The sequence below is a fragment of the Pseudomonas sp. 22515 genome, from assembly GCF_052044625.1.
GTDB classification, from domain to species: domain Bacteria; phylum Pseudomonadota; class Gammaproteobacteria; order Pseudomonadales; family Pseudomonadaceae; genus Aquipseudomonas; species Aquipseudomonas alloputida.
Window position 1 is genome coordinate 1 of the sequence record NZ_JBQENN010000002.1, and the last position, 163,822, is coordinate 163,822.

135 protein-coding genes, 1 tRNA gene and 4 pseudogenes are annotated in these 163,822 nt (G+C 63.0%); 64 read left to right on the forward strand and 76 right to left on the reverse strand.

Annotated elements, in window-relative coordinates; genetic code table 11:
• The 7 genes from ACTJJN_RS02610 to ACTJJN_RS02640 all read right to left on the reverse strand — a co-directional run.
• On the reverse strand, positions 1-3,099 hold a 3,099-nt coding region (locus ACTJJN_RS02610), incomplete at its 3' end, for an amino acid adenylation domain-containing protein (RefSeq protein WP_440780899.1).
• Positions 3,100-3,266: 167 nt separating this feature from the next.
• Positions 3,267-4,916, reverse strand: a complete 1,650-nt coding sequence (locus ACTJJN_RS02615; protein ID WP_041168379.1) for a cyclic peptide export ABC transporter — start codon at positions 4,914-4,916, stop codon at positions 3,267-3,269.
• Positions 4,917-4,938: 22 nt separating this feature from the next.
• A complete protein-coding gene (locus ACTJJN_RS02620) occupies positions 4,939-5,958 on the reverse strand; it encodes a GNAT family N-acetyltransferase (protein WP_440780901.1) in 1,020 nt (339 codons plus the stop codon).
• 76 nt (positions 5,959-6,034) lie between these two features.
• Positions 6,035-7,474, reverse strand: coding sequence for an efflux transporter outer membrane subunit (locus ACTJJN_RS02625; RefSeq protein ID WP_012051734.1), 1,440 nt, complete (start codon positions 7,472-7,474; stop codon positions 6,035-6,037).
• The gene (locus ACTJJN_RS02630) at positions 7,471-9,441 is read right to left on the reverse strand and encodes a MacB family efflux pump subunit (protein ID WP_088512530.1); all 1,971 of its coding nucleotides are present in this window, start codon (positions 9,439-9,441) and stop codon (positions 7,471-7,473) included. The genes ACTJJN_RS02625 and ACTJJN_RS02630 overlap by 4 nt, the downstream gene beginning before the upstream one ends.
• Positions 9,442-10,605 carry an efflux RND transporter periplasmic adaptor subunit gene (locus ACTJJN_RS02635; protein WP_012051736.1) on the reverse strand — a complete coding sequence of 388 codons (1,164 nt, stop codon included), beginning with the start codon at positions 10,603-10,605 and terminating at the stop codon, positions 9,442-9,444.
• A 205-nt stretch (positions 10,606-10,810) separates the two neighbouring features.
• Positions 10,811-11,083, reverse strand: a complete 273-nt coding sequence (locus tag ACTJJN_RS02640; protein ID WP_003251523.1) for a hypothetical protein — start codon at positions 11,081-11,083, stop codon at positions 10,811-10,813.
• 154 nt (positions 11,084-11,237) lie between these two features.
• On the opposite strand from ACTJJN_RS02640, the gene ACTJJN_RS02645 reads away from it, so the two are divergent.
• The 4 genes from ACTJJN_RS02645 to ACTJJN_RS02660 all read left to right on the forward strand — a co-directional run bounded on the left by ACTJJN_RS02645 (position 11,238) and on the right by ACTJJN_RS02660 (position 14,956).
• Positions 11,238-11,714, forward strand: coding sequence for a PaaI family thioesterase (locus tag ACTJJN_RS02645; RefSeq protein ID WP_012051737.1), 477 nt, complete (start codon positions 11,238-11,240; stop codon positions 11,712-11,714).
• Positions 11,711-12,193 carry a PaaI family thioesterase gene (locus ACTJJN_RS02650; protein ID WP_440780903.1) on the forward strand — a complete coding sequence of 161 codons (483 nt, stop codon included), beginning with the start codon at positions 11,711-11,713 and terminating at the stop codon, positions 12,191-12,193. Before ACTJJN_RS02645 ends, ACTJJN_RS02650 begins: the two co-directional genes overlap by 4 nt.
• Positions 12,194-12,262: 69 nt before the next feature.
• Positions 12,263-14,167 carry a molecular chaperone HtpG gene (gene htpG, locus ACTJJN_RS02655; RefSeq protein WP_088512528.1) on the forward strand — a complete coding sequence of 635 codons (1,905 nt, stop codon included), beginning with the start codon at positions 12,263-12,265 and terminating at the stop codon, positions 14,165-14,167.
• Between the two features lie 63 nt (positions 14,168-14,230).
• On the forward strand, positions 14,231-14,956 hold the full coding sequence (locus ACTJJN_RS02660; RefSeq protein ID WP_346641207.1) for a dienelactone hydrolase family protein: 726 nt from the start codon (positions 14,231-14,233) through the stop codon (positions 14,954-14,956).
• Positions 14,957-15,096: 140 nt separating this feature from the next.
• On the opposite strand, the gene ACTJJN_RS02665 is transcribed toward ACTJJN_RS02660, so the two are convergent.
• The gene (locus ACTJJN_RS02665) at positions 15,097-15,960 is read right to left on the reverse strand and encodes a pirin family protein (protein ID WP_003251514.1); all 864 of its coding nucleotides are present in this window, start codon (positions 15,958-15,960) and stop codon (positions 15,097-15,099) included.
• Positions 15,961-16,077: 117 nt separating this feature from the next.
• Between ACTJJN_RS02665 and ACTJJN_RS02670 the strand changes: the two genes are divergently transcribed.
• Positions 16,078-17,085 carry an amidohydrolase family protein gene (locus tag ACTJJN_RS02670; RefSeq protein ID WP_017148203.1) on the forward strand — a complete coding sequence of 336 codons (1,008 nt, stop codon included), beginning with the start codon at positions 16,078-16,080 and terminating at the stop codon, positions 17,083-17,085.
• Between the two features lie 144 nt (positions 17,086-17,229).
• Here ACTJJN_RS02670 and fabB read toward each other — a convergent pair whose 3' ends face one another.
• The 5 genes from fabB to ACTJJN_RS02695 all read right to left on the reverse strand — a co-directional run bounded on the left by fabB (position 17,230) and on the right by ACTJJN_RS02695 (position 24,117).
• Positions 17,230-18,450 (reverse strand): beta-ketoacyl-ACP synthase I, encoded by a 1,221-nt coding sequence (gene fabB, locus ACTJJN_RS02675; protein WP_012051741.1) that lies wholly within the window; start codon positions 18,448-18,450, stop codon positions 17,230-17,232.
• A gap of 11 nt (positions 18,451-18,461) precedes the next feature.
• Positions 18,462-18,977, reverse strand: coding sequence for a 3-hydroxyacyl-[acyl-carrier-protein] dehydratase FabA (fabA, locus tag ACTJJN_RS02680; RefSeq protein ID WP_003251509.1), 516 nt, complete (start codon positions 18,975-18,977; stop codon positions 18,462-18,464).
• Between the two features lie 207 nt (positions 18,978-19,184).
• Positions 19,185-21,116 (reverse strand): ATP-binding protein, encoded by a 1,932-nt coding sequence (locus ACTJJN_RS02685; RefSeq protein ID WP_324736934.1) that lies wholly within the window; start codon positions 21,114-21,116, stop codon positions 19,185-19,187.
• Positions 21,113-22,003 (reverse strand): ABC transporter substrate-binding protein, encoded by an 891-nt coding sequence (locus ACTJJN_RS02690; protein WP_440780905.1) that lies wholly within the window; start codon positions 22,001-22,003, stop codon positions 21,113-21,115. Before ACTJJN_RS02690 ends, ACTJJN_RS02685 begins: the two co-directional genes overlap by 4 nt.
• Positions 22,003-24,117: a TonB-dependent receptor plug domain-containing protein gene (locus ACTJJN_RS02695; protein ID WP_440780906.1), complete on the reverse strand. Its 2,115-nt coding sequence runs from the start codon at positions 24,115-24,117 to the stop codon at positions 22,003-22,005. Before ACTJJN_RS02695 ends, ACTJJN_RS02690 begins: the two co-directional genes overlap by 1 nt.
• Before the next feature lie 275 nt (positions 24,118-24,392).
• On the opposite strand from ACTJJN_RS02695, the gene ACTJJN_RS02700 reads away from it, so the two are divergent.
• From ACTJJN_RS02700 to ACTJJN_RS02765, 14 genes are all read left to right on the forward strand, one after another.
• Entirely contained in the window at positions 24,393-25,418 is a 1,026-nt protein-coding gene (locus tag ACTJJN_RS02700) for an NAD(P)H-dependent glycerol-3-phosphate dehydrogenase (RefSeq protein ID WP_014755898.1), read from the forward strand.
• A gap of 36 nt (positions 25,419-25,454) precedes the next feature.
• Positions 25,455-25,802: a DUF4389 domain-containing protein gene (locus tag ACTJJN_RS02705; protein ID WP_003251499.1), complete on the forward strand. Its 348-nt coding sequence runs from the start codon at positions 25,455-25,457 to the stop codon at positions 25,800-25,802.
• On the forward strand, positions 25,799-26,257 hold the full coding sequence (gene sixA / locus ACTJJN_RS02710; protein ID WP_012051746.1) for a phosphohistidine phosphatase SixA: 459 nt from the start codon (positions 25,799-25,801) through the stop codon (positions 26,255-26,257). The genes ACTJJN_RS02705 and sixA overlap by 4 nt, the downstream gene beginning before the upstream one ends.
• A gap of 162 nt (positions 26,258-26,419) precedes the next feature.
• Complete coding sequence (locus ACTJJN_RS02715) at positions 26,420-26,794, forward strand: hypothetical protein (protein ID WP_017148204.1); 375 nt, start codon at positions 26,420-26,422, stop codon at positions 26,792-26,794.
• Positions 26,795-26,886: 92 nt separating this feature from the next.
• Complete coding sequence (locus ACTJJN_RS02720; protein ID WP_014755900.1) at positions 26,887-27,675, forward strand: alpha/beta fold hydrolase; 789 nt, start codon at positions 26,887-26,889, stop codon at positions 27,673-27,675.
• On the forward strand, positions 27,672-28,526 hold the full coding sequence (locus tag ACTJJN_RS02725; protein WP_003251491.1) for an alpha/beta hydrolase: 855 nt from the start codon (positions 27,672-27,674) through the stop codon (positions 28,524-28,526). Before ACTJJN_RS02720 ends, ACTJJN_RS02725 begins: the two co-directional genes overlap by 4 nt.
• Before the next feature lie 109 nt (positions 28,527-28,635).
• Entirely contained in the window at positions 28,636-29,430 is a 795-nt protein-coding gene (locus ACTJJN_RS02730) for a DUF4892 domain-containing protein (protein WP_440780907.1), read from the forward strand.
• 12 nt (positions 29,431-29,442) lie between these two features.
• Positions 29,443-30,492: an AI-2E family transporter gene (locus ACTJJN_RS02735; RefSeq protein ID WP_003251487.1), complete on the forward strand. Its 1,050-nt coding sequence runs from the start codon at positions 29,443-29,445 to the stop codon at positions 30,490-30,492.
• A gap of 238 nt (positions 30,493-30,730) precedes the next feature.
• Positions 30,731-30,820, forward strand: coding sequence for a K(+)-transporting ATPase subunit F (gene kdpF, locus ACTJJN_RS02740; protein ID WP_003251485.1), 90 nt, complete (start codon positions 30,731-30,733; stop codon positions 30,818-30,820).
• A 9-nt stretch (positions 30,821-30,829) separates the two neighbouring features.
• Positions 30,830-32,524 (forward strand): potassium-transporting ATPase subunit KdpA, encoded by a 1,695-nt coding sequence (kdpA, locus tag ACTJJN_RS02745; protein WP_324736932.1) that lies wholly within the window; start codon positions 30,830-30,832, stop codon positions 32,522-32,524.
• Positions 32,525-32,533: 9 nt separating this feature from the next.
• Positions 32,534-34,588 carry a potassium-transporting ATPase subunit KdpB gene (gene kdpB, locus ACTJJN_RS02750; protein WP_012051751.1) on the forward strand — a complete coding sequence of 685 codons (2,055 nt, stop codon included), beginning with the start codon at positions 32,534-32,536 and terminating at the stop codon, positions 34,586-34,588.
• Positions 34,589-34,598: 10 nt separating this feature from the next.
• The gene (gene kdpC, locus ACTJJN_RS02755) at positions 34,599-35,156 is read left to right on the forward strand and encodes a potassium-transporting ATPase subunit KdpC (protein ID WP_003251480.1); all 558 of its coding nucleotides are present in this window, start codon (positions 34,599-34,601) and stop codon (positions 35,154-35,156) included.
• Between the two features lie 138 nt (positions 35,157-35,294).
• On the forward strand, positions 35,295-37,949 hold the full coding sequence (locus ACTJJN_RS02760) for an ATP-binding protein (protein ID WP_440780908.1): 2,655 nt from the start codon (positions 35,295-35,297) through the stop codon (positions 37,947-37,949).
• Positions 37,946-38,641, forward strand: a complete 696-nt coding sequence (locus tag ACTJJN_RS02765) for a response regulator (RefSeq protein WP_392493379.1) — start codon at positions 37,946-37,948, stop codon at positions 38,639-38,641. Before ACTJJN_RS02760 ends, ACTJJN_RS02765 begins: the two co-directional genes overlap by 4 nt.
• A 47-nt stretch (positions 38,642-38,688) precedes the next feature.
• On the opposite strand, the gene ACTJJN_RS02770 is transcribed toward ACTJJN_RS02765, so the two are convergent.
• Entirely contained in the window at positions 38,689-39,594 is a 906-nt protein-coding gene (locus ACTJJN_RS02770; protein WP_012051754.1) for a LysR family transcriptional regulator, read from the reverse strand.
• 70 nt (positions 39,595-39,664) lie between these two features.
• Complete coding sequence (locus ACTJJN_RS02775) at positions 39,665-42,595, reverse strand: aminotransferase (protein ID WP_012051755.1); 2,931 nt, start codon at positions 42,593-42,595, stop codon at positions 39,665-39,667.
• Positions 42,596-42,786: 191 nt separating this feature from the next.
• Between ACTJJN_RS02775 and ACTJJN_RS02780 the strand changes: the two genes are divergently transcribed.
• Positions 42,787-44,976 carry a TonB-dependent receptor gene (locus ACTJJN_RS02780; protein WP_440780909.1) on the forward strand — a complete coding sequence of 730 codons (2,190 nt, stop codon included), beginning with the start codon at positions 42,787-42,789 and terminating at the stop codon, positions 44,974-44,976.
• A 169-nt stretch (positions 44,977-45,145) separates the two neighbouring features.
• Here ACTJJN_RS02780 and ACTJJN_RS02785 read toward each other — a convergent pair whose 3' ends face one another.
• The 7 genes from ACTJJN_RS02785 to gloB form a co-directional block, all read right to left on the reverse strand.
• Positions 45,146-46,753, reverse strand: a complete 1,608-nt coding sequence (locus ACTJJN_RS02785) for an ABC transporter ATP-binding protein (protein WP_012051757.1) — start codon at positions 46,751-46,753, stop codon at positions 45,146-45,148.
• 1 nt (position 46,754) lies between these two features.
• On the reverse strand, positions 46,755-47,774 hold the full coding sequence (locus ACTJJN_RS02790; protein WP_010954919.1) for an ABC transporter permease: 1,020 nt from the start codon (positions 47,772-47,774) through the stop codon (positions 46,755-46,757).
• Position 47,775: 1 nt separating this feature from the next.
• Positions 47,776-48,849, reverse strand: coding sequence for a microcin C ABC transporter permease YejB (locus ACTJJN_RS02795; protein WP_003251466.1), 1,074 nt, complete (start codon positions 48,847-48,849; stop codon positions 47,776-47,778).
• A gap of 1 nt (position 48,850) precedes the next feature.
• Entirely contained in the window at positions 48,851-50,686 is a 1,836-nt protein-coding gene (locus ACTJJN_RS02800) for an extracellular solute-binding protein (protein WP_221101172.1), read from the reverse strand.
• Positions 50,683-52,512, reverse strand: coding sequence for an extracellular solute-binding protein (locus tag ACTJJN_RS02805; protein WP_440780912.1), 1,830 nt, complete (start codon positions 52,510-52,512; stop codon positions 50,683-50,685). Before ACTJJN_RS02805 ends, ACTJJN_RS02800 begins: the two co-directional genes overlap by 4 nt.
• Positions 52,513-52,779: 267 nt before the next feature.
• Positions 52,780-54,210, reverse strand: a complete 1,431-nt coding sequence (locus ACTJJN_RS02810; RefSeq protein WP_003251463.1) for a lytic transglycosylase domain-containing protein — start codon at positions 54,208-54,210, stop codon at positions 52,780-52,782.
• Between the two features lie 100 nt (positions 54,211-54,310).
• Entirely contained in the window at positions 54,311-55,090 is a 780-nt protein-coding gene (gene gloB / locus ACTJJN_RS02815) for a hydroxyacylglutathione hydrolase (protein WP_004576947.1), read from the reverse strand.
• An 85-nt stretch (positions 55,091-55,175) separates the two neighbouring features.
• Here gloB and ACTJJN_RS02820 point away from each other — a divergent pair, with 85 nt between their 5' ends.
• The 4 genes from ACTJJN_RS02820 to ACTJJN_RS02835 all read left to right on the forward strand — a co-directional run bounded on the left by ACTJJN_RS02820 (position 55,176) and on the right by ACTJJN_RS02835 (position 59,734).
• A complete protein-coding gene (locus ACTJJN_RS02820; RefSeq protein ID WP_003251461.1) occupies positions 55,176-55,949 on the forward strand; it encodes a class I SAM-dependent methyltransferase in 774 nt (257 codons plus the stop codon).
• 15 nt (positions 55,950-55,964) lie between these two features.
• The gene (rnhA, locus tag ACTJJN_RS02825) at positions 55,965-56,411 is read left to right on the forward strand and encodes a ribonuclease HI (RefSeq protein ID WP_003251460.1); all 447 of its coding nucleotides are present in this window, start codon (positions 55,965-55,967) and stop codon (positions 56,409-56,411) included.
• 50 nt (positions 56,412-56,461) lie between these two features.
• Positions 56,462-57,220: a DNA polymerase III subunit epsilon gene (gene dnaQ, locus ACTJJN_RS02830; protein WP_003251459.1), complete on the forward strand. Its 759-nt coding sequence runs from the start codon at positions 56,462-56,464 to the stop codon at positions 57,218-57,220.
• 264 nt (positions 57,221-57,484) lie between these two features.
• Positions 57,485-59,734 (forward strand): Orn/Lys/Arg decarboxylase N-terminal domain-containing protein, encoded by a 2,250-nt coding sequence (locus ACTJJN_RS02835; RefSeq protein ID WP_440781002.1) that lies wholly within the window; start codon positions 57,485-57,487, stop codon positions 59,732-59,734.
• Here ACTJJN_RS02835 and ACTJJN_RS02840 read toward each other — a convergent pair.
• Positions 59,718-59,936 (reverse strand): hypothetical protein, encoded by a 219-nt coding sequence (locus tag ACTJJN_RS02840; RefSeq protein WP_003251457.1) that lies wholly within the window; start codon positions 59,934-59,936, stop codon positions 59,718-59,720. The genes ACTJJN_RS02835 and ACTJJN_RS02840 overlap by 17 nt on opposite strands.
• Before the next feature lie 156 nt (positions 59,937-60,092).
• Here ACTJJN_RS02840 and chrR point away from each other — a divergent pair, with 156 nt between their 5' ends.
• Complete coding sequence (chrR, locus tag ACTJJN_RS02845; RefSeq protein WP_012051762.1) at positions 60,093-60,653, forward strand: class I chromate reductase ChrR; 561 nt, start codon at positions 60,093-60,095, stop codon at positions 60,651-60,653.
• A 103-nt stretch (positions 60,654-60,756) separates the two neighbouring features.
• Here the strand turns inward: chrR and ACTJJN_RS02850 are convergent, their stop codons facing one another.
• Entirely contained in the window at positions 60,757-62,829 is a 2,073-nt protein-coding gene (locus tag ACTJJN_RS02850) for a TonB-dependent receptor family protein (protein ID WP_012051763.1), read from the reverse strand.
• Between the two features lie 220 nt (positions 62,830-63,049).
• Between ACTJJN_RS02850 and ACTJJN_RS02855 the strand changes: the two genes are divergently transcribed.
• From ACTJJN_RS02855 to ACTJJN_RS02865, 3 genes are read left to right on the forward strand one after another with little or no spacing between them, the layout of a single operon-like run.
• Complete coding sequence (locus ACTJJN_RS02855; RefSeq protein ID WP_003251454.1) at positions 63,050-63,298, forward strand: helix-turn-helix domain-containing protein; 249 nt, start codon at positions 63,050-63,052, stop codon at positions 63,296-63,298.
• A 13-nt stretch (positions 63,299-63,311) separates the two neighbouring features.
• Positions 63,312-63,659 (forward strand): head completion/stabilization protein, encoded by a 348-nt coding sequence (locus ACTJJN_RS02860; RefSeq protein WP_440780915.1) that lies wholly within the window; start codon positions 63,312-63,314, stop codon positions 63,657-63,659.
• Positions 63,652-64,014: a hypothetical protein gene (locus ACTJJN_RS02865; protein WP_012051765.1), complete on the forward strand. Its 363-nt coding sequence runs from the start codon at positions 63,652-63,654 to the stop codon at positions 64,012-64,014. Before ACTJJN_RS02860 ends, ACTJJN_RS02865 begins: the two co-directional genes overlap by 8 nt.
• Here the strand turns inward: ACTJJN_RS02865 and ACTJJN_RS02870 are convergent.
• Positions 64,011-64,388 carry a helix-turn-helix domain-containing protein gene (locus ACTJJN_RS02870; protein ID WP_012051766.1) on the reverse strand — a complete coding sequence of 126 codons (378 nt, stop codon included), beginning with the start codon at positions 64,386-64,388 and terminating at the stop codon, positions 64,011-64,013. The two genes, ACTJJN_RS02865 and ACTJJN_RS02870, sit on opposite strands and share 4 nt — an antisense overlap.
• A 179-nt stretch (positions 64,389-64,567) precedes the next feature.
• Here ACTJJN_RS02870 and ACTJJN_RS02875 point away from each other — a divergent pair, with 179 nt between their 5' ends.
• The gene (locus tag ACTJJN_RS02875; RefSeq protein ID WP_004576942.1) at positions 64,568-64,831 is read left to right on the forward strand and encodes an ogr/Delta-like zinc finger family protein; all 264 of its coding nucleotides are present in this window, start codon (positions 64,568-64,570) and stop codon (positions 64,829-64,831) included.
• Between the two features lie 90 nt (positions 64,832-64,921).
• On the opposite strand, the gene nuoN is transcribed toward ACTJJN_RS02875, so the two are convergent.
• The 16 genes from nuoN to ACTJJN_RS02955 form a co-directional block, all read right to left on the reverse strand.
• Positions 64,922-66,391: an NADH-quinone oxidoreductase subunit NuoN gene (gene nuoN, locus ACTJJN_RS02880; protein WP_012051767.1), complete on the reverse strand. Its 1,470-nt coding sequence runs from the start codon at positions 66,389-66,391 to the stop codon at positions 64,922-64,924.
• 7 nt (positions 66,392-66,398) lie between these two features.
• A complete protein-coding gene (gene nuoM / locus ACTJJN_RS02885; protein WP_003251448.1) occupies positions 66,399-67,931 on the reverse strand; it encodes an NADH-quinone oxidoreductase subunit M in 1,533 nt (510 codons plus the stop codon).
• A gap of 40 nt (positions 67,932-67,971) precedes the next feature.
• Entirely contained in the window at positions 67,972-69,825 is a 1,854-nt protein-coding gene (gene nuoL, locus ACTJJN_RS02890) for an NADH-quinone oxidoreductase subunit L (RefSeq protein WP_003251447.1), read from the reverse strand.
• Entirely contained in the window at positions 69,822-70,130 is a 309-nt protein-coding gene (gene nuoK / locus ACTJJN_RS02895; RefSeq protein WP_003251446.1) for an NADH-quinone oxidoreductase subunit NuoK, read from the reverse strand. The genes nuoL and nuoK overlap by 4 nt, the downstream gene beginning before the upstream one ends.
• Before the next feature lie 3 nt (positions 70,131-70,133).
• A complete protein-coding gene (nuoJ, locus tag ACTJJN_RS02900) occupies positions 70,134-70,634 on the reverse strand; it encodes an NADH-quinone oxidoreductase subunit J (protein WP_003251444.1) in 501 nt (166 codons plus the stop codon).
• A 10-nt stretch (positions 70,635-70,644) separates the two neighbouring features.
• Entirely contained in the window at positions 70,645-71,193 is a 549-nt protein-coding gene (gene nuoI / locus ACTJJN_RS02905) for an NADH-quinone oxidoreductase subunit NuoI (RefSeq protein WP_003251442.1), read from the reverse strand.
• Between the two features lie 11 nt (positions 71,194-71,204).
• Positions 71,205-72,212, reverse strand: a complete 1,008-nt coding sequence (gene nuoH / locus ACTJJN_RS02910) for an NADH-quinone oxidoreductase subunit NuoH (protein ID WP_003251440.1) — start codon at positions 72,210-72,212, stop codon at positions 71,205-71,207.
• Complete coding sequence (nuoG, locus tag ACTJJN_RS02915) at positions 72,209-74,923, reverse strand: NADH-quinone oxidoreductase subunit NuoG (protein WP_012051769.1); 2,715 nt, start codon at positions 74,921-74,923, stop codon at positions 72,209-72,211. The genes nuoH and nuoG overlap by 4 nt, the downstream gene beginning before the upstream one ends.
• Before the next feature lie 132 nt (positions 74,924-75,055).
• Positions 75,056-76,417 (reverse strand): NADH-quinone oxidoreductase subunit NuoF, encoded by a 1,362-nt coding sequence (gene nuoF, locus ACTJJN_RS02920; RefSeq protein ID WP_010954901.1) that lies wholly within the window; start codon positions 76,415-76,417, stop codon positions 75,056-75,058.
• Positions 76,414-76,911, reverse strand: coding sequence for an NADH-quinone oxidoreductase subunit NuoE (gene nuoE, locus ACTJJN_RS02925; protein WP_003251433.1), 498 nt, complete (start codon positions 76,909-76,911; stop codon positions 76,414-76,416). Before nuoE ends, nuoF begins: the two co-directional genes overlap by 4 nt.
• A 2-nt stretch (positions 76,912-76,913) precedes the next feature.
• Positions 76,914-78,695, reverse strand: coding sequence for an NADH-quinone oxidoreductase subunit C/D (gene nuoC, locus ACTJJN_RS02930; RefSeq protein ID WP_003251431.1), 1,782 nt, complete (start codon positions 78,693-78,695; stop codon positions 76,914-76,916).
• 79 nt (positions 78,696-78,774) lie between these two features.
• Positions 78,775-79,452 (reverse strand): NuoB/complex I 20 kDa subunit family protein, encoded by a 678-nt coding sequence (locus ACTJJN_RS02935; RefSeq protein WP_003251429.1) that lies wholly within the window; start codon positions 79,450-79,452, stop codon positions 78,775-78,777.
• 9 nt (positions 79,453-79,461) lie between these two features.
• The gene (locus ACTJJN_RS02940; RefSeq protein ID WP_003251427.1) at positions 79,462-79,875 is read right to left on the reverse strand and encodes an NADH-quinone oxidoreductase subunit A; all 414 of its coding nucleotides are present in this window, start codon (positions 79,873-79,875) and stop codon (positions 79,462-79,464) included.
• Positions 79,876-80,258: 383 nt separating this feature from the next.
• Positions 80,259-80,921 (reverse strand): lysoplasmalogenase, encoded by a 663-nt coding sequence (locus ACTJJN_RS02945; protein ID WP_440780917.1) that lies wholly within the window; start codon positions 80,919-80,921, stop codon positions 80,259-80,261.
• Positions 80,922-81,211: 290 nt separating this feature from the next.
• Positions 81,212-82,537, reverse strand: a complete 1,326-nt coding sequence (gene aceA, locus ACTJJN_RS02950) for an isocitrate lyase (RefSeq protein WP_012051772.1) — start codon at positions 82,535-82,537, stop codon at positions 81,212-81,214.
• Positions 82,538-83,027: 490 nt separating this feature from the next.
• Positions 83,028-83,792 (reverse strand): secretin N-terminal domain-containing protein, encoded by a 765-nt coding sequence (locus ACTJJN_RS02955; protein ID WP_173879731.1) that lies wholly within the window; start codon positions 83,790-83,792, stop codon positions 83,028-83,030.
• A gap of 125 nt (positions 83,793-83,917) precedes the next feature.
• Between ACTJJN_RS02955 and ACTJJN_RS02960 the strand changes: the two genes are divergently transcribed.
• From ACTJJN_RS02960 to ACTJJN_RS02970, 3 genes are all read left to right on the forward strand, one after another.
• Positions 83,918-85,093, forward strand: a complete 1,176-nt coding sequence (locus ACTJJN_RS02960) for a hypothetical protein (protein ID WP_012051774.1) — start codon at positions 83,918-83,920, stop codon at positions 85,091-85,093.
• A 53-nt stretch (positions 85,094-85,146) separates the two neighbouring features.
• A complete protein-coding gene (locus ACTJJN_RS02965; RefSeq protein WP_012051775.1) occupies positions 85,147-86,856 on the forward strand; it encodes a S8/S53 family peptidase in 1,710 nt (569 codons plus the stop codon).
• Positions 86,857-86,939: 83 nt separating this feature from the next.
• The gene (locus tag ACTJJN_RS02970; RefSeq protein WP_440780918.1) at positions 86,940-88,382 is read left to right on the forward strand and encodes a SulP family inorganic anion transporter; all 1,443 of its coding nucleotides are present in this window, start codon (positions 86,940-86,942) and stop codon (positions 88,380-88,382) included.
• A gap of 112 nt (positions 88,383-88,494) precedes the next feature.
• On the opposite strand, the gene fusA is transcribed toward ACTJJN_RS02970, so the two are convergent.
• Entirely contained in the window at positions 88,495-90,606 is a 2,112-nt protein-coding gene (gene fusA / locus ACTJJN_RS02975; RefSeq protein ID WP_014755922.1) for an elongation factor G, read from the reverse strand.
• Between the two features lie 73 nt (positions 90,607-90,679).
• Positions 90,680-91,105: a hypothetical protein gene (locus ACTJJN_RS02980; protein WP_014755923.1), complete on the reverse strand. Its 426-nt coding sequence runs from the start codon at positions 91,103-91,105 to the stop codon at positions 90,680-90,682.
• Positions 91,106-91,351: 246 nt separating this feature from the next.
• On the opposite strand from ACTJJN_RS02980, the gene ACTJJN_RS02985 reads away from it, so the two are divergent.
• Positions 91,352-91,654 (forward strand): hypothetical protein, encoded by a 303-nt coding sequence (locus ACTJJN_RS02985; protein ID WP_014590324.1) that lies wholly within the window; start codon positions 91,352-91,354, stop codon positions 91,652-91,654.
• Positions 91,655-91,657: 3 nt separating this feature from the next.
• On the opposite strand, the gene ACTJJN_RS02990 is transcribed toward ACTJJN_RS02985, so the two are convergent.
• Complete coding sequence (locus ACTJJN_RS02990; RefSeq protein ID WP_088512513.1) at positions 91,658-92,908, reverse strand: 2-aminoadipate transaminase; 1,251 nt, start codon at positions 92,906-92,908, stop codon at positions 91,658-91,660.
• Positions 92,909-93,088: 180 nt separating this feature from the next.
• Complete coding sequence (gene gcvA / locus ACTJJN_RS02995; RefSeq protein WP_003251398.1) at positions 93,089-93,985, reverse strand: transcriptional regulator GcvA; 897 nt, start codon at positions 93,983-93,985, stop codon at positions 93,089-93,091.
• A gap of 257 nt (positions 93,986-94,242) precedes the next feature.
• Between gcvA and ACTJJN_RS03000 the strand changes: the two genes are divergently transcribed.
• The 3 genes from ACTJJN_RS03000 to ACTJJN_RS03010 all read left to right on the forward strand — a co-directional run bounded on the left by ACTJJN_RS03000 (position 94,243) and on the right by ACTJJN_RS03010 (position 96,963).
• A complete protein-coding gene (locus tag ACTJJN_RS03000) occupies positions 94,243-95,625 on the forward strand; it encodes an amino acid permease (RefSeq protein ID WP_324736927.1) in 1,383 nt (460 codons plus the stop codon).
• A 57-nt stretch (positions 95,626-95,682) separates the two neighbouring features.
• Entirely contained in the window at positions 95,683-96,180 is a 498-nt protein-coding gene (locus ACTJJN_RS03005; RefSeq protein WP_003251394.1) for a PaaI family thioesterase, read from the forward strand.
• Between the two features lie 87 nt (positions 96,181-96,267).
• A complete protein-coding gene (locus ACTJJN_RS03010) occupies positions 96,268-96,963 on the forward strand; it encodes a glutathione S-transferase N-terminal domain-containing protein (protein WP_440780920.1) in 696 nt (231 codons plus the stop codon).
• Between the two features lie 180 nt (positions 96,964-97,143).
• Here ACTJJN_RS03010 and ACTJJN_RS03015 read toward each other — a convergent pair whose 3' ends face one another.
• Positions 97,144-98,760 carry an inorganic phosphate transporter gene (locus ACTJJN_RS03015; protein ID WP_017148209.1) on the reverse strand — a complete coding sequence of 539 codons (1,617 nt, stop codon included), beginning with the start codon at positions 98,758-98,760 and terminating at the stop codon, positions 97,144-97,146.
• Between the two features lie 128 nt (positions 98,761-98,888).
• On the opposite strand from ACTJJN_RS03015, the gene ACTJJN_RS03020 reads away from it, so the two are divergent.
• The 9 genes and pseudogenes from ACTJJN_RS03020 (at position 98,889) to ACTJJN_RS03060 (ending at position 105,696) form a co-directional block, all read left to right on the forward strand.
• Entirely contained in the window at positions 98,889-99,275 is a 387-nt protein-coding gene (locus tag ACTJJN_RS03020) for a DUF488 domain-containing protein (RefSeq protein WP_108078326.1), read from the forward strand.
• Positions 99,276-99,285: 10 nt separating this feature from the next.
• Positions 99,286-99,729: a GNAT family N-acetyltransferase gene (locus tag ACTJJN_RS03025; protein ID WP_012051782.1), complete on the forward strand. Its 444-nt coding sequence runs from the start codon at positions 99,286-99,288 to the stop codon at positions 99,727-99,729.
• A gap of 107 nt (positions 99,730-99,836) precedes the next feature.
• Positions 99,837-100,226, forward strand: a complete 390-nt coding sequence (locus tag ACTJJN_RS03030; protein WP_047604832.1) for a helix-turn-helix domain-containing protein — start codon at positions 99,837-99,839, stop codon at positions 100,224-100,226.
• Between the two features lie 63 nt (positions 100,227-100,289).
• Positions 100,290-100,928: a response regulator transcription factor GacA gene (gacA, locus tag ACTJJN_RS03035; protein WP_003251380.1), complete on the forward strand. Its 639-nt coding sequence runs from the start codon at positions 100,290-100,292 to the stop codon at positions 100,926-100,928.
• 6 nt (positions 100,929-100,934) lie between these two features.
• Positions 100,935-102,758 carry an excinuclease ABC subunit UvrC gene (gene uvrC, locus ACTJJN_RS03040; RefSeq protein WP_003251376.1) on the forward strand — a complete coding sequence of 608 codons (1,824 nt, stop codon included), beginning with the start codon at positions 100,935-100,937 and terminating at the stop codon, positions 102,756-102,758.
• 33 nt (positions 102,759-102,791) lie between these two features.
• Complete coding sequence (pgsA, locus tag ACTJJN_RS03045) at positions 102,792-103,352, forward strand: CDP-diacylglycerol--glycerol-3-phosphate 3-phosphatidyltransferase (protein ID WP_003251374.1); 561 nt, start codon at positions 102,792-102,794, stop codon at positions 103,350-103,352.
• 63 nt (positions 103,353-103,415) lie between these two features.
• Positions 103,416-103,491 (forward strand) — tRNA-Gly (locus ACTJJN_RS03050).
• Between the two features lie 221 nt (positions 103,492-103,712).
• A pseudogene (locus ACTJJN_RS03055) lies at positions 103,713-105,221 on the forward strand (tyrosine-type recombinase/integrase); the annotation flags it as partial.
• 226 nt (positions 105,222-105,447) lie between these two features.
• Positions 105,448-105,696, forward strand: a complete 249-nt coding sequence (locus ACTJJN_RS03060; protein WP_227743107.1) for a winged helix-turn-helix domain-containing protein — start codon at positions 105,448-105,450, stop codon at positions 105,694-105,696.
• 155 nt (positions 105,697-105,851) lie between these two features.
• Here the strand turns inward: ACTJJN_RS03060 and nac are convergent, their stop codons facing one another.
• Positions 105,852-106,766: a nitrogen assimilation transcriptional regulator NAC gene (gene nac / locus ACTJJN_RS03065; RefSeq protein WP_054888920.1), complete on the reverse strand. Its 915-nt coding sequence runs from the start codon at positions 106,764-106,766 to the stop codon at positions 105,852-105,854.
• A gap of 260 nt (positions 106,767-107,026) precedes the next feature.
• On the opposite strand from nac, the gene ACTJJN_RS03070 reads away from it, so the two are divergent.
• Genes ACTJJN_RS03070 through ACTJJN_RS03080 form a run of 3 tightly spaced genes read left to right on the forward strand, consistent with a single transcriptional unit; the run spans position 107,027 to position 110,236 of the window.
• A complete protein-coding gene (locus ACTJJN_RS03070; RefSeq protein WP_440780924.1) occupies positions 107,027-108,538 on the forward strand; it encodes an MFS transporter in 1,512 nt (503 codons plus the stop codon).
• A 28-nt stretch (positions 108,539-108,566) separates the two neighbouring features.
• Positions 108,567-109,268 carry a 5-oxoprolinase subunit PxpB gene (pxpB, locus tag ACTJJN_RS03075; RefSeq protein ID WP_054888922.1) on the forward strand — a complete coding sequence of 234 codons (702 nt, stop codon included), beginning with the start codon at positions 108,567-108,569 and terminating at the stop codon, positions 109,266-109,268.
• Entirely contained in the window at positions 109,265-110,236 is a 972-nt protein-coding gene (locus tag ACTJJN_RS03080) for a biotin-dependent carboxyltransferase family protein (RefSeq protein WP_440780926.1), read from the forward strand. The genes pxpB and ACTJJN_RS03080 overlap by 4 nt, the downstream gene beginning before the upstream one ends.
• 63 nt (positions 110,237-110,299) lie before the next feature.
• On the opposite strand, the gene ACTJJN_RS03085 is transcribed toward ACTJJN_RS03080, so the two are convergent.
• From ACTJJN_RS03085 to ACTJJN_RS03130, 10 genes are all read right to left on the reverse strand, one after another.
• Complete coding sequence (locus ACTJJN_RS03085; RefSeq protein ID WP_054888924.1) at positions 110,300-111,502, reverse strand: pyridoxal phosphate-dependent aminotransferase; 1,203 nt, start codon at positions 111,500-111,502, stop codon at positions 110,300-110,302.
• Between the two features lie 159 nt (positions 111,503-111,661).
• On the reverse strand, positions 111,662-112,495 hold the full coding sequence (locus ACTJJN_RS03090; RefSeq protein WP_054888925.1) for an ABC transporter substrate-binding protein: 834 nt from the start codon (positions 112,493-112,495) through the stop codon (positions 111,662-111,664).
• Between the two features lie 53 nt (positions 112,496-112,548).
• Positions 112,549-113,277, reverse strand: coding sequence for an amino acid ABC transporter ATP-binding protein (locus ACTJJN_RS03095; protein WP_177331655.1), 729 nt, complete (start codon positions 113,275-113,277; stop codon positions 112,549-112,551).
• A 14-nt stretch (positions 113,278-113,291) separates the two neighbouring features.
• Positions 113,292-114,050, reverse strand: coding sequence for an amino acid ABC transporter permease (locus tag ACTJJN_RS03100; protein WP_054888926.1), 759 nt, complete (start codon positions 114,048-114,050; stop codon positions 113,292-113,294).
• A 6-nt stretch (positions 114,051-114,056) separates the two neighbouring features.
• Positions 114,057-114,758: an amino acid ABC transporter permease gene (locus ACTJJN_RS03105; RefSeq protein WP_088512510.1), complete on the reverse strand. Its 702-nt coding sequence runs from the start codon at positions 114,756-114,758 to the stop codon at positions 114,057-114,059.
• A 95-nt stretch (positions 114,759-114,853) separates the two neighbouring features.
• The gene (locus tag ACTJJN_RS03110) at positions 114,854-115,600 is read right to left on the reverse strand and encodes an SDR family oxidoreductase (RefSeq protein ID WP_054888928.1); all 747 of its coding nucleotides are present in this window, start codon (positions 115,598-115,600) and stop codon (positions 114,854-114,856) included.
• A gap of 142 nt (positions 115,601-115,742) precedes the next feature.
• Positions 115,743-116,510 carry a LamB/YcsF family protein gene (locus ACTJJN_RS03115; RefSeq protein ID WP_054888929.1) on the reverse strand — a complete coding sequence of 256 codons (768 nt, stop codon included), beginning with the start codon at positions 116,508-116,510 and terminating at the stop codon, positions 115,743-115,745.
• 4 nt (positions 116,511-116,514) lie between these two features.
• On the reverse strand, positions 116,515-116,928 hold the full coding sequence (locus ACTJJN_RS03120) for a hypothetical protein (protein ID WP_054888930.1): 414 nt from the start codon (positions 116,926-116,928) through the stop codon (positions 116,515-116,517).
• Between the two features lie 2 nt (positions 116,929-116,930).
• Positions 116,931-118,286, reverse strand: coding sequence for an acetyl-CoA carboxylase biotin carboxylase subunit (gene accC, locus ACTJJN_RS03125; protein WP_054888931.1), 1,356 nt, complete (start codon positions 118,284-118,286; stop codon positions 116,931-116,933).
• Positions 118,287-118,290: 4 nt separating this feature from the next.
• A complete protein-coding gene (locus ACTJJN_RS03130) occupies positions 118,291-118,731 on the reverse strand; it encodes an acetyl-CoA carboxylase biotin carboxyl carrier protein (RefSeq protein WP_054888932.1) in 441 nt (146 codons plus the stop codon).
• Between the two features lie 296 nt (positions 118,732-119,027).
• Here ACTJJN_RS03130 and ACTJJN_RS03135 point away from each other — a divergent pair, with 296 nt between their 5' ends.
• Entirely contained in the window at positions 119,028-120,365 is a 1,338-nt protein-coding gene (locus ACTJJN_RS03135) for an OprD family porin (RefSeq protein WP_054888933.1), read from the forward strand.
• A 360-nt stretch (positions 120,366-120,725) separates the two neighbouring features.
• On the opposite strand, the gene ACTJJN_RS03140 is transcribed toward ACTJJN_RS03135, so the two are convergent.
• From ACTJJN_RS03140 to ACTJJN_RS03150, 3 genes are all read right to left on the reverse strand, one after another.
• Positions 120,726-121,403, reverse strand: a complete 678-nt coding sequence (locus ACTJJN_RS03140; RefSeq protein WP_004576451.1) for a DsbA family protein — start codon at positions 121,401-121,403, stop codon at positions 120,726-120,728.
• A gap of 673 nt (positions 121,404-122,076) precedes the next feature.
• Positions 122,077-122,592: a DUF4880 domain-containing protein gene (locus tag ACTJJN_RS03145; RefSeq protein WP_440780929.1), complete on the reverse strand. Its 516-nt coding sequence runs from the start codon at positions 122,590-122,592 to the stop codon at positions 122,077-122,079.
• A gap of 448 nt (positions 122,593-123,040) precedes the next feature.
• Complete coding sequence (locus ACTJJN_RS03150) at positions 123,041-123,340, reverse strand: DUF6124 family protein (protein WP_003251328.1); 300 nt, start codon at positions 123,338-123,340, stop codon at positions 123,041-123,043.
• Between the two features lie 130 nt (positions 123,341-123,470).
• On the opposite strand from ACTJJN_RS03150, the gene ACTJJN_RS03155 reads away from it, so the two are divergent.
• Positions 123,471-124,124 carry a LexA family protein gene (locus ACTJJN_RS03155; protein ID WP_003251326.1) on the forward strand — a complete coding sequence of 218 codons (654 nt, stop codon included), beginning with the start codon at positions 123,471-123,473 and terminating at the stop codon, positions 124,122-124,124.
• A gap of 65 nt (positions 124,125-124,189) precedes the next feature.
• The gene (locus ACTJJN_RS03160) at positions 124,190-124,855 is read left to right on the forward strand and encodes a LexA family transcriptional regulator (protein ID WP_014755936.1); all 666 of its coding nucleotides are present in this window, start codon (positions 124,190-124,192) and stop codon (positions 124,853-124,855) included.
• 147 nt (positions 124,856-125,002) lie between these two features.
• On the opposite strand, the gene ACTJJN_RS03165 is transcribed toward ACTJJN_RS03160, so the two are convergent.
• From ACTJJN_RS03165 to ACTJJN_RS03180, 4 genes are read right to left on the reverse strand one after another with little or no spacing between them, the layout of a single operon-like run.
• Positions 125,003-126,955: an acetyl/propionyl/methylcrotonyl-CoA carboxylase subunit alpha gene (locus ACTJJN_RS03165; RefSeq protein ID WP_440780931.1), complete on the reverse strand. Its 1,953-nt coding sequence runs from the start codon at positions 126,953-126,955 to the stop codon at positions 125,003-125,005.
• Positions 126,952-127,767, reverse strand: coding sequence for a gamma-carboxygeranoyl-CoA hydratase (locus tag ACTJJN_RS03170; protein ID WP_440780933.1), 816 nt, complete (start codon positions 127,765-127,767; stop codon positions 126,952-126,954). The genes ACTJJN_RS03165 and ACTJJN_RS03170 overlap by 4 nt, the downstream gene beginning before the upstream one ends.
• Positions 127,768-127,770: 3 nt before the next feature.
• On the reverse strand, positions 127,771-129,378 hold the full coding sequence (locus ACTJJN_RS03175) for a carboxyl transferase domain-containing protein (RefSeq protein WP_088512502.1): 1,608 nt from the start codon (positions 129,376-129,378) through the stop codon (positions 127,771-127,773).
• 19 nt (positions 129,379-129,397) lie between these two features.
• Positions 129,398-130,561: an isovaleryl-CoA dehydrogenase gene (locus ACTJJN_RS03180; protein WP_440780935.1), complete on the reverse strand. Its 1,164-nt coding sequence runs from the start codon at positions 130,559-130,561 to the stop codon at positions 129,398-129,400.
• A 320-nt stretch (positions 130,562-130,881) separates the two neighbouring features.
• On the opposite strand from ACTJJN_RS03180, the gene ACTJJN_RS03185 reads away from it, so the two are divergent.
• The 3 genes and pseudogenes from ACTJJN_RS03185 to ACTJJN_RS03195 form a co-directional block, all read left to right on the forward strand.
• Positions 130,882-132,564 carry an AMP-binding protein gene (locus ACTJJN_RS03185; protein ID WP_440780936.1) on the forward strand — a complete coding sequence of 561 codons (1,683 nt, stop codon included), beginning with the start codon at positions 130,882-130,884 and terminating at the stop codon, positions 132,562-132,564.
• A gap of 117 nt (positions 132,565-132,681) precedes the next feature.
• A pseudogene (locus tag ACTJJN_RS03190) lies at positions 132,682-132,852 on the forward strand (IS5/IS1182 family transposase); the annotation flags it as partial.
• Positions 132,852-132,956 (forward strand): annotated as a pseudogene (locus ACTJJN_RS03195) (IS5/IS1182 family transposase); the annotation flags it as partial. The pseudogenes ACTJJN_RS03190 and ACTJJN_RS03195, both read left to right, overlap by 1 nt.
• Before the next feature lie 46 nt (positions 132,957-133,002).
• Here ACTJJN_RS03195 and ACTJJN_RS03200 read toward each other — a convergent pair.
• Positions 133,003-133,860, reverse strand: a complete 858-nt coding sequence (locus ACTJJN_RS03200; protein WP_440780937.1) for an RHS repeat-associated core domain-containing protein — start codon at positions 133,858-133,860, stop codon at positions 133,003-133,005.
• A 337-nt stretch (positions 133,861-134,197) separates the two neighbouring features.
• Here ACTJJN_RS03200 and ACTJJN_RS03205 point away from each other — a divergent pair.
• Positions 134,198-134,629: pseudogene (locus ACTJJN_RS03205) on the forward strand (AMP-binding enzyme); the annotation flags it as partial.
• Between the two features lie 79 nt (positions 134,630-134,708).
• Here ACTJJN_RS03205 and ACTJJN_RS03210 read toward each other — a convergent pair.
• Positions 134,709-135,554 (reverse strand): RHS repeat-associated core domain-containing protein, encoded by an 846-nt coding sequence (locus tag ACTJJN_RS03210; protein ID WP_155295216.1) that lies wholly within the window; start codon positions 135,552-135,554, stop codon positions 134,709-134,711.
• A gap of 518 nt (positions 135,555-136,072) precedes the next feature.
• Positions 136,073-136,234 (reverse strand): hypothetical protein, encoded by a 162-nt coding sequence (locus ACTJJN_RS03215; protein WP_440780938.1) that lies wholly within the window; start codon positions 136,232-136,234, stop codon positions 136,073-136,075.
• A gap of 139 nt (positions 136,235-136,373) precedes the next feature.
• On the opposite strand from ACTJJN_RS03215, the gene ACTJJN_RS03220 reads away from it, so the two are divergent.
• From ACTJJN_RS03220 to glgB, 3 genes are all read left to right on the forward strand, one after another.
• Positions 136,374-138,392, forward strand: a complete 2,019-nt coding sequence (locus ACTJJN_RS03220; protein WP_440780940.1) for an alpha-1,4-glucan--maltose-1-phosphate maltosyltransferase — start codon at positions 136,374-136,376, stop codon at positions 138,390-138,392.
• A 154-nt stretch (positions 138,393-138,546) separates the two neighbouring features.
• Positions 138,547-141,867 (forward strand): maltose alpha-D-glucosyltransferase, encoded by a 3,321-nt coding sequence (treS, locus tag ACTJJN_RS03225; RefSeq protein ID WP_440780941.1) that lies wholly within the window; start codon positions 138,547-138,549, stop codon positions 141,865-141,867.
• Entirely contained in the window at positions 141,864-144,074 is a 2,211-nt protein-coding gene (gene glgB / locus ACTJJN_RS03230) for a 1,4-alpha-glucan branching protein GlgB (RefSeq protein ID WP_180688525.1), read from the forward strand. Before treS ends, glgB begins: the two co-directional genes overlap by 4 nt.
• A 214-nt stretch (positions 144,075-144,288) precedes the next feature.
• On the opposite strand, the gene ACTJJN_RS03235 is transcribed toward glgB, so the two are convergent.
• Positions 144,289-145,365, reverse strand: coding sequence for an autotransporter domain-containing protein (locus tag ACTJJN_RS03235; protein WP_161773878.1), 1,077 nt, complete (start codon positions 145,363-145,365; stop codon positions 144,289-144,291).
• Positions 145,366-145,553: 188 nt separating this feature from the next.
• Here ACTJJN_RS03235 and ACTJJN_RS03240 point away from each other — a divergent pair, with 188 nt between their 5' ends.
• A complete protein-coding gene (locus ACTJJN_RS03240) occupies positions 145,554-145,679 on the forward strand; it encodes a hypothetical protein (protein WP_014860822.1) in 126 nt (41 codons plus the stop codon).
• A gap of 3 nt (positions 145,680-145,682) precedes the next feature.
• Here ACTJJN_RS03240 and ACTJJN_RS03245 read toward each other — a convergent pair whose 3' ends face one another.
• From ACTJJN_RS03245 to ACTJJN_RS03280, 8 genes are all read right to left on the reverse strand, one after another.
• A complete protein-coding gene (locus ACTJJN_RS03245) occupies positions 145,683-146,477 on the reverse strand; it encodes an endonuclease/exonuclease/phosphatase family protein (protein WP_003251297.1) in 795 nt (264 codons plus the stop codon).
• A gap of 121 nt (positions 146,478-146,598) precedes the next feature.
• Positions 146,599-148,752: a glycogen debranching protein GlgX gene (gene glgX / locus ACTJJN_RS03250; protein ID WP_088512498.1), complete on the reverse strand. Its 2,154-nt coding sequence runs from the start codon at positions 148,750-148,752 to the stop codon at positions 146,599-146,601.
• Positions 148,753-148,869: 117 nt separating this feature from the next.
• Positions 148,870-149,136, reverse strand: coding sequence for a DUF2934 domain-containing protein (locus ACTJJN_RS03255; protein WP_064614872.1), 267 nt, complete (start codon positions 149,134-149,136; stop codon positions 148,870-148,872).
• Positions 149,137-149,150: 14 nt separating this feature from the next.
• Positions 149,151-151,925 carry a malto-oligosyltrehalose synthase gene (locus tag ACTJJN_RS03260; RefSeq protein WP_440780945.1) on the reverse strand — a complete coding sequence of 925 codons (2,775 nt, stop codon included), beginning with the start codon at positions 151,923-151,925 and terminating at the stop codon, positions 149,151-149,153.
• The gene (gene malQ / locus ACTJJN_RS03265; protein WP_440780947.1) at positions 151,922-153,991 is read right to left on the reverse strand and encodes a 4-alpha-glucanotransferase; all 2,070 of its coding nucleotides are present in this window, start codon (positions 153,989-153,991) and stop codon (positions 151,922-151,924) included. The genes ACTJJN_RS03260 and malQ overlap by 4 nt, the downstream gene beginning before the upstream one ends.
• Positions 153,988-155,730, reverse strand: coding sequence for a malto-oligosyltrehalose trehalohydrolase (treZ, locus tag ACTJJN_RS03270; RefSeq protein ID WP_440780948.1), 1,743 nt, complete (start codon positions 155,728-155,730; stop codon positions 153,988-153,990). Before treZ ends, malQ begins: the two co-directional genes overlap by 4 nt.
• Positions 155,731-155,744: 14 nt before the next feature.
• Entirely contained in the window at positions 155,745-157,304 is a 1,560-nt protein-coding gene (glgA, locus tag ACTJJN_RS03275; protein WP_012051800.1) for a glycogen synthase GlgA, read from the reverse strand.
• A gap of 648 nt (positions 157,305-157,952) precedes the next feature.
• Entirely contained in the window at positions 157,953-158,120 is a 168-nt protein-coding gene (locus ACTJJN_RS03280; protein WP_014755950.1) for a DUF6026 family protein, read from the reverse strand.
• 202 nt (positions 158,121-158,322) lie between these two features.
• Here ACTJJN_RS03280 and gnd point away from each other — a divergent pair, with 202 nt between their 5' ends.
• The 5 genes from gnd (at position 158,323) to ACTJJN_RS03305 (ending at position 163,763) form a co-directional block, all read left to right on the forward strand.
• Positions 158,323-159,306 (forward strand): phosphogluconate dehydrogenase (NAD(+)-dependent, decarboxylating), encoded by a 984-nt coding sequence (gene gnd / locus ACTJJN_RS03285; protein ID WP_003251278.1) that lies wholly within the window; start codon positions 158,323-158,325, stop codon positions 159,304-159,306.
• Positions 159,303-160,808, forward strand: coding sequence for a glucose-6-phosphate dehydrogenase (zwf, locus tag ACTJJN_RS03290; RefSeq protein WP_012051802.1), 1,506 nt, complete (start codon positions 159,303-159,305; stop codon positions 160,806-160,808). Before gnd ends, zwf begins: the two co-directional genes overlap by 4 nt.
• Positions 160,809-160,881: 73 nt before the next feature.
• A complete protein-coding gene (locus tag ACTJJN_RS03295) occupies positions 160,882-162,720 on the forward strand; it encodes a glycoside hydrolase family 15 protein (protein WP_440781003.1) in 1,839 nt (612 codons plus the stop codon).
• A gap of 66 nt (positions 162,721-162,786) precedes the next feature.
• A complete protein-coding gene (locus ACTJJN_RS03300) occupies positions 162,787-163,143 on the forward strand; it encodes a VOC family protein (protein ID WP_440780950.1) in 357 nt (118 codons plus the stop codon).
• Complete coding sequence (locus tag ACTJJN_RS03305; protein WP_026031824.1) at positions 163,143-163,763, forward strand: TetR/AcrR family transcriptional regulator; 621 nt, start codon at positions 163,143-163,145, stop codon at positions 163,761-163,763. Before ACTJJN_RS03300 ends, ACTJJN_RS03305 begins: the two co-directional genes overlap by 1 nt.
• Positions 163,764-163,822: the final 59 nt, after the last annotated feature.

Here is a 163,822-nt window from a genome sequence, read left to right on the forward strand (position 1 = left end):
CAGGCTGGCATCGGCCTTGGGCAAGGCCTTGCGGTCGAGCTTGCCGTTGGCTGTCAGCGGCCACCGGTCGAGCAGCAGCAGGTGCGCCGGGACCATGTAGTCCGGCAGCGCTTCCTTCAGCTGTTCGCGCAGCTGCGCGCGCAGCCCGGCCTGCTGCTCCAGCGCTACCTCGGCAGCGGGGATCAGGTAGGCCACCAGCTGCTGGCCGGTCGCGCCTTCCTGGGCCAGCACCAGGGCATCGCGCACCTGCGGCTGGGCCTGCAGGCGGGCTTCGATTTCCCCCAGCTCGATGCGGAAGCCGCGGATCTTCACCTGGTGGTCGATGCGCCCGGCGTATTCGATCACCCCGTCGGCGTGGTAGCGCGCCAGGTCACCGGTGCGGTACAGGCGCCCGCCAGGGGCACCGAACGGGTCCGGCACGAAGCGCGTGGCGCTCAGGTCGCTGCGCTTGAGGTAGCCGCGCGCCAGGCCGGCGCGGCCCACGTACAGCTCGCCGATGCAGCCTTTGGCTACCGGGTTCAGGTCGCCGTCGAGCACATACCAGGACAGGTCGGGGATCGGCACGCCCATCGGGCTGCTGGCCGCCTTGCCCAGGTCGGCCCGCGACAGCGGCCGGTAGCTGACATGCACGGTGGTTTCGGTGATGCCGTACATGTTCACCAGCTGCGGCTGGCGGTCGCCGAAGCGTTCGAACCACGGTGCCAGGCTGTTGACGTCCAGCGCCTCGCCCCCGAACACCACGCTGCGCAATGCCAGTGGCCGCTGCGGCTCAGCCGTGGTGGCCACCGCCATCAGTTGCTTGAACGCCGACGGGGTCTGGTTCAGCACCGTGACCTGCTCATCGGCCAGCAACTGGTAGAAGGCCTCGGGTGAGCGGCTGGTGTGCTGCGGCACGATCACCAGGCGCCCGCCGTACAGCAGGGCGCCGAAGATTTCCCACACCGAGAAGTCGAAGGCATAGGAGTGGAACAGGCTCCACACGTCGTCGCTGCCGAAGCGGAAGTCGGCGTCGGTGGCCGTGAACAGGCGCAGCACGTTGCGCTGCGGCAGCAGCACGCCCTTGGGCTTGCCGGTGGAACCGGAGGTGTAGATCACGTAGGCGAGGTTGTCCGGGCTGACCGTGACCGGCGAGCAGGCCAGCGGGTCGGCCTGGGTACTGTCATCGCTGCTTTCCAGGCTGAGCACGCGCACGCCTGCCGGCACCGGCAGGCTGGCCAGCACCTGGGGCTGGGCCAGCACGCGCTGCAGGCCGCTGTCTTCGATCATGTAGGCCAAACGGTCGGCCGGGTAGGCCGGGTCCAGCGGCACGTAGGCACCGCCAGCCTTGAGGATGGCGAAGATGCCAACGACCATGTCCAGCGAGCGCTCGGCAGCCAGGCCGACCAGTACGTCAGGCCCGACCCCGTCGTCGACCAGGCGCCGAGCCAGGGCGTTGGCACGCTGGTTGAGCTGGGCATAGCTCAGGGCCTGGCCCTCGCAGGTGACGGCGATGGCATCGGGGGTGCGCTGCACCTGGGCTTCGATGCGGCTGTGCAGGGCCTGATCGGCCGGGTGCTCGGCGGGGGCCGGGTTCCACTGGGCGAAGGTGGCCTGCTGCTCCGGCGTGCCCAGCATGTCGAGCTCGCCCAGCCGTTGCTCGGGCCCCCGGGCCATGGCCAGCAGCAGGTTCTGCCAGTGCCGGGCCATGCGTTGCACGGTGCCGTGGCTGAACTGGCTGCAGTCGTATTCCAGGCTGAAGCCAAGGCCGTCGGCTGCGTATTCAAGGTCGATGCCGATCAGGCATTTGGCCTGGGCGCTGGCGGTATCGAGGAAGTCCAGCTGCAGTGGGCCCAGGGCCAGCGGGCCGCTGGCAGTCCCGGCCACGCGCCAGTTGAACAGGGCCTGGAACAACTGGGTGGGTAGCACCTGGCCGTTGTGCTGCAGCGTCTCCAGGTACAGCTCCATCGGGTAGTCGCTGTGGCTCAGGGCCGCAATAGACTGCTCCCGCAGGTTTTGCAGCAGGGTCTGCACGGATTGCTGCGGGTCGAGTTCGGCGCGGTAGATCTGGGTGCTGACGAAGAACCCTACCAGCTGCTGGGTTTCGCTGCGGTTGCGCCCGGCGCTGGGCACGCCGAGGGTGAATTTCCGCTGGCCACTGTAGCGGCCCAGCAGCACCTGCCAGGCGGCCAGGGCGATGACGAAGGGTTGCACGCCCTGCTGCCGGCTGAGCTGCAGCAGGGCCTGGAACACCTCGGCGTCCAGTTGCAGGCCATGGTAGCGGGCACTGGTGCCCTCAGGCGGCACGCCAGCGCAGCGCGGGTCGAGGTCACCCGGCAACATCAACGGCTGCAGTTCGTCACCCAGCCGGGTATGCCAGTAGCGGGCAGACGCTTGGCACGCATCGCTTTGCAGGTAAGCCTGGCGTTGCCAGATGGCGTAATCGGCATACTGGATGGCGGGCCGTTGCAGCTTGCAGGCTCCCTGGGCGGCTGCCTGCGAATAGGCGCCCAGCAGGTCCTGCAGCAGGATTGGATTGGACCAGGCGTCTGAAACGATGTGGTGCATGTTCAGCAGCAACACATGCTCGTCACCTTGTACTTTCACCAGCCGGGCCCGGATCAGGGGCGCCTTGCCGAGGTCGAACGGTGCCAGCGCATCCGCTTCGATGAGCCGCTGCAATGCATGAGGGCGTTGCGTGGCGGGCATGGCGGTCAGGTCTTCGCAGGGCATTTCGAGGCGTGCGTCGGCTTCGACGAACTGCTGCGGTATGCCCTCGACCTCGGCGAACCTGCTGCGCAGGATGTCATGGCGGTCGACCACCGCCTGCAAGGCCATGGTCAGGTGCTGGCCATGCAGTTCACCCTTCAGTGACAGTGCCCGTGGCAGGTTGTACGCCGCGCTCTGCGGGTTGAACTGCTGCAGGTACCACAGGCGCTGCTGGGCGAAGGAGAGGGGGGCCGGCCCGGCGCTCTCGCGTGGTGCTATCCGGTCGGGTTCAGGCCGCTCATCCTGGAGGAGGGCGAGCAAGGCGTCGTCCAGCAAGTCTTCAGCGAGCGAGTCGGCATCCAGTGATTCGTGCATGGCGGTCCCTGTGGCAGTCGAGGCGAAGGACAGCAGCATGGGGGCCGGCCTTGCCGGCGAATGGCCGCTGTCCTCTGGAGAGGTGTATGGCCAGTAAACGAGCCGCCGCCCGGCAAATTTACCGGCGGGCGCGTGGGTGACGGGGCGGGTGGGCAGGCCCCGGCCAGGGTTGTAGCCGACCTGGTCGGGGCGAGGGATGCAGTCGGTCAGGCCGGCTGGGCTGCGGTGCGAACCTTGCCGCTGTCCATGTGTACCAGCTGGTCGGCAATATCGAAGTAGCGGTCATCGTGGGAGATGACAATGATGGTCTTGCCCAGGCGCTTGAGGTCCGGCAGCAGCTCTGTGTAGAAGATGCGGCGGAAGGTGGGGTCCTGATCAGCTGCCCACTCGTCGAACACCAGTACCGGGCGCTGCTCCAGCCAGGCGCTGATCAGGGCCAGGCGCTTGCGTTGACCAGTGGACAGGTCGGTGGTGGTGAAGGCGCCGTCACGTACGCTGACCTTGTGCGCGATCTCCAGGCGTTGCAGGTATTGGGTAGCATCGTCGGGAATCTGCTGGTCACCCTGGACCACGTCGTCGAACAGGTAGTAGTCGGCGAAAATGGTGGTGAACAGTTGTCGGTAGTCATCCCGGTCAAGCACCGAGACCGGCTGACCATCCAGCAGGATGTCACCACTGTGCGGCGCATACAGGCCAAGCAGCAGCTTGATCAGCGTGGTCTTGCCACAACCGTTCTCGCCGACGATGAACACGATGTCGCCCTGGTTGATCGTGAGGTTCACCGGGCCCAGGCGAAACGGCGTGCTGCCCTCGACGGCCGGAAATGCGTACTGCACATTGTGCAGTTCCAGGCTGTCGATGGTCTGGCGCGGTGCGCCTTGGCCGTCGAGCAGCAGGTTCGGTTCGGGCGAGGAAAACTGCTCTGACAGCTCGGCAATGCGCTGGAATGCCACCTGTGCCTTGCTGACCAGCGGCAGTACGCTGACCAGATGGTCCAGTGGGCCTTTCATGTACAGCAGCACCAGCACGAAGCCGGTCATTGCCGCCTGATCGACGCTTGTCCAGGTGCTCTGCAGGGCCAGGGCCAGGCCGATGACGATGAAGAACAGCGTCGAGCCGAACGTCTTGGCCAGGATGTAGGTGTTGACTGCCTTGATCTGGATGGCGCTGATCCGCTCGCTGATCCCCTGGATGTGCCGGGTGAACATGCGATACCGGCGCGGCCGGTGTATGCGCAGCTCCTTGGCGCCCTGGGCAATGGCGTTGTAATGCTTCTGCAGGTCGTCCTCGGCCTCGCGGGCGGTATTGAACCCCTTGATGCCGCGCGTGCGGGCGATGACCTGGGCGGTGATGCCGGCGCCCAATGCCAGCAGCATCAGCAGGAACAGCGGGCCGGACAATGTTGCCAGGTAGCCCATGCAGCCCAGCGTCACCGTCAGCGAAATGGTCAGGGGGGCGAAGGCGAACGAGAAATCGCTGATGGTATCGATATCGTGGGTCAGCACCGGTATCAGGCGGTGGCTGCGATAGCGCTCGATCTGCTCAATGGGCGCCGAAAGCACTTTTTCGCCCAGCTCCTTGCGCAGTTTGGCAATGATCTTCTGGCCAACGAAATTGGTGCCCATGTCGGAGAAGATGCTGCTGAGCAAGGTCAGCACGCAGAGGCCGGCAAACAACCACAGCACGGCGTGGGTCAGCCCTGCTTCGCTGTTGAGGGCGCGGTTGATGGTGGCCAGCAGCGTGGTGACGCTGAAGCCGCCGAGGATGCCCAACAGTATGGAAACCAGCACGATGGGCCAGAACGGCTTGAGCAACTGGGCAAGCTCGCGGGTCGCGCTGAGCGGTTTGCGAATCATGGGGAAGTCTTCTCCAGGCGGATCAAAGGACGTGGTCATCAAAGAAGGCTTCACGCTCCAGACGCAGCAGAGCGGCTTTCTTGTGGGCCAGTTGAATGTCCTTCAGGTGGCCGAACCCCTGGGACTTGAGGAAGTCGATCTGGCGCGTATGGTCGATGCGCGGCTCGCCGAGAATCCGCTGGGTGCGTGGGTCATCGAGGAACATGTAATGCATCAGCGAGCGGAACCAGCCGCGCAGTTTGCCGATGCCCTGGTGCTTGGGTTCGCCGATCACCACATGCCAGCCACGGTCGTAATCGGCGACGTCGTAGTAGGGGGCGATGCGGTCTTCCTTGCACCAGTACACCTCAAAGTAGGCGAAGGGTTCGTCATCGAAGCAGCCGATCAGCGGGTGTACGCGCGGGTCGTCGAGCATTTCGCGAATGTATTGCGCATGTTCTTCCGGGGTGCCGGTCTGCTCCCAGAAGAACGCGACTTGCTCCAGGTTCATCCAGCGGTTGAAGGCTGCAAGGTCCTTCACCGGGTCGATGGTGCGCAGTGAAAAGGTGGCGTTCAGCTTCGGCAGATGGCGTCGATAGACTTCGCCCGCCGGTTTGGGCGGGCGTTGCGGGTGGCGTTTCTCGCCGCTGAAGCAATAACGCGGGGCCGTGTGCACGCTGGCCGGCTCGCGAAGCCATGGCAGGGGTTGCTGCCAGAAGGTCTGGCGGGTACAGCGCAGGGCAAGCCTGCCTTGGTCGTCGACCTGCCAGTGATCGAAAATGCCTTCGCGTACCGCACGCACGGCAAATTCCCGGTCGCCAGGGACCTGCACATTCACCTCGTTGCATTGTTTGCGGTGGCAGAAACGGGTCGCCAGCACTGCCAGCATCGCGCTGGCCGGAAATGCTGGCGGAAGTTGCTCGAAGACGATGCGGTTGTCGACCTCCTGGTAGGGGATGGCGGCGCTGCTGTCGAGGCGCAGGCTACCGCTCTCTGGCGTTTCATCCTGGGCACTGGCTTTGCGGCCATCGGCCAGGATCAGACTGAAAGAGGGTGCGTTCATAGGGCTTCCTGTGAGGGGGCGAGTGCGACTTGTCGGGTGCTGTCCATGGATAAAGACGAACCGCACCTGCCGATGTTTAAGCGCCAGGTGCGGCACCCGGTTCAGCGCCAGCGACCTGCCAGCCGCCGCCCAGGGCCTTGTACAGGGCGATGCTGCCCATGACCCGCTTGAGGCGCAGTTGCACATCCTCGTCCTGAGCCTGGTACAGGGTGCGTTGGGTCTGCAGGACGGTCAGCAGGTCCTCGGCGCCCGCCTGGTAGCGGCTTTCGGCAATGTCGAAGGCTTTGCGCGCCTGTTGCAGTTCGATCGCCTGCCAATGCAGTTGCCGGTCGATGCCGTCCAGGGTATTGAGGGCCTTTTCCACATCGCTGAAACCGGCCAGGATGGCGCCGCGGTAGTCCTGCAAGAGTTCGTCCTGGGCTGCCACCGCTTTGTCGCGCTCGGCGCCCAGTCGGCCGTTGTCGAACACCGGGGTAACCAAGCCTGCGGCGAGGCTGGTGAAGGGGTTGCGCAAGACGTCCGGGAAATGATCGGCGCCGCTGCCGACGATCAGCGTCAGGTTGAGTTTGGGCAGCATCGCCGCGCGGGCTACACGCACATTGGCCTGAGCCGCCGCCAGCTTGGCCTCGGCATTGGCGATATCCGGCCGTCGGCTGATCAGTTCGCTGGGCAGGCCCGCATCGATCGAGGGCCAGTTGAGCTGTTCAAAGCGCGTGTTGCCCAGTTGCAGGTCCTGCACCGGCTGCCCGACCAGGGTCGCCAGGGTGATCAGGGCTTCCCGGGCCTGTTGTTGGTACAGCGGGCGTTGCCGTTGCTGGGCGGCGACCAGGCTTTGTTGCTGGGCCAATTCCAGTGCCGTGGCCGAGCCTGCATCGAAGCGGGTTTGCACCAGTTGCAGGACACGCTCGGCATTGGCCAGGTTAAGGTCGGCAATCCGCCCCTGCTGCTGGAAGGCCAGCGCCTGCATGTAGCTGTCGGCAACCTTGCCGAGCAAGGTCAGTTCAACGGTCGCGCGGTCGAACTCACTGGCTTGCAGGTTGTGCAGGGCACTTTCGCGCGCTGCCGCGTTGCCGCCCCAGAAGTCCACCTCGTAGCTGGCCTTCAGGGCCACATCCAGGTAATGAGTGGTGCGCTGGGTCGGGCTGGAATTCAGCTGGCTGTAGCCGTCGCCGTGCTGCAGGCGCTCGCGGTTGGCGTTGGCTGCCCCGGTCACTTCAGGCAGCAAGGGGCCGCCGGCAATGACCGCATCGGCCTGCGCCTGGCGAACCCGGGCCATGGCCGCACCGACTTCGAAGCTGTCGGTGCGGGCTTGCTCCACCAGCTGGTTCAGTGTCGGGCTGCCGAACGACTGCCACCAGCCGGTCAAGTTGCGGGGTGGCGCCTCGGGCGTGGCTGCCTGCCAGCGGGCCGGGGCAGGCACGCCGTGTTGCGGCGGCAGTGCAGGGGTGGCGCAGGCGCTCAGCAGCAGGCAGGCGCCGAGCAGGGGCAAGGGTTTGATCAACGTTGGGGTACTCATACGCTGGTAAGGGCGGCCACCGGGTCGAGCCGTGCAGCCTTGCGGGCGGGCATGAAGCCGAACGCGATACCGGTGACCACGGCGCAGGCGAAGGCACCGATGGCGGCGGGCAGCGAGAAGGCGACGGCGACCTGGCCCAGGCTCAGGGCGCCGCCGATCAGTAATGCCAGGGCGATGCCGCTGACGCCGCCGACCATCGTCAGCATCACGGCTTCAGTAAGGAACTGGCGCAGGATGTCGCGCTGGCGCGCGCCGGTGGCCATGCGGATACCAATTTCCCGTGTGCGCTCGCGCACGGTCATCAGCATGATGTTCATTACCCCGATGCCGCCCACCAGCAGCGAAATGGCGGCAATGGCGCCCAGCATCAGCGACAGCGCGTTCTGCGTCCTGGCTTCGGCCTGGATCATGGCCGCATTGTTGGTCAGTTCGAAGTCGGTTACGCCGTTGTGCAGTTTCAGCAGCAACTGGTCGATGACCTGCTCGGTCTGCTTCACCTGGCGCGCATCTGCGGCGGCGATCACCACGTATTCCGGGGCCTGGTTGCCGAACAGGCGCACGCTGGCGGTGGTGTAGGGCACCATCACTCGGGCGTCGGCATCCTGGTCGCCAGAGCTGGCGCCCTTGCCGGCCAGCACCCCGATGACCTGGAACGGTGCGTTCTCGATGAGAATGTACTGGCCCACCGGGTTGCGGTCGGCAAACAGTTTTTCCCGGGTCTTTTCGCCGATCACTGCCACTGCGGCGCCGGCGGCTTCGTCGGCCTCGGTGAAGAAACTCCCCTGCGCCACTGGCCAGTTGAATATCTGCGGGAAGTAGGTGTTGGAGCCGCCGACATAGAGCTTCAGGTCCTGGTTGCCATAGCGTACACCGGCCTTGCCGCCATTGACGGGCATGATCATGCGCACCTGGGGCAGGGTGGCGATGGCGCGGGTGTCGTCCAGGGTGATGATGCCTTCCGGCGCCCTGGGGGCGGGTGGCTTGCCGTTGAGGTAGATGATGTTGGAGCCGAAGGCGCCCATCTGCGCCATGACCTGGCGCTTGCTGCCTTCACCCACTGCCAGCATGACCACCACCGACGCCACGCCGATGATGATGCCCAGTAACGTCAGTGCGGTGCGGAAGCGGTTGATCCACATCACCCTCCACGCCGCCTTGACGGCGTCCAGCAGTTCGCCTTTCCAGGCACCGTTGTGCTCGCTGCCGTCGTTCAGGCGCTGGCGCAGGTCGACGGCCTGCAGCACGTCGGCCTCAGGGTGCGAAGCGGGCAGTGGCTCAGGCTGGGCCTGGTCGCTGATGATCTGGCCATCGCGGATTTCGATGATGCGCTTGGCCCGTGCGGCGACTTCCCGGTCGTGGGTGATGAGGATCACCACATGGCCCTGACTGGCCAGTTCGTCGAGCAGGGCCATGACTTCGGTACCGCTGCGGCTGTCGAGGGCGCCGGTGGGTTCGTCTGCCAGAATGATGTGGCCACCGTTCATCAGCGCGCGGGCTATCGATACGCGTTGTTGCTGGCCGCCGGACAACTGGTGCGGGCGATTACCGGTACGTTCGGCCAGGCCCAGGCGGGTCAGCAGGGCATGGGCGCGTGCGTGGCGCTCGGCGGCAGGCGTGCCGGCATAGATCGCCGGCATTTCGACATTTTCCTGGGCGGTGCCGGAGGCAATCAGGTGATAGCCCTGGAACACGAAACCGAAGGCTTCACGCCGCAGCCAGGCGAGTGCGTCACTGTCCAGGCTGGCCACCTGTTCACCTGCGAACAGGTAGTCGCCACTGGAGGGGCGGTCCAGGCAGCCGAGGATGTTCATCAGCGTAGACTTGCCTGAGCCGGAGGTACCGACAATGGCGACGAATTCACCGGCGTGAATGCTCAGGTTGATACCGCGCAAGACCTCGATTTGCGGTGTATCGACGCCGCCATAGCATTTGCGGATATCGCGCAGCTCAATCAGTGGGACTGGCATTTACCCTCCTGCACTGAGCAAGGGGCTGATCAGCAGGCGATCACCTTCTTCCAGCCCTTCGAGAATCTGCACGCGCAGGCGGTCGCTGATGCCGGTGCGCACTTCGCGATTTTCAATGGCGCCGTGTTTCGTCAGTACTTGTGCCAGCCTGCGATCGGGCTGCTTGCCCGGGTTGAGCGCGGAAATCGGGGCGGTCAGCACATCGTGCGCACGGTCAGCGACGAAGAACACCTGGGTGGTCATTTCTGCCATCAGGGCGCCGTCGGCGTTATCGACGTCCAGCAACACCGTATACAGCACCACCCGGCCATTGCTTTTGCTGGCCGGGCTGCCGCTGCCCTGGTTGGCGTGCTCCAGCGGCTTGGGCGGCACCGGCAGGATCTGCCGTACAGTGCTGTTCCAGCGCCGGGTGCCACCGCTGAGGGTGGTGAAATAGGCGTGCATGCCGGGTTTGACGTGGCCAATGTCCGCTTCCGACACTTCCGCCCAGACTGTCATCGGTGACAATTTGGCGATGCGCAGGATCAGCGGGGTCTGCTGCTGGGCGTTAAGCGTCTGCCCCTCGCGGGCATCCAGTGCGACCACGGTGCCACTCATGGGGGCATAGATGCGGGTGTAACCCAGTTCGGCCTGGTCGCTGCGCAGGCTGGCCTGGGCCTGGCGAATCTGCGCCTGGATCATGTCGATGCGCGCCTGGGTGGCCTTGAGCTCGGCGCGCGCCGTTTGCACATCCTCTTCGCGCGTGGCGCCGCCTGCCGCCAGGCTCTGCTGGCGCTCGGCCTTCTGCCGGGCCAGCTCATGCTGGGCACGTTGCTCTTGCAACTGTGCCTGCAGGTTCTCGACCGAGTAGCGTCCCGCGTCCAGCTTGGCCTGTTGCGTGGAAGGGTCGATCTCGACCAGCAACTGGCCTTCTTGCACCGCGTCGCCGACCTCGACCCTGATGGCACGGATCTGCCCGGATGCCTGGGCGCCGACGTCAACATAACGGCGTGGCTGCAAGGTGCCGATGGCGGTAACGCTGCTCTCGATATCACCCCGGCTGACAGTGACGGTATTCAGGCCATCATGGCGGGGTGGCATGATCTGCCAGGCACTTACGGCCAGCAATGTCGCCAGGCTAACTAAGGTGATCAGGGCCCGGCGGGCCAAGGGGGGACGTTTCATGCAGGGTTCCGGCCAAAGTAAGTTCCTCCGAGACACGTCGCGGGGTTGTACTTTGAACGAGAACCCGCCCGCAAAATTTACTGCGCGGCACGCGGCGGGTGCTGATAAATGCCGGCGGCGAGTGAACTATTGGGTTAAACGTTTAAGCTGCAACTTGCAAACACAAAAAAACCCGACAGTTGTCGGGTTTTTTTGTTGACGCGAGTTACTGCTTGGCAGGTTCTGCCGGCGTAGCTGGAGCCGGAGTAGCCGGAGCGGCTTCTTCGGCAGCCTTCTGCTCGGCTTCGGCCTGATCTTTGGCAGCTTCGGCGTTTTCCTTGGCGGCTTCGTTCATCTTATCCTGAGCTTCACCCATTTTTTCCTGGGCTTGCTCGGCGTGTTGCTGTGCGTCCTGGGCTTTGTCTTCGCTCGCTTTATCGCAAGCAGCCAGGCCCATGGCAGCGGCCAGCATCAGAGCAAAAGCAAAAGGTTTACGCATGGGGGTGTTTCTCCTTGGTGGAATAAGTGACTTGTTCCTTCGAGTGCAACTACGCGGAATAAGTTCCACGAAGATTACAGATATATAACGCCCCGTTCTACATAGACTTTTTAACGAATTTATGCCGCTGCCCTGCGGCCGGTGGGAACAGCCGATGAACGATTCAACCTTGATGGCAATGGCCGAACGCTTTCTCTCGGCGTTAAAACATTGTCAGCTGTTGCAGATGCGCGTGGCGCAGGCTGATGGTGATGGCATGACCCTGGTCCTGCCATGGTCGCCAGCGATTGTCGGCAACCCGCAAACCGGTGCCGTGCACGGCGGTGCGCTGACCACGCTGATGGACACCACCTGTGGCATGGCCACGTTGTGTGTGCTGCCGCGCTTCGAAGTGTGCCCGACGTTGGACCTGCGCATCGACTACATGCACCCGGCTGAGGCCGGTAAGGACATCTACGGCCACGCCCAGTGCTACCGTGTTACCCGCGACGTGATCTTTACCCGTGGCACCGCCTACCAGGACGACCCCGACCAGCCCATCTGCCAGGTGGTGGGCACGTTCATGCGCCTGGGCCATGACATCAAGGGCGGCATCCGTTTCGGCGACAGTCTGAAGGAGGGCAAGGCATGATTCCGCACGCGGTGCGCCAGCAGCTCAACGCCGCCCATGCGGTGGGCGACTATCGACCATTGCTGGCGCTGATTCCCTATGCCGGGCTGATCGGTATCGAATGCGAGCGTCAGGGCGATGATGTGTTGTTCCGCCTGCCGGCAGGCCCGGACAATATCGGCAACCCACTGCTACCGGCCATTCATGGCGGCGTGATCGCCGGCTTCATGGAGCTGTCGGCAGCGCTGTACCTGCTGATCTACAGCGAGAGCGCAAGCATTCCGAAGATCATCGACTTTTCTATCGACTACCTGCGCGCCGGGCATTTTCGCGATACCTACGCCCAGTGCCAGCTGTGGCGTCAGGGCCGGCGGGTGACCAACGTGGCCATCACCGCCTGGCAGGGCGACAGGCAGTCGCCGATTGCCACGGCCCGTGCGCATTTCAAGATCGAACCGGAAAAGCCCTTGAAATCATCCGGGCAGCCCCCATCTGCATGACATCCGCCGTTAACGCTGGCCGAACCGGCCGCCAGGCGCCACCGCCATCAGATCGGAGTTTCGAAGACCATGACTGTGGAAACACAAAAGGAAACGTTGGGCTTCCAGACCGAGGTGAAGCAACTGCTGCACCTCATGATTCACTCGCTGTACTCGAACAAGGAAATCTTCCTGCGGGAGCTGATTTCCAATGCTTCCGACGCCGCCGACAAGCTGCGTTTCGAAGCCCTGGCCAAGCCAGAGCTGCTCGAGGGCGATGCTGACCTGAAGATTCGCCTGAGCTTCGACAAGGACGCCGGTACCGTGACCCTCGAGGACAACGGCATCGGCATGAGCCGCGAAGACGTCATTGCCCACCTGGGCACCATCGCCAAGTCCGGCACTGCCGACTTCATGAAGAACCTCACCGGTGACCAGAAGAAGGACTCGCACCTGATCGGTCAGTTCGGCGTGGGCTTCTACTCCGCGTTCATCGTTGCCGACAAGGTCGACGTGTACAGCCGCCGTGCGGGCCAGCCAGCGGCCGAAGGTGTGCACTGGTCGTCGAAAGGCGAGGGCGAATTCGAAGTCGCCACCATCGACAAACCACAGCGCGGTACCCGTATCGTCCTGCACCTGAAGAAGGACGAGCAGGAGTTCGCTGATGGCTGGCGCCTGCGCAACGTGGTCAAGAAATACTCCGACCACATCGCTCTGCCGATTCAACTGCCGAAAGAGCAGGCCGCCGCCGAAGGTGAAGAGCAGCCGGCCGAAGAGTGGGAAACCGTCAACCGTGCCAGCGCCCTGTGGACCCGTTCGCGCACCGAGGTGAAGGACGAGGAATACCAGGAGTTCTACAAGCACATTGGCCATGACTTCGAAAACCCGCTGGCCTGGAGCCACAACAAGGTCGAAGGCAAGCTCGAATACAACTCGCTGCTGTACGTGCCGGCCCGTGCGCCGTTCGACCTGTACCAGCGCGAAGCGCCGCGCGGCCTGAAGCTGTACGTGCAGCGTGTGTTCATCATGGACCAGGCCGAGTCGTTCCTGCCGCTGTACCTGCGCTTCATCAAGGGTGTGGTCGATTCCAACGACCTGTCGCTGAACGTGTCGCGTGAAATCCTGCAGAAAGACCCGATCATCGATTCGATGAAGACCGCGCTGACCAAGCGTGTGCTGGACATGCTGGAGAAGCTGGCGAAGAACGAACCCGAGCAATACAAGGGCTTCTGGAAAAACTTCGGTCAGGTGCTGAAAGAGGGCCCGGCCGAAGATTTTGCCAACAAGGAGAAAATCGCCGGCCTGCTGCGCTTTGCTTCCACCCAGGACGACAGCGGCGAGCAGAGCGCCGCCCTGGCCGACTACCTGGCCCGCGCCAAGGAAGGTCAGGACAAGATCTATTACCTCACCGGCGAGTCGTACGCGCAGGTCAAGAACAGCCCGCACCTGGAAGTCTTCCGCAAGAAAGGCATCGAAGTGCTGCTGCTCACTGACCGCATCGACGAGTGGCTGATGAGCTACCTCAACGAGTTCGACGGCAAGGCCTTTGTCGATATTGCCCGTGGTGACCTGGACCTGGGCAAGCTGGATTCGGAAGAAGACAAGAAAGCCCAGGAAGAAGTCGCCAAGGACAAGGAAGGTTTGGTCGAGCGACTGAAAGGTGCGCTGGGTGACAGCGTGGCCGAAGTGCGCGTCTCGCACCGCCTGACCGACTCGCCGGCGATCCTGGCCATCGGCGAGCAGGACTTGGGCCTGCAGATGCGCCAGATCCTGGAAGCCAGCGGGCAGAAAGTGCCGGAGTCCAAGCCGATCTTCGAGTTCAACCCGAGCCACCCGCTGATCGAGAAGCTGGACCACGAGCAGAGCGAAGACCGTTTCGCCGAGCTGTCGCACATCCTGTTCGATCAGGCGGCCCTGGCGGCTGGTGACAGCCTGAAGGACCCGGCGGCTTACGTTCGTCGCCTGAACAAGCTACTGGTCGAGCTGTCTGCTTGAGTTGATGCACAGCAAAGCCCGCTTCGGCGGGCTTTTTTATGACGAGTGCCAAAGGAGTGCCTGATGAGCAAAGTAATCGTCGAATCGCTGGTTTATCACCTGTCTGGCAAGACCTACGAAAGCCGTTTGGTCTATGAGCCGGGTGCGCTGGGCCGTCCAGGGCTGGTGATGGCGCCGAACTGGATGGGCATTGGTGAAGGTGCCGAGCGCATTGCCAAGGAAGTGGCCGAGAAGGGCTATGTGGTGCTGATCGCCGACCTGTACGGGCAATCGGTGCGCCCGTCCAATGCCGATGAGGCAGGCGTGGCGATGATGCCGCTGAAGAATGACCGTGGCGAACTGCGCAAGCGCATGCAGGAGGCCTTGGCGCAATTGCTGGGGCAGTCGAAGGCGTTGCTGGAGCCTGGCAAGGTGGCCACCTTCGGCTTCTGCTTCGGTGGCTGCTGTGCGTTGGAACTGGCCCGTAGCGGCGCCGACCTGCGTGCGGCCGTGTCGTTCCACGGCACCCTGGACACGCCGGACCCTGAAGATGCCAAGCACATCAAGGGCTCGGTGCTGGTGTTGCACGGTGCCTCCGACCCATTGGTGCCTAAGGAGCAGTTGCCGGCATTCGAGGACGAGATGAACGCGGCCAAGGTGGACTGGCAGTTGCTCAGTTATGGCGGCGCGGTGCACTCGTTTACCGACCCGAATGCCAATGTGCCGGGCAAGATGCAGTATAACCGGCGCACTTCCGAGCGAGCGTTTCGTTCGATGCATAATCTGCTGAGTGAAGTATTCCAGCGCTGAGATTGCAGGGGGCTGCTTTGCAGCCCTTTGCGGGTGAACCCGCGCCTACACGACGGCCTGCGCCCAATCACCGACCTGTGTCCACCCCCGATCAGGTGTAGGAGCGGGTTTACCCGCGAAGGGCCGCAAAGCGGCCCCGATCACCGAGGCAACTCGATCCTCGAATGTTCCCCCGGCACCTCCGGCCAATCCCCCGCAGCCCACCTGGCCCGGGCCCGCTCGATCAGCTCCGGGTCGCTGGCGACGAAGTTCCAGTTCATCCGACGCGGCCCATCCAGCGGTGCGCCGCCAATCAGTACCAGTTGGCATTCACCCTCGGCATACAATGTCACCTCTTCGCCCTGCGGCAACACCACCAGGGTGCACGGCTCCACGTCTTCATCGTTCATCATCAACTCACCATCGAGCACGTACAGCGCCCGCTGCACATGCTCGGTCGGTACCAGCAAGGTGGTCGCCGGTTGCATCCGGACATGCGCATAAAGGGTAGGGGACAGCACCGGCACCGGTGACGCCAGGCAGAACCCGCTGCCCGCAATCATGCAGATACGTACACCCAGGCTGTCACTGACGGGCAGGCTCTCGGCGGGGTGATGGCTGTAACTTGCCGGGCCTTGCTCAAACGCGCGTGGCGACGCCAGCCATACCTGCAGCCCATGCAGGCGCGAACCATGGGCCAGGGCATCTTCCGGGGTGCGCTCGACATGGGCGACGCCGCTGCCTGCGGTCATCCAGCTGACATCACCAGGCAGCACCCGCTGCGCCGAGCCGAGGCTGTCCTTGTGCAGGATTGCGCCTTCGAACAGGTAGGTCAGGGTGGACAGGCCGATATGCGGGTGCTGGCGGATGTCCATGCCATGCCCCGGGGCATAGTCTGTTTCGAGCATGTGGTCGAAGAACACGAACGGGCCGACGCTGCGGCACTGGGCTGATGGCAGCGGGCGCAGGATCGGCTGGCCCTCGACCGTCTCGGCTCGGGGGTGGATGACCAGTGGGCTGCTCATGGGGAAGGCTCCAGGCACGGTGGAAGTGCCTCAAGCATAGCGGTTTGCCCGCCGTGGCTGAACCGTCTTGGCGGCCGCCTGGTCTACTGGGTTCGTACTTGCATGAGGAAGATGACCATGACCGCCAGAGCGCTGGCTTGTGTGCTGTTGTTCGGCTGGCTGTGCCAGGCGGCCCAGGCGCGCGAGTACCGCTACAGTGATGCCCACTTGCACTACGTGGACTTCTTCCAGGAAAGTGAAGGCATGCCGGCGCTGATCAAGGCCATGGATGCCGCAGGGGTTGAGCAGTCGATGATTTCAGGCATACCCGTGGCCAAGAAATGGCACGAAGACGAGCCCAAGCGCCCGCGCTACTACGCCGGTGATGACGCCGACGCCTATTGGTACAGCGCCACCGACACTTACGTGGCGGCGGCGCTGCAGCAATTGCCAAGTGAGCAGCGCAAGCGGTTCCACCCGTTCCTAAGTGGTTTCAACCCGGTGGACAAGAATGCGGTCAGCCATATCGAGCGCATGCTCGATTTGTACCCGGGGTTGTGGCAGGGCATCGGCGAGGTGTTCACCCGACATGATGACCTGACAGCGCTGACCAGTGGCGACACGCCACGTGCCAATAATGAAGCCATGACGCGTATCTACCACCTGGCGGCCGAGCGCGACCTGCCCGTGCTGCTGCATTCCAACATCACCTCCAAGCGCGAGCGCAACCCGCTCTACCTGGCGGAGATCGAAGAGCCGCTGCGCAACCATCCGCATACGCGATTCATCTGGGCGCATGCGGGCAGCAGCATGGAGATACATCGCCATCAGACGCAGATGGACTTTCTACTGCCGGTACTGACGCGATTGCTGGAGGACTACCCGAACCTGTATGTCGATTTGTCGTGGAGTGTGCTGCAGCCGTATTTGCTGGATGAGCAGGGCGTGCCGCGCAAGGCATGGCTGACGCTGGTCGAGAAGTACCCGGAGCGATTCATGCTGGGGTCGGATGTGGTGGGGCGGTTCGGCAGCCTGGGGGAACAGATGCACGGGTTCAAGCCGTTTCTGGATGCCTTGCCGGAGGCAGTGGCGCACAAGGTGGCCCGGGAGAATTTTCTGGCGGTGTTGCCCAAGGTACAGCAGTGACCTGTGCGGGCCTCTTCGCGGGTAAACCCGCTCNCAGCGCTGAAGGCTTGTGTGGTGGGTTTACCCGCGAAGAGGCCAGCACAGGCAACACAAACAAAAACGCCCCGAACCAGTCGGGGCGTTTTCATTGACAGCAGCAGCGTCTTACTTGCCTTCCCAGCGCTTGAGCACCAGGGTGGCGTTGGTGCCGCCGAAGCCGAAGCTGTTGCTCATGACCGTGTCGATCTTGGCGTTTTCTTCGGTTTTACGCAGGATTGGCAAGTCGGCGACTTCCGGATCCAGCTCGTCGATGTTGGCAGAGCCGGCGATGAAGTTGTTTTCCATCATCAGCAGGCAGTAGATCGCCTCGTGCACGCCGGCAGCGCCCAGCGAGTGACCCGACAGGCTCTTGGTAGAGCTGATCTTCGGCGCCTTGTCGCCGAACACGGCACGCACGCCCTTGATCTCGGCCACGTCACCGACCGGGGTCGAGGTACCGTGGGTGTTCAGGTAGTCGATCGGGGTGTCGACAGTGGACAGCGCCTGCTGCATGCAGCGGATGGCGCCTTCGCCGCTCGGTGCAACCATGTCGTAGCCGTCGGAAGTCGCACCGTAGCCAACGATTTCGGCGTAGATCTTGGCGCCGCGGGCCAGGGCGTGTTCCAGTTCCTCGACCACGACCATGCCGCCACCGCCAGCGATGACGAAACCATCACGGTCAGCGTCGTAGGCGCGCGAGGCCAGTTCCGGGGTTTCGTTGCGCTTGGTCGACAGGGCGCCCATGGCATCGAACAGGAACGACTGGCTCCAGTGCTCTTCTTCACCACCACCGGCGAAGACGATGTCCTGCTTGCCCCACTGGATCTGCTCCAGTGCGGTACCGATGCAGTGAGCCGAGGTGGCACAGGCCGACGAGATCGAGTAGTTGATGCCCTTGATCTTGAACGGGGTGGCCAGGCATGCCGACACGGTGCTGCCCATGGTGCGGGTAACGCGGTATGGGCCGACGCGCTTGACGCCTTTCTCACGCAGGGTGTCCAGCGCTTCCATCTGGTTCAGGGTCGAGGCGCCACCGGAACCGGCCACCAGGCCGGTACGCGGGCTGGAAACCTGCTCTTCGGTCAGGCCGGCGTCCTTGATCGCGTCCTGCATGGCCAGGTAGGCGTAGGCAGCCGCATGGCCGACGAAGCGGTAAACCTTGCGGTCGATCAGTTCTTCGAGGTTGAGGTCGATGGACCCGGAAACCTGGCTACGCAGCCCCATTTCCTTGTATTCCGGGTTGAAACGGATACCCGGACGGCTGTTGCGCAGGTTTTCGGTGACGGTAGCTTTGTCATTGCCCAGGCACGATACGATGCCCAGACCAGTGATAACGACGCGGCGCATGCGAATAACCCTTAGAAATTGTCAGTGGAGGTGAACACGCCGACCCGCAGGCCTTCGGCAGTGTAGATCTCGCGGCCGTCGACGCTGACCGAACCATCGGCGATGGCCATGTTCAGCTTGCCCTTCAGGACGCGCTTGATGTGAATGTTGTACGTGACTTTCTTGGCTTCAGGCAGTACCTGGCCAAAGAATTTCACCTCGCCCGAACCCAGGGCGCGGCCACGGCCCGGCAGGCCCTGCCAGCCGAGGAAGAAGCCAACCAGCTGCCACATGGCGTCGAGGCCCAGGCAGCCCGGCATGACCGGATCGCCTTCGAAATGGCAGGCGAAGAACCACAGGTCCGGGTTGATATCCAGCTCGGCGACCAATTCACCTTTGCCGTACTTGCCGCCTTCTTCGCTGATATGGGTGATGCGATCGACCATCAGCATGTTCGGCGCGGGCAGTTGCGCATTACCTGGGCCGAACAGCTCACCGCGACTGCAGCGCAGCAGGTCTTCCCGAGTAAAGGCGTGTTGTTTGGTCATGCGAGCTCCTCAATAACCCCCTGCGGCAGGGGATGAATCTTCCCGGCCGGCCCGAAAACCAAGCGCTTCGAGACGGCAGCCTACAGGTAGACTATTGCGTTGTGGTGAAAGTCACAGCGCACCTGGTGAAAGAAGTACAGGTGTGCACTGAAACGTCTATTTTCAGGTCCGATGAAGGTCCTGTCCAGTGTTTAAGACTGCCGCACTTTAGCATTTATCGCCAGTCGCGGTTGTCTGACCGGGTAACCAGCGCTGCAGCACCCGCTGCAATTCGGTACGGCGCAAGGGTTTGCTCAGGTAATCGTCCATACCGGCGGCCATGCAACGTTCGCGGTCGCCCTGCAACGCGTTGGCGGTCAGGGCGATGATCGGTAGCCCGGCGCCGTTGGGCAACTGGCGGATGCGTCGGGTGGCTTCATAGCCGTCCAGGTGAGGCAGGCGGCAATCCATCAGCACGGCAGCAAAGCGCTGCCGGCCGACCCGCTCGACGGCTTCAAGGCCATCTTCTGCCGTGCATACTGCCAGCCCCAGGCTGCGCAGCATGGCTTCCACGACGCTCCGGTTGACCGGATTGTCCTCCACCAGCAGTACCTGATCATTGTCCGGCACCGTCGTTTGTGCGGCCGTTGGCGGCGTCAACGGGACGGGGGCAGGGGTGGCGAGGGTCAGCGGCATCTCCAGGGTAAAGGTCGAACCCAGGCCCTCACGGCTTTCACCGCGGAGCTTGCCGCCCATGCGTTCGGCCAAGGTACGAGCAATCGACAGCCCCAGCCCGGTACCGCCATAACGACGGGAAATCGAGCTGTCGGCCTGCTGGAAGGCGACGAACATCATTTCCAGGCGGTCGCTGTCGATGCCGATGCCGGTGTCGCGCACGCTGCAGGTCAGCCAGATCAGCTGCCGGTCGAGCACCTGCCAGCGTGCGTCGACCTGCACCTGGCCACGTTCGGTGAACTTCAGGGCGTTGCCCACCAGGTTCAGCAGGATCTGGCGGATGCGCGTGGGGTCGCCGTTCACCTGCAACTGCTCGATGCCGGCCGGCAGTTGCAGGTGCAGGCCCAGGCCGCGTTGCTGGGCGCTGTGCTGGAACGACTGGACACTGCTGGTGATCAGCTCGCCCAGGTTGAAGTCGATGTGCTCCAGCTGCAGCGCGGCGCGTTCGATGCGCGAAAAATCGAGGATGTCGTTGATGACCTTCAGCAAGTGCCCGGTGGACTCGCTGGCCACTGCCGTGTAATCGGCCTGTTCATTGCTCAGCGGCGTGGTTTCCAGCAGTTGCAGCATGCCCAGCACGCCATTCATCGGGGTGCGCAACTCATGGCTCATCATCGCCAGGAAATCCGATTTGGCGCGGTTGGCCTGTTCGGCCTCCTCGCGGGCCTGGATCAGTTCGGCAATGGCCTGCTTCTGTTCGGCACTGGCCTGTTCCAGGGCGCTGGCCAGGTTGTTGATGTGGCGGGCCAAGTGGCCCAGCTCGCTGTCGTCGACGACCGGCAAGGGGGTGTTGTACTTGCCTTGCTGAATTGCCTTGACCGCATGGCCCATGTCGCTGATCGGCTTGGCCAGGCTCAGGGCCAGGCGGCGTGCCAGCAAGAAGGTGAACAGCAGGGCGAACAACGCCAGGATCCCCGCCTTGATCACGATTTCCTGCTGGCGCTGACTGAAGGCGTCATCGGACATGCCGACGATCACGCGGCCCAGGTAGTCGTCACCGATGGCCGGGGTGGTGGCTTTGCCCTGTTGCAGGAAGTCGTTGTCCAGGCGGATTTGCTGCAGGCGAATGGGCGCCTGGAACACTTCGACCCGTTGCGCGCGGTTGGCACTTTCGTCGGACTGCTCGACGTACACCAGGATGTGGTTGCGGCTGTCCTGCACTTCCAGAAAGCGTACGTGCGGGATGCTGAGGGTGGCACGCATCAGCCCTTCAAGCACTTCGTTGTTGCCCGAAATCACCCCATACTCCGACGCCGGTGCCAACTGGTTGGCGATCAGTTGCCCGGTGTGGTTGAGTTCCTGGCGCAGGTCCTGGATGCGTACGAAGGTAAAGAAACTGATCAGGAGCAAGGTCAGCAGCAGGGCGGGGCCGAGACTGATGATCTGCGTGCGGGTATGAATGTCCCAGCTCAAGCGTTTGCTCATGGGGTGGGTTCTCCCTCGGCCAGGGCCTTGACGGCGGCGTTCTGATCGATCGGTTCAAGACCCAGGGCCCGGGCCACCTGCTGGTTGCCACTGACCCCGTAGCGCACTGGGTACAGGCTGCGCGGCCAGCGTGTCGGCGGCTGGTCGAGCAACTGGTCGAGCACCCACAGCCAGTCGTCCTGGTCGCTGTAGGTACTGGCCAGGGCGCCGGCGCGAACGAAGCCGGCGTTCGGGCCGATCAGTGCCATCTGCCGGCCATAACTGCTCAACAGCAGGTTCTTTGCGGTCTTGGAGTTGTACAAGTCAGGGTCGTCCAGGCCCAGTAGCACATCGCTGTTGCCCAGCAGGTGCTGCAGCGGCCGGTTGTCACGCGGGTCGGACCAGTCCTGGGCCACGATCTCCAGGCCTAGCGGCCGTGCAGCATGGCGCAGTTCCTCCAGCAGAAAGCTGCTGTGCTCGCCGTACAGCACGCCAACGCGCCTGGCCTGCGGCAACAAGTAGCGTGCCAGGCGCAGTTGCCGTCCCAACGGTGCGTCGCTCCACAACAGTGTGAGGAACGCGGGGCGCGACTTTCCCAGGCGCTGTTCAGCCTGTACCCGGCTGACCCGCATGACCAGCGCCGGTGGGCCGACGGTTTCTCCCAGGCGCCATTCCAGTGCTGCGTTGTCGAGCAGGATCAGGCGTTGGTCGGCTTTGAGCTTGCCCGGGCGCGGCAGTTCGGTGGTGGTGCGAAACTGCACATGATCGTGTGGCCGGCGGCTTTCCAGAGCGGCGATGAAGCTGCGTACACCGGGCTGGTCCTCAGCCCCAACCAGCAGGACTTCGCTGGCGGACAAAGGCCCCAACGGCCACAGGCAGAGCAGCAGCAGGCGCAGCAGCAGGGCCATCAGAACTCCAGCTCCGCGCTCACGCTCAGGCGGTGACGGCTGTCGTAGCGGTTCTGCAGGGCCGAGGTCGGTTCATCGTCCAGGCGCTGCTGCCACAGCGCCGCCAGCTCCAGGTTGCTGCCATACACCCGAAAACGCTTGGCCAGGCGCAGGTCCAGACGCTCGTAGCGGTACTGGTTGAGGGCATCGTCACCGTAATAGAACAGCGCGCTCGACCAGCCGGCACCCCATTCGCGCATCCACCCGGCCGAGCCGCTGTTGCGGGCGCTAAGGCGACGGTCGTCGGGGTTACTGGCCCAGGCATCGACGTAAGCATAGGTCAGGCGCAGGCGGTCGCGCAGGGTGGGGCGCCAGTCCATTTGCGCCTCGCTGCCGCTGAAACGGGCCTTGTTGGCGTTGCTGGCGATGTACTGGTTGTTCCTCAGCGGCTCGCTGATCATGCCGGTGATCTCGTCGTAGAACAGCTTCACATCCAGGCTCAGGTCGATGTCGCTGAAGTAGCCGTTGTAGCCCAGCTCGCGCGAGCGCATGCGCTCCTGTTCAAGGTCGCCAGGGCCACGGGTCTTGACGAAGTACTCACCGTTTTGCAGGCCGAATGAATTGGGGGTGAGGTTCTTGACCGTGTAACTCCAGTTGACGTTGTTCTCGAACATGTCGGGCGAGCGCACCGCTTCGGAGTACACCGCACGCAGGCCGTGGCGTGGGGTGATCAGGTAGTTGACCGCGACGCGTGGGGTCAGCGAACTGCCTGACAGGCGCGAGTCTTCGAACATGGCGCCACCCTGCAATATCCAGTGCTCGTCGGCCCGCCATTCCAGCTGGCCGAACAGGCGCCAGGTCTGGTCGTCGATGCTGCCGTTGAAGTAGGTCTGCGAGTCGGCGCGATCATAGCGGTAGTTCATGCCACTGAGCAGACGCAGGCTATCAGTCAGGCTCAGGGTGTCCTGGATTTCCAGGTCATAGCGGGTTTCACGGGTGCTCTGGTCCACATCGCCGCAGACCTGCTCCCGCCCTCCCTGCTCCCATTGCTGCTGCACTTTCTGCAGAAGGCCTATCAGGGCTGGGTCGTCAGTGGAAAGGGGGGCGCCGGTCGCAATACCGCGCGCTACTTTTTCGGCGAAGTCGGGGTTCATCTGCCAGAGCTGGGTCAGTTCGGGGCTGAACGACTGCAAGGCATCACAGGCGCGCCACACTTGCTGGCGATCAAAATGCTGGGCTGAGCCCTGGATATAAAGGCTGTGTTCAGCGCTGAAGTCTTTGGTCCAGCGCAACGAGCCCGCATAGTCCTTGGCGTTGACGTCGGCATTGTTCCCGGACTCGTACTGCTGGAACACCGGCTGGTAGGTGTAGGGCCGCTGATTGCTGCCTTCCTTGGCCGCCAGTTGCCACTCCAGGGTCTGGTCGACCGCCAGGTTGTGGTTGGCGCTGAGGTTGAAGCGGGTCAGGCGGCGGCTGTCGCGGTAGTCCTGGCCAAACTGGTTCTCATCGAAGCCGTCGTCCTGTTGGCCCGACAGCGACAGGCGCATGTCGCCACCGTCCCAGCCGAAGCCGTGGCTGGCATAGAAGTCGTTGATGCCGTCCTGGCCGCGCGTCACTTTCAGCCGTGTACCATGGCTGTCGGCGGGGTTGCGGGTGAGGATGTTGACCACTGCCATCAGCGCGTTGGCGCCATAGCTGACGGTGTTCGGGCCGCGGAACACCTCGATGCGCTCGATGTCCTCCATGGCCAAGGGGATGTCGCTCCAGTCCACCGTGGCCAGGCCTGCGCGGTACACCGAACGGCCATCGATCAGTACCTGCATGCGCCGTGCGTCGTTGACGTTGCTGCCGTGGTAGTTGACCGTGGGTTGATTGCCGGCACCGTAGCCGATCATCATGCCCGGTACCAGGCGCAGCAGTTCGGGGATGTCACGGGCACCGCTGGCGCGAATCAGTTCGCTGTCGAGTACGGTCATGCTGCCCGGGACAGCGGCGGGGGATTGTTTCAGGCGTGTGGCGGTCAGAACCTGTGGCAGGTCGGGGGTGTCGATGAACAGGTCGTCGGCCGCAGCCTGGCCGCCGAGCAGGGCGGTCAATAACAGCAGGCGCGGGTACGGTGGCGTGCCAGGGAACACGGAGCGGCCTTTGTTTCAGGATTGAAACAGGCATGGTAACTGACCTTGGCGTATTTTCCAGTGATCTGCAGCGGTTTTGCAGCGTGCCTGTCTTGACGCTTTCGTGGGGGCGGAAATCGAGCGCCGCCGGCGCGGTGCATCGCGAGCACGCTCGCGCCTGCATTTGTTGCAACGTGGCCATGACAGTGTGATCTGCGTTGCTGACCTTGGCGCATGGCAGGCGAGCCGTATAATGGCGGGGTCGCCACTTAACTTTTGGCTTTAATGGATTGGATATGACTGAACAGCAACCTGTTGCGGTTCTGGGCGGCGGTAGCTTCGGCACCGCCGTGGCGAACCTGCTGGCGGAAAACGGTGTGCCGGTGCGTCAATGGATGCGCGACCCGGCGCAGGCCGAGGCCATGCGTGTGAATCGCGAGAATCCGCGCTACCTCAAGGGTATCCGCCTGCACGATGGGGTTGAGCCGGTCAACGACTTGCTGGCCACCCTGCAGGCCAGCGAGCTGATCTTCGTTGCCCTGCCATCGAGTGCCTTGCGCAGCGTGCTGGCACCGCATGCCGAGCTGCTGCGCGGCAAAGGCCTGGTCAGCCTGACCAAGGGCATCGAAGCGCAAAGCTTCAAGCTGATGAGCCAGATCCTCGAAGAAATCGCCCCCGAGGCGCGCATCGGCGTTTTGTCAGGGCCCAACCTGGCGCGCGAAATCGCCGAACATGCACTGACTGCCACAGTGGTGGCCAGTGAGCACGAAGATCTGTGCCAGCAGGTACAGGCCGTGCTGCACGGGCGTACCTTCCGCGTCTACGCCAGTGCCGACCGTTTCGGCGTCGAACTGGGCGGTGCATTGAAGAACGTCTACGCGATCATCGCCGGCATGGCTGTGGCCTTGGGGATGGGCGAGAACACCAAGAGCATGCTGATTACCCGGGCCTTGGCCGAGATGACCCGTTTCGCCGTCAGCCAGGGCGCCAACCCCATGACCTTCCTCGGCCTGGCCGGTGTCGGTGACCTGATCGTCACCTGCTCCTCGCCCAAGAGCCGCAACTATCAGGTTGGCTACGCACTGGGGCAGGGTCAAAGCCTGGAAGAGGCAGTCAGCCGCCTGGGCGAAGTGGCCGAAGGTGTCAACACGCTCAAGGTGCTCAAGACCAAAGCCCAGCAAGTGCAGGTGTACATGCCGCTGGTGGCCGGCCTGCATGCCATCCTGTTCGAAGGCCGCACGCTGAACCAGGTGATCGAGCACCTGATGCGCGCCGAGCCCAAGACCGATGTCGATTTCATTTCCATCAGCGGTTTCAACTGAGCCCTTGGCGGCTCTGACACGAGCAAGGAGCAACACATGAACGATACGCCCGAACGCGCCCAGCGCGAGTCGATCATCCTGCGGGTGCTGTGGATGCTGGTGTTCCTGGTGGTCTGGCAACTGGCCGAGTTGCTGTTGGGTGGCCTGGTGCTGGTACAGCTGATCTACCGACTGGTGTATGGCGCGCCCAGCGCCAGCCTGATGAACTTCGGCGACAGCCTGAGCCAGTACCTGGCACAGATCGGTCGCTTCGGCAGTTTCCACAGCGACCAGAAGCCATGGCCGTTCGCAGACTGGCCGGCCCCGCGTGCGCCGGAAGGTGAAGCTGCGCACGCCGTGGCACCGGCCGCGCATCCGGTGCGTGACGAGGAACCCAAGCTGTGAAGCTGTGGGTGCTGCGCCACGGTGAAGCTGAGCCGCGGGCCAAGACAGATGCCGAGCGCCGGTTGACGGCCCATGGTCGCGAGCAGGTGCTGCACAGTGCGGCTTACCTGATCGGGCAGCCATTGCAGGCGATTGTCGCCAGCCCTTACGTACGCGCCCAGCAGACCGCCGCGCTGGTGCATGACACCCTGGGCTTCGCCGAACCGGTGCGCACCGTGCCCTGGCTGACGCCCGAGGGTGATGTACAGCAGGTCATCGGCGAAATCGAGCGCCTGGGGCTTGAGCATGTGCTGCTGGTCAGCCACCAGCCGCTGGTAGGCACCTTGGTCGGTGCGCTGGAGCACGGCCACAGGCAACAGCCGGCAGCCATGAGCACTGCCAGCCTGGCAGAACTGGAAGGGGAGTGGCCGCTGGCCGGGTTGATGACGCTTCGGGCCATCCACTCACCCGCGTGAACTTCCCATGGCTTGTGCAGGCCACTGTTTCGCTCGCGTCTGCATGCTGGCATGGGTAAAGAGCGATAAGGCAACTGGCATTTTTGTCAGTTGTCGCACTTCACCACCGCTTGTTAGCGTTGCCACATGGCAAACATCAGGGAACGGCGAATGAGGGGTGAAATGCTGGAGCTGTTGCGCTCCCTGGACCTGCAACCCACCCTGGAACAGGTTGACCAAGGTACTTCGCTGGATTTCGCCCAATACAGCCTGCTGCGTGAATCGGCCGATGCCAAGCTTTACCACCTGATGCGCAAGGTGAACGACAACCCTGGGCTGGACCCTGTTGCGAGGCAACAATGCGAGCAGGACCTGCGGACGCTGCAGGACGCCTGCCTGCGGGTCTCGCACCTGCTGCAAACCAGTTGTCTGGCCTTGCGCCGCCTGCAACTGGACTACCAGGACCAGCGTCTGGCCCGCGAGGCGCTGGAGAGCCAAGTGGCCTATATGCAGGCCTGCCTGCGTCGGTCGCTGAGCAGTTTCGACCGCTCGGCATGACCTGATCCCCCTCGCCGATGACCTTTATGGACATTGCCGAACCGCCCCGCGATGCCGACAATGGGCCATCATTCCGGTCCGGACCAGGCGCCATGTCGCAGCAGATCTTCTTCGCCCATGCCAACGGTTTCCCATCGGCCACCTACGGCAAGCTGTTTGCAGCGCTGGCGCCGGACTATCAGGTGCAGCACCTGGCCCAGCACGGGCATGACCCGCGCTTTCCCGTGGACGAAAACTGGCAAAGCCTGGTCGATGAATTGTTGCATCACCTGGCGCAGCAGGACCAGCCGGTCTGGGGCGTCGGCCATTCGCTGGGTGGCGTGTTGCACCTGCACGCGGCATTGCGCTGCCCCGAGTACTACCGGGGGCTGGTGATGCTCGACTCCCCGGTGCTCACCCGCGCTGATCAATGGCTGCTGCGTACAGCCAAGCGCTTTGGTTTCATTGACCGCATCACACCGGCCGGGCGTACCCTGGGGCGTCGCGAAACGTTCAATGACCGCGACAGCGCCCGGGACTATTTCGCTGGCAAATCACTGTTCCGCCATTTCGATCCCGATTGCCTCGACGCTTATGTAGAACATGGCCTGCAGGTGGTGGAACAAGGGCTGCAGTTGCGCTTCGACCCTGCTACTGAAATCAGCATCTACCGCAGCATCCCGCATACCAGCCCCGCCCCCGCGCGCCAGTTGCAGGTGCCGCTGGCCATGGTGCGCGGCAACCGGAGCAACGTCATTCGTCGCCACCACACCTTGGCTGTGCGCAGTATGCCCAAAGGTGAATACCACAGTGTACCGGGTGGGCACATGTTCCCGCTGGAGCGCCCGGCCGACACTGCCAGCCTGATCAAGGGCCTGTTCGACCGCTGGAGCCAGGCATGAGCGCACACGTTGAGGAAATTCGTCTGAGCCTGGGCCATATCGAACTGGCTGCACACCTGTTCGGCCCCGAAGACGGGCTGCCGGTGATTGCCCTGCATGGCTGGCTGGACAATGCCAACAGCTTTGCCCGCCTGGCACCGCAACTGAAAGGTCTACGCCTCGTCGCCCTGGACCTGGCCGGCCATGGTTATTCGGAGCACCGCCCGCTTGGCGCCGGTTATGCCCTGGCCGACTATGCCCATGACGTGCTGCGCGTGGCCGAGCAACTGGGTTGGCCGCGTTTCGCCCTGCTGGGGCATTCGCTGGGCGCGATCATTTCGGTGCAACTGGCCGGTGCATTGCCCGATCGGGTCAGTCACCTGGCGCTAATCGACGGCGTGATCCCGCCGACTGGCGCCGAGCAGGACGCAGGTGAGCGCTTAGGGATGGCACTGCAAGCCCAGTTGCGGCTGGATGGCAAGCGCAAGTCGGTGTATGCGACATTGGAAGCAGGGGTGCAAGCCCGGATGAAAGGCATGGTCGCGGTCAGCCGTGAAGCGGCCGAGCTGCTGGCTCAACGTGGCCTGATGCCGGTGCCCGGTGGCTACAGCTGGCGCAGCGACAGCCGGCTGACCCTGCCCTCGCCGGTGCGCCTGAGCGAGGCCCAGGCCATGGCCTATGTGCGGCGGGTGAGTTGCCCGGCGCTCTTGGTGGTGGCCGCCGACGGTATGCTGGCGCGCCACACCGGGTTGCTGGAGCAGCTACCCTTTGAACAGGTGACACTACCCGGCGGCCATCACCTGCACCTGAACGATGCGCAGGGCGCGGCCCTTGTTGCAGACTGTATCAATCGCTTCTTTGGCTTTGCTTGACTTGCACCGGACAAGTGTCGAGGCTTGGCGGGTTGAACAGGGAGACAACCATGCAACTGCCAGACATCCTGGAGCTTCAATTCGGCGCTGAGCGCCGCCTGGTTCGCCAATGAGCGTACCCGTTTCCATTCGCACTGCCTTGGCTGCCTGTCTGGTGCTCGCCACCCCCGTGTCGTGGTCCGGCGTCCTGCCGGTCCCGCAGGACGCCAAGGTGGTCGATCAACGCCCGGCGACGGAACAGGAGCGGGTCTACCCGATGGGCCCGCTACGCAAGATCAGTGGCCGCCTGCGGGTCGATGACAAAGTCGAAAGCCGCGGTCAGGTCAGCTCGGTAACCTACGAATTGCCCGTCGAGCGGACTGCACGCGAGGCCTTCACCAGTGCCCGCGAAGCACTTGTGCGCGAGGGTGGCTACCCGTTGTTCTGGTGTCAGGGACGTGATTGCGGTGAGGCCAGCCTGTGGGCCAATGATGTGTTCGCCAATGCCCGCCTCAACGGAGGCGACGAGCAGCAGGCGTTCATCCTGCTACGCCGCTCGGCAGACGAGGCCGACACCCTGGTCGCGCTGTACAGCGTTACCCGTGGCAACCGCCGTGCCTATCTGCATGTGGAAGAGTTCATCGCAGGCAGCCCGCTGGGCGTGCTGCTGCCAACCGCCGCCACGGTGCTGCGCGAAATGCGTGACACCGGCAAGCTCGACTACCCTGACCTTGCTGCGCCGCAAGACGCCTGGGTAAACCTGCTGGCCCGCAGCCTGAACCTTGATAGCACCTTGCGCGTCAGCCTCAGTGGCGCCCAGGCTGAGGCCTGGCGCGAGGCGCTGGTCAAGGCCGGGGTGCGCGATCGCCGTCTTGAAGTCGGCAGCGCGCCTACAGACGGCCTGCACCTTGAACTGATCCCTTGAACGAGCACCCTCATGGTTAACAATGATCGCCTGCTGGTCCAGATTCTGCTGGTGGCGTTGCTAGGTGCCGGCCTGTGGGTGATGGCACCGTTCATATCGGCATTGCTGTGGGGGGCCATCCTGGCCTTTGCCAGCTGGCCGTTGATGCGCTTCCTTACGCGTCTGCTGGGCGGTCGTGAGACGCTGGCAGCCGGCCTGCTGACCATGGCCTGGATCCTGATCGTGGCACTGCCGCTGGTGTGGCTGGGGTTCAACCTGGCCGATCACATTCGCGACGCTACGGCGTTCGTGCGTGACGTGCAGGTCGACGGCCTGCCCGATGCACCGGCCTGGCTGGGTGGCATTCCATTCGTTGGCGAGCGTCTGGTCAACGGTTGGCAATCGCTGGACCAGCAAGGCGCAGCCTTGCTTACCTCGATCAAGCCTTACTTTGGGCAGGTGGGCAACTGGTTGCTGGCGCGCAGCGCGCAGATCGGCAGCGGCGTGCTGGAACTGACCCTGAGCCTGGTGTTCGTGTTCTTCTTCTACCGCGACGGGCCACGCTTGGCGGCATTCGTGCTGCGCTTGCTGCACCGGCTGGTGGGCGAACGCGCCGAGTATTACCTGGACCTGGTAGCCGCTACCGTGCAGCGGGTGGTCAACGGGGTGATCGGCACGGCGGCCGCGCAGGCCCTGCTGGCATTGATCGGCTTCCTGATCGCCGGGGTGCCCGGGGCGATCGTGCTGGGGTTGGTGACCTTCATGCTCAGCCTGATCCCCATGGGGCCGCCACTGGCCTGGATCCCGGCCACCGCTTGGCTGGTGTGGAAGGGCGAATACGGCATGGCGGTGTTCCTGGGCGTCTGGGGCACCTTCGTCATCAGTGGCGTGGACAACGTGCTCAAACCGTACCTGATCAGCCGTGGGGGCAACCTGCCGCTGGTGATCGTGCTGCTGGGCGTGTTCGGCGGCTTGCTTGCCTTCGGCTTCATTGGCCTGTTCATCGGGCCGACCTTGCTGGCGGTGGGCTACAGCCTCCTGCTGGACTGGAGCCGTAACGCGGCGCAGCCGCCACAACAGTAAGCCTGCGTCGGCCCTTTTGCGGGCTTGCCCGCTCCCACAGGTACCACACAGGCCGTTAAGGCTGTGCAGTGCCCGTGGGAACGGGCGAGCCCGCGAAGAGGCCGTTACAGGCAAACCACAACGCTGATCTTTACGCATTCTTTATCCCCACCCCCATCCCCCGATCTCGCCCCTTTACGCCCCTCCCTCGGACAATTTCCCCAAAGCGGCCCAAGCCGTAACACGGGGAGAACCACACATGAACATGCTCGACGGGCTGTCACTGCTGCTGGCAGTGGCATTGGCGTTTTATCTGCTGGTGGCGCTGCTGCGCGCCGATCGCAGCTAGGGAGCGGCCATGCACAGTTACGATTTCGCCTTGCTCCTGGCATTCTTTGCCATTGTGCTGCTACCAGCACCCTGGCTCGGGCGGTTCTACTTCAAGGTCATGGAAGGCCAGCGTACCTGGCTGACGCCTGTGATGGGGCCGGTCGAGCAGGGCTGTTACCGGCTGGCGGGTGTGAACGCCAGCCAGGAGCAGAACTGGCGGCAATACACCCTGGCCCTGCTGGCGTTCAACCTGGTCGGCTTCCTGCTGCTGTTCAGCGTGCTGCTGTTGCAGGGCCACCTGCCACTCAACCCACAGCACCTGCCTGGCCAGGAATGGTCGCTGGCGTTCAACACCGCCGTCAGTTTCGTTACCAACACCAACTGGCAGGCCTACAGCGGTGAGGCGTCGGTCAGCTACCTGAGCCAGATGCTTGGCCTGACCGTGCAGAACTTTGTCAGCCCTGCCACCGGCCTGGCCGTGCTGGTTGCCCTGTGCCGCGGTATCGCCCGGCGCAGCGCGACGACGCTGGGCAACTTCTGGGTCGACATGACCCGTGCCACCCTCTACGGCCTGTTGCCGCTGTGCTTGCTGCTGGCGCTGTTGCTGGTATGGCAGGGCGTACCGCAGACCTTTGCCGACTACGCCCACGCGCTGACCTTGCAAGGTGCCGACCAGACCATTCCGCTGGGGCCGGCCGCCAGCCAGATCGCCATCAAGCAATTGGGTACCAATGGCGGTGGCTTCTTCGGCGTCAACTCGGCGCACCCGTTCGAGAACCCAACGGCCTGGAGCAACCTGTTCGAGGTGGCATCGATCATCCTCATTCCGGTGGCGTTGGTGTTCACCTTCGGTCACTACGTGAAGGACCTGCGTCAGAGCCGCGCCATCCTCGCCTGCATGCTTGCCCTGTTCCTGATCGGCGGTAGCACGGCGCTGTGGTCCGAGCACCAGCCAAACCCGGCCCTGGACAGCACGCAGGTGCAGCAGACCGCCCCCCTGGAGGGCAAGGAAAGCCGCTTCGGCACCACCGGTTCGGTGCTGTGGGCGGTCACCACCACCGCCGCCTCCAACGGTTCGGTCAACGCCATGCACGACAGTCTGAACCCGCTGACCGGTATGGTGGCGATGGTCAACATGATGGTCGGCGAGGTGATATTCGGCGGCGTCGGCGCGGGCCTCTACGGCATGCTGCTGTTCGTCCTTATCGCGGTGTTCCTGGCCGGGCTGATGATTGGCCGTACCCCGGAATACCTGGGCAAGAAGCTGCAGGCCCGTGAAGTGCAGCTTCTGGTGGCAACCCTGCTGGTGATGCCGGTCGGCGTGCTGGTACTTGGCGCCATCGCCGCCAGCCTGCCCGGCCCGGCCGGGGCGGTCACCAACCCGGGGGCGCATGGTTTCAGCCAGTTGCTGTACGCCTATACCTCGGGCTCGGCCAACAACGGCTCGGCCTTTGCCGGGTTTGGCGCCAACACCGTGTACCACAACCTGATGATCGGCCTGGCCATGCTCATCGGCCGCTTCGGCTACATCCTGCCGATACTGGCGTTGGCCGGCAGCCTGGCGGCGAAAAAAAGCGCGCCGCTGGGGCAGAACAGCTTCCCGACTCACGGCCCGCTGTTCACCGGCTTGCTGCTGGTGACCATCCTGCTGGTCGGTGGCCTGACCTTCCTGCCGACCCTGGCCCTTGGGCCAATCGCCGAACACCTTAGCCTGGGTTTTTGAGGACCGATCATGAACATGCCCATTCCTGAAGTGAATAGCCGGCACAATGCCAAGGACCAGACCCGCTTCGCCGCGCTGTGGCGCCCGGCGCTGGTGCAGGCGTTCGTCAAGCTCGACCCGCGTCAGCTCAAACGCTCCCCGGTAATGCTGGTGGTGGCCCTGACCGCGGTGCTGACCACCGTGCTGTGTTTCGCCCCCGGCGGCGGCGTGAGCACCGGCGTTGCGGTGCAGATTGCCCTGTGGCTGTGGTTCACCGTGTTGTTCGCCAACTTCGCCGAGGCGTTGGCCGAAGGCCGTGGCAAGGCCCGCGCCGACAGCCTCAAGGCCGGCAGCCAGGGCCTGACCGCCCAGCGTCGTCTGCGTGATGGCCGCTACGAGACGGTAGCTGCCAGCGCGCTGCGCAAGGACGACGTGGTACGCGTGGTCGCCGGCGAAATGATCCCCGGCGACGGCGAGGTGATTGAAGGCATTGCGGCCGTCAACGAGGCGGCCATTACCGGCGAGTCCGCGCCGGTCATACGCGAATCAGGTGGCGACCGCTCGGCGGTGACCGGCAATACGCGGCTGGTCTCCGACTGGCTGCTTGTCCGCATCACCAGCAACCCGGGCGAGTCGACCCTGGACCGCATGATCGCCCTGGTTGAAGGGGCCAAGCGGCAGAAGACCCCGAACGAAATCGCCCTCGACATCCTGCTGATCGGCCTGACCCTGATTTTCCTGATCGTGGTGGTGACCTTGCAGCCGTTCGCCCACTTCGTGGGTGGCAGCCTGCCGCTGATCTTCCTGGCCGCGCTGCTGGTGACGCTGATCCCGACTACCATCGGCGGCCTGCTGTCGGCCATCGGTATCGCCGGCATGGACAGGCTGGTACGGCTGAATGTCATTGCCCGCTCGGGCCGCGCCGTCGAGGCGGCCGGGGACGTGCATACGCTGATGCTCGACAAGACCGGCACCATCACCTTCGGTAACCGCCGCTGCAGCGCACTGCATGCTGCACCGGGCATTACCGCCAAGGAACTGGGGGAGGGCGCCTTGCTGGCGTCGCTGGCCGACGACACCGCTGAAGGCAAATCGATTGTCGAATACCTGCGCCAGTTGCACGACTTTGTCGACCCGCCTGCCGGGCAGTTCGAGGCGGTGGCGTTCAGTGCCGAGACACGCCTGTCGGGCATCGACTTCCAGCAGCACCGGTACCGCAAGGGCGCCGTCGATGCGGTGCTGGCCTTCGTCGGTATGCAACGCCTGGAAATGCCGGCGGCGCTGGCCCGTGAAGTCGAACGCATCGCGCAGAGTGGTGGCACCCCGTTGCTGGTGTGCGTCGACAAGCGCTTGCTGGGTGTGATCCACCTCAAGGACGTGGTCAAGCCTGGCATCCGCGAGCGCTTCGCCGAGCTGCGCAAGCTGGGCATCCGCACGGTGATGGTAACCGGCGACAACCCGTTGACTGCGGCCGCCATCGCCGCCGAAGCGGGGGTAGATGACGTGCTGGCCGAGGCCACGCCCGAGAAGAAGCTGGCGCGTATTCGCCAGGAGCAGAATGACGGCCGCCTGGTTGCCATGTGTGGCGACGGTGCCAACGACGCCCCGGCACTGGCCCAGGCTGACGTAGGCATGGCCATGAACGACGGCACTCAGGCTGCGCGGGAGGCCGCCAACATGGTCGACCTGGACAGCGACCCGACCAAGCTGCTGGACGTAGTCCAGGTCGGCAAGGAGCTGCTGGTCACCCGCGGTGCGTTGACAACGTTCTCCATTGCCAACGACGTGGCCAAATACTTCGCCATCCTGCCGGCGCTGTTCGCTGCCATCTACCCGCAACTGGGTGTGCTCAACCTGATGCAACTGGCCAGCCCGCAGAGCGCCATCCTGTCGGCGATCGTGTTCAACGCGCTGATCATCATCGTGCTGATCCCGCTGGCGCTGCGTGGGGTGCGCGTACAGGCGGCCAGTGCGGCGCACCTGTTGCGGCGCAACCTGCTGATCTACGGGCTGGGTGGCATTGTGGTGCCGTTTGCCGGGATCAAGCTGATCGACCTGCTGCTCAACGCCCTGAACCTGGTCTGAGGAGGCCGCCATGACTGCTTATCTACGCCCGGCATTGAGCCTGGCTTTGTTGATGACCCTGGTGACGGGCGCCCTGTATCCGCTGGCGGTGACCGGTATTGCCCAAGTCGCTTTCCCGAACCAGGCCAACGGTAGCCTGGTACGCGATGCGCAAGGCCAGGTGCGGGGTTCGGCATTGATCGCCCAGGACTTCCAGGGCGATGGCTGGTTCCACTCGCGGCCCTCGGCAGGTGCCTACGCGACCGTGGCCAGCGGCGCCAGCAACCTGTCGCCGAGCAACCCGGCGCTGGCTGAGCGGGTAAAGGGCGATGCGGCCACGTTGTATCAGGCGCAGCAGGGGCCAGTGCCGCAGGCGCTGCTGACCACCTCGGGCAGCGGCCTGGACCCGCACTTGCCACCGGAGGCCTTGGCTTATCAGATCCCGCGGGTGGCGGCGGCACGGCAGCTGCCGGTCGAGCGCTTGCAAGCCTTGCTGGAACAGGCCACCCTCCACCCATTGATCGGCCCGCCGGTGGTCAACGTGCTGGCGTTGAACCAGGCCTTGGAAAAGCTCGCCATTGTCAGGTAATCGAAGCGCTGGCAGGAAGCCTGTAGAAGCGGGTTTACCCGCGAATGCGGTGGTGGTGCCACTGACGTANCCCGCTCCTACACGTTAAGGGGGCTTTCCCTGAAGTGGCCGACTGCTGGAAAAAGCAAAGGATGAAACATGAGTGACTCCGCCCGCGCCGATGCGCTGTTGGCCAACCTCCCACGCACCGGCCGGGGCCGGCTGAAGGTGTTCCTTGGCGCTGCCCCCGGCGTCGGCAAGACCTTCGCCATGCTCCAGGCTGCACACGCCCAGCAACGCCAGGGCGTGCAGGTGTTGGCCGGGGTGGTCGAAACCCATGGCCGCGCCGAAACCGAAGCGTTGCTCGGAGGGCTGCATCAGCAGCCCTTGCTGCGTAGCCAGTACCGTGGCGTCACCCTCGAGGAAATGGACCTTGACGGCCTGTTGCGTGCCGCACCGGCCTTGGCCCTGGTGGACGAACTGGCCCACACGAACGCCCCCGGCAGCCGCCACGCCAAACGCTGGCAGGACGTGCAAGAACTCTTGGCCGCAGGCATCGACGTGTACACCACGGTCAACGTCCAGCACCTGGAAAGCCTCAACGACAAGGTCCGTGACATTACCGGCGTGCAAGTGCGCGAGACCCTGCCGGACTGGGTGCTGCAGGAAGCGTTCGAGCTGGTGCTGATCGACCTGCCTCCGCGAGAGCTGCTCGAACGCCTGCGTGAAGGCAAGGTGTACGTGCCCGAGCAGGCTAGGGCGGCCATCGATGCGTACTTTTCGCAAACCAACCTCACCGCCCTGCGCGAGCTGGCCATGCAGACCGCCGCTGCTCAGGTCGATGCCGACCTGGCCCACGGCTATCGTCAGCGCGGCCAGGAGGCGCCGGCCTTGCGCGGCCGGTTGCTGGTGGGCATAGACGGTGATGACCAGGCCGAACGCCTGGTGCGCCATGCCAGCCGCGTGGCCCAGCGCCGCCACCTGCCGTGGAGCCTGGTGCATGTGGACAACGGCCGCCTGCGTGACGAAACCGCACGGCATCGTTTGCAAGCCGCGCAGCAACTGGCCGAGCGACTGGGCGGGGAGGTGGTGCTGCTGCGTGCTGGCGAAGTGGCCCGTACGCTGATCCAGCATGCTGTCGAACGGCGGGCCAGCCTGGTGCTGGTCGGGCAGTCCCGCAACCGCCTGCGTCGGCGTTTGTTCGGCGCGGGTGTGGCGGCGCGGCTGCTGCGCGAAAGCCGTGGCCTGGAAATCAACGTGCTGGACCGCGACGTGCAGCCGCCAGCGCCGCGTTCAGCCGTGCGGCGGGTGTGGGTGTGGCGTCATTACCTGCTGGCGCTGCTGGCCACCGTGATGGCTGCGGGTCTGGCCTGGGCGGTGGCCAGTGTGCTGGCGCTGCCCAATATCTCGCTGGTGTTCCTGGCGGCGGTGTTGCTGGTCGCAGTGCGCAGTAGCCTGGGACCTGCGCTGGCTTGCGCCGCGCTGTCGTTCCTGGCCTATGACTTCCTGTTCATACCGCCCAACTTCTCGTTCACCATCCAGCGCGAAGAAGACGTGCTGACACTGGTGTTCTTTCTGTTGATGGCTGCGCTCACCGGCAACCTGGCCGCGCGCCAGCGTCGCCAGTTGCAGGCGCTGCGCGAGACCCAGGCGCAGACCAGCCAGTTGCTCGACCTGTCTCGCCGGTTGACGGTAGCCACCGACCGCCAAGCCATATTCAAGGCTGCCGGCCAGCACCTGGACGGCTGGCAGGACGCCCAGGTGTGCTTGCTGGAGCGCAACGCCGAAGGCCAGTTGCAAGTGGCCAGCGGGGAAGCCTGCACCTTCAGCGACACCGAACGGGCGGCTGCCGATTGGGCCTGGCAGCACGGGCAGGCCGCCGGCCACGGCAGCGATACCCTGCCTAATGGCCGCTGGTGGTGGTGGCCATTGGCGGTGGACGATCAGCCGCTGGCGCTGCTGGGTGTGCGCCCGCGCAACGGGCAGCCGCTTAGCGACCCACGGCGGCGCCTGCTCACCGCCCTAGGCCAGCCCCTGGCCCAGGCCCTGGCCCGCGCACGCCTGGCCGAACAGCTGGAAGCCGCACGCCTGCACGGCGAAACCGAGCAACTGCGCAGCGCCCTGCTGGCTTCGGTATCCCATGACTTGCGCACGCCGTTGACCGCCATGCGTGGCAGCATCGACAGCCTGTTGGCGTTGGGCGATGCGATCCCGGCTGAAGACCGCCGCGAGCTGCTGGAGGGCACCCGTAACGAAGCCGAACGCCTCGATCGCTACATCCAGAACCTGCTGGACATGACCCGCCTGGGCCATGGCGGCCTCAAGCTGGCCCGCGACTGGGTGGCCCCGGCGGATATCGTCGGCAGTGCGCTCAACCGCCTGCGGGTGGTGCTGGCGCCGCTGCGTGTGCACACGGACGTGCCGGCCGAGCTGCCATTGCTGTTCGTGCATGCGGCGTTGATCGAGCAGGCACTGGTCAACGTGCTGGAAAACGCCGCACGCTTTTCGCCGGCCAATGGTCGGCTTGAGCTGCAGGTGGCGGTGCATGACGACCAGCTGCGCTTGACCGTCAGCGACCAGGGCCCCGGCATTCCCGAAGATGACCGCGAAAAAATCTTCGACATGTTCTACACCGCCGCCCGTGGCGACCGCGGCGGGCAGGGTACCGGGCTGGGCCTGGCGATCTGCCAGGGCATGATCGGTGCCCATGGCGGGCAGATTCTGGTGGGCGAAGGCATTGATGGCCAAGGCACCAGCATCACTCTATGCTTGCCGCTGCCTCCTCAACCTGAAGCCGAAAGCGAAACCCCATGAGCCAGTCCGCCACCCTGTTGGTCATCGACGATGAACCGCAGATCCGCAAGTTCCTGCGTATCAGCCTGGCCTCGCAAGGCTACAAGGTGCTGGAGGCCGCCACCGGTACCGAAGGGTTGGCCCAGGCGGCATTGGGCAAGCCGGACCTGGTGGTGCTCGACCTGGGGCTGCCGGACATGGACGGCCAGCAGGTACTGCGTGAGTTGCGCGAATGGAGTGCAGTGCCGGTGATGGTGTTGTCGGTGCGTGCCAGTGAAGTGCAGAAGGTCGATGCGCTGGATGGTGGTGCCAATGACTATGTGACCAAGCCGTTCGGTATCCAGGAGTTTCTCGCGCGCGTGCGGGCGTTGCTGCGCCAGGTGCCCCAAGCCGGCGGCTCGGAAGTGGCGGCCAGCTTTGGGCCGCTGACGGTGGATTTTGCCTTCCGCCGGGTGACGCTCGAGGGTGTTGAGGTGGCATTGACACGCAAGGAGTATGCTTTGCTGGCGCTGTTGGCCGGGCACCCCGGGCGGGTGATTACCCAGCAGCAGCTGCTCAAGGATATCTGGGGGCCGACCCATGCGGAGGATACCCACTACCTGCGCATCGTGGTCGGGCATCTGCGACAGAAGCTGGGCGATGACCCCACGGCGCCGCGGTTCATCATTACCGAGGCGGGGGTTGGCTACAGGCTGGTAGCGCCGACAGCATAACCCTCCCAAAGGCGATCGCCTGCAGGGCCTGGACGTGCGCAAGGGTGTCAGGCCCTGGGGGGCTCCTTCTCGAACAGCTGGCGCATGACTTCCAGGTAGCGTCGCGCGCCCAGGCCCAACGGGCGCGACTTGATCCAGATGATGTCTACCCACAAGCGCAGGCGGCTGGCCATGTTGTCGAAGCGCACCTCGGCCAGCGCGCCCGAGGCAATCAGCGGTTCGACCAATGGCTGCGGCAGGTAGGCCCAGCCCAGCCCGGACTGCACCAGGTCCAGCGTGGCCAGGTAGCTGTCGGTCAGCCAGATGCGCCGGGACAGCACCATGCGTGGGTCCGATCCGGTGGCCTTGCCCGAAGCCACGATGATCTGCCGTTGTTCGGCAAAGGCCTCTTCAGGCAATGGCGTACCGCTGTTCTGCCCGGCCGGATGGCGCGGTGAGGCAACGGCCACCAGCAGTTGGCTGCCGGCTTCGAGGAAGGATTCGCGCTCATCGATGCCGGGCCGTTCGAACACCAATGCCAATTGCACACTGCCGTCATGCAGCAGGCGAATGGCCTCGGTCTGGGTGGCCGAACGTACCTCGACTTCCAGGCTGGGAAATGCCTGGGCGAGGATTTCCAGCGGCTGGCTCCAGCGGCCGGTCTGCAACTCGGGCGCCATGGCGATGGTCAGGCGCTTTTCCAGGCCTTTGTGCAATTGCAGGGCCTGGGCATCCAGCAGGTTGAGTTGGCAGATGACCTGCCTGGCCTGAGGTTCCAGCGCCAGGGCGGCGTTGGTGGGCAAGGCTTTGCGCGTGGCCCGGTCGAACAGGGGCAGGTCCAGTTCCGCTTCCAGTTGGGCGATTGCCATGCTCACGGCTGAAGGCACACGGCCCAGCTTGCGGGCGGCGGCGGAGAACGAGCCGGCATCGAGCACCGCGAGGAAAATCGCCAGGGAGTCGCTGGTAAAGGCCATTGTCGAAAACCTGCTGACGGGAGCGTTGTGGCCGAAAAGTATGAACACTCATCGGCCAGCTTCACAATCCCTACAGCCCTTCACCCAGTACCTGATCAATACAATCGACAAAGTAGTCCACGCTCGCCCGGCTGGTGCACATCGGTGGCTTGATCTTGAGGATGTTCAGGTAGTCGCCGGTCGGCTGCATGAAGATGCCCAGGTCACGCAGGCGATCGCACAGCATCATGGTTTCTTCGGTGGCCGGCTCCAGGGTGGTGCGGTCGCGCACCAGTTCCAGCCCCAGGTAGAAGCCCGAACCATGTGCCGCTCCGGCCAGCGGGTGCTTGTCGACCAGCGCCTGCAGGCGTGCCTTGAAGTAGCGCCCGGTGTCACGGGCGTTGTCCCACAGGCCTTCCTCCTGCATGACATCCAGCACCGCCATGCCGATGCGGCAACTGACCGGGCTGCCACCGGCCGAGGAGAAGAAGTAGCCCTCGGCCTCCAGCGCCTCGGCGATTTCGCGACGGGTGATGACCACGCCCAGTGGCTGGCCGTTACCCATGCCCTTGGCCATGGTAATGATGTCCGGCACCACGCCCTGTTCCTCGAAGCCCCAGAAGTACTCGCCCAGGCGGCCATAGCCCACCTGCACTTCGTCGGCGATGCACACCCCGCCGCGGGCGCGGACTTTGGCATAGGCTGCGCGCAGGTAGCCTGCGGGCAGCGAGATACCGCCGGCATTGCCGTACACCGGTTCGCAGATGATGCCCGCCAGCTGACGGCCACGGGCGTCGAGGTCAGCCAGCTTGGCGTCGACGTCTTGCAGGTAGTCGGCGGCGCTGTCGGCCCCGCGGAAGCGGCCGCGGAAGGTGTTCGGTGCTTCGACCGGGTGTACCCAGTCTGGGCGGGTTTCCAGGGCTTGCGGGTTGTCGGCGATCGACGTGGAGATGGCATCGGTGGCCACCGACCAGCCGTGGTAGGCCTCCAGCACACTGAGCAGATCGCGCCCGCCACTGTAGGCCCAGGCCAGACGAATCGCCAGGTCGTTGGCCTCGGTGCCGCTGTTGACCATGAACACCCGGTCGAAACCTTCGGGGGCCAGGTCCAGCAGGCGCTCGGAGAATTCGGTGATTGCTGCGTAATGGAAGCGCGAGTTGGTGTTCAGCAGCGACCATTGCCGCGCCGACTCGGCAACCATGCGTGGATGGCCATGGCCCAGCACCGCGACGTTGTTGAGCATGTCCAGATAGGAACGGCCCTGCATGTCGATCAGGTAGTTGCGCCAGCCACGTTCAATGTGCGGCGGTTGCGCGTAGTAGTGCTTCTGCGAGCGGGCGAAGCTGGCATCGCGGCGGGCCAGCAGCGCTTGCGGATCGGGTAGCGGCTCGGCATCGCAATCGAAGCCCAGCAGGGCGGCCGGTGACGGGCACAGGGCCAGCCAGGCGGCGGCTTGTGAAGGCGTGGCGAAGCGCGGCGGATGGATGCCATTGTCCAGGCACAACTGCACGCTGAGGAAGCCGCAGCTGCTGCCCAGGAACTGGCCCTTTTCCACGGCCTGGCCGTCTGCCGGTGCGTCTTCCAGGCCTTGCAGCCACAAAGCCCAATGCGGGGTGCGCAGGCAGCCCCGGCCGTCGCCGCGGTGCTGCCAGGTGCCGGCTGCCGGCGCTTGCACCGGGCTGCCGTTGGACACATGCAGCTCGACGCCAAGGGCGCAGGTGGCGGGTTCGTCGGGGCGGTCGATATGGGTTTGCGACAGGCGATACTGCCCGTGCAGGCTGCAGGCCGGGGCAGGGTGCAGGGTTAATAGACGTTGGTCGAAGCCGGGTTGCTCCCAGTTGCCCGCTTCACAATGCTCGCTGAGCACGCCGAGGTCCACGCGCGTCACCGGTTGCCCCGCAAGTTCGGGCAGCAGCGGCGCGCAGCCGGTCAGGTCTGGCGTGGCGGGCTGCAGGCCGGCAGCTTGCAGGATGGCCGCTTGCATTAGCGCGAAAGGCACGGCGGTGGCGGTATCGAAGATTTCCCACTCATGGGCGACGTTGTCGCGGGTGTACTGGTTGCCCGGGTCCACGGCCAGTTGCTGCGCACTGCTCAGCACCAGCACTGCCGCGCGGTTCAGTACCAGAGGCCACAACGCACGCAGCTCGGCGTCGGTCAGCGGGTTGAGCGCCTGGTAGGCGCTGATCGCCGGCAGGATCCGCAGCGGGTCGCCTTCGGCGTGATGCAGCAGCGCCGCGCAGGTCACCGACAGGTCGGCGATGCGCCACGTGCGCAGCAGGTCGCCGAAGTCGATCACCCCTTGCAACTGCCACTGGCGCTCGCCATCACGGGCCCAGACGGTGTTGTCGTCGGTAATGTCCAGGTGCACGGCCTGGCTTGGCAGCCGATCAACCAGCGGTGCGAGGTGTTCGTCGGCGACGCGGGTGGCGTGTTCGATGCGGACGCGTTGCTCGGTGTTGTGCAGGACGGGCAGCAGATGCTGGATCAACGCCTGGGCGTGTTGCGGGTCCCACTGCAGGGTGCGCGCAAGGCCGGGGTGGTCGAAATCGGCCAGGGCGCTGTCGAGCCGCGCGCACAGCCTGCCCATTTCGGCCATCACCTGCGCTGGCATGTGCTTCAGACGCGTCAACGGTTGACCGTCAATGTAGTCGAGCAGGCGTACCCGCAGCGGTTGGCCATCAACCTCCACGGCCAGCAAGTTTTCGCCGCTGTGCGCCGCACGTACTGCGGGCACCGACAGGCCGTGCTCACGCAGGTAGGCGAGGGCGGCATGCTGCGCCTCCAGCTCCACCTTGGCGTAGCTGTCATGACAGGCCTTGAGCACGAACTGCCCTCCAGCCGTGTCGACCCGGAAGTTCAGGTCCTGCTGACTGCCCAATGCCGACAACCCACCGGCAACGCCGTAGTGCATCTGCAGCAAGGCATGCGCCTGGGCTTCGCTGAGCGTGGGGCCTGGCAGGCCGGCGCGCTGGATGAGCTGCTCGAGGGCAGGGGAGACGTTTTTTTGTTGTTGACTGGGCATGGGCTCTACCGTTGGAGCAGGGGTGACAGCAGCGACTGTATGCCCGATCTGGCTGATGATGAAAGACGATCGTGATCAGAAATCCTGATAAATGGCAGCCCTTTGCCACGTACCTGGGTTGATGTTTGTTTTTAGTAAGCATTACCATTTACATTTAGTTTCACTTCCTCAGCGCTGTCAGGAATTTACCAATGCCTTCCCGTATTCCCTCACGCCCCGCATTACTGGCGATCTGCTGTTCCGTAACCCTGATGGCGCAGGCTGCCGAGCCGATCCAGCTGGAGGCGACCGATGTCAGCGCCGATGCCTTGAAAGCGCGGCCCGACGCGTTACCGGACGAGTTTGCCGGAGGCCAGGTTGCCCGTGGCGGGCGAATGGGCGTGCTGGGTAACCAGGACTACATGGATGTGCCGTTTACCATGACCAGTTATACCGCCAAGGTGATCGAGGACCAGCAGGCGGAGGATATCGGTGACGTCTTGGCCAACGATCCTTCGGTGCGTGAATCATTCGGCTTCGGCAACCAGTCCAAGGTGTTCGTGATCCGTGGTTTGCCGTTGGCGGGCGACGATATTTCATTCAATGGCCTGTACGGCATCTTGCCGCGACAGATCATGTCCACCGACGGCGTCGAGCGGGTCGAAGTGTTCAAGGGGCCCAATGCCTTCCTCAATGGCGTAAGCCCGACTGGCACCGGCCTGGGCGGCAACGTCAACCTGCAGCCCAAGCGCGCCGGCGATGAGCCGACCCGCCGCTATACCCAGGACATCAGCTCTGATGGCCGCATTGGCGAGCACCTGGATATCGGCCAGCGCTTCGGTGAGGACAACCGCTTCGGCGCTCGCCTGAACCTCAGCCAGCGTGAAGGTGAAACCGCCGTCGACGACCAGGACCAGCGCACCAAGCTGTTCACCGCTGGCCTGGACTACCGCGGCGACAACTTCCGCGTGTCGGCTGATATCGGCTACCAGAAACAGCGCATCAACCACCTGCGCAATTCGGTGCGCCTGGGCAGCACCGCGACCAAGGCGCCGACCGCACCGGATGCCAGTCACAACTATGGCCAGAACTGGAGTTACAGTGAGTCGGAAGATACCTTCGGCATGGTTCGTGGCGACTGGGACCTGAGCGACAACTGGACCGCCTACCTCGCCGGCGGCGCCCGTCACACGCGCGAGCAGGGTACCTACGGCACGCCGGTACTGGTCGGCAACAGCGGCGCAGCGACGATGACCGCTTCGGACATCGTGCACGGCGAAGACAACACCAGCTTCAGTACCGGCCTGAATGGGCGGCTGCAGACCGGGCCGATCAGCCACCAGATCGCCGTGGGGGCCAATACCATGTGGACCCAGGCGGAAAACGCCTACATCTTCTATTCGCCAATCAACACCAACATTTACGACACCGTGCAGCAGGCCAAGCCGGGCACGGTCACCAGCACGGGTGGCGACATGGGTGACCCTGGTGTCACCGGCAAGACTCGCGCGCGGAGCATCGCGATTTCCGACACCATTGGCGTCTTCGATGACCGCCTGTTGCTGACTTACGGCTTGCGACGGCAGCAACTGCGGGTGGAAAGCTACACCTACGATGGCACTGTTTCCCAAGGGCAGCCCAACCTGGCGAATGACGGCAGCCGCAAAGGCGACCCGTACGAGGAGTCGATCACCACACCGGTCTATGGCATCGTTTTCAAGGCCACCGACAGCATTTCCTTGTATGCCAACCGCATCGAAGGCCTGGCGCAGGGGCCGACGGCGCCAGCCAATGTGTCGAACGCCAGCGAGATGTTCCCGCCAGGCCGCACCAAGCAGCTTGAGGCTGGTATCAAGTTCGACCGACAGACCTTTGGTGCGAACCTGGCCGTGTTCCGTATCGAGAAGCCTTCGGACGGCTACACCTTGAACAACGTCTTCGTTCGCGACGGCGAGCAGGTCAACAAAGGCCTGGAGTTGAGTGTGTTCGGCGAGCCGGTCCAGGGCTTACGCCTGATGGCCGGCGGCACGCGCATGACCTCGGAGCAGAAAAACACCGCCAACGGCAGCAACGATGGCAACCATGCCATCGGCGTGCCGACATTCCAGCTCAATGCCAGCGTCGACTGGGACGTGCCCGGCGTGCCGGGGCTGGCGCTGAATGCGAGGATGCTGCGCACCGGTGGCCAGTTCGTCGATGCGGCGAACAATGTCAGTCTGCCGACCTGGAACCGTTTCGATGCTGGTGCCCGCTACAAGTTGAAGGTAGCGGAGAAAGACCTGACCTTGCGGGTGAATGTGGAGAACTTGACCGACAAGAACTACTGGGCCTCGGCTAACGGCGGTTACCTGACCCAGGGTGACCCGCGGCTGGTGAAGTTCTCCGGGACCATCGATTTCTGATAACCCCGGACGTACGCAATCTCATCATTCCAGGTGTCCTACGCCCGATTGCGTCAGGGCGGCAGGGCGCCTGCCTTGGGTTTTGCGGTGTTGCGTAGATCGAGCGCCGCCCGCGCGGCGCTCGATCTCAAACACGCCGCAAGAATCAAGGCGAACACACACCCTTTCCCTAAGAAGCCTCAACCTCCAAAAACGCCGCCTCCAGCAACTGCCGCGTATAGGGATGCTGCGGCGCATGGAAGATTGCCTGCGCGTCCCCTTGCTCTACCACATGCCCATGCTTGATCACCATCAATTGATGGCTCAACGCCTTGACCACTGCCAGGTCATGGCTGATGAACAAGTAGGTCAGGTTGTACTTTTGCTGCAGATTACGCAGCAGCTCGACCACTTGCCGCTGCACGGTACGGTCCAGCGCCGAGGTGGGCTCATCCAGCAGAATCAGCGCCGGCTTCAGCACCAGCGCCCGGGCAATCGCTATGCGCTGGCGCTGGCCACCCGAAAACTCATGGGGGTAGCGATGGCGCGTGCGGGGGTCCAGGCCTACTTCCTCCAGGGCCGCGATGATCGCCGCTTCCTGTTCCTGCGCGGTGCCAATGCCGTGGATGCGCAGCCCTTCGCCGACGATATCCGCTACGCACATGCGCGGGCTAAGGCTGCCAAACGGGTCCTGGAACACCACCTGCATTTCCCGCCGCAGGGGGCGCACGGCTTTCTGGTTCAGCCCTTCGAGGTTCTGCCCATGAAAGCGAATGCCGCCTTGGCTGGAAATCAGCCGCAAGATCGCCAGGCCCAATGTGGACTTGCCCGACCCGGATTCGCCAACAATGCCCAGCGTCTGGCCCTGGGGCAAGCTGAAGTTGACCCCGTCCACCGCCTTCACATGGTCGACCGTGCGCTGCAGAAAGCCCTTCTTGATCGGGAACCACACCTTGAGGTCATCCACTTCCAGCAACGGCGCGCCCACCGGATTGTGCGCCGGCAGCCCGCTGGGTTCGGCATTGATCAGCATCTGGGTGTAGTGGTGCTGTGGCGAACTGAACAGCGTGGCGCATTCGGCTTGCTCGACAATTTGCCCGCGCTGCATCACGCACACGCGGTGGGCGATGCGGCGCACCAGGTTCAGGTCATGGCTGATCAGCAACAGGGCCATGCCCATACGCGCCTGCAATTCCTTGAGCAGCTCGAGGATCTTCAGCTGCACGGTCACATCCAGCGCCGTGGTCGGCTCGTCGGCAATCAGCAGCTCGGGCTCGTTGGCCAGCGCCATGGCGATCATTACCCGCTGGCGCTGGCCGCCCGACAATTCGTGGGGCAGGGCCTTGAGGCGCTTGCGCGGCTCTGGAATGCCGACCATATCCAGCAACTCCAGGGTGCGCGCAGTCGCTTCCTTGCCCGTCAGGCCCTTGTGCAGCAGGAGGATTTCGTTGATCTGCTTTTCGATGCAATGCAGCGGGTTGAGCGAGGTCATCGGCTCCTGGAAGATCATCGCAATGCGGTTGCCGCGAATGCGCTGCAGGGTCTTCTCGCTCTGCTGCAGCAGGTCCTTGCCTTCGTAGCGAATGCTGCCGCTGGGGTGCCGGGCCAGGGGATAGGGCAGCAGGCGCAGGATCGAGTGCGCGGTGACCGATTTGCCCGAGCCACTTTCGCCCACCAGGGCCAGTGTCTCGCCTTTGCGAATATCGAAGCTGACGCCGTCCACCACCCGGTTGACCTGGTCCCCGGTCACGAACTCCACGGCCAGGTCCCGCACTTCGATCAGGTTCTGTTCACTCATGTCACTTCCTCGGGTCGAAGGCGTCGCGGGCGGATTCGCCGATGAACACCAGCAGGCTCAGCATCAGCGCCAGCACGGCAAAGGCGCTGATGCCCAGCCATGGCGCTTGCAGGTTGGACTTGCCTTGCGCCACCAGTTCGCCCAGCGAGGGCGAACCGGCGGGCAGGCCGAAGCCGAGGAAGTCCAGGGCGGTGAGGGTGCCGATGGCGCCGGTGAGAATGAATGGCATGAAGGTCATGGTCGAGATCATGGCGTTGGGCAGGATGTGCCGGTACATGATCGCGCCGTTGCGCATGCCCAGGGCGCGCGCGGCGCGCACGTATTCCAGGTTGCGCCCGCGCAGGAACTCGGCGCGTACCACGTCCACCAGGCTCATCCACGAGAACAGCAGCATGATGCCCAGCAGCCACCAGAAGTTGGGCTGCACGAAGCTGGCCAGGATGATCAGCAGGTACAACACAGGCAGGCCGGACCAGATTTCCAGAAAGCGTTGCCCGGCGAGGTCGACCCAACCCCCGTAGAACCCCTGCAGGGCGCCTGCGATGACGCCAACAATGGAGCTGGCCACGGTCAAGGTGAGGGCAAACAGAACCGAGATGCGGAAGCCGTAGATCACCCGCGCCAGCACGTCGCGGCCCTGGTCGTCGGTGCCCAGCCAGTTGTCCGCCGAAGGTGGGGCGGGGGCGGGGACGCGCAGGTCATAGTTGATGCTCTGGTAGCTGAACGGAATGGGCGCCCACAGCACGAAGCTGTCTTTCTTCGCCAGCAGTTCGCGGATGTAGGGGCTCTTGTAGTTGGCTTCCAGCGGGAATTCTCCGCCGAAGGTGGTTTCCGGGTAGCGCTTGAACGCCGGGAAGTACCATTGGCCGTCGTAACGTACGGCGATCGGTTTGTCGTTGGCGATCAGTTCGGCGCCCAGGCTCAGCCCGAACAGAATCAGGAACAGCCACAGCGACCACCAGCCACGGCGGTTGGCCTTGAAACGCTCGAAGCGCCGGCGGTTGAGGGGGGACAAGGCCATGTCAGTGCTCCCGGCTGGCAAAGTCGATGCGCGGATCGACCAAGGTGTAGGTCAGGTCGCCGATCAGTTTCACCACCAGCCCTAGCAGGGTGAAGATGAACAGGGTGCCGAAGACCACCGGGTAGTCGCGGTTGATGGCCGCTTCGAAACTCATCAGGCCCAGGCCGTCGAGGCTGAAGATCACCTCGATCAGCAAGGAGCCTGTGAAGAAGATGCCGATGAACGCCGAAGGGAAACCGGCGATCACCAGCAGCATGGCGTTGCGGAACACATGACCGTACAGCACCCGTGATCGGCTCAGGCCCTTGGCTTTGGCGGTGACCACGTATTGTTTGTTGATCTCGTCGAGGAAGCTGTTCTTGGTCAGCAGGGTCATGGTGGCGAAGTTGCCGATGACCAGCGCGGTGATTGGCAGCACCAGGTGCCAGAAGTAGTCCAGCACCTTGCCGGTGGTGCTCAGTTCGTCGAAGTTGTTGGAGGTGAGGCCACGCAGGGGGAACCAGTCGAAGTAGCTGCCACCGGCGAACAGCACGATCAGCAGGATGGCGAACAGGAACGCCGGGATGGCGTAGCCGACGATGATCGCCGAACTGGTCCACACGTCGAAGTGGCTGCCGTGGCGCACGGCCTTGGCGATCCCCAGCGGGATCGACACCAGGTACATGATCAGCGTGCTCCACAGCCCCAGCGAGATCGAAACCGGCATCTTCTCGGCGATCAGGTCGATCACCTTGGCGTCGCGGAAGAAACTGTCGCCGAAGTCCAGCCGGGCGTAGTTCTTGACCATGATCCACAGGCGCTCGGGCGGCGACTTGTCGAAGCCGTACATGCGCTCGATTTCAGCGATCAGGGCCGGGTCCAGGCCCTGGGCGCCGCGGTAGTTGGAGCCGGCCACGGAAACCTCGGCGCCGCCACCTGCAATGCGGCTGGTGGCGCCTTCGAAGCCTTCGAGTTTGGCGATCATTTGCTCGACCGGGCCACCGGGGGCGGCCTGGACGATGATGAAGTTGATGATGAGGATGCCGAACAGGGTCGGAATGATCAGCAGCAGGCGGCGCAGGATGTAGGCCAGCATCTTAATTGGCCTCGTCCGCAGGCGCTTCGCTGACCGCCGGGGTTACATCGGGCTTGATCCACCAGGTGTCGATGCCGATGTCGTACTTGGGCGACACGTTCGGGTGGCCGATGTGGTTCCAGTAGGCCACACGCCAGGTCTTGATGTGCCAGTTGGGGATCACGTAGTAGCCCCACAGCAACACGCGGTCGAGGGCGCGGCAGTGGTCGACCAGGCTCTGGCGCGAGTCGGCGTTGATCAGCTGGTCCACCAGTTGGTCGATGGCCGGGTCGCGCAGGCCGATGAAGTTGCGGCTGCCGGGGTTGTCGGCGGCGGCGCTGGACCAGAACTCGCGCTGCTCGTTGCCTGGCGAGTTGGATTGCGGGTAGCCGCCAACGATCATGTCGTAGTCACGCGAGCGCAGGCGGGTGATGTATTGCGAAACGTCGACGCGGCGAATGTTCAGCTCGATACCGAGGTCGGCAAGGTTGCGCTTGAACGGCAGCAGAATGCGTTCGAACTCGGTCTGCGCCAGCAGGAACTCGATGCTTGCCGGCTTGCCTTGGGCGTCGACCATCTTGTCGTCGACGATTTTCCAGCCGGCTTCCTGCAACAGCTTGTAGGCCTGGCGCTGTTGCTCGCGGATCATGCCGCTGCCGTCACTGACCGGGTTGTGGAAGACCTCGGTAAATACTTGCTCGGGCACTTTGCCGCGCAGTGGTTCGAGGATTTTCAGCTCGTTGGGGCTGGGTAGGCCGTGGGCGGCCATTTCTGAGTTGTCGAAGTAGCTGCCGGTACGGGTGTAGGCGCCGTTGAACAGCTGCTTGTTGGTCCACTCGTAGTCCAGCAGCAGGCTCAGGGCCTGGCGCACACGCACATCCTGGAACACCGGGCGGCGGATGTTGAAAATGAAGCCCTGCATACCGGTGGGGTTGCCGTTGGGCAGCTCTTCCTTGATCAGGCGACCTTCGCGCACGGCGGGCACGTTGTAGGCGGTGGCCCAGTTCTTTGCACTGACTTCCAGGCCATAGTCGAATGCCCCGGCCTTGAGGGCCTCCAGGGCGACGGTGGTGTCGCGGTAGGCGTCGAAGGTCATGACATCGAAGTTGTAGAAGCCACGGTTGATGGGCAGGTCCTTGGCCCAGTAATCCTTGACCCGTTCGTAGCGCACCGAGCGCCCGGCCTTGACCTCGGCGACCTTGTACGGGCCGCTGCCCAACGGGATTTCCAGGTTGCCGCGGTTGAACTCGCGGTTTTCGTACCAGTGCTTGGGCAGTACCGGCAGCTGGCCGAGAATCAATGGCAGCTCGCGGTTGTTCTTGTGCTTGAACTTGAACAGCACCTTGAGTGGATCTTCGGCGACCACTTCGGCGACGTCGGCGTAGTACTGGCGGTACAGCGGGGCGCCGTCCTTGATCAGGGCGTTGAACGTGAACACCACGTCGTCGGCGCGCATCGGATGGCCGTCATGGAAGCGCGCTTCGGGGCGCAGGTAGAAGCGTACCCAGCTGTTGTCCGGGGCCTTTTCGATCTTGCCGGCCACCAGGCCGTATTCGGTGAACGGTTCATCCTGGCTCTGGCGCATCAGGGTGTCATAGATAATGCCGATGTTCTCGGCCGCCACGCCTTTGTTGATGAACGGGTTGAGGCTGTCGAAGCCGCCGAAGCTGGACTGGCGGAAGGTGCCGCCCTTGGGCGCATCCGGGTTGACGTAGTCGAAGTGCTTGAAGTCGGCGGGGTACTTGGGTGGCTCGTCGTAAAGGGTGAGCGCGTGCTGCGGTGCGGCCAGCGCGGGAAGGCTCAGGCAGGCGAGCAACAGGCTGCCTGCCAGCCGGCGCAGACGGTGCGTTGGCGTCATTGGGCTTTCTCCGAAGTCTTGATCCACCAGCTGTTCAGCCCAAGGGTGTAGGGCGGCGTGGTGACGAAGGCGAACCGGTTGCGGTAGGCCAGGCGATGGTTGTCGAGGTACCAGTTGGGGATCATGTAGTAGTGCCATGAAAGCACGCGGTCCAGGGCGCGGGCAGCGGCGACCTGGTCATCGCGGGTGCGGGCGGCGAGCAGGGTGTCGAGCAGGTGGTCGACCACCGGGTCCTTGACCCCAGCATAGTTCTTGCTGCCCTTTGTCGCGGCCTGGCTGGAATGGAAATACAGCCACTGTTCGAGGCCGGGGCTGAGGGTCTGGTTCAGGGTCATCAGAATCATGTCGAAATCGAACTGGTCCAGGCGTTGTTTGTACTGGGCACGGTCCACGGTGCGCAAGCGCGCATCGATGCCGATGCTGGACAGGTTTTCGACATAAGGTTGCAGGATGCGTTCAAGGTTGGGGTTTACCAACAGCAGCTCCATGCGCAGCTGCTGGCCCTTGCTGTCGACCAGGCGCTGGCCGTTCAGCTTCCACCCGGCTTCAGCGAGCAGGCCCAAGGCCTGGCGCAGGGTCTGACGGCTAATGCCACGGCCATCGGTGTGGCTGACCTTGTACGGTTCGCTGAACAGCTTGGCGGGCAACTGGTCTCGGAACGGCGCCAGCAGCAGCCACTCCTTGCCGGTGGGCAGGCCGCTGGCGGCGAACTCGCTGTTGGGGTAGTAGCTGGTCGAGCGGCGGTAGGCGCTGCTGAACAGCGCGCGGTTGGTCCACTCGAAATCCAGCATCAGCCCCAGCGCCTGGCGTACCCGCGGGTCACTGAACGCGGCCCGGCGGCTGTTCATGAACAGGCCCTGTGTTTGCGTGGGAATGCTGTGCGGGATTTGTGCCTTGATCACTTCACCGCGGCGCACTGCAGGGAAGTTGTAACCGTTGGCCCAGTTTTTTGCCTGGTGCTCGATATAGATGTCGAACTCGCCGGCCTTGAAGGCTTCGAAGGCCACCGTCGCGTCGCGATAGAACTCGTATTCGACCCGATTGAAATTGTACTTGCCACGGTTGACCGCCAGGTCTTTGCCCCAGTAGTTCTTCACCCGTTCAAACACCAGGCGTCGTCCGGGTTTTACCTGGGTGATGCGGTAGGGGCCGCTGCCCAAGGGGGGCTCGAAGGTGGTGGCCTTGAAGTCGCGCTTCTGCCAGTAGTGTTTGGGCAGCACCGGCATTTCGCCCAGACGCAGGATCAGCAGCGGGTTGCCGGCGCGTTTGAACACGAAGCGGATGCGCAGCGGGCCGAGGATGTCTACCCGCTGCACTTCCTGCAGGTTGGTGCGGTAGATCGGGTGGCCATCCTTGAGCAGCGTGCGGTACGAGAAGGCCACGTCAGCCGAGGTGATGGGTTGGCCGTCATGCCAGCGGGCTTCGGGGCGCAGGTTGAACACCACCCAGCTGCGGTCCTCGCTGTACTCCACCGAGCGGGCGATCAGGCCGTAGCTGGAGGTTGGCTCGTCACCGGACGGGTCGTACTGGCCCGTGCCGACCATCAGTGGCTCGTTCAGCTCGCTGATGCCGTACTGCTGGAAATTGGGCGTGGTAATCGGGCTCGACCCTTTGAAGGTGTAGGGGTTGAGCGTGTCGAAGGTACCAAAAGCCATGGCCCGCAACGTGCCGCCCTTGGGCGCTTGCGGGTTGACCCAGTCGAAGTGGGTGAAGGTGGCCGGGTACTTGAGCGTGCCGAACTGCGCGTATCCGTGGCTTTCGCTCACCATCGCGGCTGCGGGAAAGCTCAAGGCCAGGCTGAGTGACAGCAGGAGGGGACGTATCAAGTCGGCATCCGATCCAGAGGCGTTGGGCTTTGATCGAGTACAGTAACAGCTTGGTGGGGTTGGAAAAAGAGAGGTTTTGAAGGTGCGGGCCCCAAGCCGGGGGCAACAGGTGTCACGGTACCTGTGGGAGCGGCCTTGTGTCGCGAAAGGGCTGCGCAGCAGCCCCGGCAGTTTATGCTGAAAAGTTGAAATACTGGGGCCGCTCCGCGCCCCTGTCGCGACACCAGGCCGCTCCCACAAGGCCGCGTGAGGGCCCTGGTTGCGGGATCAATGCCCGAGGTAGACGGTCAGGGTCTGGCCTGGCTTGAGGGCATGGCCGCTGCGTGGGTTCCAGCGCTTGAGGTGCTTCATTTCCACATTGAAGCGCTTGGCCACCAGGTACAGGGAATCGCCCTTGCGGACCTTGTATTGCGTGGAGCGCTTCCCGGAGGCGGCAACCCGGTTGCCGGCGGCGCTCGGTGCACTGCCACCGCGCAGGGCCAGAACCTGGCCAGCACGCAGACTGTTGCCGGACAAACGGTTCCAGCGCTTGATGTCCTTGACCGACACACGGTTGACCTTGGCGATGGCGCTTAGGTTATCGCCACGCTTGACCCGGTAGCTACGCGCCCCCACCGGTGCCTTGGCTTCGGCCACAGCCCGGGCAAACGCTGCTTTCGGCGGTTGCAGGCTGACCAGTTGCTCCGGGTTGAGGTTGGACAGGCTGGCACTGAGCAACTGCGCCTTGGCGGTGGGCACCAGCAGCTGTTTCGGGCCATCGACGGTCATGCGCTTCTTGAATGCCGGGTTGAGCTGGATCAGCTCGTCCTCGTCGATGTTGGCAAAGGCCGCGACCCGGGTAAGGTCCAGGCGATCATTGATCGCCACCGCTTCGAAGTACGGTTCGTTGGCGATCGGGGTGAGATTGACACCATAGGCTTCTGGCGTGGACACCACCTGCGACAGTGCCAGCAACTTGGGTACGTAGTCGCGGGTTTCCTGTGGTAGCGGCAGGTTCCAGTAGTCGGTCGGCAGGCCGAGCCTTTCGTTGCGCTCGATGGCTCGGCTGACGGTGCCTTCGCCGGCATTGTAGGCCGCCAGGGCCAACAGCCAGTCGCCGTTGAACATGTCGTGCAGGCGGGTCAGGTAGTCCAGCGCGGCGTTGGTCGACGCGGTGACATCGCGGCGGCCGTCATAGAAGTTGGTCTGGCGCAGGTTGAAGTGGCGACCGGTAGCCGGCATGAACTGCCACATGCCGGCAGCGCTGGCGCGTGAGTAGGCCATGGGGTTGTAGGCACTTTCGATGGCTGGCAGCAGGGCCAGTTCCAGCGGCATGTCGCGTTCTTCAAGGCGCTCGACGATGTAGTGCAGGTAGAGGCTGCCACGTTCCCCGGCGCTTTCGATGAAGGTCGGGTTGCTGGCGAACCACAAGCGCTGCTGTTCGATGCGCGGGTTGACGTCGATGCTGTCCTGCAGGGCGAAGCCCTGGCGCATGCGCTCCCAGACATCCTGCGGCGCCTGCTCGGCCGGCTTGACCAGCAGCGGAGAAGGCTTGTGCTTGATCCGCGCCTGGTAGTTGTGCGCGCGAACGCTATCGGATTCGTCGAGCTGACGGGTGCTCTGGCAGCCCACCAAGGTGGCGGCCAGGGCCAGCGCACTGATTTGGGCCAGGCGCGTCAGGGCGACGGAATGAGAGGTTCTGCGGCTACGGGAAGACATCGGCTGATACAGGTATCCGGGCGAAAAAGTTCGGCGATTCTAGAAACCGCTCCGGGCCTGGTCAACCTTTGACCATCACTTGCGATATATCTTGCGGTTATCAGAAGGTGTCCTTCCAAGACCTCAAGGCAGCAAAAACAGCGACATGCGTGGTGTTTGAATGTCCCTTCCATTCGTCTGCTTTTTGTTTAACTAATGTTTCAGAGGTACGCAGAAAGGGGTTGGTCAGGCGCTCCAGTCCGATCGTTGATGGCAAACTGATGCGATTTTCGGCGCGCAAACGGCTAACGTCCTCGAACCGTTGTTGAACGTGCGGGTTGGTCGGTTCCACCGCCTTGGCGAAACGCAGGTTGCTGAGGGTGTACTCATGGGCGCAGTACACTGCTGTCTGCTCTGGCAGGGCCGCCAGGCGGGCGAGGGCCGGCTGCATCTGTTCGGGTGTACCTTCGAACATGCGCCCGCAACCGGCGGCGAACAGGGTATCGCCACTGAACAGGATGGGTGTTGCTGGCTGGTCGCTGAAGAAGGCGATATGCCCCAGGGTGTGGCCGGGTACCGCCAGCACCTGGAAAGTTACACCCAGCACGTCCACCCTGTCGCCTTCGTCCAGTGCCAGGTCGCGGCCGGGAATGCGTTCGTTGGCGGGGCCACAGACCCGTGCGCCGGTCAATTGCCTGAGCCGCTCCACACCGCCGACATGGTCATTGTGGTGGTGGGTGACGAGGATGTCGCTCAGCACCCATTCGGGGTTGGCAGCCAGCCAGCGCTCCACCGGGCCGGCATCGCCTGGGTCGACCACCGCACAACGGCGTTTGGCAGTATCCTGTAACAACCAGATGTAGTTGTCGGAGAAAGCGGGGAGAGCATCGATCTGTATCATGGTGCGGATCCGATTCGCCTAGCGTGGCACATGAGGGCATCTTAGCCGCGATGGCGCGGTGGGAGAACCTTCGAGGGAGAGCGCAATGACCGACCAAGCTTTTGCACAGGCCGACCCGGACTGGGTCGAGCTGATCAGCCTGGCCCGTGAGTGGTTCAACGGCCCACTTGGGCAACTGATGCTCAAGGAGGAGGACAAACTGCTGGAAGAAGAGCTCGGGCGCTTCTTTGGCGGCTATCTCGTGCATTACGGGCCCTGCGCCGAGCCACCGCCCAGAGCCCCCCAGGTGCAGCGTAACGTGCGCCTTGGTGCGCCCTTGCCGGGTGTGGAGATTGTCTGCGAAGAACAGGCCTGGCCGTTGAGCGAGCACGCTGCCGACGTGGTGGTGCTGCAGCATGGCCTGGACTTCTGCCTGTCGCCCCATGGCCTGCTGCGCGAGGCCGCCAGTGCCGTCCGCCCGGGCGGGCACCTGCTGATCGTGGGGATCAACCCCTGGAGCAGCTGGGGCATGCGCCATTTCTTCAGTCACGGTGCTCTGCGCAAGGCGCGCTGCATCTCGCCCTCCCGGGTGGGCGACTGGCTCAACCTGCTGGGCTTCGCGCTGGAGAAACGCCGCTTCGGGTGCTATCGTCCGCCGCTTGCCTCACCTGCCTGGCAGCAACGCCTGGAGGGCTGGGAGCGACTGGCCGGCGGCTGGCAGGGCTCCGGTGGCGGGGTGTACCTGCTGGTGGCGCGCAAGATGGTGGTAGGCCTGCGGCCTTTGCGGCCGGAACGCCGCGAGCCAATGGGCAAGCTGCTGCCGCTGCCACTGGCGAAAGTCAACCGCACCGCAGCCAACCCCGAAACTGACAAGCACTGAATTCAAGAGTGGTACATGAGCGATAGCGTCGAGATGTTTACGGATGGTGCCTGCAAGGGCAACCCTGGCCCGGGTGGCTGGGGCGTGCTGATGATCTACAAGGGCGTCGAGAAGGAACTGTGGGGCGGCGAACGTGAGACCACCAACAACCGCATGGAGCTGATGGCCGCGATCCAGGGCCTGATGTCGCTCAAGCGTGAATGCGAGGTGGTACTGACCACCGACTCGCAGTACGTGATGAAGGGCATCAACGAATGGATGGTCAACTGGAAGAAGCGCGGCTGGAAGACCGCCGCCAAGGAGCCGGTGAAGAACGCTGACTTGTGGCAGCAGCTCGATGAACAGGTCAACCGCCACAAGGTGACCTGGAAGTGGGTACGCGGCCATATCGGCCACCCCGGCAACGAACGCGCCGACCAGCTGGCCAACCGTGGGGTCGATGAGGTGCGCGCCCAGCGTTGAGCTGGGGTACAATCGCGGCCTTTGTAACGGATGCAAGTTGGAGCGCCCGCGTGGAGCAGCAGCAAGATAAACGGTTCGTCATTCTCGATACCGAAACCACGGGTATGCCGGTTGGCGAAGGCCACCGGATCATCGAGATCGGCTGTGTCGAGGTCATCGGCCGGCGCCTGACCGGGCGGCACTTCCACGTCTACCTGCAGCCCGATCGCGAGAGTGACGAGGGCGCGATCAACGTTCACGGCATCACGGATGCCTTCCTGGTCGGCAAGCCCCGCTTTGGTGATGTCGCCGAGGAGTTCTTCCAGTTCATCCAGGGCGCCACGCTGGTCATCCACAACGCGGCGTTCGACGTTGGCTTCATCAACAACGAATTCGCCTTGCTGGGCCAGCAGGACCGCGCTGACATTTCGCAGCACTGCACCATTCTGGACACCCTGCTGCTGGCACGTTCGCGCCACCCGGGGCAGCGCAACAGCCTGGATGCGCTGTGCAAACGCTACGACATCGACAACTCGGGCCGTGAGTTGCACGGCGCACTGCTCGACTCGGAACTGCTGGCCGACGTTTACCTGGCAATGACCGGTGGCCAGACCAGCCTGTCGTTGGCTGGGAATGGCGCAGATGCCGAAGAGGACGGGCAGGGCGCTGGCGGCAGCGAGATCCGCCGGATTGTCGGGCGTGCGCCAGGGCGGGTGATCATGGCCAGCGCTGAAGAGCTGGAGGCGCATGCCGAGCGGCTGGCGGCCATTGCCAAGTCGGCGGGTGGGCCTTCGCTGTGGCAGGCCCTGACTGAGACGCCAGCCGGCTGATCTTTCGCCCCGCAACAGAAGTGGAGATCGTTGTAGGCGCGGGTTTACCCGCGAATACGGTGGTGGCTGCGGCGGTGAATGGCGGGGGGCAGATTGGCCAGCAGGCCCGGCCCTTTCGCGGGTAAACCTGCTCCTACGACGCCTGTGTCCAATCACCGGCCGGTGCCCAGCAGGAGCGGGTTTACCCGCGAAAGGTCCAGTACAGGCAATACAAGGCTCAACTACCCTGAAATGGACGCCATGTCCTTCGGAGGTAGCCACCTGATGTACAAGGACCTCAAGTTCCCGATCCTCATCGTCCACCGCGCCATCAAGGCCGACAGTGTTGCTGGCGAACGTGTGCGCGGCATCGCCGAGGAATTGCGCCAGGATGGCTTTGCCATTCTCGCCGCCGCTGACCACGCCGAAGCGCGCCTGGTCGCTGCCACCCACCACGGTCTGGCCTGCATGCTCATCGCGGCTGAAGGCGCTGGCGAGAACACCCATCTGCTGCAGAACATGGCTGAGCTGATTGGCCTGGCCCGCCTGCGTGCACCCAACCTGCCGATCTTCGCCCTGGGCGAGCAGGTGACCCTGGAAAATGCTCCCGCCGAAGCCATGAGCGAGCTCAACCAGCTGCGTGGCATCCTTTACCTGTTCGAAGACACCGTGCCGTTTCTCGCCCGCCAGGTGGCGCGTGCTGCACACACCTACCTCGACGGCCTGCTGCCGCCGTTCTTCAAGGCGCTGGTGCAGCACACCGCGCAGTCCAACTATTCCTGGCACACCCCAGGCCATGGTGGCGGTGTGGCCTATCATAAAAGCCCGGTAGGCCAAGCCTTTCACCAGTTCTTTGGGGAAAATACCCTGCGCTCGGACCTGTCCGTTTCCGTGCCGGAGCTGGGTTCGCTGCTCGACCACACAGGCCCGCTGGCTGAAGCCGAGGTCAGGGCGGCGCGCAACTTCGGCGCCGACCACACCTTCTTCGTCATCAATGGTACCTCCACGGCCAACAAGATCGTCTGGCACGCCATGGTCGGCCGTGACGACCTGGTGCTGGTGGACCGCAACTGCCACAAGTCGGTGGTGCACGCGATCATCATGACGGGTGCCATCCCGCTGTACCTGTGCCCGGAGCGCAACGAACTGGGCATCATCGGCCCGATCCCGCTCAGCGAGTTCAGCCCCGAGGCGATCGCCGCGAAGATTCAGGCCAACCCCCTTGCCCGTGATCGTGGCCAGCGTATCAAGCTGGCGGTAGTGACCAACTCCACCTACGACGGGCTGTGTTACCACGCCGGGCTGATCAAGCAGGCCCTGGGTGCCAGTGTCGAGGTGCTGCACTTCGACGAGGCCTGGTTTGCCTATGCTGCGTTCCACGACTTTTTCACCGGGCGCTACGCCATGGGCACCGCCTGCGCGGCAGACAGCCCGCTGGTGTTCAGTACCCATTCCACCCACAAGCTGCTCGCGGCGTTCAGCCAGGCTTCGATGATTCATGTGCAGGACGGGGCCAGGCGGCAGCTGGACCGGGACCGTTTCAACGAAGCGTTCATGATGCACATCTCTACCTCGCCGCAGTACAGCATTCTCGCCTCGCTGGATGTGGCTTCGGCCATGATGGAAGGGCCGGCCGGGCGCTCGCTGCTGCAGGAGATGTTCGACGAGGCGTTGAGTTTTCGTCGTGCCCTGGCCAACCTGCGTGAGCACATTGCCGCAGAGGACTGGTGGTTCAGCATCTGGCAGCCGCCAAGTGCCGAGGGCATCGCCCGTCTGGCCGCGCAGGACTGGTTGTTGCAGCCGGGGGCGCAATGGCATGGTTTTGGTGAAGTGGCGGCCGACTATGTGCTGCTCGATCCGCTGAAAGTGACTTTGGTGATGCCGGGCCTGAGCGCTGATGGTGTGCTGGGCGTGCACGGCATCCCGGCGGCAGTCGTCAGCAAGTTTCTCTGGGAGCGCGGGCTGGTGGTGGAAAAAACCGGCCTGTACAGCTTTCTGGTGCTGTTTTCCATGGGCATCACCAAGGGCAAGTGGAGCACCTTGCTCACCGAACTACTTGAGTTCAAGCGCCACTATGACGGCAACACCCCGCTCAGCAATTGCCTGCCGAGTGTGGGGGCTGCCGACGCCCTCCGCTACCAGGGCATAGGCCTGCGCGACCTGTGCGACCAGTTACATGACTGCTACCGCGCCAATGCCACGGCCAAGCAGCTGAAGCGGCTGTTCACCCGTTTGCCGGAGGTGGCCGTAAGCCCGGCCCAGGCCTATGACAAGATGGTGCGTGGCGAAGTGGAGGCGGTGCCGATCGAGGCACTACTGGGGCGTGTGGCGGCGGTGATGCTGGTGCCGTACCCGCCTGGCATCCCGTTGATCATGCCAGGTGAGCGGTTCACCGAGGCGACCCGCTCGATCCTGGACTACCTGGCATTCGCCCGAGAATTCAACCAGGGCTTTCCCGGGTTTGTCGCCGATGTGCACGGCCTGCAGCACGAAGGGGGCCGCTACACGGTGGATTGCATCACGGAATGCGCGTGATCTCGACGCCGGAGCGTGCCAGTTCGAAACGGTTATCACCCAGGTGGTTGACCTTGTCGCCGATGGCCAGGCGGTAGGTGGTGATGGGGGCGCCCAGCGTGCTGCCGTCGAGTTGCAGGGTGGATTCCTGAAACTCGTGCACGGGGTAGATGCGGCCTTCGGCGTCACGGGCGTGGAATTGGCCGACCATTACTGCTGCCATTTGGGTGGAAACCTCTGAATTACGTAGGAAATGTATGAAGTCATAGACCGTGAAACAGATGCGGAAGTTTTCGCCCTGCGGAAAAAAAACTTAGGCACTGGAGAACGGTCATCTATAACTACAACGTCTATTTAACCCGCAAAGGTTGGAATTGCCATGAGCCAGGTGTATTCGGTAGCAGTCGTCGTGGGCAGCTTGCGCAAGGCGTCCTACAACCGCAAGGTCGCCCGCGCACTTTCGGAGCTGGCGCCGTCCAGCCTTGCGCTGAAGATCGTCGAGATTGGCGACCTGCCGCTGTACAACGAAGATGTCGAAGCCGAGGCACCGCCGGAAACCTGGAAGCGTTTTCGCGATGAAATCCGCCGCAGTGATGCGGTGTTGTTCGTCACCCCGGAATACAACCGCTCGGTGCCAGGCTGCCTGAAAAATGCCATCGATGTGGGTTCGCGTCCTTACGGGCAAAGTGCCTGGAGCGGCAAGCCGACGGCGGTGGTGAGTGTGTCGCCGGGGGCGATTGGTGGCTTTGGCGCCAACCATGCGGTGCGCCAGTCGCTGGTGTTTCTCGACATGCCCTGCATGCAGATGCCCGAGGCTTACCTTGGCGGTGCGGCGAGCTTGTTCGAGGATTCGGGCAAGCTCAACGACAAGACGCGACCGTTCTTGCAGGCGTTTGTCGACAGGTTTGCTTCATGGGTGAAGTTGAACAGGGCGGTCTGAGCCCCTAATCCTGCTGTGCAACGCCCCTGTGTAGGCGCGGGTTTACCCGCGAATGCGTCATTGAATTTGCCGACGCATTCGCAGGTAAATCCGCGCCTACCCGTCAGCGGAAGCTGTAGGAAACCCCGGCATATACGCCAAATCCTTCGCCCGGTGTCGAACGGGCATTGTCCTGGCCGGCGTCGTTGTAGGCCGGCGTCACGGTCGCTGCATAGCGCTGGTTGGTCAGGTTGCGCAGGTCCAGCCAGGTCTGCCAGTCCTGTTTCGGTGAGTCCCAGCCAACGCGTGCGCCGAGCAAGGCATATTCATCGGCGTGGTAGCTATTGGCGTAGTCCACCTGCACCTTCGAAGCCATTTGTGTGTTGACCCCGGCATAGAAGCCGCTCGGCCAGTCATAGCGCAGCTCGGCCTGGTAGTAGTGCATGGGGATGCCGGGCAGACGGTTGTCGCCAAACGTGTCGTCATCACGGTAGTGGAAGTCGCTGAAGGTGTAGGCCTGGCGCAAGCTCAGCTTGCCAGTGCCCGCGCGTTCCCACAGGGTGCTGTCGAGGCCGGCTTCAACGCCTTGGTGCACGGTAGCGCTGGCGTTGAATTCCGAGGTGAAGTTCGGCACTACCTCAACGGCCAGCAGTTCGTGGCGCACTTGCGAGTAGTACCAGGCCAGGTCCCAGCGGCCGAGCGCCGAGTCGCCACGGGCGCCCAGTTCCAGGGTGGTGGCTGTCTGGTTCTGCATCTCGATCGGCTGGATCTGCTTGCCGCCTGTGCTGGGCGCGCTCCAGATCAGCGACCACGGGTGTGGCGGCTCTACCGAGCGGCTCAGGTTGCCGTACACCTGCAAGTCCGGGCGGATGTCGTAGCGCAGCCCCAGGCGGGGTGCATAGTCCCAGTCATGCATGCTCACCTTGCCGCCTTCAGCGGGGTAGGTCACGTCACTTTCGCGGCGTGTGTAGATCATGGCCAGGCCGGTGCTCAGCCACAGGTTGGGGACCAGTTCCAGATCGTTGCCAACATGCAGCACGGTGTCCGAGCCCTGGTAGGTGAAGTCACGGGTGCGCTCGCCGAACACATCGCCATTGCGGGTAAATTGCGAAGCGCCGCTGTTGGGCAGGTGCTTGGTGGTACGCCAACCGACGGTGGTCTTGCTCTCGCGACCGAACAGTGTGTCGCGGCGGAAATAGTTCAGCGTACCGCTGACATCGGTATAGGCGACCTTCAGGCGCATGGGGCCTTCGCGCAGGTCCATCGGGTAGTCGTGATAGACCACGCCGGCTTCCAGGCGCGCCTCGTCGTCGAGGTAGAAGGTGGTCTTGTTGCCCACCCAGGTGCTGCCTGGTTGCGGGCGGCTGTCGTCGCGTGCCAGATAGTTGGGGTTGGCCGCGCGTGGGTGGTGCTTGATCTGGTCTTTGGTCAGGCGCCCAGGCAGTTCGTTTTCAGTTTCCCGGTAGCGCAGGTAGAAGCGGGTTTCCAGGTCGGGGTTGAAGCGGTAACCGACATTGGCGGCAATGCCCTTGGCGCTGCCGCTGCTGTGCGCCTGGTAGCCGTCATATTCCGTGTCGGTCAGGGCCACGTAATAGTCGAGATTGCCCAGCACCTGGCCCGAACTGATGTGCCGATGCTGGTAGCCGCGGCTACCGACCTCGTAGCGTACTTGCAGTGCAGGCGCGTCGTAGCCGGTGTGGGTGACGTAGTTGATGGCACCGCCCAAGGCCAGGGAGCCTTGGTCAAAGCCATTGGCGCCACGCAGCACTTCGGCACGGCTCAGCCACAGCGGTTCGAACAATTCGTAAGGCGTGCCGCCCGGGCCGGTCAGCGGCAGGCCGTCGAACATCGTGTAAACGCCGGAACCGTGCGCCCCCGGCGCGCGGTTGAGGCCCGAGCCGCGTATCGACAGCTTGATGCCGTCGTTGCCTGCCGATTGGGCGAACACCCCAGGCTGATAGGCCAGCACGTCCTGGTTGCTGGCCACCCGGCCTTGCCCCACGCGCTGCATGTCCACCAGGTTGCTGGCCCCCGGTATTTCACGCAGGCGCTCGCTGGCTGCCGTCAGCTCGTTCTGCTCCTCATCGGTGATCAGCACTCGGCCCAATTCGACCGAGGATGCCCCCAGAGCGGGCTGAGTAGCAGCCAAGGCCGCCAGCAGACCGAGGCAGGACGAGAGGGGTAAATCGGAACGCATTGTACGACTCCAGGCGAAAGGCGAATGGACAACGGCGTTGAGACGAGCGAAATGCGGCTTGGAGCACGCAGAAAGTCAGCAAATCGTGCGTAACCTTCGTCATACGGTCTTGTACGAAAGTTCTTTACAAACCACGGCGGTGGAGGTGGGTGGCCTGTGCTTCGTAAGGTGACTGCAGGTAGGCAGTAATGCCTCGCTCAATCACCCGTGGAGTTCAAACATGACTGACAACGCTCGACACTCGCAGCAACCCTTGGCGGACGCCCCGGTTCGCCTGACGCCACGTGAACAGCAAGTGCTGTTGTGGTGTGCTTATGGCAAGAGCTCGTGGGAGATCGGCCAGATCCTTGAATGCAAGGAGTCGACGGTGAACTTTCACGTGTCCAACATCCTGCGCAAATTTGAAGTGCCTACCCGGGTGGCAGCTGTGATCAAGGCCATTCGCTACGGCATGCTGGCCGAGCAGTAAGGGGGGGTAGAGCATGAGCAACGATCCTCGGCTACCGCGCTTTGTCGATTGCCATGACCCGTTCTGGCCGCGGGTGGATTTGGGCAGTTTGCGTGAGCATCTGCAACTGTCGCGGGCTGTCAGTGATGCTGCTTTGGAAGTGGCCGCGCGCTGCGCTGCTATCGAGGCTGCACGCGAATTCGCCCGCTGGCGGTCAGTGCTGCGAGAGCGGGGCTACAAGCGCCTCGAGGATGTGGCCGGGCATGATCATGGGCGTGCCTTGCGGGTGTGCTACCTCCGTTTTGTCGAAGCGGCGGTCATGTATAGCCTGGGGGCAACCGCCTGCCTGCCTGTTCCGCGCGGAGGGCAAGCCCATGCGTGAGCGACCTGTTTTAGACAGCTTGACCTCGGCATTGGTGGCGTTCCTGGGGGTGGATGGCGATGTGTTGTTCGCCGCGTTGCTGGGGGCATTGCTGGTGAGCGCGGCACGCGATCGATTGATCACCAGTGAGACCAGGCGCCTGACACTGGCCAAGAAACTCCTGCTGGTATTCGTGACCGTGGGCGTGGGCCATTTGTTTGAGCCACTGGTTTCGTCATTGGTGCCTTTGCTGACTCGGGGCATGGCGGCATTCGTGGCCGCTGTGGTGGTGATCCCCATCAGCCTCAAGGTCATGGTCTGGCTGGATACACTCGACCCGCGCGAGCTTATCCAGCGCTGGCGCCGTCGGGGTTAGCCATTGGTTGCGACGCCGAGCTCACTCAGTTGCTGTTCCAACTGCTGGATGCGCTGCTTGTCCTTGATGAACAGCAGGATGGCCTGGCGATCGCTGTGCGAGAGCGTGCGCAGCCGTTCGAGCATGTCGCACTCCCAACCCGCATCACTTGGTGCGGCGTTGTGCTCGGCATGGCCCAGCAATAGCCAGTCCAGAGAGCATGCATGCTTTTTGGCGATGTCTATGCAAAGTGAGTAAGGGATGCTTTCGCGAACCTTCCAGCTGCTCAGCGTTTGCGGGCTGACCGACAGTGCACGTGACAGCTCGGCATCTGTGTTTGCGCCAGTGAGAAGCTTAAGGCGGGTGAGCACCTCAGCAAGTATGTGAGTACTCATAACAAATATCCATGACTGGTTTAATGATATTCCATGGGCTTAAACTACTCGTTATGAATACAGCCCTGCGTTTTAAGGAGCACTTCTGCAATGAGAACCATCAAATTGAAGAATACACCCACAGTTGCAGCCAATACTGATACACAGGCTAGCCTGGGCAATGCTAGCAGGTACTTGCCGTGAGTACTTACAAGCTGGTTTGCCCGCATTGCCACAGCCGGATGCGCATACGTACTAGCGAAGGGCGCCATATTTTCCTGCGAATCGCTTATTTGCAATGCACCACCGAGGCGTGTGGCTGGTCAGTGCGCGCCGAATTCGAAATGACCCATGAACTCTCCCCCAGCGGCATGCCCAATCCGGAAGTGTACCTGCCTTCGGCCAATGGTGATTTGCGCAAGGCCGCCTTGCCGGGCGCAGGCCAGGGCTGCCCGAGTGAGTGAGGCACCATTGGGCGCAGGTAGCAAAACGTGCAGATAAAAAAACACCCCGCCTAGGCGGGGTGTTTTCTGTTACCGGGGCTGCCGGGGTGATCAACCGATCAGTTGCAGGCCCGCTTGCTGAACCATTTCCAGCAGGGGCTGCGGGTACACACCCAGTACGAAAGCGAGAATGGCGATAGCCAGCAGCATGACACCGCCGGTGCGCTGTTCCCACTTCAGCGGGGCGTCGTGACGACGCAGGTTCGGCTCGACCAGGTACAGGGTAACCATGACGCGCAGGTAATAGTACACGCCGATGGCGCTACCGATCACCAGCGCACCGACCAACCACCACAGGTGCGATTCGACGCCGGTAGCGATGATGTAGAACTTGCCGATGAAGCCGGCGGTCAGCGGGATACCCGCCAGCGACAGCATCATCACGGTCAGTACCGCTGTCAGGTACGGGCGGCGCCAGAACAGGCCGCGGTACTCGTACAGGGCATCGGCGTCACGGCCGCCGTATGGCGAGGACATCAGGGTGATGACGCCGAAGGCGCCCAGGCTGGTGATCACGTAGGTGACCAGGTAAACGCCCATGGCTTCCAGGGCCAGGCCCTTGCTGGCGACCAACGCGATGACCAGGTAACCGAAGTGGGCGATGGACGAGTAACCCAGCAGACGCTTGAGGTTGCTCTGGGTCAGTGCCAGCAGGTTACCAATCAGGATCGAGGCTACGGCAATCACCGCCAGTACGGTGCTGAGCACGCCGCTGCTGGCAGCAGGGGAGAGCATGAACAGGCGCACGACAACGGCGAATACTGCCACCTTGCTGGCGGTTGCCAGGAACGCGGCGACCGGCGCCGGAGCGCCTTCGTACACGTCCGGGGTCCACAGATGGAACGGTACCAGCGACAGCTTGAAGGCCAGGCCGACCAGCATCATGCCCAGGCCCAGCTGGGCCACCAGGCTTGGCATGCTGGTGGTAGCCAGGGCTTTGCCGATCTGGTCGAAGCTCAGGCTGCCGGCGTCGGCGTACAGCAGGGCCATGCCGAACAGCAGGAAAGCCGAGCCTGCGGCCGACAGCACCATGTACTTGATGCCGGCTTCCAGCGATCGCTTGTTGAAGAAGGCATACGCCACCAGGCCGTAGACGGGTACCGACAGCAGCTCCAGGCCGATGAACAGGCCGGCCAGGTGGTTGGCGCTGACCAGCACCAGGCCACCGAGGGCCGACATCAGCAGCAACAGGTACAGTTCTTCACGGTTGCCCGGGAAACCCTTGGAGCCCTCGCCGAGGTAGGCGTGGGCGAGGGTGACGCAGGCCAGTGTCGCCACGAGGATGATCGCCATGTACAGGCAGGCGAATTTGTCGATGGTGATCAGCGAGGTGACCGCCAGCGGCGCGACCTTCAGTGCCGGCAGGAGCGACAGCAGGGCCAGGTTCAGGCCCACGGTGGACAGCAGGAAGGTTTGCGAGTGGTTGCGCTTCCAGGCGATCGCCAGCATCACCACCACCGTGGTGATGGTGGTGATCAGCATCGGCGCCAATGCGATGAAGTGTTGAGTGGTGAATTCCATAGCGCTCTTACCGGGCCGAAGCGAGTTGAGTGAAAGCGGATCCGAGCCACTGCTGCACACCACTCATGGTGGCGGCAGAGGTGTCGAGGAACGGCTGCGGATACACGCCCAGCAGGATCAGCAATACCGCCAGACCCAGAACCATGATCAGTTCGCGACCGTCCATGCCGGCCAGCACGGTGTCGGTCTTGGCCGGGCCGAAGTAGGCGCGGTGGATCATGATCAGCGAGTACACCGAACCGAACACCAGGCCGGTGGTGGCAATCACGGTGATCCACGGTACATGCACGAAGCTGCCGATCAGGATCAGGAACTCGCCGACGAAGTTGCCGGTGCCTGGCAGGCCCAGCGATGCCGCTGCGAAGAACAGGCTGATGGCCGGCAGGTAAGCGATGCGGTGCCACAGGCCACCCATCTGGCGCATGTCACGGGTGTGCAGGCGCTCGTACAGCTGGCCGGACAGGATGAACAGCGCCGCAGCCGACAGGCCGTGGGCCAGCATCTGGATCACCGCACCTTGCAGGGCCTGCTGGCTGCCGGAGTAGATACCGATCAGCACGAAGCCCATGTGCGAGACGCTGGAGAAGGCGATCAGGCGCTTGATGTCGGTTTGTGCGAAGGCCAGGAAGGCACCGTAGAAGATACCGATCAGGCCCAGGGTCATGGCGATCGGCGCGAACTCGGCCGAGGCGTTCGGAAACAGCGGCAGGGCGAAGCGCAGCAGGCCGTAGGCCGCGGTCTTCAGCAAGATACCCGCCAGGTCCACCGAGCCTGCGGTCGGTGCCTGGGCGTGAGCGTCAGGCAGCCAGGAGTGGAACGGCACTACCGGCAGCTTCACCGCGAAGGCGATGAAGAAGCCCAGCATCAGCACGTACTCGACACCGGCTGGCAACTCGGCCTTGAGCAGGTCGCTGTAGTTGAAGGTGAGCACGCCAGTGGTGTTGTAGTTGACCAGCACCAGGCCCAGGATCGCCACCAGCATGATCAGGCCGCTGGCCTGGGTGAAGATGAAGAACTTGGTCGCCGCGTAGATCCGGGTCTTCTTGCCATCTGCCGAGCTGTGACCCCAGAGCGCGATGAGGAAATACATCGGCACCAGCATCATTTCCCAGAAGAAGAAGAACAGGAACAGGTCCAGGGCCAGGAACACACCGACCACGCCGCCGAGGATCCACATCAGGTTGAGGTGGAAGAAGCCGACGTGGCGCTGGATCTCTTTCCAGGAACACAGTACCGACAGCACACCGAGCAGGCCGGTGAGCAGGATCATCAGCAGCGACAGGCCATCAAGGGCCAGATGGATGCTGATGCCGAAGCGCTGGATCCACTGGACTTTGTATTCCAGGGCCCAGGCCGGTTCGGCGCCCGGGGCGGGAGCAAGGGTGTAGTCGCCGGTACCCCACAGCCACAGGCCGATGCCAAGCAGCAGGGACATGGTAAGCAGCGCGATCCAGCGCGGCAGGGTGGCGCCGAAGCGCTCACCCAGCCAGCACAGGAAGCCGCCGATGAAGGGGATCAGGATCAGCCAAGGCAAAATCATGACGGGTTGGTTTCCTTTGGCAAAGTCGCAAGATTCATAGTCATACCGCAGCCACTACCACGGCACCGAGCACCAGCACGGCACCCACGGCGATAGAGGCGGTGTACCAGCGCAGTTGGCCAGTCTCGGTCTTGCTCATGGCCACGTGGCCACCACGCGCCATCCGAGGAATCAGGCCGATGGTGCGGTCAACCGGGTCCTTGCGCAGGATGTGGCTGATCAGCAGGTACGGTTTGACGAAAAGCTTGTCGTAGATCCAGTCGAAGCCCCAGGCAGCGAACCACCAGGCCGACAGGACGCGACCGATGCCACTGTTGGCGACGGCGCTGACGAAGCGGCGCTTGCCCAGGAACAGCAGGGCGGCCAGCAGGATACCGGCGATGGCGATGGCACCCGAGGTGATCTCCAGCGCGTGCTTGGCTTCGCCACCGGCATGGCCGGCGCTTTCTGGCAGCACACCGGCCAGCGGCGGGGTGATCCAGGCGCCGACGAAGGTCGACAGCACGATCAGCACGCCCAGCGGCAGCCAGTGGCTGATGCCGTGGCCCGCGTGGGCTTCGGTCTTGGCTTCGCCATGGAAGGCGATGAAGATCAGGCGGAAGGTGTACAGCGAGGTCATGAACGCGCCTACCAGGCCGGCATACAGCAGGCCGGTGTTGCCGCTGGCGAAGGCTTCCCAGAGGATCTCGTCTTTGGAGTAGAAGCCGACGGTCACGATCGGCAGGGCCGCCAGTGCCGCACCACCGACCACGAAGCTGGCGTAGGCCAGCGGCAGCTTCTTCCACAGGCCGCCCATCTTGAAGATGTTCTGCTCGTGGTGGCAGGCAACGATCACCGCACCGGAGGCAAGGAACAGCAGGGCCTTGAAGAAGGCGTGGGTCATCAGGTGGAAGATCGCCGCGTCCCAGGCACCCACGCCCAGGGCCAGGAACATGTAGCCGATCTGGCTCATGGTCGAGTAGGCGAGGATACGCTTGATATCGGTCTGTACCAGCGCAGCGAAGCCTGCCAGTACCAGGGTAACGCCACCGACCACACCTACAAGGTGCAGGATGTCCGGCGCCAGCAGGAACAGGCCGTTGGTACGGGCGATCAGGTACACGCCCGCGGTCACCATGGTTGCGGCGTGGATCAGTGCCGAAACCGGAGTCGGGCCCGCCATGGCGTCGGCCAGCCAGGTCTGCAGTGGCAGCTGTGCCGATTTACCGACCGCACCACCCAGCAGCATCAGCGTGGCCAGCACCATCCAGGTGTCGCCAGCCTGGAACTTCTGCGGTGCCAGCACCAGCAGTTCCTGCACGTTCAGGGTGCCCAGCTGGGCAAACAGGATGAACAGGCCGATGGCCATGAACACGTCGCCGATACGGGTGACGATGAATGCCTTGAGTGCCGCGTTACCGTTGTTGCGGTTGCTGTAGTAGAAACCGATCAACAGGTACGAGCACAGGCCCACGCCTTCCCAGCCGAAGTAGATGAACAGCAGGTTATCGCCAAGGATCAGGAACAGCATGCTGGCGATGAACAGGTTGGTGTACGAGAAGAAGCGCGAGTAGCCGGCTTCGCCACGCATGTACCAGGATGCGAACAGGTGGATCAGGAAGCCGACACCGGTCACCACACCGAGCATGGTGACCGACAGGCCGTCCAGGTACAGGGTGAAGTTCGGCGCGAAGCCGTCCACCGACATCCACTGCCACAGCAGCTGGCTGTACGCGCCGCCCTCAGGCGGGGCGACGTTGAACTGCCAGATGACGTAAGCGGCCGTGGCGGCCGACAGGCCTACCGAGCCGACGCCGATCAGGGCGGACAGGTTCTCCGAGAACCGTCCGCGCGAGAACGACAGCAGCAGGAAGCCGATGAGGGGAAAGACGAAAGTCAGGAAGAGAAGGTTCATCCGCGCATCTCACTGGCAGCATCGATGTCGAGAGTGTGGAAGCGGCGATACAGCTGCAGCAGGATGGCCAGGCCAATGCTGGCCTCGGCGGCTGCCAGGCTGATCACCAGAATGAACATCACCTGGCCGTCGGGCTGGACCCAACGGGCACCGGCGACGACGAACGCCAGGGCAGAGGCGTTCATCATGACTTCCAGGCTCATGAGCACGAAGAGGATGTTGCGGCGGACCATCAGGCCAACCAGACCTAAGCAGAACAGGATGCCGGCGACCGCCAGACCATGCTCGAGAGGGATAGCACCCATGATTTACTCCTTCGCCTCGTTGCGGCCCAGGTGGAAGGCGGTGACGGCTGCAGCCAGCAGTAGCATCGACGCCAGTTCGACCACCAGCAGGTACGGGCCGAACAGGCTGATGCCCACGGCTTTCGGGCCCACGGTGGTACCGCTGATGCCGGCGCCGCTCGGGGCGACGAACAGGACGTACAGCAGCTCCGCCAGCAGCAGGGTGCCGAGGATCACTGGCCCTGCCCAGATACCGGGCTTGAGCCAGCCCCGTTCCTGGGCGACCGAAGCCGGCCCGAGGTTGAGCATCATCACCACGAACACGAACAGCACCATGATGGCGCCGGCGTAGGCGATCACTTCCAGGGCGCCGGCAAACGGCGCACCCAGGGCAAAGAAGATCATGGCCACGGAAATCAGCGAAATGATCAGGTAAAGCAAGGCGTGCACGGGGTTGGTGCCAGTTACCACCCGAAGGGTGGAGACCACGGCGATCCCGGATGCGAAGTAGAAAGCGAATTCCATCTTTCTGTCCTTATGGGAGCAAGCTCTTCACGTTGATCGGCTCGGCTTCGTTCTGTGCAGAGCCCTTCGGCTTGCCAGCGATTGCCATACCCGCAACACGGTAGAAGTTGTAGTCAGGGTTCTTGCCGGGGCCGGAGATCAGCAGATCTTCTTTCTCGTACACCAGGTCCTGACGCTTGAACTCGGCCATTTCGAAATCCGGAGTCAGCTGGATCGCGGTGGTCGGGCACGCTTCTTCACACAGGCCGCAGAAAATGCAACGCGAGAAGTTGATGCGGAAGAACTCCGGGTACCAGCGGCCGTCCTCTGTCTCGGCCTTCTGCAGCGAAATGCAGCCAACCGGGCAGGCCACCGCGCAGAGGTTGCACGCTACGCAGCGCTCCTCGCCATCGGGGTCGCGGGTGAGGACGATGCGGCCGCGGTAGCGCGGCGGCAGGTACACGGGTTCTTCGGGGTACTGCAGGGTGTCGCGCTTGCGGAACCCGTGGGAGAACACCATTGCCAGGCTGCGCAGCTGGGTGCCGGTGCCCTTAACGATGTCGCCGATATACTTGAACATGGGTCAAATCCTCACTGGGCCGCGACGGCTGGCGTGTTGTAGAGCACGATCGCAGCGGTCACCAGCAAATTGATCAGGGTCAGCGGCAGGCAGAACTTCCAGCTGAAGTCCATCACCTGGTCATAGCGTGGGCGCGGGATCGAGGCGCGCAGCAGGATGAACAGCATGATGAAGAACGCGGTCTTCAGGGCGAACCACAGGAACGACAGTTGCGGCAGGATGCCGAACGGGCCGTGCCAGCCACCGAAGAACAGGGTTACCAGCAGCGCCGAGATGAGGATGATGCCGATGTACTCACCGACGAAGAACATGCCCCACTTCATGCCGGCATACTCGATGTGGTAGCCGTCGGCCAGTTCCTGTTCTGCTTCCGGCTGGTCGAACGGGTGACGGTGAGTCACGGCGACGCCAGCGATGAAGAAGGTACAGAAGCCGAAGAACTGCGGAATGATGAACCACAGGTTCTGCGCCTGGTACTCAACGATGTCGCGCATGTTGAACGAGCCCACCTGCACCACCACGCCCATCAGCGCCAGGCCCAGGAACACCTCGTACGACACGGTCTGTGCCGAAGCACGCAAGCTGCCCAGCAGGGCGTACTTGTTGTTCGACGACCAGCCGGCGAACAGCACCGCGTAGACCGACAGGCCGGCCATGGCGAAGAAGAACAGCAGGCCGATGTTCAGGTCGGCAACGCCCCAGGTCGGGGTGATCGGGATGACCACGAAGGCGATCAGCAGGGCGCTCATGGCCACTACCGGTGCCAGGGTGAAGATCACGCGGTCGACGAAGGGTGGGTTCCAGTCTTCCTTGAAGAACATCTTCAGCATGTCGGCAGCGATCTGGAACATGCCGAACGGGCCGACGCGGTTCGGACCGTAGCGGTCCTGCCACCAGCCCAGCAGGCGGCGCTCGACGAAGCTGAGCAGCGCACCGCAGACCACCACGGCCAGCAGGACCACGATGGCCCGCAGCACGGTGAGGATCACATCGATCACTTCGGGGGTGAACCAGCTCATTGTGCTGCCTCCTGCAGACCTTCGACGGATGCACCGAAGATGGCAGGCGGAATGCCAGCCAGGCCTTTCGGCAGCGCGACCAGGCCAGCGCCCAGCTCTTCATTGATACGCAGCGGCAGGCGCAGGGCCACACCGGCGACGTTCAGGCTCAGCAGGGCACCCTCGTTGACGCCCAGGCGGTCGGCTTCGGACTTGGCCAGGGCCACGTAGGCAGCCGGGATGCGTTCTTGAACCGGGGCGGCGCGCGAGGAGCTTTCTTCGCTGCCGAACAGGTGGAAGAACGGTACGGCAGTCCAGGTACCACGGGCCGGGTTGAAGGCCCCCGGAATGGCGTTGAACCAGTTCAGGCGGTCGCCTTGCGATTCGATCAGGCGTACGCCTGGGTCACCGGCACGCAGGTGGCCACCGACCTCGTCCTGAAACTTGTTCCAGGCTTGTGGGGAGTTCCAGCCCGGCGACCAGGCGAACGGCACCTGCTGGCGCGGTTCGGCCGAACCCGAGTAGCCTTCCATGGAGAAGGCGAACGCGGTGTCCTTGTCTTGCGGGGTGCGCGGCTCGTGCACGCTGATGTTGGCACGCATGGCGGTACGGCCGGAGTAGCGCAGCGGCTCACGGGCCAGCTTCATGCCCTTGATGCGGAACGCGGCGCTTGGCGCGGCGTTGACGATGCCGGCCAGTTGCGGGGCGGCTTCGGCGCAGGCGCTGGTGACGTGGTCCAGCTGGGTCCAGTCGACCGGCTTGTTCAGCAGGGTGGCACGCAGGGCGTGCATCCAGCGCCAGCCTTCGTGGATCTGGATGCTGCTGTCCAGGTACTGCGGGTCGAACACCTGGAAGAAGCGCTGGGCACGGCCTTCCTGGCTGACCAGGGTACCGTCACCCTCGGCGAACGAGGCGGCCGGCAGCACCAGGTGGGCGCGGTCGACGGTGGCGGTTTTGGAGTGGTCGGCAACGATCACCACCTTGGCTGCAGCCAGGGCTGCATCGACCTTGGCGGCCGGTACGCGGGCGTACAGGTCGTTTTCCAGCACGACGATGGCGTCAGCTTTGCCGCTGATGACTGCGTCCAGTGCGGCATCGACCGACTCGCCACCGAGCATGGCCAGGCCGAGGCTGTTGGCCTCAGGTACCACCAGGCTCAGCGAGCCGTTTTTCTCGCGCAGCTTCAGGGCCTTGGCGATGTTAGCGGCGGCTTCGATCAGCGCTGGGTCGGCCAGCGACGTACCGGCAACGACCAGTGGGCGCTTGGCGGCAACCAGGGCGTCGGCGATGCGCTGGGCCAGGGCCTTGGCTTCGTCGTCCAGGCCGGCGACGGCAGGGGCGCTCGGGTCGATGGCGTGGGCCACGGCGAAACCGATGCGGGCCAGGTCGGCCGGCGCGGCGTGTACGCACTCTTCGGCGACGTCGTCCAGCTTGGTTTCCGCCAGGGACGCGATGAACAGCGGGTACAGCGCGTGCTGGCCGATGTTCTTCACGGCTGCGTCGAGCCAAGGCTGCACTTTCATTGCTTCGGCCATGGCCTCGGCCTTGCCTTTGGTGGCCTGGCGCACGGCCAGGGCAACGCGGGCAGCGGTCTGGGTCAGGTCTTCACCGAGCACGAACACGGCGTCGTGGTCTTCGATGTCGCGCAGGGTCGGCACGGGCAGCGGGCTGTTGTTCAGCACGTTCAGGGCCAGGCGTACGCGGGCCAGTTCGCCCGCTTCCATGCCCGAGTAGAAGTACTCGGCGCCGACCAGCTCACGCAGGCCGTAGTTGCTTTCGAGGCTGGCGCGTGGCGAGCCAATACCGACGATGGTACGGCCGCGCAGCAGGTCGGCGGCCTTGTCCAGGGCAGCGTCCAGGCCTAGTTTGGTACCGTCGGCCAGTTGTGGCTGGCGTGGGCGGTCCTTGCGGTTGACGTAGCCGTAGCCGAAGCGGCCGCGGTCGCACAGGAAGTACTGGTTGACCGAACCGTTGAAGCGGTTTTCGATACGGCGCAGTTCGCCGTAGCGCTCGCCCGGGCTGATGTTGCAGCCGCTGGAGCAGCCATGGCAGATGCTCGGGGCAAACTGCATGTCCCACTTGCGGTTGTAGCGCTCGGAGTGGGTCTTGTCGGTGAATACGCCGGTCGGGCAGACCTCGGTCAGGTTGCCGGAGAACTCGCTTTCCAGCACACCGTCTTCGACGCGGCCGAAGTACACGTTGTCGTGGGCGCCGTAGACGCCCAGGTCGGTACCACCGGCGTAGTCCTTGTAATAGCGCACGCAGCGGTAGCAGGCGATGCAGCGGTTCATCTCATGGGCGATGAACGGGCCGAGGTCCTGGTTCTGGTGGGTACGCTTGGTGAAACGGTAGCGGCGCTCGTTGTGGCCGGTCATTACCGTCATGTCCTGCAGGTGGCAGTGACCGCCTTCCTCGCACACCGGGCAGTCGTGCGGGTGGTTGGTCATCAGCCATTCGACGACGCTGGCGCGGAACGCCTTCGACTCTTCATCGTCGATGGAAATCCAGGTGCCGTCGGAAGCAGGGGTCATGCAGGACATGACGATACGACCACGGGTGTCGTTCTCGTCGGTGTACTGCTTGACTGCGCATTGCCGGCAGGCGCCAACGCTACCAAGCGCCGGGTGCCAGCAGAAATAAGGGATGTCGAGGCCGAGCGACAGACATGCCTGTAACAGGTTGTCTGCACCGTTGACTTCGAGCGCTTTGCCGTCTACGTGGATAGTGGCCATTGTTCAAAGTTCTTCGTTGGCCCGCGTGAGCGGGCGTGGCTAATGGAAATCGGTGAGCTTGCGACACGCCTCGATTGCTCGGGCCTGCCGGTAAGCTGGCGAGTGGCACGGACCACCCGCCTAATCATCTTGTTATGCGCCGACCACGATCGGCTTCGCCAGGTCGGGGCGCAGGGTGGCAGCGCTTTCTGGCGCCACACCGGCCTCGAACTCCGAGCGGAAGTATTTGATGGCACTGCCCAGCGGCTCGACGGCACCCGGTGCGTGAGCACAGAAGGTACGGCCCGGGCCGAGGAAGTTGACCAGCCCCAGCAGCGTCTCGATGTCCTCGGCGCGGCCTTGGCCGTTTTCCAGCGCGCGCAGCATCTTCACGCTCCACGGCAGGCCGTCACGGCATGGGGTGCACCAGCCGCAAGATTCGCGGGCAAAGAACTCTTCCATGTTGCGCAGCAGCGACACCATGTTGATGCTGTCGTCGACCGCCATGGCCAGGCCAGTACCCATACGGGTGCCGACCTTGGCGATGCCACCGGCGTACATTTGCGCATCGAGGTGCTCAGGCAGCAGGAAGCCGGTACCGGCGCCGCCTGGCTGCCAGCACTTGAGCTTGAAGCCATCACGCATGCCACCGGCGTAGTCTTCGAACAATTCGCGCGCGGTAACGCCAAATGGCAGTTCCCACAGGCCTGGGTTCTTTACCTTGCCGGAGAAGCCCATCAGCTTGGTGCCATGGTCTTCGCTGCCTTCGCGGGCCAGCGACTTGTACCAGTCGTTGCCGTTGGCGACGATGGCCGGGACGTTGCACAGGGTCTCGACGTTGTTCACGCACGTCGGCTTGCCCCACACGCCAACGGCGGCAGGGAAGGGCGGCTTGGAGCGCGGGTTGGCGCGGCGGCCTTCCAGCGAGTTGATCAGCGCGGTTTCTTCACCGCAGATGTAGCGGCCGGCACCGGTGTGCACGAACAGCTCGAAATCGAAACCGCTGCCCAGGATGTTCTTGCCCAGCAGGCCGGCGGCCTTGGCTTCATCGATGGCGCGGTTGAGGTTTTTCGCTGCGGTGGTGTACTCGCCACGCAGGAAGATGTAGCCGCGGTAGGCCTTCAGGGCGCGGGCGCTGATCAGCATGCCCTCGACCAGCAGATGGGGCTGTTGCTCCATCAGCATGCGGTCCTTCCAGGTGTTCGGCTCCATTTCGTCCGCGTTGCACAGCAGGTAGCGGATGTTCATGGATTCGTCTTTGGGCATCAGGCCCCACTTCACGCCAGTGGGGAAGCCTGCGCCGCCACGGCCTTTGAGGCCGGAGTCCTTGACGCTCTGCACGATGTCGTCGGCGGACATTTGCGCCAGCGCCTTGCGGGCTGCGGCGTAGCCGTTCTTCGATTCGTACTCGGCCAGCCAGACCGGCTCGCCGTCGTCACGCAGGCGCCAGGTCAGCGGGTGGGTTTCGGCCGAGCGCGCGATGCGGTTGGCCGGGCCGAAGGAAGTAATGGTCATACGTAACCCTCCAGCAGTTTGGAAACGCCAGCCGGCTGCACGTCACCGAAGGTGTCGTCGTCGATCATCAGTGCCGGGGCCTTGTCGCAGTTGCCCAGGCAGCACACGGGCAGCAGGGTGAAACGGCCGTCGGCGGTGGTCTGGCCGAGGCCGATGCCCAGCTCGCTCTGGATCTGGCTGACGACCGACTCATGGCCGCCGATGTAGCAGACCATGCTGTCGCACACGCGGATGATGTGGCGGCCGACCGGTTGGCGGAAGATCTGACTGTAGAAGGTGGCGACACCCTCGACGTCGCTGGCCGGAATGCCCAGCACTTCGCCGATGGCGTGAATGGCGCCGTCCGGCACCCAGCCACGCTCCTTCTGGACGATCTTCAGGGCTTCGATGGACGCCGCGCGCGGGTCCTCGTAGTGATGCATTTCGTGCTCGATGGCCGAGCGCTCGGTTTCGCTCAGGGCGAAACGGTCTGTCTGGATAAGCGTGCTGTTCATGCTTAGCGGTCCACGTCAGCCATAACGAAGTCGATACTGCCCAGGTACGCAATGAGGTCGGCAACCATGCTGCCTTTGATCACCGAAGGGATCTGCTGCAGGTGCGGGTAGCTCGGGGTGCGGATCCGGGTGCGGTAGCTCATGGTGCCGCCATCGCTCGTCAGGTAGTAACTGTTGATGCCCTTGGTCGCTTCGATCATCTGGAACGACTCGTTGGCCGGCATGACCGGGCCCCACGAGACTTGCAGGAAGTGCGTGATCAGGGTTTCGATGTGCTGCAGGGTGCGCTCTTTCGGCGGCGGCGTGGTCAGCGGGTGATCCGCCTTGTACGGGCCTTCCGGCATGTTGCGCAGGCACTGGTCGATGATGCGGATACTCTGACGCATCTCCTCGACACGGACCATGCAGCGATCGTAGGCATCGCCGTTGTGGGCCAGCGGTACTTCGAACTCGAAGTTTTCGTAGCCGGAGTAAGGACGGGCTTTACGCAGGTCGAAGTTGCAACCGGTGGCACGCAAGCCGGCACCGGTGGTGCCCCATTCCAGCGCTTCCTTGGTGTTGTACGCGGCAACGCCGATGGTACGGCCCTTGAGGATGCTGTTTTGCAGGGCGGCCTTGGTGTATTCGTCGAGGCGCTTGGGCAGCCACTCGACAAAGTCCTTGACCAGCTTGTCCCAGCCACGTGGCAGGTCGTGGGCGACGCCACCGATGCGGTACCAGGCCGGGTGCAGGCGGAAACCGGTGATCGCTTCGATCACGGTGTAGGCGCGCTGGCGGTCGGTGAAGGTGAAGAACACCGGGGTCATGGCGCCGACGTCCTGGATGTAGGTACCCAGGAACAGCAGGTGGCTGGTGATGCGGAAGAACTCGGCCAGCATGATGCGAATCACGTCGACCTTCTGCGGCACCTTGATGCCGGCCAGCTTCTCTACCGCAAGCACGTACGGCAGGTTGTTCATCACCCCGCCGAGGTAATCGATACGGTCGGTATAGGGGATGAAGCTGTGCCAGGACTGGCGCTCGGCCATTTTTTCGGCGCCACGGTGGTGGTAGCCGATGTCCGGTACGCAGTCGACGATTTCTTCACCGTCCAGCTGCAGGACGATACGGAACGCACCGTGCGCCGAAGGGTGGTTGGGGCCGAGGTTGAGGAACATGTAGTCCTCGTTGGCGCCCTGACGTTTCATGCCCCAGGCTTCCGGGTTGAAGCGTGCCGATTCCTCTTCAAGCTGCTGCTTGGCCAGGGTCAGGCTGTAGGGGTCGAACTCGGTCGCGCGGGCAGGGTAGTCCTTGCGCAGCGGGTGACCTTCCCAGGTCGGTGGCATCATGATGCGGCTGAGGTGCGGGTGGCCGGCAAAGTCGATGCCGAACATGTCCCAGACTTCGCGCTCGTACCAGTTGGCGTTTGGCCAGATGCCCGTCACGGTCGGCAGGTTCAGATCGCCTTCGCTGAGCGACACCTTGATCATCACATCGCTGTTACGCTCAATCGACAACAGGTGGTAGAACACGCTGAAATCGGCGGCTGGCAGACCACGGCGCTGGGTGCGCAGGCGCTCGTCGACGCCATGCAGGTCGTACAGCATGCTGTAAGGCTTGGCGACGCCGCGCAGGAAGCTGAGCACCTCTTTGAGCTGGGCGCGTTTTACCCACAGCACGGGCATGCCGGTGCGGGTCTCCTGGGCGACGAATGCTTCGGCGCCAAAACGGTTGTTCAGTTCGACGACCACATCCTGGTCGTCAGCCTTGTAGGGCGGAATGAAAATAGCGTTGTCCGCTGTCATGGTCTCGGTCGCTTTGGGTCAACGTTAAGAATGAAGCCAGGCCGCCGGCTCCTTCGGGAGCGGGCGGCAGGTCGCTGGATCAGACTTCGTCGGGGCTGCGCAGGTTGGTTACTGCAATGCGCTGCTCACGACGCAGGTCTTTCTGGGCTGGCATCTCGGCACGGTAAATACCTTGATCACCAACAACCCAGGAAAGCGGGCGTCGTTCTTGGCCGATCGACTCCTGCAACAGCATCAAGCCTTGCAGGAAAGCCTCAGGGCGTGGCGGGCAGCCAGGCACATAGACGTCCACGGGGAGGAACTTGTCGACCCCCTGAACGACCGAGTAGATGTCGTACATGCCACCGGAGTTGGCGCACGAACCCATGGAGATGACCCATTTCGGTTCGAGCATCTGCTCGTACAGGCGCTGGATGATCGGCGCCATCTTCACGAAGCAGGTACCGGCAATGACCATGAAGTCGGCCTGACGCGGCGAGGCCCGGATGACTTCGGCGCCGAAGCGGGCGATGTCGTGGGGTGCCGTGAAGGCCGTGGTCATTTCCACGTAGCAGCAGGACAGGCCGAAGTTGTACGGCCAGAGGGAGTTCTTGCGGCCCCAATTGACCGCGCCACGCAGCACATCTTCAAGTTTGCCCATGAAGATGTTCTTGTGGACCTGGTCCTCTAGCAGTTGATCGGTGACGGTTTCCCGTTCACCGACCGGGTACTGCTCGTTGGGCGCATCCGGATCGATTCTGGTGAGATTGTATTGCATGCCAAAGCCTCATTGTTTCAGCTTCGCTTGCCGCTTGCGGCGACCTTCGGGAGCCCAATCAAGTGCCCCGACGCGCCATAGGTAGACAAGACCTGCCAACAGAATTGCTATGAAAACGAGTGCTTCGACGAATCCGGTCCAGCCGCTTTCGCGGACGGACACAGACCATGCAAAGAGAAAGAGGGCTTCGATATCGAAGATCACGAACAGCATCGCGACCAGATAGAATTTGGCGGACAGGCGCAGGCGAGCGCTGCCGACGGGCAGCATGCCGGATTCGAAGGGTTCGTTCTTGGCGCGGCCCCAAGCCTTGCTACCGAGCAGGCTGGACAGGCCGAGCATGAAGGCACACAGGCCGACGACACCCAGGAGGAAGATGGCAAAGCCCCAGTTGTGGGCGATGAGTCCTGCCGAATCGGACATGCTAGAAATCCTTATACAGAGACCCAGCTCTGCAGTCTGAAATAAGTGTAGAGCGGCGACTTGGCGTCGCACATGCAGTGACCAAATGTCGCAGCCGGATCAATCGCGCTGATTTTATGGGTAAACCTGGTGCAAGTAAAATTTCTGTCGCAAATTTATTCGTAGGATTAAGTACAAAAACCGTTCGTAACTGGCTGAGAGCCTTGAAATTCGGGCATTACGCGCGGTTTTGATAATTATGTTTCTTGCTGCAGGTAACGAATTGCAACTCCTGTAATGATAATTAATATCATTTGAGCTGCTGCCGTTGAATTTGGCTCTTCTGTGCCTTGTAAAGTTCATCGGGCGATTCCCCCTACTTGCAATTGCAAAAAACCCTTGTTCTAGCAGCTCTCGGTCCTGCGTGCACCGCTCTGGGTCAATACTTTATCGGTTGAGCGATGACTGACTGATGAAGTGATGGCCCATTGGCCGAGCCAGTAGGCGAGGATGATCAGGTACGGTGCGGCGGCGAACGGGCTGACGAAGCGGTCGATGCCGATCAGGCTGTCGGAGAACACGAACAGGCCGGCACCCAGTGCTGCAACTCCCCCGCAGGCCAGTGCGCGCCAGAGCATGGCGCTGATGGCCAGGGCGTAGAGCGCTACCGGGATCAGCAACGGGCCGAGGCCGTGGCTGGCCAGTACACCGAGCAGCGCGATGCCTGTGATTGCGCTGAAGATCAGTGCGGGCAGGGCGGGGCGCAGGGTAATGCCGCAATAGCCGCGCAGGTAAGCAAGGTGGGCACAAAGGAAAGCAGCCAAGCCGAACACGAACAGGTCGGCGGGGATGGCCAGCAGGATGTCGCCGAGTACCGAGAAGGCCAGGCCGATCGAGATCCATGTGCGATAAGGCGAAACCGGGGTGCTGCGCAGCCAGGCAATCAAGGCCAGCACCGGGATGGGTTTGGTCATGAGGGCGAGCAGGGTGTTGTCGCTGGCCAGTGCATATAGATAGAGGGCAGCGGCGGTCAGGGCGAGAATCATCAGGTGGCTTGGACGAGGCATGGGCGGTCCTTGCTGCTGGGCTGCCACAAGCATAGCTCTGATCCGGGGTTTTGCTGCGGCCTGTGCCGGCCCTTTCGGGGGTAAACCCGTTCCTGCAGCGGCCTGCGCCCAATCGCCGATGTGTGTCTCCTTCCGATTAGTGTAGGAGCGGGTTTACCCGCGAATACGGTAGCGGCGGCAACGGTGAACGGCTGGTAAAAATTGGCCAGCAGGCCCGGCCCTTTCTCGGGTAAAAACAAAGGCCCGGAGCTTTCACAAGCCCCGGGCCTTAGTTCAACCGCAACCCACTATCAGTGGAACTGCTCTTCCTCGGTAGAGCCGGTCAGTGCAGTCACCGACGAAGCGCCACCCTGGATCACGGTGGTCATGTCGTCGAAGTAGCCAGTGCCCACTTCCTGCTGGTGCGCCACGAAGGTGTAGCCCTTGCTGGCGTCAGCGAATTCCTGCTCCTGCAGCTTCACGTAGGCGGTCATGTCGTTGCGGGCGTAGTCGTGCGCCAGGTTGAACATGCCGTGCCACATGTTGTGGATGCCGGCCAGGGTGATGAACTGATGCTTGTAACCCATGGCCGACAGTTCGCGCTGGAACTTGGCGATGGTGGCGTCGTCCAGGTTTTTCTTCCAGTTGAAGGAAGGCGAGCAGTTGTACGACAGGATCTGGTCCGGGTACTCCTTCTTGATCGCCTCGGCGAAGCGACGGGCTTCGTCCAGGTCCGGCTTGGCGGTTTCACACCAGATCAGGTCGGCGTACGGGGCATAGGCCAGGCCGCGGGCAATGGCCTGATCGAGGCCGGCACGGACCTTGTAGAAGCCTTCGCGGGTGCGCTCGCCAACCACGAACGGCTGGTCGTACGGGTCGCAGTCGCTGGTCAGCAGGTCGGCGGCGTTGGCGTCGGTGCGGGCCAGAATGATGGTCGGTACACCCGACACGTCAGCGGCCAGGCGAGCGGCCACCAGCTTCTGTACGGCTTCCTGAGTCGGCACCAGCACCTTGCCGCCCATGTGGCCGCATTTTTTAACCGAGGCCAGCTGGTCTTCGAAGTGCACGCCGGCGGCGCCTGCTTCGATCATGTTCTTCATCAGCTCGTAGGCGTTCAGTACGCCACCGAAACCGGCTTCGGCGTCGGCCACGATGGGCGCGAAGTAGTCGATGTACCCTTCGTCGCCCGGGTTCTTGCCGGCTTTCCACTGGATCTGGTCGGCGCGGCGGAACGCGTTGTTGATGCGTTTGACCACGGTCGGTACCGAGTCGACCGGGTACAGCGACTGGTCAGGGTACATCGACTCGGCCGAGTTGTTGTCGGCGGCAACCTGCCAGCCGGACAGGTAGATGGCCTGGATGCCGGCCTTGACCTGCTGTACAGCCTGGCCGCCCGTCAGGGCGCCCATGCAGTTGACGAAATCTTTTTCGGGGCGGAAGGACGGGTGGGCACCTTCGGTGACCAGCTTCCACAGTTTTTCTGCGCCCTGACGCGCAAAGGTGTGCTCAGGTTGCACGGAGCCACGCAGGCGAACGACATCAGCGGCGGTGTAGGTACGGGTCACGCCTTTCCAGCGCGGGTTTTCGGCCCAGTCTTTCTCGAGGGCTGCAATTTGCTGTTCGCGTGTCAGTGCCATGGAAATAAACCTCGTCGCATCGATCTTGGGTTAATTGTGCTGATGCTCGGAGCAGATCAGGTGCCTGGCGGCTGTCCTGTTCGCAGGAATGCGGCGGCGAACGCGAAGGCTCGAAGGGGAAGGGTGGGCAGACCAGGCGAAGGTGTGCTCCGGCAGGTCGGCTCGTGGTTGCCTTGCTGCGGTGCGACGCGATTGCCAGTACTGCGGTGATGCGCTTCCGTCCCTCGGGACAACTTCTTCGTTGCAGTCGCAATCCCGTCGAACCGCCTTGTGGGCCGTATAGACACGAGGCGCCTCCAGGGGTGGGAGGAGCACGCCTCGAAGGCCCTTGCCAGGGCCCCTGATTAGCGGGAGCGAGGCCATCATGCCCTTGGGAAAAAGACCCTGTCAAATGTTTTGTAGTGCTTTTTTGTACTTACTACATCTTTGGTCTAATGCGACTTGGCAGTCAGTTTCAAGGCCTTTGGTCGAAGCCTTGAATTGCCTGGTATCAGTCAACAAGGTCGACTTTGACCCGCAATGTCATGTTTTCACCCCGTTGGGTGCTGTACGTATGGCTTGATGCGCTGCGATCGGCTTGGCTCTGCTGGTTGAACCCCGCCAGGGTGATCCACTCGCCGAGCTTGCCCGTGACTGTCGTGTCGGTACTTTGTACTTTCACTACATCTGCACGTTCATGGCTGATACGGTCATTATTGCTGCTTATTTGCAGACGAACCGTTTCGCCGCTCAGGCTGGGGGTCACGTAGAAGCCTTGGGTCACGTTGCGGTATTCGGTGTTGCTTTGAATGCGCCCATAGCCGTCTGTGCTGGTGCTGGTAATGGGGATGCTCTGGCCCACCTGGATCAGTGCCGGTTGCCCTTCGCTGGCTTGTACCTGTTGCATGCCGCCGTCGCGGTTGCTGGTGCCGTAGTGAATGACGCGTGCGTTGCCGCGGTTGTCCTGGAAGTTGCTGTCGTTGTTGTCGACGCTGATCAGCAGGCGCTTGGGCGCCGTATCCAGCTGTTGCAGCAGGGCGCGCAGGTCGTCGATGCGCTCGGGGCTGGCGTTGACGATCAGTTTGTTCTCGAAGGCGCTGACCGTGCCGTCCTTGCCGATGAACGCCTGCAGGGCGGGCAGCAGTTCGGCGCTGCTGCGATGCTGAAGTGGCACCACCTCGGTGGCGGCATGGGCGGTGAGGCTGGCGACCAGCAACAGGGAGGTGAAAAGGGGGCGTAGCGGCATGTCCATGATCTCCGCAGGTGGAATCAACATGATGGCAAATTTGCTGACTTTTTGCCGGATCTGGATCACGCCGGCACTGTTGCGGACGGTCGTATTATCCTGGTTTATCTTGTAGGCTATAAATTATAGTAGGCAAGATAATTGAGGTTAATTGCATGTCTCCCGTTCGCCCGCTCCTACGCCGTCATCAGTTGGCCACCGCACTGGCCCAAGACCTGGCCGGCGAGTCGTTGGTCGATTACAGCTCGGGCATGTTTCTGGCCGCGCCCCGGCGTACGGGCAAGAGCACCTTCCTCAACAACGACTTCATACCGGAATGTGTACAGCGCGGCTGGCTACCGGTTTACGTCGATCTGTGGTCGGATCGCGACGCCGCCCCTGCGCAGCTCATCAGCGGCGCCATCGGTACTGCGCTGGCCAGATTCGAAGGCGCGCTGGCCAGGACCGCGAAAAAGGCCGGTATCGACAAGATCAACCTGCTGCGCACCCTGAGCTGGGATTTCACCCGCCCGCAACTGCCTGCGGGTACTACCCTGGCCCAGGCGCTTGCCGTGTTGCATCAAGTGTCAGGGCAGTTGGTAGTACTGATCATCGACGAGGCTCAGCACGCCCTTAACAGCGAAGATGGCCTTAATGCGATGTTCGCGCTGAAAGCCGCGCGTGACCACCTTAACCGTGGCGACCGTCCGGACGGCTTGCGCCTGGTGTTCACGGGCTCTAGTCGCGACAAGCTGGCCAACCTGGTACTCAAGAGCAAGCAGCCATTCTTTGGTGCAAGCATCACGCCATTTCCGTTGCTGGGGCGTGAATATGTCGAATTCATCACCGCCTTGTGGAACCGTCGCCTGGCCGACAGTAACCAGTTCAAGGTAGAGGACCTGGCATACGCGTTCGAATTGGTCGGCCGGCGCCCGGAAATGCTCAACAAACTGTTGGCCGAAGTCAGTGTCGGCCTGGGTGAGGCGGGCAACCTGGGTGAACTGCTGCGCAATGGGGCGCTGAACCATCAAGCCGGGGTGTGGAGTGACTACGAAAGCGCTTGGAACGAACTTACGCCGTTGCAGCAGGCCGTGCTAGAGGTCATGGCCGAGCGCACGCTGGGCCGGCAGTCGTTTTCCCCGTTTACCGAGCAAACCCTGGTTGAGGTCAGCCGCAAGCTGGAGCAGGCCCAGGCGGTAGCCAACGTCAACACGGCAAACGTACAGAAGGCCCTCGATGCCCTGCGCGACAAGGAGCTGGTATGGAAGGCCAATCGTGGCGAGTACGCGTTGGAGGATACTTCCATGGCCGAATGGCTCGCCCGCGACCAGGCAGTTGTCAGCCACAGGTGAACCTTTGAGGTGCCCCGTAAGTCGCACTCACAGGGAGCGCGTGGGGTGATTGCATGAACGGTGTCCTGATCTTGCTGTTATGGCTTTGCAGTCTGGGTGCACAGGCTGCAGCGGACACGCTGCGCATCAAGCAGTTGCAGCGTTGCGGCGACTTGTTCAGCGATAGCCAGCAGCAATGGTGCCTGCGTGCCGAGGGGCTCGGGGCAAACCTGCCAACGGTATGGTTGGGCGGTGTGCGGCTGTCAGAAGCCAATGTCGGGCGGCAAGGTGACCGGCTGACGCTGAAACTGGCGAGAGAAGCCCAGCGCAGCGCCCCGCTCTGGCTGGCCGATGGCGGCCGCACCAGCAACCCGGTATGGCTGACCCGCCAGCGCAGTCATGTGATCGCCGCAGGGCCTGATGAAGTGGCGAAGAACATGGACGGCCTGACCACTTATGTCGATCTGGTCAGCCTGTTGATCGAAGAAAAATACGACGGCCTCGGCGAGGCCCGGCGCATCGCCGGTAAATACGGCGCCCAGGTTGTCGGTGCCATACCGCCGCTGAATGTCTACCAGTTGCGCTTGCCGGTAAAGAACCTGGTGCAGCGCGATGCGATGGTCCTGCGCATGGGCAGTGAAGTCAGCGTGGATGCCGTGATTGTCGAAGAGTCCGCCCCCGAGCGCGGGGAGGAGGGCAATGGGCGCGGCACCCGGGCCATCGACCAGGCGGACGAATGGGCGGCCAATCGCTTCATGGACGCGCTGTATTTCTACCGGCGCCGGATTGCCGCCTCTGGCTTGCCGGTGAAGCCCGTGCGGGTCGGGGTAATCGAGCGTGAAGTGGACTTTGACGCCCCAGGGTTCGGCGATTATCGAGGGGGCTGCGAACGAGGCCAGACATGCCTCTTCGCTCGCGACGGTGATCGCCCGGCCAGCCACGGCAGCCATGTTGCGGGCATTCTCGCTGCGCAGGGTGAGGGCTTTTTGCCGGGGCTGGGCAAGCACAGCCCTGGCTTCGAGGTGGTGGTAGAGCGCAACTCGGATGCCGGTATCACCGCCAACATCGCTGCCTCGGTGAACCTGGTCGAAGATGGCGTGCGGGTGCTGAACTGGAGCTGGGGCATCCACCGGGTCGGCGCGCGCGATGTCAACGGTGATGAGGTCGATTCGCTGGTGCGTTCCGGGCTGGCAATGAGTGGCTACGAGGAGTTGCTTGAGGAGTTTTTCCTCTGGCTGCGCAAGGAGCACCCTGATGTGGTGGTGGTGAATTCGGCGGGCAATGGTGCGTCCTGGTCGGGGACCGATGAATATCGCCTGCCTTCGTCATTCATCACCGAACAATTGCTGGTGGTGGGCGGGCATCAGCGCAGTGGCAAGGCTACGGCAGTTGAAGCCCACGATCATGTGCGCAAGCGTCACAGTTCCAACATCGACATGCGCGTGGATGTCAGTGCTGCTGCCTGCATACGCCCGGTGTCTGCCGAGGCTGCGCATTGCGGCACGTCGTACGCAACACCCTTGGTGACTGCCACTGTGGCGACGATGCTGTCGATCAACCCGGCACTTACCCCGGAACAGGTGCGCATGCTGTTGCGGCGCAGTGCCTTGACCCTGGGCGCCGAACAGGATTTCGAAGCGATGGATGCCGAAGACCTGACGGCGCCGATCCTGCCCTCAGAGCGTGGCGGCCGCCTGAACGACCCGGACCTGGGCCGTTCGGCGCGCCTGGACATGCAGCGTGCGCTGGACCTGGCCGTGCAGAGCCTGGAACGGGTGCGTTGAGCGGTGGCCGCTGTCAGACAAATTCCGTAACATCGCGCCCCTCGTTTTTCTAACGTCCGTCAGGACTGCACCACAGGAAGCCCATGAAGCCCGCCCGACTACGCGCCGACCTGCTCGCCGGCCTTACCACCTCGTTTGCCTTGGTCCCCGAGTGCATCGCCTTTGCCCTGGTGGCCCATCTCAACCCGCTGATGGGCCTGTATGGCGCGTTCATCATTTGTACCCTGACGGCGCTGTTCGGCGGGCGGCCGGGGATGATCTCAGGCGCTGCCGGCTCGATGGCGGTGGTGATCGTCGCCTTGGTGGTGCAGCACGGCGTGCAGTACCTGCTGGCCACGGTGCTGCTGGGCGGTGTGGTGATGATCCTGTTCGGCCTGCTGCGCCTGGGCAAACTGGTGCGCCTGGTGCCCTACCCGGTCATGCTTGGCTTCGTAAACGGCCTGGCCATCGTCATCGCCATGGCTCAGCTGGAGCATTTCAAGGACGGCGAACACTGGCTCAGTGGCACGCCGCTGTACCTGATGATCGGCCTGGTCGTGCTGACCATGGCGGTGGTTTATGTGCTGCCGAAACTGACCCGTGCAGTGCCGCCGGCCTTGGTGGCGATCCTCGGTGTTGGCCTGCTGGTGTACGTGCTCGGGCTGCCTACCCGCACCCTGGGCGACATGGCGCACATCGCCGGCGGCCTGCCAGGGCTGGCGCTGCCGGAGGTGCCCTGGAATCTGGAAACCCTGAAGATCATCGCCCCCTACGCGGTGCTGATGGCCATGGTCGGCCTGCTGGAAACCCTGCTCACCCTCAACCTGACCGATGAGATCACCGAGAGCCGTGGCTTCCCGGACCGCGAGTGTGTGGCATTGGGCGCTGCGAACATGGTGTCGGGCCTGTGCGGCGGCATGGGCGGCTGCGCGATGATCGGGCAGACGGTGATCAACCTCAGCTCCAATGGCCGGGGCCGGTTGTCGGGGGTAGTGGCCGGGGTAATGATTCTGCTGTTCGTGCTGTTCCTGTCGCCGCTGATCGAGCGCATTCCCCTGGCGGCGCTGGTTGGGGTGATGTTCGTGGTGGCCCAGCAGACCTTTGCCTGGGCGTCGTTGCGGGTGTTGCACAAGGTGCCGGTGAATGATGTGCTGGCGATCGTGGCGGTGACCGTGGTCACGGTGCTCACCGACCTGGCCATGGCAGTGCTGTTCGGTATCATCATCGCGGCGCTCAACTTTGCCTGGCAGCATGCGCGGGAGCTGTATGCCGACACCCATGAGGACGCGGAGGGCGGCAAGCGTTATCAGCTGCATGGCACGCTGTTCTTTGCCTCGACCACCTCGTTCCTCAACCAGTTCGACACGGCCGGGGACCCGGCCCAGGTCACGCTGGATTGCCAGCATTTGAGCTTTGTCGACTATTCGGCGGTTGCGGCGCTGAAAACCCTGCGCGAGCGCTATGCCAAGGCGGGCAAGCATTTGCGCGTGGTGCATTTGTCCGAGCGGTGCAAGAAGCTGTTGAAGCGGGCGGGCGAGCAGCACTGAAAACTGTTGGTGTCTGTGTCGGTTTCTTCGCGGGTAAACCCGCGCCTACGGGGGATCGCATACCCCTGTAGGCGCGGGTTTACCCGCGAAGAGGCCGGCACAGGAGAACTGCTTACTCTCCGCGGCTCTTCTTGACGATGCCATCGGCAATGCTCGCCGGGGCCTCGGCATAGCGGGTGAACTCCATCGAGAAGCTGGCCCGGCCCTGGGTCATCGAGCGCATCGAGGTGGCGTAGCCGAACATTTCACCCAACGGCACTTCGGCACGTATCACCTTGCCAGCCGGTGTTTCATCACCGTCCTGGATCATGCCGCGACGTCGGCTCAAGTCGCCGAGGATGTCGCCCTGATATTCCTCGGGCGTCACCACCTCTACCTTCATCACCGGCTCCAGCAACACTGCGCCGCCTTTCTGCGACAACTGCTTGGTGGCCATTGACGCGGCGATCTTGTAGGCCATCTCGTTGGAGTCGACATCGTGGTACGAGCCGTCGAACACGGCGGCCTTGAGGTTGATCAGGGGGTAGCCGGCAAGCACGCCGTTCTTCATTTGCTCTTCGATACCCTTCTGGATTGCCGGGATGTACTCGCGGGGTACCACGCCGCCGACGATCTCGTTGATGAACTCCAGGCCTTCTTTGCCTTCATCACCGGGGGCGAAACGGATCCAGCAATGGCCGTATTGGCCACGGCCACCGGACTGGCGCACGAAACGCCCCTCGATCTCGCAGGTATTGCGGATTTTTTCCCGGTAGGCCACCTGCGGCTTGCCGATGTTGGCCTCGACGTTGAACTCGCGGCGCATGCGGTCGACGATGATGTCCAGGTGCAACTCGCCCATGCCCGAGATGATGGTCTGCCCGGTCTCTTCGTCGGTACGCACGCGGAATGACGGATCCTCCTGGGCCAGCTTGCCAAGGGCGATGCCCATTTTTTCCTGGTCGGCTTTGGTCTTCGGCTCCACGGCCACGGAAATTACCGGGTCAGGGAAGTCCATGCGTTCGAGGATGATCGGTTTGTCCATGTCGCACAGGGTATCGCCGGTGGTCACGTCCTTCATGCCGATCAGTGCGGCGATGTCGCCTGCGCACACGTCCTTGATTTCGGCACGCTGGTTGGCATGCATCTGCACCATGCGGCCGATGCGTTCCTTCTTGCCTTTGACCGAGTTGAGTACCGCATTGCCTGAACTGAGCACGCCGGAATAAACGCGGGCGAAGGTGAGGGTGCCGACGAACGGGTCGGTGGCGATCTTGAAAGCCAGTGCCGAGAACGGCTCTTTGTCGTCGGCGTGCCGTTCCAGGTGCTTTTCTTCATCGTCCGGGTCGGTGCCGCGGATGGCAGGAATTTCCGAGGGGGCGGGCAGGTAATCGATTACCGCATCGAGCATCAGCGGCACGCCCTTGTTCTTGAAAGAGGAGCCGAGGATGGTCGGCACGATTTCGTTGGCGATGGTGCGCTGGCGCAACCCGGCCTTGATCTCTTCGACGCTCAGCTCCTCGCCATCGAGAAACTTCATGGTCAGCTCGTCATTGGCCTCGGCCGCAGCTTCGATCATGTGCGCGCGCCATTCGTCGGCCAGAGCCTTCAGTTCGGCGGGGATTTCTTCTTCGCGGTAGCTGGTGCCCTGGTCGGCATCGTTCCAGTAGATGGCCTTCATCTTCACCAGGTCGATCTGGCCCATGAAGTTTTCTTCGCTGCCGATGGCCAGCTGGATGGGCACCGGGTGGTGCCCCAGGCGCTGATCGATCTGCTTGACCACGCGCAGGAAGTCGGCCCCCTGGCGGTCCATCTTGTTGATGTAGGCCAAGCGTGGCACGTGATACTTGTTGGCCTGGCGCCAGACTGTCTCGGACTGCGGCTCGACGCCGTCCGCGCCGCTGAATACCACGACCGCGCCATCGAGCACGCGCAATGAGCGCTCCACCTCGATGGTGAAATCGACGTGGCCTGGGGTGTCGATGATGTTGAAACGGTACTTGTGGGCGAACTGCTTGGTCGAGCCTTGCCAGAACGCTGTGGTCGCCGCCGAGGTGATGGTGATGCCGCGTTCCTGCTCCTGGGCCATCCAGTCCATGGTCGCCGCGCCATCGTGCACTTCGCCCATCTTGTGGTTGACCCCGGTGTAGAACAGGATCCGCTCGGTGGTCGTGGTCTTGCCGGCATCCACGTGGGCGACGATGCCGATATTGCGGTACAGCTCGATGGGCGTTGTGCGGGCCATGGCGGACTACCTGTGGGTGGACGGATTCCACCAAGTTAGCAGACCGGTGGAATCCTGCCCTGCCACCGGGCCGTCAGTCGGCCTGGGCTTGCAGCATCCACTGGCCATCTACTTCACGGGCCAGGCCGCTGGCCGGCAGCAAGGCCAGCAGGCGCGTGTGCAGGGCGGCCTCGGTGAAGGTCTTGAGGGTGGTCAGGTCCAGCGCGCCGACCAGGTTGAGATCAGCCTTGGTGTACGACAGCCAGGCTTTTTTCAACACCTGGGCGACGTCGCTGCCGGCGGTGGTGGCGAACCGGCGGTGCCACTGGCGGCCTTCGAAGGTGAAGTTGTGCGCGTGGCTGTAGGTGCTTTGGTCGGCGCCTTCTACGCAGCGGTGGCAGCGGCATGGGCCCTCGCCGAAGGCATTGCGCAGGTAGCTGTTGAAGTCCACGACGGGCTTGAGGGACAGGCGTTTGTCGACTTCGAACAGGTCGGCGATCAGGGGTTCTTCGGCGCTCACTCGGGATCCTCGTGTGGTGTGGCGTGCATCGGCGGGCACCCTAACAGATCGGGGCATTCAGATCACCTGTTGCAGGCCCGGCTCTTCCCAGGCAGACCCGCCCCGCACAGGTGCCCTGCATACCCCAAGCAACATGCGATCCCTGTGGGAGCGGGCGTGCCCGCGAAGAGGCCAGTAGAGACAACAGAGACGGCCTGCCGTACTCTACGCGCCCGTACGCCTATACACCCACCGAGGTAACCCCGTTTGAGCATCAAGTACCCGTACATCGCCACCGTGACCATCAGCGCTGAAGACCGTGGCGGAGATACCGAGGCTTCGGAAAACCCCAAGATGCGCGTGGGCCTGGAAGCGGTGACCGAAACCCTGAAGAAGGTGCATTTCGTCGGTACGCTCGCGGCCCCTGAGAAACCGGCCACGCACATTTGCGTGACCCTGGAGAACGGCCTGACCTATTACGGCCCGATCGTCAACGGCCATGCCGAACTGGAAGGCGGCTGGATCGCCTTCGAGTCCGACATGCTTACCCCGGAAGAACTCGGCCTGTAAGCCTCAGTTCAGTTCTGCCAGGCACTGCTCGAGGATATCCAGCCCTTCCTCGAGTACCTCGGCCTCGATGGTCAGCGGTGCCAGCAGGCGAATGATGTGCCGCGCCTTGCCGCTGGGCATCAGCAGCAGGCCCTTGGCGCGGGCCGCTTCCATCACCTTGGCCAGTTGTGCCGGTGCCGGGCTGCCATCGGTATTGGCGAACTCGATCCCTCGCATGGCGCCCACGCCGGTCAGGCGGCCGATGTACGGGCTCAGGCCCGAAGCCTTCCAGCGCTCATAACGGCTGACGATGGCCTGTTCCTGCCGTTCACCCCAGGTTGCTAGGTTTTCGTCGGTCATCTGCGCCAGGCTGGCCAAGGCCGCCGCACAGGCAATCGGGTTGCCTGAATAGGTGCCACCCAGGCCGCCCTTGGGCAGCGCCGCCATCAATTCCTTGCGCCCGACCACTGCACCCAGCGGCATACCGCCAGCGATGCTCTTGGCCAGCAGCAGCAGGTCGGGCTCGATACCCAGGCGCGGAAACGCGAAGCGCTGGCCGGTGCGGCCGAAGCCCGACTGGATCTCGTCGATGATGATCAGGATGCCACGCTCGTCGCAGAAGCGGCGCAGGGCCTGGGCGAAGGCCGGGTCCAGGGCAAGGAAGCCGCCTTCACCCTGCACCGGCTCGAAGATGAACGCCGCGACGTCCTCCACGGCCAGCTCGACGCTGAACAGGCGATCCATGGCCTTGAGTGCCTGTTCGCAGGTAACCCCGGTATCCGCGCCCGGGTAGGGCAGGTGGTACACCGGCCCGGGCAGTTCGCCGACCCGCTGCTTGTAGGGGGCGACCTTGCCATTGAGGTTCAGGGTGGCCAGGGTGCGGCCATGGAAGCCGCCGTCGAACGCGATGATGGCGCGTTTGCCGGTGGCGCCGCGGGCCACTTTCAGGGCGTTTTCCGCCGCTTCCGCGCCGCTGTTGGTGAGCATGCCGGCCAGTGGGTAGCTGACTGGCACAAACTGGCTCAGTTGCTCCATCAGGGCCAGGTACGGGCCGTGAGGGGCCGCGTTGAAGGCGTAGTGGGTCAGGCGGGTGGCCTGAGCCTGGATGGCCTCGACTACAGCGGGGTTGCAGTGGCCCAGGTTGAGCACGCCGATACCGCCGACGAAGTCGATGTAACGTTTGCCGTCAGTGTCCCAGACTTCGGCATTACGGCCATGGGAAAGTGTGATCGGGTGAACGATGGCAATGGATTGGCTGATACTTTCCTGGTTCATGGGGGCACGCGGACCTTGTTCGAGTTTCTTATTATCCAAGCGTGTCGGCGGGTTATTCCGCAAACGAATTATTCGATTGCGATCATTCCATGGATTCGTGATCTGGCCGGTTTTTTGGGTTGGCTGTGCCGGCCTCTTCGCGGGCAAGCCCGCTCCTACCAGAGGCCAGGGCAGGTCAAATCAATCGCCTTCAGCCACCCGCTCCCGGATCCACTGCACGAAGGCCCTGATCTTGGGCACTTCGGCCGCATGCTCGGCATGCGCAATGAAGTGCCTCCCGTTGCTTGCCACAGGGTGGTCCCAGGCCACCACCAGCTTGCCTTCGCTCAGCTCTTCGGCCACCAGATAGCGGGGAATCAGGGCTATGCCGCAGCCGGAGATGGCCGCGCGGATACACAGGTAGAACGTGTCGAAGCGCGGCCCGTGGTAGCTGTTCTGGCTATGCAACCCAAGCCCCAGGAACCACTCATGCCAGGCCTCCGGCCGCGACACGCATTGCAACAGGCGGTGCTCAGTCAATGCCTGGGCGCTGTCGAAACGGTGGCTGGCCAGCAGCTGCGGGCTGCACACCGGCACCACTTCTTCGCTGAACAACTCGATGCAGGTCGCCCCGGGCCAGGTGCCCTGGCCGAAGAAAAAGGCGACGTCAGCCTTGGCCTGTACCAGGTCGAATGGCTCCAGCTCGTTGCGCACATCCAGGTGAATGCGTGGGTAGCGGTCACCAAAACCCTTGAGCCGGGGCACCAGCCAGCGCGCGCCGAAGGTCGGCTGGGTGGCGATGCGCAGCACTTCGGTTTCGTCGCCGTAGCTGAGGATATAGCGGCTGGATATGTCGATCTGGGTGAGGATCTTGTTCACTTCGGTGAGGTACAGCGCGCCGGCCGGGGTCAGGTGCAGGCGCCGGCGAATGCGCTGGAACAGCGAGTGCGAGAGCATGTCTTCAAGCTGCGCGACCTGCTTGCTGACGGCGCTCTGGGTCAGGTGCAGTTCCTGGGCCGCGCGGGTGAAGCTGAGGTGGCGAGCGGCCGCTTCGAAGCACTGAAGGGCGGTGGTCGAAGGCATCAGGCGTTTGGACATGACGGGCAAATACCGAGCAAAAAAAGAAGGAGTTCATTCCATAAAGGAATTATGTGGTTCGAAAAGGTCGTTTGTTGACCCCGGCCTATAGATTAATACTGACCTGGATCAACGATTACAACCGGTCATGCGAAGAGGAGGTCAATACCCGCTTCGGTCATCTGCAAAAAACAACAACAACACACATCAGAAATTTATAAGAATTCTGCTCAGACCTTCAGCCGCTTTGCTGCGGCCGACCCATTCGAGGGTTCTCCATGGCTTCGCAAGACAACAAGAAACAGCGCTCACTGCAGCACGGCCTGACTTCCCGTCAGGTTTCCATGATCTCCATTGCCGGCATCATCGGCGCCGGGCTGTTCATCGGGTCCTCCAACGCCATTGCCACCGCCGGCCCGGCCATCCTCATCTCCTACGCCATGACTGGCCTGCTGGTCTTGCTGGTGATGCGCATGCTGGGTGAAATGGCCATCGCAAACCCCAACAGCGGCTCTTTTTCCACCTACGCCTCGGAGGCCATCGGGCCTTGGGCGGGCTTTACCATTGGCTGGCTGTACTGGTGGTTCTGGGTGTTGATCATTCCGGTGGAAGCCATTGCCGGTGCTGACATCCTGCATGCCTACTTCCCTGGCGTGCCGTCCTGGCTGTTCGCCTTCCTGATCATGCTGGTGCTGTCGGGCACCAACCTGGTCAGCGTGAAGAACTTCGGTGCTTTCGAGTACTGGTTCGCGTTGGTCAAGGTGGTCGCGATCATTGGCTTCATCGGGGTGTGCACCTTGGCGGTGTTCGGTTTCTGGCCGCTGGCCGAGGTCTCCGGGGTCAGCCGGCTGTGGGACAGCGGTGGTTTCATGCCCAATGGGTTCGGGACGGTGCTTGGGGGCGTGCTGATCACCATCTTCTCGTTCTTCGGTGCCGAAATCGTCACCATCGCGGCGGACGAAACCGCCAACCCGAAAGACAAGATTCGCCGCGCCACCAACCTGGTGGTGTACCGCATCGCCATTTTCTACCTGGCGTCGATCTTCCTGGTGGTGTCGCTGGTGGCCTGGAACGACCCCGGGCTGAAAGCCGTAGGGTCGTTCCAGCGTGTACTGGAAGTGCTGAACGTGCCGGGCGCCAAGTTGCTGGTTGACCTGGTGGTGCTGGTGGCGGTGACAAGTTGCATGAACTCGGGGCTGTACACGGCGTCGCGCATGCTCTATTCGCTTGGCGCGCGTGGCCAGGCGCTGAGCGTGACCAAGCGCATCTCCGGTTCCGGCGTGCCGACCGTGGCAGTGATCTTCTCGACCCTGGCGGGTTTCGCTGGCTGCCTCGTCAACTATGTGTTCCCGGGCAAGGTGTTTGGCTTCCTGCTGTCGACCACTGGCGCCATCGCTTTGCTGGTGTACCTGGTCATTGCCGTGTCGCAGCTGCGCATGCGTGCCCGTGCCGAGCGTGAAGGGCGCCCGCTGGAACTGAAGATGTGGCTGTTCCCATGGCTGACCTGGCTGGTGATCGGCACCATCGTCATGGTGCTGGGCTACATGCTGTTCAGCGATGCCTACCGCTATGAGACGCTGATGACTGCCGGGGTGACCGCGTTCATCCTGCTGGTTTCGCTGACCCAGCGGCGTGCGAAGATGGTTGCCCAGACGGTCTGATGTTTCTGCTTTAATGGGGGCGTTGCGCGCCCCCATTCCAACAAGCACAGGAAGCGTATGACTGATCACACACTTTCCCTTCAAGCCCTCGCGGCCCCTGAGGGTACTTGCTATGGCTGCGGCTGTTCCCACCCCAGCGGCCTGCACCTGCAAAGCCACTGGGACGCCGACGGTGTTCACCTGGTGTGCCGGCACTCGCCCGACAGCACCTTCATTGGCTGGCCTGGCCTGGTTTACGGTGGCCTGCTGGCGATGCTGGTCGACTGCCACTCCAACTGGACGGCGATGGCCTACCACTACCGTAACGAAGGCCGAGAACCGGGCAGCCTGCCGCGTATCGACTGCGTTACCGGCACGCTCAACCTGACCTACCTGAAACCTACGCCGATGGGTGTCGAGCTGTTGCTCAAGGCGCGTGTCGAAGGCGAAGTGGGGCGCAAGAGCCGGGTCATCTGCGAAGTCTGGGCAGAGGATGTACTGACGGTGACGGCCGACTCCGTGTTTGTCCGCGTCGATACCGAAAAGCTCAAGCTCAAGGCCCACGGCCAGGCCTGAGCTGCCAACGCTGATGAGTGGTCGGTGATGGTCAGCGGCTGGGGATGTCTCTAGAGTGACAGGCTCATTCCCTTGGCAAGGTTGATCATGACCGAACTCAGTGCTTTCCCCATTACCCGCAAATGGCCCGCCAAACATCCCGAACGCCTGCAGTTGTACTCGCTGCCGACGCCCAACGGGGTGAAGGTGTCGATCATGCTCGAAGAGATCGGCTTGGCTTACGAGGCGCACAAGGTCAGCTTCGACAACGATGACCAATTGAGCCCCGAGTTCATCTCGCTCAGCGCGAACAACAAGATCCCCGCCATCCTCGACCCGAACGGGCCGGGCGGTCAGCCGCTGCCGCTGTTCGAGTCGGGGGCGATCTTGCAGTACCTGGCGGAGAAGAGCGGTCAGCTGCTCAGCCAGGACCCCGCCCAGCGCTACCAGACCCTGCAGTGGCTGATGTTCCAGATGGGCGGCATCGGGCCGATGTTCGGCCAGGTCGGGTTCTTCCATTTCTTTGCGGGCAAGGAATATGAGGACAAGCGCCCGCGCGACCGCTATGTCAACGAGTCCAAGCGGCTGCTGGGCGTGCTGGATCGGCATTTGAAAGGTCGGCAGTGGATGGCTGAGGAATACAGCATTGCCGACATCGCCATCTTCCCTTGGGTGCGCAACCTGGTGGAGCGCTACAACGCCCGTGACCTGGTGGGCTTCGACCAGTTCAGGGAAGTGCAGCGCGTGCTGGCGAATTTCCTCGAACGGCCAGCCGTGCAGCGTGGCCTGAAAATCCCGGGCTGATCAACCTGTGTAGGGACAACTGCCTTGTGCAAACGTTGAAAGGCCTGCGCGGTCGCCCGTAGGCGCGGGTTCGCCCGCGAAAGGGCCGGGCCTGCTGGCCAATCTCCACCCGCCGTTCACCGTTGCCGCCGCTACCGTATTCGCGGGTAAACCCGCTCCTACAGAAGGCGGCGTACGGGTTCAGAAGATGTGGTTCAGCAGCCAGTACAGGCTGCCAGCCAACAGCATTGCCGCTGGCAGGGTCAGTACCCAGGCCATCAGCAGATTGAACAACGTGCGTTTCTGAATCCCCGACCCATTGGCGACCATGGCGCCGGCCACCCCCGAACTCAGCACATGCGTGGTCGACACCGGCAACCCGAACATATCCGCCGCGCCAATGGTGCACATCGCCACCACTTCAGCCGATGCGCCTTGGGCATAGCTGAGGTGGGTCTTGCCGATCTTCTCGCCAACGGTGACCACAATACGCCGCCAGCCAACCATGGTCCCCAGCCCGAGCGCGATGGCTACAGCCACCTTCACCCACAACGGAATATAGCGGGTGGCGTCGTCCAGCTGGGCCTTGAACAACAGCACTTGGCTGCGGGTGTCGGCATCGAATGTCACCAGGTGGTTTTTCTCCATGAGGCGGATGGCTTCACTGGTCAGGTACATGTCGTTGCGCACGTTGGCCATGGCTTCAGCCGGTACGCGTTTGAGCGAGCCATAGCCTTTGACCTCTTCGCCGATCATCCCGGTCAGCGCCGCCAATGCCGGTACCAGGTGCGGGCTGGCCTTGGGCTGGGCAATGAACAGGGTAAGCACCTGGCGCGGGTCATCCGGGGCCGCTTGCGGGTTGCTGCGTACCAGTGCCTGGCGGGTCACCTCGGCGACGGCGGAAAACTGCAGGGCCTGCGCGTTGGGCATGGTCTTGTTCAGCGCATAGGCCATCGGCAGGGTGCCGACCAGAATCAGCATGATCAGCCCCATGCCTTTCTGGCCATCGTTGGAGCCGTGGGCAAAAGAGACCCCGGTGCAGGTCAGAATCAGTAGGCTGCGGATCCACCACGGTGGCGGTGTTTGGCCTTCCGGTGCCTGGTAAAGCGCCTTGCGTTTGACCAGCGCGCGCAGGGCCAGCAGCAGCAGGGCTGCACAAGCAAAACCGATCAGCGGTGAGAACAGCAGGGCATAACCCACCTTGCTGGCCTGGGCCCAGTCCACGCCGCTGGTGCCGTCACGCCCATGCATCAGCGCATTGGCCACGCCCACGCCGATGATCGAGCCAATCAGGGTGTGCGAGGACGATGCCGGCAGGCCCAGCCACCAAGTGCCAAGGTTCCAGATGATCGCCGCCAGCAGCAGGGCGAAGACCATGGCGAAGCCGGCCGAAGAACCCACCTGTAGAATCAGTTCTACCGGTAGCAAGGCGATGATGCCGAAGGCCACCGCGCCACTGGAAAAAAGCACGCCCAGGAAATTGCACAGCCCAGACCACACCACCGCGACCGGCGCCGGCAATGAATGGGTGTATATCACGGTGGCTACCGCGTTGGCGGTGTCGTGGAAGCCGTTGACGAACTCGAAGCCCAGGGCAATCACCAGCGCCAGGCCCAGCAGAAGGAACGGTGTGGCCGTGGTGATGACCGTACCGCTTGCGGTCACATCCTGCTTGAGGCTCCAGGCGGTGTAGGCGATACCCGCCAGCAGCAGGCTGAAGAACAACGTTAAGGTGGCACGCCCAGGTTTGTGGGAGAGCTGCGGGCGAGCGTCGTGTTTGGCCAGTAGTGGGCCGCTGGCCACTGACGGGGTTGCCATGGGGGCTCCGGTTGGCGTTGGGCGAAAGTGCCGAAGGCCTTGAGCATAGAAACAATTCGTAACCCGGCCGTGACCTCGATCAATGAATTATCTAGGCTCAAGACGGACGGTAATGGCAGGAGACGCCCATGATTCGCTGCAAACGTGTCTATGATGCGGTTGAGGATGAAGATGGCCAGCGTGTACTGGTCGACCGCCTGTGGCCGCGCAACAAACGCAAGGAAGACCTCCATGGGCAGTGGTTGCGCGAAGTGGCACCTTCGAACGAATTGCGTAAGGCGTTCCACCAGGGAGACGTAGATTTCGCCGGTTTTACCCAGCGTTACCAGCAAGCGCTGGCGGCCCACCCCGAACACTGGTATCCGCTGCTGGACATGGCCAGGAAGGGGACGCTGACATTGCTTTATGCCGGCAAGGACAGCGAGCACAACAATGCCCGGGTGCTGGCCGACTGGTTGGAAAACGAACTGGACAGGTGTGGCCCTGGCAGTTCGCCAGTGTGTTATGCCCAATGAGCGCGATGCGATGCCCTTACAGTTGATTCCCGCCCAAGACATCCACTGCACCTTCGCCCGCAACCTTACGCGCCGCGCCATGTTGCCCTACTACCGTGAATTCGACCTGCTGTGGATCGAGGACGCCTTCGACGCGGCCTGGGGCTGGCGCGAGCAGTGGCTGGTGATCGAAGGCGACACGCTGTTGGGTTTTTGCAGCCTCAGCCAGGACCGCCAGGCGCTGTTCATCCGCGAGTTGCACCTGTTGCCTGAGTACCGTGGGCGAGGGGTCGGTAGCTGGGTGCTGGAAGAACTGGCGCTGTGGGCCAGGCAGCGGCGCCTTCCCCTGTTGCGGCTGATGGTGTTCCGCAGCAACCCGGCCCGCCTGCTGTACCAGCGCCATGGCTTCATCGAAATGGGTGAAGACGAATGCTTTGTGCGGATGCAGCGGGATATCAACGTAGTAGCTAAATGATGGCTTGTCGCGACCGCAGAGCATGGGCATAGTGGATCCGCACCTTTACGGCTGCCTGCAGGCGGGCAGGCGGTACTTGAGAGGATAAGGGAAAAGGAGAAGCCCCTATGAACGGAATCGGTCCACGGCTGCGGGAAGAGCGTGAGCGGCTGGGTATGACCCAGCGTGTATTTGGCGATATCGGTGGGGTCGAGCCCAACGCTCAGGGTAAGTACGAAAGCGGTGAGCGCACGCCGCGGCTAGATTACCTGGCGGCATTGGCGACCCGGGGCGTCGATGCGTTGTATGTCCTCAGCGGCCTGCGCACCCCGGCAGCGCTCGAAGGTTTGAACACGGATGAGTCCGGTTTGCTGGGGGCTTTTCGGAAATTGCGGTCGGAAGATCAGGCCGCGCTCTTGCACCTTTTGGGGCGGTTGGCCAACGACGCCACGCCCCGGCAAATAGTGAGGCCTCTCACAGTCCAACGTCAGTCGTTTCTGACGGAAGCAATGCGTTAGGCCCACCGTGAAAAATTTTGTTAAGGTGGCGGGATCCAATCGCCCTGCTGACGAGGTGTGTGCTTGATTAGGGTCTTAGTGGTCGATGATCACGATCTGGTACGAACCGGTATTACACGCATGTTGGCCGACATCGACGGCCTGCAGGTGGTGGGTGAGGGAGATTCCGGCGAGTCGGCGCTGAAACTGGCCCGGGAGCTGAAACCGGACGTTGTGCTGATGGATGTGAAAATGCCCGGCATCGGCGGCCTGGAGGCCACCCGCAAGCTGCTGCGCAGCCACCCTGACATCAAGGTAGTGGCGGTGACGGTGTGCGAGGAGGACCCGTTCCCCACACGCTTGTTGCAGGCCGGCGCTGCCGGCTACCTGACCAAGGGTGCAGGCCTTGACGAAATGGTTCAGGCCATTCGTCTGGCCTTTGCCGGCCAGCGCTATATCAGCCCACAGATCGCCCAGCAGTTGGCGCTGAAACCGTTCCAGCCGCAGGGCTCGCCGTTCGACGCGCTGTCCGAGCGGGAAATCCAGATTGCCCTGATGATTGTCGGCTGCCAGAAAGTGCAGATCATCTCCGACAAGTTGTGCCTCTCGCCCAAGACCGTCAATACTTACCGTTATCGGATCTTTGAAAAACTCTCGGTCACCAGCGACGTCGAATTGACCTTGCTGGCCGTTCGCCACGGTATGGTTGACGCAAGCCTGTAAAACCTCATGTCCCAAGTCTTTGATGCCAGCGCATTCCTGGCGACCTGCAGCGGTCGCCCGGGCGTTTACCGGATGTTCGACGGCGAAGCCCGGCTGCTTTACGTGGGCAAGGCCAAGAACCTGAAGAAACGCCTGGCCAGCTATTTCCGCAAGGCTGGCCTTGCGCCCAAGACCGCCGCGCTGGTTGCGCGCATCGCCCAGGTTGAAACCACCATCACCGCCAACGAAACCGAGGCGTTGCTGCTGGAGCAGAACCTGATCAAGGAGTGGCGGCCGCCTTACAACATCCTGCTGCGCGACGATAAGTCCTACCCCTACGTGTTTCTGTCCGATGGCGAGTTCCCGCGCCTGGGCATTCACCGTGGGGCGAAAAAGGCCAAGGGCCGTTACTTTGGCCCGTACCCCAGCGCCGGGGCCATTCGCGAAAGCCTCAGCCTGCTGCAAAAGGCCTTTTCTGTGCGTCAGTGCGAAGACAGCTACTACGCCAACCGCACCCGGCCATGCCTGCAGTACCAGATAAAGCGCTGCAAAGGGCCCTGCACCGACCTGGTGACTGCCGAGGAATACGCAGAAGACGTGCGCCATTCGGTGATGTTTCTGGAAGGGCGTAGCCAGCAACTGGGCAATGAGTTGAACGCCGAGATGGAGAAGGCCGCCATGGCCCTCGATTTCGAAAAAGCCGCCGAGCTGCGCGACCAGATCGCCTTGTTGCGCCGCGTGCAGGACCAGCAGTACATCGAGGGCGGCAGCGGCGATGTCGACGTCATCGCCGCCTTCGTCAACCCGGGTGGTGCCTGTGTGCACCTGATCAGCGTGCGCGGCGGGCGAGTACTGGGCAGCAAGAACTTCTTCCCGCAGGTGGGCATCGAGGAGGAGGTGGCCGAGGTCATGGCCGCATTCCTGTCCCAGTACTATCTGGGCAACGCAGAGCGCGAGCTGCCCGGTGAGTTGATCGTCAACGTTGTTCACGAAGACTTCAACGCCATCACCGAAGCGCTGCACACGCTGCGTGGCCGCGAACTGACCATCAGCCACCGGGTGCGCGGCACCCGCGCCCGCTGGCAGCAACTGGCCGTGACCAATGCCGAGCAGGCGCTGAATGCCCGCCTGGCCAACCGCCAGCACATGGCTGCGCGCTTCGAAGCCCTGGCCGAAGTGCTGGGCCTGGATGAAGTGCCGCAACGCCTGGAATGCTACGACATCAGCCACTCCAGTGGTGAAGCGACCGTGGCCAGTTGCGTGGTGTTCGGCCCCGAAGGGCCGATCAAGTCCGACTACCGCCGCTTCAACATCGAAGGTGTCACTGCAGGTGACGATTACGCAGCCATGCATCAGGCCCTGACCCGTCGCTATGGGCGCATCAAGGACGGCGAGGGCAAGCTGCCCGACGTGCTGCTGGTGGACGGCGGCAAGGGCCAGCTGAACATGGCCCGCGATGTGATGCAGGCGCTGGGCTTCACCGACCTGACCCTGTTGGGTGTGGCCAAGGGCGTCACACGCAAGGCGGGTTTCGAAACCCTGTACCTGAACGATGTGCATCACGAATTCACCCTCAAGGGCGATTCATCGGCGTTGCACCTGATCCAACAGATCCGCGACGAAGCCCACCGCTTCGCTATCACCGGCCACCGCGCCCGCCGTGGCAAGGCCCGTCGAGTCTCCAGCCTTGAAGATGTGGCCGGGGTAGGGCCCAAGCGCCGCCGCGACCTGCTGAAACATTTCGGCGGCCTGCAGGAGCTCAACCGCGCCAGTATCGATGAAATCGCCAAAGCCCCCGGCATCAGTAAAAAGCTTGCCGAGTCGATTTATGCCAGCCTGCATAGCGAGTAGAATGCCGGGCTCAACTTGCAGCCAGTCGTACCGATGAATATTCCAAACCTGCTCACCGTTCTACGCGTCCTGCTCATTCCGTGCTTCATTCTGCTGTTCTACATGCCCTATCAGTGGAGTTACATGGCCGCCAGCAGTGTATTCGCCGTTGCCGCCGCCACCGATTGGCTGGACGGCTACCTGGCGCGTCGACTGCAGCAGAGCACGCCGTTCGGCGCCTTCCTCGACCCGGTGGCCGACAAGCTGATGGTGGCAGTGGCCTTGGTGCTGCTGGTGCAGACCCACGCCAACTTCTGGCTGACCCTGCCCGCCGCGGTCATCATCGGCCGCGAGATCGTGGTGTCTGCGCTGCGCGAGTGGATGGCTGAGCTAGGCGCGCGGGCGCATGTGGCGGTGTCCAACCTCGGTAAGTGGAAGACTGCGGCGCAGATGCTGGCGCTGGTGATCCTGCTGGGCAACCCACCGGCGGTGACCTTCTGGGTGATCCTGGGCTACGGGCTGCTGCTGGTGGCAGCGGGGCTGACGCTGTGGTCGATGGTGCACTACCTGCTGGCCGCCTGGCCGCACCTGCGCGAAGGCTCGGAAAAAAAATAAAAGTTTTTTGAATCAAGGGGTTGACGCTGTTTTAGAAATCGCTAGAATGGCACCCATCACGACGCGGGAATAGCTCAGTTGGTAGAGCACGACCTTGCCAAGGTCGGGGTCGCGAGTTCGAGTCTCGTTTCCCGCTCCAAATAAAGATCTACAGGTTTCAGTCGAAGTCTGTAAGTCGTTGAAAAAAGGCCCTTCGGGGCCTTTTTTCGTTCCAGCGAAAATCACCGAAAACCGGTAGTAGCCGGGCATTTTAAGGCCAGATTTGAGGCCAGAATGGGATAGACCCCAATTCGGTTTTTCGATGGAGCAGGATCGGTGACGAGATGAGCATTTGGCTTCCAGCAGCTTCAGGAGGTCACCATGGCTCTTTCGGAAATGACGATTCGGCATGCCCGAGTCACCGGCAAGGACTATACGCTCGCCGACAGTGATGGACTGATTCTGCACGTCACCGCCCAGGGCGCAAAGCTCTGGCATTTTCGTTTCTACTGGGAAGGCAGGCAGAAGCGTATGTCGTTCGGCAGCTATCCGCAGGTGGGCCTGCGTGATGCGCGGATACGGCGGGATGAAGCGCGCACACTGCTTGCTCAAGGCACTAATCCCAGCGAGCAGCGCAAGCAGCAGCGACTCGCGGTGCGCCTTTCCACTGATCAGACCTTCGACGCAGTGTTCAATCAGTGGATTGCCTTTCGCCGGCTCAGCCTGAAAGAAGGCCGGCAGAGCACGCTGTCGCAGATCTTGCGCATTTTCGCCAAAGACATTCAGCCTTACATCGGCGAACAATCGATCCATGAGATCAACCGGCATGTGCTCATGGATCTGCTCGGCCGTATCGAATGTAGGAAGGCCTTCACTACTGCGGAGAAGTGCCGGACCTGGCTTAATCAGTTGTTCCGTTATGCGCTCGTACGCATAGCGGGCCTTGAGCACAATCCTGCCGCAGATCTCGATGTGGTGGCGGTGCCCAAGCCGCCGGTGGAGCACAATCCCTTCCTGCGCATGGAGGAGCTTCCACACTTCCTGGGTAAGCTGCGTGCGTTCCGCGGCTCGCAACAGACGCAGCTCGGTATACGCCTATTATTGCTTACCGGAGTCCGCACTGGTGAGTTGCGTCTGGCGACTCCCGATCAGTTCGATCTGGAGCGCCGGCTTTGGATTATCCCGCCTGAAGTGGTCAAGCAGCTCCAGCTCAAGATGCGCAAAACGCGGCGTCAAACCGCCAAGGTGCCGCCCTACATCGTTCCACTGTCTATCCAGGCGGCCGAAGTCGTGCGGCTGTTGCTGGATCAGGTGGTCCCGGCACAACGGCACTTGCTCGCTCATCGAAGTGATCTGAGTAAACGCATCAGCGAGAACACGCTGAACAGTGCGTTGCGACGTATGGGCTTTGCTGACCGACTGACCGGGCATGGCATGAGGGCGACGATCTCAACGGCACTGAACGAAATCGGTTACCCGAAAATCTGGATCGACGCGCAGCTTTCACATGCTGATCCTGACAAGGTGAGTTCGGCGTATAACCATGCGGAGTACGTCGAGCAACGCCGTACGATGATGCAGGATTGGGCCAATCGATTAGACCTCTGGACGCAAGGGCATACCAAAGCGGCGAGCTCATCACTGACCATTAGGTTGGAGGGGGCGTCCCAGATGTCGGTGGGGCAGATAAGCTTACCACCAGCGCCAGCGCATCAGTTGACGGTTGGTGGAAAGGTTGCGTCTGGTGTCGACAGAAAATGTGTCACGGATGTAGCCTGGTCGGTTGAGCCTCAGGGTGACTGGCAGCTTTCTGATATTCAGAGAGAGAGATCGCAAATGCTGGAGATCTTCGAAGCCCCGACCAACTTGCCGCTGCTTTCATTTGCGCGGTGACCGTGGGCGGTGCTACCCGTACAGGTTCGAACGAAAACCGTGGCGACTATGTGATTGCCTACGCGCTGCCGGATGTAACCAGGTAACCTCCACCTCAGGCGGCAGGTCGATGACCTGTCGCCCTTCGAGCACCACCCATATTGAACAGAATTCCCACTGATAACGGTCATGTCACGTTTGCTGAACTGGAACTGGAACTGGATCGCTCACGTCGTGAGCTGAGGTGCGGCCGCAATCCGCGATCATCAAAGCCACATCATGCAGGCTGTTGGAGACGTTGATGCGGAACCGTGAGCTAATAGTGTCGAGATCCGAATTGTTGGGTGCCGTATGGGGTGTTCACTTCGATCCTGGAACAAAGATACTGGAAGTACAGCTCAACTATCTGCGCAAGGTCCTCCTCGCCCTTGGCTGTAATGTACGCATTCATACCCATCGTGGGCTCGGGCTCAGGCTTTGTGCGCCATCCTGAGAAGCCCGTGTGCCGCTCCTCGAGAGCTGAGATTTCCAGAGACGTCATCACGAGTTCGCGTCAGGTCGTCTGGGTTTTCATTGCCTCTCATGACCGGCAAACGCACAAAAGCCCCCGGCGTTAACAGGGCCTGCTGCAGCTGCAGGAGCCTGCCCCTACGCCGCCGAAGAGAGCGTCCCGCGCATCTGCGCCACCAGTTCCAACAAAATGGCCTTTACTGCCTGTGCCGGCACCGACAAGGGTAGGTGCGCGGACAGGCACAGTGTCAGTGGCGCCTCGATCATCGGTTCGACGATACGGCTCAAATGCACGCCGCTCTGGGTACCCACTGCCCGCGCCGCCGATTCCGGCAGAATGGTCGCTGCAAAACGGTCGGCCACGGCGCTGCGCAGGGTACTGGCCGACTCCACCTCGGCGATTACTCTGGGGGCCAGTGCCAGGCGGGCGAAGGCCTCGTCCACCAGCCGGCGCACTACATTGTATTGCCGTGGCAACAGCAGATCCATCTGGGCAACACGTGCCAGCGGAAGTTGAGCACGGTTGGCCAGTTCATCGTCGGCGCTGACCAGGTACAGTATCTCGCGCAGCAGCGGGATGAAGTTCAACCCGTGGATTTCGCGCCCGCCGTAAAGCACAGCCATGTCCATGCGCCCGCTCATGATCAGCTCGCTGAGGGTGACGCCGTAGTTTTCGTTCAGGTAGAGGGTGATGCCAGGGTGAAGCTCGCGGACCCGCTTGAGCAAGGGCACCGCCAGGCTCGACGCGGCCGTGCCGGGGGCCAGGCCCACCGACACGCTACCGGTCAGCGCCTGGCTGCTGGAAGTGACATCGCTCAACGCCTGGTCGCATTGGCGCAGGATCAACTGGGCGTGGGCGTAGAGCACTTTGCCGGCCTCGGTAGGAGTTACCCCACGCTTGGTGCGGATCAGCAACTGCTGCTGCATTTCTGCCTCCAGCGTCACCAACTGCTGGCTCAGCGCCGGCTGGGCGATGTGCAGCACATCGGCGGCTTGGGTCATGCTGCCGATATCGACAATCTTCACGAAGTACTTGAGGCGGCGCAGGTTCATTGGCGGGTGCTCGGTCAATCAGTGTAGGCCTAGCTTTGCAAACACCGCGCCAAATGCACGCGGGGCCATAAGTACAGCCTATGACCGGAGTTTCGCTGGCGGCGAGGGGCGCGCATCGGCACTCCAAGCGTGCGCCTGCGCCAATCTGGTGCGGGGTCATAAGTCGGGCTTATTCGTACAGAGCGAAGTCGTCTTGGTCACACCTGGCCTGCGCCTTTACCTTGACACACAGCCTTCCCGTCCACCCCGTGAGTGCCCAGATGACCGCCCAACCCGCTGCATTGAGCTTCCGCCAGGCCTTGTTGGCCATGCTGGGTATTTCGCTGGTGCTGATGCTTTCGGCACTGGATCAGACAGTGATCGGCAACGCGCTGCCGAGCATTGTCGCGCAGTTGCATGGCTTTGACCTGTACGCCTGGGTGGCCACGGGCTACCTGCTGTCGTCCATCGTCACCATCCCGGTGTTTGGGCGCCTGGGCGACTATTACGGGCGCAAGCCGTTCGTGCTGGTGGCCACGGTAATTTTCATGCTCGCGTCGCTGACCTGCGCGCTGGCCCAGAGCATGCCCTGGCTGGTGGCCGGGCGGGTGCTGCAAGGTTTTGGTGGCGGCATGCTGGTCGGCACCGCGTTCGCCTGCGTACCGGAGTTGTTTCCCAACACCCGGCAACGCCTGCGCTGGCAGTTGTTGCTGAGTGCCATGTTCAGCGTGGTCAATGCCATTGGCCCAGGCCTGGGCGGTTACCTGACTGGCCAGTTTGGCTGGCGTTCGGTGTTCTGGCTTAACCTGCCGCTAGGGCTGCTGGCGTTGTTCTTCGCCTGGCGCTACCTGCCGTGGTACCGACCGCAGGTGCATGTGCCCGCCCGTCTGGACTGGCTGGGTGCGGCCCTGATCGTGCTGGCCCTTGGCGGGCTGCAACTTTTTGTCGAGGGCCTGGGGCGCAGCGCCCAGGGCGTGAGCGTGGGGCTTGGCCTGTCGTCACTGCTGGCATTGCTGGCACTGATCTACCAGGAGCGCCGCTGCAGCGCGCCATTGTTGCCTGGGGCACTGTTCACCCAGCGCAGCATGCGCCTGTTGTTCACCCTGGCGTTGCTGGCAGGCGGGGTGATGTTCACCTTGCTGTTCTACCTGCCGCTGCTGCTGCAAGGCGGGTACGGTTTTTCGCCGGAGCAGGCCGGCATGCTGATTACGCCGCTGGCGCTAAGCATCACGCTGGGAGCGATGGTCAACAGCCGGCTGATGACCCGCCTGGCCAACCCCAACTGGCTGCCCCTGGCCGGCTTCACCAGCTTGTGCTGCGCCTGCGCTGCGCTGGCGGCGGTGGGGCTGGGCAGCCGCATGCCGGCACTGGCAGCACTCATCCTGCTGGCCGGGCTGGGGCTTGGCTTCGTCTTGCTCAACCTGAGCGTGTTCACCCAGACCCTCGCTGAACGCCAGCACCTGGGCATCGCCACCGCCTTGCAGCAGTCGTTGCGCCTGGTGGGCGGGCTGGTCGGCACTGCGTTGATGGGCTCGCTGGTCAATGTGTTGTACGCCCAGCGCATGCGCCTTGCGCTGGATGCCGCTGGCCAGTCTGCGGCATTCGAGCGCCTGCGCGACCCGCAGGTGCTGATGAGTGGCGCCGCTTCGCTGCCGGCGGATTGGCTGGCGCTGGCCCGCACTGCATTGGCCCAGGCCATCGGCGCGGGGCTGCTGCTCTGCGCGCTGGCGGCGCTGCTGGCGATGTGGCTGACCTGGCGCCTGCCGCAGGTCGACCTGCAAGCCCGCCGCTGACCCTTACACCCTGTGACAGGAATTGCCAATGAACCAACCCTTGCAAGCGATGGAGCCGTTCACCGTTCACCTTGCCGAACCGGCGGCCCGCGTCTCGCTGATCGGCGCACGCGCCTACCTGCTAGAAGCCCCGGGCGAACTTACCCTTGAGGCGCAGCGGCGGATCTGGGCGCTGTCGCAGGCCCTGCTTGCACGCCCCGAGGTGGAAAGCGTTGTGCCGGGCATGACCAACCTGCTGGTGCTGTTCCGCCAGATTCCGCCCGAACCCGCGCCGGTCATCGAGCAACTGCAACACCTGTGGCGCACGGCCGACCCGCTGCATCGAGCCGGGCGCACCCACGAGATCGCCGTGCATTACGGCGGCGAGCACGCCATCGACCTGCCGGCGCTGTGTGACTACGCCGGGCTCAGCGACCAAGAAGTGGTGCGCCGTCATCACCAGTCGCGCTACAGCGTGTTTGCCGTGGCCAGTGCACCTGGCTTCGGCTACCTGGGTGGCCTCGACCCCGCCTTGTACATGCCGCGCAAGCAGGTGCCGTCGCTGCATATGCTCAAGGGCATGGTCACCATTGGCGGCATGCAGTCGGGCATCGCCGTGCTCGATGGGCCGAACGGCTGGAACTCGATCGGCTTTGCCGACACCGTGATGTTCGATGCCAGCGCTGCGCAACCTGCCTTGCTTGCCCCTGGCGATACCGTCTGTTTCCTGCCTGAGAGGATCGAATTGTGATTGAAGTCATCGCTACCGGCCCGCAGAACACCGTTCAGGACCTGGGCCGCGAAGGCCATCGGCACATTGGCGTGGCCACCGCTGGGGCCATGGACAGCTTGGCTTTGCGGACCGGCAACTTGATGCTGGCCAACGCCCCTGGTAGCGCTGCCGTGGAAGTGCAAACCTTCCCGCTGAAGGTGCGCTTCAGCGCTGACGGGGTGATCGCCCTGACCGGCTCCGATGGACGTGCCACCCTCGATGGCAGGGAGTTGTTGCCGTGGTGGGCATTGCCGGTCAAGGCCGGGCAGGTGCTGGAAATACGCCATCCGCGCCAAGGCGCCAGGGTGTATCTGTGCGTGGCCGGTGGTATCGATGTGCCGCAGTTGATGGGTTCGCGCAGCACGGCACTGCGTGGCGGCTTCGGTGGCCTCGAAGGCCGGGCGTTGCAGGCAGGGGATGAACTGGCGGTCGGGCAAGCCAACGCCTTGTCGATTGGCGCCGAAGGCTTCGGCGTTCGCCCACCGTCCTGCGCCATGGCCCAGGCCTTGCCGGTGCAAGCTGACGGTGCGCTTGCGTTACGCGCGATCCCTGCGGGGGAGGCGCACTGGTTCGGCAATGACCTGACACGGTTCTGGGCGCAGTCCTGGAAGATCTCGGCGCAGAGCAACCGTACCGGTTACCGTCTGGCAGGCGAACCGATCCAGGCAGAGCAAAGCCGCGAGATGCGCTCCTACGGCTTAGTGCCGGGGGTGGTGCAGGTGCCGCCGGGTGGCGAGCCGATCGTGCAGTTGAGCGATGCCAATACCGCCGGGGGTTATCCCAAGGTTGCCGGGGTGATCGAGGCAGACTTGTGGCGCCTGGGGCAGGCGGCGATTGGTAGCCGCATTCGCTTCGTCGAAGCGTCGCCGCGTGAGGCGATTGCCGCCGACGCAGCGATCGAGTGCTACCTGGCTGGGGTTGGCCGCGTGATCGAGATGCGCGGTTGAATCACTAGCCGGCATAGGCAAAAAAAAATGGGCTGCAATGCAGCCCATTTTGCTTTCTGGCAATCAGCGCATCGTCGCGCAGAACTCTGCGATGCGATCACAACCTTGCTCCAGCGTCGCAAGGCTGGTGGCATAGGAAAGGCGCACGAACGGGCTCAGGCCATACGCGGCACCCTGCACGGTCGCGACGTGATGTTCTTCCATCAGCGCCATGCAGAAGTCGGTGTCGCTGCTGATCTTGCGGCCCTTGGCTGTGGTGCGGCCGATAAAGGCGGCCACGTTCGGGAACAGGTAGAACGCACCTTCCGGCTTGTGGCAGGTCAGCCCCTGGATATCGGCCAGGCGGCCGAGCACGAAGTCGCGGCGTTCCTGGTAGATCGCTGCGCGCTCGCCGAGCAATTGCTGGGGGCCGTTGAGCACTGCCGTGGCAGCAGCCTGGGTCAGCGTGCAGACGCCCCCGCTGTTTTGCGTGTTGACGTTGCTCACGGCCTTGATCAGGTCCTTGGGGCCGCCGCAGTAACCCATGCGCCAGCCGGTCATGGCATAGGCCTTGGAGACGCCGTTGACCGTCAGCACGCGGTCATACAGGCGCGGCTCCACTTCGGCAATGGTGCAGAATTCGAACCCGTCGTAGATCAGGTGCTCGTACATGTCATCGGTCATGATCCAGACGTGTGGGTATTGCAGCATCACTTCGGCGATGGCGACCATTTCCTGGCGTGAGCAGGCCGAACCGGTGGGGTTGCTAGGGTAGTTGAGCAGCAGCCACTTGGTCCTGGGGGTGATGGCTGCGTCAAGGTCCTGGGCACCGAGCTTGAAGTTGTTGGCCTGGCTGCAGGGCACCGGTACCGGCACACCACCTGCGAACCTGACTATGTCGGCGTAGCTGATCCAGGCCGGGGTGGGGATGACCACTTCGTCACCGGGGTTGAGGGTGGCGAGCATGGCGTTGAAGATCACCTGCTTGCCACCGCCGGCCACGAGAATCTGCGAGGGCTCGTAATCGAGGTTGTTGTCGCGTTTGAACTTGCGCTGAATGGCAAGCTTCAGGGCTGGGGTACCCTCGATGGCCGGGTACTTGGTATCGCCGGCCAGGGCGGCGGCATGGGCAGCTTCGATGGCATGGGAAGGGGTTGGGAAGTCCGGTTCGCCGGAAGACAGGCTGATCACCTGGATGCCCTGTGCGGTGAGCTCGCGGGCTTTCTGGGTCATGGCGACGGAGGCGGAAACGGACACGTTGTTCAGGCGTTCGGCGATACTGGGCATGGCGTTGGCTTCACGGTAGGGAACACTGCCTACAGCTTAAAAGTGCACCTGCTGGCTGCCCAAATAGCGCTTTGCTGTGGAGTCATAAGGGAATCGGATGGATAGGCTCCAGACGAAAAAAGCCCGGCTGATGGGCAGCCGGGCCAAGGAGCAAAGGGCTTATTCGAGGGCTTCGAACTTCATGTCAGTCAGCTTCTGCACACGCTCTTCCCGTACCAAATTGTATTCGGTCTGCGGGCCGATCCACTTGTTCCAGATTTGGTCGATCTGGCCGCTCTGGTCCATCGCGTAGAGTGCCTGGTTGACCTTGGCGAGCAATGCCGGCTGGTCCAGCTTCATGCCCACGCCAATGGGTTCGAGCGCCATCGGTTCGGCGGTAATGCCCAGGTCGACGCCGCCGGCCTTGGCCTGGCTGACGAGTTTGGTGGCAGACATGGTATTGGTCACCACCCCCAGCACCTTGTTTTGCTGCACCGCCAGGTAGGCGGAACCTGTGTCCTGGAACGTTACCGGGGTGGCCTTGGCCATGCGGATGGATTGCTCGGAGGTCGACCCTTTGGTGGCGCTGATGCGTTTGCCTTCGAAGAACGCGCGCGGTTTGTCGACCAGCGGTTTTTTCACCACCAGCACTTCCTTGGCCACGTAGTAGGGGTCGGAGAATTGGATTTGCTGGGCACGGGTCTTGGTGTACGCCAGGTTGGCCACCACCACGTCGACCCGGCCCATCTTCACCTCGGCGATACGCGCTTCACCGGACAGCGGTTTAAGTTCGAGCTTAACCCCCAGTTGCTGGGCCAGCGCCGTGCACAGGTCGACGTCCATGCCTTCGAGCTGGCGGGTCTGGGGGTTGGGGGAAGAAAACGGCGGCACGTCGGAGTAAACCCCGCAGCCCAGGGTCTGCCGGGCTTGTATGTCGGCCCATTGGTCGGCTTGGGCCGTGGCGGCCATCAGGGGGAACAGCATCAGTGCCAGACTGGCGTGCGCAATACGCATGGGAGTGATCCTCGAAAAATGGACGGTTTGGGCAAAATGGGTATCCGCAGGCCTCAATGGGCCCTCAGATCGCTGATGAACCGCTGGGCACGCGGATGCTGCGGTGTGCTGAAGAACTGCTCGGGGGTGGCCCGTTCGAGAATTTCGCCGGCATCCATGAACCAGATCGTGTCGGCCACTTCGCGGGCGAAGTTCATCTCGTGGGTCACGCACATCATGGTCATGCCGTCGCGCGCCAGGCTGCGCATTACCTGCAGCACCTCACCGACCATTTCCGGGTCCAGGGCGCTGGTCGGCTCATCGAACAGCATCACCGGCGGCTCCATCGCCAATGCCCGGGCAATCGCCACACGCTGCTGCTGGCCGCCGGACAGCTGGCCTGGGTAGGCGCCGGCCTTGTGCGCCATGCCGACACGGTCGAGCAGCTCCATGGCCTGCTTCCTTGCCGCGCCCTGGCGCAGACCACGCAGCTTTGTGGGGGACAGGGTGATGTTGTCCAGCACCGACATGTGCGGGAACAGGTTGAAACTCTGGAACACGAAACCGATGCGCGACCGCAGGCGGTTGAGGTTGGCGTCGGTGCCGTGGATGTCGTGGCCCTCGAACAGGATCTGGCCGCCCTGGATCGCTTCCAGACGGTTGACCGTGCGGATCAGGGTGGATTTGCCCGAGCCGGAGGGCCCGCACACCACCACCACTTCACCCTGGCGGATTTCGGCGTTGATGGTGGTCAGGGCGCGATACTCGCCGTACCACTTGTCGACATTGGCAAACATGATCATGGGCTTCATGGCGGTCATCTCGAAGGTTCGGAAGCAGTCAGGGTAGGGCCGGTGGGGGAGCTGGGCGTGCTGGCGCGGTCACCCTGGCGCTTGCGCTCGATGCGATGCTCCACGGCGGTGGCCACGCGGGTGAGGCCGTAGCACAGCAGGTAGTAGGTGATTGCAAGGATCGCGTAAACTTGGAACGGCTGGGTCAGCAACTGGTTGTTGACCTGGTTGGCGGCGAAAGTCATCTCCTGCACGTTGATCATGTAGCCCAGGGTGGTTTCCTTGATGATGGAAATGAACTGGCTGATCAGGCTCGGCAGGGCGTTGAACAGCGCCTGGGGCAGGATCACCCACCCGAACGTACGGAAGTAGCCCAGCCCAAGGGCGCGGGCGGCTTCAGCCTGGCCGGCGGGCAAGCCCTGGATGCCGGCGCGCACGATCTCCGACAGGTAGGCGCTCTGGTAGATCACCAGGGTACAGAGCATGGTGGTGAAACCACTGATGTTGCGGCCGATGAGCAGCGGCACCAGGAAGTAGGTCCAGAAGATCACCATGATCAGCGGCACGCCGCGCAGCACATAGACCCATACCGTGGCCGGCCAGCGTACCCAGGCGAACGGTGAGATACGCGCCATGACCACCAGCAGCGACAGTGGAAAGGCAATCAGCAGTGCCAGCGCCGACAGGATCAGGGTGTTGACCAGCCCACCCAATGGGCCGTGGGGGTACTGCCCAAGCAGGAACAGTTCCCAGTTGTCGCGGATAATCACGAATACATCCAACATTGCTGTTTACCTCGCCCGCGCCTGGTTGAAATGACGCGCCAGCAATGCGCCGGCACCCATGAGCAGCAACGACACCGCCAGGTAACCCAAGGTCGCCACCAGGTAGCACTCGAACGTGCGGAAGGTGTAGTTCTCGAGTTCGCGGGCCGCGTAGGTCAGTTCGACCACGCCGATGGCCATGGCCAGGCTGGTGTTCTTGAACAGCAGCACCGTGTGGTTGATCAGTGAGGGCAGGGCGTTGCGTACCCCTTGCGGCAGGATCACGTAGCGCATCGAGCGGATGTAGCCCAGCCCAAGTGCCCGCGCCGCTTCGGTCTGGCCGGTGGGGATGGCGCGCAGGCCTGCCCGCAGGTCTTCGCAGAAGTACGCCGCCTGGCACAGGCCCAGGGCGATGACCGCGAAGATGAACTCGGTGCTGAAGTTGGCCAGCCACAGTTGCGTGCTTTCCGGCAGCAAGGTAGGCACGCCGAAGTACCAGAGCATCAGTTGCACCAGCGTTGGCACATTGCGGTGGTACGACACATAGCCCGCCACCAGGCGCTCGGCCATCGGCTTGCCGGTCAGGCGGACCACCACCAGTAACAGCGCCAAGGTCATGGCCAGGCTCCAGGCGTACAGCATCAACTGCGCGGTCAGGCCGGCGCCACGCAGCAACAGATCGGCGTATTCGCCGCTCAGGATCGGCCCCAGATCGAAGTCTTTGAACATGGGAATCACCCTATCGGGTCAAGGGGCAGCAAGTCGTTCGCAACCGGTGTGGGGGGCGGCTGGGTCATGGCCCGCCGCTCTTGTCCGGTGTAGGGTCAGTCGGTTTGCGGGCGGGTGGTCTGCAGCCCGCCGGGTACCTGCAGGGTGGGGGTGATTTCCATATGGCCGATGTTCATTGCTACCGGTGCGGCAATGGCAAAGGCAATTGCATCGGCGATGTCGCCTGCAACGGGCAGTTCGAACCCGTCGATGAATTTGGCCCGGGTTTCGGCAGCGTTGCCATGCACGTGTTCGAAGATGTCGGTGGCCACCCGGCCCGGGCAAATCTCGGTCACCCGCACGCGCTTGCCGAACACGTCGATGCGCAGGTTGCGGGAGAGCATGCTCACTGCGGCCTTGGTGGCGTGATAGGTGCTATTGCCGCCGAAGTTGTAGGCACCGGCGATGGAGCTGATGTTGACCACGTGGCCACGGTCGCGGGCCACCATGCCCGGTACCAGCAGGCGGGTGAGGTGCAGCACGGCGCGCAGGTTGACGTCGATCAGCGCATCAATGCCTTCGGCGGTGGCATTGAGGATCGAGCCGGGGCGGTCGACACCGGCGTTGTTGATCAGGATATCGATGTCCAGGCCTTCGACTACCTGGGTGACTGCGGCCAGGTCGGCGACGTCCACGGCGTGCACGATGCAGCCGGTGCGCGCGGCCAGTTCGCCGAGCTTGTCGGCGCTGCGCGCCAGTGCATGAACGGTGATGCCTTCACGGCTCAGGCGCTCGACAGTGGCGGCGCCGATGCCGGAGGAAGCGCCGGTGACCAGCGCGGTTTTGTAATCGGAAAATGGCATGTGGCCGTCCCTCATCGAATGACACCCCCTGCAGCAGGTAGGCGTTGAATTGACTCTAAAGCCCCGGGCCGATTGTCGAACAAGACGGTTTGGCTCTCGGGTAATAAGCGTTTCTTATCTGTGCGCTGTTTTGGGGCGCGATTTAATCGACAAGCTTGGAAAGCGGCACGATCTGCCCACCTCCCTGCTCGATTTCGCGGCGGATGGCCCAGGCCAGCTCCAGCGCATTGGCGTTGTCGCCGTGCAGCAGGATCGAACAGGCTGGTACTGCAATAACCTCGCCCGTGTAACAAGTGACCGTTCCGTCATCTAAAAACTGGCGAACCCGCTCGCGTACCAGCTCAGGGGCCTTGATCACCGAATCGGGCAGGGCGCGGGGCACCAGCAGGCCGTCCTTGTCGTAGGCGCGGTCGGCCAGGAAGGTGGTGGCAATGCGCAGCCTGTGCTTGTCGGCTGCGCGCTCCATGGCCTGGCTGGTGGAGGAACTGACAATCATCTGTGGGTCGAAGGCTTTCACCGCGCCAAGCAGCGCGTCGGCGAGTTCTGCGTCGGCGGCGACCCGGTTACCCAAGGCCCCGTGGAAACTCATGTGGGTCAGCCGGTGGCCATTGACCCTGGCAATGGCGGCCAGCGCACCGAGCTGGTAGGTGACGTAGGTCTGTAGCTCACGGGTATCCACTTGCATGGGGCGGCGCCCGAAACCGAGCAGGTCGGGGTAGCCCACGTGCCCGCCCAGGTCGATGCCCCTGGCCAGCGCCATGCGGGCGGTGTTGTCCATGATCAACGGGTCGCCGGCATGGAAGCCGCAGGCCACGTTGGCGGATGAGATGATATCCATCAGGGCTTCGTCTTCGCCCATTTTCCACGGGCCGAAGCCCTCGCCCAGGTCGGCGTTCAGGTCGATGCGCATGGGGTCAAGCTCCTGTTCCGGTCATTGCCAACAGCGGTTTGCCGTAGTCCACCAGTTGCCCTTCGGCGACCAGGTAGTCGCCGGCGGTGCCTTCGATATCCGCTGTCACCACCAACAACTGCTCGCCCACTGCCAGCACTCCGATCACGTCACCGGCGCGTACCGCCTGGCCAGGGCTGACCTGGGGCGTGTCGCGGCTGGGGTGGCGGGCGTGAAAGAATCCGCAGCCCTTGGCTGTGATGCTGGCCGCAGGCACGGCCGCTGGCGGCTGTGGCGCGATGGCCGCAGGTGGCGCGGGGGGCGGCGCGCCAACGCTGCGTTGCAGGCGGATTTCGAATGCCGGAGCCTTGAGCTCGATGCGGGCCAGCCCGGCCGCGCTCATCCAGCCGATCAACTGGCGGAGTTTGTCGATGTGCATGTTCAGTTCCCTGCCTGGCGGGTTTTGAGCCAGTGCTCCAGGTGATGGATGTCCACCGCACCCTCGATGAAGGCCGGGTCTTGCAGAATGTTGCGGTGCAACGGCAGGTTGCTGGCGATGCCTTCGATGCGAAACTGGGCCAACGCGGTGCGCATGCGCGCCATGGCCTGCTCGCGGGTGGCGCCATGGGTGATCAGCTTTGCGATCATCGAGTCGTAGTACGGCGGCACGCGGTAGCCGGTGGTGACGTGGGTGTCGACCCGCACTCCGATGCCGCCGGGTATGTCCCAACGGCTGACGGTGCCCGGTGTGGGGATGAAGGTGTGCGGGTCTTCGGCGTTGATCCGGCACTCCAGGGAGTGGCCGTGGGTGATGATCTGCTCCTGGCGCAGCTCCAGAACTTCGCCTCGGGCCACGCGTAGCTGCTGCTCGACGATGTCGATACCGGTGGTCAGCTCGGTGACCGGGTGCTCGACCTGCAGGCGCGTGTTCATCTCGATGAAGTAGAACTCACCGTCCTCGAAGAGGAATTCGAAGGTGCCCACGCCTTGATAGCCGATATGCCTGCAGGCCTGGACGCAGCGTTCACCCACCCGGGCCAGTACGTCAGGCTCGATCCCCGGCGCTGGCGCTTCTTCCAGCACCTTCTGGTGCCGGCGTTGCAGCGAGCAGTCGCGGCTGCCCAGCCACACACCGTTGCCGTGGCGGTCACACAGCACCTGTATTTCCACATGGCGCGGGTGGCCGAGGAACTTCTCCATGTACAGCTCGGGGTTGCCGAAGGCGCGGCGTGCCTCCTCGCGGGTGACGCTGACGGCCTGGCCCAGCTCCTGCTCGCTGTGCACCACGCGCATGCCACGCCCGCCACCTCCGCCGGCAGCCTTGATGATGACCGGGTAGCCGATTTCGGCGGCGATGCTGCAAACCGTATCGAGCTCCGCAGGCAATGCCCCCTCTGGCCCCGGCACGCAAGGGACGCCTGCTTCACGCATGGCGCGCTTGGCGGCAACCTTGTCGCCCATGCGGCGGATGCATTCGGCATCGGGCCCGATAAAGGTCAGGCCGGCGGCGCTGACGGCCTCGCTGAAGGCGGCATTTTCCGAAAGAAAGCCATAGCCTGGATGCACTGCCTGTGCGCCCGACGCCTGCGCAGCTTGCAGCAGCGCCGTGGCGTCCAGATAGCTTTGCGCCGGTGCGGCAGGGCCGATACACAGCGCCAGGTCGGCCTGCTCCAGGTATGCCGCGCCAGCATCTCCCTGGGAGTAGACCATGACCGTCTCAAGGCCTAGTTGATGGCAGGCGCGCTGGATGCGCAGGGCGATTTCGCCGCGGTTGGCGATCAATACGCGTTTGAACATACCTTCAGCCTCCAATGCGCACGACGGGCTGGCCCGCGTCGACTTCGCTGCCAGCTTCTGCCAGCAGGGCCTCGACCACCCCAGCGCGGGGAGCCTGGATCTGATGGAACATTTTCATGGCCTCGACGATGCACAGCACTGCGCCGGCTTCGACCTGTTGGCCGACTGTGACGAAGGACGCCTCTCCGGGGGCTGGAGTCAGGTGCAAGATGCCGTACAGCGGTGAGGGAATGTCCTGGCTGAGTGCGGCTGCCGGTGCTGGCGGTTTGGCCTGGGCCAGAGTCGTAGCTACGGTTAGCCCAGCGAGTGCCGGCGACGGGGTGTTCTGGACCATGTCCGCCTGGCGCGCCAGGGTCAGGGTGCTGCCTGCTTCGCTCAGGGTGAGCTCACTCAGGTCGCTGGCCTGAAGCAGATCTATCAAAGATTTGATGCGCTGTTGTTCCATTCGCAGGGCCTCTCACGGCAGGGCGTCGATTGCGTCTGGGCAAACTGTAAGAGCAGGCCGTGGTACTGCACCAAGAGGGTTTGTGAGTGGGGTAATAAGGGCGACTTATGACGCCTCGGTCATAAGGGAAAGTTATCCAGCCAGAACGAAGTTGTCTTGGCGACGCCGATTCCCGATTGCGTAGCGTGTATTGGCCGTCTGACAACAACGCCCGGGCCTCGATTAGAACGGGACGGCACCTTTGCTTCGCTTCTGCCTGCCGACATCCGATCAATTTGGGCTTGGGGAATTTGCTGATGATGAAGTACCCGTTGGGCGTACTTGGGCTGGTTGTGGCCCAAGGCGGCTATGCCGCCGGTTTTATCGACGACAGTCACGCGACGTTGCTGCTGCGCAACTTCTTCAGCCAGGCGGACAACCGCGACGGCGCCGCTGACCCGAACTACACCCAGGAGTGGGGCCAGGGGTTCGTGCTCAACTACAGCTCCGGTTTTACCGAAGGGCCAGTGGGCGTCGGCGTCGATGCGGTGGGCATGCTCGGCGTTCGCCTGGACTCGGGCAAGGGCCGGCACTACAACCCCACCAGCACCGCCAGCAACGGCAACATCTTCCCCACCGACAGCGACGGGCGCGCCGTCAGCGAGTTTTCCAGCCTGGGGCCGACGCTAAAGGCGCGGGTGGGCAATACCGTGTTGCGCTACGGGACATTGCAGCCGCAACTGCCGGTACTGTTCGCCAGCGATCGTTTGGTGTTCCAGACTTTCCGTGGTGTTCAGGTCGAGTCCAAGGACATCGACAACCTGACCCTCACCGCCGGACGTATCGACCGCGTCAAGGAGCGTGGGTCGACTGATTGGGAAGGCTTGTCTATCGCTGGTGCCAACGCCACTGCCGACCCGGTCAACCCGACCGTCAACACCACGCGCAGCACCCATGTGAACGAGTTCTGGTTTGGCGGTGGTCGCTACAAGGTTTCCGATGACCTGATGCTGCAGTACTACTACGCCAACCTTACGGACTTCTACAAACAGCACTTCCTGGGCGGGGTGTACGGCGTGAACCTCGGCCCCGGCCGGCTGACCACCGACGTCCGTTTCTGGGACAACCGTTCGGACGGGCGCAACAGCCACGATCCTGAATACTTCAGTAGCGGCTACTACGGTGATGGCCGTACCCGTGGCAAAGTCGACAGTCGCCTGAGCAGTGTGCTGTTCACCTATGCCGTAGGCGCCCACACGATTGCCACCGGCTACCAGCAGGTAGATGGCGACAGTGATGCGGTGTGGGTCAATGAAGGGGCCGGGACCACCAGTTATTTCTTCACCGAGACCATGTCGGGCAAGTTCCAGCGTTCGGGTGAACGCACCTGGCAGCTCCGCTACCAGTACAACCTCGCTGCCCTCGGTGTCCCCGGCGGGACCTTTAAGACCAATTTCTACAAGGGCGGCAACATCCAGACGGCCAGCGGCGACAAGCAGGAATGGGCCCGTGACATGACCCTCGGCTATGTCGTGCAGAGCGGGCCGGCCAAGGACTTGAGTGTGCAGCTGCGTTATGGCGTATTTCGAACCGACATGCAGCGTGATACCGACGAATATCGTGTGATTGTGGATTATCCGGTCGATCTGTTCTGATTATGCGGTTCAGCGAATGCTGACCAGCAGGCGTTCGAGGAGCATTGAGCTCGATAGGTAAGGCGGTTGCCTTGCGGCTGTGCCTATCTTGCCATCAGGCAGCAATGAGTCCAGAATCAAGGCTGTCCCTGTCTCAGGGATAGCTGAAAACCTATAGATTTCAACAGCTCGCAAGCCCGATGCGAGTCTCGTTTCCCGCTCCAAATAAAGATCTACAGGTTTCACTCGAAGTCTGTAAGTCGTTGAAAAAAGGCCCTTCGGGGCCTTTTTTCGTTCGAATGCATTCTGCCTCAATCCCCTCCCTCCACGAAATTCAAGTACAAACACCACAACGCGGCGCCCTGGCCGTGACGCCGTGGGCTACCTGGACATATCGCTGATCACGTCAGCGGGCATTTCAAAAATCTCGGGTGCGCTCAACAGGTCCACTGCGGACAGCAAGGCATCGGGATCGATTGGGTCTTCCAGGATCAGGGTGTGCTGGGTGTGATTGTCGGTCAGGCGCAGCGTGGGGGTGGCGTTGAATCCGTTCTCCAAGGCTTGCGCTTTTTGCGTGTCCACGACTTGGGCAGCCCGTTCGCCGGCCAGGCAGCGTTGCAGGGACGGGCCGATGTCCGGATAGTCGTGTCCAGCAGCCAACCCACGGCCGTTGCCTTGGGTATGCAGGTAGACCCAGAGCATCGCCCCCCAAACGCCTTCGCGACCCTCTCGCTGGCCCATGCATTCGATCAGTCGCGCTTCCCGACTGGCGGCCGGTTCATGCTGGGGGAGGGGCAGGTGATGCCAGGCCAGGTTGACGTGATCGTTGGTGACGATCCAGCGCTGCAATTGCGGCAGGTAGGCCTGGCAGTGCGGGCATTCAAGTTCGGCGTAGAGGGTGAGGGTGAAGCGCGCTTCGGGGTTGCCGTAGATCCGCGGCGGGCCATCATCGGCGGTGGAGCGAAAAGGTAGCGGCAGCCACCAGCACAGTGCCAAAACCGCGGCTGCGAGCCAGCCGCAGGCCCACTTTAGGTTGGTTGCACTCATCCGTTTGCGCATGTTGTTGCTCCTGGCAATTCCAGATCGAACGGCTCGAAACCGGTGCGCCGTCTCCATCCTGAGTCATGCGGATGGCGGCATCGAGTCCACTGATGCCGAGTTGCTGCATGAGGCTATGACGCTGGCTTGCTCTTCAGGTTCCGTCATCGCCAGTGCCAGATATGAACGGGTGGCACGGTGCGGAACAACGGCTCCACCTTTGTTTCAACGATGGACGCCGCGGGGTTAAACGCTTTCGATCGAAGTGGCGCCGCGGCGGTTTGGAAGTAAATTCACACAATCTCCCTCTACCCCTTGAAACGCATAGCCTGCAGGCAGCATGCGTCAGCGCAGGTGCAAGCCTGAACCTGGGAAGCCCTGCTCAATCAGCCAGCTTTTCTGAGCTTCGGTTTTGCTGGCGAGGGGATTCGCGGTTTGATTCCTCAGGTAGGCCAAGGCGAATCGGGCAAGCGGCTGAAGCGTTACTCTCTGGTCCTGGGCCCTTGTCTTGCGTATCTGGATTGACGCACGAATCAACGGATTTTCCAGGCGATGACGGCGAGCAGATGATTGTGCAGGTTCTTAAGGAGCATGGCATTCTCGCTGATGTTTGCCATTTCCACTTTGGACCGCCCCCTATCCTGAGCGAGTTTACTGGGTGCAGTACGGACAGTCCGACTTGCCTAAGCGCTGATCAAGCCCAGAACCCAACCAGCACCAACGCCGCCAAGCCCAGCCCGACCGCAACCGAGCAGCCGCCCAGCGACAGCGCCGCCCGGCCTTGCCGATACCAGCCGTCATGGCCCAGTTGCCGTGCCGGCACCAGCAGGCTGCGCCACCGCAGTTCCGTATCGTGAAACGCTTGCAAGTTTGCCGTATCGGCATCCAGCCAGCGGCGGAAGTCGATACGCTCGCACGCCGTCACCTGCGGGCTCTGCAAGCGCACATACCATTGCCCGGCCACGCTCGCCAGCACATCCCGGCGCGAGCGGCCAGCCTGCAGCGCCTGGCCCATGTTGCGCTCGATAGTCGCCAGTGGCAGGTCAAGGCGCGCAGCGATGCTGGCGAAGTCCAGCTGATCGAGGCGGTTGAGCAGAAATACTTGCTGTACGCGCCGTGGTAGCCGCTTCAGTGCATGCAGCAGGGCATCGTCGGCATCGTGCTCGGCAGCAGGAGTGGGGTGCTCAAGGGGCAGCAGCAGACGGGTCATGGACAGCTCCTTGCTCTGTAAAGGGGAGGAGGGGGCATCTTCCTTGATGCGGAAACAGCGTAGGTGAAACGAGATTGATTCTCAAGTGCTGATTCCGCAAAGTTTTGTAACGAGCGTTCACGCCCTGAAACACCTTTGCTATCATGCGCGCCATCACGATCTTCATTAGCCTGAAGAGCCAAAAAAAAGACCCGGCAAAAAAGCCGGGTCAAAAACCGTGATTAGCCTGATGAGGAGATAATCTGAGAGCGACCTAAGCTTTCAGGTTATCCAGCGGATCTCGCGATCAGCTGAGTGCAATAATAATCGTTATCATTTGCCAGTCAAATGAATTTTCGCTAATCCGGTAAAAAAGTTTTACCGGCGCGCTTCCTTGTCCCGGCAATCGGGGCCTTTGCCGTTACCTGGCCATCACGTTCTCTCCCTTCTTTTTTATCTATAAACCCGCTCACTCGGTGCGTTTGTGCTCCAGCAGTGCGCGAGCCATGTCCATCATGTGCATCAACGCGAACGTCAGTTCTCGCTGGCTGCCGTGCTGGTGAGTGGCGGTTTCCTGGGCGGTGGCCGCAGCGCAGCGCAGCAGGGCGATGGCGTGTTCCTGGGCCTGGTCGCCGGTTACGCCTTCGTGCAGGGTCCAGATTCTGTTGTCCAGGGTGGGCCGCGGTGGGTTGGGGTTGAGGTAATAGTCGAGCGCGCGGCGTGCGGCTTCGCTGTCGAGATCTGTTTCGTCGTTTTTCGATGGTTTCATGGCAATACCTGCTGATTTCCCTTCAAGCACACTGGAATCACAGAATAGGTCAAGCTGTACTATGTAGTGCCAAATAAATAATTCAGATTGTGTATTGCAGCGGTTAATACAGTCCGTATTGTTGCCGCTCATGGAAAACTGGAACGCATTTCTCAAGCGCTACAAGCGCGAACATAACCTCAGTCAGCTCCAACTGGCCGAGCGCCTGGGCATGACGCAGGGGGGCGTGGGGCATTGGCTGCGTGGCACGCGTCGGCCGACACTGGAAACCATCAATGAAAAGCTGGAGAAGCTTGGGCTGGTGTTTCTGGAAGCCCAGGTCATGGTGGTCGAGCGCGACATCGTGCGTGAAGCGCAAGGGCTCTATACGGCCGAGCAGCCGGTTTCAGCCGAGGCGCTGCTCTATGCCAGCTTCCGCTTCCCGGTGCTGAGTTGGGCTGACCTGCAGGGGCCATTGCCTGAAACGAGCACGTCCCATGAGCAGACGGACTATATGCCCGCCGGCAATGCGTTCTGGCTGGTGGTGGAAAACGACTCGATGAACGCGGCCAGTGGTAAGAGCGTGCCCGAGGGCATGCGCGTGCTGGTGGATACCGGGCTGGAGGCACAGCCCGGCAGGTTGGTCATTGCACGGCAGCCGGGGCGCCCGGCGGTATTGCGGCAGTTGGTCGAAGAGGGTGGAGACAAGATGCTCAGGCCACTGAATACGCGCTATCCGACGGTTTTGTGTGAAGAAGGCTGCGCGTTTCTGGGAGTGGTGGTGCGGGTACATGGGGCCTTCTAGGCTGCCGGATTGCTGCGAAGCTGTGTCACGCCACAAGGCCGCTATACGTGAGGGGCATGCCAGCCATGAACATGGATAAGTGGATTGCCCTCGTTCGCGACCGGATGGAGGAATTAGGGCTTACCCAAGAGCAGCTTGCCGAGCGCGTAGGCGTGTCGCAAGGCAGTGTAGGACATTGGGTGAACAAGCGGCGCCAACCGAAGCTCGAGTCGATGAACCGCACTTTGGTTGAGATTGGCATGCCCCACTACTGCGTCCGCTTGCAATTGCGTATTCACGGGCAGGCTGATGGCGAACGTTGTGTTTCTGGGGTGGATGACGATGATGACGAACCCGACCTCATGCGATACATCGTCTGCTTCCGTTACCCGGTGCTGGGTTGGAGTGAGTTAGAGGCTGCAACGGCTGTAGAGCCTGCTGTTTTCGAGCAGACTGACTACCTGGCACAGGGCAAGGCGTTCTGGCTAACCGTGGAAAACGATGCCATGAGCGCTGTCAGTGGCCGCAGTGTGCCGCAGGGCATGCGGATGCTGGTGGACCCAGGTGTAGAGGCTGAGGCGGGGCGTTTGGTTATCGCTCGTCAGCCCGGCAAACCGGCGATTTTCCGCGAGCTGGCCGAGGAAGGTGGGCAGCGTTATCTGAAGGCATTGAACAGTAACTACCCGGCGCTGTTGTGCGAAGAGGGTTGCGAATTTCTTGGGGTGGTCGTGCGGGTGCATGGGGCCTTTTGAAAGGGTTTGAGTAGCGGCGGCAACGGTAAACGGCGGATGGAGATTGGCCAGCAGGCACGGCCTCTTCGCGGGTGAACCCGCTCCTACGGGCTGTTGCAGTGGCAGCCTTGTGTTGCGTTAGGGCCGCAAAGCGGCCCTCCGGCACCGTTATTCCACCAGTTCGACCAGCACAGTCCCTTCGCTGACCATGTCCCCCTCCAGGCAGAACAGCGCCTTCACTGTGCCGGCATGCGGCGCACGAATGCTGTGCTCCATCTTCATGGCCTCCAGTACCACCAGCGCAGTACCGGCTTCCACCACCTGCCCAGGTTCGACCAGCACCCGCACGATACTGCCGTTCATGGGCGCACCCAGCCCACCCTGATGGCTGTGGCTGGCTTCGGCCTCGGCAATCGGGTCGAAGGCTTCGATGGCATGCATTTCGCCATCCCAGTGCAGGTACAGCGTGCCACCCCGACGGATTGCCAGATGTTGGCGACGCACGCCGTTCTGGTCATGCACCAACTGCTCACCTTGCAGCTGCCAGGTAGAAGCAGCGCTGCGTTCCAGGGCCACGGCCTGATCGTGCCCAGCACTCACCAGATGCAAGCTGCTGCGTGCCGGCAGGCCCAAGCGCAGTCCATTACGCCCGCTCCACGGCGAATGGCGATCGTCTTCGCGCTGATGCCCCGCCTGGCCCTGCAGCCAGGCTTCGGCTGCCGCCTCCCAAAAGCCAGCCGGCAGCGCACGTGGCGCCGGCAGCAGCACATCCTGGTGGCGGGGAATGAAGCCGGTGTCCAGCTCTGCCGCCGCGAACGCAGGGTGCGCGAGAATGCGGCGCAGGAAGGCGATGTTGGTCTTCAATCCGCCAATGGCAAACTCGTCGAGCATGGCCAGCAAGCGCAGGCGTGCCTGTTCGCGGTTTTCACCCCAAGCAATCAGCTTGCCCAGCATCGGGTCGTAGAACGGCGACACCACATCGCCTTCGCTGACCCCGCTGTCCACCCGCCGGCCTTCGCCAGGTGCCGATTCACGGTACAGCGCCAATTTGCCGGTCGCGGGTAAAAAATCGTTGGCCGGGTCTTCGGCATACAGGCGCACTTCGATGGCATGGCCGAACAGCGGCACCTGTTCCTGTGTGATCGGCAGGGCTTCGCCGCAGGCCACGCGAATTTGCCAGGCAACAAGGTCCAGGCCGGTGATGGCCTCGGTGACCGGGTGTTCCACCTGCAGGCGGGTGTTCATCTCCATGAAGAAGAATTCGCCACGTGCATCAAGCAGAAACTCCACGGTGCCAGCACCCACGTAACCGATAGCCTGGGCGGCACGCACCGCCGCTTCGCCCATGGCCCGGCGCAGTTCGGGCGACAGGCCGGGGGCAGGGGCCTCTTCCACCACCTTCTGATGGCGACGCTGAATGGAACAGTCGCGTTCGTTAAGGTACAGGCAGTTGCCGTGCTGGTCGGCAAACACCTGGATTTCGACATGGCGCGGCTTGAGCACGTACTTTTCCACCAGCATGCGCGCATCGCCGAACGATGACTGTGCCTCACGCTGGGCCGACGCCAGGGCGTCGGCCAACTGGCTTTCTTCCTCGACCACTTTCATGCCCTTGCCACCGCCGCCAGCGCTGGCCTTGAGCAGCACCGGGTAGCCGATGCGTTCGGCCGCGGCGCGGAAGGTGTCCAGGTCTTGGGCCTCGCCATGGTAGCCCGGTACCAACGGCACGCCGGCGGCCTCCATCAGCGCCTTGGCTGCCGATTTGCTGCCCATGGCGTCGATGGCGCTGGCCGGTGGGCCGAGGAAGATCAGCCCGGCCTGCTCGATGGCGCGGGCGAAACCTGCGTTCTCGGACAGAAAGCCATAACCTGGGTGGATGGCCTGGGCGCCGCTGGCCTTGGCGGCGGCCAGCAGCTTGTCGACCAGCAGGTAGCTTTCGGCAGCCTTGCTGCCGCCCAGGTCGACGCGGATGTCGGCTTCGCGGCTGTGACGGGCGTCACGGTCGGTGGCGCTGTGCACGGCGACAGTGGTCAGGCCCATGGCCTTGGCGGTGCGCATCACCCGGCAAGCGATTTCGCCGCGGTTGGCGACCAGCAGGGTGGTCAAAGCGGGGCGGCTCATGGGCGCGGCTCCTTCTTGTCAACGGTTTGCCAGGCAGGGCGGCGTTTTTCCAGGAAAGCGCGCAGGCCCTCCTGGCCTTCGGCGCTGACGCGGATACGGGCGATGGTGTTTTCGCAGTAACGGCGCAGGGCCGGGCTGAGTTCGCCGTCGTCCACTTCGCGCAGCAAGTCCTTGGTGGCGCGCAATGCTTGTGGGCTGTTCTGCAGCAGGTTGCTTACCCAGGCTTCGACGTGGTCGTCCAGTTCGCTGGCGGGGTACACCTCGGCCAGCAGGCCCAGCTCGCGGGCGCGCACGCCAGTGAAACGCTCGGCGGTGAGGGCGTAGCGGCGCGCGGCGCGTTCGCCAATGGCCTTGACCACGAACGGGCTGATGACCGCCGGTGCCAAGCCGATGCGCACTTCCGACAGGCACAGCTGGGCGTCTTCGGCGCCGATGGCCATGTCGCAGCAGCTGATCAGGCCCAGCGCGCCGCCAAAGACTGCGCCTTGCACCACGGCCAGGGTCGGGGCCTTGAGGCGATGCAGGGCGTACATCAGCTCGCCCAGTTCGTGGGCATCATCCAGGTTGGTGTTGAAGTCCAGTTGCGCCGACTGCTGCATCCAGGCCAGGTCGGCACCGGCGCTGAAATGCCGGCCACGGCCACGCAGCAGCACAAAGCGCAGGCTGGCGTCTTCGGCCAACTGGTCGATGGCCACGATCAGCTCGCGGATCATCTGCGCGTTGAAGGCGTTGTTCTTGTCCTCGCGGCTTAACCACAGGGTGGCAAAGCCGCGCGGGTCGCGGATCACTTCAAGGGTGCTGAAATCGCTCATGGGTCACATCCGGAAAATGCCGAAGCGGCTCTGTTCGATCGGCGCGTTCAGCGCGGCAGACAACGCCAGGCCGAGGACGTCGCGGGTCTGTGCCGGGTCGATGACGCCGTCGTCCCACAGGCGGGCGCTGGAATAATAGGGGTGGCCCTGACGCTCGTACTGGTCGAGGATCGGCTGCTTGAGCCTGGCTTCGTCTTCGGCACTGAATGGCTGGCCGGTGCGTTCGCTCTGCTCGCGCTTGACCTGTGCCAGCACCCCGGCGGCCTGTTCGGCGCCCATCACGCCAATCCGTGCGTTGGGCCACATCCACAGGAAGCGCGGGTCGTAGGCGCGGCCGCACATGCCGTAGTTGCCGGCGCCAAAGCTGCCGCCGATGATCACCGTGAACTTCGGCACCTGGGCGCAGGCCACGGCGGTGACCAGTTTGGCGCCGTGCTTGGCGATGCCGCCTTCTTCGTATTTCTTGCCGACCATGAAACCGGTGATGTTCTGCAGGAACAGCAAAGGGATGCCGCGCTGGCAGGCCAGTTCGATGAAGTGCGCGCCTTTTTGCGCGGCTTCGGCGAACAGGATGCCGTTGTTGGCCAGGATGGCCACCGGGTAGCCGTGCAGGTGGGCGAAGCCGCACACCAGGGTGGTGCCGAACAGCGCCTTGAATTCATCGAACACCGAGCCATCGACCAAGCGGGCGATCACTTCGCGCACGTCGAACGGTTGCTTGGCATCCGCCGGTACCACGCCGTACAGCTCGTCGGCTGCATACAGCGGCGCCACTGGGGCCAATCGCTGCAGCTTGCCGAGCTTGTGCCAGTTGAGGTTGGCTACACTGCGTCGCGCGATGGCCAGGGCGTGTTCGTCGTTGTCGGCATAATGGTCGGCGACGCCGCTGGTGCGGCAATGCACATCGGCGCCCCCCAGGTCTTCGGCGCTCACCACTTCGCCGGTAGCGGCTTTTACCAGCGGCGGGCCGGCGAGGAAGATGGTCGCCTGCTGGCGCACCATGATCGCTTCGTCGGCCATAGCCGGCACGTAGGCGCCGCCAGCGGTGCACGAGCCCATCACCACGGCGATCTGCGGGATGCCTTGCGCGCTCATGTTGGCCTGGTTGAAGAAGATGCGCCCGAAATGCTCGCGGTCGGGGAACACTTCGTCCTGGCGTGGCAAGTTGGCGCCGCCGGAGTCCACCAGATAGATGCACGGCAGGCGGTTCTGCAGGGCGATGGTTTGTGCACGCAGGTGCTTCTTCACCGTCAGCGGGTAGTACGAACCGCCTTTTACCGTGGCGTCGTTGGCCACGATCATGCATTCCACGCCTTCCACGCGGCCGATGCCGGCAATCACGCCCGCCGCTGGCACGTCTTCGCCGTACACCTCATGGGCGGCCAACTGGCCGATTTCGAGGAACGGCGAGCCCGGGTCCAGCAGGCGGTCGATACGCTCGCGCGGCAGCAGTTTGCCACGCGAGGTATGCCGTTCCTGGGCCTTGGGCCCGCCGCCCTGGGCAACCTGGGCGAGCAAGCCGCGCAGGGCCTGGACCTGTTCGAGCATGGCCGCGCTGTTGACGGCAAATTCTGCCGAACGCGGGTTGATCTGGGTGTGCAAGGTAGCCATGTGCGCCCGTCCCTTATGTTCAGCGGGTTTCGTTGAACAGTTCGCGGCCGATCAGCATCCGGCGGATTTCGCTGGTGCCGGCACCGATTTCGTACAGCTTGGCGTCGCGCAACAGGCGGCCAGCCGGGAATTCGTTGATATAGCCGTTGCCGCCAAGAATCTGGATCGCCTCCAGGGCCATTTGCGTGGCGCGCTCGGCGGTGTACAGGATCACCCCGGCAGCATCCTTGCGGGTGGTCTCGCCACGGTCGCAGGCCTGGGCCACGGCATACAGGTAGGCGCGGCTGGCGTTCAGCTGGGTGTACATGTCGGCAATCTTGCCCTGGATCAGCTGGAACTCGCCGATGCTCTGGCCGAATTGCTTGCGGTCGTGGATATACGGCACCACCAGGTCCATGCAGCTTTGCATGATGCCGGTCGGGCCGCCGGACAGCACCACACGTTCGTAGTCCAGGCCGCTCATCAGGACGCGCACGCCGCCGTTAAGCTGGCCCAGAATGTTCTCTGCCGGCACTTCCACACCGTCGAAGAACAACTCGCAGGTGTTGGACCCGCGCATGCCCAGCTTGTCGAACTTGTTGCTGCGGCTGAAGCCTTTCCAGTCACGCTCGACGATGAACGCGGTGATGCCGTGCGCACCCTTGTCCAGGTCGGTCTTGGCGTAAATCACGTAGGTGTTGGCGTCGGGACCGTTGGTGATCCAGGTCTTGCTGCCGTTGAGCACGTAGTGATCGCCGCGTTTTTCTGCGCGCAGTTTCATCGACACCACGTCGGAGCCGGCATTGGGCTCGCTCATGGCCAAGGCGCCGATGTGCTCGCCGCTGATCAGCTTGGGCAGGTACTTGAGCTTCTGCTCATGGGTGCCGTTGCGGTTGATCTGGTTGACGCACAGGTTGGAATGGGCGCCGTAGGACAGCGCCACCGAGGCGGAGCCACGGCTGATTTCTTCCATCGACACCACATGGGCCAGGTAGCCCAGGCCAGCGCCACTGTACTCTTCCGGTACGGTGATGCCCAGCAGGCCCATGTCACCGAACTTGCGCCACATGTCGGCGGGGAACAGGTTGTCGTGGTCGATCTGCGCGGCCCTTGGGGCCAGTTCAGCGGCGACGAAGGTGCGCACCTGGTCGCGGAGCATGTCGATGGTCTCGCCCAGGGCGAAGTTCAGGGAGGGGTAATGCATGCTGGGGCACCTTCTTGTTCTTGAAATTGGGTTACACCATAGCTTGGGATCCAGCCCCGCCCCCTGTGGGAGCGGGCATGCCCGCGAATACGTCNGCAGGGTCACCGTCATTACCTGATCGGTCGCATTCGCGGGCAAGCCCGCTCCCACAGGGGTCGGCGTGGCGCCTCAAGTGGGTGTCGTTCATCACCTTTACGTTAACGTAAACCTGCGTAAGGTCACTGTCAATCCACTCGTCACCTTTACGTAAACGTAAATCTGCGCCAGAGTATTCCCGCTTGCTTCAGCCGTGCCCAAAACAACCACAAGAAGGGACACCCATGAGTCAACCGAGCTATACCCGCGGTCGCCAGGACCGACCCTTGCTGACCCAGACCATCGGCCAGGCCTTCGATGCCACCGTGGCCCGCTGTTGCAACAGCGAGGCCCTGGTGTCCCGCCACCAGGGCCTGCGTTACAGCTGGCGGCAGTTGGCCGAACAGGTCGAAATACACGCCCGCGCGCTGATCGCACTGGGCGTGAACACCGGCGACCGTGTTGGCATCTGGTCGCCTAACTGCGCCCAGTGGTGCATCTTGCAGCTGGCCAGTGCCAAGGTCGGTGCCATCCTGGTCAACATCAACCCGGCCTACCGTGTGGGCGAACTGGAATACGTGTTGCGTCAGTCCGGCTGCCGCTGGCTGGTCTGCGCTGAAGCCTTCAAGACGTCTGATTACCACGCCATGGTGCAGGCGCTGGTACCTGAGCTTACCAGCGCCCGGCCTGGTGAGCTGGCCAGTGAATGCCTGCCCCAGTTGCGTGGCGTCATCAGCCTGGCCGCCAACCCGCCTGCCGGCTTCCTGCCCTGGCACGCATTGGCCGAGCGGGCAGGGCAGACGTCTGCCGAAGCCTTCACCGCCCGTCAGCAAAGCCTGCAATTCGACCAGCCGGTGAACATCCAGTACACCTCAGGCACCACCGGTGCGCCCAAAGGTGCCACGCTCAGTCACTACAACATCCTCAACAACGGTTTCATGGTGGGTGAAAGCCTAGGCCTGACGGCCCGCGACCGTATGGTGATCCCGGTGCCGCTGTACCATTGCTTCGGCATGGTCATGGCCAACCTCGGCTGCATCACCCACGGCAGCACCATGATCTACCCCAACGACGCCTTCGACGCCGAGCTCACCCTGCGCGCCGTGGCCGAGGAGCGTGCCAGCATCCTGTACGGCGTGCCGACCATGTTCATCGCCATGCTCGATCACCCATCGCGTGCGCAGATGGACCTGTCGACCCTGCGCAGCGGCATCATGGCCGGCGCCACCTGCCCGATCGAGGTGATGCGCCGGGTCATCGACCAGATGCACATGGCTGAAGTGCAGATCGCCTACGGCATGACCGAAACCAGCCCGGTGTCACTGCAGACCGGCCCGGACGACGACCTGGAGCTGCGCGTGACCACCGTCGGGCGCACCCAGCCGCAGCTGGAAAACAAATTGGTGGACGCCGATGGCTGCATCGTCGCCCGCGGTGAGATCGGCGAGCTGTGCACCCGCGGCTATAGCGTGATGCTGGGCTACTGGGACAACCCCCAGGCCACGGCGGATGCCATCGACCCGGCCGGCTGGATGCATTCGGGTGACCTGGCGGTGATGGACGTGCAGGGCTATGTGCGCATCGTCGGGCGCAACAAGGACATGATCATTCGCGGCGGCGAGAACATTTACCCGCGTGAGCTGGAAGAGTTTTTCTACACCCACCCGGCGGTGGCCGATGCGCAGGTGATCGGCATTCCGTGCAGCCGCTATGGCGAAGAGATCGTCGCCTGGATCAAGCTGCACCCTGGGCACAGCGCCACGGCCGAGGAGCTGCAGGGCTGGTGCAAGGCGCGCATTGCCCACTTCAAGGTGCCGCGGTATATCCGTTTCGTTGACGAATACCCGATGACGGTGACAGGCAAGGTGCAAAAATTCAGGATGCGTGAGATCAGTGTCGCAGAAATTTCGGCTGTTTCTGCAGGTTGATGCACTGGGTTATCCGGCCTCTTCGCGGGTGAACCCACGATGAGGCCAAGCCACGCCAGCATCAGATTCCGGATCTATTACATTGGCTCGATATTGAGGTCACTGCATGCCAGGAAAATGGCGATGTTGCGCGTGCACCTGATGTAGAACTGGTTCGGTTACAGCGATCCTGCGATGGAGGAAGCGCCGTACGAAACCCCCATCCTCAACTTCCGTCGTCTGCTGGAGAACCATAAGTTGGCGTACGTAATTCTGGCCGTGATCAACGGCCACCTGGGGGATCGCGGCGAGGATTGTCAGAGAATGCGGCGCAGATGGTGACGCTGTTTGCCCTGTCGAATCTGTGGATGGCCCGCCGACATTTGCTGGCCAACGCAGCAGAGGTGTGCCTGGCGCTTTTGAAATCGGCAGATACTGCAGTCAGCCAGAAATGTATGACTACTTCAGACTATCCTTAACTCCGCGGTAAAGTGGTGAATCACCGACATCGAGCAATAATTTAGCGTCCCTTATTGCCCATTGTGCCAGCAACAGGGGTGTATCCCTTATCCCCTCAATATGGTACCCAGGATGGTACCAGTGGCTCTGATGTTCCCGGTACGGAGCGTAGGCACGTATCAATGCTGAATCGAGGGTGCTCAGGTATTTTCTATGCGCATCGGTTAAAATAACATCATCAGCATACCGTCGCTTCTGGCCGACTAATACATTCTTCATATGGTCTGTAAACGCCTCAGTACTAGCCTTGATGAGCTTTTCCCGGACGAAGGGGTTTCTACGAACGGCGGTATTATCCAATTTTTTCAGATCCTTTGTCACGGCATTGAATAGATCAACTTCATGATTTAAGAGGCCCAGAGCGATATCGACTCCCTGCACCTTCTCATTCTCCCGCATTGCGTTCCTATAGGATTTTACTTGATGCGATGTGTTGCCAATACCAAATTGGCCTTTCGCGGTGACCCTCCCAGGACGAGGGGTGTTCCCAGTCCGCCCAATCGGCACTCCGGCTGTGCCCTGGGGGTCGCCGTAGTTAACAGGGTCGCCATTACAATAGGCATACGCGTTCAGTCCACCGAGCCCAAACGGGCTCAGGCTATCGGGGCTGGAGAATCGCATTAACCCGGGAAAGAATGCCCGATAGCCCTGGCCTAAGTGGTAGCAATTGGCGTGAATATCAAACGGAACACCATTGAAACCAGTGGCGATGGCCGCGTCGCCGATCCCCCCACTGTGGCCATAGGGGGTAAAGCATATCGGCAGAGGGCTTTGAGTGTGTGGCGTTGATGGGGGCATTCATGACTCCTTTGCTTCGCGCAGTTGTCGGCTTGCTTCTTGAAAGTGCTGTGATTTCGCCTCGGTCTATGTACGGCCAAGCCAAGCCGCTTTTAGTAGGGTAATCACGGGAAGCATACTCTAAAGTAGAGCACCTGTGCTGCTGGCAGAAATGTCAGTTGTATTGAACTCTGTGTAAATCCTAGGCTAATGGATTTAATAGCTGTCGCGACTCAGTGATCCAGTAACGGTCACTCGTAGCGGCGAGCACAGTTAAACCGCGTCAACATGGATGATGTGCTGGGCTGTCCGGCCCCTATTTCGCGGTTAAACGTGCACACAATGATCGCGCTCGACCCAGGCCACCGCGGACGCTATCGACCCGGCCGGCTGGATGCATTCGGGTGACTTGGCGGTGATGGACGAGCAGGGCTATGTGCGCATCGTCGGGCGCAACAAGGACATGATCATTCGCGGCGGCGAGAACATTTACCCGCGTGAGCTGGAAGAGTTTTTCTACACCCACCCGGCGGTTGCCGATGCGCAGGTGATCGGCATTCCGTGCAGCCGCTATGGCGAAGAGATCGTCGCCTGGATCAAGCTGCACCCGGGGCACAGCGCCACGGTCGAGGAGCTGCAGGGCTGGTGCAAGGCACGCATTGCCCACTTCAAGGTACCGCGGTTTATCCGTTTCGTTGACGAATACCCGATGACGGTGACAGGGAGGGTGCAAAAGTTCCGGATGCGTGAGATCAGTGTCGCGGAGTTTATGGTGGGATCGACCGAGTAACGGTGTAGCGGTGCCGGTCCGCAGGGCAAGACTCGCGAATGGCCGGCACAGCTAGCCCGTTTTGGTCAAGCCATCCTAACTAAGACCAGGGTTCCCGATGCTGCAAGGAACTACGAACAAAACTTAGATGTTCCATTAACTTTCTATGTTGCTCCTGGGGGCTGTAAGAGGCGTCGCCGAAGTAACTAGGGTTTTGAATTTTTCTTACCTCTGCTTCTATTCTGTCAAGGTTGGATATATCTGCTTTGGTTAGCAAGCTATCGTTTCGATAATCGGTAGCTTTTCCATCCATGATGTTTTCAGCCTGTTCCAAATATCTTTCTGTTGTGATGCGTTTGACGATTCTGGGCGTTACACCGGTTTTGAAGGGGTCTGAGGCTGCTGCTGCTGCGGTTAAATCCCCAGGTGCTAAATATTGGCCTACTTTTTCTACTAGATCGGGCTTCTTGTCTAAAAGACCCTCCATTACGCGTAGGCCGTTTTTCATAGCTATCAATCTGAGCCGTGCAGTTTCTTCAGGGCTTTGGCCGGGGAGCTGTACATTCTGCTTGTTAAAATTAACGTTTATATTTGGTTTTTTGAAAAAGATTTTGTATGCCCAATTCAGGGGGCGTAAAGCGAGATGAGCGAGTCGAGCGAAAGCAACGGCTCCACTTGGGTCTGTGCGGTTGACTGGATCGCCATTGCAATAGGCGTAGCTATTAATTCCTCCACGTCCAAAGGGGCTAATACGATCCGGGGAGATGAATCTCATTAGTGTAGGGCTGAAGGCGCGATAGCCTTGTCCCAAATGGTAGTAATGTGCGTGAGGGTCAAAATGTGCGCCATTAAAGCCGGTTAGGCGAGGTTTCAGGGTCAGCGCTTTGCTGTACCCGTAAACGCAGTAGCTGACATGGGTGTCAGGGGTGATAGTGTTGGCTGGCATGGTATTACCCCGTGTGAAAATCAATATTGTCGAAAACTTCAGTCTAGTAATGAGGCGTCTGACAAATTTTATTGGCGCTGAATAGGTGGTGTTCATCGGTTCGGCGAGTTCACGAGTTTGAGCAACAAGGCGGTGGTCGTTCTCCTGACGGGTGTTGTGTGGTTTATATAACGCAAGCAGCGATCTTACGAAACTGGTAAAAATAACAGTTATAAAAGGGGGCTGCAGATCCCGCGTTGCGCGGGCCTCGAGAATAATTGCCCTGATTGGGCGAAGTGCATACCGCCGCACACTAAGCGTATAGCGTAATTCAAGCAGCGATAACGTATAGTCCAGATTGCCCGGGATGAACCTGCGGCGCCAAACTGCGAAAGTTGGCCCCTCACGTCATCCCGTGCTACCTGATGTAATCGCGCGCTTCTGACATGACTCAACCACCTCCGGTTTGAGGAGGCCCGATGATCATGCGAGCTCCAGTTGAACGCAACTGACAGACATATCAGTTTCGTGGTCTACCCTTAAGCCTTCACCGGTGGCTCCTGACTCGGCGGGTCACCAACCGTCGGCGGCACGGTCGGCTTGATCGGCAGCTCGTCCGGGTCATCTTCCGGTACGGGTGGCGGCAAGCTCGGGTCGTCGATGTTGGGATCGGGTGTCTCCGGTGGAATGGGAATGTTCATGGCCTGACCTCGCGTGGGTGGGTGAAGAGGTGCTGTAGGCTCTGACCGCTGGCAGCTGCCGTTCGCTCAATTATTTTGAACCCCCCGCCTGTGCCCGGCTCTGAACCCTTACCGCCACCAGCCTGAGGGAGCAAGGCCGATGTCACGAAACGAGCCCTTTGAAAGCGTGCCCATGGCGAACGATCACCCCGACCAGGCCATTAGCCTGGCCCAGGCGCTGTTGGCGCCACGCATCGTGATCGAAGACACCCAACCCGTGCTCGACGCTGGCAGCTTCGCCGCCAAGGCCGTCAGCGGCCAGCCTGTGGCAGTCAGCACCAAGGCCTACAGCGACGGCCACGACCGCCTGGCGGTGATGCTCAACTGGCGCCAGGCGCACAGCAGGCGCTGGCATTGCGTGTCGATGCAGGCGGCGGGCAACGACCTGTGGCAGGCCGAATTCACCCCCACCGAGCTGGGCCCGCACCGGTTCAGTATCGAGGCCTGGATCGACCCATTTGCTACCTATTGCCACGACCTGGAGAAGAAGTACCACGCCGGCGTCGAGGTGAAACTGGAGCTGGAAGAAGGCCGTTTGATGCTGGGCAAAGGCCTCGAGCTGTGCAGCGGCGCCCTGCGCGAGGCGCTCGAGGCCTTGCAGCAGCGCCTGCCCACGCTCAGTATCGATGACCAGGTGGCTTTGTTTCTCGACCCGACCACCGCCCGCCTGATGGGCGAAGCCGAACACCGCAGCTACCTGACCCGCAGCCCTGAGTTTCCCATTGATGTCGACCGTCCGGCCGCCCTGTTCGCCAGCTGGTACGAGCTGTTCCCGCGCTCCATTACCGACGACCCGCAGCGCCACGGCACCTTCAACGACGTGCACGAACGGCTGCCGATGATCCGCGACATGGGCTTCGACGTACTGTACTTCCCGCCCATCCACCCCATCGGCATGCAGCATCGCAAGGGCCGCAACAACGCCCTCAAGGCCGAGCCGGGCGACCCGGGCAGCCCTTATGCCATCGGCAGCCCGGAAGGCGGGCACGAGGCCATTCACCCGCAACTGGGCAGCCGCGATGACTTCCGCCGTCTGGTGGCCGCAGCGGCGGAACACGGCCTGGAAATTGCCCTCGATTTCGCCATCCAGTGCTCCCAGGACCACCCCTGGCTCAAGGAGCACCCGGGCTGGTTCAGCTGGCGCCCGGACGGCACCATCCGCTACGCTGAAAACCCGCCGAAAAAGTACCAGGACATCGTCAACGTCGATTTCTATGCGCCGGAGGCCGTGCCCTCGCTTTGGCTGGCCCTGCGCGATGTGGTGGTCGGCTGGGTCGAGGAGGGCGTAAAGACTTTCCGCGTCGACAACCCGCACACCAAGCCGCTGCCGTTCTGGCAATGGCTGATCGCCAATGTGCGCAGCCAGCACCCCGACGTCATCTTCCTTGCCGAAGCCTTTACCAAACCGGCGATGATGGCGCGCTTGGGCAAGGTCGGCTACGCACAAAGCTATACCTATTTCACCTGGCGCAACCACAAGCAGGAGCTGCGCGAATATTTCGAGCAGCTCAACCAGCCGCCGTGGAGCCAGTGCTACCGGCCCAACTTCTTCGTCAACACGCCGGACATCAACCCGTTCTTCCTGCACACCTCCGGCCGCGCAGGTTTCCTTATCCGTGCCGCGCTGGCGACCATGGGCTCAGGCTTGTGGGGCATGTATTCGGGCTTCGAGCTGTGTGAGGGCACGCCGTTGCCGGGCAAAGAGGAGTACCTGGATTCGGAGAAGTACGAAATCCGCCCACGCGACTTCACCCAGCCCGGCAACATCATCGCCGAGATCGCCCAGCTCAACCGCATCCGCCGGCAGAACCGCGCCTTGCAAACCCACCTGGGCGTGGCCTTCTTCAATTGCTGGAACGACAACATCCTGTACTTCGCCAAGCGTACGCCCGAGCGGGACAACTACATCCTGGTGGCCGTCAGCCTGGACCCGCACAACGCCCAGGAGGCGCACTTCGAGTTGCCCCTGTGGGAATTGGGGCTGGACGACAACGCCGAAACCCAGGGTGAAGACCTGATGAACGGCCACCGCTGGTCGTGGTACGGCAAGACCCAATGGATGCGCATAGAGCCCTGGCACCTGCCGTTCGGCATCTGGCGCATCGCGAAAGCCGGGTAAAACCGGTCTGTAGCCTTTTCCCCTGTGGGAGCGGGCACGCCCGCGAACACCGGCAGAGCCGGTGCCAAGCACCGCGGTGGCTGATTCGCGGGCACGCCCGCTCCCACAGCGATGGTGCAAGAAGGGGCAAACATGCAATTGAAAGGAGTCGCACATGGCCAAGCGTTCCCGCCCGGCAGCCTTCATCGACGACCCGCTGTGGTACAAGGACGCCGTCATCTACCAGCTGCACATCAAGTCGTTCTTCGACTCGAACAATGACGGCATCGGCGACTTCGCCGGGCTGATCAGCAAGCTCGACTATATCGCCGAGCTGGGCGTCAACACCCTGTGGCTGCTGCCGTTCTATCCCTCGCCACGCCGTGACGACGGCTACGACATCGCCGAATACAAGGCCGTGCACCCCGACTACGGCAGCATGGCCGACGCCCGCCGTTTCATCGCCGAGGCCCACAAGCGCGGCCTGCGGGTGATCACCGAGCTGGTCATCAACCACACCAGCGACCAGCACCCGTGGTTCCAGCGCGCCCGCCACGCCAAGCGTGGCAGCAAGGCGCGCGAGTTCTACGTGTGGTCGGACGATGACCAGAAGTACGACGGCACGCGCATCATCTTCCTCGACACCGAGAAGTCCAACTGGACCTGGGACCCGGTCGCCGGCCAGTACTTCTGGCACCGGTTCTACTCGCACCAGCCGGACCTCAACTTCGACAACCCGCAGGTGCTCAAGGCGGTGATCGGCGTCATGCGCTTCTGGCTCGACCTGGGTGTAGATGGCCTGCGGCTGGACGCGATCCCTTACCTGATCGAGCGCGACGGCACCAACAACGAAAACCTCGCCGACACCCACGACGTGCTCAAGGCGATCCGCGCCGAGATCGACGCCAACTACCCCGATCGCATGCTGCTGGCCGAAGCCAACCAGTGGCCGGAAGACACGCGCCCGTACTTCGGTGAAGGCGACGGCGACGAATGCCATATGGCCTTCCACTTTCCGTTGATGCCGCGCATGTACATGGCCCTGGCCATGGAAGACCGCTTCCCGATCACCGATATTCTGCGCCAGACCCCGGAAATCCCGGCCAACTGCCAGTGGGCGATCTTTTTGCGCAACCATGATGAACTGACCCTGGAAATGGTCACCGACCGCGAGCGCGATTACCTGTGGAACTATTACGCCGAAGACCGCCGCGCGCGCATCAACCTGGGCATTCGCCGGCGCCTGGCGCCCCTGCTGCAGCGTGACCGTCGGCGCATAGAGCTGCTGACCAGCCTGCTGTTGTCGATGCCCGGCACGCCAACCCTGTATTACGGCGACGAACTGGGTATGGGCGACAATATCTATCTGGGTGACCGCGATGGCGTTCGCACACCTATGCAGTGGTCGCCAGACCGCAACGGCGGTTTTTCCCGCGCCGACCCGCAGCGCCTGGTGCTGCCGCCGATCATGGACCCGCTCTACGGTTACCAGACCGTCAACGTCGAGGCGCAAAGCCACGATCCGCATTCGCTGCTGAACTGGACCCGGCGCATGCTGGCGGTGCGTAAGCAGCAGAAGGCCTTTGGCCGCGGCAGCCTGCGCACCCTCACGCCCAGCAACCGGCGCATCCTTGCCTATATCCGCGAGTACACCGACGCTGACGGCAATACCGATGTCATCCTCTGCGTGGCCAACGTGTCCCGCGCCGCCCAGGCTGCCGAACTCGAATTGTCACAATACGCCGACAAAGTACCGGTGGAGATGCTGGGCGGCAGCGCGTTCCCGCCAATCGGCCAACTGCCGTTTCTGCTGACCTTGCCACCTTATGCGTTCTACTGGTTCCTGCTGGCCAGCCGCGATCGCATGCCCAGCTGGCACATCCAGCCCACCGAGGGGTTACCCGAATTGACCACATTGGTACTGCGCAAGCGCATGGAAGAACTGCTGCAAGCCCCCGCAAGCGATACGCTGCAAAGCACCATCCTGCCGCAGTACCTGCCCAAACGCCGCTGGTTCGCCGGCAAGGAAGGGCCGATCGATGCCGTGCGCCTGTGTTACGGCGTGCGTTTCGGCACCGCCACCACGCCGGTGTTGCTCAGCGAAATCGAGGTACTCAGTGACGGCACGGCCACCCGCTACCAGCTGCCGTTCGGCCTGCTGCGTGAGGAACAGATCCACACCGCGCTGCCGCAGCAGCTGGCGTTGTCGCGGGTGCGCCGTACCCACCAGGTTGGCTTGATCACAGACGCCTTCGTCCTTGAGCCGTTCATTCACGCTGTGATGCAAGCCTGCCAGGATGGACTGCGTCTGCCGTGCGGCGACGGTGAGGGTGAATTGCGCTTTGAATGCACAGAGCAGCTGGCCGGCCTGGCGCTCGACGAGGAGAGCGAAGTGCGCTACCTCAGCGCCGAGCAGTCCAACAGTTCGGTGGTCATCGGCGATCGCGTGGTGCTTAAACTGATCCGCCGGGTCAACCCGGGTATCCATCCAGAGCTGGAAATGAGTGCCTACCTGACCGCCGCCGGCTTTGCCAACATCTCGCCGCTGCTGGCCTGGGTCAGCCGGGTGGACGAGCAACACGCGCCGCACCTGCTGATGATTGCTCAGGGTTACCTGAGCAACCAGGGCGATGCCTGGGGCTGGACCCAGAACACGCTGGAACGGGCCATCCGCGACCAGATGGAGCCCACCCGCAACGACGCCGAAGCGCACACTGACGCATTGGCCGAACTCAGCGGCTTTGCCGCCTTGCTTGGCCAGCGCCTGGGCGAGATGCACCTGCTGCTGGCCGCACCTACCGAAGACCCGGCCTTCCAGCCGCGCCCCAGCGATGCGCAGGACAGCGAGCGCTGGTGTGCACAGATCAGCACTGAACTGACCCACGCCCTCGACCTGCTGGCGCAGCATCGCGACGCACTGGACAGCGATAGCCAGTCCTTGGTCGACGACCTGCAGCAACAGCGTGACGGTCTGGCCCAGCACATCGACACCCTGAGCAAGCAGGCTCAGGGTGGCCTACTGATGCGTGTGCACGGCGACCTGCACCTGGGCCAGGTGCTCGTGGTGCAGGGGGATGCCTACCTCATCGATTTTGAAGGTGAACCCGCCCGGCCCCTTGAAGAGCGCCGGGCAAAACACAGCCCCTACAAGGATGTCAGCGGCGTGCTGCGTTCCTTCGACTATGCTGCTGCGATGATCTTGCGCAGCGCGTCTGCGGTGGACCTTTCCGAGCCGGCGCGGCAAGCCCGGCAGCGGGTTGCCCGGCAGTACCTGCACCAGTCCCGGCATGCCTTTGTCGAAGCCTATGGGCTGGCCACCGCCGCCATGCCTCACGCCTGGCAGCACGCCGAGGGTGAGCGCGCGGCGCTGGAATTGTTCTGCCTGGAAAAAGCCGCCTACGAGATTACATACGAAGCCGAAAACCGTCCGAGCTGGCTGGCCGTGCCTTTGCATGGTCTGCATGGACTGATCAGTACCTGGGGAGAGTCAGAATGAACGTTACAACGCGTGAAAACGGTGGCCTTCGGCAACGGGACCTCGACGCCCTGGCCCGCGCCGAACACGCCGATCCTTTTGCGGTACTCGGCCCCCACGGCGACGGCGCAGGCGGGCAGGTGGTCCGCGCCTTTCTGCCCAATGCCCTGAAAGTGCGCGTTCAGGCCCGGGATGACGGGCGGGTCCTTGCCGAAATGGAGCAGGGCAGCCTACCTGGGTTGTTCAGCGCGCACCTTGATGAGGCACAGCCCTACCAGTTTCATATCGTCTGGGCCGGTGGCGAACAGGTTACCGAAGACCCCTACAGTTTCGGCCCGCAACTGGGTGACATGGACCTTCACTTGTTCGCGGAAGGCAATCACCGCGATTTGTCCGGGCGCTTCGGTGCCCAGCCGACTCAGGTCGATGGCATCGACGGCGTGTGTTTCTCGGTCTGGGCGCCGAATGCCCGGCGGGTGTCGGTGGTGGGTGATTTCAACAACTGGGATGGCCGCCGCCACCCCATGCGCCTGCGGCATGGCGCGGGAGTGTGGGAGCTGTTCATTCCGCGCCTGGGCGTGGGCGAAACCTACAAGTTCGAAGTGCTTGGCAAGGACGGCATACTGCCGCTGAAGGCCGATCCGCTGGCCCGTGCCACCGAGCTGCCGCCGAGCACGGCGTCCAAGGTAGCCGGTGAACTCAGCCACGCCTGGCAGGACCATGACTGGATGGCGCAACGCGCCCAGCGCCATGCCTACAACGCGCCGTTGTCGATTTATGAGCTGCACCCAGGGTCATGGCGCTGCGAGCTGGACGAAGCGGGCGAAGTCGGGCGTTTCTACAACTGGCGCGAACTGGCCGAACGGCTGGTGCCCTATGTGCAGGAACTGGGCTTTACCCACATCGAACTGCTGCCGATCATGGAACACCCGTTCGGCGGCTCCTGGGGCTATCAACCATTGTCGATGTTCGCGCCCACCTCGCGCTATGGCAGTGCCGAGGATTTCGCCGCGTTCATCGACGCCTGCCACCAGGGAGGCATTGGTGTGCTGCTGGACTGGGTGCCGGCGCATTTTCCCACCGACGAACATGGCCTGGCGCGCTTCGATGGCACTGCGCTGTACGAATACGACAACCCCCTGGAGGGCTACCACCAGGACTGGAACACGCTGATCTACAACCTCGGGCGCAATGAAGTGCGCGGCTTCATGATGGCTTCGGCGCTGCACTGGTTGAAGCATTTCCACATCGACGGCCTGCGCGTCGATGCGGTGGCCTCGATGCTGTACCGCGACTACTCGCGCAAGGCTGGCGAATGGGTACCCAACCGCCACGGCGGGCGCGAGAACCTGGAAGCCATCGACTTCATCCGCCACCTTAACGGCGTGGCTGCCCACGAGGCCCCGGGTGCGCTGATCATCGCCGAAGAGTCCACCGCCTGGCCTGGGGTCAGCCAGCCTACCCAACAGGGCGGCCTGGGTTTTGCCTACAAGTGGAACATGGGCTGGATGCACGACACCCTGCACTACATCCAGAACGACCCGGTGCACCGCACCTACCACCACAACGAGATGAGTTTCGGGCTGATCTATGCCTATTCCGAGCACTTCATCCTGCCCATTTCCCATGATGAGGTGGTGCACGGCAAGCACTCGCTGATCGACAAGATGCCCGGCGACCGCTGGCAGAAGTTCGCCAACCTGCGCGCCTACCTCACCTTCATGTGGGCACACCCGGGCAAGAAGCTGCTGTTCATGGGCTGCGAGTTCGGCCAGTGGCGTGAGTGGAACCACGACAGCGAACTGGACTGGTACCTGCTGCAGTATCCCGAGCACCAGGGCGTGCAGCGCCTGGTGGGTGACCTCAACCGCCTGTACCGCGAAGAGCCGGCGCTGCACGAGCAGGATTGCCAGCCGCAGGGCTTCCAGTGGCTGATCGGTGACGACGCGCAAAACAGCGTGTACGCCTGGCTGCGCTGGAGCAGCAGCGGCGAGCCGGTGCTGGTGGTGGCCAACTTCACCCCGGTACCCCGTGAGGGTTACCGCATTGGCGTGCCGTTCGGCGAGCGTTGGCAGGAGCTGCTGAACAGCGATGCCGAGCTGTATGCCGGGTCGAACGTGGGTAATCTGGGGGCGGTGGCCAGTGAGGCAGTGGCCAGCCACGGGCAGCCATTATCGCTGGCCCTGAACCTGCCGCCGCTGGGGGTGTTGATCATGAAGCCCGCCTGATCGGTTGACCGCACTGGCCTTTTCGCCTGTAGGAGCGGGTTTACCCGCGAATCCGGTAGCGGCGGCAACCGTGAATGGCCTTTGGAAATTGGCCGGCAGGCCCGGCCCTTTCGCGGGTGAACCCGCTCCTACAACGGCCTGTGCCGAGCCACCGATGCGTGTGGCCCCGATCAGTGTGTAGGAGCGGGTTTACCCGCGAAGAGGCCGGCCCTGCCTACCACCGCATCCGCACCCCAAGGCTGCCGATCAGCCCGTTCAGGTCATTGTCGTCCACATCACTGCTGTAATCGGCGCTGACGAACAACGCCACCGAAGGCGTCACCCGCGCCACCAGCCCCAAGCCTAACTCCACCGTGGTGGAGTAGCGCGAACTGGAGATCTTGTCGACCTCGTCCAGCTTCACCTCATCGGCATTGCTGAAGTCATACCACACGTTGGTCCGCACATAGGGTTCGATGGGCATGCCGCGCACTTCGTAGCGCCCGGACAACTTGGCACCGACCCGGCCGCTCCAGCTCGGCTGGCTGTCGAAGGCTTGCAAGGTCTCCTCCTGCACCTGGTTGCCAGGGAAGAACTGCTGGTTGATCAACTGTGCCTGGGGCTCGATGACCCAGTTGCCACCCAGGCGGATCGGGTAACCGCCCTCTACCGAGAAGGTCATTGCATGGCCACTGTCGTCCAGGCGCTGGCCGTTTTCGCCACGGCCCATCACGTCGATCCGCGAGCCCATGGCCACGGCATCCAGGTGCCAACCCTGTTCATGGGTCATGCTCCAGTACACCCCCAGGCTTTCTCCGCTCAAGTTCACCGCTTTGCGCTGCTTGTCGCCCAGCAGAGGGCGCATGCCTTTGAAGCTGCTTTGCAGGTTGTTGTGCCCCACGAAAATCCCTGCGCGGTGCACATCGCCCGCTGCTGTTTCACGCACGAACAGGTCCGGGCCGATCATCAGTTGCTGGCTGGGCGCTTCCAGCTGTGCCGGGGGCAGCGCGCGGCCGCGCGCACTGGTGGGGAAGAACTGCGCCCATTGACTGGCAATCAGGTCGGGTGGCGCCTGCCGGTGGCGTTCGCTCATTTGCTGCGAAAATGCATTGAGGGTGCCGAGACTCAACCCGCTGGCACTGAGCGGGTCGAGCGACAGTTGCGCCGCTAAAGGTTGCTGCAGAAAGCCGGGGGAGGTGGGGTCACCCTGCAGTTCGTACGCGATCGTTTCCACCGGGGTTGCCAGAAGCAGCGACGTGGAAACCGCGTAGAAAATGCTGTCGAAGCGCAAGGGGTTCGAGGTGCTTTTCATGGCGGATCTCCTTTGTTTTTGTGGTGCAGCCCGAGAAACCTGGCCTGTTGTCACGAGCTGTACGGCAAAAACAGTGGGCGACCCAAACCAGTACGCCAGTTATCGCAAACGCGCACGAAGGCGCGAGCTAGAGGCCCGGCGCAAGTTTTTTACAGCTTGGTATTGTTCAGCTAAGGAGAGGTCGCCGCTTGCGTCAAGAAAGCGTGAAGGAAGTGTTCAAGGTACGTCGTAACGCTCAACCTGTTGTTTTATTGGTAAAAACAGCAGGGTATAGCGGGGATCGCTATTTGCCCTGCCGTGGCTATGAAGAATGATTGCTAAAGCCGCACTTCAACTGCCAGCGGCAGGTGATCTGACAGGTGAGACCAAGGTTTGTGCCCCAGAATCCGCGGCCCATGGCTTTCGGCATTACGCAGGTAAATACGGTCCAGTCGCAGCAGTGGCAGGCGGGCAGGATAGGTGCGGGCGAGGTGGCCGTGGTGGCGTTCGAAGGCTTCGTGCAAGTCACGTTGCAGGCCAAGGGTGCGGTTGCCGTGGCTTTTCCAGTCGTTGAAGTCGCCGGCGATGATCACCGGGGCGTTGGCCGGCAGGGCGTCCAGCAGTTTACGCAGCAACTGCAGCTGCTTTTGCCGGTGGCTTTCCAGCAGCGACAGGTGCACGCAGACCGCATGCACCTGGCCTTGCCCCGGTACCTCCAGCACACAGTGCAACAGGCCGCGGCGTTCGGGGCCGGTGATCGACACGTCCAGGTTGCGGTGCTCGATGATCGGGTATTTGGACAGCAGCGCATTGCCGTGGTGGCCGTCAGGGTAGACCGCATTGCGGCCGTAGGCAAAGTCGCTCCACATGCTGTCGGCGAGGAATTCGTACTGCGAGGTCTGTGGCCAGCCGGGGTAGCGCGCGGCGTGGCGGTCGTGGCTGCCGAGCACTTCCTGAAGGAAGACAATGTCGGCCTGGGTGCTGCGCACGGCCTCGCGCAGCTCTGGCAAGATAAAGCGCCGGTTGAAGGCGGTGAAGCCCTTGTGGGTGTTCACCGTCAGTACCCGCAGGCGTTTCACGGCTGGGGCCTGGCTGACGCTGGCGAAACCATTACTGCCGGCTTCGAGGCTCACAAATCCTCCTGAAGTTAACCCTGCCTTACTGTCGCCGCTAAAACCTGTGGCAGCGGGCAAACCCGCTCCCACAGGTATGGCGTAGCGATCAAAACGTAAGACCTGCCTGGGTTATCACGGTTCACTCCTCGTCGCGCTGCAACACCATCAGCAGCATCGACCGGCCCTTCACCTCGAAGGTACTGTCGAACTGCAGGTGCTGCCCCTTGCGCAACTCCGGCCGGTCGGTATCGACCAGGCAGCTCCAGTAATCGCCTTCGGGCACGGCCGGCAGCTTGAATGGCACCACGTCATGGTGGGCATTGACGATCAGCAGCACGGTGGCCTCGGCACCCGGCCGGGCGATACCGCTGACCTGTGCCCGGCCATCTATCAGCATGCCCAGGCAACGCCCGTGTGGGTCTTCCCATTGCTCAACACTCATCTCGTTGCCATCGGGTGCCAGCCAGGTCACGTCCTTGACCCCAATTGCCTCATTGTAGTCACCCACCAGGAAGCGTGAGCGGCGGAGCACCGGGTAGGCCAGGCGCAGACGCGTCAGGCGCTTGACGAAGGCCAGCAGCTCCTGGCCTTCCTCGTCCAGGTCCCAGTTCACCCAGCCGATCTCGCTGTCCTGGCAGTAGGCATTGTTGTTGCCGTGCTGGGTGCGGCTGAACTCGTCGCCGGCAACGATCATTGGCGTGCCCTGGGCCAGCAGCAGGGTGGCGAAGTAGTTGCGCATCTGGCGCATGCGCAGGGCATTGATCCCCGGGTCGTCGGTCGGCCCTTCGACGCCGCAGTTCCAGGACAGGTTGTTGTCGGTGCCGTCCTGGTTGTTTTCGTCGTTGTCTTCGTTGTGCTTGTGGTTGTAGGACACCAGGTCGCGCAGGGTGAAACCATCGTGGGCGGTGATGAAGTTGACCGAGGAATAGGGTCGGCGCCCGCGGTTGTTGAACATGTCGCCCGAGGCGGTCAAGCGGGCGGCAAAATCGGCCAACTGGCCTTCGTCGCCTTTCCAGAAGGCGCGTGCGGTATCGCGGAAGCGGTCGTTCCATTCCGCCCAGCCCGGGGCGAAGTTGCCCACCTGGTAGCCGCCGGGGCCGCAGTCCCATGGTTCGGCAATCAGCTTGACCTGGCTCAGCATCGGGTCCTGGCGGCAGGCGACCAGGAAGCCATGACGCTCGCTGTAGCCATCGTGGTAACGGCCAAGGATGGTCGCCAGGTCAAAGCGAAAGCCATCCACGTGCATTTCGCCGGCCCAGTAGCGAAGCGAGTCGGTGACCAACTGCAGCACGCAGGGGTGGCTCAGGTCCAGGGTGTTGCCGGTGCCGGAGTCGTTGATGTAGTAGCGCTTGTCGTCCGGCATCAGGCGGTAGTACGAGGCGTTGTCGATGCCGCGCATCGACAGGGTCGGGCCGCGCTCGTTGCCTTCGGCGGTGTGGTTGTAGACCACGTCCAGGATCACCTCGAGCCCGGCGTCGTGCAGGTGCGCGACCATCTCCTTGAACTCGGCGATCTTGCCGCTGGCCAGGTAGCGCGGGTGCGGGGCGAAAAACGCGATGCTGTTGTAGCCCCAGTAGTTGTTCAGCCCTTTGTCCAGCAGGTGCTGGTCGTTGACGAAGGCGTGAATCGGCAGCAGCTCGATGCTCGACACGCCAAGGTCCTTGATGTGCTTGAGCAACTCGTCGTTGGCCAGGCCGGCGAAGGTGCCGCGCAGTTCTTCAGGCACAGCCGGGTGGCGCATGCTGATGCCGCGGGCATGCGCTTCATAAATGATCGTGCGCTCCCATGGGATCTGCACGCGCTGGTCGCGGCCCCAGGTGAACGCCGGGTCGATGACCTTGCATTTGGGCACGAAAGGCGCGCTGTCGCGCTCGTCGAACGACAGGTCACCGTCCGGGTGGCCGATGGTGTAGCCGAACAGTGCCTCGGACCATTTCAGGCTGCCGACCAGTTGCTTGGCATACGGGTCGATCAGCAGTTTGTTGGGGTTGAAGCGGTGGCCGTTTTCCGGCTCGTAGGGGCCGTACACCCGGTAGCCATAGACCAGGCCGGGGTGAGCGTCGGGGAGGTAGCCATGGTAGATCTCATCGGTGTATTCGGGCAGCTCTATGCGCTCGATTTCCTGCTCGCCGGTGGAGTCGAACAGGCACAGCTCGACCTTGGTGGCGTTGGCCGAGAAGAGGGCGAAGTTGACCCCAAGGCCATCCCAGGTGGCGCCGAGGGGGAAGGGCATGCCTTCGCGGATGCGCGATGGTGCGACCGAGCGGGTTTTCTTTGGGGTGCGGGGGCTCATGACGATCCTCGAGTGGCCGTGATGGAAGGGGAATTGTGCTGTCCTGCATTGGCCACTTCGCGGGTAAACCCGCTCCTACATGCGCCNGGGTTTACCCGCGAAGAGGCGCGGACAGGCTTAACCGGCAGTAGGCTTTTTCACCGCCCGGGGCTTTTTCACCGCAGCGGGTTTAACCCCCGGCAGGGCAGCCGCCTTGGGTTCTGCAGGCGCCTTCGGCTTGGCCGCTGCTTTCTTGCGCGGGGCTGCCTTGGGCGCCAGTGCTTCGGCCTCGGCCAGCTTGCGGGCCATTTCCCAGTGGCGCTCTTCCTCCCCTACGGGCTTACCTTCGGATTCCCAGATCTGGTAGGCAAATTCGCGAATACGCTTTTCATCGACACTCATCATGACGCTCCTGATGCTCAAGATTGTTGTATCAACACGTTGACCGGAAACTCCGCCAGCACGGCGCTCAACAGCAACTCCTTTGAAGAGCTGACCGCCGCACAGGCGAAAAGTCCCGTCGAGTTGGCAGGTGACAAGGCAAACGGCAATACCAGCCGGGTGTCGTCCCAGTTCTGTGCCGGGATCAACGGTGTAGCGGCACCTCCGAGCAGGCCGCTGGCCAGTCGCGGGGCGACGACGATGGCGTGCTCGCCGTCTCCCAGGCGAGCAAAGGCAATGACCTTGTCAGCGTGCCGGCCCTGTACGGTCAGTGGCAGGTAGGCACCGCGGCGGAACAGCTCGGCGTGGGCCTGGCGGCAGTCCAGCACCCGCGCGATCAAGGCCTGTTTGACGCGGCCGTCGCGCCAGTGCGCCAGCAGCTCGGCTGCCGGCGTGGCGTCGTCCAGCGTGCGACGCCTCGACGCGTAGTCCACGGCGCGGCGGTTGTCCGGGTCGACCAGGCTGAAGTCCCAGTATTCGTTACCCTGGTACAGGTCGGGCACACCGGGTGTGGTCATGCGCAACAAGGCCTGAACCAAGCCGTTGAGTGCGCCGGGGCAGGCCAGCAGCTGCGCCGCGTCGGCCAGCGACTTGCGCAGTTGCTGGTTCTCGCTGTCCAGCAGCAGGCCGTCGAGGTAATGAGCGCAGGCGCCTTCGTAGGCCTCGTTCGGCGCGCTCCAGCTACTGCGTAGCTTGGCCTCGCGCAGGGCCTTCTGCTGCCACTGGCGAACACGTTCGGCGTATTGACGCAGGGCATTGTCGTCGTTCAGGTCGAGGTCCAAGGGCCAACTGCCGAGCAGGGTTTGTAGCAGCATCAACTCGTCGCCGGGGCTGGGTGCCAGCCCGTCGTCCAACTGCGCGCGCAGGGGGGCGGCCAGCTCACGCCAGTGCTCCACCCGGCTGGCCAGCCACGTGCCGCGCTCGCTGAGTACAGCTAGGCGTGCACGCGTGTCTTCGCCGCGCTTGTGGTCGTGGGTGGCGGTGGTCAGCAGGTTGTCGGGGAAATCGCGCAGGCGCCGCTGGGCCTCGTTGTGGAAATGCATGGGTGGTGCGCTGAAGCGCTCGGCCTCGAAACCCACGTCGTTACGCGACAGCAGCCGCGCGCTGCGGTAGAAGGCGGTGTCTTCCACGGCTTTGGCGGCGCTGGGCGCAGTCAGTTGCTGGAAGCGCACGCAGGCGTGGCGCAGTTGCTTGCGGGCGCGCCCGGGTGGCAGGTGCCGCCAGGCTTGCCCGCCCAGCCACCGTTCAAGTTGGTCCAGTAGCGGCCAGTCAGCTTCGGCAAGGTCTTGCCGGGCGTTGGTCAGGGCCTGCTGGAAGAACGCTTCGTCCTGCGCCGGGCGCCCGCAGGCATTGAAGTAGGTTCGGTAAACCGGGTAATGCGCCACCAACGCCTGCAAGGCCCGGCGAATCGCGCCCAGGGTCAGGTCACGGGTCATCAGGTCGTTGCGCGCCACCTGCAACAGTGCCTGGGCCACCGACTCGCAGTCACCGGCCAGGCTGGCGTTGAGCACCAGGTGACGGGCCTGGCGCACTTCTTCAGGGAAGTCCGGGCGCTCGCTGACGTTGCTCCACAGTTCGCTCAGCGGCGCTTCGCCGGCCGGATCATGCTGCAGCAGTGATACCTGGTTCATGAACTCGTAGCCGGTGGTACCGTCGGTAAGCCAGTCGCGGTGCAGGTGCTCGTCGGCACCCAGGATCTTTTCCACGTACAGGGGGAAGTGCTCCAGCCCTGCATTCAGCGGCCGCCGCGCCAGCAGGCCATCAACCCGCCGGCGCAGTTTGCGGCAGTAGCCACGCGGGTCGGCAAGGCCGTCGATATGGTCGATGCGCAGGCCGTCCACCAGGCCGCGCTCGATGAGTTCGAACAGCTTGGCATGGGTGGCTTCGAACACCACGGCGCGCTCCACGCGCAGGCCGCCCAGCTCGTTGATGTCGAAGAAGCGTCGCCAGTTGATGTCGTCGGCGGCGGTGCGCCAGCTGGCCAGGCGGTAGGTCTGGCGCTCCAGCAGCAGGTGCAGGCGCTTGAAACCGGCCTCGCTGCGGCTGTCGAAGGCCACCAGGGCCGATTCGAGGTCGGCACCTTCGCGCACCAGGCGTGCCAGTTCGGCTTGGAGCGGCAGGCTATCGGCCAGCGGGTTGGCCGAGTCGCCCAAAGCAGTGAAGCGTTCGGCCAGCACCTTGAGCGCAGGCTCTGGGCTGAGCGCGAGAATCCAGCCGTAATCGACCGGGCAGATCGGGAAACGATGCGCGTAATGGGCCACTTGCAGCAGCCCCTGCTGTTTGTCGAACTGCAGCGGTATCTCACCCTTCTTGAGCGCCACGCCGTAGTCGCTGCCGAGGAACGGCAACAGCAGTTGCCCGGCCAGCAGTGGGTCGCTGGAGTGCCACTGGATGTCGAAGAACGCTGCATACGGGCTGCGCCGTCCCCAGGCCAGCAGGCTTTGCCACCAAGGGTTGTCGGCACCGCCCACGGCCATGTGGTTGGACACCGTGTCGAGGATCAGCCCCATGCCATGCTGGCGCAGGGCGGCAACCAGGCGCTCCAGCGCGGCCTCGCCGCCCAGCTCTGGGTTGACGCAGGTAGGGTCGACCACGTCGTAGCCATGGCGCGAGCCAGCGCGGGCCTTGAGGATGGGCGAGGCATACAGGTGACTGATGCCCAGCTGGGCGAAATACGGCACCAGCGGTACAGCGTGATCGAGGGTGAAGTCGCTGTGAAATTGCAGGCGCAGGGTCGCGGTCAGTGGCTTCATCGGTCGCGCTCCCACGCCTGTTCGCGGGCCTGGGCCAGCAGCTCCAGGCGCCGTGCGGCGTCCTCATCGTCGAGCAGTTCGCGTACTGGAAGGGCAAAGCGCCGCCGCCAGTTGGGATGGCCATTGGTGGTGCCCGGCAGGTTGGGTTGCTCGTCGCAACCCAGCAGGTCTTCCAGCGGTACCAGCACCAGCGGCGCACGGGTATGGCCAACGAAGCGGATGGCCGCATCGATCAGCGCGTCGTTGTCCTTCAGTTCGCCGTAGTTGGCCTCCAGGATGCGGCGCAGGCCGTCGCGTTCTTTCTGACGCTCGTGTCGCCAGTGCAATTCGGCAGCAGCATCAATCAGTTGCAAGCGGTGTCTCCAGTCGATGTCGCGGTTTGCCAGCCAGCCGGCCAGTGGCGCCAGGTCGTGGGTGCCGGTTGTGGCCAGGGCATTGTCTGGCCAGTCGAGAATCGGCTTGAACTGGCCCGGCTGGGTCTGCTCGAACGGCAGCACGCGCATGCCCAGCACCGCCTTCTCGGCCAGCTTTTCACGCAGGCTGTCGGGCACGGTGCCCAGGTCTTCGCCGAGGATGATCGCCTGGTGACGCACCGACTCCAGCGCCAGCAGGCGCAACAGGTCGTCTAGCGGGTAATCGAGGTAGGCGCCTTCGCTGGGTTTGGCCCCCTGTGGGATCAGCCATAGCCGGCGCAGGCCCATCACATGGTCGATGCGCAGGCCGCCAGCGTGGGCGAGGTTGGCCCGCAGCATCTCGATGAAGGCGCGATAGCCATTGCGCTTGAGGCCCTCGGGCGAGAAGGCGCAAATGCCCCAATCCTGCCCGACGTGGTTGAGGATGTCGGGCGGCGCACCCACGCTCAGGCCGGCCAGCAGTTCGTCCTGACGGCTCCAGGCCTGGCTGCCGGCACCGTCGGCACCCACCGCCAGGTCGGCGATCAGGCCCACGGCCATGCCATTGCTGCGTGCCGCTTCGTGAGCACGTTGCAGGCCACGTTCGGTCAGCCACTGGCAGAACGCGTGGAACTCGACCTTGGCCGGGTAGGCATTGGATAAAGCCTCCACTTCCGGGTGGTAGGGGTCATGCCAGGCTTTGGGCCAGTTGCGCCAGTCGGCACCGAGGCCGTGCTCCACCGCCTGGGCCTGCAGCACCTCGAAGCGGCAGTGGTGCTCCAGGGTCTGGCCGCCGGCTTCGCGGAAGCTGTCAAAATCAGTGCGTAGTGGGTGGTCGCCTTGGCTGAAGCCTTGGTAAAGCGCTTCAAGCAAACGCAGCCGAGCGCTGGCGGCGCGTGGCCAGTCGACCAGAGGGCGCTGCTCCAGCTCTTCGAGTTGTTGCTCCAGCCCGCAGGCTTCGATGGCCATGCGCACCTCCCGTTCACCCAGCAGGGCTGCGGGGCTGGTGTACAGGGTGTTGAGCAGCAGGCGACTGGAAGGTGAGTAGGGGCTGTAGTGTTCCTGGTCGATGGCCGACAGGGCGTGAATCGGGCTGATAGCCAAGGCATCGGCGCCGCGCTCGGCGGCCGAGCGGGCCAACTGCTCCAGTGCCAGGCAGTCGCCGAAGCCACCATCGCCGGGGCGGCGCAGGCTGTACAGCTGCACTGCCAGGCCCCAGTAGCGTGGTGGCGGCTGTTGCACCTTGTCTTCCAGGCTGTGGCAGCGTGTTGGCGCCACCGCCACGCTGAAGCGGCGGCTGTCGATCTCCACCTGGTGATAGCCGATGGGCAGCTCGCCGGGCAGGCGCGCCTGGTCATCGAGGCTGAGGGTGACCGAGGTGTGATCTTCCAGGGTGCAGTGGGCCACGCTGGCGGCACTGAAGTAGCGCGCCAGCGCCAGCGGCTGGCCTAGGTCGGCGGTCAGCAAAGGCGGCAGGTGTTCGCTGTCTTCGGCGGTTTCCACCGCACGCAGGCTGGCGGCAACGGCCGCGTCATCGCCGGCCGGGTGGCCAAGGCCTTCGAGGACGTTGCGCAGCACGTCGTCGCTGACACGCTGGGGCCTGGCATTGGCGTCAATCCAGTCGCGGTTCAGCCCGACGCTGGTTGCCAGACGGTGCAGGGCGGTTTCGCTCATGGGCGCTCCTGGGCAGGGGGAAGCAGGCTGACCACGCAGCTGTAGGCAGCCAGGTGGGTATCCGGGTGGCGGGTGTCGCTGCTGTCGAACAGCCGTGTGGTTGGCGCGGGCAGTTCGACTGCCTGCGGGGTGTCGGCCAGGTTCAGGTCGATGCGCAATGTGTTGCCATTGCCCAGCCGCCAGCGCGCGGTCAGCGCTTTGTCTGCGTGCACCTCGGCGCCCAGCGCACGGCTGCCGGGCAAGTGCGGGATGACGTGGCGGCGGCGCAGGTCGAGCAGTTGCTGGTAAAGGCCGTGCCAGCCGGCGATCACCGCCTTGTTTTGCGGGCGTGAGGAGGCGAAGGTCTGTTCGGCGTTGGGGTCGGGAATGTGCTCACGCTGCGTGGGGTCGGCGAACGCGGTGAAATGGGCGAACTCGCCACGACGGCCTTCGCGGACGGCGTCGGCCAACGCGTCATGGAAGTCGGTAAAGAACAGGAACGGCTGGCAGCTGCCGGCTTCGTCGCCCATGAACAGCAGCGGAATCATGGGGGCCAGCAGCAACAGGCCGGTGGCTGCACGCAAAGCTGGCGCGGGGCATAGGCGGGTCAGGCGCTCACCCAGCGCGCGGTTGCCGACCTGGTCGTGGTTCTGCAGGAACAGCACGAAAGCGCTGGGCGGCAAATGCCCGCTGGGTTCGCCGCGTGGTTTGCCATGCCGGTTGGCCTGGCCCTGGAACACGAAACCTTCGCCAAGGCACCGGGCCAGTTGGTCGATGGGGCGATGCTGGTAGTCGGCGTAGTAACCTTCGGTTTCACCGGTCAGCAGCACGTGCAGGGCGTTGTGGCCATCATCGTTCCACTGGGCGTCGTAACCCTGTTCCAGCAGGCCCGCCTGGTTGTGCTCGTTCTCCAGCACCAGCCATACGTGCCGGCCCGGTTCTACGGCGGCGCGCACCCGTTGGGCCAGTTCGATCAGGAAGTCGGGCTGGTCGATGGCATGCACGGCATCCAGGCGCAGGCCGTCGCAGCGGTAGTCGCACAGCCACATCAGGGCATTCTGGATAAAGTACTCGCGCACCTGCGGGCGGCGAAAGTCGATGGCCGCGCCCCAGGGTGTCTGCCGGTCTTCACGGAAGAAGGGGCTGGCGTACTGGTGCAGGTAATTACCGTCGGGGCCGAAATGGTTGTACACCACATCGACCAGCACCATCAGCCCGTGGCCGTGGGCCTGGTCGACCAGTGCGCACAGCTGCTCGGGGCTGCCGTAAGTGTTCTGTGGGGCGTAAGGCAGTACGCCGTCGTAGCCCCAATTGCGTTCGCCGGGGAACTGCCCCAGCGGCATCAGCTCGATCGCGCTGATGCCCAGTTCGGCCAGGCGCGGCAGTTGCTGGGCAACCCCGGCATAACCCCCGAGCAGGCCGACATGCACCTCCTGGATCACGGCCTCATGCCAAGGCCGGCCCTGCCATGGGTGTTGCCAGGCGTAACCGGCCACATCCACTACCTGGCTTGGCCCGTGTACGCCGTCGGGCTGGTAGCGCGAGGCCGGGTCGGCCACCTGCAGCTCACCGTCGATACGGTAGTGGTAACGGTCACCAGCCTTGCATGGCACCACGCCGCTGTACCAACCCTCATCATCCGGCAGCAGTTCGATGGCCGGCTGCTGCTCCAGTTCCACGCTCACGCTGCGCGCATCCGGCGCCCAGAGGGCGAAGCGCGCCGACGTGGCGTCCAGCAAGTGTGCGCCATGTCTGTGCATCTTCCGACCCCCGCTCAGTAGTGGCTCAGTTGTGTCTGCTTGACCAGGTCCTCGTACAGGCGGGCATAGGGTTCAACCGCCTGGCACCAGTTGAACGGCTGGGTCATCGACAGGCAGCGCATGGCGTTCAGCAGGTCCTTCTTGCCGTAAACATAGAAGGCGCGGCTGAGTGCCTCGCGGTAGCTCTCGACGGTGGACTCGTTAAACAGGAAGCCCGTCACGCCGCACTCGATGGTGTCGGCCAGGCCACCGGTATTGCGTGCTACCGGCAGCGAGCCGAAGCGTTGCGCGTACATCTGGCTAAGGCCGCACGGCTCATACCGAGACGGCATCAGCAGGAAGTCGCTGCCGGCGAACATGCGCCGGGCATCGGTTTCATTGAAACCAATACGCACACCGATGCGGCCCGGGTGACGCAGCGCCAGCTCGCGCATGGCTTGTTCCTCTTCCGGCTCGCCGCGGCCGATGATCGCAATCTGCCCGCCTTGCTCGACGATGTAGTCGGCCACGCCCAGGGTCAGGTCCAGGCCCTTTTGATAGACCAGCCGCGACACCACGGCGAATAGTGGGCCTTCGGAATCGTCCAGGCCGAACAGCTCGCGCACCTCCTGGGTGTTACGCGCTTTGCCCTCCCAGTCATTGATGCTGAAGTTGTGTTGCAGGTGCTTGTCGGTGGCCGAGTCCCAGCTTTCGTCGATGCCGTTGGGGATGCCACCGAGCAGGCCTTGCTGGGCCTTGCTGGCGAGGAAACCGTCCAGGCCGCAGCCGAATTCCGGGGTGGTGATTTCCCGGGCATAGGTGGCGCTGACTGTGGTGATGTGGCTGGAGTAGGCCAGGCCGGCCTTGAGGAACGACAGCTTGCCGTAGAACTCCATGCCTTCTTGCTGCATGGCATGTTCGGGTATCGCCAGCTCCGGGCTGCAACCGCGGCTGTACACACCTTGGTACGCCAGGTTGTGGATGGTGAACAGCGTGGGCGTATTCAGGCCGCGCCAGTGCATGTAGGCGGGGGCCAGGCCGGCGGGCCAGTCATGCGCGTGCACCACTTCCGGCGTCCAGTGGATCTTGCCTTCGCCGGCAGCGATTTCGGCGGCAGCCAGGCCCAGGCGGGCGAAGCGGATGTGGTTGTCGGGCCAGTCGCGGCCATTGTTGGCACCATAGGGTGTGCCGTCGCGCTGGTACAGTTCGGGGCAGATCAACACATAGATGACCAGGCCGTCGGCCATGTCCATGCGCCCGATCTTGCAGGGCGGCAGGGCCGCATGGCCGCCCAGTTCACCCACGATATGTATAGGGTTGTCGCTTTCCATCACCTGGCGGTAGCCGGGGATAAGTACCCGCACATCGTGCAGGTGCGCCAGGGCACGGGGCAGGGCAGCGGACACATCACCCAGGCCACCGGTTTTCACCAGATCAGCGATTTCCGAGGTCACGAACAGAATCTTGCGCATGTTCGGGTTTTGCTGGCGCTGGGCGCCGGGTGCCTTGCCTGTCGTGGCGAAATCCGGGGTGAGCGGCTCGCGGTTATCCGGTTTGAAAGCGTCTACGTGAGGCTCGACAGCGGCACTGATCATACTTCTCTCCGTCCCTATGCTTGGTCGGGTGCTGGCACCCGTGGCGATGTTTCGTGCTGGTTCTCTCTAGTTTGAATCTGCTTAGTGCGTTCCATGCCCCAGGGTCGTGCGCGCAGGCACTACGCGATCAGCATTCCGGCCGAAGGCGCTTGGACTGGTTGGGGTGTGTGGGCCGAGGATCGGGAATAGCCCGATGCGTCTGGCCTACTTATGTTCATGACCTGCCGGGTTTCCTGAAAGTTCGACTTTTTTGGGGTCACTCTTCCATTGAGCAAATGGCGGGCCGAAAACTGAGTGTAGGAGAGAAAGTGCTAAAAAGGTGACCCACTGGTCACTATTGTTATGTGCGCAATAGACGCAAACGTTGGCGTTTGTGACGGGTTGCGAAAAGGGGTGGGCGAGTGTGGGGCAGAGGGGTTTCGAGCTGCGCCAAATTGTGGCTCGTTACGCGCAATGCACCTTTTGGGTGCGTAGGCGTAAGCGTGGCTTTAGGCTGCGAAGAGGTGGGTATGGGCGCAGGATTCTGCTTCAGTGCTGGCCCTTTTTGGGCACAAGGCCGCTTCGGTTGCCCGATAGGGTTCAAAGACGGTGACTGGCTTCAGGATCGGGTGGGAGCTATGCAGCTCCCACAGGCGGCATGGGAATCGATCAGAGGCTGACCGCTTTATCGTCAGTGCGCTGTTGCGCCAACAGCAGGTTCAGTTGGGCAACCTGCTGACGCAGCTGGTCACGTTCGTCCTTCAGTTTACGCAGCTCATCACGGCGCACGGAGACATAGAGGGTCTGGGGTGGGGTTGCTGGCATCAATGTACCCATGAGCACACCTCGCGGTTTTGGCTGGTGACAAGTCAAAGCGTAGACGCTTCACGCGGGGCGCATTCTGAATTCTTTCACCGGGCTTGGGAACTTTTTTGTTTATTGTGGTCTTGCCGTTCGTCGCTGAACCCTCGGGCGGCATGCTGGACTAATCTGAAAAGCTGGACTGTCGTCATCCATTTCGAAAAGGGAGCATTGGCTCATGCAACTGGGAATCATCGGGCTGGGCCGTATGGGCGGCAATATCGCAAGGCGCCTGATGCGCGCCGGTCACCGCACCGTGGTGCACGACCGCAACCGTGAAGCCATCACCGGCCTGGAGGGCGAAGGCGCCCAGGGCGCGCATGACCTCGGTGCACTGGTGCAAAAGCTGAAAGCGCCGCGCGCGGTCTGGGTGATGCTGCCGGCTGGCGACGCCACCGAGCAGACTATCGCCCAGCTGGCCGAATTGCTGGAACCGGGCGATGCGATCATCGACGGTGGCAACACCTTCTACAAGGACGACATGCGCCGCGCCGCCGAACTGGCCAAGCGCGGCCTGCATTATCTGGACGTCGGGACTTCCGGCGGCGTGTGGGGCCTGGACCGCGGCTACTGCATGATGATCGGCGGCGAAAAGGACGTGTTCGAGCGCCTCGAGCCGCTGTTCAAGGCGCTGGCGCCGGGCGTGGGCGACATCCCGCGTACCCATGGCCGCAGCGGCGAGCACCAGCGTGCCGAGCACGGCTATATCCATGCCGGCCCACCGGGCGCCGGGCACTACGTGAAAATGGTGCATAACGGCATCGAGTACGGCCTGATGCAGGCCTATGCCGAAGGCTTCGACCTGCTGCGCAGCAAGGGCGGCAACGAGCTGCCCGAAGACCAGCGCTTCGACCTGAACGTGGCCGAAATTGCCGAAGTGTGGCGACGCGGCAGCGTGGTGACCTCGTGGCTGCTCGACCTCACCGCCGATGCACTGGTGGCCGACCCTCAGCTGTCGCAATTCAGTGGCTCGGTGTCCGACAGTGGCGAAGGCCGCTGGACCATCGACGCCGCCGTCGAGCAGGCGGTGCCGGTGCCGGTGTTGTCCAGCGCACTGTTCGCGCGCTTCCGTTCGCGCCAGCAACAGGGCACCTACGGTGACAAGATCCTCTCGGCCATGCGCCTGGGCTTCGGTGGCCACGTCGAGAAGAAAGGCGAATGACTAAACAGACCCTTGCGGCCGCCCCCCCTTGTACCCTGTTCCTGTTCGGCGCCAATGGCGACCTGGTCAAGCGCCTGCTGATGCCCGCGCTGTACAACCTCAGCCGCGACGGTTTGCTGGACCGTAACCTGCGCATCGTCGGCGTCGACCATAACCCGGCCAGCGCCGAGGATTTCGCCGCGCGCCTGCACGCGTTCATGGTCGAGCGTGACAAAGGAAGCGAGGGCAGCGCCAAGTGCCTGGACGAGAAACTATGGGCCCGCCTGGCCAAGCGCCTGGATTATCAGACGGGCGACTTTCTCGATCCGGCCACCTACCAGGCCCTGGCCAGGCGCATCGACAAGACCCGCCACGGCAATGCCATTTTCTATCTGGCCACGTCGCCGCGCTTCTTCCCCGAGGTGGCGCAGCGCCTGGGGCAGGCCGGCCTGCTGGACGAGTCTGCCGGCGGCTTTCGCCGGGTGGTGGTTGAAAAACCGTTCGGCACCGACCTGGCCAGCGCCGAGGCGCTCAACGCCTGCCTGCTGAAGGTGATGGGCGAGCGGCAGATCTACCGCATCGACCATTACCTGGGCAAAGAGACGGTGCAGAATATTCTGGTCAGCCGCTTTTCCAACGGCCTGTTCGAATCGTTCTGGAACAACCACTACATCGACCACGTGCAGATCACCGCAGCGGAAACCGTCGGTGTCGAGACCCGTGGTGCGTTCTATGACAGCACCGGCGCCCTGCGCGACATGGTGCCCAACCACCTGTTCCAGTTGCTGGCGATGGTGGCCATGGAGCCGCCGGCCGCGTTCGGTGCCGATGCGGTGCGCGGTGAAAAAGCCAAGGTGGTCGGCGCTATTCGCCCATGGTCGGCAAAAATGGCCCTGAAGAACTCCGTGCGAGGCCAGTACAGCGCTGGCAAGCAGGGGCGCAAGCCGTTGCCAGGCTACCGTCAGGAGGCCAACGTCGCGCCGGATAGCCAGACCGAGACCTACGTGGCGCTGAAGGTGATGATCGACAACTGGCGCTGGGCCGGCGTGCCATTTTACCTGCGCACCGGCAAGCGCATGAGCGTGCGTGACACCGAGATTGCCATCTGCTTCAAGCCCGCACCGTATGCGCAGTTTCGCGAGTCGGAGCTGGAACGGCCCAAACCCAACTACCTGAAAATCCAGATCCAGCCCAATGAAGGCATGTGGTTCGATCTGCAAGCCAAACGGCCCGGGCCAGAGCTGGTGATGGAGAATGTCGAGTTGGGTTTTGCCTACAAGGACTTCTTCAAGATGACCCCGGCCACTGGCTACGAGACGCTGATCTATGACTGCCTGACCGGTGACCAGACCCTGTTCCAGCGGGCTGACAACATCGAAAACGGCTGGCGAGCGGTGCAGCCGTTTCTCGATGCCTGGGCCCAGGGCGGCGAAGTGCATGAGTACTCGGCTGGCGAAGATGGGCCTGAGGCCGGCAATGAATTGCTGACCCGCGACAAGCGGGAGTGGCACCGGTTGGGGTGAGAGGCTTGCAAGCCTGTGCCGGCCCTTTCGCGGGCAAGCCCGCGCCTGCAGGGCATTCCATTCCCTCAGGCACCTGCGAAGAGGCCAGCACAGGCAACCACTCAAAGGAGACTCAATGCCTGCCCACATCGAAGACTACGCCCTGCTGGGCAACTGCCGCAGTGCGGCGCTGGTCAGTCGCGATGGCGCGCTGGACTGGCTGTGCCTGCCACGCTTCGACGCCCCCGCCGTGTTCGCGGCCCTGCTGGGCAACGAAGAAAATGGCCGCTGGCGCCTGGCCCCTTGCGACCCGGTAACGCACAGCAGCCGCCAATACCTGGGCGATACCCTGGTGCTGGAAACCACCTGGGTCACCGCCAGCGGTCGTGCCCGGGTGCTCGACTTCATGCCCTTGGGCGAAGTCAATTCGGTGGTGCGCATCGTCGAAGGCTTGTCTGGCGAAACCCATTTCGAAATGGACCTGGTCATGCGCTTCGACTACGGCCGCAGCGTGCCCTGGGTGGAACGGCTCGACCCACTGACCCTCAGCGCCGTCGCCGGCCCTGACCGTTTGATCCTGTGCAGCACCGTGCCCCCGCAAGCCCGCGACCACCATACCGGCTGCCGCTTTCGCGTCAGCACGGGCCAGCGCCAGGTCTTCAGCCTGCGTCACCAGCCCTCGCACTTGTCGGTGCAGCCTGACTGCAACATCGACCACACGCTGGCAAACACCTGTGAGCAATGGCAGGCCTTCGCCGACCGCTGCCCGCAGGTAGGGCCATATACCGCCCTGGTGCGTCGTTCGCTGCTCACCCTCAAGGCCATGACCTACGCCCCCACCGGCGGTATTGTCGCTGCCGTCACCACTTCGTTGCCTGAGCGTGTGGGGGGCGAGCGCAATTGGGACTACCGCTTCTGTTGGCTGCGCGACGCGACCATGACCCTGCTGGCCTTCATGAACCTTGGCTACTTCGACGAGGCCCAGGCCTGGCGCGAGTGGCTGCTGCGCTCGGTGGCCGGCAACCCCGAGCAGATGCAGATCATGTATGGCCTGGCTGGCGAGCGTGACCTGCAGGAGTACACCTTGCCGTGGTTGGCCGGTTATGAACATTCACAGCCGGTGCGGGTGGGCAACGCCGCCTCGGCGCAGACACAACTGGACATCTATGGCGAACTGGCCGATGCGATGACTCAGGCGATCAGGGGCGGGTTGCCCCGTCACCCGCGCGGCGCCGCCATTTCGCGCCTGATATTGCCTTATGTCGAACGCATCTGGCGCGAGCCGGACGAGGGCATCTGGGAAGTGCGTGGCGGCCGGCAGCAGTTCGTGCACTCCAAGGTGATGGCCTGGGTCGCCTTCGACCGCGCCGCAGGGCTGGCCGACACCACAGAAGAAGGCCGCGAGCGCGGGCAGCATTATCGCCAGGTGGCGGACGAAATTCACCGCGACGTGTGCGAGCACGGCCTGGACCCCAGCGGCCGGTTCTTCGTCCAGGCCTATGGTTCGACCGAAATGGACGCCAGCCTGTTGCAGATCGCCCTGACCGGCTTCCTGCCGGCGGATGACCCACGCTTCATGCGCACCCTGGAACAGATCGAACAGCGTCTGATGAAGAACGGCCTGTTGCTGCGCTATGACAGTGACAGCTGCAGCGACGGCCTGACGCCGGGAGAGGGCACCTTCCTGGTGTGTTCGTTCTGGCTGGCTGACGTTTATGTATTGCTGGGGCGCCAGGGCAAAGCCGAAGCGCTGTACCAACACCTGACCGGCCTGTGCAACGACCTCGGCCTGCTGGCCGAACAGTACGACTCGGCCGGCCAGCGCATGCTCGGCAACTTCCCCCAGGCCTTCAGCCAGATAGGCATCATCAACACCGCGCTGAATCTGCACCGCGCACAGTGCCCGGCGCGCGACCGGGCGCGTTGTGGGTAGCGAATGAGTAGGGCGACTGCCTTGACCGGAGTAGACTAGGCCAAACCCTTTCGGCACGGAGCATACATGGGCATTCGCGGTACTGACCGGCAGATCGACAACATCGAGTTCAATGTCAGCGACATCTCACGGAGCAAGGCCTTCTATGGCAGTGTGTTTGGCTGGGCGTTCACCGACTACGGGCCGACTTACACCGAGTTCAGCGATGGCCGGTTGACGGGGGGCTTAACCACGGGTGAGCCGGTGCGCCCGGGCGGGCCGCTGGTCATCCTGTACGCTGACGACCTGGAGGCCACGCAGCAGCGGATCGAAGCTGCCGGGGCGAAAATCAGCCGGGCGACCTTTGCCTTCCCCGGCGGGCGGCGCTTTCATTTCATCGACCCGGACGGTTATGAGCTGGCGGTGTGGACGGCCCAAGCCTGATGGCCAATCACAAGATCGAAATCCGCCGACGCAATATCGAAAAAATCCTGCAAGCGGCGGAAAAGGTGTTTGCCGAGAAGGGCTATGGCGCCACCTCCATGGGTGATATCGCCGAGCAGGCTGAGCTGCCACGCTCCAACCTGCATTATTACTTCAGCACCAAGGACGAGCTGTTCCGCGCGGTGCTGCAGGACCTGCTGGATGTGTGGAAGCAGGACGCCCTGTGCTTCGAGAACTTCGACGACCCGCGTGTGGTGCTGACCAGCTACATCCGGGCAAAGATGGGCCATTCGCGCTCGCGGCCGCTGGGCTCGAAAATCTGGGCCGAAGAGATGCTGCACGGGGCGCCGGTGCTGGGGGTGAACCTCGACGAAAGCCTGGTGCCCTGGGCGAAGATGAAAGAAGCCAAGATCCGCTGCTGGGTGGAAGAGGGGCGTATTCTGCCGGTAGAGCCTTCGGCGTTGCTGTACATGATCTGGGCGTCTACCCAGCACTATGCTGACTTTGGTTACCAGGTGCAGTTGCTCAACGGCGGCGAGGTGCTGTCTGACATGGCCTTCGAGAATGCGGTGCAGACGGTGACCAGCGTGATCTTGCGGGGAATAGGGCTGGCGCCGTGATCCGGCATTCCAGGTGGACGTGGTCTTTTTGTGGTAGCGGCCTTGTGTCGCGATCGGGC

Bases quoted from the DNA above. Each gene is read 5' to 3' on its own strand.
- ACTJJN_RS02945 (WP_440780917.1), bottom strand. From the start codon at position 80,921: ATGCCTCGTCCAAGCCACCTGATGATTCTCGCCCTGACCGCCGCTGCC.
- ACTJJN_RS02735 (WP_003251487.1), top strand. From the start codon at position 29,443: ATGGTTAACAATGATCGCCTGCTGGTCCAGATTCTGCTGGTGGCGTTG.
- nuoC (WP_003251431.1), bottom strand. From the start codon at position 78,695: ATGACAGCGGACAACGCTATTTTCATTCCGCCCTACAAGGCTGACGAC.
- ACTJJN_RS02715 (WP_017148204.1), top strand. From the start codon at position 26,420: ATGCTGGAGCTGTTGCGCTCCCTGGACCTGCAACCCACCCTGGAACAG.
- ACTJJN_RS03030 (WP_047604832.1), top strand. From the start codon at position 99,837: ATGAACGGAATCGGTCCACGGCTGCGGGAAGAGCGTGAGCGGCTGGGT.
- ACTJJN_RS03130 (WP_054888932.1), bottom strand. From the start codon at position 118,731: ATGGAACAACAGCGCATCAAATCTTTGATAGATCTGCTTCAGGCCAGC.
- fabA (WP_003251509.1), bottom strand. From the start codon at position 18,977: ATGACCAAACAACACGCCTTTACTCGGGAAGACCTGCTGCGCTGCAGT.
- ACTJJN_RS03210 (WP_155295216.1), bottom strand. From the start codon at position 135,554: ATGCCAGCCAACACTATCACCCCTGACACCCATGTCAGCTACTGCGTT.
- glgB (WP_180688525.1), top strand. From the start codon at position 141,864: ATGAACGTTACAACGCGTGAAAACGGTGGCCTTCGGCAACGGGACCTC.
- nuoK (WP_003251446.1), bottom strand. From the start codon at position 70,130: ATGGGTGCTATCCCTCTCGAGCATGGTCTGGCGGTCGCCGGCATCCTG.
- ACTJJN_RS02935 (WP_003251429.1), bottom strand. From the start codon at position 79,452: ATGCAATACAATCTCACCAGAATCGATCCGGATGCGCCCAACGAGCAG.
- ACTJJN_RS02670 (WP_017148203.1), top strand. From the start codon at position 16,078: ATGACCGCCAGAGCGCTGGCTTGTGTGCTGTTGTTCGGCTGGCTGTGC.
- treZ (WP_440780948.1), bottom strand. From the start codon at position 155,730: ATGCACAGACATGGCGCACACTTGCTGGACGCCACGTCGGCGCGCTTC.
- ACTJJN_RS03115 (WP_054888929.1), bottom strand. From the start codon at position 116,510: ATGCGCATCGACCTGAACGCCGACCTGGGCGAGGGCTTCGGCCCGTGG.
- ACTJJN_RS02630 (WP_088512530.1), bottom strand. From the start codon at position 9,441: ATGCCAGTCCCACTGATTGAGCTGCGCGATATCCGCAAATGCTATGGC.
- pxpB (WP_054888922.1), top strand. From the start codon at position 108,567: ATGAACCAACCCTTGCAAGCGATGGAGCCGTTCACCGTTCACCTTGCC.
- nuoH (WP_003251440.1), bottom strand. From the start codon at position 72,212: ATGAGCTGGTTCACCCCCGAAGTGATCGATGTGATCCTCACCGTGCTG.
- ACTJJN_RS03100 (WP_054888926.1), bottom strand. From the start codon at position 114,050: ATGTTGGATGTATTCGTGATTATCCGCGACAACTGGGAACTGTTCCTG.
- kdpC (WP_003251480.1), top strand. From the start codon at position 34,599: ATGACTGCTTATCTACGCCCGGCATTGAGCCTGGCTTTGTTGATGACC.
- ACTJJN_RS02835 (WP_440781002.1), top strand. From the start codon at position 57,485: ATGTACAAGGACCTCAAGTTCCCGATCCTCATCGTCCACCGCGCCATC.
- nuoM (WP_003251448.1), bottom strand. From the start codon at position 67,931: ATGATTTTGCCTTGGCTGATCCTGATCCCCTTCATCGGCGGCTTCCTG.
- ACTJJN_RS03140 (WP_004576451.1), bottom strand. From the start codon at position 121,403: ATGCGCAAACGGATGAGTGCAACCAACCTAAAGTGGGCCTGCGGCTGG.
- htpG (WP_088512528.1), top strand. From the start codon at position 12,263: ATGACTGTGGAAACACAAAAGGAAACGTTGGGCTTCCAGACCGAGGTG.
- ACTJJN_RS03015 (WP_017148209.1), bottom strand. From the start codon at position 98,760: ATGGCAACCCCGTCAGTGGCCAGCGGCCCACTACTGGCCAAACACGAC.
- accC (WP_054888931.1), bottom strand. From the start codon at position 118,286: ATGTTCAAACGCGTATTGATCGCCAACCGCGGCGAAATCGCCCTGCGC.
- kdpF (WP_003251485.1), top strand. From the start codon at position 30,731: ATGAACATGCTCGACGGGCTGTCACTGCTGCTGGCAGTGGCATTGGCG.
- uvrC (WP_003251376.1), top strand. From the start codon at position 100,935: ATGTCCCAAGTCTTTGATGCCAGCGCATTCCTGGCGACCTGCAGCGGT.
- ACTJJN_RS03185 (WP_440780936.1), top strand. From the start codon at position 130,882: ATGAGTCAACCGAGCTATACCCGCGGTCGCCAGGACCGACCCTTGCTG.
- treS (WP_440780941.1), top strand. From the start codon at position 138,547: ATGGCCAAGCGTTCCCGCCCGGCAGCCTTCATCGACGACCCGCTGTGG.
- ACTJJN_RS02660 (WP_346641207.1), top strand. From the start codon at position 14,231: ATGAGCAAAGTAATCGTCGAATCGCTGGTTTATCACCTGTCTGGCAAG.
- ACTJJN_RS02840 (WP_003251457.1), bottom strand. From the start codon at position 59,936: ATGGCAGCAGTAATGGTCGGCCAATTCCACGCCCGTGACGCCGAAGGC.
- nuoG (WP_012051769.1), bottom strand. From the start codon at position 74,923: ATGGCCACTATCCACGTAGACGGCAAAGCGCTCGAAGTCAACGGTGCA.
- ACTJJN_RS03170 (WP_440780933.1), bottom strand. From the start codon at position 127,767: ATGAGCGATTTCAGCACCCTTGAAGTGATCCGCGACCCGCGCGGCTTT.
- ACTJJN_RS03260 (WP_440780945.1), bottom strand. From the start codon at position 151,925: ATGAAGCCACTGACCGCGACCCTGCGCCTGCAATTTCACAGCGACTTC.
- ACTJJN_RS03005 (WP_003251394.1), top strand. From the start codon at position 95,683: ATGACTGATCACACACTTTCCCTTCAAGCCCTCGCGGCCCCTGAGGGT.
- ACTJJN_RS02665 (WP_003251514.1), bottom strand. From the start codon at position 15,960: ATGAGCAGCCCACTGGTCATCCACCCCCGAGCCGAGACGGTCGAGGGC.
- ACTJJN_RS02990 (WP_088512513.1), bottom strand. From the start codon at position 92,908: ATGAACCAGGAAAGTATCAGCCAATCCATTGCCATCGTTCACCCGATC.
- ACTJJN_RS02780 (WP_440780909.1), top strand. From the start codon at position 42,787: ATGCCTTCCCGTATTCCCTCACGCCCCGCATTACTGGCGATCTGCTGT.
- ACTJJN_RS03120 (WP_054888930.1), bottom strand. From the start codon at position 116,928: ATGCACATCGACAAACTCCGCCAGTTGATCGGCTGGATGAGCGCGGCC.
- ACTJJN_RS03280 (WP_014755950.1), bottom strand. From the start codon at position 158,120: ATGGGTACATTGATGCCAGCAACCCCACCCCAGACCCTCTATGTCTCC.
- ACTJJN_RS02725 (WP_003251491.1), top strand. From the start codon at position 27,672: ATGAGCGCACACGTTGAGGAAATTCGTCTGAGCCTGGGCCATATCGAA.
- ACTJJN_RS02705 (WP_003251499.1), top strand. From the start codon at position 25,455: ATGAACGATACGCCCGAACGCGCCCAGCGCGAGTCGATCATCCTGCGG.
- pgsA (WP_003251374.1), top strand. From the start codon at position 102,792: ATGAATATTCCAAACCTGCTCACCGTTCTACGCGTCCTGCTCATTCCG.
- ACTJJN_RS03180 (WP_440780935.1), bottom strand. From the start codon at position 130,561: ATGCATTACCCCTCCCTGAACTTCGCCCTGGGCGAGACCATCGACATG.
- ACTJJN_RS02635 (WP_012051736.1), bottom strand. From the start codon at position 10,605: ATGAAACGTCCCCCCTTGGCCCGCCGGGCCCTGATCACCTTAGTTAGC.
- aceA (WP_012051772.1), bottom strand. From the start codon at position 82,537: ATGGCACTGACACGCGAACAGCAAATTGCAGCCCTCGAGAAAGACTGG.
- ACTJJN_RS02850 (WP_012051763.1), bottom strand. From the start codon at position 62,829: ATGCGTTCCGATTTACCCCTCTCGTCCTGCCTCGGTCTGCTGGCGGCC.
- ACTJJN_RS02855 (WP_003251454.1), top strand. From the start codon at position 63,050: ATGACTGACAACGCTCGACACTCGCAGCAACCCTTGGCGGACGCCCCG.
- ACTJJN_RS03160 (WP_014755936.1), top strand. From the start codon at position 124,190: ATGAACATGGATAAGTGGATTGCCCTCGTTCGCGACCGGATGGAGGAA.
- glgA (WP_012051800.1), bottom strand. From the start codon at position 157,304: ATGATCAGTGCCGCTGTCGAGCCTCACGTAGACGCTTTCAAACCGGAT.
- ACTJJN_RS02650 (WP_440780903.1), top strand. From the start codon at position 11,711: ATGATTCCGCACGCGGTGCGCCAGCAGCTCAACGCCGCCCATGCGGTG.
- gnd (WP_003251278.1), top strand. From the start codon at position 158,323: ATGCAACTGGGAATCATCGGGCTGGGCCGTATGGGCGGCAATATCGCA.
- ACTJJN_RS02790 (WP_010954919.1), bottom strand. From the start codon at position 47,774: ATGGCCTTGTCCCCCCTCAACCGCCGGCGCTTCGAGCGTTTCAAGGCC.
- ACTJJN_RS02730 (WP_440780907.1), top strand. From the start codon at position 28,636: ATGAGCGTACCCGTTTCCATTCGCACTGCCTTGGCTGCCTGTCTGGTG.
- ACTJJN_RS02965 (WP_012051775.1), top strand. From the start codon at position 85,147: ATGAACGGTGTCCTGATCTTGCTGTTATGGCTTTGCAGTCTGGGTGCA.
- ACTJJN_RS03020 (WP_108078326.1), top strand. From the start codon at position 98,889: ATGATTCGCTGCAAACGTGTCTATGATGCGGTTGAGGATGAAGATGGC.
- nac (WP_054888920.1), bottom strand. From the start codon at position 106,766: ATGAACCTGCGCCGCCTCAAGTACTTCGTGAAGATTGTCGATATCGGC.
- ACTJJN_RS03025 (WP_012051782.1), top strand. From the start codon at position 99,286: ATGCCCTTACAGTTGATTCCCGCCCAAGACATCCACTGCACCTTCGCC.
- ACTJJN_RS03300 (WP_440780950.1), top strand. From the start codon at position 162,787: ATGGGCATTCGCGGTACTGACCGGCAGATCGACAACATCGAGTTCAAT.
- nuoE (WP_003251433.1), bottom strand. From the start codon at position 76,911: ATGAACAGCACGCTTATCCAGACAGACCGTTTCGCCCTGAGCGAAACC.
- gcvA (WP_003251398.1), bottom strand. From the start codon at position 93,985: ATGTCCAAACGCCTGATGCCTTCGACCACCGCCCTTCAGTGCTTCGAA.
- ACTJJN_RS02645 (WP_012051737.1), top strand. From the start codon at position 11,238: ATGAACGATTCAACCTTGATGGCAATGGCCGAACGCTTTCTCTCGGCG.
- ACTJJN_RS02640 (WP_003251523.1), bottom strand. From the start codon at position 11,083: ATGCGTAAACCTTTTGCTTTTGCTCTGATGCTGGCCGCTGCCATGGGC.
- ACTJJN_RS02940 (WP_003251427.1), bottom strand. From the start codon at position 79,875: ATGTCCGATTCGGCAGGACTCATCGCCCACAACTGGGGCTTTGCCATC.
- ACTJJN_RS03150 (WP_003251328.1), bottom strand. From the start codon at position 123,340: ATGAAACCATCGAAAAACGACGAAACAGATCTCGACAGCGAAGCCGCA.
- ACTJJN_RS02775 (WP_012051755.1), bottom strand. From the start codon at position 42,595: ATGCCCAGTCAACAACAAAAAAACGTCTCCCCTGCCCTCGAGCAGCTC.
- nuoF (WP_010954901.1), bottom strand. From the start codon at position 76,417: ATGACCATTACTTCCTTCGGCCCGGCCAACCGCATCGCGCGCTCGGCC.
- zwf (WP_012051802.1), top strand. From the start codon at position 159,303: ATGACTAAACAGACCCTTGCGGCCGCCCCCCCTTGTACCCTGTTCCTG.
- nuoI (WP_003251442.1), bottom strand. From the start codon at position 71,193: ATGTTCAAGTATATCGGCGACATCGTTAAGGGCACCGGCACCCAGCTG.
- ACTJJN_RS02800 (WP_221101172.1), bottom strand. From the start codon at position 50,686: ATGACGCCAACGCACCGTCTGCGCCGGCTGGCAGGCAGCCTGTTGCTC.
- ACTJJN_RS02690 (WP_440780905.1), bottom strand. From the start codon at position 22,003: ATGGCCCTGCTGCTGCGCCTGCTGCTGCTCTGCCTGTGGCCGTTGGGG.
- ACTJJN_RS03255 (WP_064614872.1), bottom strand. From the start codon at position 149,136: ATGATGAGTGTCGATGAAAAGCGTATTCGCGAATTTGCCTACCAGATC.
- ACTJJN_RS02785 (WP_012051757.1), bottom strand. From the start codon at position 46,753: ATGAGTGAACAGAACCTGATCGAAGTGCGGGACCTGGCCGTGGAGTTC.
- ACTJJN_RS03235 (WP_161773878.1), bottom strand. From the start codon at position 145,365: ATGAAAAGCACCTCGAACCCCTTGCGCTTCGACAGCATTTTCTACGCG.
- ACTJJN_RS02810 (WP_003251463.1), bottom strand. From the start codon at position 54,210: ATGTCTTCCCGTAGCCGCAGAACCTCTCATTCCGTCGCCCTGACGCGC.
- ACTJJN_RS03105 (WP_088512510.1), bottom strand. From the start codon at position 114,758: ATGTTCAAAGACTTCGATCTGGGGCCGATCCTGAGCGGCGAATACGCC.
- ACTJJN_RS02795 (WP_003251466.1), bottom strand. From the start codon at position 48,849: ATGCTGGCCTACATCCTGCGCCGCCTGCTGCTGATCATTCCGACCCTG.
- fusA (WP_014755922.1), bottom strand. From the start codon at position 90,606: ATGGCCCGCACAACGCCCATCGAGCTGTACCGCAATATCGGCATCGTC.
- ACTJJN_RS03155 (WP_003251326.1), top strand. From the start codon at position 123,471: ATGGAAAACTGGAACGCATTTCTCAAGCGCTACAAGCGCGAACATAAC.
- ACTJJN_RS03070 (WP_440780924.1), top strand. From the start codon at position 107,027: ATGACCGCCCAACCCGCTGCATTGAGCTTCCGCCAGGCCTTGTTGGCC.
- glgX (WP_088512498.1), bottom strand. From the start codon at position 148,752: ATGAGCCCCCGCACCCCAAAGAAAACCCGCTCGGTCGCACCATCGCGC.
- ACTJJN_RS02820 (WP_003251461.1), top strand. From the start codon at position 55,176: ATGACCGACCAAGCTTTTGCACAGGCCGACCCGGACTGGGTCGAGCTG.
- ACTJJN_RS02960 (WP_012051774.1), top strand. From the start codon at position 83,918: ATGTCTCCCGTTCGCCCGCTCCTACGCCGTCATCAGTTGGCCACCGCA.
- kdpA (WP_324736932.1), top strand. From the start codon at position 30,830: ATGCACAGTTACGATTTCGCCTTGCTCCTGGCATTCTTTGCCATTGTG.
- ACTJJN_RS03215 (WP_440780938.1), bottom strand. From the start codon at position 136,234: ATGAACATTCCCATTCCACCGGAGACACCCGATCCCAACATCGACGAC.
- ACTJJN_RS02625 (WP_012051734.1), bottom strand. From the start codon at position 7,474: ATGAGTACCCCAACGTTGATCAAACCCTTGCCCCTGCTCGGCGCCTGC.
- nuoJ (WP_003251444.1), bottom strand. From the start codon at position 70,634: ATGGAATTCGCTTTCTACTTCGCATCCGGGATCGCCGTGGTCTCCACC.
- ACTJJN_RS02865 (WP_012051765.1), top strand. From the start codon at position 63,652: ATGCGTGAGCGACCTGTTTTAGACAGCTTGACCTCGGCATTGGTGGCG.
- ACTJJN_RS02860 (WP_440780915.1), top strand. From the start codon at position 63,312: ATGAGCAACGATCCTCGGCTACCGCGCTTTGTCGATTGCCATGACCCG.
- ACTJJN_RS02720 (WP_014755900.1), top strand. From the start codon at position 26,887: ATGTCGCAGCAGATCTTCTTCGCCCATGCCAACGGTTTCCCATCGGCC.
- ACTJJN_RS03305 (WP_026031824.1), top strand. From the start codon at position 163,143: ATGGCCAATCACAAGATCGAAATCCGCCGACGCAATATCGAAAAAATC.
- kdpB (WP_012051751.1), top strand. From the start codon at position 32,534: ATGAACATGCCCATTCCTGAAGTGAATAGCCGGCACAATGCCAAGGAC.
- ACTJJN_RS03010 (WP_440780920.1), top strand. From the start codon at position 96,268: ATGACCGAACTCAGTGCTTTCCCCATTACCCGCAAATGGCCCGCCAAA.
- ACTJJN_RS03000 (WP_324736927.1), top strand. From the start codon at position 94,243: ATGGCTTCGCAAGACAACAAGAAACAGCGCTCACTGCAGCACGGCCTG.
- ACTJJN_RS03145 (WP_440780929.1), bottom strand. From the start codon at position 122,592: ATGACCCGTCTGCTGCTGCCCCTTGAGCACCCCACTCCTGCTGCCGAG.
- ACTJJN_RS03200 (WP_440780937.1), bottom strand. From the start codon at position 133,860: ATGCCCCCATCAACGCCACACACTCAAAGCCCTCTGCCGATATGCTTT.
- ACTJJN_RS02870 (WP_012051766.1), bottom strand. From the start codon at position 64,388: ATGAGTACTCACATACTTGCTGAGGTGCTCACCCGCCTTAAGCTTCTC.
- ACTJJN_RS03085 (WP_054888924.1), bottom strand. From the start codon at position 111,502: ATGCCCAGTATCGCCGAACGCCTGAACAACGTGTCCGTTTCCGCCTCC.
- gloB (WP_004576947.1), bottom strand. From the start codon at position 55,090: ATGATACAGATCGATGCTCTCCCCGCTTTCTCCGACAACTACATCTGG.
- ACTJJN_RS03175 (WP_088512502.1), bottom strand. From the start codon at position 129,378: ATGGCTACCTTGCACACCCAGATCAACCCGCGTTCGGCAGAATTTGCC.
- ACTJJN_RS02770 (WP_012051754.1), bottom strand. From the start codon at position 39,594: ATGGCCTTTACCAGCGACTCCCTGGCGATTTTCCTCGCGGTGCTCGAT.
- rnhA (WP_003251460.1), top strand. From the start codon at position 55,965: ATGAGCGATAGCGTCGAGATGTTTACGGATGGTGCCTGCAAGGGCAAC.
- ACTJJN_RS02700 (WP_014755898.1), top strand. From the start codon at position 24,393: ATGACTGAACAGCAACCTGTTGCGGTTCTGGGCGGCGGTAGCTTCGGC.
- ACTJJN_RS02765 (WP_392493379.1), top strand. From the start codon at position 37,946: ATGAGCCAGTCCGCCACCCTGTTGGTCATCGACGATGAACCGCAGATC.
- ACTJJN_RS03220 (WP_440780940.1), top strand. From the start codon at position 136,374: ATGTCACGAAACGAGCCCTTTGAAAGCGTGCCCATGGCGAACGATCAC.
- fabB (WP_012051741.1), bottom strand. From the start codon at position 18,450: ATGCGCCGCGTCGTTATCACTGGTCTGGGCATCGTATCGTGCCTGGGC.
- malQ (WP_440780947.1), bottom strand. From the start codon at position 153,991: ATGAGCGAAACCGCCCTGCACCGTCTGGCAACCAGCGTCGGGCTGAAC.
- nuoL (WP_003251447.1), bottom strand. From the start codon at position 69,825: ATGAACCTTCTCTTCCTGACTTTCGTCTTTCCCCTCATCGGCTTCCTG.
- nuoN (WP_012051767.1), bottom strand. From the start codon at position 66,391: ATGGAATTCACCACTCAACACTTCATCGCATTGGCGCCGATGCTGATC.
- ACTJJN_RS03135 (WP_054888933.1), top strand. From the start codon at position 119,028: ATGATGAAGTACCCGTTGGGCGTACTTGGGCTGGTTGTGGCCCAAGGC.
- ACTJJN_RS02760 (WP_440780908.1), top strand. From the start codon at position 35,295: ATGAGTGACTCCGCCCGCGCCGATGCGCTGTTGGCCAACCTCCCACGC.
- ACTJJN_RS02615 (WP_041168379.1), bottom strand. From the start codon at position 4,916: ATGATTCGCAAACCGCTCAGCGCGACCCGCGAGCTTGCCCAGTTGCTC.
- ACTJJN_RS02620 (WP_440780901.1), bottom strand. From the start codon at position 5,958: ATGAACGCACCCTCTTTCAGTCTGATCCTGGCCGATGGCCGCAAAGCC.
- ACTJJN_RS03110 (WP_054888928.1), bottom strand. From the start codon at position 115,600: ATGCCATTTTCCGATTACAAAACCGCGCTGGTCACCGGCGCTTCCTCC.
- ACTJJN_RS03095 (WP_177331655.1), bottom strand. From the start codon at position 113,277: ATGATCATGTTTGCCAATGTCGACAAGTGGTACGGCGAGTATCGCGCC.
- ACTJJN_RS02685 (WP_324736934.1), bottom strand. From the start codon at position 21,116: ATGAGCAAACGCTTGAGCTGGGACATTCATACCCGCACGCAGATCATC.
- chrR (WP_012051762.1), top strand. From the start codon at position 60,093: ATGAGCCAGGTGTATTCGGTAGCAGTCGTCGTGGGCAGCTTGCGCAAG.
- ACTJJN_RS03090 (WP_054888925.1), bottom strand. From the start codon at position 112,495: ATGCGTATTGCGCACGCCAGTCTGGCACTGATGCTGTTCCCCCTGATG.
- ACTJJN_RS02970 (WP_440780918.1), top strand. From the start codon at position 86,940: ATGAAGCCCGCCCGACTACGCGCCGACCTGCTCGCCGGCCTTACCACC.
- ACTJJN_RS03165 (WP_440780931.1), bottom strand. From the start codon at position 126,955: ATGAGCCGCCCCGCTTTGACCACCCTGCTGGTCGCCAACCGCGGCGAA.
- ACTJJN_RS02955 (WP_173879731.1), bottom strand. From the start codon at position 83,792: ATGTTGATTCCACCTGCGGAGATCATGGACATGCCGCTACGCCCCCTT.